Here is a 204,587-nt window from a genome sequence, read left to right as displayed (position 1 = left end):
GCTCAAGCAGGATTTTCCGTCCCTTTTCATGGCGGATATCGAGGGAAATGGACTGTTTGTTCCGGTTGGTGCCGGAAAAATAGGCGGATATTCCATCGTCATTATAGGGCGGGCCCCAGCCCCGGGTCTCATCCCCCTGGGGGGGCTCGACCTTGATCACTTCCGCCCCGTGATCGGAGAGGATCTGCGTGCAGAAGGGACCGCCCAGAACGCGGGAAAGATCGATAACTTTTAATCCGGATAATGCACCTTTACTCGACATGTCTGTCCTTCGTTTTATTATGGTTATGCGGGTGTTTATTTTATCGACCTGTTTGCCGATGTCACTGTAAATATGGTTTCGGCAAAATTTGGATAGACTTCGGCCAGCTTGAGTTTAACAGTCTCATTCAGCAATTCAAGCAGCGCAGGATCGGGCGTGGCTGTCAGCGGAACATCCGGGGTATAGTCAAATCTGAACCCCGTATTGTCGAGGATATCCTCAAGCGAGCTTGTCGGATGGACGGAAACGAGTTGAAAGCGTTTCCGGTCCCGGTCGAACCGGAAGAAGCCCTTGCCGGTCACCAGACCGAACGGGCCGCCCTTGCGGTAAATATTATCTGCGGACGTGCCGGGCGCACTAATGAAATCAACCTTTTCAACCAGCGTCCGCCGTGAATGCTCCTCGCGAAAGAGAATGACTTTCGGGATCAGGTAATAGAGATAGGCGGAGCCAAACGTGCCCGGCCAGCGGGGCTGGGAACGAGGATAATCACCAAGCCCCATCAGATTAATGTTGGCCTCGCCGTCGATCTGTCCACCGCCAAGAAAGAACGCGTCAATTCGCCCTTGCGCCGCGCAGTCAAACAACTCTCCGCCGCCGCCGGTGAAGAAGTTATTGGCGACCGATCCCAGAATATTTACATGCCGGGGGCTGCCCCAGGCGGCATTTGCCAGCAGTGCGGCCGCGCCGGGAATGGGAGAGGCGGCCCCAACCGCCACATGATTGCATCCTTTAAGCAGTCCGGCAATCAGGCAGATCAGGGCTTTCTGGTTATCAGCAACGGTCATGCGGGCAGGCTTTCGCCAAAGACATATTGGTCGAGATACGCGGCAAAGCCGTCATCGGTTTTTGCCGCGTTCACATAGAGTTTCAGATGGGCATCATCCGCCGCCGCGCCCTCCCAGAAGGAAAGCGGCCAGCTGCCGTTTTCAAACTGGCAGATCTTGCCGACATAGAGCGCGGGCAGGACCCCGGCGGCCATTTCCTCGCTGTCAAAGAGGTTACGGTCAGTGATCCGGCTGACAGTCACGAAACTTGTCTTGGAGGCTTGCGCCATATTGACCAGCTCGCGCTTGCGACCGAGCCAGACATTCCCGTCCCGATCCGCGAGCGGGGCGTGAAACAGGGCAATATCGGGCTGGATTGCCGGAATGGCGACGATTGGGTCATCCTCGTTCGAAAAAGGATTTTGCATAACCATCCAGGCGGGATGGTGGGTAAGAAGATCGCTGCCGAGAATCCCCCGGAGCGGCATGAAGGGGATGCCTTTTTGGGAAGCCTGCAGCGCGGCGTGAATAGCGGGACAGGTGGCATCGACGAGATGGATAGTCCCGTTGCGGACGGCCCTGGTGAAACGCGGGGCCGGACCGTATTCGCCGAGCGTGAGAGCGGAGCTTTCAAGCGTCGAGACGCATCCCGCACCGATCAGCAGTTCCGCCTGCAGCCCGCTGGTAGGAACGCCAACAAGATGCAGGTTTCGCACGCGCCGTCGGATCAGGGCGCGCGTTGCCGCCATCGACACCCCGGCATAATCGGCGGGGATGGCCAGCTTGGTGCCATCGGGTACCGCAGTCGCCAGTTCATCGATTTTCACAAATGGCTCAGAAGGGGACATGTTGTTTCTTGTTTCCCGTTAAAATATCTTCTGCCTATTTTGGCTGGTTTCGGATCTCTTTGACAAGGATAAATAGCGACGATCCGATGAGAAGGCAAATGCAGGCATAGATGAAAACGGCGTCATAGGCCCCTGTCAGGTCATAGAGCAGGCCGGAAACGAATGAGCCAGAGGCCATACCGAGACCGCCGCCGACGAAGACGGCACCGTAAATCACACCAAAGCTGCGGCCGCGAAACAGCCGTGAGGCGATTGTGCCAATCATTGGCCCGCGCGAGCCCATCGTCAACCCGAAACATACGATAAAGCCGTATAGAGGGAGCAGATGATCGGATCGGTCGAGCGACCATAGGCACAGGACCGCCGTGATCGTCAGGACATAGCTCAGCATTGCAGTCAGTACCAGTCCGATGCGGAGTGCGAGAAACCCCGCACCGAGCATCCCGACCGGGACGAGCATTCCCGTCAGGCCAAAATTGACCGAGGCTTCGATGGGGGTAAAACCGACCTCTATAAGATAGGTTACCGTCTGGATGACGAGGGCATACATGGCATTGCCGGTGAAGAAGAAAATGGAACCCAGCGCCCAGAACGGCAGCGTCCGCATTGCTTTTCGGAGCGTCCATTCGATCTCCGGCAGAGTGGTATCGAGTTGGCGCGTCAGGTCAGTTTCAATCCGTCCGACGGCGATGCGGCGCCAGGGAAGGAAGACAAGGATCAGAAGCGTCGACAGAACACAGAGGCCGAGCAGGAATTCCGCGTGCCGCCAGCCGAAATTTTCGATGAAGATCTGTGAAAAAGAGAGGCCTAGAAAGGTTCCCGCCCCCAAGGACGAATAGATGATGGCCAACGCCAACGGAAGCTTTTTACGAAACCAGCGACTGGCAAGCGCTGAGTTCGTCACATTGCCGCAGGCGGCCGCGGCAAAGCCGATCAGGACACTGATGCTGAGATAAAACTGCCACAGAGTGTCTGACATGCCAGCTAATATCAGGCCGAGCCCGCCGGAAATCATGCCAAGTCCATAAACATTGCGTGGCCCCAGCCGGTCGAACAATGCCCCGACGAACGGCCCCGATAACCCGGTTACAATGCCGCCAACGGAGTATATCGATGCTACCGTTCCCCGAGTGAAATGAAACTCTTCACTGAGCGGGGAGACCAGATTGGGGAAATTCTCGAACGCGAAACGTCCCGACATGCCGGCCAGAAAGCAGACGGCGAGGACGCCTATGGCAATAGGCGCAAATTCTGTCGATTTCGACTCAGTCAAGAATCCCGCTCCGTTCTCGTTGTTTCTTCTGGGCAGGGGGACCCAATTTTCCTAAGGCTAGCAGATATTTTTACGCATTGATAATGTCGTGGCCTATTCTTTTCGGAAGATGATAGAGGCCAGCCATCCCGCAAGCAGTGCAACAATGTTGGCCGCAATCCCGTAAAGGATAGCATAGTTATGGGCAAACTCGAAAATTGCCCGGCCTAGTCCTGATTTCTTGATAAATAGTGGCGACGACTGGGCGCTGACGAGGTCATTGTCCCGGAACAGGTAAAACTCCGCGACATAATCTCCGACCGGAACATTGGCGGGCAATTCGATGGTTGTCCTGAACAGGGTGTCGCCGAGAAAATAGATAGCCCCTTCCTGATCCGAATAGAGGTTGGTTTCGGATTTTTGCCGGATTACCGCCTCCTGAAACGGCAGGCTGGCATCGACAGCGGCGCCGGAGTGAAAATTAAGCCGCTCGGGGCCAATGCGCAAGCGCTTGAGCGTGCCCGCGGAAGCAATTTCTGTGACTGGCCGGTTGCTGACAATGGCATAGAAGCTCGGAACCTCGGTGAATTCGACGGATGTTGTATTCATCCAGATACCGGCGATCCGGTCTTTACGGCGAACGACGATGTTCTTGTGCGGTCCGCGGACAACAATTATCAGGTCGTCATGCCCGAAACTATCAAGATTACTATCGGATTTTATCGAGCCGAACAGAAGTAATTCGGCACCGGTGAAATCGGAATTCACAGATATCAGACGTGAGGAGATATCGGTAACGAGAGTTGAATCCGCCGTTGCAACCCGCGCCAGATGCAGATTGACAAAACTCAAAAATGCCGCAAATAGGGCTACATTTCCAACTGTTCTGCTAATCTGTCCCATCTAGTTCGCGCCTACGGTGCTGAGTGAATACAGATCGTCAGGAGTAACGACGAGGTCGAAGGCAAGCTTGGCACAGACGAGAATGACCAGAAAGGATAACATGGCGCGCAGTTGTTCACCGCGTAGCCGGGTTCCAAACCGGGTGCCGATTTGTGCGCCGACAACCGAGCTGCTCATCAGCAATATGGCCAGCATGACATCAACGGTCTGCGTCGCAATTGATTGAAGCAGGGTGACGTTGGCGGTTACGAAAATGATTTGGAACAAAGATGTACCGATAACCACGGAAGTCGGCATGCCAAGCAGGTATATCATGGCGGGAACCATGACAAATCCGCCACCCACCCCCATGATACCCGAGAGGATACCGACAAATGTTCCAATGCCGAGCGGCATCAGGGCGCTGATGTAAAGCTTTGACTTGCGAAACCGCATTTTAAACGGCAGGCCATGGATCCAGTAATGCTGGTGAAGTTTTTTGCGGGGCGTGGACCCCCGGTGGCTGCTTATCATGGATTTGATGCTTTCAAAAAACATCAAGCCACCGATGGTGCCAAGAAAGATAACGTAAGAGAGGGAAATCAATAAATCGACCTGGCCAATTGATTTCAGGATCGTGAAAATCCAGGTGCCGATCATTGAACCGACAATACCGCCCACGAGCAGGACCATCCCCATTTTGAAATCGACATTTCCGCGCCGCCAGTGGGCCAGCACGCCGGACACGCTGGCGGCGGTAATCTGGTTGGCGACGGAGGCCACCGCGACTGCGGGGGGAATACCTATAAAAATCAGCAAAGGCGTCATTAGAAAGCCTCCGCCGACCCCGAACATTCCCGACAGCAGTCCAATCGCCCCGCCCATACCCAAGATCAAAAACAGATTGACCGAAATCTCGGCAATGGGCAGATAAACAGTCATTCTACGGGCTGGGCCTTTTTTAAATTTTTGTATCTTGAAGCGGTCGGCACACCGAACTTTCTGGCTATACATGAAATCCCTAAAGAAGGAAAGGGCAGCGCAGCAAAAGTTGTGCATCGCACCGAAAATAGAGTATTTTTGCCACCTGGACCGCTGTTTTCGGGGGAAATAGCCCTGAATACCCAGTTCTTCCCGCCTTGTCTTGAGCCGGGAAAGATGGCCGTGAGTTGTGCAATGCCTCCAAAATGAATCCAGATCAATTGCCGACGGGAAAAAACAGAAACGCGGGAGAGGATTAAATTCCGGCCTTTTCAAGTTCTCGCGGCAATTTGCCACTGAGCCAGGTAAAATACATCCTGAAATCGCTGAGCAGGGACCAGAAGGGATAGCTGAAGGTCGCGGGGCGGTTTTTCTCGATGTAGAAATGCGCAATCCAGGCCGGGCCATAGCCACAGATAAGGGCAAGCAGGATGAGCGACGGCATTTGCAACACGATCGCCAGTATAAGTGCGAACAACGCCAGCGTCGTGCCTAGATAATGCAAATGGCGGCCCTTCGGGCTTGAATGTTCTCGAAGATAATAAGGCCAGAATTCTGCATATGTTTGTATTTTGTTTGCCATTTACGTGGGCTTCCCGTCCTATCTTCCCTGTAGTATACTAAAAAAACTACCCGATTTCCAGTTATCTGCGGGCGCTGGCTTTGTCTTGACGTTTACGTAAACGTCAAGTATAATTGTCGCAACGATAAAATAAACGGGTATGGTATGAATACAAACTCACAGATTAGCATGGAAAACAGGGCCAGCTACTCCATTACCGAGCTTGCCGGGGAATTCAACATCACTTCCCGCACTATTCGCTTTTATGAGGATAAGGGCCTGATAAATCCGGATCGGGAGGGCACTGTCCGCATTTATTCCCGGAGTGACCGGGCGCGGCTCAAGATAATTCTGCGCGGGCGGCGTTTGGGCTTCAGCCTCCAGGATATCAAGAAAATGATGGATCTGTATTCCCCGGAAGGCGAGGCCACCGGGCAGCTCACCTTTACGCTGGAAAAATGTCAGGAGCAGTTGGCCAAACTGGTCGAGCAGCGTCGCGACATCGACGAAGCCATTACCGAGCTTGAAGACGGAATAGAGCAGCTACAGGATCATCTCGCATCGGGAGCGGAAACCGGTAAAAAGTTCAAAAAGACAATCGCGTAAGAATGCTTCCGTCATCGGGTGGCGGTCACTCATTTGTAATCAACCCCTCCGGGGAAGAGTTGAAATTAGCGACAGGCTAAAGGTCCGTCGCCTGAACACAGATCTGAAAGGAAACCGTGATAATGAAGAACGTGGTAATCGCTGGCTATGCTCGTTCCCCCTTCACCCTCGCGAACAAAGGGGAGATGATTAAAATCCGCCCCGATGAAATGGCGGCACAGGTGGTGCGCGGTTTGATCGACAAGAGCGGTGTCAATATCGAGGATATCGAGGATGTGATCATCGGCTGCGCCTTTCCCGAGGCGGAGCAGGGCTTGAACGTCGCCCGCATTATCAGCTTCCTTGCCGGTCTTCCGAAAACGGCGGCGGCGACCACGGTCAACCGCTTCTGCGGCTCCTCCATGCAGGCCATTCATATGGCGGCAGGTGCAATCCAGATGGGCGCCGGGGAGGCTTTTATCTGCGGCGGTATCGAGAGTATGAGCCGGGTGCCCATGGGCGGCTTTAATCCGGCGCCGCATCCGCGCCTTTACAAGGAATATCCTGAGGCTTACGTCTCCATGGGGATCACGGCGGAGAATCTCGCCAAAAAATACAAAATCTCCCGTAAAGAGCAGGAGGAAATGGCCGTCGAAAGCCATGCCCGTGCAGCGGCGGCCCGCGAGGCGGGCAAGTTCACCGACGAAATCATCCCGATTGTCGAGGGCAATATCCGGGTCGAGCAGGATGGCTGTATCCGTCCCGGTACGTCACTGGAAACACTGGCCGGTCTTAAACCGGCGTTTGATGCGGATGGTACGGTCACAGCGGCAACCTCCTCGCCGCTGACCGATGGCGCGTCGGCGACGCTGATCTGTTCTGAGGAATATGCCGACGCGAACGGACTCAAGAAACTCGCGCGGATCAAGTCCATTGCCGTTGTCGGCTGTGCCCCCGAGATCATGGGGATCGGTCCGGTGCAGGCGACCGCCAAGGCGCTGGAGCGTGCTGGATTGACCCTGAAGGATATTGATATTATCGAGCTGAACGAGGCCTTCGCCGCGCAGTCGCTGGCGGTTCTGAAGGAAGCGGGCATGAGTTACGACAACACCAATCTTGATGGCGGCGCCATTGCGCTCGGTCATCCGATGGGAGCGACTGGCGCGCGCATCACCGGCAAGGTTGCCAGCCTGCTGCAGCGCGAGGGTAAGTCCCTCGGCCTCGCTACCCAGTGCATCGGCGGCGGGCAGGGCATTGCGACAATCCTGGAGGCCTGCTGATCATGGCGATTGAGAAAGTTGCCGTTATCGGCGCCGGTGTCATGGGCGCGGCGATTGCCGCCCATGTCGCCAATGCGGGCATCCCGGTTGTGCTGCTCGATATCGTCCCGAAAGACGCGGAGAACCGCAATATGCTGGCGGAGGGCGCGGTTGCGACCCTGCTGAAAACCAAGCCCGCGCCGTTTATGCACAAGAAGAACGCCCGGCTTGTCACCACCGGAAATCTTGAGGACAGCCTTGATCTGGTTGCCGATTGCGACTGGATCTGCGAGGCGATTATTGAGAACCCCAAGCTCAAGCAGGACCTTTATAAGCGGCTCGATACGGTGCGCAAAAAAGGCTCGATCGTCACCTCCAATACCTCGACGATCCCGCTCAAAACCCTCACCGAGGGGCTACCGGCAGACTTCCAGAAGGATTTCGCCATCACCCATTTCTTCAATCCGCCGCGCTATATGCGACTTTTTGAACTGGTTGGCGGCGTCCATACACGCAAAGATGCCCTCAAGGATTTACGCGTCTTCGCTGATGTGGCCCTGGGCAAGGAAGTGATTGACTGTTTCGATACGCCCGGGTTTATCGGCAACCGGATCGGGATTTACTGGTCCTCCGTCGCGACGCAAAGCGCTTATGACCTCGGCCTTAGCGTCGAGGAGGCGGATGCGGTCTGTGGCAAGCCGATGGGCATTCCTTCCACAGGGATTTTTGGCCTTGGCGATCTGACTGGCATTGACCTTGGCCCTAAAGTCATCGCCTCGATGCTGGTGGAATTGCCAAAATCCGACACCTTCGTTCAGGAATATGACGAAAACCACCCGATGGTGCAGACGGTCGCTAAAATGATCGAGGAAGGCTACACCGGTCGTAAGGGCAAGGGTGGCTTCTACCGTATGAACAAGGACGGGGGCAAGAAGACCAAGGAAGCCCGCAACCTCAAAACCGGCGAATACGCCAAGGCCGAAAAGCCTGATCTCGGCTCTGTCAAGGCGGCGCGGAAAGGCCTGCGGGCACTTGTCGAATATGATGACAAGGGCGGCGAATATGCCTGGGCAATTCTCTCCAAGACAATCTCCTACGCGGCCTCGCTTGTCGGCGAAATCGCCGATGATATCATTGCCATCGATCGCGCCATGAAGACCGGTTACGCCTGGAAATACGGCCCGTTCGAGCAGCTCGACCAGCTTGGCAACCAGTATTTCATTGACAGATTGGCCGCCGAGGGCCTGCCGGTTCCGGCGTTTCTCAAGAAAGTAGGGGACCGCCCGCTCTACAAGGAAGAGGGCCGGGATGCACTTTACATGACGCTGGACGGCGATTATGCGGCTGTGCCAATTGCCGATGGCGCCTGGACGCTCGCCGATATCAAGCGCGGGGCCGAGCCTGTCCTGTCGAACAAGGGTGCCAGCATCTGGGACTTGGGCGACGGGGTTGCCTGCCTTGAACTTCACACCAAGATGAACTCCATCGATCAGGACGTCGTCACCATGCTGACCGAGGCCGCAAAGATCGACAAGAAAGGCTTCAAGGCGCTGGTCATCGGGACGGATGCAGATAATTTCTCCGTTGGTGCCAATGTCGGGCTCGTGTTGTTTGCCGCCAATGCCGCCATGTGGCCGGTGATCGAGAACCAGATAGCCGAGGGGCAAACCGCCCTGATGAAGCTGAAATATGCGTCGTTCCCCGTGGTCGCCGCGCCCGCCGGTATGGCGCTTGGCGGCGGCTGCGAGATTGTTCTTGCCGCCGGGGCCGTACAGGCCCATGCCGAAAGCTATATGGGCCTTGTCGAGGTTGGCGTCGGGGTCCTCCCCGGCTTCGGCGGCTGTAAGGAACTGGTGACACGGGCGATCGTCAACAAGAAACGCCCGGGCGGCGCGATGCCCGCGCTTTCCGGTGTGTTCGAGGCTATCTCAACCGCAAAGGTATCGACCAGCGCCGCCGAGGCGCGCGATATGCTGATCCTTCGGGACGGGGATGCCATCACCATGAACCGCAAACGCGTCCTCGCGGATGCCAAGAAAAAGGCGCTCTCGATGGTTGAAGGCTATGCCGCGCCGGAGCCGGTCGAGATCAATCTGCCCGGCCCAACCGCTGCCGCCGCGTTCGATATGGCGGTCTCTGGCTTTGTCTCCATGGGCAGGGCCACCGCCTATGACGGCGTGGTGAGCGGGGCGGTTGCCCGCGTTCTCACCGGCGGCGATACCGATATCACTGAGCCGGTGACGGAAAAGAAAATGCTGCAACTGGAGCGCGAGGGCTTCATGGCCCTGATCCATAACCCCACAACGCTGGACCGGATCGAGCATATGCTGACGACCGGGAAGCCGCTCAGAAACTAGGGTCTCGACCCCTTTAAGGAGTACCGAAATGCCTGTTTACAATGCGCCTGTAAAGGACTTCAAATTCGTCCTAAATGATCTGCTGGGTCTTGACAAAATGACCAATCTGCCCGGGTTCGAGGAGGCGACGCCGGACGTGATTGACGCTATCTTCGAAGAAGGTGCCAAGCTGATGAGCGAGGTAATCCAGCCGCTCAACCTGGTTGGTGACAGCGAGGGCTGTAAATGGAATGACGGTGAGGTCACCACCCCGACCGGGTTCAAGGCCGCCTATGACGAATATCGCGGCGCCGGCTGGATGGGCCTCGATGCCGATCCGGAATATGGCGGACAGGGGCTCCCCCATGTCATCGGCATTGCCTTTGCCGAGATGATGAGTTCCGCGAACATGGCCTTCGGCATGTATCCGGGCCTCACCCACGGGGCCTATGCCGCCATTCATACCCATGGCACCGACGAACAGAAAAAGACGTGGCTTCCAAAAATGGTCACCGGCGACTGGACCGGCACCATGAACCTGACCGAGCCGCAATGCGGCACCGATCTCGGCCTTATGCGCACCAAGGCGGTGCCTGAGAAGGACGGCAGCTATAAAATCTCCGGCACCAAGATTTTTATTTCTGCCGGTGAGCATGACCTCGCCGACAATATCGTCCATCTGGTGCTGGCCAAAATACCGGGCGGACCGGAGGGGATCAAGGGCGTCTCGCTGTTTATTGTGCCGAAATTCCTGCTCGACAAGGACGGGAACCCGGGCACGCGCAACGGTGTCGCCTGTGGCTCGATCGAGCATAAGATGGGCATTCATGGGAATTCCACCTGTGTCATGAATTACGACGAGGCAACCGGCTGGCTGCTGGGCGATGCCCATAAGGGCATGCGCGCCATGTTCACAATGATGAACGCCGCCCGTCTTGGCGTTGGTATTCAGGGCCTGTCGCAGGCGGAGGTCGCCTATCAGAATGCGGTGGTTTATGCGAAGGACCGGCTTCAGGGCCGTTCCATCTCTGGTGTCAAGGCGCCGGAGAAGCCAGCCGACCCGATCATTGTGCATCCCGATATCCGCCGTCAACTGATGACCATCCGTGCCTTTACCGAAGGCGCGCGGGCGCTTGGCCTGTGGGCCGGGTTGCAGGTTGATATAGTGGCAAAGCATCCTGAGGAAGAAACCCGCCGCGCCGCCGACGAGGCACTCTCGCTTCTCACGCCGGTCATCAAGGCCTATTTCACCGATATGGGCTTTGATTCAGCCGCCAACGCTATGCAATGCTACGGCGGTCACGGCTATATCCATGAATGGGGAATGGAGCAATTCGTCCGCGATGCCCGCATCACCCAGATTTATGAGGGCGCCAACGGTATTCAGGCGCTCGACCTCGTCGGCCGCAAGCTACCGCAGAATCTGGGGCGCAACCTGCGCCAGTTCTTCCATCCGGTCGATGCCTTCATCCAGGAAAACATGATGAACCCGGAGTTGAAGGATTTCGTCCTGCCGCTCGCAAAAGCCTTCGCCAAATTGCAGCAGGGAACCGCAATGCTCGGTGAGAAGGGGATGAAGAACCCGGACGAGGCGGGGGCCGGTTCCTCGGAATATTTGCGGATGTTCGGGCTTGTGGCCCTTGGGTTCATGTGGGCGCAGATGGCCAAGATCGCCAAGGCGAAACTGGCTGACGGCGCAGACGATCCCGACTTTTACAAAACAAAGCTGGTCACCGCCCGCTTCTTTTTTGAACGCATGATCCCCGATGTTTCCTCATTGCTTGTGAAAATGAGTGCGGGCTCGAAAACCATGATGGAACTCGACGCGGACGCCTTTTAGGGGCGTTTGTCTCGGAACGTGAGGGGGCGGGGCATTGCTCCGCCTGTTCCCTCAGGGCGAGAGGCTCGCGGAGCTGCCACTATTTTTCCTGATGCATAAATTTTCGGTTTACTCCGCACTTGCATTATGGCATTTCCACCGGAAATATGGTTGTTTTGGGCGCAATTCATTCACACCCGCTTTGCTTTGCGGGGATGGTTGAAGCGTTTATGGTAAAATCAACGACCAAGGAGGACGGCCTCCCTCGTTTCGAGAAGAATGTCCAGGACGTCCTGGCCCTATTAAGGAGCAGGGCTAATGGCCTGGATATATCTACTTATCGCCGGTGTTCTTGAAGTGGTTTGGGCGTATTCGATGAAGCAGTCGGAAGGCTTCAGCCGGTTAGTTCCCTCCGTCATTACGCTAATCACAATGATCGGCAGCTTCGGGCTGTTAGCCATTGCCATGCGAACCATCCCGCTTGGCACCGCGTATGTGATTTGGACGGGTATTGGGGCGGTCGGCGCTTTTATTGTCGGCATCACTTTGTTGGCCGAGCCGGTTAATGCAATGAGAATTGTCGCGGCGTCTCTGATCGTTTCGGGATTAGTGTTGATGAAAGTATCAAGCTCCTCCGTCTGATGTTTCTCATGATAAACGTCACCGGCTATTGTATATGGTGATCTGGACCCCGGACAGGCGGAGCTATTCCATCAACGGTTAAAATCGTATACCCTCTTTTTTGTGGTAACGGGACTGCGGTTTGGGTAAACTACCGCGGGAAATTGACAAATTGTCAATTACAATGAAAATCGCATAAAACATAAGAACAAAGGGTGGCGAGATGATCGAGCGGTCCATTTTCAGTGAAGAGCATAATATCTTTCGGGGGACAGTGCGCCGGTTCTATGAAGAACATATAATCCCTCATCACAGCCAGTGGGAAAAGGATGGGCAGATCAGCCGCGAAGCCTGGGCAGAGGCAGGACGGCAGGGTTTGCTCTGCATGACTATCCCCGAGGAGTACGGCGGGGCCGGGGCGGACAAGCTTTACAGCATCATCATGATGGAGGAACAGGCGCGGGCGGGGACAACCGGGCCGGGATTTGGGCTTCATTCTGAAATTGTCGGGCCCTATATCCTCCATTACGGCACCGAGGAGCAGAAAAAGGAATTCCTGCCGAAAATGGCGCGCGGCGAGATCATCGGCGCCATCGCCATGACCGAGCCCGGCGCCGGATCAGACTTGCAGGGGGTCAAGACGCGGGCCGTGAAGGACGGTGATGAGTATGTCATCAACGGATCGAAGACCTTCATCACCAATGGTTTTATGTGTGACCTTGTTATCGTTGTCACCAAGACCGACCCGGAAGCGGGGGCGAAGGGCACGACGCTGTTTCTGGTTGAGGCAACACGCGATGGCTTCGACAAGGGCCGCAATCTCGACAAGCTTGGATTGAAGGCGCAGGACACGTCAGAGTTGTTTTTTGATGATGTGCGGGTTCCCGCGACGAACATGCTGGGCGAGGAGGGGCGGGGCTTCATCTGCCTGATGAAGGAACTAGCGTGGGAACGACTGCAGATCGCCATCGGCGCAACCTCGACCATGGAGGCGGTGCTCGCCGATACCATCGACTATACAAAGGAACGAAGCGCCTTCGGCAAGAATATCATCGAGTTCCAGAATAGCCGGTTCAAGCTCGCAGAAGTGAAAACACAGGTGCAGATCGCCCGCGTCTTCGTCGATAAATGTATCGAGGAACTGATGAAGGGCACCCTTGATGTAACCACGGCGGCGATGGCGAAATACTGGTGTTCGGACCTCGAAAACAAGATCATCGACGAGTGCCTCCAGCTTCATGGCGGCTACGGGTTCATGTGGGAATATCGCGTCGCCCGCTCCTATGCCGATGCCCGGGTACAGCGCATCTATGGGGGCACGAACGAGATCATGAAGGAGCTGATCGCCCGCGAATTATAGGGACGGAAGTTTGGCGGACTTTTCCGCCGCCGCTGGATAGGGGCTCGAAGCGCCTATTAGGGAAACAGAATGTTTCACGTGAAACGTTTCGCTTAAGTCTTCGCGTGTTTCTAAAATTGGGCTTCCAGTAATTTCTCTTTCGGGTAATTCGTAAACTCCTCCGGGAGCGGGATGGATTTTCGCGTCGCCATATCGAAGTAACAGCCGAGGACGGTCGTGGTCACGGCGATCTTCCCGGTGTCGAGATTGATGAGGTTATGGCCGAAGCGGAATATCTTCCCTTCCGCACCGATCAGGCCGCTCCGGGTCGCAAGTGGCACGGACATTTTTAGTGGCGCATGAAAATCGGATCGGTAATCGAGCGCCGCCGACCCCAGATTTTGACCGCGTAAGGGCCCACGGGAGAGGCCGATGCTTTTCAGGACATGGATGACCGCGTTTGAAAAATAGCCGATAATATGGCGCATTTCGATATTTCCAAAAGAGTCGCATTCCCAGGTATTGACCGAACTCCGCCCGCTTTCAAACATATGATCCAGCGCGACGGGTGGCATCAGGGCGCCGGCAAAGGGCGCGGGGCGATACATTTTCGGATGCTCATCGGAGAGGTCCTCCGCTCGTTTGCGGACTTTGGCAGGCAGCGGGAGCGCCTCTGAACTAATGAGGTCAGTATAGTGCGCGGTGAATTCAAAGACCGACGAGAGCTTATAGAAGGCGGTATCGAAGAGATGGATGAAACCGTGGATAACCTCGCCTTTCACCTCCCGGATGCCACAAAACCCGTGCAGGACCGAGCCGGCATGAAGCTCCGACTTGAACTGAATACGCACAGAGCTGATGGTCAGGCCCTTCTTGTCCTCGCGGATTTGCGCCGGGCTCAGACCGAGGGCGTTCTGTAAATGACCAAAGGCCTGCGAGCATTTGGCCGAGTAGAACTGGACATTCATATGCCCCATCTGGTCGCATTCCCACGCATTGACGGTGCCGCGATACCCGGGGATCAGCTTGTTCATGCCACATCCTCCGTCTCAACCGTGAGGTCCTTTATTTTCTCCCGCATCGGCAGCGTCAGGGGAATGGCCTTGCGGGCGTCAAGATCCATATAGGCGGCGGTCATGATATTCACCATGGCGAGTTCGCCGGTCGCACTGTTGAACAGCTTGTTCTGAAGGGTCAGGGTCTTCTCCGAGGTTCCGAGAGCCGCCGTTTCCATATGGATGATATCGCCGGCGAGCAGCTCCGCCTCAAAGCTGATTTCCTGCTGGACAGAGACGAGCGCCCGCTTGCCGGCCTTAATATCCGCCGCCGGGATGCCGATCATATAACAGATATTCCAGATCGCATGACTGACTGTAGCGGCATAGAACTGGATGTTCATATGGCCCAGAAAATTACATTCGCTGGCGAGGACCTGCCCGCGATAACTCTCAATATATCCGCTCATGTAGGGGAAACTCCTATCTCTCTCACGGTGGTTATTCTTGTTTTTTCCTTAATAGCATTCGTTGGAGGTAGCGGTCGACCCTTTCTTCGCCGTCCTCCCCCATTGCGCCAAGGGGGGCGTTCGCCGACAGCATCAACACCCCGGTTATGAAGGCGATGGCATCAAGGGTTTCGCGTTGCGCATCGACGGGGGGGAAGCCAACCGTGCCGTGAAGCCAGTTGGCCATAATACCTAACGTTGGTATTAACCGGTTATTTATAATAGTAAGGAAATTAGCATCAGGGGAGGGTGCGCGGTCCGGGTCCGGTGAAAGACAGTTGAGGTATAGTTGGCGGTCTTTCCCGTTACGCACAAAATGGCGATAAAAAAGGCGAAAGGGGTTAGCCTCTCCCGCGCCCAGGGTCCCGGGGGACAGTGATTTCCGGATCTGGCGGGCAAGTTGGCTGAAGGTTTCGGCCAGCAGCTCCGCCTCTATTTCCTCCTTGCTGCCAAAATAGGCATAGGTCGCGCCAAGCGAATATCCCGCCTCCCGGGCGATGTCGCGCATGGTGAGCCCGTCGGCACCTGTGCTGTCATAAAGTCGCCGGGCCGCCGCTACAAATTGTTGGCGCTTGAAGGCCCTGACCGTATCCTTCCGTGTAACGCTGGCCGGTGATGCCATTAGAAATTTCCTTCCTGCCGAAAAAATATATAAACATAATATAGATATATGAACGTCGTTCAATACAATATAGCAATTCCACCATTACTTTTATTTTCCTTTTTTCGACGGAATGTCATTTCCCCTTACGTAGAAGGGATAAGTCACATAACTGAAGGAGACTTAATCTGATGAAACGTAAAATTATAATTGGCGCCCTGCTTACTGTTCTTGCTGTTCCGGTGATCGCTTTTGCGAATACAGATGGATCCGATAAGGGAATGCATAAAGGCGGCATGTTCGAGCGGATGGACGCCAACAAAGACGGCCAGGTCACCTTCGAGGAGATGACAGAGCGATCCGGCGACTGGTTTAAAAAGCTCGATAAAGATGGTGACGGCGCTGTCACCATGGAAGAGATAACCATCCGTAAAAAAACATTCTTTGACAAGATGGATACCGATAAAAACGGGTCGATCAGTAAGGAAGAGGCACAGGCCTTCCGGGATATGCACCGGGACGCAAAAAAGCAGAAGCATGGCGATCGCTTCCTGAAACATTTTGATGCGAACGGTGACGGTATCATCTCGAAGGAAGAGTATGAAACGATCACCATCAAGCGCTTTGAGACTGCCGATACCAACGGCGACGGCAATATTTCCGCCGATGAAATCTCAAACCTGATGCCGCACCGGGGCGACAAGCACAAGGGATAAACTTACTCCCTTCTGCGACCTTGCTAGTGTTTGCAATCAAAGGCCCTCATTCCCCCGGAATGAGGGTTTTTTGCGGAAAACCGGGAGAGGCTTAAGAAAAAGGCGTTATTATACTTGACGTACTCGTTAGGTGATCTGGTATGAATATTCTGGATCACAAGTGGGGAGAGTTTGCCGGTGGAGACAACGTTTGGGGATAAGTCGCAGGCCTTCGACACTCTGAAATTTGGCGTCATGTCATGGTCGCTTTAAGGGCGTTCATTGATGAGTCCAGTGACGGACACCTTTTGGTTCTTGGCGGTGCTGTCGCGGATGTTGCCAGTTGGGCCGCGTTTTCTGCGGAATGGGGGGGAATTCTGCCCTTAGGACCAATCCGCAAAGATGGTAAGCGTCACTTCAAGTTTTCGGAGATGGCAGGCCGAACTGATGACATGCCCGCCTTTTGGCATGTGCTGCAACAACACGTCCGCTTTCTGGTTGCCAGTGTGATTGAGATCCCGGCGCTTTGCGCTGCGCAATCTCGTGTCAAAACGGTGTCTCCTATTAAGTGGGGACCTCATTGCGATCCGTGGATCGTCGCGTTTAGAAACTTGATGGATGGCTTTCATCGGCGACGCGGTGAGTTCTCTACACTTTTGGATGATGGCGACAAAGTCGATTTTTACTTCGATAACCATTCAAACGAACGAAAAATTGTCGATGGCTGGGAGGCTTATCTGGCTGGTCTCTCACCAGAAGAACGAAGCCGCTTTGGTCTAAAGCCAAGGTTTGAAGACGATACCGAATTTCTCCCGCTGCAAGCCGCTGACTTTGTCGCTGGATTATCTCGCAGCACCGGGCGCACCGCGCAAGGTAAGGCCGTGAACGAAATACTTACCAGGCATGGGAAGCGGAAAATCCCATTGCTTGTGCTGTCCATGAAAGAAGATGCGCTGGTTCCGTGGCTAGCCAGCCGATTGCACAACCAAGGTTGGCCTATTCACGACGCCAAAACCGGTCAACGTTTGCGAGGTGCGGATGACCCTGTCTCTTGAGCAATCTTCTTCATTATCCGCTCAAACTTTTGTTCGGCCTCTGCGGTGCTTAATTCGCCAGCGTCCACCATTTCTTGGACTTTTTCCAGAAACCTCTAGTGCTGCTGATCGTCGCTTTCTCACTTTTGCTTCTTTGCCATCACTTAACCTTGCCTTATCACACTCCCTATCAGAGTGTGTGCAGGAAATATTACAATGCATTTTTAGTATGGGTGTTGAAGAAAACGCCGGTAACCTCTTTACCCCCGCCGCTTTTTCGGCAGAGTATCCATATATTTGCAGATAATACCGAGCATGACTTCATCGGCGCCGCCGCCGATGGAGGTCAGACGACCGTCCCGGTAGAGGCGGGAGATCGGGGTTTCGTTCATGAAGCCCATGCCGCCGTAATATTGCAGGCAGGCGTCGGCAACCTCACGGGTCAAGCGACCGACCTTCAGTTTGGCCATGGAGGCGAGCATGGTCACATCGGCGCCGTCCCGGTACTCGGCGACAGCGCGATAGGTGAGGGAACGAAGCGCCTCCAGCTCGGTTTTTAGCTCGGCAAGGCGGAAATGGATCACTTGATTTTCCAGTAGCGGCCGGCCGAAGGCCTCGCGCGCGCTGGTATAGGCAATGGTGTCATTGATCGCGCGCTCCAGCGGATAAAGCCCGGCGCCCGCCGCCCATAGCCGTTCCTCCTGAAACTGCTGCATCTGGTAGGTGAAGCCCTTGCCCTCCTCGCCGATGAGGTTGCGTTTCGGCACCCGCACATCCTCGAAGAAAAGCTGCGCGGTATCGGAGGCGCGCATGCCGAGCTTGTCGAGCTTGCGGGTAACAGTGATGCCGGGCGTCGTCATGGGAACAACAATCAGGGACTTGCTGCTATGCAGGGGCCCGTCGCTGGTGTTGACGAGCATGCACATGAAATCGGCCTGAATGCCGTTGGTGATCCACATCTTCTGGCCGTTGATAATGTAATCGTCGCCGTCGGGCCGGGCGCGGCTTTTGATCGCGGCAACGTCGGAGCCGGCACCGGGCTCGGAGACCCCAATACAGGCGACGAAGTCCCCGGAGATGGCGGGGCGAAGAAACGTCTCCTTCACATAATCGGAGCCGAAGCGGGCGAGGGCCGGGGTCGCCATGTCGGTCTGCACGCCGATCGCCATCGGGACGGCACCGCAGGTAATCCGGCCGAGTGTTTCGGAAACCGCCAGGCTGTAGGAGTAATCGAGGCCCATGCCGCCGTATGCCTCGGGCTTGCAGACGCCGAGAAAGCCTTGGGCGCCGAGTTTTTTGAAAAGGTCGTGGGCCGGGAACATCCCCGCCGCCTCCCAATCCTCGACATGGGGGTTTATTTCCTGTTCGATGAATTTTGTGAGCGAGCGGATGAGTTCCTGATGGTCGGGGCCATAGATCACTCCCCCTCCTCCTGAAACAGTTTGGGGGTTACCGCGAGATGAAAGCCGTTATAGGCCTTGTTGTTCTTGTGGTCGGGCATGTCCCAGTTGATGCGCACATTGGGCGCGGCGCCATCGACGCGGAGACAGGTGCCGGAGATAAAGGCCGCGGCCTCGGACAGCAGGAAGACGATGGCCGCGGAAACCTCCGATTCTGTCCCCATGCGTTTCACCGGGTTCGATTTCACGCGGACCTTTACCCGCTCCTTCCACCAGTCCGGATAGGTATCCATGCCGGAGGAGACGATCATGCCGGGGGCGATGGCGTTGACCCGGACCCCGGCGGGCGCCCATTCAAGCGCGGCGGTCTCGGTAAAGCTCAGCATGCCCTTTCGGGCGGCGCCGGAATGCCCCATGCCCGGCATCGAATTCCACATATCGGCGACCATATTGACGATCGGGCCGCCGCCGTTTTCCTTCATCCACTGGGTGTAGCATTCGCGGGCAAACAGAAAGCCGCCGGTCAGGTTTGTCTTGATGACCGCTTCCCAGCCTTTGAGCGTGATCTCCTCCAGCAGCGCGGGAAACTGCCCGCCCGCATTATTGACGAGCCCGTGTATGGCGCCCTGACGGGCAATGATGTCGGCGACGGCCGCGCGCACCGCGTCTTCATCACGGATATCGCAAGTATGGGTGGTGGCAGTGCCGCCGTCTGCTGCAATTTCCGCGGCCACCGTCTCCAGCTTGTCGAGAGAGCGGCCGACGAGCGCCACTTTCGCGCCCAAAGCAACCAGCTCATGGGCCGTACAACGGCCGATGCCACTGCCGCCGCCGGTGATGACAATCGACTGTCCGTCAAACAGTCCGGGCCTGAAAATGCTTTTATAATTCATGGGCGGCGCTCCTCCGGCTTTTTATTGTTTTTAATCGGCGCCCGGCGGCTGAAGTATATTCCTGTGAGTGCCGGATCGCGCATTGACAGCTCGTTACTTGACGTTTACGTTAACGTCAATACTACTTTGAGGCTCGTTCTGACCTCCCCGTTTATAGACATTTTCGGTGCAAAGCTGAAAGGAAAAAAGATGGCGACCCTGCAAGAAATAACCGACGGCCTGCGCGCCCGTATTGGCGAGGATTGTGGCCTTGACGCGACACTGAAATTCGATTTCGAGGACGACGGCGTGGTGTTTGTTGATGCAACGACCGTTCCCAATGTTGTCTCGAACGAGGATAAGGATGCCGACTGCACGATCACGATCACGCAGGAGAATTTTGAGGCGCTGGCGGCTGGTGAGCTTGACCCGACGACGGCCTTCATGATGGGCAAGCTGAAAATTGCGGGCAATATGGGCATTGCCATGAAACTGCAAAGCCTTTTTTCCTGAGGCATCTACGCCGGACCAGACGGAAAACAAAAGAAATTCGGCGGTTGGAGAAGTTTTTCCTGTACCTTTGCGCCGTCAGCCCTTATGTAAGGCGCTTCGAATTTTAGTTACACGCGAACGGAGCTCATCACATGACAGCAAGATCAGCACGGAATGGCCGCAATCAAGGCGGTAAAAACCGTAAAAAAGGTGGCGGTGGTGCCGGTAACGGTCTGACCAAGAACAGCCGGTCAAACCAGCAGCGCGCCGCCCGCAAAATGAACCTGAAGGCACATGGCCGCCACGCGGCCCGTCGTCAGTTGAAGAAAGTCCAGGAAGCGACACGCGCCGCAGCCTGACACCTCTTCATATCTAATGCCAAATGGCGGCTCCCGAGTACCGGGGCCGCCATTTTTCTTGTCTTCAACCGGGGCGGCGGCGCCCGCCGGGGTAATCGACCGGCCAGCAGCTTTGCTGCCAGCGCGGCCTGTTCTTTGCTCCTCCGCGGTTTTTACCACAAGCGTCGCCAGCGACAATGGGGTCAAGAATCTGATTCGGATCATATGAGGTTTCCTAGTTACGAATAATAATCATTATTAAATATGAGCGAGATTGCGCCGTCAATAGTTTTTAAGAATGATTCGCAAATATTTGAGATCGGGATGAATTAACGGGCGGGGAAGGTGGCCTGTCCACGGTCAGATCTGGTCGGTGGCAACATAGCGCTCCCCGACATTGTCATAGCCGGTCTCGAACGACCAGCCGTCGCGCTCCGCCGCAATCACGATATTGGCGCAAGCGCGGCTATCCGACAGCGCGTCATGATGTTTTAGCTCGAGCCCGAGAAAATGCGCGACATTGGGAAGCTTCGTCGGCCGCACATCCCACATCTTGCGGGCAAGCTGGACGGTGCAGGTAAATTCCGGCGCGGGCATGCCAAGGCCGTAACGGGTACAGCAACGGGCGAGGACCTTGCGGTCGAACCCCGAGTTATGAGCGGCAAGGAAGTCAACGCCGTCAAAATAGGGGGCAATCGTCGGCCATAACCGGCCGAAATCCGGCGCCTCCGCCACATCCTCCCAGCAGAGGCCGTGAATATGGGTGAAGGAGAACTCCGGGGTTGGCGGGCGGATCAGAAACACCTCTTCGGCACTGATCTGCCCTTGTTCGACCCGGACAAGACCAATCGCGCAAGCGCTATCGGCGCCATAGCTGGCGGTTTCAAAATCAATGGCAAGAAAGACACTCATGGGTATTTGTAACCTGAAAGCGCAGGCAGTTCCAGGCCCTCAGCCGCCCTTCTAAACTGTCGCTTTGGCCCTTTTGCGCGCTTCATATTTAAGTTTCTCTTCTTCCACCAGTTCCTTCTTCGACAGTTTGCCGACGAGAGTCTTGGGGAGTTCCGCCCGAAACTCAAGGTCTGTCGGCAGTTCATGCTTGCCGAGCTTGTCGGCGAGAAAGCTGCGCAGCTCATCAAGCGTGAATTCCTTGCCGTTCGGGGCCAGCTTGATAAAAGCTTTTGCCGCCTCGCCGCGATACTCATCAGGGATGCCGACGACGGTGACTTCCGCGATACCGGGATGCTCGAAAATCGCTTCCTCGATGATCCGGGGATAGACATTGAACCCGCCGGACGTGATCATGTCCTTGGTGCGATCAACAATATGCATATAGCCATCTTCATCCAGATACCCGGTGTCGCCGGTCAGGAAAAATCCATCAACGAAAGATTCGGCTGTCACTTCGGGTTTGTTCCAGTATCCCTTCATGATATTGGGTCCCTTGATGGCAATCTCACCGATTTCCCCGGTTGCCATGGCTTTGTTTTTATCATCCACATCGAGAATCTTGATTTCCACCCCCGGCACCGGCACACCTGCCGCGCCCGAGACGCGCTTGTCCGTCATGGGTGTCGAGGTTCCCGACGGCGAGGTTTCTGTCATGCCCCAGCCTTCAAGCAGGCGGCAGCCGGTAAGTCTCTGGAACTTGTCCTGCACGTCAACGGGTAGCGGCGCGCCGCCCGACGCACAAAACTTGAGCGATGACAGGTCATACTTGGCAATATCCGGATGACTGGCGATGGCCATATACATGGTCGGCACGCCCGGAAACATCGTCGGTTTCTTCTTGTCCAGATCCTTCATCACTGCTTCAAGCTCGAATTTCGGATGGAGAATAATTTCCGACCCCCCGGCAATGCCGAAATTCATGATCACGGTCAGCGCGTAGATGTGAAAGAGCGGGAGCACCGCCAGTACTTTCTCGGTTCCGTCAATCAGGACAGGCTCATCCCCCTGCTGCATGGCCTTTAACTGCTGACAGGCGGCGATCAGGTTCTTGTGGGTCAGCATCGCACCCTTGGGCAGGCCGGTTGTGCCGCCGGTATATTGCAGAACGGCAATCTGTTCGGAGGGTTCAGGAACCGCGGCAACCTCCATTTTTCCATCATTATCGAGCAGCTGCTTGAAAGTGATGTGGTTGTTATCGGTCGGGACCGACGCGATATCCTTTGATTTCACCAAGGGGTAAAGCAGGTTTTTCGGGAACGGCAAAACCTCCTTCAGGTTACCGACGATGATCTTTTTAAGCCGGGTATCCGCCAGCATTCCGGCGATTTTCGGATATAGCACTTCCAGATCCAGCGTTACCATGAAATCGGTTGTGCTATCCTCGATCTTATGGCGAAGTTCGCGTTCGGCATCGAGCGGGGAATAATTAACAACAATGCCGCCGGCTTTCAGGATCCCGAAAAAGCAGACGATATAGTGGGGCGTATTGGGAAGATAGAGGCCGACATGCACGCCCTCCTTTACCCCAAGCGCGCGAAATCCCTTTGCGGCCCGCATGACCATGTCATCAAGGGTCGCATAGGTGGTTTTCTTATCCATGAAATCGATGACATTATTGTGCGGCCATTTACTGACGGCCTCGTCCAGCAGGGCATAGACCGGTTTGTCCTCAATCTCGATTTCCCACTTAACCCCTTTGGGGTACGATTTTTCCCATAGAAAGTCCGACATGTTGCTCCTTACCTTCCTTGCATTCTGGTCCCTGTTTTTTAATTAAGGTACGTTGCAAAAGGCAGGCGGGTCAACGGAAAGCGTAACTTCTGGACTAAAACCCGTCCGGCCCGGCGCCACAGATTATCACGCCGACGTTTTCGCCCGATTTCGGGACGTATTTTTTGGTGCTCAATGCGGCAATGGCGGCGGCGGCGGACAGCTCGACACCGAGACCGCAGGCCTGCCAGAGCCATTTGGCGCTGCTTTGCATTTCCGCATCGTTGACGAGGACGATATCATCGACAAGCTCGGTGATGATCTCAAGGTTGAGTTCGGCGGACCGGCGCGGCGCGAGGGTGCTGGCCCGGGTGGATATTTCCTCAAGGGTGACTAGCTTCCCGGCATCGACACTCCGTTTCAGCGTCGGCGCGCCGGTCGCCTCAATTCCGATGACCTTGATGCCCGGCTTCAGCGCCTTTACGGCGGAGGCCACGCCGGAAATCAGGCCGCCGCCACCGATCGCGATCAGCAGGACGTCAAGGTTTGGCGTATCTTCAAGTATTTCGAGGCCAAGGGTGCCCTGTCCGGCAATAACGCTCTTGTCAGCAAAGGGGTGAACGTAGGTTTTCCCCTGTTTTTCCATGGCCTCCAGCGCCAGCAGGTTGGCGTCATCCCAGACGGCGCCCTGAACGACGACCTCACTGGCTATCTTGTGCAGCTTCTCAATTTTGGACGCGGGGGTGTTTTCGGGCAGGTAAATCGTCGTCGGGGTGCCGGTCATCGCCCCGGCGGTGGCCACTCCCATGCCATGATTGCCGCCCGACGCGGTCACCAATCCACATTTAAGGGCGGCGGCGTCCAGCCCGAGAATGGTGTTGAGCGCGCCACGTATTTTAAAGGAGCCGGATATCTGCAAGGATTCGAGCTTCAACGACACGGCAAGCCCATCCTCCAGAATAACCTCCATTTGCGGGGTCCGGCGGATGCGGCCCGCGAGATTTTTACTGGCCGCCTCGATCAGGGAGAGGGGGATATGTGATGTCATCGCGACTTACTTTCCAATTACTTTCCAGATTCCGTCGGCAGTCAAAATGCGGTCTCCACGTACCAGCAGCTCACCGCGGATAAAGATAACCGACAGGCCCTTGCGGCTTAACTCGGACCTGGCCTCAATCCAGTCGCCGGGTTTGGCGGAGGAGATGAAATCGCAATTGAGGCTGATGGTCGCGCAGCGCTTCTTGTCAACCAGCCGCCAGACTGTCTGGCCCAGCACTTCATCGAGGAAACTCATCAGCATTCCACCGTGAACAACGCCTTGGCCATTGGCATGGCTGTCGTTGGCAAGAAACCCGTAGGAATAGCCGTTGTCATCATGGCGGAAGTAAAGGGGGCCTATTTTATCAGCGAAGAAGCCACGGGAAGCAAAAGGGCGAAAGCCCTCTGGAATGGGGGAACTGGTCATACAGGGTCTCGTTATCGTTATTTTGTCCAAGTATGTCAATTATCTGCAATTGCGCAAGCGAGTTGCTGCACTATTTTGGCAGGCGATGGTCTTGACTCCTTGGCTGGTCTAAATGTTACCCTACATAGAGATGTGAAAGGAAGTGCGAGAGAATATGGGTGTTCATTGCTGCGGTACAGATAATAGTGCGGATGGCGGGAAACTGCAGGACAGCCGCTACCGGCTGATATTGTGGATTGCCCTGATCCTCAATGGTGGCATGTTCCTGGTCGAGATCGTTGCCGGGCTCGCCTCCGGGTCGTCTTCCCTGCAGGCGGATGCGCTTGACTTTCTGGGGGATGCCGGAAATTACGCTATCAGCCTGTTCGTCTTCAGCATGGCGCTTCGGGTGCGGGCGGGGGCTGCCCTCTTTAAGGGACTGGTCATGGGTCTTTTCGGGGTCTGGGTGATCGGAACGGCAGTTTACCACGCATTTTCCGGGACGCTCCCCGATGCCGCGTCGATGGGGATGGTCGGGGCGGTTGCATTGCTTGTCAACGCGGGCGTTTTTGCTCTTCTCTGGTCCTATCGCGCCGGGGACAGCAACATGCGCTCCGTCTGGCTCTGTACCCGGAATGACGTGATCGGCAATGTCGCCGTCCTGCTGGCGGCGGCCGGGGTATTCGGCACTGGAACCGGCTGGCCAGACTTTATTGTTGCGGCAATTATGGCCTTCCTCGCCCTTCAGGGGGCCTGGGTCATCATTCGTCAGGCGCGCCGTGAAATGCACAAGGAAGACGACACCGATTTAGTGACATCCACCTTGTGACGGGGTTCCTAGCTGTTCGGCACGATATAGCCGTTGCGCTCGGCATTCTCGATACATTCATGCTTTTCTGCGTATCCTTGCGTCGATGCGCCGACGATCCGCCCGTTTGAGGCAGTGCGCCGCCAGCGCCATTTATGGTGTTTCTCGTTATGGTCCTGATAAAATTCCCACTTATCAGCACGGCTTTTCTCTGTCATCATCATCTCCATTGGGTGAATATGCGGGTAGACGCCCCTGCAGCTTCATTTGTGACCGGCGTTCAACAGATCGGCCGTTAATTTTTTTTGGCTTGGCCGAGCCTCTTCATGATTATGGGATCGTATGAAAACCGTCATTATCGACATTGAGAAAATTTACACCACTGCGAAGGCACGGAAAGAGCTGAAACCGGCGCGCGTCTCGGAACTGGCGGAGGATATACTGGAAAACGGCCAGAAAACCCCGATCCAGGTCAGGGTGGGGCAGGATCGCTACGTCCTGATTGAGGGGCTCCACCGGTTGGAGGCGCTCAGGTCCTTGGGCGAGGAGACAATCGATGCCGTCATCGTCCAGGCACGGCGTCACTAGGCCCCGCTTGCCGCATTCTCCATCAGGCGGCGGTAAAACTGAATTATCTCAATATAATTGTCGATGAGGATGCGCTCGTTGGTGCCATGGATCCGGGCGAGATCATCAGGCCCCAGCCGCATCGGGATGAAGCGATAGTTATTCTCGGAAATATCCTCGTAATGCTTGCTGTCCGATCCGGCAAGCATCAGGCCCGGGGAGATCAGCACATCGGGCAATATTTCATGGATCGTTGTCTCAATCGCGCGGTAGCCGTCGCTGTCTTTGCTGGAGATACGGGACGGTTCATTCCCCTGTAGCACTGTGATCTCGATATCCGGATCCTCAATGGTCGTGCGAACATGCTCTATCACGTCGTCAATGCGGGTGCCGGGCAAAAGCCTGAAATTAACGGTGGCCGAGGCCGTTGAGGGCAGAACATTATCTTTTGTACCGCCGTTGATAATTGTTACGGCAGTTGTCGTCCGGACCATGGCATTCGTCGCCCCGCCCTTGCCAAGCTCGCCAACCAGCAGCGGTTCCAGCAGCCAGCGATTCGAGATAATGGCCTTGAGCGGCAGTGTCATATGGGGCGACAGGCTGTCGAACATGTCTGACGCGGGGCTTTGCAGCGTTGCCGGAAACCGGTTTTCCTCCAGCCGGGTGATGGCGCGGGCAATCTTGCCGATCGCCGTGGTGCGCGGCGGAATCGAGGAATGCCCGCCCGCCGTCGTCGCGGTCAGCGACACCGTAAGATACCCTTTTTCGGCAAGAGCAATGAAGGCAATCGGGTCATCGATCCCCGGCATCAGGCCCTGAACCACGACCATGCCCTCATCGATCGAGAAGGTAAGCTCGACACCGCGGGACTTCAGCAGGGCGGCAATCTTTCCGGCACCGTTATCCCCGCCGATCTCCTCATCATGGCCGAAGCCGAAATACATCGTCCGCGCCGGGGTGAAACCGGCTTTCAGTTGCAATTCGGCGGCTTCCAGAATGGCAAAGACTGATAGCTTATCATCAAGGGTGCCCCGGCCCCAGACAGCACCCTCCGCGATATCTCCCGAGAAGGCACCGTGGGTCCAGTCATCTTCGGTTCCGGCCTCGACCGGGACAACATCCATATGCCCCATCAGCAATATTGGCTTGAGGCTAGCGTCTGTCCCCTTCCAGGTATAGAGCAGGCTGTGGCCGTTCACGACTTCGCGCGTCAGTTTTTCTGCTATCAACGGGTAGGAGCTGTTGATCAGCAGATGCAGCCGGTCGAATTCCTCCGCCGCGACGGGATTGGTGGTACCGGTGGACACGGTTTTGATCTTCACGGCCTCGGCCAGCCTGTTCACCGCCGCGACGGTGTCAAAGGTTGGTAACTCAATTGCCGTAACTTGGGTGTCGGCGGCGCTGTTCAGAAAAGTCTTTATTGCAAGCACGGCAATCAGCACAATCAGGAGGACAACGACGGATAAGACAATTTTTTTTATCATAACAGGCAAACTCCGATGCGCTTTTGTGCCGTTTTGCTTTTCTTGCTGGCTGCAGGATGGTACAAACATGTGCAAATAAAAAGGGAAAAGACACAATGCGCACTGAAGAACGCCAGAAGGCGATTACAGAAACCGTCGACCGAATTCGCGACTGCACCCGGGGGCGGACGATCGGGCCGGAAGTCCTTGATGATATCAAGCAGCAGCTTATCCGCCTTGCCGGCGAGACGCATTTATTCTCCATCGAGGATTTTCCGGGACCGGAGGCTGATGCCAAGCGCCGAAGTTGCTTGTATCGTCTGTCCGAAGATGACGACCACGGCTTCGCCCTCTATCTTAATGTCGCCAGCGGGGCCGTCACCGCGCCGCCCCATAATCATACGACATGGGCGGTCATTGCGGGGATTGAGGGGCAGGAAGAAAACAGGTTTTACAAGAAGGTCCCGGACGGGGTCAAGCAGACCGGTAGTCAGGTGGTGGAACAAGGTACCGCCGTTGCCCTGATGCCTGATGATATTCACACAATCCATATCAAGGAGGGAGCCCCAGTGCTCAATTTTCATATGTACGGCCGGGCGCTGGAACAGCTGGACAAACGCAATTTCTGGAATGATCAGGAAGAGGTGTGGAAGACCTTCCCGGCCCATACTGATATTCGCGAGGCGCGCTCATGACGTTTGATCTGATATCGCCAGCGCGTTTGCGCGAAAAAATGGCCCCCGATGCGACAGCTGAATATGCCTTGATTGACGTGCGTGAGTTGGGTGTACATTCCGAGGGACATCCGTTTTTTGCCGTACCGTTGCCGCTCAGCCAACTGGAGTTGAAGGCACTGAAGCTACTGCCGCGCAAATCGGTGCCGCTGTATATCCTCGATCAGGGACCTGAGCTGCCGCTGGCCGAACGGGCCGCCGAGCTGCTTGCGGGCTTTGGGTATAGTGATATTCGTCTGGTTGAACGGGGCGTCGAAGGCTGGCGGGAAGCTGGTTTCGAGATTTTCTCCGGCATCAACGTGCCGAGCAAGGCATTCGGTGAGTTTGTTGAGGAAGCCTACGGCACACCTCATATCACCGCATCGGACCTGGCGGAGCGGCAGAAGCAGGGTGAAAAAATTGTCATTCTCGATAGCCGTCCCTTCCGCGAATTCCACCGGATGTCAATCCCTGGCGGTATCGATATGCCAGGTGCCGAGCTGGTGCATCGGGTGTATGAAACCGTACCCGACGCCGACACGCAGATTGTTGTCAACTGCGCCGGCCGGACACGTAGCATCATTGGCGCGCAGTCGCTGATCAACGCGGGCATTCCCAATCCGGTTGCCGCGTTGAAGGATGGCACCATGGGCTGGCATCTCGCCGATCTTAAACTTGCCCATAAGGAAAACAGAGTAGCTCCGCCGCCGGGTCCGGATGCCGGAAGCCGGAGTCAGCAATCTGCTGACCAGGTTGCGACGCGGTTTGGGGTTAAAACCATTGACCTCGACACGCTGGAGGCGTGGCAACAGGAACGGGAGACGCGCAGTCTTTACCTTCTCGACGTTCGGGATGAAGCGGAATATCTGGCAGGGCATTTTCCGGGGGCGCTTCACGCTCCCGGCGGTCAGCTTGTTCAGGCAACCGATGAATATGTCGCTACTCGAAATGCGCGGATCGTGCTGATTGACGGCGAAAGTGTGCGGGCTGTGATGACGGCTTCCTGGTTGTTGCAGATGAACTGGCCGGAGGTATTGGTCCTGCAGACCAGTCCCGACAGGTTCACCGAAACCGGGCCTTCAGCGGGCGCCGAGATTGAGCAAACCCCTGTGATTTCCGCCCATGAGCTGGATGCGGCGCTGGCCTCGGGTGAGCCGATCGCGGTTATCGATCTGGGGTCGTCGCCTGCCTATCGTGCGGGCCATATACCCGGCGCCTATTGGGCAATCCGAGCGCGGCTGGACAAGGATCTTATTTTTGTTCCGCCAATGGGACTAATTGTCCTGACGTCGAAAGATGGAGATATTGCCCATCTCGCCGCGCAGGAAGTTGCCCGTCTTCGCCCCGGGACCCTGATCCGGGTACTGGACGGCGGAACCGCGGCGTGGAAGCAGGCCTCCCTGCCGCTTGAAAAGGGGGAGACCCAACTCTTAAGCCGCCTCGACGATCTCTGGTCTAGACCCTATGACACGAGCGACCCCGAGGAAGTGCGCAAGCGTATGCAGGACTACCTGACATGGGAGGTTGGATTGATGCAACAGATAGAGCGGGACGGACTGGTTCGATTCCAGCGGTTCGAGCCATGATGCTGATTTTTACTTAACGGGATTTGCAGGTTTACGTAACGTAAACCTGCGCCGGAGAGGAATGTAAAGGCGTATTGAAACCTCTGCTTGCAATGAGGAAAAACCCGGCCTAGCATAAGGCCAAATGGGCACGGTAGAAGCCCATGCGTATAAGGGAGAAACCTCAATGGATCTATCATTTAGCGCCGACGATTTAGCCTTTCGGGATGAAGTGCGCGATTTTCTTGCAACCGCGCTACCGAAGGACGTGAAGGACCGTTTTGAACGGGGCCTGCACCCGACCAAGGAAGGGCAGGTCAGATGGCACAAAATCCTGAACGAGAAGGGCTGGGTCGCCCCGAACTGGCCCAAGGAATATGGGGGAACGGGCTGGACGATCTCGCAGAAATATATCGCGGCCCATGAGTTTGGTCAGGCCTCGGCACCGCAGGCGATGCCGTTTGGCGTCGGGATGGTGGCTCCGGTCATCTATACCTTCGGCACTCAGGCGCAGAAGGATAAATACCTGCCGCGTATCCTGAACTCAGACGATTGGTGGTGTCAGGGCTATTCCGAACCGGGATCCGGGTCCGATCTTGCCTCACTGCAAACCAAGGCTGTCCGAGACGGTGATCACTACATCGTCAATGGCCAGAAAATCTGGACTTCCTTCGCCCAGCATGCGGACATGATCTTCTGTCTTGTCCGGACCGATAGCTCGGTCAAGGCGCAGGAAGGTATTTCCTTCTTGCTGATTGATATGAAGACGCCGGGGATCTCGATCAAGCCGATCTATGGACTTGACAAGGAAAACAGCCTCAACGAGGTCTTTTTTGACGACGTCCGGGTGCCGGTCGAAAACCGCATCGGCGAAGAGAACAAGGGCTGGACCTACGCCAAATTCCTGCTCGGAAATGAACGTACGGGGATTGCCCGTGTCGCCCGCTCGAAACGCCAGGTCGTGCGCTTGCGGGAAATCTCGCGGGTGGAACGTAGCGGTGCGGGAACGCTGGCCGAGGATCCGGACTTTATCGCCAAGCTTGCGCGGATAGAGGTTGACCTGATGGCACTGGAATATACCGAGCTTCGCATGCTCTCGATGATTGCCAACGGCAAGACATTGTCGGCGGAACCGTCGCTCTTGAAGATCAAGGGAACCGAAATACAGCAGCGGCTGACCGAACTGATGGTTGAGACGCTCGGTATGTATGGCGCGCCATATGAGCCTGAACGGGCCTATGCCGGACGTAATGACGGACCGGCCGGGCCGGATTATGCCCATGGGCCGATGGCGGATCATCTCTATCTTCGCGCTGCAACCATCTATGGCGGCAGTAATGAAATTCAACGTAACATCGTCTCCAAGATGGTTCTGGGGTTATAGGGAAAACAAGAAAATGGATTTTGAACTTTCCGACGAGCAAAAGCTGCTAAAAGACAGTGTCGAGCGGTTTGTCAAAGACAACTATGCCACTGAGGCACGGGCAAAACTGGCGGACACGGAACTTGGCTTCAGCCGGGATCACTGGAAGAAGATGGCCGAACTGGGCTGGCTCGGCCTGCCCTTCGCGGAGGAGGTCGGTGGCTTTGGCGGCACTGCTGTTGAAACCATGATCATGATGGAAAGCATGGGACGTGGGCTGGTGCTGGAACCGTTTCTGGCAACGGTTATCCTTGGTGGCGGTCTTGTCGCCGAAGCAGGCAGCGCCGAACAGATTGAGGCGATTATCCCTGAGTTGATTGAAGGCAAGATGATGCTCGCCTTTGCCTATGCCGAGCCACAATCACGGTTTGATCTCAATAACGTGGCGACAACGGCCAGCAAGTCCGGCGACGGCTATGTGCTGAACGGCCATAAGGCGGTTGTCTATCACGGCACTACGGCCGACAAGATTATCGTCTCCGCCCGCACCAGTGGCGATGCGCTGGATACGGACGGCATTTCCCTTTTCCTCGTTGACAATGATGCGGAGGGGGTCAGCCGCCGTGACTATCGCACCATCGATGGTCAGCGCGCCGCCGATATCATGCTGGAAAATGTCAAGGTTGGCGCGGATGCGCTGCTTGGCGCCGAGGGCAAGGCATACCCGGCCATTGAAAAGGTTGCCAGTCGGGCGATCGCGGCGCTGTGCGCTGAAGCCGTCGGCGCCATGCAGACGGCGAACGAGATCACGAACGAATATATGAAACAGCGCAAGCAGTTCGGCGTTCCCATCGGCAAGTTCCAGGTACTGCAGCACCGCATGGTCGATATGTATATGGAAGCTGAGCAGTCCAAGTCGATGTCTGACATGGTGGCGATGAAACTCGATCTTGGAGATGAGCTTGACGCGCGGAAGGCGGTCTCGGCGGCCAAGGCGCAAGTCGGCAACGCGGCGAAATTTATCGGTCAGCAGTCCATTCAGCTACATGGCGGCATGGGCATGACCGATGAATATTCCATCGGTCACTATTTTAAACGCCTGACAACGATTGAAATGCTGTTCGGCAACACGGATTATCATTTCAAGAAATTTGCCGCTCTGTCGTCATAAAGCGGCTTTCAGGGGGGAGCCGGTAGATGTCGTCAGGATGTCTTCGGGGGTTGCCGGGTCGCGTCCTTGAAATGCAGACGGCAGAGGGCGACGTAGCGATCATTCCCGCCAATTTCCTTTTGTGCGCCCTCAATTACCGGCTCGCCCGTTTCGGTGACCCGGATGACCATGATGGCCTTCTTGCCGCAATGACAGATGGTTTTCAGCTCTTTCAGCTCATCCGCCCAGGCGAGAAGATACTGACTGCCCTCAAAGAGGTTTCCTTGAAAATCCGTGCGCAAGCCGTAGGCAAGCACCGGTATCCCGAGCTTGTCCGTGATTTCTGACAGCTGGTAAACCTGATCCTTGGTCAGAAACTGGCTTTCATCGACCATGACGCAATCGACCCTGTCCTGTTTCACCTCGCGGGTGACAAATTCAAAAAGATCGGTCTCTGCCGTGAACAGGTTGGCGTCGGCTTCCAGCCCGATGCGCGATGTGATCTTGCCGACGCCATACCGGTCATCCAGTGCCGCCGTGAACAGCAACGGCCGCATGCCGCGCTCCCGGTAATTAAAGCTCGACTGTAACAGGGTTGTCGATTTGCCGGCGTTCATGGTCGCGTAATTGAAATAAAGCTTGGCCATCGGATTAGTTTCTACAAGGACTGGCAATATTCGGAAACTCTGTCCAGACAAACGGTGTCCGGCGGTAGGAAAGGTAGAGGGGATGGCCGGGTAATCCGGCCGCGGTCAGGGACAGGACATAGGGCGTGATTCCGGTGTCGTTAAGCAGGTGGCATATTTCTTCGTGCCTGTGCCTGTGGTGTCCATGCCCGCCCCAGGCACAGACAACCATCTTCGCCGAGGCCGTGCTGGAAAGGAGGGCGGCATCGTTCTCTGGTCCGACCGGATCCGGTGATTTTTTCAACTCCTTCGGATCTGTTGCCCGAAAGGCGAAGATATTCACGACATCCAGCGCGGCGAAGCCCATGTCAACCGCGCGCCGATGACAGCGCTCAATGGTGGGATCGTTGCGGGTTGCATCCGCGGTCGAGGGGTTAAGCATGATAAAGGTGACCATCGGGCCATCTGCCCAGCGCCGCCAGAGACGATAGCGATAATCGCCGCACGAGCTGAACTCGGCGCCGGAGTGGGCGAAATACCTATTCTCCATCGAGATTCGGGAACAGGATACCAGGTGTCCCCTCCTGCCAGATATCCCGCTTCTTCATGACAGCAGCGAAATTGGCTGAGGCAAGGTGGGCAGCAAGCCAGCTTTTCAGCCGTGGATAGGGCGCGCGGTCAAACCAGTTGCGATCGGCGTTCGCGAACTGGCGGATAAAGGGAAAGAGTGCCATATCCGCGAGGCTCGGTACGTCCCCGACAAGATACTGGCGGGACGCAAGGCATTCTTCAAGCTTTGCGAGAAATCTCTCGCCAGCCTTCCGGTATTGCTCGCGGCTTTTTTCCGGGAAGCGGACATGGTATTTATAACGGTCAAGATTATCCTTGAAGGGCCCGTCATTTTCGGCAATCAGGCCGAATATCTCCCGGCGGACCGATGTTTCCTCCGGCAGCCAGTGATCGGGGTCGTTCTGCTCCAGCGCCCAGAGCATGATATCAAGGCTTTCCTCCAGCACCGTGCCGTCACGGTGTTTGAGGACGGGGACGGTTGCTTTGGGGCTCGCCGCGACCATGTCGGCGGGTTTGTCTTTTAACAGGATATCGCGCAGCTCGACCTCGGTGCCCGAATAGACGAGCGCCATGCGGCTGCGGATGGCATAGGGGCAGCGGCGAAAGCTATAAAGGATGGGCAGCGGTGACGCTCGCTGATCCTGCGGGGCGATTGAGGGCATTTGAATGTTCCGGGCTTTCCTGTTTATCCGAGCCGTTCATCTGGCTATATATAGCCAAAAAGGTCCCCGATTACCAGCGAAGCCGGTTAACCCGACGGCGCATGGCCGCTCGTAATGTTTCCCTATGGTCGAACTTGATATCGACAACCGGTTCGTCATCCTCGAATTCGAATTCTGGGATTTCGAACGGGCGTGACGCGCCGGCTTCATAAGTTTCGCCTGCCTCCGGGTCGGATTCCCGGGGGTGCAGATCGACAACCTCCACGGTTTCCCGCCGGGCAGGCTTCTGCCGGGGTTTGTCCCGTGTTGGTGATTTAAGCAGATCGATTTCTTCCGGGGCCAGATCCGGGGAAATTGAATATTCTTCCTCTGTCTTCTCCCATTTAGGTCGGGATGAGGTTTCTTTTGCGGGCGCGTCTTTTTTGGACGTTGATCCAAAGTGCATTTCGGGCGCGGGTTCCGCAAATTCTATCGGCTCGTGAAACGTCTCGAAAATTTCCATTTTCGGGGGTGGGCTATACTCACGCCGCGACGACTGCCGTTTTGCCTTTGCCTGCCGCGCGGCTGTTTCCGCGGAACCGCCGGTTCGGCGCTCAAATGTCTGGTTAGTCTGTTTTAGGGTGGGCAGGACAGTTTCAATGCGGTCCACCAATGTCAGAACCGCGTCGCTCAGGCGTTTATTCTTCTGGCGCAACTGCTCATTTTTGGTCAACAAATACTGTTCCCGCATTGACAAGACGTCCGGGTGGCCAAATAGTGATCTTCCACGGTTTTCCCGAGCGAAACTCATGTGATGCGCTTTTAGTCCTGTCCTTAAAAGATTTCTGTATTTCGGTACCGTCAGAGCAACGAGGTTATCCCTTGACTGCTGGAAGATATGTTAACGGGAAATATGGTCTAAAACCACCTAAAAACAAAGATATTATGGTTAATTTCAAATAAAATTAGCTAAAAATTTAATGAGCGGGAAAAGGGGGCGAATCAGTGTGCGGATATTAACCATAATACTATCGAAATCCAATCACGACAGTGAAAAATATTCAATTTTTTCAGCAGGTTATGGTTAACGCGAATCACGGTTGAAAATTTTTCCTTAAAGGTTATCGTGGCGTTTATTTTCTGACCCCGATGGCCTCCTGGTCGCAATTTCCCATCGAGTATGCCTTATCAATCTGGCACGCCCGGTTCATATCGACGACAAAATTCCCCTTGCAGTTCTTGAAGTTCATCCACGCCTGAAAATGATAATCTTCCCCGGCTTCACTATCGGAAATATAATAGGTCAGGTACTCTATCTTGGTAATGTTGTCGCGGTCTATGCCGCGGTCATCAATGACCTGTTCCACCACCGGCTTGCAGTCTTCGGGTTTATAGGCCGTGATGGATTTCTGGAGATAGTCTGCCTTTGCGGTGCCAGTGACAGCAACGGCCAGAAGCGCGGCCCCGACAACAACTCTTGCAGGTTTTGTCATGGGAAATCTTTTTGTAAATTTCATAATTGAACCTTTTGGCGAGAAATTCAGACGGTCTGTACCGTTCTTCTTAATGTATTACCAGAGGCCTTTAAATCAAATGATTTTGATCTCAATCGGGCTCAATCCGTCGATATGGCCTTTTACGTGATCGCCGCGTTCAAGCGGGCCGACTCCGGCCGGGGTTCCGGTGTAAATGAGGTCGCCGGGCTGCAGCATGAATTCGCGGGACAGGAAGGCAATCACGTCGTCGATCGACCAGATCAAATCGGCGATCGAGGCTAATTGCCGGGTCTCATCATTAACGGTCAGCCAGATTTTCGACGTTTCGAGCCCGACGGCGTTGGCAGCGGGAGTCAACGTCCCGCACGGCGCAGACTGGTCAAATGCCTTGCCACTGTCCCACGGTCGCCCCTTGTCCTTGGCTATCTTCTGCAAATCACGGCGGGTGAGGTCGATGCCGGTCGCATAGCCAAAAATATGGCGTCTGGCATCTTCCTGCTCGATGTTCTCTCCTGCTTCACCGATGGCCACCACAAGCTCCATTTCATAATGGAAGTTGGCTGTGGCCTTGGGGTAGGGGATGTCGGTGCCACTTTCAACGACGGCATCGGCGGGCTTGGTGAAGAAGAAAGGCGGTTCGCGGTCCGGATCGCCGCCCATTTCGCGCGCATGTTCGGCATAGTTGCGACCAACGCAGAATATCCGCCGGACAGGGAAACGGTCCTCGGTTCCCTCGACGGCGACGGAGGGGATTTCTTGGGGGGCAAACACATAATTCATCTCGATGAGCACTTTCCTGACAGGGGCTGTGGCCCGAATGCGTGTTGTAAGGGCAATTTGCGGCGCTATACTAGGCGGAAATAACCAATAATAAAAGGGAGCAGTGAAGATGAACATATGGCAAGTTGGCGATGTCCGTATTACTCGTATCGTCGAGGTAGAGGCAATGGGGGGGACGCGGTTTATTCTTCCGCAGGCGACACCGGAAACTATCCGTCCGATCGACTGGATGGTCCCGCATTTTGCAACGCCTGAGGGAAAGCTGATCATGAGCATTCATGCGCTGGTCATAGATACCGGATCCCGCCGGATTGTCGTTGATACCTGCCTTGGCAATGATAAAAAGCGCAAGGTCTCCGCCTGGAACATGCTGCAAACAAGTTTTCTGGCGGACCTTGAGGCGGCGGGATATCCCCGGACCAGCATTGATACGGTTCTTTGCACCCATTTGCATGTGGATCATGTCGGCTGGAATACGATGCTGGTCGACGACGAATGGGTTCCGACCTTTCCGAACGCCCGCTATTTTTTCGGGCAGCGGGAATGGGACTATTCGCAGGAAGCATCCCAGGCCCAGTTTGGCGACGTGATCAGTGATTCCGTGGCCCCGATTGTTAATGCCGGCCTTGCGGATTTCGTTGAAATGGACCACCGCATTTGTGAAGAGGTAAGCCTGTTCCCCTCGCCGGGCCACACCCCCGGTCACGTCTGTGTTGCCGTTCGCTCGGGCGGCAAAGAGGCGGTCATCACCGGCGACAGCATACATCATCCCTGTCAGATTGCACATCCGGAATGGTCGAGTGCCGTCGATGACGATCCCGATAAGGCACGGAGGACCCGCGAAGGTTTTTTGAAAAAATACTGTAATTCGGATACACTGATTATAGGCACTCATTTCGCAACGCCAACGGCCGGGTATCTAAAACGGCGCGATACGGGCGATTATTGGCTGAAAACGTAACGTTTTGCACAAGGAACATGACTTAAGGTAAAGCTGACACTCAGGGAAAAAATTATAATTCAACTCAAGGAAGAGACTATGTTGAAGAAAATTCCACACATTTTGTTGGCGGCAGGGATCGTCCTGCTCGGCTCTCATACCACTGTATTGGCGTCCGAAACCGCGGCCTGCCAAAAGGTTCGGTTTTCTGATGTTGGCTGGACCGATATCACGGCCACAACGGCGGCGGCCTCAGTGGTTCTGAAGGCCCTTGGCTATGAGCCGACGGCGACCGTTCTGGCCGTTCCGGTAACATATGCTGCTCTCAAAAATGGTGATATCGATGTTTTCCTTGGTAACTGGATGCCAACAATGGAAGGCGATATAGCGCCGTACCGCGAAGATGGCTCGGTTGAAACAACGGGGATGAACCTGACCGGCGCCAAATATACACTTGCGGTCAACAAGGCGGCGGCAGACGGCGGGATTAAAAGTTTCGCCGATATCGCCCCGCACAGAAATCAGCTTGAAGGCAAGATCTACGGGATTGAACCTGGCAATGACGGCAACCGGCTGATTCAGGACATGATTAACTCCGACGCTTTTGGCCTGAAGGACTTCAAGGTCGTTGAATCGAGTGAGCAGGGGATGCTGGCCCAGGTTGCCAAGGCGAACCGCAAGGACGAATGGGTGGTTTTCCTCGGCTGGGAACCGCATCCGATGAACGCCAATTTCGACATGACCTATCTGTCGGGCGGCGACGAATATTTCGGTCCCAACTATGGTGGCGCTGAGGTTTATACGAATGTGCGCAAGGGCTATCTGACAGACTGCCCGAATGCCGGAAAGCTGGTTTCAAACCTGAAATTCACCCTGCCGATGGAAAATGAGATCATGGGGGCGATCCTCGATGACGATGCTGAACCGAACGCAGCCGCCAAGGCCTGGCTGCAAAAGCATCCGAAAATTGCGGCAAGCTGGCTGGACGGGGTCACAACCTTTGACGGCGGCGATGCCTCCGCGGCTCTTGACAAGGCGCTCGATCAATAAGAGAGGCGGGCAATATCCGGCCAGGAGCTTCGGCTCCGGCTGACTTTACCACTATCAATGCTGCCAGAGGTTTCGCAGATGAGGGGAAATGCGCGATATGGAATGGCTGACGGAGCATAAAATTCCGCTGGGAAGCTGGATCCGCGACGGCGTGGATTTCATGCTTGATCATGGTGCCTGGCTATTTGACAGCTTTTCGGATGGACTGGCGTTTTTGGTAAACGGTCTTGTTGATGTCATGCTCTGGGTGCCTGCGCTGGGATTGATCGTCGTCTTTGCCGCCGCCGCTTACGCCCTGCATAGAAGCTGGAAACTGGCAGCGTTAATCGTCTTCTCGCTGCTGCTGGTGATTAATCTCGGGTACTGGGAAGAGACGGTCCGGACCATCGGCCTGATCCTGGTTGCAACCTTTGTCTGCATGATTGTCGGCATCCCGCTTGGTATTCTGGCGGCGCATCGGGCGCGCTTTTACATGGTTCTGCGTCCGATTCTCGATCTGATGCAGACAATCCCAACCTTTGTCTATCTGATTCCGACGATGATCATGTTCGGGCTCGGCGTTGTGCCCGGGCTGATTTCCACGGTTATTTTTGCCATCCCGGCACCGATCCGCCTGACCTATCTCGGAATTTCCGGCGTTCCCCAAACGTTGATTGAGGCCGGGGAGGCGTTCGGCGCGACCCGGCGGCAAATCCTGTGGAAAATTGAATTGCCTCACGCCATGCCAACCATCATGGCCGGAGTCACCCAATGCATCATGCTCTGCCTGTCGATGGTGGTGATCGCGGCGATGGTCGGTGCGCCGGGGCTCGGCGTGCCCGTGCTGAGGGCGCTCAACACGGTGAATATTGCCAAGGGATTTGAGGCCGGGCTTGCCATTGTCATCATTGCCATCCTGCTTGACCGCGTCTGTAAGCAACCCGACGGGAAAGAGCAGAAATAGCATGGCCGTCGTCGAATTCAAGAATGTCGATATTGTCTTCGGGAAAGATCCCGCCGACGCCCTGGCGCTGCTGGATCAGGGTGCAGACCGTGAGAAAATTCTGGGTGAGACGAATATGGTTCTGGGGGTTGCCGACGCGACGCTTGGCGTTGATGCCGGTGAGATTTGCGTTCTTATGGGCTTGTCCGGTTCCGGCAAATCAACGCTTCTTCGTGCCGTCAATGGCCTGAATAAAATAAGCCGCGGGCAGGTGCTGATCGAACATGAGGGGCAGCAGATAAACCTGCCCGATTGCACCTCGGCGACCCTCCGCCAGTTGCGGATGCACCGCATTTCCATGGTCTTTCAGCAATTTGCATTGCTGCCCTGGCGCACGGTCGCCGAGAATGTGGGGTTTGGCTTAGAGCTCCGCGGACTTGGCAAGGCAGAACGCCGCCGTATCGTTGCCGAAAAGCTGGAACTGGTGCAGCTTGAGCAATGGCAGGATAAATATGTCCATGAACTTTCCGGCGGTATGCAGCAGCGGGTCGGCCTTGCCCGGGCCTTTGCGACCGATGCGGATATCCTATTGATGGATGAGCCCTTCTCGGCGCTGGACCCGCTCATTCGAAACCGGTTGCAAGATGAGTTGCTGGCGCTTCAGGAAAAGATGCACAAGACCATCATCTTCGTGAGTCATGACCTTGACGAGGCACTGAAAATCGGCAACAAGATCGCGATTATGGATCAGGCCCGCATCGTCCAGTATGACGAGCCGGAAGAAATTGTCCGCAATCCCGCCAATGACTATGTTGCTGATTTCGTTGGCCATATGAACCCCCTCAATGTCCTGCGCGCCCGGTCATTAATGACGCATTTCGCCGATATTCCCGTGCAGGACGGCGAGCTTATTCTCGATCGTGCTGGATATTGTCGCCTGAAACTTGATGCGGCAAGAAAGCTCGTTCAGGCAACCTCCAATGGTCTGCCCTCAAAAATCCTCGCTTACGGCGATACCCAGGGGGGGGAGGCAATAGACTATAACCAGTTTGTCACTGCACCCGTGGATATCATGTTGAGAGAGGTGATCGAAATTCGCCGCAGATCCGGCTCGCCGGTATTGTTTGTTGAGAATGATAAACTTGTTGGTATGATTGGCGATGACGAGATTTTTGAGGGTTTCTTAAACCAGTCGGCCAGCCAATCGGGGCGCAAACCTGAATAGGATAATAAAAAATGAAACTATATGATTTTCCCGGCCCCCCCAGTCCTCGCCGCGTAAGGATTCTTCTGGCCGAAAAAGGTCTCGATGTTGACAAGATATCGGTGGATATTCGCAGTGGCGAGCAGTTCTCGGATGAGTTCAAAAAAATCAATCCCAATTGCACCGTCCCAGTGCTGGAGCTGGATGACGGAACGACCATTTCCTCCATCGATGCGATTAACCGCTATATCGAGGAAATCTATCCTGAACCGCCCCTGTTCGGCACCAGCCCGGAAGAGCGCGCGAAGATTAATGACTGGTGTCATTATACAAACGTGAACGGATTTATGGCGGTGGCGGAAGCGCTTCGCAATTCTGCGCCGCGGCTCGCGGGACGGGCCATTACCGGCCCCCGGGATGTCGAGCAGATTCCGGCCTTGGCGGAAAGAGGACGGCAACGCGTTCTTTATTTCTTTGAGGATCTCGACAAGCAGCTCGAAGGCCGTGACTTTGTCGCAGGGAACAGCTACAGCGCCGCTGATATCGGTGCAATGGTCGTCATCGATTTCGCGACCACCATGGCGAAAATTGAAATGCCGGAAGGCTTGCCCAATTTGAAGCGCTGGCATGCCGCTGTCGCCGCCCGGCCAAGCGCCAGCGCCTGAGCGGGAAACTTTCGTCAGTCCCGACGGCGGCGCGCGTTTCGCCGCCCGCCGGCCGGCTTGGCGCCATGCCCCTCTCCTGGCGGAATGCTGATCTTCCATACGGGCCCGAATCGCGCCTCGATCTGCTCAATATTAAGGGAGGAATTGGGCGTATATCCGTCGAGCGCGGCGGCCATGGCCTTTAGATGCGCATGGCTGGTGCCACAGCAGCCACCAATGATACGGGCGCCAGCATCGGCGGCAAGCCGCGCATAATCCGCCATCACGTCGAGCGTCCCGCTATAGGTGAGCTTGCCATTCTTGAATTCGGGAATGCCGCAATTGGCCTTCGAGACGATGATGTCGCCCGCCTGCGCCGTTGATTTGAGCCCGATCAGCGTCTCCAGCATTTCCCCGGCGCCGACACCACAATTTGCACCCCAGCCCATGGGAGGCGTTGGCAGGCTCTGGCAAAATTCCGTGAAATCGCCGGGCTTGATCCCCATCATGGTGCGCCGGTTGGTATCAAAGGACATGGTACAGATAACGGGATAACCGGTGGCGGTCGCGGCCTCAACCGCAGCCGCCATTTCCTCGGTAGCCGAAATGGTTTCAATCCACAGCACATCGACACCACCGGCGACAAGGGCATCGGCCTGTTCCCGGAAGGCGGCAACGGCGCCGTCATGGGTCAGGGCACCCATTGGTTCCATCAATTCCCCGGTCGGCCCCATGGAGCCCGCAACGATAACCTCGCGGTCCACGCGGTCGGCTTCGGCGCGGGCAATCTTTGCGGCCGCAAGGTTAAGCTCGCGGACCCGAGACTGGGCGTTATGAAGTTTGAGGCGATAGCTGGTGCCGCCAAAGCTGTTGGTCAGGATAATGTCCGACCCGGCCTCGACAAAGCCGCGATGCAGGGCTGATATTTTTTCAGGGGCATCGATATTCCATAATTCGGGAGCATCACCCGACTGCAATCCGGTGGCAAAAAGGTTCGTGCCGACCGCGCCGTCCGCTAGCAGGAACGGCTTTTTATCCAGCAATAGTTGAAGTTTGTTGATCATCGTTCCCCGCCTTTTACCACACTGCGTAATGGGTCCTCTGTCATGTCACAGAGTGACCCACTCCGCAATGCAAAAGCGGCGCGCATTCAAAGTCCCGGGCCTGCGTTATGACACATCGCCTCCCGCATCCGATTTGTCCTGCGACTTCGGGCGTGGAGTTCGGGGCGCCTTTTTTTCCTCGGCTGCTTCGGCGACAATAATGACATCATCGTCGGTAGCGTTGGAGGGCGGTGCCGGTGGAGTTTGGGATGGCCAGCGATCAATTGGATATGGCTTTGCGTCACTTTGATAGGAAAGAAAGGCGACCAGCTGCCGGTTATACTCAGCAAGCGAGCCCCCAAAAGATTGAAGCTGGGCGAACGGCGATCCGGTTAGTAATGATTTTACAAACTGAAGAATGGTAATTACGAGCAGGACAAGGCTGGCGACCTTATATGTAATCGCGTAGAGTATAATGTAAAGCAATCTTGTCCAGGTTGTTTTGGATTTTACGTGGGTTTTTACATCGTCTGTCATCAGGCAGGCCCCTTGAATTGCCAAAAGTAAATGTTGATGCCGAAGCGATTGTCGCATGCCGACATCAGTGTCGTCCGCTTTGACGCCCTACAGATATTGCTTGAAGTCACGGTTTTCAAGGGTTAGAGCCGCTTTTTCCACCTGCCTCATGAAAATTACGTCAGAGTGGAACATTGTCTGCCAGGTATTCGATGGCCGCCTGAACGCCGCCGTTTCCGTGGGGAATTGCATGTGCTTTCAGGCTCATCTCTATCGCCCCAAGTGTACCGAGAAGCATTGGCGCATTGATATGGCCCATATGGGCAATGCGCAGCGCCTTGCCGGATAGAGCGGAAATGCCGATACCAATGACAACACCGCATTTGGTATCGCAATAGCTATGAATTTTAGCAAGCGCTTGTTCGTCCTTTATCAGGACTGTTGTCACCGAATTGGCGCGCTCCGCCGGATTGGTGATATTGAACGAAAACATTCCGCCCTCCGCCCATTTGCTGACGGCGCAGCGGGTTGCTTCGGCCAGCAGCCGATGGCGGGTGATGATGGCGTCCAGCCCCTCCTCGCGAATGAGCTGAAGTGCCTTTTGCAGGCCGTATAACATGTGAACGGGCGGCGTTCCCGCGTATTTCTGGTAATGTTCCGGCCCCTGACGGGCGGTCCAGTCCCAATAGGCCGTGCGCAGGTTTGCTGTCTCATGACGTGCCATCGCCTTTTCACCGGCGATCGTGAAGCTGAGGCCGGGAGACATCATCAGGCCTTTCTGGCAGGCGGCGACGGTGACATCAACGCCCCAATCATCCATTTTATAAGTCATGGTGCCGAGTGATGCGATGGTATCGACCATCAGCAGGGCATTATGACCGGCAGCATCAATGGCCCGGCGAAGAGCCGGGATATCGTTGACGACGCTGGTCGCGGTATCGATCTGAACGACAAGGATCGCTTTGATGTCGCCGCTGACATCCTGCCTGAGACGGGCCTCCAGTTGGGCCGGGTCAACAGCGGCGGTCCAGCTGCCGGGCAGGATTTCGACGTCAATACCAATGGTTGCGCCGGATTGTCCCCATCCAGCGGCAAAGGAGCCGCTTTCTAACACCAGGACCTTGTCATTTCGGCTGAGAACATTGCTAAGGGCAGCCTCCCAGGCGCCATGCCCGTTGGCGATATAGATAAATGGTGTGCCGGCTGTTTGGGCAAGCGCCAGCAAATTATGCTGGATGTCAGCGGTAATATCGACGAGTTCGCCTTTGCGGATATCTATGGCCGGCCGATGCATCGCCGCGAGCACAGCATCGGGGACGGTGGTTGGACCTGGGATACTCAAGAATTGGCGACCATTTCTCACACTCATCGGACGAGATTCCTATTTCGTTTTCTATCAAATATTTGCGGAGTTTATTCTCTTTTTCGGGGAGGGCAATGTCAAAAATGATGGATAGTTACTCAACATCCCGACCCTGGTTTTGATCAAGCACGGTGCTATAAAGTTGCTTGCTGGAAGAGCCGAGACTGCCGAGGGGCAGGAATTCCGCCTTCTGCTTCCCGGCAGGTCGTTGCAGAATGCGCAAAAGCGTAAACAGCGTTAAAAAGACAGTGCAGACTGTGATGTAATAGAACAACCCATTGGGCCCGACCACCCCCATTACCTGCGACGCAAGGATCGGGCCGATGCTGGCGCCTATACCATAGGCAAGCAACAGCCCGGCCGAAACTTGTACCAGGCGATCCTGATCGGCGAGGTCATTTACCTGTGCCGAGGACATCGGATAAATCGTGTAGCAAAATCCACCGTAAATGGCACCAAAAATGAATATCGTGATGCCATGGGATTGAGTGACGGCCCAGACAATACCGAGGCTTGCCGCCGCCGTTGCAACCCCGGCGATGATCAGGATCGTGCGCCGGTCAAAATGATCCGACAGTCTGCCGACCGGGAATTGAAGCAGCATGCCGCCGAGAAGAATACTGGCCATGAAGGTTGAAATCTGCCCGATATTCAACCCGTTGGCGGCGGCGAAAATAGGGCCCATGCTGTTGAAGGCGGAATTGGTCAGGCCCGCAGTCAAGGTCCCGAGGACGCCAACTGGTGAAATCTTGATCAGGTTCGTGAATTTCATCCGTTCGGGCACGGAGGGCTTTGGCGCCGTTGCCCGGGTCAGCAGGATTGGCACCAGCGCGAGCGAGAAAATGATTGAAGCAACCGAAAACAGCTGGAAGCTGCCGGGATTGGCAACAGTCAACAGGAACTGGCCGGACCCGGCGCCGAGATAGTTGGTAATCATATAAAACGACAGGACACGGCCGCGCGTGGCATTCGTCGATTTTTCGTTCAGCCAGCTTTCAACAATCATGATCATTCCGGCCATGCAGAACCCCGTGACCGCCCGCAGGAAAAACCAGGCAAAGGGATTGATGATCAGGACATGGGCGAGAACAGCGACGGACATGATGGAGGCGAACGCGGCGAAGGACCGTATATGCCCGGCACTCGCCACCACCCGTACCGCATATAAGGCGCCGAGCAGCATGCCGATAAAAAACCCGGCCATGATCACACCGGTAATTTCCGTGGAAAAGCCTTCAAGCGTGCTGCGCAGGCCCAGCAGGGTCCCGAACATGGCATTGGCCACCATCAACAGCCCATAACTGGCCAGTAACGATGCGACGGATTTTATTGAGGTCCACATCGGACGTCAGGAACCGGGGGTGCCGGGGGAAGTTCGGACTGTCCAGATCATTGCCGCCAGCGAGAGCGCCCCCAGAACCGCAAAACTTCCGACAAGGGGCAGGACGGTGCCATTATAAAGTTGTGCGATTAAGGTGCCGATTGCCATGGAAACGAAAGTAGTAATGGAGCCGATGACCGCCGCAGCAACGCCGGCAATATGGCCGAGCGGTTCCATTGCCATGGCATTGAAGTTCCCGAACAGCATGCCAACGCAAAAAAAGGCGATCAGGAAGAAGCACATAAGGGCCCATAACGGCGGCTGCCCCTGTTCAGACAAGGTATAAAGCCAGAACAACATTGAGACAGCTGTCAGCACGACCAATGCGTAATAGCAAAGCTTGCGCATTCCGAACCGCATGACCAGCCGGGCATTGACAAAGGAGGCGGTCCCGATGGCCATCGCAAGCGACCCGAAATATACGGCAAACATGTCTCCCACGCCGTATTGCTCCTGAAAAATTTGCTGTGACAATGTCAGATATCCCAAAAAGGCACTGAATATGAAACCACCAACCATCGTAAACCCAAATGCCGCGCGGGTCCGGAATACTTCTTTCACCGCAATTAATATCCGGCTCGTTGACAAGGCCGAGCGTCTCGACGGTGGCAGTGTTTCCTCCTGCCGGAAAGCAAACCATATCAAGACCGCCAGCCCGAGAGCAAATAAAACCACAAAGATGGCATGCCAGTTGGCGACGAATAATATTGCCTGGCCCAGCGCCGGCGCGAGGATTGGAACCAGAATGAAAACGGTCATAACGAGGGAGACGAAACGCGCCATCTCCCGCCCCTCATACTGATCGCGGATAAGTGCCAGGGTTACAATCCTTGGTCCCGCGACCCCCAGTCCCTGAAAGAAACGGCCGACAAGCATCACCTCGAAATTCGGGGCGGCGATTGAGATGAGGCAACCGATCAGAAACAGGAGAAAGCCAAAATATATTGCCGGTTTTCGCCCTGTACTATCGGAAATCGGTCCATAAAGTAACTGCCCGATTGCCATTCCGAGGAACAGGACCGCAACAATATATTGCCGTTCGTTAGCATCGCCCGCCTGTAAATCACGGCTAATTTCAGACAGCGCCGGCAGCATGACATCAATGGACAGCGCGACCATTGAAATCATCAGGGCGAGTAGGGCCACCTGTTCGACAAATCCAAGTTTTGCAGGCCGGGGGGGCGGTGTCACTCTCAATACTCCGATAGTAAAAATTGGCTAGGGTTTAAAGGCGGGGTGGGACCGACGCAGATTGTTCTGCCGTCCCCCTTTCAATGACCGCACATTATATAAGAAAATGCATCAGAAGAAACAGATTGTTTAAGTCCAAACAATTTTCTTCCGAACTGACCAGCGCGTCGCAGCTTCTACCACTTTATGGAGCAATTTAACAAAGTCGATGTAGCACTCTTTTCGCTTTCGCTTAAGGTAATTACTGGAGTAAGCTTTTGCGATGTCGGTCGTTCCGCACTCAATAATAAAATGAGGAGGCTCTGCGATGACCCGGACAAGTGAGATACTCCCCAGGCGCGGACTTAACGCGAAACTGGCCAATCTGCCGTTTTTTTATGGTTGGGCAGTTGTTGCCATCGTGTTTATCACGATGGGGATAGGTGTGAACGTCCGGACGTCCTTCTCATTGTTGTTCCCGGCGATCCTGAAAGAGTTCGGCTGGGACCGGGCAACGACGGCGGCGGCCTTTTCCATCGGTTTTTCTGTTGCCGCCATTTTATCGCCGATTATCGGGAAGTTGCTTGAAACCGTGGCACCGCGGTATCTTCTGTCGATATCGGCGGTGACGGTCAGTGCGGGATTTATTCTGTCGACCTGGGCGACGGAGCCCTGGCATTTTTACGTGACCCTTGGCATCCTGATGGTCGGAACCGGAATTGTTCTGACCTATGTCGGCCATTCGATGTTTCTGCCCAACTGGTTTCATCGCCGTCGCGGGATGGCCGTTGGAATTGCCTTTTCGGGGGTCGGCATCGGATCGATGGTGTTGATGCCACTTATTCAGGATACAATCACTGAAGACGGCTGGCGTCAGGCTTGCTGGTTGATGGCTGGGCTCCTCCTCGTTATTGTGTTGCCACTCAACTTTTTTCTGCAACGGAAGGAGCCTGCGGATATCGGGCTTTATCCCGATGGCGATGCAGCCCCCGATCGTGACCAGACGAGCGCCCAAAAGTCCGCCGCCGATCCGGTCGTAGACGTCGACTGGGTCAACACGGACTGGACGCTGAAAAAAGCGATGAAAACGGCGACTTTCTGGTGGATTTCCCTCGCCTGTTCGACGGCACTCTATGTCTGGTACGCTGTGCAGGTTCACCAGACAAAATACCTGACCGAGATCGGGTTTTCGGATATCGCCGCAGCCTCGGCGCTGGGATTGGTCGGGTTTGCCGGGGTGCTGGGCCAGATATATCTTGGCGGCCTATCCGACCGGATCGGGCGAGAATGGGTATGGACGGTCGCAAGCCTCGGATTCGCTGTCAGTTGCATTTTGCTGCTGATGATGGAGGATATCCCGAGTGTTGCCATGATGTATGCCATGGTTATCCTGCAAGGGGGACTGGGTTATGGACTTGCCACCGTTTTCGGGTCCATGCCGGCGGATGTTTTTCAAGGAAGAGGCTATGGGTTGATCTTTGGGACGATCGGCACGATTGCCTTGATCGGCGGCGCTGTTGGCCCTTGGGTCACGGGCTTGTTGTATGATATTACCGGGAATTATCACATCGCCTTTTACAGCCTGATCGGTCTCTCCAGTTTGTCGATTTTGTCGGTCTGGCTCGCTGCCCCCCGCAAGCGGCGGCTGGTCGCGGGCCAAGCCCGAAAACGTGCGGCAAGAATGCTGCCGCCGTGATATCACCGGCACCGTGAACGTAAAGTGAAAGAAAAAGAATGGCTGAAACAAGAAAAATTGCAGTAGTGACAGGCGCGGGTGCCGGTATCGGCCGGGCCGTTTCGCTGGCCTTGCTTGGCGTTGGATATTCAGTACTGCTGGCCGGACGGAGTCGTAAGTCCCTACAGGAAACGCTGGATCTTGCCGGGGAAAATAGCGCAAATGCGCGGGTCATTCCCACGGACGTAAGCAATTCAACCGCTGTTAAGGCATTGTTCGACAAGGTGAAATCAGAGTTTGGCAGGCTCGATCTTCTGTTCAACAACGCCGGTATCGGCGCACCGCCAGTGCCGCCGGATGAACTGGCACTAGATGTCTGGGAGTCTGTCGTCAATACGAACCTGAACGGGTCCTTCTATTGTGCACGCGCGGCCTTTGGCCTGATGCGTCATCAACGACCGATGGGCGGGCGGATTATTAATAACGGCTCGATCTCTGCGCATGTTCCCCGGCCTTATAGTATTGCCTACAGCGCAACCAAGCATGCCATCACCGGGCTGACGAAATGTCTGTCACTGGACGGTCGCCCCTTTGATATCGCTTGCGGGCAGATCGATATCGGCAATGCGGAAACACCGATGACGTCGGTCATGAAAAAAGGCGTGCCACAGGCAAACTTGACCATGGCACCGGAACCGGTGATGGATGTCAGCAATGTCGCCTCCGCCATTCTTTACATGGATAGCCTGAGTCTTGACGCTAATGTCCAGTTCATGACCATTATGGCAACGAAAATGCCATTCATCGGGCGGGGGTGACGACATGTGCCACCCACTTGAATTTACGTCAGCCCGATCATACCTAACTGATCGTTCCAATAACTTTTCTGGCCAATAACTCTTCTGGAAAGTCAGGTTGCTATGTCAAATTCCCGTAAAGTGAGCCGTGTTATTCTTTCGCAAATTGCGTCGGATGGGGCGGGAGTAAAGCTGCGCCGATCGATTGGCGGCGAGCAGCTCTCTGAGCTCGACCCGTTTTTGTTGCTCGATAATTTCGGCACTGAAAATCCAGATGACTATATTGCCGGGTTTCCGTCGCATCCTCATCGCGGATTTGAAACCGTGACCTATATGATTGACGGTCAAATGCGTCACAAGGACTCAACTGGCGCAGAAGGAATTCTTGGACCGGGCAGCGTGCAATGGATGACGGCGGGGCGCGGTATCGTGCATTCTGAAATGCCCGAGCAGCGCGAAGGCCGGATGAGCGGGTTCCAGCTTTGGGTTAATCTTCCGGCCAGCGACAAGATGTGTGTTCCGCGCTACCAGAATATCGATCCCGAAGACGTGCCGTTGGTTGAACTTGGTACGACTAAATTGCGCGTTCTAGCAGGTGCCGTGACCGGCCCGGACGGCATCGTGTCCGGCCCGGTGAAAGGCGTTGCAACCGATCCGATTTACATTGATATTACCCTTGCCAAGGGTGGAAGCTATCATCATGCGGTCCCGGAAGGTCATACTGCCTTTATCTATGTATTCGAGGGCAACGTCGACGTTGGCGGCACCGAGTTGAAGCAGCATCATCTGGCCATTCTATCGGATGGGGACAGCGTTGACCTAAAAGCAAAAACCGGGGGCCGCGCCATCCTCGTCGCCGGACGTCCGATTGGCGAACCGGTCGCAAGGTATGGGCCGTTTGTTATGAATTCCCATGAGGAAATCCAGCAGGCGGTTCAGGATTTTCAGTCCGGAAATTTCTGAACAGGGACTGAAGGTTCCTGTCCTTACCGGGCGGTGGAAGGCCCGGTAGGGTTTTCCAGCAATTTAATTGTCACCTCGAGAATGACGAAAAGGAATAAATGATGACTTTGGATATTTCCTCGCCGATGACCCTGCCCTGTGGGGTTCGTGTCAAAAACCGGATCGCCAAGGCGCCGATGACAGAAGGGTTGGCAGACCCGATGAACCGGGCGACAAAGCGCCATGTTACGCTCTATCGCAAATGGGCGGACGGGGGCGCGGGCATCTTGGTGACCGGGAATGTTCAGGTCGACCGGCGCTATCTGGAGCGGCCGGGAAATGTCGTGATTGACGACAATGGCGGCCTCGATGAACTCCGCGCCTTCGCCGCTGCGGGCACGACCAATAACACGTTGTTGTTCATGCAGATCGGCCATGCGGGGCGGCAGACGCCGCGTCGGGTAAACCCGCGCCCCGTTGCACCCTCGGAAATCTCTCTTGCCTTGCCCGATGCCGCTTTTGGCCGTCCGCGCGCGCTCACCGCTGAGGAAGTGGAGGATGTCATCCGACGTTTCACCCATGTGGCGACGGTGGCGAAGAAAACCGGCTTCTCCGGCGTGCAGGTGCATGGCGCCCATGGCTACCTGATCTCGGAATTCCTCTCCCCGCTTGCCAATCAGCGAACCGATAAATGGGGTGGAAGCCTCGAAAACCGGGCCCGGCTCTTGCGCGAGACGGTGCGGTCCATTCGCGCCGCTGTCGGGCCTGAATACCCGATTTCCGTGAAACTCAATTCATCCGACTTTCAGAAAGGCGGGTTCAGCCATGAAGACTGCCTGCAGGTTGTCAAATGGCTTGAGGAGGATACAGTCGACTTGCTTGAGATTTCCGGCGGGAATTATGAGAACCCGGCGATGATGATAGGGGCCCGCGGGGCTGATGAAATCCGCAGCACGACGGTTGCCCGGGAGGCCTATTTCATGGGCTATGCCCGCAGCATTCGCGCGGCAACAAATATTCCGTTGATGGTGACAGGCGGCTTTCGGACGCGGGCGACCATGGACGCGGCCCTTACTGAGGGCGACGTTGATATCATCGGTATTGGCCGTCCGCTCTGCGTCGATACCGACGCGCCTCAACAGCTGCTATCGGGAAAGGCAGAGGGCGCCATCGCTTATGAACAACAAATTAAGCCTTCCAAGGGTGCGCTCGGCTGGTTTTGTCTTAACCTCATCCGTATCGCCGATGGGCTCGCGCCGGATAGGGAGATGACGGGGGACTTGGCAATCGCCGCCTATCTTGCAAACGAGGAAGAGACTGCCGCCGCGCTTGAGGGCCGCAGGCTGGAGTAACAAAGGGCTGGCCATCCGGGTTCCCTTTCCGATATGCTGCCCTATCTTTCCATTTAGCCATTTCTTCTATGGTGGTATCGAGGAGATAAATGATGTTTGGAAATCCATCTCTTATAACCCGAATAGCCATCGGCAAGGGGATCGGTCTGATGTTCGGCCTGCTTGGCTTTTTCTGTTTGGCCGCCTTTTGGCCGGAGTCGGATAGCCTGTTACGATGGGGGGTCTTGCTATGGTATATTACTGTCGGGGCGGTTATCGGCGTTTTCGGGGCGGTATCCTGGCATCCGGTACTGAAGCTGCCATTGCCTTGGTGGATCCGGGCACCGATTATCGGGGGCTGGATGAACTTTGTCCTGACATTTTTTGCCTATGACAGCTTTCAGGCCATGATCTTGGCCGTTTTTGGACCAAATTCGTTTCTCTCACCTTTTTGGTCGATCTTGGAGGGGGCCGTCATTGGCCTTGTTATCGGGTTTTTTGCGACCCGGTTCGGGGGCGAAGGCAAGGAAACGGTCGTCGGCCAACCCTGATCGTCAATGGAGTAATATCAGCCTTGCCGGGTAATCTCGCGCGTTACGGCCGCAAGGCGGTCCTTGCCAAAGAACATCTCGTCACCCACAAAAAATGTCGGCGACCCGAAATTTCCCCGGTCGACCGACGCGTTAGTGTTCTTGATAAGGCTCTCCTTGATACCCTGCTCCTGTGTCCGCTCCAGAATATGGGCGCCATCAAGCCCCGCGGCATTCAGGGTGTCAATTATGACAGTCGCATCATCCATTTTCAGACCTTGTTCCCACATGGCGGAAAAAACGGTATCGATATATTTATCATTATATCCTTCATCATTGGCGACAATGGCTCCGCGCATGATCTGAACGGTATTAACGGGAAAATTCGGGTTCATTCGGAATTTATCAAGGGAATGCTCCTTGATGAACCGTTTCATTTCGAGGTGCATGTAGTTCATTTTCTGCGGTATATCGGCAAACTGCTCCATCGGTGATTTGTTGTTTGTGAGCTTGAACACGCCCCCCAGCAAAATCGGAAAATAGATGAATTGTGATCCCGTCTCCTTCTCGATGTCAGGAATAGCCTTATGGCTGCAGTAGGCGTTCGGGCTGCCAAAATCAAAATGAAATTCGATGTCTGTCCTCATTTTCTGTTTCCTTAATAATTTCCAGCCACTCGATATTGTGTTTCAGTCTGGACCTTTGGCAAAAAATAGACAAGATTAGTGTTATCCGTCCGTCAAAATAAATAATGAGCAAAGGGGAGCGGCCTTATGAATGATATATCAGATTTACGTGTCGGCTTTTCGGCCATGACCGAAGGCGAGGCAGAAGATTACAAAATCATTTCGAAGAGTTTCAAGGCCTATGCCAAAGGGCTTCCGGAACGCGTCCTTGATCACCTGAAGCTGTTGAAAGGTGATTTTGGCGGCTTTCCGGTTGACCGGCTGGAGCATTCACTGCAAACGGCAACCCGGGCCCATAGAGATGGCCAGGACGAGGAATATGTCGTTGCGGCGTTACTGCATGACATCGGTGATACCCTCGGTAGCTTCAACCATGCGGATATCGGCGCCGCGATGCTCAAGCCATTCGTCTCGGAGAGGCTTCACTGGATCCTAGAAAAGCATGGGATTTTTCAGGGGTACTACTTCTTCCATCATATCGGCCTTGACCGTGATATGCGGGAGCAATTCCGGGGGCATGAGTATTTTGAGGACTGTGCATATTTTTGCGAGGCCTTCGATCAGGCGGCATTCGATGCGAGTTATGTGTCCGCGCCGCTGTCATTCTTTGAGCCGATGGTGCAGCGAGTCATGGCATCGCCGAAACAGTCTATATATGTCATCGAGCCGTAAATCTGGCGGGATTAGAATTTTGTCGCGATGGCGGGTGGGGTCTGGGATCGCCGATTGGACTGTAACTCCCGATGCGAGATATATGTTGCCGCGCCAACAATAATGGCGCCGCCCAGCAGAACATAGGGATCCAAGGCCTCGTTGAATAAAAGTATGCCGAGGATAGCGGCCCATACAAGCTGCAGAAAACCAAGCGGCTGCGTTACTGTAATCGGCGCCGCCTGAAATGCTCTGGTGAGGGTAAAATGGCCCGCAGTTGCGATACAGGCGGCGGCGGCCAGCCAGAGAAATTCGTAATGTGAGGGAGTGCGCCATTGCAGCATTGCTCCCGGAAAGAGCACAATCGTACAGCCGAGCGATAACATTCCAACGATTACTGAAGGGTTCTGTGTTTCCGTCAATTTTTTTGCTATGATAAAGGACATGGCCAAAAGTGGGGCTGCGCAAAGCTGGGCAAGCTGGCCAAGACTAATCTCCTGGAATCCCGGCCGCAAGATTATCAGGGCACCGATAAGGCCGCAAAGGACACCGCCGATACGACGGGTGTGGAGCCTTTCCCCCAGAAAGATAGCTGCGCCTATGGTCACAAATATTGGCGCGACGTAGCCGATGGCGGTAACCTCGGCGATGGGAATGCGCGCCATTGCATAAAACCAGAGCATGACACCAACCCCGTTCACAAGCCCTCGTAACATATAGAGTTTAGTGATTTGCGCCGTGGGGAGCCCCTGCCAGTTCCGCAACACCATCGGCAGGATAACGATCGTGCCGAAAAAATATCGGATAAAGGCGGCTTCGACGGCTGGCAGGCTTGATCCAAGATGACGGATAATACATGTCATTCCGACGAATAGAAAACCGGAGGCGATCATCCAACTGATACCTTGCAGTATTTTATTGCTTTTGAGGGCATAGGTGACAGACATTTATAAAACCATTTTATTTTTATGTGGCGCGACCGTATTCAAATGATGAGATCGCCTCAAACAGAACGGTACGGCATGTTACAAGTCTGCGGATCGCCGGTGACGTAATAGCGTATGCGCGATAGCTTACCGCTAACGCTTTGTCTTCGTCCATTTTAATCCAGTCTTTACGGTCGATTTATTTCCGGCCCGGTTAAAGGAATATCAACAAGCGAATAGCACCTCATTCGACTGCGACAGGTAATGAATAAGGACATATTCAGCTTTTATTAGGAAAATTATTTTACTATTGCCGAAATGATTCTGCGGGGAATTTGTTATTTTTACCGAGTTAATCAATCAGATGATTTCGACTTCCACCTTTGTCTATCCGAGTCTGCTGGTATTTATGGGTATTGCGTCAATACCTGGATTCCTGTGGTGGCGCCGAAAGCGACTGTACAAAGTCGGCAAAGGCTACCATCTTATTATAATTGGCACGACGATCATTGCCCTGGCTTTTTCCATTGAATATGCAAAGGATGTGATTTTCGGATTTATGCCGTCCGGTGCACAGATCATCCCGGGGGCGTTCCAGCTAGAGGTCATCACTGGCGTTGCCCTTTATTTGCCGGGCAGCCTGTTAGTTGCCTGGGGACTCTCGTCCTATTTACCGGCGGTCGGACGCCTTAACGCCGAAATAACCCTTCGTCAGCAAACTGAACAGCAACTGCTTCAGGCAAAGGCGGACGCCGACGTTGCGAGTGCGGCGAAATCGCAGTTCCTGGCCAACATGAGCCATGAACTCAGAACGCCGCTGAACGCCATACTCGGCTTTTCCGACATTCTTAAAAATCAAACGTTCGGCAGCATAGGAATGCCCGTTTATCAGGAATATGCTGAGGATATACACTCGTCAGGAACGCATCTGCTGGATTTGATTAACGGCATTCTGGATGTTGCGAAAATTGAGGCGGGCAGGTTCCAACTGACGGAGACGGTGGTTGATGTAAAGTCGTCTATCGGCATTTGCGTCAACATGAGTGCGCTAATGGCAAAAGACGCGGGAATTGAGCTTGTCGTCGAGGCGGAGAACGATCTCCCTTGCATATACGCAGACAGCATTCGCCTCAGGCAGATTATTTCCAACCTGCTGTCAAACGCCATTAAATTTACTAACCCGGGCGGTAAAGTGACGATATCGACTGATATAAACCAGCGGGGGGAGCTGTTTATTTCCGTGCAAGATACCGGTATTGGCATCGCGGCGGACGATATTGAAAATGTGCTGACAAAATTTGGTCAGGTCCCGGACAAGCAATTTCGGAATGCGCATGGCACCGGTCTCGGACTGTCACTTGTTCAGCTCATCGTGTCTGAACATGAGGGCATTTTCGAGTTTTCAAGCGAACTTGACGTGGGCACAACGGCCACAATCAATTTTCCCTTTTCTCGGCTCCGGCCGCGGCCCATTTCTCAGGTTACTGCCAATTCCGATGCCCGCATGGTTGCAAAAAAGGCATAACGAAAGCCCGTCTGGTTACGTTACTGGCGGCCTTTATTAGCCCGCTTTTTCAGTAATGCCACGATGTGCTTCGTCGCCCCAAATTGATTCAACCTTCGCGTCCCGGCCGCAAGTAAAGCGGTAAAATTTATAGCGGACGGGGCTCTTTTCATAGAAATTCTGATGGTATTCCTCTGCAGGATAAAATTCAGTTGCGGGGGCAACCAGTGTGACGATCGGCGCCTTCAATTTCCCTGATTCTACCAGATCTCGTTTGGAGGCTTCCGCAATTTTCTGCTGTTCGTCGGAGGTCGTGAAAATGGCTGTTTTGTAGCTCGCCCCGCGATCACAGAACTGGCCACCATCATCCGTTGGATCGACGGTTCTCCAGAATATATCAAGAAGCTTGGCGTATGATATTGTTTCAGGGTCAAACGTTATTTGCACAGATTCGTAATGGCCGCTGCCGCCTGCAGTCACGATTTTATAGGTCGGGTCGGCGACGGTACCGCCGGTATATCCGGAAGTCGTAGTCAAGACGCCGGGCACATGATCAAAGTCCGATTCCACGCACCAGAAGCAACCGCCGGCAAATATTGCGGTTTCGGTCGCATCTGCGGCTCGGGCGAGGGATATGTTTCCGCCGTTTCCGGCAAGTGTCAGGAAGCTGACGATAACAAGGGTGAGGGCGCGCAACAAAGTAACAACCATAGGATAGGCTCCGGTTAAGTTCAAACTTGTATCAGAAATGGCCCAGATCGAAAGGGATTGCCAGCCTATCTCGCGGAGAATTGATAGCCGATGACTAAAATGTCAGGCTATATCTCCTAAGCAACATGTTCCTGCTGTCCCCGCATTGCGCTGCCAAACGGGCGATCGCCTGCCACCGTCGTCCTGTTCAGGGCACGCCGGAACCCGTCATAGTCATTTAAGGCCAGATGCATGGCGGCACGGTTATCCCACATTGCAAGGGAGTTCACGCGCCAGCGAAAACGGCAGGTGAAAATCTCTCTGACCGAGTGATGAAACAGCTTATCCAGAATTTCCCTGCTGTCAGTTTCCGACATACCCTTGAGGCGCGTTGTATAAACCGGGTTCACAAACAATGCCTTGCGGCCGGTTTCGGGATGGATCCGGACCACCGGATGCTCCATTTCCGCATGGGCGTCTTCAGAATGAAGGATGGTCATGGATTTGCGTTTCGAATTCCCAAGGATACTTTTCCCGGTTCCATAGGGGCGACGGGCTGAATGGATGGCAATAAGCGGGTCGATAATCGCCTTCATTCCATCGGACAGGGTTTCATAGGCCAGATACATATTTGCGAAAACTGTATCGCCACCATACGGCGGGATATCCTGACTATGAAGAATGGTTGCCATGGGGGGCGCTTCCTGGAAAGACCAATCCGAATGCCAATGCCCGCCAAAGTTGATGGTGTTGACTTCGTCGGCTTCCTTGACGACGGCGATAACCTCCGGGTGTTCCGTCATGGTTTTGACATAGGGCTCGATGCCAAAGGAGCCAAAATGAGACGTAAAAGTCTTCAGCTGCGGTATATCAAGAGGTTGATCGCGGAAAAAAATGACGACATGTTCAAGAAAAGCAGACCGAATTTCCGCAATGGTCTCCGCGCTCAGGTTCTGCAAGTCGACCCCGCTGATTTCCGCCCCGATTGTTCCGGTTATCGGTTCAACGTGAATTTTGTTATAGGGCATTTCCCCGGCCTCCCGCTATTTTCATGAATATTGTTATGCCGTAATGAAGTTGTAATGCTTGCCGAGCCCATTCAAGCTTCCGTTGGTAACTTTGCACAACAACAAACCTTCCCTGTTTGTATATTAGTGCAGGGCAGTTCTCATTGCGAGCGTAAATCATTCTCCCACTCGCTGAACTAACCTCTTCTTAATGTTTTATCTCTATTCCTGAGAACAATATTACAACCAGTGAGGGGCCGGTCGGCTTGTGGTAAACATGCTAAACAGTGCAAAGCGCTTTTTTCAGCCAAAATCTAATCTGTCAAATCTGGCGGGTGACGTTCAATATTCTAAATACGGGATCGGAGTCAGATTAACGGCGGCTTTCTCTGTCGTTGTCATATTGACGGTTACGATCTCGGCCATAAGCTGGTTCAGTCTTGGCAACCTGACCAATGCGCAAAGCGAGATGATTGATCAGCGGCTTCCCTCAATTTCCCTGGCATTGAAACTCGCAAACGAAACGGCCTTGCTGACCGCCGCCGCGCCGCAACTGAATAATGCGAAAACGGATTCCGAGCGGGCACAAAACTATAAATCCATCGAGACGGCTTTCAATAAGGCTGTCGAAAATCTGGAGGCCTTGCACGCCAATAAAAAAGGGGATGCCACGCTTCTGAAAATAAGTGATAACCTCAAAAGCCTGGAAGCGAATTTCAATCGCCTGAACGATCAGGTCAAGAAGCATATTGCCTTCGCCTCGTCGCTAGGAGGAGTTGACACCCGCATGGCGGAGTATCGCAAGATACTTGATACAGAGCTGAACTCGTTGGTAATGCCTTTGCGCCTAAAAATCATAGAAAATGCTGACGACTGGAACACTCTGCTGGATACGTCAGTCAGGCAGGCATTGTCCGGAACCCAGCCCGCGTATGATACATCCGTGCTTTCTTCCACCGGCAATTCCGTCCTACGCCAGCAGGAAAATATTTTTTCATTCAAGAGTTACGGTTACCTGATGATTGGCCTGTTGTCCGAAGGGGTTCAAGCCCATAGTGTCGAGGCGGTGCAGGAACTGGAAACCGCATTCCTGTCATCGATCTCCTCTATGTCTTCGCCGTTGTCCGAAATCGAGAAAGCGACGTCTGAGGAGCGAGTAAAAAAACTGTCCCAGCTTTTTGATGGTCTTCTTGCGATGGGTGTCGACACCCATAATTCCGGCAACTCGGTCAATGTCTTCAAAATCAAACTACAGGAACTGGAGGCAATCAAGGCGTCTCAGTCCATTATCAGCGAAGGCAGGTTTCTGGCTGCCACGCTGTCCAAGAATGTAAATGGTTTTGTTAGTGAAGCAGAAGGATCGCTAGGCGCCGCATCTGAGGCCAATCTACGGCTTGCAAATACAACTAAGGTGACGCTGCTCGCCTGTGCATTAGGGGCAATGTTAATCGCAATTGCGATTGGCTGGATTTATATTCGTAAAAATATTATTCGGCGGCTGATGTTGCTGGTTGCATCGGCCCAGAAACTGTCGGAAGGCGATCTTGAGTCGAGTATTTATCGCGAAGGTCGTGACGAAATTGCGCGTATGGGCCATGCCCTTGTTGGCTTCCGCGATACCGCAAGGGAAGCAGAGGCAGCGCGTGCCGAGGCTGAAATCCATCGTCAGCAGCGAGATGAAGAAAAGATGAAGCTCGCTGATGAACAAAGAAAAATGGAGCAATCAGCGCTGGAAGAGCGGGAACGCCTTACTGTGGATGCTGCCCGCGTGAAAGCAGAAGAAAGAAACCAACTAGCGGACAGTTTTGAGGGCAGCGTAAAGCATCTCGTTGAGAAATTTGCGGCAGCGACAAGTGAAATGACGACAATGTCTCAATCAATGACTGAAATGGCAGAGAATACCACGCAGCGGTCTGCCACAGTCGCGTCAGCGTCAGATATGGCGAGTTCCAGCGTAAATTCTGTCGCCGCCGCGACCGAGGAATTATCGGCCTCCATCAATGAAATTAGCCGTCAGGTCAATCAGGCCGCTGATATCGCCGGCGAGGCCGTTTCTGAGGCGCAGCGGACAAATATCATGGTCAATTCCCTGAATGAAGCCGCATCGAAAATTGGTGATATCGTTGGCCTTATTAGTGATATCGCGGGACAAACAAATCTTCTCGCATTGAATGCCACAATTGAAGCCGCACGGGCAGGGGCTGCGGGCAAGGGATTTGCCGTTGTCGCGAGCGAGGTGAAGAACCTGGCGGCACAAACGGCGCGGGCGACAGAAGAGATATCCGAGCAGATAAAAGCGGTGCAGGAAGAAACTGGCAATGCGGTTGGTGCCATAGGCGATATAACCTCTACCATTGGTCGAATAAATGATGTTGCGGCATCCATATCGGCGGCGGTTGAGCAGCAGGGCGCCGCTACAGGTGAGATCAGCCGCAGTATTCAGCAAGCGGCGCAGGGCTCTCTTGAAGTCTCACAGAATATTATATCCCTTCGTGACGCGGCTTCCAGCACCGGCAAGACAGCTCTCGATGTATGTGAGGTATCCACTGAAATGGTGAAGGAAGTGAGCAATCTGGATAAAGAGGTTGAACGTTTCCTTTCCCAGATTCGCACCAGCTAAAGCTGGCGGGTACAGATTTTCTTTCAAAGGCTGCGTTTTCTCTTGCTAAGAAAATGCAGCCTTTATTTTTGACTGTTAATTCCAAGGGCAACAGCTGACGGAACAACTGACTCGTGTACGTATAATCATAAAATTCCCGGGAAACTAAAAATTTTTACTGGCTAAATCATAATTATTGGGGCAAGCTTCGAACACAAGAATTAAGAATAACGTTTTTTTGGGAGGTGGACGCCTAGGTGTCCAGAAGCGTGTTCGTAATGCGGATAAAAATGCATCTGGGATTCTAGAGCAGCCATTAATAGTGAGTGAATAAAAGAACCGAGAGTACAACTTCGGCGGATATGCTGACGGCTGATCCGCTGCTAAATGTTCAGGATGTTAGCGTCCATTTCGGCGGTATCGTCGCTTTGGATGGCGTCTCCTTTGATATACCGCGCGGCCAGATTGTTGGCCTCATCGGGCCCAATGGCGCGGGTAAAACCACTCTGTTCAATTGCATCAGCCGACTTTACAACGTCAATAAAGGAGACATCCTGTTTAACGGGAAATCCATCCTGAAAAGCCCTGTTTACAAGATGAGCTCCCTGGGTGTTGGTCGGACCTTTCAAAATCTTGCGCTATTTGCCAATCTGACTGTTCTCGATAATGTTATGATCGGCGGTCACTCAACATGTAAGGCTGATTACCTGAGCAATGCCCTGCATCTTCCCTGGATAAAACGCGAAGAAAAGGAATTGCGCGCGCGGTCAATGGATGTGCTGCGATTTATGGGGCTTGAGCAAACGGCCCTGCAGCGGATCGGGGATTTGCCGTTTGGCGTGCAGAAGCGTCTGGAAATTGCCAGAGCCCTACTCAGCAAACCGAAACTCCTGTTGATGGATGAGCCGGCAGGGGGACTCAATCATAACGAGCTTTCTGAACTGGTGGCGACGATCCGGAGAATACGTGATGAATTCGGGACGACTGTTTTGCTGGTGGAGCATCATATGGGACTGGTGATGGAAGTGTCCGAAAAGGTTGTTGCCCTGAGTTTTGGACGCAAGCTGGCGGAAGGCTCGCCCAAAACCATACAGGAACATCCGGATGTTATTGAGGCATATCTCGGGACGGGTAAAAAATGAGTCATTTGCTTGAAGTAAAAGGTCTCGAAGCCTCCTACGGTAATATAAATGTGCTGCACGGGCTGGATTTCAACCTCGAGGACGGCGGCGTAACCACTATTCTCGGGGCGAACGGGGCTGGTAAAACGACAACCTTGAGGGCGATCAGCGGTATGGTCTCCCGTAAAGGGGATATCCGGTTGATGGACAAGCAACTCGTGACCCTCGGAACGGCAGATATCACCCGGCAGGGGATTGCGCATGTCCCCGAAGGACGAGGAACATTTGTGCGGATGTCGACCGAGGACAACCTCAAGCTCGGGGCTTATAGCCGACGCGATAAAGCCGAAATTACACAGGATATTGAAAAAGTTTTCTCTTATTTCCCGATCCTGAAGCAGCGTCGCACCCAGCAGGCAGGCACATTGAGCGGCGGGGAGGCGCAGATGCTTGCTGTCGGCCGCGCCTTGATGCTGAGGCCGAGGTTGCTTCTGCTCGACGAGCCGTCCTTCGGGCTGGCTCCATTAATCGTGCAAGAACTTTTCGCAATTCTCAAAAGGATCAATGTCGAGGAAGGGGTAAGCATGCTCCTGGTTGAGCAAAATGCGTCATTGGCACTTGAACTTGCTGACCATGCTTATTTGCTGGAGACAGGTAATATTGTGATTTCAGGTACCTCGGACTCAATTCTTGAAAACGAGTCGGTACGCCGGTCGTATCTAGGATATTAGGAAGGCTTCCATGGATCTTTTTCTACAGCAAGTACTGACGGGTCTGGCGAACGGCGCAATCTATGCCTGTCTGGCACTCGCCGTTGTCATGATTTATCAGGCCATTGATCATTTCAATTTTGCGCAAGGCGAAATGGCAATGTTCAGTACCTATATCTGTTGGTCGATGATTGCCGCTGGCGTTCCCTACTGGCTCGCGTTCTTCCTGACAATCGGCATTTCTTTCCTTGGCGGCGTTGCCATTGAACGGATCATCTTCAAACCCATACATAAAGCTCCGATTCTAAGCCATATTGTTGTTTTTATAGGACTTTTAGCTATCTTCAATAGCCTTGCCGGCGCTATTTGGGACCATACCATCAAGACCTTTCCGTCTCCGTTCCCGGGCGGGTCGTTCCACGGACTGATTGGAATGCATGAGGTTGGAATGTTTTTCGTCACCCTCATTTTATTACTCGCTATTTTCTGCTTTTTCCGCTTTACCCGGATTGGGATGGCCATGCAGGCTGCGGCCGCCAATCCGGAATCAGCCCGGCTTGTCGGGATTCGTGTGGGCTGGATGCTCGCTCTTGGCTGGGGCCTTGCCGCCGGTATTGGCGCCGTTGCCGGAATGATGATTGCACCGATTGTTTTCCTGGACCCGAATATGATGCTAGGCATTCTTTTATATGGTTTTGCGGCAGCAGTTGTTGGCGGCATAAGCAGCCCCGCCGGGGCTGTGGCGGGCGGGTTTCTGGTGGGCATAATCGAAAACCTGGCGGGCACTTATATTCCGTCTATTGGCAGTGAGCTGAAATTGACGGTTGCCCTTATTCTGATCGTCACTGTCCTTTTATTCAAGCCGAACGGATTATTTGGCAAAACCATTGTGACCAGGGTGTGATCATGACAACGGATGTAGAAACGCGCGTCGATCCCCGGCTGATTTCTGGGGCGAAAATACCGTTTAAATGGGTAGGGCTATTCATCATTCTGGGGGCCATAATTCCATTTGTTGTGGAAGGATATACGGCGTTTCAGGCAACTCTGATCATGATTTATGCCATCGCAATTTTGGGCCTGAATCTGCTGACGGGATTTAACGGGCAGTTTTCGCTTGGCCATAGTGCCTTTTATGCCGTAGGGGCCTATACAGCAGCTATCCTGGTCTATCATCTGGATTTCCCGGTCTATGTGACAATTCCACTGGGCGGTGTCGTGTGTTTCGTGGCGGGATTTCTGTTCGGCCTTCCGGCGTTGAGGCTCGAGGGGCTTTACCTGGCGCTTGCCACATTTGCCTTGGCGGTTGCTGTGCCGCAGATATTGAAGTCCTCTCATCTGGAAGGGTTGACAGGGGGGGTTCAGGGACTTGACGTTTTTCGCCCACCCGTGCCGGAAGGCCTCCCTCTGACCATGGATCAATGGTGGTATTTGATCGCTTTTGGTGTTCTGCTGATAATGCTCTGGCTTGCATGGAACCTCGTCAACAGCCGATCCGGGCGGGCAATGATGGCAATCCGCGATAATCCTATCGCCGCGGGGTCAATGGGAATTAACACGTCTCTCTACAAGTCCCTGACTTTCGGCGTGAGCGCATTCTATACAGGAATAGCGGGCGCCATGGCGGCAATCGTCATTGAATTCGTGGCACCGGACAGTTTTACATTCCAGCTGTCAATTCTGCTCTTCATTGGCTTGGTTGTCGGCGGCACTGGATCGATTTGGGGCGCTATTTTTGGCGGTTTTTTTATCCTGATGGTCCCCAATGTCGCCGAGGAAATTTCAACAGGGCTTTCTTATGCTGTATTTGGCGTTATACTTATTCTCGTCATATACGTCATGCCCACGGGTTTTGCGGGCCTAGTTAAAATGCTGGGAGTTCGAATAAAAAAAATGTTTTGAACGAACCGGAAACCGCGTGGAGTAAATCCGTATTTTTGTGACAACAATAAACAGGAGGTACAAATGAATACCGGGAGAAAACTTACTGTGGCACTCGCTGCCATCGCTGCAATGGGAGTGGCTGCAAGCCCTGCCTTTGCGGATAACATGTACGGGCCGGGTGTCACCGATACCAGTATTAAAATTGGTAATACCATGCCCTATAGTGGCCCTGCCGCCGCCTACGGGGCAATTGGCAAATCTATTTCAGCGTATTTCGATAAGATCAACAAGGAAAACGGTGGAATCAACGGCCGGAAAATAGAGTTCATTTCTCTGGACGATGGATACAGCCCACCCAAAACCAAGGAACAGACCCGTAAACTTGTAGAACAGGATAAGGTCCTTATTGTTTTTCAAGGGTTAGGAACACCGACGCAATCTGCTGTCCATGCCTATATGAACCATAAAAAGGTTCCGCAGTTGTTCGTTGCAACCGGCGCGACCAAATGGGGCGACCCGAAGAATTTTCCTTGGACAATGGGCTGGCAGCCCAGTTACCAGACGGAAGGTCAATTGTTCGCGACCTATGTTCTTGAAAATGTTAAAGACGCGAAAATCGGCATTCTGTATCAGAATGACGACTACGGTAAAGACTATGTCAAGGGTATGAAAGATGTCCTTGGCGACAAGGCAGACAAGATGATTGTCGCGGAAGAAAGCTATGAAGTGACCGATCCGACCATCAATTCGCAGGTTATCAAGTTGAAGGATAGCGGCGCGAATGTCTTCTTTAACGTTGCAACGCCAAAGTTTGCGGCGCAGGCGATCAAAAAAGTTCGGGAATTAAACTGGGATCCGGTCTTCCTGAACAACTCTGTTTCAAACTCCGTTGGCTCGGTTTACAAGCCAGCCGGTCTTGAAAATTCCAAGGGGGTTATCTCCTTGCAATATTATCAGGATATTACAGATCCGGCCATCTTCGACACTGAGCCTTATAAAAAATGGAAGGCTTTCATGACTGAGTATTATCCTGATGGTGATCAGTCCAGTTCGTTCACCGCCTATGGATACTTGGTCGCACAGACAATGGAACAGGTCCTGAAACAGGCTGGCGATAATCTCACCCGTGAAAATGTCATGAAGGAAGCCGCCAATCTTGACTTGAAACTGGATTTGATGCTGCCTGGCGTTGACATCAAGACCAGCCCGACGGACTTCTTCCCGATCGAATCGATGATGCCTATTCAGTTCGATGGTGAAAAATTCGTTTCGCTTGGTAAAGTTGTATCTGTCAACTAGGATGCTTTAAAAGCTGATTTTTCCCGTCAGGGGGAATGACGAAAGGCAAAGGATTTCAACATCCTTTGCCTTTTTTATTGCGGAAAATGGTTCGCCGGATTAACGGTGAGGACTGAGAACAATGCGGCCCTTGGCCTTGCCTGCCTTAAGGTCCATCAAGGCATTGTTCACCTCATCAAGCGGGCGAACCTCATAGGGAATGGGGGCAATTTTCCCGGCCCGGACCAGTTCCATCAATTCATGCATTTCTTCAAGCGTGCCGACGTATGAACCCTGAATGGTGCGCATCATCAATGGCAGCATGGCGAGAGACAGCGGCATGGAGCTGCCGTAAAGACCGACCGAGATGAGTGTCCCGCCCTTGCACAGTCCATTAAATCCAAGCAGACCGGTCGCCGGGGCGCCGACAAAATCAATCGCCCCCCTGGCCCCGCCGCCGGTGATTTCCTGAAGTTTGGCAAGCGCAAGTTCGGGGTCGCTATTATCGATGGTCTCACAGGCGCCGGATTGTCGGGCAATGGCGCGCTTCGTATCGTCGATATCCGCGACAATGATCTTCGCCTTGACTACAGAGGCGGCAAAATGAACTGCGGATAGACCAACACCGCCGGCACCAATGATGACCAGATAGTCATCCTCCCCAAGATGCGACAGCTTTTTCAGCGCGCTGTAGGCGGTCAATCCGGAGCAGGCATAGGTGCAGGCAAGCTCGGTTGGAACATTGCCATAGGGTATCAGGTAGCGGGGATGCGGGGCGATGACTTCGTCGGCATATCCACCGTTATAACGGGTGCCGACGGTTTTCGGGGACATGCAGAGAAGCTCGTCTCCGGCTTTGCAGACAGCGCAAGCCCCGCAACCTATCCAGGGGAACACAATATATTTCTCGCCGATTTCGACGCCCTCTGCATCCGGGCCGAGGGCCGCCACTTCCCCGACGACCTCATGGCCCAATGTGAAAGGGAGTTTCATACGGGTCAGCAGGTCCATTTTATCGCCGCCGCCGAGGTCAAAGAAACCCTCCCAGATGTGTAAATCACTATGGCAGACACCGCAGGCATCAATTTTCATCAAGACCTCGGTGCCCTTGGGCTCCGGGGTCGGATAATCCCGCGCTTCCAGTGGCTCGCCGAACTGGATAATCTGTTGGCTATGCATCTTAAATTTTCCTCCCGCTTTTATTATTATCCTCTCATGGTAGTGGAGTTTTTTTATTCTCGCCAGAGATTATGTGCCTTAAAAACCGACTTCAGCAAAATCGCCTCGTCGGAAATGATCCCGTCTATGCCGAGGTTAAGCAGGCGATGCATTTCGCTTTCCTCATTGATTGTCCAGGCATGGACTTTAAGGTTTTTCTCATGGGCTTTTTCTATTAAGGCCCGGTCAATAAGTCGGATCCCTCGATACCACGGTGGCACTTGTACGCAGGAGGCCGCATATTTTCCCACAAGGCGCCCTGCGCCTGGGAGAGACAGGCTTTCTAGTCTCAACCTTAAAACGTCAGCGGGGCCCATGGAGGTGCAGATATTATTGTTCCAGGCGTTGCGGACAGACTTCAGCCGTGCGCCGGAGAACGATCCAATACAGACACGGTTGACTGCGTTCATCTGCTGTATCAGGGCAATGAGCGGGCCAACTGCGGCATCAGACTTGGGATCGATATTCACAAACAGATCTGGCCAGTTTTCCAGAATTTCGGCGAGTAGGGGAATGGCTTCGCGCCCGTTGACGCGGGCACGGCGGACCATCTCCCACTCAACTGCAGATATCCGGCCAGCGGCATCGGTAACGCGGTCGAGGCGGTCATCGTGAAAGGCAATCAACTGGCCATCTTTTGTCAGATGAACATCAGTCTCTATATAGCGATACCCGAGTTGAACGGCGGCGTCAAAGGCCGCCATGGTGTTTTCCGGCTGATCGGCGGAAGCGCCTCGGTGGGCCAGCGCGATAGGGCCGGGAGCATCAAGAAATCCCGGACGGGCCATCATTCCGGTACTGTCGCCGGATTAAGACTGGAGACGGTTTGAATAAATATAGCGTCCGTCACTGAGTTCCAGAAAGTAATCCTTAACGGCGGGGTGAGAAATCGGTTTCGCACTATCGTCAACCAACAGGTTCTGCTCCGATACGTAGGCCTCATATGTTGTCTGATCATTTTCGGCAAACAGGTGATAGTAACACTGGTCTTTTTTGGGCCGGACATCCTCAGGAATGGATTCCCACCATTCCTCTGAATTGTTGAAGGTTGGATCGACATCATAGATCACCCCTCGAAACGGATAAACCCGGTGCTTGACGATTTGTCCAATTGCAAATTTGGCGGCTCTCACGTGCAGGTCCTTATTCATGATATGACTCCATAACACCTGCATACTAATACAGTTTGGGTCACGGGCAAACATTGAAAGGAAAAATGCTAACAATCCGATCGAAAGGATCGCTTTCGCAAAGATTAAAGAATCCGGCTTTTCCGGTCTCCCCAATAGCGGTCTCTCAGGGTCCGTTTATATAATTTTCCAGTTGGCAGCCTTGGCAGCTGTTCTTCAAAATCAATGGATCGTGGGCATTTTTGAGGGGATAGATGCGCGTGACAGAAAGAAATCAGATTGCTTGCGACTGTCGCGTCTTGGGAGACCTCAGGCATCAGTTGAACAACGGCCTTGACCTCTTCGCCAAAATCTTCGTTTGGAACACCAAACACGGCGGCATCGGCAACGTCTGGATGGGTGATCAATAAATTCTCGCATTCCTGCGGGTATATATTGACGCCGCCGGAGACGATCATGAAAGTGGCCCGGTCCGTCAGGTAAAGAAAGCCGTCGCTGTCAATATAACCGACATCGCCAACGGTACTCATGGTGCCATCCGGGGATCGGGCTTCTTTTGTCCGCTCCGGATCGTTGAAATACTCAAATTCGTTTGCCGTCTTGAACCAGACGGTGCCCGGTACGCCCACCGGGCAGGGGGCCATGTCGTCATCGAGAATATGAAGGTCTCCCAACAAAACCTTGCCGACGGTCCCAGGGTGGGCAAGCCATTCAGCGCTGTCACAGGCGGTAAATCCAAGACCCTCAGTGGCACCGTAATATTCGAGAATAATCGGCCCCCACCAGTCAATCATCTGCTGCTTGACCTGAACCGGGCAGGGAGCGGCGGCGTGAATGGCAACTTCCAGCGTGGACAAATCGGCCGCCCGGCGAGTTTCTTCGGGAAGTTTCAGCATGCGTGAAAACATGGTCGGGACCAACTGGGTATGGGTGATTTTATATGTCTCAACGAGGTCCAGATATCGTTCGGGATCGAACTTTTCCATGATGATGACAGTCCCGCCCGAGCGGATTGCCAGATTGACTGCTGCCTGAGGGGCTGAATGGTAAAGGGGTGCCGGTGACAAATACACCATGTTCTCGCGATATAACCAGAGCTTGCGAAGAAATATGTATAGAGGGATAGAGTCGATGGGCGGGCAGTCCGGCATGGGACGCAAAATGCCCTTTGGTTTCCCGGTGGTGCCGGATGAGTAGAGCATTGACAGGCCCAACCGCTCATTTTCCACGGGCGTTTCGGGAAATTTTGCGGTTGCCTCCGCCAGATTGACGAATTGGTCATCGCTTTCCCCATCTACAACAATCCCCATGGTGACGTTGGGGCATTGCGCCATGGCGGTTCTGGCAACTTCTCGTTTTGCATTCGAGGTAATCAGAATTCTGGCTTCGCTATTGGTCAGGATATAGGCAAGTTCCTCAGCCGTGAGGTAGGAATTAACGCAGGTATAATATTGCCCGGTTCGTTCACCAGCGCCGCAGCATTCAAGGTAATAGGCGTTGTTCTCCATAAAGATGGCATAGTGATCCATTTGCTTGAGGCCTATATCTCTCAACAGGTGGGCCAACTTATTGATTCGGGCCTCGAATTGGCGGTAGGTTACGGTTTCCCCCGTTGCCGCCATGATAAAAGCGGCCCGGTCCGGATTATCCAATGCATATTGACCAGAATACATATTCTGCCTCCCCTTTTTGTTCCTGCTTTTACAGGGTATTCTTAATTACAATAAAGGATATGGCTCTCCGATGGCCACATCAACCGTTTTTATGCGGCAGGCCATTCTGGACACGGCCATGGACATGGTGGGGTAACGCTTGCACGACCCGATAGAGTCACTGCTGATGAGCCGTCATCCAATGCTGCAAGGCTTCAATGTTTTCCGGACTCAACTGGATGCCGAGCTTGCTGCGACGCCACAGAATATCTTCCGCCGTCATTGCCCATTCCGTTGTCATCAGGTAACGGACTTCCCGTTCCGACAGTCCCCGGCCAAAATAAACGCCTAAATCTTCCAGCGTCGTCGCATCGCCAAGCAGGAAAAAAACGCATGTGCCATAGGCACGGACCAGCCTCGCGGATTGGCGGCTCTCCAGAAACGGGTATTTTTGCCGGACATCAGCGAGAAGAGCATCAAAACCATCGACTGGAAAATCGCCTCCCGGTAGGGGGGCGGTTTCGGTCCATGCCGGCTTTTTCGCGCCGAGATTGTCTTCGATCATTTCCATTGCTGCTTCCGCAAGGCGGCGATATGTCGTTATCTTTCCGCCGAGAATATTCAGAAGCGGGGCTTCCCCCGTCTCTCCATCCTGCCGCAGCACGTAGTCACGCGTCGCCTCCTGTGCTTCGGAGGCGTTGTCATCATAAAGTGGACGCACGGCGGAATAGGCCCAGACAATGGAATCTTCTTGGATGGCATGTTTGAAATACTGGCTAGCCGCTTCACAAAGATAGGATGTTTCTGCGGCCGTGATGGCAACATCGCCCGGGTCGCCGTCATAATCCTGATCCGTTGTGCCGATCAGGGTATAATCCCCTTCATACGGGATTGCGAAGATGATCCGGTCGTCCTTGTTTTGAAAAATATAGCAGCGGTCGTGATCAAAAAGTTTTGGTACAACGATATGGCTGCCTTGGACGAGACGGATATTATGCGGATGGCCTTTATCGAGAGCGTCACCAAGAACCTCATCTACCCAGGGGCCGGCCGCATTGACAAGAAAGCGCGCAGTTTGCGTTGTCGTAGCTTTGGTCTGCTGATTTTCAGTCGTGATATGCCAGAGCCCCTCCTCCCGGCGCGCCGAAAGGCATTTCGCCCGCGTCTTGATGACCGCGCCATGGGCCGCGGCGTCCCGGGCGTTGAGGACGACCAGCCGCGAATCATTAACCCAGCAGTCAGAATATTCGAAGGCTTTTGAAAATTCGGATTTTAGAGGCTTGCCCACCTCCGCCGTTTCGAGATTGAGGGTCTTCGTCGGCGGTAATTTCTTTCTCCCACCGATATAATCATAAATGAAAAGACCGAGGCGTAGCAACCAGGCGGGGCGCAGTCCCTTGTGATATGGCAGCACAAATCGTAATGGCCAGATAATATGCGGGGCATTTTTCCAGAGGATTTCCCGCTCAGATAGGGCTTTGCGGACAAGACGGAACTCGTAATACTCCAGATATCGGAGCCCGCCATGGATCAGTTTTGTCGAACCGGAAGACGTGCCGCTGGCTAAATCCCCCATCTCACAAAGCGCAACAGAGTAGCCGCGCCCGGCAGCGTCACGTGCGATCCCGCAGCCATTGATTCCGCCACCAATAATAAACAGGTCATAGTCCGCTGCCATCGGCCCTCATCCTTATAAGAATTTGCCCTATATCGCAGGCGATCATTGACATATACATGAAAATATTCGCAACCATACGAATGTCAAACGAAATTAAATGAAAATACCACCTTCTACGTCCATTAGGGAGCGTCAGGGCGCTACTTCAATCACCTCGACATCCCCTTCGACGCAAATTTTGCGGACGGCGGGTTCGGTAATGCGATCTGTAACGAAGGTATGTATCTGCTCAAGGCGCCCGATCTTGACCGGCGCCCGGCGGGCGTATTTAGTTGAATCTGCGACAAGGATGATATGGCGTGCATTGGCCATGATCGCCTGCGCGACCTTCACTTCACGAAAGTCAAAATCAAGAAGCGAGCCATCCGTGTCGATTGCCGAGACGCCGATCACGGCATAATCCACCCGGAACTGATTGATAAAATCAACCGCCGCCTCGCCAACGATACCGCCGTCGGAGTGCCGGACAACTCCGCCGGTAATAGCGATTTCAATTGACGGATAAAGTCTTAACTCATTGGCAACATTAATATTATTGGTAACGATCATTAGGCCGGTGTGGTTGACAAGACATTGGCTGACAGCCTCTGTAGTTGTCCCGATGTTTATGAACAGGGACGAGTTATCCGGAATTATGCTGGCCGTGGCCCGCCCGATCGCCATCTTTTCCGGGGCCGCAATTTGTCGGCGTGAGGCATATTCGACATTTTCACGCCCTCCCGCGAATAAAGCTCCCCCGTGAAATCGTACGAGAACATGCGCAGCACACAGGCTGTTCAAATCCATGCGGATCGATTGCGGGGTAATTGAAAACCGTGTCGCCAGATCGTCAACAAGGACCCGTCCATGCGTCTTCGCCAGTTCGACAATTTCCGTCTGGCGGGGGGTTAAAAACATATCGGGAACTCCAGTTTCAGGCCCTTTTCTCTTATCATTTTTCGCGCCCAAACACAAATAACCGAAAATGAAAAAAGTACCAGCAGGATTTGATCGGAACAGTTAAAAAAAGGCACTAAATCTCCGCAAATATGGCCGAAAAAAGTCAATGTTTATTGAACAAAAAAAACCGCTTGACGATTGGTATATTCGATCCTACTTATTCAGTTGCTCAGGAATGCGGCGCCAGAATCGACGATTATCGCGCGACGGCCCTTTCTGGCATAGAGAACCATTTCAGATGACTTCATCAGAAATTGGCCAAGCGGCAAAGGAGGCCGCTAAGCCACCCAGTCGACGCTTCACTCAAAGCGGAGACTTTAAACCTCTTCCACGTATTATTGCAGATAATAGCGGCACTTGGAGCACTGACGCGTTTCCGATATCAGATCGGTCGCGTGAGTTCCGGTCTCGCTTTTTTGCGGCTGCCACAGATGCGGAATGGCTGGACTGGCGCTGGCAGCTGCGGCACCGGATCCGGACCCTGGCCGAGCTTGAGCGCGTATTCAAGCTGACTGCGGATGAGCGTGACGCAGTGACCCGCCGATCCGGGGCCTTACCGATTGGCATTACCCCCTATTATGCCAGCCTGATGAGCCTGGACGATCCGTCCGAGGGCTTAAGACGTACCCATATCCCGGTTGGTGATGAATTCATCAAATCGCCGGGTGAGGCGGACGACCCCCTCGGTGAGGACCACGATTCCGTCGTTCCGGGCCTTGTGCACCGGTATCCGGATCGTGTCCTCTTCCTCGCAACAGGATTTTGCTCTACCTATTGCCGTTACTGCACACGGTCCCGTATGGTCGGCGAGCCCGGCGGAGAGTATGATTTCTCCAAGTCGCAATGGGAAAAGGCGTTCGATTATATCGCCGCGCATCCTGAAATCCGCGACGTGCTTATTTCAGGCGGCGATCCATTGAGCTTGTCCGATGACCGGCTCGATTATCTTCTTGGCCGTCTGCGGGCGATTGAACATGTGGAGTTTATCCGGATTGGATCAAAAATCCCGATCGTTCTGCCCATGCGGATAACAAAATCCTTGACTGATGTTTTGCGGAAATATCATCCGTTGTGGATGAGCATCCATGTCACCCATCCCGACGAACTGACGCCGGAAGTGATGGAATCGACAGCGCGTCTCGCCGATGCGGGTATTCCGCTGGGGAGCCAGACAGTTCTGTTAAAAGGCATCAACGATGATATTTTGATTATGAAGCCGTTGATGCACGGACTGCTCAAATTCCGTGTAAAGCCATATTACCTCTATCAGTGCGATCCGATTACCGGGTCGGCTCATTTCAGGACGCCTGTTTCGAAAGGTCTCGAGATTATCGAGGGACTGCGGGGTCATACGACCGGTTACGCCGTGCCGACCTTTGTTATCGACGCCCCGGGCGGCGGCGGTAAAATCCCGCTTTTGCCAAATTCTGTGGTTGGACGCGATGGCGACGACCTTTTGCTTCGAAATTTCGAGGGCGGAACCTATCGTTATGGGGATCCGGGAGGCGTCATCGGAAGCGAGCCGGCTTTTCGGGAGGCCGCAGAATGAAGCTCGGTCTCGTTTATGATCTGCGGGACGACTATCGGGCGCTCGGTTATACCGAAGAGGAGACGGCCGAGTTCGATTCCCGCGAAACAGTGGATGCCTTGTCCGCCTCGATTGGCGGACTTGGCTGGGATGTTGATTTAATCGGACGCGGGCAGGAACTGGCACGGCGACTGGTGAACGGGGACCGGTTTGATCTCGTCTTCTCGATTGCCGAAGGTCTGGCGGGCCGTTCGCGGGAGGCGCAAGTGCCGGCGCTTTGCGAAATGTTCGAGCAGCCCTATGCCTTCTCCGATCCGCTGACCATGGCTGTCACTCTCGACAAACCGGTGGCAAAGCGGATTGTCCGGGATTTTGGTATTCCAACCGCCTCTTTCGCTGTTATCGAAGATGCGGACGCGGTACTGCCAAACATCAGTTTTCCGGCCTTTCTCAAACCCATTGCCGAAGGCACGGGGAAGGGATGTAGCGGACGGTCGCGGGTCGAAACGATTTCTGAGCTTCGGCGGGAAGCGACGCGGCTGATTGCACGATTTCAGCAACCGGTACTGCTCGAAAGCTATCTGCCCGGACGGGAATTCACTGTCGGGATTATCGGTAACGGCGCCACCGCGCGCGTGATTGCCGTGTTAGAAATCGCCGTGCAGCCCGAAGCGGACAGCGGGATTTACTCCTTTGAGATTAAGGAAAACTGGGAGCCGTTCGTGACCCTGTCAATTGCCGACGATGAGGAAGCCCGGCTTGCCGGGTCCCGAGCGCTTGCCGCATACCATGCGTTGGGGTGCCGCGATGCCGCGAGGGTTGATCTTAAGTCAGATGCTTATTCCTCGCCGCAGTTTCTGGAAATCAACCCGATCGCGGGCTTGCATCCAACGCATTCGGACCTGCCAATTCTGACGGCCAAGGCAGGATATGGATTTGACTGGCTGATCGGAGGTATTATCGGCGCCGCGTGCGTCCGTTATAACATGCCTTCTCCAGTCGAGCAGGTCGAGGCCGCGTGATTTTTGATGAAAAAATATGTGCCTGTCATTCATGGCGGCAGCGACGATCGCCCGGACGAAGCCGATACAGTCAGCACTGCCGGGGTTATTTGTGATGTTTTGCAAACGCTTGGATATGAGAGCGACGTAATTTTCGTTGATCTTGATTTTTCAGTGTTTGAGAGGCTCGCCGAGCGTCAACCTTTTGCTGTTTTCAATCTGGTGGAAAGCATTTGCGGCGATGGCCGGCTTGGCCCGATGGCCTGCCAGATGCTGGAACATCATCGTCTCCCCTACACGGGGGCCGGGTCTGCGGCTTATTTTCAGAGTAACTCCAAGCTCCTGACGAAAACCTTGCTAGGGGCGAACAAGCTGCCGACTGCGGACTGGTGGTTTGATACCGTGCCCGCCGACCGGAAAGTGATTGTAAAGTCGGTCTATGAACATGCCTCCTACGGCATGGATCAGGGATCGGTTGTTGAGGGCATCGCGGCGGCACGGGAAATCAGCACCCGCGAGGCCCGTTTCGGGGGCCGCTTTTTTGCCGAAGAATATATCGGGGGACGGGAATTCAATGTCTCTATTTTTGAGACCGACAGTGGCCCTGTTGTTCTGCCGATTGCGGAGATGTGTTTTAACGGGTTTCCGAAGAATAGTTACCCGATCATCGATTATAAGGCAAAATGGGATGAAACGAGTGACGCCTATCAGCAAACGAAAAGGGCCTTTGGCGTGCAGGAAAGTGATCCGGAACTTGCGGAAAGCCTACGCTTACTTTGTCTGGGCTGCTGGACGGCGGCTGATCTCTCCGGTTATGCGCGCGTCGATTTTCGACTGAATTCCGCATCGAGAATAAACATTCTCGAAATTAACGCCAATCCGTGTCTGGCCCCGGATGCAGGTTTCGCTGCGGCGCTGGACATTGCGGGAATTAGCTATAGTGATGGCATAGCCGCCATCGTCAACACCGCCCGTCGCAGTCAGAGGAATTAATGTTTCGAATTCGTACACTCACCGATGCGGCAGCGCCGGCCAATAAGCGGGCGATTGCCGAGATTCAGACAATCATTCGGGATCGGTTTCCGGGCATGGATGAACGGGACATCGAGAAACTGCCAGAGCAGATCGCTGATCCCATGACACATCAATTTGTAACCAAGGTGATGGTTGCCGAGGATGGTCGCGGCCGTATTCGAGGGTTTGCAACGCTTCTTGTTGATCCGGGGCTTAGCTTTGGCTATCTCGAACTGATTGCGACACGGGGAAAAGGCGTCGGCGGCGGTGTGGGGGCAGCGATATATGCACAAATCCGCGAGAAGGCCCGCGAAAAGAAATTGCTGGGTCTATATTTCGAATGCCTGCCGGATGATCCGGCATTAAGCCCGGATGCCCAAATTCGCAAGCAGAATGCAGACCGCCTCCGGTTTTATGAAGGATTTTCAGCCTATCCGATTACCGGAACTAAATATGAAACACCGGTAGAACCTGGAACATCGGACAGCCCCTATCTCGTCTTTGATGGCCTCGGTCAGCATTCTTTGCCGAAGGCGGCGGTCATCCGCAAGATAATGCGGGCAATTCTAGAGCGGAAATATGCGCATCTTTGTCCCCCGGAATATGTTGAGAAAGTTGTTCGGTCGGTAGACGACAAATCCGTCGCGTTACGCCTTCCCAGGTATCATGTGGCAGGAGCAACGGTGCCCGCGCCGGCAGCAGAGCAAAAATTTCCCCTGGTGATTAATGACAAGCATGACATCCATCATATCCATGAACGTGGATATGTGGAGGCGCCGGTGCGCATCAAGTCGATTTTGCGCGAACTCACACCCATGAATCTGTTTACGGTAACAGAGCCACGGCATTTCCCGGATAGGCATATCAAGGCCGTGCACGATGCCCGGCTGGTCGAGTATGTGGAGCGGGCCTGCGCTGAGGCCCCGGCCGGACGGTCGGTTTACCCTTATGTTTTCCCGGTCCGGAATGCCAACCGGATGCCAAAGGATCGGCTGGTTCTTGCGGGGTACTGGTGCATTGATACCTTCACGCCGCTTAATCGCAATGCCTATCCGGCCGCCCGCCGCGCTGTCGATTGCGCGCTGACGGCCGCAGATGAGGTTTTAAACGGAGCAACTGCCGCTTATGCCCTGATCCGCCCGCCCGGGCATCACGCGGAGCGTAAAGCCTTTGGCGGGTTCTGCTACTTCAATAATGCGGCGATTGCGGCGCATTATCTGTCCCGCTATGGCCGGGTCGCTGTGCTTGATCTTGATTATCATCATGGCAACGGCACTCAGGATATCTTTTACGACCGGGGAGATGTCCTGACCTTGTCGATCCATGGCGACCCGAGCTTTGCCTATCCGTATTTTACCGGCTTTCGAGACGAAACCGGGGTCGGTGAGGGCGCCGGGGCCAATCTTAATATCCCGCTGCCGGAAACCATAACCGCGGACGATCACCGCAAGGCGCTGCAAAAGGCGTTCAAACGGATCGTGGAGCATCGGCCAGCCTATCTTGTGGTTGCGCTTGGCCTTGACACGGCGAAGGGAGATCCTACAGGGACATGGCCGTACCGTGCCGCCGATTTTTCGATAATGGGCGAAATGCTGACTGAACTTCAACTGCCCTCTCTTTTTGTGCAGGAGGGTGGCTACCGTATTCGCAGTCTCGGCGTCAACGCCCGGCATTTTTTCGATGGCTTTGCCAAAGGTATAAAAAATTCCGGGGTAACCTTCGAACATCGGCACCTAAAAAAGCCAACCGGGAATGGGACCCTGCAGTGGCGGTACTCGGTTAAGCCTGGGGATATTAAGGAAATTCGAAAGATTGTTACCGACACAGGCGTTTTTTCGGGTGAGGAAATCGCTATTGCCGGCGAGTTGGCAGAAGAACGCATCAGTAAGGGACGGCTTTCGGGTTACGAGTTTATCCTTGCCCTTCAGAACCAGCATCTAGTGGGATATGCCTGTTTTGGAAAAACGCCCGGAACGGAAAAAAACTACGATCTTTACTGGCTTGCTGTCGATCCCTCGCGGCATCGGTCCGGACTCGGGGTACAAATCCTGGAGAAAGTTGAGGCGGCGATCCGAAATTTGGGCGGGACGTTCGTGATGGCTGAAACATCATCGACCGCCACCTATGATAAGGCGCGCGGGTTTTATGAGGCTAATGGCTTTGAAAAACTTGTTGAAATCCGAGATTTCTATCGTCCCGGTGACAATAATATCTTCTATCGAAAAGCGCTTTCACCGGATATCTAGCCTCCCGCTGTCGCCTGAAAAATAAATTTTGTCCGTTCACGACTGGTGCTCGGGAGCCTTTTCAACTAGAAAAATAGGCGACTATTCCATTAATCCTGCGCGATGGTGACTTTCTGTGTCCTGCTTACGTAATGTAACGCCCAAATGAATGATTTGCTGGCAGGATTGAGGGCAGCGTTCGGACTGATTATCCATCTTGATCACAACCTGGTTGAAATATCCCTGAGGTCGTTGCAGGTTACCATTTCTGCCGTTGTTATCGCTTCCATTATCGGCCTTCCCTTCGGGGCGTGGCTGGCGGTCACTCGATTTCGCTACCGTCGCCTGACGATTGCGGTTTTGAACGCCTTAATGGGACTGCCTCCGGTAGTCGTCGGCCTTATCGTGTATGTGTTGCTCTCCCGCTCCGGGCCGTTTGGGGTTCTTGACCTGCTGTTCACCCCGACGGCAATGATCATCGCTCAGGTCATCATTATTACCCCGATCATTGCCTCCATTGGCCATCAGTCAATGCGCGAGTTATGGTATGTCTACCACGACCTCATGATCTCTTTCAAAACCACCAAATGGCAGCGAATGATGGTTTTGCTTATGGATGGCCGTCGCTCCCTCCTGACCGCCGTCTTGACCGGGTTCGGCCGCGGAATAGGCGAGATCGGTGCTATCATGATTGTTGGGGGAAATATCGATCATCTGACGCGGGTTCTGACGACCGCCATTGCCTTGGAGGTCGGCAAGGGCGATTTTCCATTGGCGCTGGGTCTTGGTATTATCCTCATTTCCTTAGCGATTATTGTCAATCTAGCCATCCATCTCCTCTCCAGAACCGAACGGGAGGGAACATGGTAGGATCGATCCTTCCACTTTTGCTGGAAAATGTCACCGTTAGTAAAGACGGCATCCAGATTATTGGCCCGCTGTCCCTCCGGTTGGAGGGGCGCGGATGTACTGTTCTCGTTGGCCCTAATGGGGCAGGAAAGACGACATTATTGCGACTGATGCACGGTCTGGATCGGGCAAGACAGGGAAAGGTCAAATGGGCGGCAGATCAGACCGAGGTCTATTCAAGTCAATCTTTCGTCTTTCAGACGCCGGTTGTCCTGCGTCGGTCCGTGCGCGAAAATATCGCTTATCCCTTACTAGTTCGGAAGGTCCCCCGGAAAGCCGCGCTGGCAGAGGCGGACCGCTGGATCGACGATATTGGTCTTGCGAGTGCCGGTTATAAACAAGCGGATGTTCTGTCTGGCGGTGAAAAGCAAAAACTCGCCATTGCCCGGGCGCTCATATCGACGCCGGACGTTCTGTTTCTCGATGAGCCGTCCGCAAATCTCGATGGCGCGTCGACCCGCGATATTGAAACTTTGATTGAAAGAGCGAGTAATGACGGGACGCGGGTTGTTATGGCCACTCACGATCTTGGGCAGGCCAGGCGCCTTGCGAGCGAGGTTTTGTTTATGTACCACGGTGTTATCCACGAGCAAACAACTGGTGATACCTTTTTTACAAGCCCCCAAACCATAGAAGCGCAAAAATTCATCAGAGGAGATATTTTGCTATGAGAATCCTTTCATTCATCCCCGTCCTAATGCTGACGTTGCTGGTCAGTTTTCAAAGTCTAGCCGAGGATATGAAGTTAGCGGTGACTACCTCCTTTCACAATTCAGGCCTCGCCGACATACTGCTACCGGAAGTTAAGAAAGACCTCGATCTTGATGTCTATCTTCTTATCGTCGGGACGGGTCAGGCGCTGAAATTGGGCCGGGCTGGGGACGTCGATGCCATCCTGGTGCATTCCCGCAAAGCGGAGGATAAGTTTGTTGCCGAGGGGTATGGAACCCACCGTCAAGAAATCATGTATAATGATTTTGTTGTGATCGGACCGAAGTCCGATGAAGCGGGCGTTGCGAAAAGTAAAACGGCCGTTGAGGCGTTCGGAGCGATCCGGGATAACAAGGCGATTTTTGTCAGCCGCGGCGACGATAGCGGCACAAACCGCAAGGAACTTGACCTGTGGAAAAAGGCTGGTGTGGACCCCGAAAATTTTGACGGAAGCTGGTATCGCGCCGCCGGATCCGGCATGGGGGCGACGCTGAATACAGCGGTTGCCATGAATGGGTATGTTTTTTCCGACCGTGCCAGTTGGCTCAATTTCAAGAACAAGGGCGATCTGGAATTGCTCTTTTCGGGGGACCCGGTACTGTTTAACCAATATGCCTTCATCCCTGTCAATCCTGCAATATACCCGCATGTTAAAAATGATCTGGCAGAAAAGCTTGAAGCATGGCTTTGCGGTGAAAAAGTGCAAAAAATGATTGGTGACTATGAAATTGCCGGAGAACAATTGTTTACGCCGAACGCAAAACTAAATTAATACGTGAACCCGCGCTCTCGTCAGTGCATTCGTAATTTCATATCGTCTTTTCTTAATCGAGGAATCAAAGAATGAATGCGCCAGACAAATGCATTGACGAAAAAAAAGTTCTCGTATTGCAAGGCGGGGGAGCATTGGGCGCCTATCAGGCTGGTGCCTATGCCGCGTTGCATGAATCCGGGTTTGGTCCGGACTGGGTCGCGGGCATTTCTATCGGGTCTATAAATGCGGCGATAATCGCTGGCAATCCTCTGAATGAACGCGTCGAAAAGCTACGGCAGTTCTGGCATCTCGTTTCCGCCGACCTGCAGGGGCCGAAGATGTTTTTCGGTAAAATAGGCCGGCGTGCTTACAATGAAATAAGCGCTGCCAGCGGTGCCACCTTTGGAATAGAGGGGTTTTTCAAGCCGCGTATGCTGCCCACGATTTTTGGCTCCTATATGTCGGTCGCGCCGGAAGATCTCAGCCTTTACGATACCTCCCCGTTGCGCGATACATTGCTGGATCTAGTTGATTTCGAACGGCTGAATCAGGGACATACCCGGCTTAGTGTCGGAGCTGTCAATGTACGGTCGGGAAATTTCGCCTATTTTGATACCGCAAAAATCGAAATTAAACCGGAACATATTATGGCCAGCGGTGCATTGCCCGAAGGATTTCCCCCGATAGAAATCGATGGGGAATGGTATTGGGACGGTGGATTAGTGTCCAATACACCACTTCAATATGTGATTGATGCCCAGAACCATGAGGATTTGTGCATCTTTCAGGTGGACTTATTTAACGCCATCGGTGAGATGCCCAAAAACCTTATAGAGGCGGCGCAACGGGTAAAGGATATCCGGTTTTCAAGCCGGACGCGCCTGAATACGGATATCTTTAGGCAGACTCAAGCCGTGCGCAGACTGTTGAACCGCGTACTTGGAGAATTTCCAAGCGAATTGCTGTCGACTGAAGATTATGAAGCCCTCGAAAAATGGAGCAATGATTCTGCCGTTACCGTGGCCCACCTGATCTATCGCCAGAGGGGATATGAGGCGCATTCGAAAGACTATGAGTTTTCCAGGGTATCGGTGGAAGATCACTGGAAAGCTGGTGAGGATGATGTCAAATTCTTGCTGGAGCAGAAAGACTGGATCAACCGGGAAAAGCCGACAGAGGGGGTTCAGATTTTTGATTTTAATCGCCGGGGCAGAAAGTAACGTCTCTTGCGGCTTTATGTCATCTAAAAAAAGATAAAATAGCGAGCCCAACGACAGCCAGCATCGCCGCCGCCATAAACAAATTGATGCGAAATTGAATATGCGGCGCTAGGTCCAGCCGTTGAACGAAGACACCGGCCGTCAACCAGAGAAGATGGATCGGTACCCAGATGGCATTCATAATAACAAACTTGATCAAGGTTTCGCTCGCCAGTGCGCCCGGCAGAAAGGCAAAGCCGGTGAAAAAAGTGGCATTGACGGCATAGGCTTTGGGATTAATGAGCTGGAGGGCGATTCCGGCGAATATGCCTGGTTCCTTTGTGGTCTCGATAAAGGCGATTTTGGCGCCGGAAAAAGCTATCCGAAACGCAAGATAGGAAAGATAGAGGACAGAAAGAACCAATAAAACGTCGCGGACCACCGGAACGGTAAAGACGACAGCTGCGAGACCGGAAACGACAGCGAGTGCGACCAAATTTGTTCCGATAAAAAGCCCGAAGACATATCTCAATCCAGCTGTCCTGCCAAACGCCGAACCGACGCCGGCGGTTGATAACACCCCTGGTCCCGGCGTTATAATCAGAAGGAAGACCGCGAGGGCGAAGGAAACCATTACATTACTCCTCAGTCTTCAGCTTAAGAAAAAAAGGCGCCTGCCAGAGGGATCTCGCGTCAGGCCTTTACCAACGCGTGATATAGACAGCGAACGCTGTAGAGGCACCATAAATTGCCATTGCGATACCGACAAGAGCAAATACGGCCCATTCCGGTCCGTTCGCAACTGTAATTATCCAGCCACCGACGGCGACAACCACCAGGCGCAATGTTCCGGCAAGGACAGGCCCGAGGACTTTGCCTGCCCCTTGTGAAGAAAAATATAGGCACAACCCCAACCCGAAGAGCAGGTAGCAGGGGCCGACCCATGCAAAATACAGGCTGGCGGAGGAGAGTATGCCCGGTATATCCGTAAATAATTCGGTCCAATGGTTTGGGAATATGGCGATCCAGATGCCAACAGCGCCCACGATCAATGCGGCTGCGGATCCGCTGGTCCATGCCACGCGGCGAGCACGGGCAGTGTCTCCGGCACCAATGGCCATTCCCACCATTGGGACGCAAGCAACGCCGATGGCAAAGGTTATTGGTATCAGCAGGAATTCCAGCCGCGCACCAATGCCGTAGCCCGCAAGCGCTTCAATGCCGTATTTTGACACAAGACGCGTGAGGACGAGAACTGTCAGGACAGTCTGGAGAGGAGAGATGCAGGAGATTGCTCCGACTTTAAGAATATCCCAAAACATTTCCGGTTGCAGACGGACACCGCGGATGCGCAGGGCTACTCTTGCCCGGCCGGATATCAGATACCAGAATAAAAATAGCGCGCCGGCACTATAGGCGATCACCAGACCGAGAGCGATACCGGCCATTCCAAACCCCGGCAAAGGTCCAAATCCGAGTCCGAAAATGCCCGCCATGATAAATTGCGACCCGGCGACCAGCAACAACGTAAATGAGGGAACCTTCATATCGCCCCCGCCCCGAATAATTGAGGCAAGGGTATTTGTCAGCCACACGCCGACGGCGCCGATGAAAACGACATCTGAATAGGCTACCGCCTGTGAGATGACCTCACCGCGGCCCCCCAGCAAATAGTAAATTTGCTCTCCCCATATACGGAAGAGAACGCAAAAGAACAGCCCGGCCATGCCGCCGATAAACAGCGCATGCAGGGCAAGGACTGCCGCGCGGTGAGTATCACCCGCCCCGAGCGCACGGCTGATAGAGGAAGAGACGCCGCCGCCCATGGCACCTGCCGACATCATTTGCTGAAGCATAACCACGGGAAAAACGAGAGCAAGACCCGCGAGCGCCGGTGTGCCAAGCTTGCCCGCATAAGCCGTTTCGGCAATTGCAACAAGGGCGGTGGCGAGCATTGCAATGACATTCGGAACGCTAAGGCGTGCCAACGTAGACAGAATAGGGGCCGTGAGTAACGGATTGACGGCAACGCCTGTACTGGAAGAACTAGAGGCCGGGGTATCCTGTTTCATGTGTAATTCCATCGCGGAAGATAATTAGGGTCTGCATGGAAAAAAAATCGCAGAGCTGGATCAGGCAGGTACAATTTATTTACTGTATATGCAGGTATCTGGTGGAGAAAATGGGTCAATCATTCAGTTCCTCAATAAGGCGATCAATGGTCGCGGCCAGCATCGCATTGTCGGGAGCTCCAAGGGCTTTGGCAACTTTCTCCTGTGCCGCCTGCCATCCGGGTTTTGCCTCTTCCCGTATCGCACGGCCTTCGGAGGTGAGGTGCAAGGTACGATTTCGCCGGTCTTTCGGATCTCGGCCCAGGGAAACGTATCCCCGCCGCTCCAACGGGCGCAGATTGCGGGTCAAGGTCGTAGGATCCATAACCAGTTTCGCGGCCAGCGCTCCAACACCGATCCCGTCAAAGGACTTAAGATGAGAGAGCAGGCCATATTGTGTGATGGTGAGTGAATAGGGCTCCAGCTGATGGTCATAGATTTGACTCACACGTCGGGCGACCTTTCTCAGCCGAAGACATGTACACCCGGAAGGGGTTAAAGGGGTTACTTGCTCACTCATAAAAGGAATATATCTGCATATGCAGCTATATTCAACAGGAATTTAACGGGCAGAACAGTCGGACAGCCCGCCCGCTGTTAAGCTGCTGTCGTCCGCCGGAAGGTTTTGAAGGAAATCATTCGCTGTGTTTTTTCATCCCAGAGCGCCAGGCGAACGCAGGCCAGGCTATCCCATAAACTGATGCGGTTAAGGGATTTCAGCACTGGAATTTCCGCAAGGCAAGCCCCGAGCCGGTAATTGGGGATGCGGCAGGAGAGATGATGAATATGGTGAATGCCGATGTTTCCGGAAAACCAGCGTAGCGGTTGTGGCAAGTCATAATAGCTGCTCGCCATTATTGAGGCTTCATGGAAGTTCCAGTTTTCCTTGTTTCTCCAATGGGTATGCTCAAACTGATGCTGAATATAGAACAGCCAGACACCGACAATTGAAGAAAGCAGTACGATAGGAACTTGCACCATAAGGACATCAACAAACCCGAAACTGAAGCCAAGGCCGAGCATGATACCCAAGATCCCGAGGTTCGTGCCCATTATACCAATAAGCAACGCGGGACGTTGACGGATCAAATCCAGGGGCAGCCGATATTTTATGACAAATAAATAAATTGGCCCAATCCCGAACAAGACGATAGGCATGCGGTAAATACGATAGCCGAACCGCTTCCATTTGGACAACGCAGTGTATTCATCAACGGTGAGAAGATTGACGTCTCCGATTCCCCGCTTATCAAGATTTCCGCAAGTCGCATGATGGGCGTTGTGGGAGCGCCGCCAATATTCGTGGGGTGTCAGTGTCATGACGCCGATCAGTCGGCCAACCAGGTTATTAAGACGCGGCGAGTGAAAAAAGGAATGATGCCCGCAATCATGCTGGATGATAAACAACCGGACGGTAAAAGCGGCGGCCGGGATCGAGAGCAATAATGCAGCCCAGTAGGCATCGTCAACAATCAGGATCATGATAGCCCAGAGTGATACCAAGGGAATCACCGTCGTTAAAAGCTGCAGAACGCTGCTGCTTGCTTTTGGCCGCGCATGTGTACGGGCAATTTTAACCCAGCTCTGATCATATTCATGACCCGATGAATTGTGTGGGAGCGGCTTGTCTGAGACCAATGTCTCTGCATCTTGCCGGATATCGCTGTAAATGATTTATGTATCCTATATTTTACTTCAAATTTTGAGGAGACTATCCGGCAATGGGGCCAATATCAAGGTAGAACTTGGCGGAAATGACCGGTTTAAAATAAGTATTAGCTATTATAAGCGGTTAGCCGTATCACAAAGTCTTGTGTACATCGATTTGGGCACGTAGCAGCATTCCGAATAAATCCCTCGGATCATCCGGATCGGCCAGCATATCCAGTTTTTCGAAATAAGTGGTGCCGTCCAGCCTGCTACGGACATAGCGGAGCGCGGAGAAATCTTCAGTCGCAAACCCGACAGAATCAAAAATGGTTGTTTGACGGGAGTTACGGCGGCCATGGGCGGCGCCGGTCATTACCTGCCATAACTCCGTAACGGGATAATTATCGGGTAATTGCTGAATCTCTCCCTCCACACGCGTTTGCGGCGGGTATTCGACGAAAATGTCCGCGCGTAGGAGAATATCTTTGTGGAGTTCCGTCTTGCCGGGACAGTCACCGCCGACGGCGTTGATATGTATGCCGGAGCCAACCATGTTGTCTGTAAGGATCGTCGCATACTGCTTATCGGCCGTAACGGTTGTGATTATTTGCGCGCCTTCCACCGCCTTCTCCGCACTGTCGCAGCGCTCAATTTCAAAGCCCTTCCCGCTTAGATTACGAATACATTTGTCGGTCGCAGCGGCATCAATATCATATAGTCGCAACTTGTTGATATTGAGAAGAGACTTGAATGCCATTGCCTGGAATTCTGATTGGGCGCCGTTGCCAATAATGGCCATACAATCCGCATCCTGCGGAGCGAGATACTTCGCGACGACGGCGGAGGTTGCGGCGGTTCTGAGCGCCGTGAGGATTGTCATTTCAGAAAATAGCACCGGATATCCGTTGTCCACTCGCGACAGCATCCCAAAACCAGTTACCGTTTGCAGGCCCGCGCGTGTATTTTTCGGGTGTCCGTTTACATATTTGAACCCGTAAACCTCTCCGTCACTCGTTGGCATCAGTTCAATTACGCCTTCCGCTGAATGCGACGCGATGCGGGGGGTCTTGTCAAATATCTCCCAGCGTTTGAAATCCTCCTCGATAAACTGGGCGAGTTCGCCGAGAAAAGTCTCGATGCCAATGCTGTTGACGAGTTTCATCATATTATCAACGCTGACAAAAGGAACAATATTGATATCTTTGGGCGCGTGGGCATTCATGACTGGATACTCCGGGTGACAGGGTTAAGGACCTGACGCCCGAAAAGGCTGGCAACCAGGTCAACAATCAGTTTGCTTGTCTTCCCCCTAACATCGAGGAAAGGGTTCAACTCAGACACATCAAGCGAGGTGACAAGTCCGCTCTCATAGAGGATTTCCATGATCATGTGGGCCTCGCGAAAATTAACGCCTCCCGGGACGGTAGTTCCAACGGCGGGAGCAATTTCAGGATCGAGAAAATCAACATCAAGGCTGACATGGAGCCGACCCTTCGCCTCACGCACGCGATTGATAAATGCCCGTACCGGAGCGGCAATGCCAAACTCGTCAATAGCGCGCATGTCATGCACATCAATAGCCGTTCGGGCAATTCGGTCGCGTTCCGCCGGGTCAACGGAGCGGATCCCGAGCATACAAATATTTTCAGGCTTTATGCGGTCAGACGGGCCGGGAATGATATCCTCCAAACCAGAGTCGCCAGTAATATAGGCAACCGGCATACCGTGCAGGTTACCGCTGTCAGTCGTTTCGAGGGTTTGAAAATCTGTATGGGCATCGAGCCAAAGGACAAACTGTTCCGCTTTTTCTTCCCGCGCACTGCGGGCCAGAGCAGGCAGAAACCCGGCAGCAATAGAATGGTCACCCCCCATGAAAATAGGGACGTGGCCATCCTTCAGGTTATCGCGGCAAAAATTGTCGAGGCTTGAAATCATCGCGGCAAAGTCGGCGAGATGATGAACCTTGTCATTGGCATACTCAATTGGACCCGCCGGCTCTGCGTGTAAATCGCCGGCATCCCAGACCACAAAACCAAGTCCACTGAGCACCTCGAAAATATTCGCTGTTCGCAGCGCGTCGGGGCCCATCAGGCAGCCTTTTCGCCAACTACCCGTATCCGCGGGCACGCCAACAAGAACTATCGATTTATCCGTCATCTGGGTCAATCCAATGCAGGGCAAAAGTTATATAAATAATCACGATGGCCATTTGAATCGATTCAAATGGCGGAAACAACTGTATAAAATGACTAAATTGCGCATTGTATTTTTCAAAACGGCGTGCAAATATTCCGAAATGGATGAAACTGATCAAAAACTTGTTGCCGCCTTACGGAGAAATGCACGGGCCACGGTATCTCAACTCGCGTCCCAACTAGGTCTTTCCCGGGCGACCATACGCTCGCGGATGGAACGTTTGATGGCGGATGGCGAAATTCTGGGTTTCACTGTAGTGTTGAAGAGTGACGCTGCGGATATGCCGGTCCGGGGGCTCACACTTATCGAGATTGAAGGCAAAGGCAACGAACGGATCATATCGAGGTTACGGGGGTTCGCGGAAATACAGGCCATTCATTCAACAAACGGGCGTTGGGACTTGATCGTCGAGTTTGGCACCGATACACTTGCCGATCTTGATCAGGTGTTGCGGCAGATACGGCTCATTGATGGCATAAATACCAGTGAGACCAGTCTATATCTGGCCACACATCGAAGTAATAAAACCACCCGATTTTCGGATTTGCCGTCGTTCACCCATACCGAATAAAAGGAAGTGACTGTTATGACACGCTTATCCGTACTGGATTTGGCGCCCATTGTTGAGGGCGGGAACGCCGGGCAATCTTTTCACAACTCAGTCGAGATTGCGAAACAGGCCGAAGAACTCGGTTTTCACCGCTATTGGCTCGCCGAGCATCATAATATTCCCGGTATTGCGAGCGCCGCAACCGCTGTGCTGCTGTCCCATGTCGGCGCGCATACCAAAAAAATCCGGCTGGGCTCTGGCGGTATCATGTTGCCGAACCACGCCCCGCTGATCATTGCCGAGCAGTTTGGCACGCTCGCCTCACTTTATCCGGGGCGGATTGACCTCGGCCTTGGGCGTGCCCCAGGAACAGACGGCCTGACCGCACAGGCACTCCGGCGAAATCTGGGGGGCGGGGCAGACAGTTTTCCGAGCGATGTTGCTGAATTGCAGCGGTATTTTGATACGCCTGAGCCAGGCCAACGGGTAAGGGCCGTGCCGGGTGCCGGATTGAATGTGCCGCTATGGATATTAGGATCCAGTCTTTACGGGGCGGAATTGGCCGCCCATTTCGGACTTCCCTACGCCTTTGCCTCACATTTTGCGCCGACGGACCTTCATCAGGCACTCCATCTCTACCGGCAGAATTTCAAGCCTTCGATACAGCTGAAAGAACCATATGTCATGGTTGCCATGAACCTTCAGGCGGCGGATACGCGCGATCAGGCGGAAGAAAATGTCACTTCGCTGATGCAGGGCGTTCTGCAACTAGCAAGCGGTAACCCGATACAGCTGCCCCCACCGATAAAAGGGTTTGGCGATAGCCTCGGGTTCCAGGAAAAAGCGGTTCTCTCGCGCTTCATGACCTACACCGCGCTTGGCGACGCAAAGGACGTCAAAGACAGACTCCTGGCCTTTAAGGCAGAAACGGATGCCGACGAGATTATTCTGACAGCGCAGATTTTTGACCATCCAGCCCGGCTGCATGCCTATGAAATTGCGGCCGAGGCGATGGGCGCTCTATAGGGCTACCGATTGCACGGTTGGCTTCGACGTGTTCAAAGAGCTGTACATGACTGTCTCATGCGCCGCGCGCCAACTTGCCTTAAAAATTCAGTTTGGCAGTTATTTGTAAATACTGCCGGCTCAAGGTATTGGCCGAAGGAAGCCCGACAGTTTCATATGCATTCAAGACAATATCTTAAACTGCATAAGAAAATATCCTATGAATCATTGCAGGATCAGTTATCATGAATGCAGGAACGGTCAGTAGATTTATATTCGCAGTAAATAACCGTAATAAAAGCTTCGTATAACCTGTGCATTTATTAAGACCTCAACGTTTGCTAAAAAGGAAGAGAAGAATGACCAAGGAATCTCAGAAATCTGCTATTACCGCGCCAAAAGGAAAAAAGACATTCAGTCGCCGAAATGTGTTGAAAACGGCCTCAGCCGTCGGCGCCTTCACCGCTGCAGGCCCGGCCCTTGTCAAGAATGCCTTTTCATCGTCAGGGGAAGTTAACATCCTGATGTGGTCGGACTACCTGCCCGAACCGTTTATTGCCGATTTTGAAAAAGAAACCGGTATTAAAATCAATTACACGGGTATCGGTTCGAACGAGGAAATCATCAACAAGATGAAAGCCAACAAGGGTCAGGGCTTCGATATTGTATCGCCGACCAATAATCAGGGCCTGCAATGGGGACCGCTGGAGCTGTTGCAGCCTTTTGACATGGCACGTGTTCCGATCGACAAGGTAAACCCGGCGATGTCAAATATCGGGACGAAAGACTGGAACTTTGAGGATAAGGGCTCGCATTGGCTCCCGCATATCTGGGGAACTGAAGGTATTGCCTGGCGGACAGATGAATGGGCGCCGGCAGGAGATGCGCCGAGTTATGGCGATGTCTGGATGGATGCCAATGCCGGCAAAACCATGGGGCGCCCTCATTCGATGATGCTGGGTGCCGGCCTGTATATGGAAACAATTGGCGAATTGAACCCGGGCGACATGTGGAAAGCCTATGAATCCGAGGAGGCCATGCGGCCGGTTTGGGAAAAAGTGGCCGCTTGGTGTATCGATCGCAAAAAGAATATCAAGCTGCTGTGGAATGATGCGGATACACAGAAAAATGGGCTTCTTAATGAAGGCGTTATTGTGGGCCAGACATGGGACGGTCCGCCAATGGCTCTGAAAACGGCGGGCGATCCGATTATGTATCAGGCTCCCAAGGAAGGCTCCATGGCGTGGGTTGACGGAATGGCCATGCCGATCGGTGCCAAAAATACCGATCAGCTTTATGAATTCATCAAATTCTCTTACGAGGCGAAGAATGCCGGTAAGGCGATTGATTCGCATGGTTATAACTCACCGGTACTGGGCGCAGATAAATTTGCGGGTGACGCCTATAAGAAGAACTTCGCAGACGCCTATCCGGGAGATTCCCTCAGCAATCTCAACCCATGGCCGGCAGAGGCCCCGTGGTATGCTGAAATTCGCACTGAATATGTGAATAAATTCAAAAGTTCCTAACTCCCGAAAACTGTTCCGGGCCCCCTCGTTTGAGGGCCCGGAACGCCAGTCCCAGAAAATCCCCGATTTTTGGACCACAAACGGAATTATATGCCAATCAGGGAATGATTTATGAGTAAAGGAGTTGATGTCAATCTGGAAAATGTCTGGATCCGGTTTGGCGAATTTGTTGCTGTGCGAGAGGCCAATGTAACAATCAAGGGGGGTGAGTTTTTCTCCTTCCTTGGGCCGTCTGGATGCGGGAAAACTACTATTCTGCGGGCCGTCTCGGGGTTCCTCGAGCCGAGCGACGGAACGGTGAAGATTGGCGGCAAGAATATGGCCGGCATAGGCCCCAACAAGCGGCCAACGGCCCTGATCTTTCAGAATTTGGCCCTGTTCCCCCTTATGAAAGTTTGGGAAAACATTACATTTTCCTTGGAAGTAAAAGGGGTTGGTAAAGCCGATCGACGCAAGCGCGCGGACGAGCTGCTGGATATGATTGCGCTTTCCGATCAGGCTGACAAGCTTCCCTCCGAGCTTTCGGGCGGTCAGAAGCAACGTGTCGCCATTGCCCGGGCACTTTGCGCAGAACCGGATGTCCTGCTGCTCGACGAGCCTTTATCGGCACTTGATTTGAAGCTTCGCCAGCATATGCGCACCGAGCTTCGCGAAATCCAGCAACGTGTTGGTATCACCTTCATTTATATTACTCATGATCAGGGTGAGGCCCTTACAATGTCGGACAAGGTGGCCGTCATGCGCGCCGGGGTCATCGATCAGATTGCCAACGGTCATTCAATCTACAACGATCCGGCAACGCCCTTCGTTGCCTCCTTTGTTGGCGAGAATAATGTCTTCCGGGGCAAGATTAAATCCGTTGACGGAGATATGGCCCTCATTGCCACAAATCGTTCCGGCGATCTGCTTGCCCGGATAGCAACCTCTGCAAAGGGAACTTTGAAAGTGGGTGATCCGGCAATGATGTTTGTCCGCCCCGAAGTCTGCAACATCGCCGAAGATCCGGCGCCTGCGCATAATCGCCTGACGGCCATGGTCAAACATGAAGAGTTTGAGGGCCAAATTTACAATGTTTTTCTGGAAGGGTCGGAAGGCAAGGAAATCAAGATGTCACTCGTCAATATTGGTCAACGACGGCAATCTGCAGATGGCCGGAGCCTGACGCTGGAATACGTCCCGGAGCAGGCTGTGGTCTTGCCCGCGGGCGAACTCGCCAGCGAATAGGGCAAGAGAATGAATATCGTCCCAATCTTCAAAAATTATTTTGCCAAGAACGGGATCGGGCTCGGCAGTTTTATTTTGGTGACCGTGACAATCTGGGTTGTGCTGCTAATTATCCTGCCACAGATATCGATGCTCGATTTCTCTTTTCGTCATCACTTGCCGCCACCGGAAATGGGCGGTCCCAAGGACACATATACCCTTGAGCATTACAAATATCTGGTGTTGGGCGCGCCAGGGTCGGATGCGTCCTATAATGTTGTCGATTTAGGCGTATTCGCCCGGACGCTGTTGGCCGCTTTTTTCGTGACGATAATTGATCTGATCCTCTGTTATCCGCTAGCCTACTATCTTGGTCAGTCAAAGGGCGGAGGATTGGTTCGGGTGCTGGTTTTACTATTGATCATTCCCTATTGGATCAACGAAATTCTTCGGGCCTTTGCCTTTCGAATAATTTTCGGCGATAGTGGCGTGATCAATGAATTCATGCTCGCCATGGGCCTGATTAGTGACCCGATAGATTTCATCCGCGCAAATGTCGCTCTCTATGCGGGGCTCGGGTACGCCTATATCCTGCTGATGATTTTCCCGATCTATAATGTGATCGAAAGTCTGGATCGAAATCAGATTGAAGCGGCCCGCGATATGGGAGCCCCGTGGTGGCGCATTCACTGGCGCGTGGTGATCCCTTATGCCAAGCCGGGGATTTCATCCGGTTGTACCATGGTCTTTATGTTGTCGGCAGGCGCGCTGGCCGCACCGCAGATCCTTGGCGGACCATCAAGCCTTTGGTTTACACAGATCATTTACCAGTGGTTTAACACGGGCGGCAATTGGCCGCGTGGGGCAGCCTTTGCGGTTATCTTGTTGGTGACCTGTATCGTCATTGTGTTGTCGATGATGCGCTTGTTCAAAGTTCGGATTGGGGACATTGGAAAATGAAGGGAGAAAATTTCCTCGTTAAATTTTTCCTGGTTGCCTATCTCGTCGTTTTTTTCGGCTATCTTCTGGGGCCGTTGTTTGTCATGAGTGTGACGGCCTTCAATTCACCGGCGTTCCCGAAAATGGCTCCTTGGGAATGTCTGACGTTCGAATGGTTTGACGTCCTTGCTAACGACGAGAGAATTCTTAACGGCATCCAGAACAGTGTAATTGTCGGTATCGGGACGGTTATCCTTTCCGTTGTCATGGGGCTGGCGGGCGCATTGCTGCTGACGGAGATATGGCCCAGACTAAGGGCCACATATTATACCATCGTCATTGCACCCATTCTTATTCCGGGCGTCGTTCTTGGTATTTCAACTCTGGTTTTCTGGGACCGGATAAATATCATGCTCGGCCTCAGCAGTGGTAGTTTCCTTCATAACGGCATTTTTCTCACGGTTATTGGGCAATCGACTTTTATTGCCTCCTATTGCATGCTGGTGTTTATTGCCCGGCTGCAGCGTTACGATACCGGCCTGACGGAGGCCGCCCTTGATCTGGGCGCAACAAATGTTCAGGCGTTCCGGAAGGTACTTCTGCCGTTCATGAAGCCTGCAATCGGATCGGCGGCGGTCCTCGCTTTTCTGGCATCCTTTGAAAATTATAATACGACGACGTTCACCTTCGGAAAATTCCCGACTTTGACGATTGAACTCGCCCAGAAGGTACGATACGGCATAAACCCTTCCATTTCTTCGCTCGCGTTTATTATCATAGTCTTGACCATAATCGGGGCTCTCGCTCATGAAATTTATCGCCGCCGTCAGCAACTGGCGCTCGCAAACGGCGCACCGGTGTCCGCCGTCACCGGCAAATTTCAGCTGCCGAAATTCCTGCGGCGCAATCCGGCGAGTATCCTGTTGGTCCTGCTCGCCCTTGCCGGTTTCTCAACCATTTGGTTTGCGCAAGTCTATAGCCCCACGGAATGCAAAATGGAGGTGCGTGAGCAAAAACGTCTTATTCAGGAAGAACGTATTAATGCGATCCGGCAAAAGCGGCTTGAACAACAGCAGGAGAAACTGTTGAAGGGTCCGGATGTTTTTGGCGGCAGTAAAACGGCGCCGGCGCCCGGCACTGGCAAGACCATCGAAAGTCCCGGTAAGGGAACCTTCGGTAGTGTGTTCAACCCCGGCAATCTCGACAAGGCTGCCCCCGCACCGAGTCCGAACAAGCCGCTGGAAAGTCCCGGGAAAGGAACATTCGGGAATGTCTTTGATCCGAACAATCTCGAAAAGAGCGGTTCAGAGAATAAATAACCAAAACTCATAAAAAGCTGACATAGCCGATTGATCTGCTCACATTTAGTGGGGTTTTGATTCGGCTTCGGGCTCCGAGTCGGAGACTGCTTTCACAGTTTGATTTTCCCCGGCCGAGATAGTTTCATCCGTGAAAACATTATAGAGACGCGTGAGCTTGTTTGCTTCCTCGGTATACTGCTTAACCGCCGTCTGGAAAAAATCAGTATAGACGCTGACAAAATCCTGAACCGTTTCGCATTCGGCCAGTTGCTGGGAAACAGAAAAGTCCTCTTTCAGGCGATTACTTCCAAAATTCACCAACTCTTCATTACATTCCTGCATCGCTTCACATAGTTTCCGGTTCATTTTACCGGCGGTTTCCAGGCTTTTCTGGTTGACGTCAAATGTTGATTTAAAATCAAAAGGTACATTGAAATTGAACGGGATACTTCCTTCATCGGTCACGGAAATTTTCTGTGCCATTTTCTGTCCTTTCTGTAGATGATGTCCGGTTATGAATGATTTAAATGAAATCGTTCGGCTGCATTGACTCTGGTCAATGGCGGACATCTCAAAGAGTGTAATAGCAATTTAATGCCTGTCAATTGCTCTTCCAGTGACTCTGCGATAAGAGTGATAAGCGGCGCTATTCCTGACCACAGTTAGTCAGAAACGGGCTGACGTTTATACCCGAGCGAGGCTTCCAGAAGATGCTTGCTGTAGGGGTGTTTGGGCTGCAGGGCCCGCATCTCTTCAATACTCATGATCTCGACAATCCGTCCCTGTTGCATGACGGCAATACGCGAACATATATGGCCGACAACAGCGAGATCGTGGGAAACCATGAGATAGGTAAGGCCATGTTCGGTTTGAAGGTCTGTCAAAAGATTGAGGATTTCCGCCTGAACAGAAACATCAAGGGCAGACGTCGGCTCGTCGAGTAACAGGATTTCCGGCTGCGGCGCCAATGCACGGGCAATCGCGACCCGCTGTCGCTGTCCGCCCGATAGCTGATGCGGATACCGAAACCGGAAGGACTGACCAAGACCCACTTCGTCAAGAAGTTTGGAAATCCGGGCATCGATATTCGTAAAGCCATGAAGACGGAGGGTTTCGCTCAGGACCTGATCCACAGGATGGCGGGGATGAAGGGACGCGTAGGGGTCCTGGAATACCATTTGCACTTTTTTATAAAAGTGCCGGGACCGCTTTTTACCGAGGGTTTCCCCTGCGGCTTCCATAGATCCGCTCCATGTCGGGACCAGGCCGGTCAATGCCCGGAGGATCGTTGATTTCCCGGAGCCGCTTTCGCCGACGAGTCCAAAGCTTTCCCCTTTGGACACTTTAACGGTGGCTTCGCGGACGGCATCCACCCGGTCGATACCGTCCCCAAACCAGACGTTAAGCTTGTCGATATTAATGCCGGTCATTTGATGCCGCTCACGCTTTCGGCGTCGCGCCAGGCGGGATCGCGTTTCAATACCTCCAGCCGTCTGGCCGGCGCATCAAGGCGCGGCAATGACTTTAGTAGTCCCTGCGTATATGGATGTTGCGCCTCATGCAATTTATCGGCGTCGCAGATTTCGACGATCCTCCCGGCATACATAATCAGGACCCTGTCGCAGAAGGCGGAGACAAGGTTAAGGTCGTGGCTTATAAAAATCAGCCCCATGCCACGTTGCTGAACGAGCTTATCAATGATGCCGAGAACCTGAGTCTGGACCGAAACGTCTAGCGCGGATGTGGGTTCGTCCGCAATCAAGATTTTTGGGTTCGGGATGAGCATCATGGCAATCATGATGCGCTGGCCCATTCCGCCGGACATCTCGTGCGGATAGGCTCGAAATACCCGTTCCGGATCACGGATAGACACGGCCTCCAGCATTTCAAGAGTTTTCTGTTTTGTCTCAAGCGCCGTTGCTTTGGCATGTAGGGAATAGGCTTCCATGATCTGGGCGCCCACGGTCATCACCGGGTTCAGCGAAAATTTCGGGTCCTGCATGACCATTGAAATATGCTGGCCTCTAATCTTCCGCATCTCACGCTCTTTCAGTTGCATTAGGTCCTTGCCATCCAGCATAATGTGATTTGCTGTTACCTCTCCCGGTTTGCGAATGAGCCTGAGAATGGCCCGCCCTGTCATTGATTTACCGGACCCGGATTCACCGACAATACCGAGCCGCTCGCGGTCAAGGGAGAAGGAAACGCCCCGGACGGCATCAAATATTCCGTTTCGGGTCGGGAATTTTACCCAGAGATTATCGACGGTGAGTAAACTCATGTGTCATCCTTGGGATCGAGGACATCCCGAAGCCCATCCCCCAGCAGGTTGAAGGCGAGACTGACCATGAAGATCGCGAGTCCCGGTATGGTCGCAACCCACCAGTGATCGAGAATGAATTTTCGGCCCTCGGAAATCATCGCTCCCCATTCCGGGGAGGGCGGTTGTGCGCCAAGGCCCAGAAACCCTAATCCCGCCGCCGCAAGAATGATCCCGGCCATATCCAGCGTCACGCGGACAATCAGTGAGGATATACAGAGCGGCCAGATATGGCGTGTGATGATACGAAGCGGCCCCGCGCCCTGCAGCTTCACCGCACTGATATAATCCGAGCGTCGAATGCTCAGAGTTTCCGCGCGAGCAATGCGGGCGTAGGGTGGCCAGGCGGTGAGGGAAATGGCGATCACGGCATTCTCTATTCCGGCACCGAGGGCGGCAACGAAGGCGAGCGCAAGAACGAGGCGGGGGAAGGCAAGAAAAATGTCTGTTATCCGCATCAAAATCGTATCGGTCCACCCTCCGGCATAGCCGGCGACTGTTCCCATGAAAAGACCGACGACAGGGGCGATCAGAGCCACAAGTATGACGATGTAAAGGGTGATCCGGGAACCGTAGATGAGGCGGCTCAGGATATCCCGGCCAAGTGAATCCGTGCCAAGGAGATGCCCCTCGGCACCGAGCGGCTGTAATCGGTTTCCAAGCTCTTGAATAAAGGGGTCATGAGGGGCCAGCACTGGTGCGAAAATTGCGATCAGGCCCATAATGATGAGAATAGCTAGACCGAACATTGCCAGCGAGTTTGAGCGAAAGGACAGCCAGCCATGATATAACGAGGCGATGCGGGCATGCCGCCGGGATGTCGGCGCCTCCGTCCGCAGCCAGTCATGCAGTCGGCTCAGACGTCTGGGCTCGGGGCTGTGCATCCAGCTCATTTCGCCCTCGGATCATAAAACTTGTAAAGCAGCTCAGAAAATATATTCAGGCAGACAAAGACAAGACCGACTACCACCGTTCCGCCAAGAACGGCATTCATATCCGCAGACAAAAGCGCCGTCGTGATATAGGAGCCGATACCGGGCCAGGCGAAGATGATTTCGGTTAGCACCGAGCCTTCCAGCAGTCCTGCGTAACTGAGGGCGATGACTGTAATCAGCTGGACCTTGATATTGCCGAAGGCATGCCCCCAGATGACAGTTCGTTCTGGCAGGCCCTTGACCCGGGCCGTAATGATATATTCCGCGCTCATCTGTTCCAGCATGAACGAACGCGTCATGCGGCTGATATAAGCAAGGCTGTAATAACCGAGAAGGGAGGCGGGAAGGATGATATGGCTCATGGCGTCGCGAAAGACGGTCCAGTTGTCATCAATAAGGCTATCAATGAGAATCATGCCGGTGACGGATGGAACAACATCGACATAAAATATGCCGACGCGACCCGGACCGCCAACCCACCCGAGAATGCCGTAAAATATGAGAAGCGCGATGAGCCCTAGCCAGAAGATCGGCATGGAATAGCCGACAAGGGTCAGCACCCGGGTGATCTGGTCAATCCACGAGCCCCGCCGAACGGCAGCGATGACGCCAAGCGGTACGCCGATGACAATCCCGATAATGGTGCCAAGAGTGGCAAGCTCAAGGGTCGCGGGAAATACCCGGAGAATATCCTCGGCCACGGGCCGGGCATTCAACAAAGAGACGCCAAAATCACCGTTCAGGACATCCCAGATATAATAGAAGAACTGGATGACGATAGGCTGGTCAAGACCCATGGCCTTGTAGGCGGCCATATATGTTTCCTGTGTTGCCCGCTCTCCGACAATGGAGATCACCGGGTCAATTGGCATGACCCGTCCGATGATAAAGGTAACGAACAGGAGTCCCAGCATGGTTACGGCGATCGTTCCGATCGTTTTAAGCAGCTTGATCACTATGGAGCGATAGGGTGACTTTTGCCGCCTTTTCTCCGGTTCAACGAGTGCCGTCATGTTTTGCTGGGCTTATTTTGTGACCGGCCAGTAGGCGACAGCTGTTATGGCGCCTCCCAAATTCAGGTTTTTGACGTTACTCCTGCGTCCGGTTTGCTCAATCTTCTGGAACATTATAGCAAAGGGAGACGTTTTCTGGAATTCACGCTGAATGTCTTCGTACATTTTCTTGCGCTTGTCGCGGTCCCCTTCGGTTACAGCCGCCTCGGTCTTTGCGGTTAAATCGCCCGGATTCCAGGCATTCCGCCAGGCGAGCAAGCCGGTTGCCTTAGCTTCCTCTGAATTATCCGGATTATAGGCAAATGTACCGGCATTGGTTTGCGGGTCGGGGTAATCTGGTCCCCATGCACCGACATATACATCAAGATCCCGGGCGCGATAGCGTGTCAGCGTCTGTTTGCCAGTTCCGATACTGATGTTCAGCTTGATGCCAGCCTGCGCAAATGTATTTTGTAAGGACTGGGCGATTTCTATACGTTCCTGCGCTTCGCGAACACCGACCTCAACTTCCAGGCTTTCAACTCCGGCTTCTTTCAGCAACGCCTTGGCTTTTTCGACATTGAAGGAGTAGGGCGTGTCTTCAATAGCACCGAGGTAGGTTTTGGGCAGGAATGACTGATGAATTGTATATTGCCCCTTCAGGAAGCTATCCTGCATACCCTTGTAATCAATCAGGTATTTGATTGCCTCGACCACCTTGGGTTTTGAAAGGACCGGATGGCTCTGATTGAGCGAAACATACATCAGGCGGCCACGCAATTCGCTGTCGATAGTGATCCCGTCTTCGCTTGCAATACCGGCTACATCTTCCGGGTTAAGATTGCGGGCAATGTCGATATCCCCTTTTTCCAGCAGGAGGCGCTGGGTTGCACTTTCCTGTATATGGCGAACAATCACGCGCTTCATTGCGGGCGCACCATGATAAAAATCGTTATTGGCGTCTAGGGTTACAGATTCACTCGGTTTCCAGCTGACGACTTTATAGGCGCCGGAACCGGCTGAATTCGTTTTCAGCCATTCATTACCCAGATCACTGTTTTTATCATGCTCCATAACCAGTTTTTTATCGACAACCCCGCCAACGGTTGCGGTCAGGCAGTTCAGGATGAAGGAGGTCGCGTATTTCTTGTCTGTTGTGATCTTGAGCGTATTTCCCTCGGCAACGATCGTGTCCTTGATATTGTCTGGGGTAAACCCGAATTGGGTCAGGATAAAAGAAGGGGTCTTGGCGAGAGAAACAACGCGGCGTAGTGAAAATTCAACATCCTCTGCCGTGACCGGATTGCCAGAATGAAATTTAACACCGTCGCGCATGGTGAAGGTTATGGTGCGGCCATCTTCGGAAACCTCCCAGCTCGTCGCGAGGTCAGGCTCATATCCTTTTTCCAGGTCGAGCGGATCGAAATTCACCAGTCTGCCATAGACGTTTCTTATGACGTCACTGCCGGCAAACTCGAATGACTCTGCGGGGTCCAATGTGGTGATATCATCGATGCGGTTGGCAATGACCAGCATGTCAGGTGGCGTCTCCGCCAGCGCTTGGAAGGCGGGCGCCGCGGTAAACACGGCGGCCAGTCCCAAAACTGCCCCTGCCATCAAATTTTTCAGCTGTTTCATTTTGTAATCCTCTCCCTGTCTGCGTGGATTGTGACCGGTAATGACCGGTTGGCGACAGATTGCAAAGTCCATTGGATCTGCATTTGTAAATAAACAGGCGTATGGTTCGTCGCACTAAAAAGGGTCGCACTTTCATTTCACGATGTCGAGGAGTTTCTGGAGGAGAAAATGCGGGTTTTGAGCCAATAATGTTCCATTTTTCCTCTTTACAACGGGATGGCGATAACGGCAATCACGTCTCCCATCCCGACCAGTCCGGGAAAGTGGCGGGCGGTAAAAATGCCGTCCAGGGGACTTTTATAGATGACGGGCCGGGTTCCCGTGCGTTCGATGTCATGGACACGAGCGAGGGTCTGGCCCTTGGTGACATGGGAGCCAAGATCTGTCGCGATCTCCAGCAGGCCATTACTGACACTTGAAATAAAACATTGGCCATCGGGCATATCCAGCTGGATCGTTGTGGATTTCTCAAGCGGTCCTGGCAGAACGCCCGCATGTTTGAGAACATTGCTGACGCCTTTTTTTGCAATCGCGACCGTTGCCGCCCAGGCAGAGCCGCCCCCGCCGAGCTCGGTCGAGATAAATATTTTGCCCATTTCTTCGGCCGACGTGTCATACATCCCAACTGCATCAACCTCTAGCAGCATAACTGAATAGGGGGCGTTGAAGGCTTCCATCATGGCGACACAATCGGCCTGTTGTTGTTTGTTATCAAGTACATGGGCCGCGCAAAAGGGAACAAAATCCAGTGTCTTTCCGCCGGAATGAATATCAATGACGTAATCGGCCATGGGCAATAAGGTTCGCTGAAAAAAATCCGCGATCTTCTCGGTTACGGTGCCGTCAGGCCGGCCCGGAAATACACGATTCATATTACCCCCGTCGATAGGCGAAGTGCGGCGGGCGGCCCGAAAGGCGGGATAATTCATTCCCGGCACAATGATAACCCGACCGGACATTTTTTCGGTCTTGATCTTTGACGCGAGATCAAAGAGGGCAATCGGCCCTTCATACTCATCACCATGATTGCCGCCGGAGAGAAGAACGGTCGGTCCGGTGCCATTTTTGGCAACGGTAATCGGTATCATCATCGATCCCCAGGCCGAAGCGTCATGGGAATAGGGCAGTTTTAAAAACCCGTGTTGTATGCCATCTTTCTCGAAATCAACGGTTGGGGTTATCGGATTATTACGCATGACTTCAGTCCTTCACTATCAGTTTCCGGGGCACCGAAGACAGACATTCGGGGGCATTGTCTGTAATAACAATGCTCTCGGTTGTCTCCATACCCCAGTCGCTCATCCATAAGCCCGTCATAAAATGAAACGTCATTCCCGATTGCAGGACCGTCTTGTCGCCGGGCCGCAAGCTCATGGTGCGTTCGCCCCAATCCGGCGGATAGCTAATCCCGATGGGATAGCCGGTGCGGTTATCCTTGAGAATCCCGTATTTTTTGAGAACGTTGAAAAAGGCATTGGCAATATCTTCGCAGCGGTTGCCCGCCCGGGCCTTTTCAAGGCCCTCTTCCATGCCTTCCTGCACGGCTTTGTCCGCGTCAAGGAAAGCTTGTGGCGGTTTACCGAGGAAAATTGTTCGCGATAACGGCGCATGATACCGCCGATAGCAACCCGCGATCTCGAAAAAGGTCCCCTCGTTGGCCTTCATCGGCTTATCGTCCCATGTTAGGTGCGGCGCAGCTGCATCGGAACCCGAGGGCAGCAGGGGAACGATGGCCGGATAGTCGCCGCCATGCCCGTCCGCGCCCTGAATGCCTGTTGCGAATATTTCTGCGACCAGGTCATTTTTGCGCATCCCCGGTTCGATTATTTCAGCAATCCGTTCATGCATTTTCTCGACGATCCGACCTGCCCGCCGCATATAAATCAATTCCTGTTCGGACTTGACGGCACGGCACCAGTTTACCAACGCTGTTGCATCTTCCAGTTTCGCATTTGGCAGATGTTTTGCGAGCGACAGATAGGCAGCAGCCGAGAAATAATAGTTGTCCAACTCTAGGCCGATAGTGAGGTTCCCCCAACCACGATCGATCAGCATGGTGCTCAAAAGATCCATGGGGTGCCGCTCGGTGGACTGCACGTAATTGTCCGGATAATAGACAATATTCGCCTCGTTCATGAACACCGTGCGCAGGGCGCCATTGGCATCCTGCTGCCGCCCGTACCACAAAGGCTCGCCGTCAAGAGAGAGAATGACGCATTGATGAACGTAGAAGGACCAGCCGTCATACCCGGTTAGCCATGCCATGTTGGAAGGGTCGGAGATGATCAACAGCTCAATATTTTTCGCGGACATGACCTGCCGTGCTTTTGTGATGCGGGCCGCGTACTCGATACGGGAAAAGGGTAGATCTACATCTGGCATGGCACCCTCAAAAAATTAGCTTGAAAAAATTGAACCTACATCAGCAAGATTGCTACGTTGGTACGCGAGTGTGGCTATCGCTGTATCCTGCACGCCTGTTCCGGTTAGATCACAAATGGTAATATCACGAATTGACCGCCGCCCGGATTTCTGTCCGGCAATGACAGCCCCGAGCTCGGTAAATTCAGCGTCCTCTGTAAACCGCCCGGCAGCAACTGCAGACCGAAGTTCCCCCTGTTTCAGGCATTGGGCCAGGCTATCACAGACATACCGGTCGGCCACGGCAAGCACGTCAGGCGCGAGCTCATTTTTATATTCCGCATCTGATCCCATTGCCGTGATATGCTGTCCGGGTCGCAGCTGACCAGCAAACACAAGGGGCGACGGTGACGGCGTTGTCGTAACGATGATGTCGCATCCGGACATTAAGTCATCAATATTATCGGTCGTGGAAACATCAATGCCCATGCTCTCGCGGCAATCCTCAGCGCATTGCAATGCCCGGTCGCTATCGCGGCCCCAGATCACGGCCTTTTCGATGTCTCGCACCAATGTAACGGCTTTAAGCTGAAGCCGGGCCTGCAGTCCACTGCCGATAATTCCGACGGACTTTGAATCCTGTCTCGACAGCCATCTTGCGGCGACGGCCCCGGCGGCGGCCGTGCGGATATCAGTTAGGTAGCCGTTGTCCAGAAAAAGGGCCTCGACCAGCCCGGTTTTAGCCGAAAAAACCACCATCAGCCCATTCAGGCTGGGAAGACCGATTTTTGGATTGTCGAAGAAGCCGGGGCTCATCTTTATGGCGAAGGAGGGCACGCCGGGGACATATGCGGTTTTCACATCTACCTCGCCATTATGTTCAGGGATATGCAAACTCATAATCGGGGGCATCGCGACGTCCGCAGTTGCGAGTGACTTAAAGGCGCTCTCAATACAATCGATGAGGGGAGCATCCAGCGAGACAACGCGGCGCAACTCGCTTTCGGTGAGGATTTTGATGTCAGGCATTTGCGGCTATTCCCGTGTTATCGCCTTCCTCCAGCATGTCGATATTTTCCCCGTCAATTAACCGTTTATGCAGTCCCATATCGATATTGCAGCCGCTTATCACGATAACGCAGGCGCCGGGATTTTTGATCTTTCCTGCCATAAGGGCCGCTATTCCGACGCTTCCCGCTCCTTCAATAACCTGTTTCTCCTGCCAATAGGCATGGGCGATGGCCTTGGCAATTTCCGGCTCGCTGACGGTGATCAATTCATCAACATATTGGCGGGTCATATCGAAGGTATACTGGTTGTTGGTGCCGACACCGCCGCCAAGCGAATCAGCGAGGGTTGGGATTTCCCGAACCGCGATCGGCTTGCCGGCCGCCTGGCTTTCTATCATTGCTGCCCCGCGTTTCATTGATATGCCAATCACTCGTATCTCAGGATTTGCAGATTTAAGCGCGAGGGCGACGCCGGAGATAAGTCCGCCGCCGGATAGCGGCACAAGCACGGTGTCAACCGATGGCAGGTCCTCGAGTATTTCAAGTCCGACAGTGCCCTGACCGGCAATAATATCAGCATGATCGAACGGTGGCAGCATGACCATTCCCTGTTCGCGAACCAGACGATCGACCTCAAATTGGGCTTCATCCTGAGACTGGCCAATGATACAGACCTCCGCACCGAGGGCCTTGATCGCCTCAACTTTATTGCCTGGTACGAGTTTTGACATACAGATGATGCAGCGAACGCCCGCTTTCGCCGCGGCATGTGCAAGGCCCCGGCCATGATTGCCGGTTGAGACACCGACAATCCCCTTGCGCTGCTGCGCATCGGAAAGGGATAGAACCGCGTTGGTAGCGCCCCTTATCTTGAAACTGCCCGTTATCTGCAGATGCTCCATCTTCAGGTGGATATTCCCGTCACAAAGGCTGGAAAGTGAAGGAGAGGAAACAAGCGGCGTGGTCCGGACGGAAGATGCTATTCTCTGGCGAGCGCGGTAAATATCCTGAAGATGTATGGAGGCCATAAAATAACTTTCAGAAAGATTATATGATAAGTTCCATTTCCGGGAGTTCCATATCTAACGTAGCATTTAGCATGGCACCTTCTCTCAAATCAGCCGCGCTGGGAATAGCGCCGTTCAAGACGGCGAAGCAAAATCACTGACGGAACCGAGATGACAAGAAAGAAGACACCGACCATCGTCATGGGTTCCAAATATCTGTAAGAGTAATTGGCCACACTGCGGGCCTGGTTCATGAGTTCAAGTACCGTGATGGCAGACAGCAAGGGCGTTTCCTTGAAGATTGCCACAAAATAATTGGCGAGGACTGGAATAATTGGCGGGACAGCTTGTGGCACAATGATATGTATCCAGGTTTGCCGCGGACTCAAGTTGCAGGCTTTAGCCGCCTCCCATTGACCGGCCGAAATGTTATCAATTCCGGATCGATAAACTTCGGCGGTATAGGCGCTGTAATGAAGGCCAAGGCCAATCACTCCAGCAACCAGCGGGGGCAATAAAATCCCGGCATTGGGGAGAACATAAAACAGAAAATACAGTTGAACCAATAACGGCGTGCCGCGTATGAATTCGACAAAGTAATTGGTGGCCCTGCTGATAATTCGATTCCGGCTCCGGCGAAGTACGGCCCAGACAAGTCCGAGGACCATGGCCACAATACTTCCTAAAATTGCAGCCTGAATGGTAACGATGACGCCGTCTAACAACTGCGGCATTATCTTGTACGTGAACTCCCAATCCCATTCCATAATATGATCCTTATGCCTTGGTGACATCAAGTCCCTGTGAAAGCCTGCGTTCCAATCTGCGAACGCTGCTTGAGATCACAAGGGAAATAATAAAATAAAGAACGAGAATTGTCAGGAACGGCATCGTTGTGCTGCCGGTTTGTGAGCGGACGACTTGCGCCTGAAATGTCATGTCGGAAATCGATATCAGCGACACCACAGCCGTGCCCTTCAGCAGTTCAATGGCGTTATTTCCGAAAGTTGGCAGCATCAGGACGATTGCCTGGGGCATTGTGATATAGCGCATCCGTTGCCAACGGCTGAAATTGAGGGCGACACCGGCTTCATGTTGATCACGGGGCACCGATAAAATTGCGCCACGCACCACTTCGGCCCCATAAGCTCCGATATTGAGCCCTAGCGCAAGAACACCTGCAAAAAAGGGACTTAGGGGTATGCCGATCAACGGCAAGACAAAGAACGCCCAGAACAATTGCACAAAGATCGATGTGCCGCGAAAAAACTCAATATATGTCGTGGCGAGAGCCCTGAACGCAAAAAATCGCGACAACCGCCCCAGTCCGGCGACAAACGCCATGAACAATGCAAGCCCGCAGCCCAGGATCGTCAATTCAATGGTTGTGACGGCACCGTTCAAGATAAGCAGAAGGTACCCCATCCAGTCTGCCATAAAGTTTATCCTCCCCAAAGCCTGCCTTTAGGGGCGCCACGATAATAGCGCCCCAAGGATTTGTTTTTATTGCTTGCCCTCACATAAATTTTCGCGGGTCTGCAGGCTTGCCAGTTTGGCATTGAAGCCAAATGGCTCGACAATCTTGGCGAATTCTCCGCTTTTCTTCATATCGGCCAGAACCTCGTCGTAGGCATCTCGCAAGGCTACGTTCTTCTTGTTAAATGCGGCGCCCGCACAGTAAATCGGCGTTCCTTCAATCGGTGCGACAATTTCGAGATTGGGATCATCCGCCTTCTTCAGCAAGTCCGAATTTGACAAAAACGGCAATGCATAGACATCAATCCGCCCATCCTGAAGCATTTTAATCCCGGACTGTGCATCAGGAACGACAATAACCCGATCGCGCGATACACCTGCTTCCAGAGCGAGCCGTTCCTCGGTTCCGCCGCCAGGAGCGCCGACCTTTACAGATTTGTGAGCTCCCAATTCCTCATAGGTTGTAATGCTGAGAGGGTTACCTTTTTTAACGGCAAAAGACTCTCCATCGCATAGGTCCGGCTGGGAGAAGATGACGGCGGCGCAACGCTCCGGTTTGATAAACAGGCCTGCGGTGACCATATCGAAGCGCCCTGCCTGTAATCCCGGTATCATAGCGCCATATTCAGATACAGTTGCCAACACTTCGTCGACGCCAAGTTTCTTCATAACGGCCCGGGCCACTTCCGGCGCGGCTCCGCTAACGGTTCCGTCGGCATTCACTTGTGTCCAAGGGGGCTCGTTGGCGATGGAGATTCTCGCAAATCCCTGTTCCTTTAATTCCGCAAGCCTGTCTTCAGCCTGAACGGTGTGAATTACCAGGCCGCTGGCGAGCGTTCCGGCGATCAGCGAGAATGCCGCGCCTTTTAGAATTGCTCGTCGTATATTGGGTATGATCGTCATTCTGAATACTCCCTAGTTGAATTGAAAGTTACTTCGATAATTTCACGACTGTTTGGTTTAAAGCTGGCCGGCGGAAAGTACTTTTTTCAGGAATTCCCGTGTTCGGACTTCCTGCGGGTTACTGAATATTTCCTTCGGCGGTCCTTGCTCAACAATGCGTCCGCCGTCAAAGAACAGGACCCTGTCCGCAAAATCCCGGGCGAATTGCATTTCATGGGTGACCAGAAGCATTGTCATATCGGTTTCCTTGGCCAACCGGCGCATGACATTCAGGACTTCTTCCACCAGTTCCGGGTCTAGCGCCGACGTCACTTCATCAAACAGCATGATTTTAGGTTCAAGCGCCAGGGCGCGGGCAATGGCGACCCGTTGTTTCTGCCCACCCGAGAGTTGCGCTGGCTTGGCATCTGCCTTGTCGGCCAACCCGACCATCTCCAGGAGCGCCATACCGCGTTTCTCGGCCTCGGCTTTCGGTACCCCCTGAGTTAGTATGGCTGCCGCCGTCACGTTTCGCAGCACAGTCATATGCGGAAATAAATTAAAAAGCTGAAACACCATTCCAATCTTTTCACGCATATGGTGAAGGTGTTTCTCATCGGCGGGAACCAGTCCGCCGTTACCCTGCATATGCCATAACTCTTCCCCATCAACAAGGATATGGCCTTTATTGATGGTTTCAAGTGTCATCAGGATACGCAGTATCGTCGTCTTGCCCGATCCGCTTGGGCCGATCAGCGCAAGCTTCTCCCCCGGCTGTACTTCAAAGGAAAGCTCCTTTAATACTTCGAGGGACCCGAACGATTTGGAAAGCTTGTCAACTTTAATGATAGGCTGTTCACTGCCACCCATCCATTCCCCCAGCTTAAGTTCAGTGTCATTTCTAAGTCTAAAGACTGGCCTCTAATTGTATTGCTAGTCAATAAAAGTATTGACGCAGTACAATTAGAGGGTTTGCAGGAGTGACTCTGGCGGGCGTTTCAGAAGATCCCGCAGGATCGTAAGCCCCTGACGAAAGCGGGCGGGATCGCGAGCGCCGCCGACGGCCACACGAACACCCCGTATCTGGGATGAGTTCGGTGCTAGAAAAGGCTGGGAGGGAGCAACGGCAACTCCAAGTGCCTTGGCGTGTTCAACCAGTCTTCCTGCATCCCAGTCTCCGGGTAGACGAAGCCAGAAATGAAGTGATTGAGGATGACCCTGCCAATCCAGATCGCCCATTGCTTCGGTGACAATGGCATGGCGGGCGCCAAGTTCCCGGCGTTGCCAGGCAACCAGTTCATCCGCCGTGCCATCTGCGATCCAACGACTTGCCAGTTCCGATATAAGCGGCGTCGCCATCCAGCTGAAGACAATGAGCCGGCCGGTAATTGTCGGAATTAGGTTTTCGGGGGCGACGAGATATCCTGTCCGCAGTCCCGGTAATGTGCATTTTGTAAAAGATGTGAGATAAATGGATCGCTCCGGCGCCATCGCACTTAAGGGGCGTGGCCGGTTTTCAATAAGGGGCCCCCATGCATCATCTTCTATGATGACGACATCATGGCGGCGGGCGATAGCGACAATTTGCTTGCGTCTTTCCTCGGACATTATCGTGACCATGGGGTTGGCAATTGTGGGTACAGTGAACAGAGCCTTAACTTTCTGCTGCCGACAGGCCGCCTCGAACGCCTCAGGCAGAATTCCTTCGTGATCTAGCGCCAGCCCCTGAAGCCGTATTCCAAGATAGGAGCTCAGGGAAATAATCAAGTGATGGGCCACCATTTCTGTCACGACCGTTTCGCCGGGACGGACAACAGACGCGAGAGCCGTCGCCATGCCATGGCTCACCCCGTTTGTCATGATGACGGATGCGGCGGTCGTTTCAAGACCGCATCTTGCTAACCAACTCACGCCCGCTTCCCGATGCGGCAGTAATCCTACATTCGGACGGCAGGCGAGGTATGTGGAATGATGAAGAGAGTCTGAAAGGCCGGCCAAACCCGCCTGCATTTTTTCAACATGAATGGTGGCATAAAGGGGACGGGATATGGACAGCTCGATCATTCCCAGATCATCCCTCTCCATCAGAAACGGCTGGCTCGACGGTAAGGCAGAACCCAGCACATATGTCCCTTTGCCGACATGGCCATCAATCAGTCCCTGACGCCGTAACTCGTCATAAGCCTTGCTGACGGTATGAACGCTGATGCCCAACCGGAAAGCGAGAGCACGATGCGGCGGCAGCCGCTCCCCAGCCGCAAGGCGACCGGTGGTGATGTCTTCTTTCATCGTTGTAACAAGACTGGTATGAAGGGGGCGTGTGAGGGAACTGCGGTCTGGAATCCAAATTGTCATGGGTCAATATAGCGATTGACCAAATTGAATGACAAGACAATTCTTGATGGCGGAAATTCTTGAAATCCCCGATCAGGAGGGAACTGGGCGATGCGGCTTGATGACCGGGATCTTAAGATTCTAGCGGTTTTGCAGACTGAGGGCAGGATTTCAAAAACCGACCTTGCCGCCCGTGTCAATCTATCACCAACGGCCTGTTGGGAACGTCTGAAACGGCTCGAAAATTCCGGAATTATAGAAGGCTACGGCGCGCGAATTTCACAAACCTTGTTGGGGCCGTTGTCCATCATTTTTATGGAGGCGGAAATCGCCAGTCATTTGACCGAGGATTTCGAACGCTTTGAGAAATCGCTCGAAAATATTCCGGAGATTGTTGAATGCTGGGCTGTCGGTGGCGGTATTGATTATATCCTCAAATTCACCTGCAAAGATATTAATTCATACCAAAAACTGGTGGATAGCATGTTGCAGGCCGATATCGGACTAAAGCGGTACTATACATATGTCGTAACCAAGCCGGTCAAGCAAACGCCGTCGCCGACTCTACGAGCATACGCGAATTCGAAGGATAAGTGATTTCTGCCGTAGTAAGCAGCTAAACCCGATAAATCCTCTGAATTCACCCATAAAATCAAAAGCAATTTCTGTCCAAAATTTCCTATTGTATAGAGGAGACATTCTCTTCTGCAAGGAAAGCCCCATGATGATGGCAAACTCCAAATCGGCGCGAATAACAGATCTTGAAGGACTGACAGATGGCCGTCTGTTCAAGGAATTTGCCTATATTGACGGGGAATGGCGTTCGGCGCTGAGTGGAAAGACCATTTCCGTGACAAATCCGGCCGATGGCGGCTGGATTGCCAACGTTCCCTGCCTTTCCGCCGCCGAAGCGCAATATGCAGTCACCGCGGCGGATGCTGCCTTTACCGAATGGTCGGCGCTATTGCCGCAGCAACGGGCGTCCATATTATATCGGTGGTTTACACTCGTTATGGAAAACAAGGAAGATCTGGCGCTACTGATGACGCTGGAACAGGGGAAACCCCTCTCGGAATCGCGCGGTGAAATCGACTATGGAGCCTCCTTTATTGAGTTTTTTGCCGAAGAGGCAAAACGGCCCGATATCATAAGTGTAACCTCTCACCTGCCAGAAGCCGAAGTGGAGCTCTGGCTGGAGCCTGTAGGCGTTGCCGCCTTGATTACACCATGGAACTTCCCGCTTGCAATGCTCACCCGGAAGGCTGCCGCGGCATTGGCTATCGGATGCACGGTGGTTGCGCATCCGTCGATGGAAACGCCGCTAACGGCGCTTGCCTTGGCCGTTCTGGCGGACCGCGCCGGATTACCGGCCGGCGTGTTCAATATTGTCACTGGCAATGCCGCTGAGATCGTCGGGGCATGGACAGAGGATGCTCGCGTGCGGGCGCTCTCCTTTACTGGGTCGACCGAAATCGGCCGACTGCTCTATTCGCAATGTGCGCCGACGATCAAGCGCCTGAGCCTGGAGCTTGGCGGTCATGCGCCGTTCATCCTGTTCTCGGACGCAAAAACTGACAAAGCGGTTGACGAGGCGATAAAGGCGAAATTCGCGACATCCGGTCAGGATTGCCTTGCGGCCAACCGCTTTTTCGTTGAGCGTCCGGTTTATGACGAGTTCTGCAGAAAAGTGAAGGAGAAGGTTCAGTCACTTTCGATTGGACCCGGCATCGGCGATCCCGATATCGGGCCGCTCATGAATGACGGTGCCGTCAGTAAACAGCAGGAGCATGTTGCCGATGCGCTGGAACGGGGCGGGAAACTCCTTTGCGGCGGCATAATCCGCGAAGACCTGGGTCCGCTCTTTTTTGCGCCGACGGTCCTCATGGATGTGCCTTTCGAGGCAAAGATAATGCATGAGGAGACCTTCGGCCCGGTTATGGCTATTGCTTCCTTTGATACGGAAGATGAGGTTGTCGCCCGGGCGAATGAAACGGAATATGGCCTGATGGCCTATCTTCATACGCGTGAGCCCTCGCGTATCTATCGAATGAGTCGGGCACTTCGTTTTGGCATGGTGGGCGTCAATCGGACAAAAGTAACAGGTGCCCCAATCCCGTTCGGCGGCATGAAGCAATCAGGCCTTGGGCGTGAGGGATCACGTCATGGGATTGAGGCCTTTTCGGATGTTAAATATGTGTGTCGCGATTGGTCATAAGCTGATCGCTTAATTTCAGGAGATGTAAATGTTAACGAACGACCAACTCAGCAAATGGGACCGCGAAAATTTCTTCCATCCTTCGACACATCTGGCGCAATTCGCCCGGGGTGACCTGTCAAGTCGGATCATAACAGGAGGGAGCGGCGTTTACATTACTGACCGGGACGGGAATAAGCTTCTTGATTCCTTCGCCGGTCTTTACTGCGTAAATGTCGGGTACGGGCGCACGGAGATAGCGGACGCCATCGCGGAGCAGGCGAAAGAGCTTGCCTATTATCATTCCTATGTCGGGCACGGAACAGAGGCCTCCATCACGCTTGCCAAAATGATCATTGACCGGGCGCCTGAGAATATGAGCAAGGTTTATTTCGGCCTGTCCGGCTCCGATGCCAACGAGACGAATATCAAGCTTGTCTGGTATTACAATAATGTCCTCGGTCGCCCGAAGAAGAAGAAAATCATTTCCCGGTGGCGGGGCTATCATGGCTCGGGTCTGATGACAGGCTCACTTACCGGTCTGGAGTTATTCCACAAGAAATTCGACTTGCCTTTCGACCAGGTTATTCACACGGAGGCTCCTTATTATTTCCGCCGTGAAGACCGGTCCATGAGCGAGGAAGACTTTTCCGCTCATTGCGCCGAGAAACTTGAAGAGATGATCCTTGCTGAAGGGCCGGACACCATTGCCGCATTTATCGGCGAGCCGGTACTCGGCACGGGCGGACTCGTCCCGCCACCAGCTGGATATTGGGCGGCGATCCAAACCGTCTTGAAAAAGTACGATATTTTATTGATTGCCGATGAGGTTGTAACAGGCTTTGGCCGGCTCGGGTCCATGTTCGGGTCGGATCATTACGGCATCGAAGCGGATATCATCACCTCGGCCAAAGGATTGACCTCGGCCTATGCACCGCTTTCCGCTTCCATCGTTTCTAAAAAGGTATGGAAAGTGCTGGAGCAGGGAACTGACGAATACGGAGCAATCGGTCATGGCTGGACCTATTCCGCGCATCCCATATGCGCCGCTGCGGGTGTTGCCAACTTGAACCTTATTGATAGTCTCGGGATCGTTGAAAACGCCAAAACAGTGGGCGCCCATTTCAAAAAGGTAATGACGGAAGCCGTAGGTAGTCACAAAAACGTCGGTGATGTCCGTGGTGAAGGCTTGATGCTGGCCGTGGAACTTGTCAAGGATCGCGACGCGGGGGTCTTTTATGATCCGGCCCTGACGATGGGGGCGAAAGTTGCCGCCGCCCTTCTGAAACGCGGCGTTATTGCCCGCGCCATGCCGCAAGGCGATATTCTGGGCTTCGCACCCCCGTTATGCCTGACCACCGATGAAGCAGATATTGTTGCAACCGCGACTAAGGAAGCTGTGGCTGAAGTATGTGCATAGCCTAAGATAATCAGTGAATGGCCGGATTTGATAACGCTGTCCTGCCATTCACTTTACTCTTGTTTTTTGTCTTTCAGCAGAGTGACGATATAGATAATTCGTTTTCCAGCACCATTGCTCAGCTTGTACCAGAAGCGATAAAGCGGATGAATTAGTTTTGTGAACCCCGTGATTTCGGACGCCTTGTCGAAACGGGCATCGCCAATTGTCGAGGGGCCGACCAGATCCGGCGTGACGGGTGAAGGGTGGACAAGGAGTGTTTCGAGACCGGTTTCCCATGAGCGACTATGGACGATATCGACGGGAAGCCAGTTTTTTTGCATGAACTGCAACAACCGTTTAGCGGCCTTCAGGGTGAGCATATAGGCATAGGCGCCGCTCGGGGACGTCGGGACCCGTGTGATGGAATAGGTGCCCTGCAATCTGGCGAGCCGCCTATATCCGTTGTCAAATACCTTGCCATGACCGACAAAACGCAAGACATCCCACTGTAGCGCAGAGGCCTGAATATCTTCCAGGACGATTTTAAAATCATCCGCCAAAAAAACATCATCCTCCAGGACAAGCGCGCATTCAATACCTTCGCGGACCATTGTCTCGTATATGGCCCGGTGGGAAAGCAGACATCCGATCTCGCCCGCGCGTAAATCCTTGCCAAAATAGCGGCGGCGCTTTTCTTGGTCGTAGGCGGACAGATCAGCTATATCCAGCTTGTATCCGTCAATGGCCTCAAAAAAAATCGGGGTTATTCCGACTTTAGCGAGACGATCCGTCATGTCCTGGCGGCGATGGCGGTCTTTGGGTCTGTTAATGACAAAAACAGGGGGTAAATCCTGAACGGGGGTATCTGGCAATCCACTCACCTTTAGGGTTCTGAATGGTGGAATTTGTATGTAATGCAGCCAGCTTGAGCAAGCTGATAAATAAGTTTATCGGATTTCATCATACTATTTAGACGAATTCGGGGCCCGCCGATCATCCAATTCCTGAATTTTCAATTGCAGGTCATGAAGATAACGGTCCTTCATGTGCATTTCCTCAAGATGGGCAATGGTGTTGTAGAGATAGTCCCGGCATGTCCCCATACGACCTTCACCTGAGGCTAGAAATTTTGCCGTCGTTTCAAGATCCATGTCAGCAACATATCGTGGGTGGGACCGGTTCATCGTGAAGGCAAGACCGGCAACGGTTTCGTTTGGCAGGCGGATGCGGGCTAATCGCGCATCGTAAGATCCGGAGATCATTTCGCGCATCCATAAAATCTCAGTTTCACTTTCTACCTTGTCCGGTGCGATAAAGAAGGCGCGGCCGTTACAGGAGCCACCGCGATCCAGTGCCAGCATCAGGCCGGGTTTCTCCGGACTGCCGCGACCAATCGAGGCCTGAAGACAGAATTTGCGCCGAAAACCGAAAAGTTTTGCGTTCTGCCAATGAGTGAAGTGAAAGGCCGGGTTCCAGAGAAGCGACCCGTATCCGAAAACCCAGAGACCTTGTCTCTCAGGCAATTTAGCCAAAAACTCACGGCGAGTTGCTTCCCTCTCTTCATGTGTCAGGGCGTGAAAGGGGCCGTGACGGCGGGCTTCGCGGATTAATTCATCAACTCTTTCACGGCTGAATTCTTCGCGTACAAGCATATTAATTGATTACCTAATTTTTCAATTCATTGATAAGATGTACATTAACTAACTCAATTTACAATTTTCCGGTGGCATATCTAATGTTGAAGAATATTTTAAAGAATGTCCAGCGACCGGAGATTGATTTCTCCGCACTGAAAAAGCCTCGCAGACCGAATGGCTACCTTATGTCGCCTGCCGGTTATTGCCCTTTCCCGCCAAATGAGATTAGTCCTGTCTTTGACATGGCCGCTCGTGACCTGGAGGCGAAATTCGAAACGATTGTTGACGCTGAGCCGAGAACAGAAAAATTTCGCACTATTAAAATTTCCAACGAAACGCAGATTGATTTCGTTCAATATTCAGCATTTTTCGGCTTTCCGGATACCATCACAATCCGGTTTATCGAGCTGGGGCCTGAAACATCTACGCTGGCGATCTATAGCCGCGCCCATTACGGTAGACGTGATTTCGGCGTAAATGAAAAACGCATCAAAGATTGGATGCATAAGCTGAAACTGTCACTTTAGCGGGCGTTTATAGTCTCGGAAAGCAGCCCTAAAGACCAAGTATAAGCTTAGCCATGATGTTACGCTGAATTTCATTCGATCCCCCGTAAATGGAAACTTTCCGGGCATTGAAGTAACGGGGGGCCACGCCGCTGGCATATTGTGCCCCCACCGGTTCTTCATTTTGACCCGCATATAGCGGGGTAAAGGGCATTGCGTAACTACCGACCGCCTCAAGCGCCATATCCACAACCTCTTGATAGAGATCGGTGCCCCGGCATTTCATCAGGGAGGATTCGGGTCCCATATTCTGACCGGCGCTGAGTTTACTTAAAATGCGGAGTTCCGTCATTTCCAGTGCCTGAATGGCAACTTCCAGACGTGCGAGTTTAGCATTGAAGGCAGTGTTGTTTATGACCGGTTCCTGTCCCTCCATTTCTTTTCTGGCGATATGACGGACTTTTTCGACACCCCGTTTCAGGCGTCCGGCATAGGCGTTGCCGCGTTCAAATTCGAGAAGATATTTGGCATAGGTCCAGCCTTTGTTAACTTCCCCAATCAGATTTTCCTTGGGAACCTTGACGTCGTTGAAAAAGACCTGGTTTACTTCCTGTTCGCCCTTGACCGGTAAATCGACGGTCTGGATTGGGTCGACACTCACACCTTCGGATTTCATGTCAATCAGCAGGAATGAAATTCCTTCCTGCCGCTTGCCTTCGGTCGAGGTGCGAACAAGGCAAAAAATCCAGTCGGCATATTGTGCAAGGGTTGTCCATATCTTCGATCCGTTACACAGGAAATGATCGCCCTTGTCTTCGGCCTTCATTTGCAGGCTCGCAAGGTCGGACCCGGATCCCGGTTCGGAATATCCCTGGCACCACCAGACATTGCTTTCGTACATGTCGGGCAGGAATCGCTTTTTTTGTGCCTCGTTGCCGAATTTCATAATAACCGGCGCACACATGCTTGGGCCGAACGGAATGATTCCCGGAGCATTCGCATCGGCCATCTCAGTCTGGAAAATATATTTCTGCGTTGTTGTCCAGCCGGGGCCTCCATATTCAACGGGCCAGTCAGGCGTCAGCCAGCCTTTTTTTGCGAGCGCCTTTTGCCAGCGCACATGATCCTCTTTCGGTAAATAATTATTGCGGCTTTCCGCCATTTTTGATTTCAGATCATCGTCGAAATTTTCGCCAAGGAACTGCCTTACTTCGTCACGGAAGGCCTTATCCTGCGTGGTGAATGAAAGGTCCATTGGCTCCCTCTTTTTATTTTTTATGCTGGCCCCTGTTTATTGGTGCCATATCTGTGTAAATAGTAACATCATATATGGGGCGATACGCAAGACCGTTTTAGAAAAAGAAGCCGCGAGGAGAAAGAAAAATGAAAAAATCTGTCAAACAACTCGTCGACGAGGCCACTAGCCAGATCGAAACTTTATCAATCGAAGAGGCACAGGATCTGTACGGCAAGGACAGTGTCACCTTTATTGATATCCGTGATATCCGCGAACTGGAACGTGATGGCCAAGTGCCGGGCGCGGTACACGCGCCGCGGGGAATGCTGGAGTTCTGGGTCGATCCGGAAAGCCCTTACCACCGGGATTTATTTGCCAACGGAAACCGGTTTGTCCTTTTCTGCGCGGCCGGCTGGCGTTCAGCCCTCGCGACAAAAACCGTGCAGGATATGGGGCTTGAGAACGTCTGTCACATCGAGGGCGGGTTTGGGGCCTGGAAAGAGGCTGGCGCCCCTATTGAGGCGCGGCCGGCCCGCAAATCCTGAACGTGGGTGGTAGGGCGGCGCATGACGCAGGAAAACGTGCCTGCGTCATGGCCACAGAAGTTTCCTAATTTTTCTTCTTGAACAGGCTCCCGGCTGAGTCCAGCAGACCCCTGACCGCGCCCTTGTCGCCTTCCTTCAGATCCTTGAGAGTCCCTTTTGCTCCGTCACCGGAGCCCTTGACCCCTTCAAGCAGCTTTTTAACGCCTTCGGGGTTAGCGACATTTTTGAGAGCACCGGCAAGGTCTGGGGCATATGTAAGATTATCCCAAGGGCCAGAAACCACGATGGGAACCGCGACACCGCTCTCGGTTTCGCCGCCCTGACCTTTGGTGGTTGCGACGAGTTTCGGCTCGATCCGGTAATTGAGGGTTTTTGGTGGTAGTTGAACGGTGCCGGCGCCATTCAGGCGGATAAATGGATTTAACAATTTCAGGTCATCATTGGTAAGAATACCGTTCTTGATTGTGAAGGTTCCTGATATTTCTGCAAAATCTGTTTTTTGGGCTTCCTTGCTTTCGGTGAAAGCACTTGCGAGATTGCGCGCCATAGCGGCAAGGTTAATTCCGGAAATTGATCCGTCTTCAAACAGAATCTGGCCATTTCCGTTCAATGCGCTGACTAGGTCCGCCTGAGATTTTCCGGTGGTCGTGAGATCGGCCTGAAACATGCCCTTGCCTTCAAGCTTGGTAAAATCGGAGGCATCCGTCAGCAGCGGTTTTAGCTGAATATTTTCGATTGTCAGGTTATTGGTGATTTTCAAGGCCGGGTTTTGGGCATCAACATGGATTGTTCCCTTGCCGGTGCCCTCATAGAGGTTGAGTTCGTTGAGAGCCAAGTCAAGTACGCCGTTTTTCAGGGTTGCCTGAAGGGCGCTCCGGCCAATTTTAATCTTTTGTGCAAGTATTTCCTCAACAGAAAGATCAAATTTTGCATTTACTGATTTCAGGCCGGCGAGGTCAATCGGTGTCGTGTCCCATTTTTCACCGGTTTTTTTGGCCTCTGGCTGCTTGGTCTCGCCGTCACCTTCCTCTTTTGAGGCGGGTAAATAGGGGTTGAGGTCCAAGGTTTTCAGGGCGAGCTGGCCAACAATATCGGGAACTTTCCCGCCGACATCAATGGTGACGTCTCCGACGCCTGAAATTTTGTCAAAGCCGATGCTGGCATTTGTAAAGCTGTATTTTGGTCCCTTAGCGCCTACCTTTCCGCTAATCTTGAGGGGGCTAAAACCGCTTCCTTCCGCTTTAAGCGGCGTTCCGACCCAGGCCGCGAGTTCGCGCACGGAAGGAATATCGATGACTGTATCCCCGCCAAGCGCCAGAGGCTCCAGTGAGTTGATTGTTCCGCCGTAGGTTACGTTCAAATTCTTTGAGGATATATTTACTGTTGTTGTTGTTTCTTTATTGTCGAGAACGGCCTGCGGGGAGCCGACATTTATTTCGAGTTCCGTTTCTTCGTTGTTCCAGACGGCACTGCCTTTCGCGTCAAAAGGCTGGTTTAATCCGAGCAGTGAGAGTTGCAGATTGACGTCATTCAGGACAATATTGGTACCCGCCTTTTTGTTCGTGAAACTAACTGTACCATCAACAACACGGACATCACCGAGGTTCAGGTCTGATATTCCGAGGTTCACACCGCCGGAGGATTCTGCCTTCTCCTCTGTTTTCTTTGCTTTATCGGGATTTGCATTTTCAAATACCCAGTTACCCTTGCCCAGGTCGTCAACTTCCAGATGGATGACGGGCTTGGTCAGGACAAATTCATCGACCTGTACATTGCCACTCAGGAGCGGGAGCAGGTCGAGTTTGATCACCATACTGTCAACAGTTACCATTTCCGGGTTTTGTGCCTTATCGGCGTTTGAAAACGAAACATTTGACGTTGAAAGGCCGAGCGTCGGGAAAAAGGAAAGGCCTAAATCACCATTGATCGTGAGCTGCCGTCCCGTTGCGTCATTGGTCGCGGAGATTAACTCCTGCTTTACGCGCTCGGTCGGGATTACGAAGGGGAGGGCGATGACGACCGCCACTATAATCACCAATAGAACCGCGATAGCTATGATAGCTTTTTTCATATTCCGTGCTCCTGCATATCCAGTCATGTCCAGTTTCTAAATCAATAATGTCATAAATTTGAATTTAGAACAGGAAAACTCGGAAACCATCCTGCCACAATTCTGCCGATATGATGGATAAAACTGGAATTCAGCCTCATTTTTTCCTTTCACACACAGGATGTCCAATGAAATGGTTGCGGTTAACGCTAATCCTGCTTTTTGTCACTGCCAATGGGCGGAATAGTTTCGCGGCAGAGGTCGATATGCAACTGGTTCTGGCAATTGATGTTTCATCGAGCGTCAATTGGGATGAATATAACCTGCAAATGCGCGGAATTGCCAACGCCTTTCGGGACGACCTTGTGATCGATGCAATACAGGCCAGCCCGCGCGGGCGGATAAGCGTTGCGGCCACCCATTGGGCCGGGGTGGGAGAGCAGAAGACGATTGTTGATTGGCAGCTTATTGCAAGCCCGGAAGATGCTCATGCCTTCGCCGACCGTCTGGATCAGGTGCCCCGTGCGTTCCCTTACGGCGGTACGAACATTGCCGGCGCGCTAGATCATGCCTCCCTGTTGTTTGCGAGGGATTCAAATATATCCATTCGCCAGGTAATTGATATATCTGGGGATGGATCGGTTTCTGTCGGACCTCCGCCGGAGGCGTCAAGAAACCGCGTTGTCAGTCGCGGGATTGTTATCAACGGCCTCCCTATCCTGAATGATGAACCGGGACTTGAGACTTATTATCGAGAACATGTAATTGGCGGTTTTGGCGCCTTTACCCTGGTTGCCCAAGGGTATGAGGACTTCGCAGAGGCAATGGCCGAAAAACTGGCGAAGGAAATCCGGGGGAACTGGCAAGGGGTTTAAGTCCTGGTCTCAGCGAAATAAAAATGCCAGCTTCAGCTTCCCGGACGCTGCATCGAAAAGAAATTATCGACATAGCAGTAATCCATGTATCCGAGGCGCGCCAACGGCTGGTATTTCGTCATATCAACCATGCCATCGGTGATAATGTCGTCACTGATATGAATGCCGACAACCTGTCCCAGAAGCATGGTATTGGGGTTTTCAGGATCATTCGACGGTAGCGTGATCGATTGCAGATATACACATTCCAGATGCGCAGGGCTTTCCTTGACGCGCGGCGGCTTGACTAATGTTGACGGTGTCGGTGTCAGCTTGGCCAGCTCGAATTCGTCGACAGATCGCGCGGTTATCTCGGAAGTTGCGTTCATGCCATCGCGGATGTCGTAGGTTACCATATTGCAGACAAACTCTTTCGTCCGTTCGATATTGTAAAGAGTATCCTTGGCGCCGCCCTCCTTACGGCTACTGAAACCCAAGGCGACAGTTGGCGGACTTTCAGACATGGCGTTGAAAAAACTGAACGGTGCCAGATTAACGGCACCTTCTTCATCGAGACTGCTGATCCAGCCAATCGGGCGCGGGCCGACGAGCGCTCTAAACGGACCGTGTCTAAGGCCGTGAGGTTCTGAGGGTTTATAAAACAAGGGGTAAATCTCCGGTGTTTAAAAACGATATTGCGCCCGTTTCAAGTTTTGAACCTATCCCGCGAATTTTACTTGCGCAAGCGGCAATTTATTTTCTTTCCTTGAGGGCGCCCATGTGATATTTCGGCGTTATGACATACCAAAGATACATAGGACGACGACGGGCCAGTGCAGTTTCCTGCACCGCCGCTTAAGGTCGCCCATCGTCTTTTCACCAGATTTTTTGTGACGGTATCGGGCTCTTCAAGAGGCTTCTTGTTCACCCGATGATAAAAATGGATACCCGTCATGCCTCAAATTATTCACGAGCGGCCAGAAGATGCCGCCCTTATCGAGCCCTTGCTTGATGAATGCTTTGGACCCGAAAGATTCACAAAGACAGCCTATAAAATTCGTGAAAATATCCACTCGTTGCCGGAATTAAGCTTTGTCATCCGCGATGGAGATAAACTGGTGGCCACCATTCGCTACTGGCCGATTACAATTGGCGATATGTCCCCGGCATTGTTACTCGGTCCGATAGCGGTGGAGCCAACCCTTCAGGGGCAGGGACTCGGGATCTCTCTCATTCGACAGTCGCTGCAAATTGCTATTGAACTCGGCCACAAGATCATCGTTCTTGTCGGAGATCCGGAATATTACGGCCAGTTCGGATTTGATGCCGCTTCCCCAAAGGGACTGCAACTGCCCGGTCCGGTTGAGGATCGGCGGTTTCTGGTGAAAGAATGTGAACAGGGCGCGTTGAGGAATGTATCTGGTGTGATCGCTGGCGGCTCAATGCCAGATATGACTGCCGGACGGAACGCGGATTTATCGGAAACCGAACAGCTGATTACTAGATTAGCGGCCTTCGCGCCACCAGCCTAGACCGAGGAAAGCGAGGGCGAGGATGAGGGCCAGCACGGGCGGAATCATCGTCTGCCTGTTGTAGCCTGTCACCTCGTAATTTTCGTTGGCGCGGAGGCCAAACCAATATTTTGACGACTGGCTATTGTCGGGGTTTGTTCGCCGGAAATCAGGCAGCCCCTCCGCGCGAAGCCAGCGAATGCCACCGCCCGTCATTTTTGCGACCGGCGCAATTTTCCCAGCGCTTGCCCGGATATTATGAAGCTCCTTCGGATTGAGCGCACCAACAGCAACAAGGGCTTTCCGGTGGCCGTCATCCAGGACATGCAATCCATTGGTGAGGAGTGGAACCGTACCGGTTTGTGCGCCATTCTCACCGGGCGTGAGCGCCACGCGGCTGATATTGCCGTCGGGATCGGTTACGGTGACGGTCACCGGAGCCGCATCAAGGGAGCGCCGGGAAATCTCTAGATTGCTTCCTTCCACGACGGCTTTGAGTTGCTCTTCCTCGAGTTCCGGCTCCTGCATCAGCCAATGAGAAACGCGGCGAAGAAGTTCCGCCTGCGGTCCGCCGCCTTCAAAGCCACGACCCCAAAGCCAGGCATGATCTGATAACAACTGTGCCACCCGGCCTTTTTCCTGCCGTTCAAGAATAAGCAGCGGCTGGTTGCTCGGCCCTGTCATCAGCGTCTCTCCACCATCAGCTTCCGCCTCGATCATTCGAAACCACCGGCCCCATTTTTTATTGCCGTCGGTCGTGGCCTTCAGCAACCCGGTAACAGGATGGCGTTTGCCGAGGTCGCTGACCGTCGGCACATATCCCTCGGTGAAGACATAGCCGGTGGGTCGGCCCGGCAAAATTTCCGACAGCGGGGTCTGATACAGGCTAAGAGGCGTTGCGAACGCCGGGCCCGCCGCCTCCAGAAGAGCGCCTCCGTTCTTTACATAGGCGGCAATGTTTCTTAAGTAGCTGGAGGGTAAAACACCTCGGCGCCGATACCTGTCGAATATAATCAGGTCAAAATCACTCAGCTTTTTCTCGAACAGGTCGCGGATGGGAAACGGGATCAGCGAAAGTTCGGAAATCGGGGTTCCATCCTGCTTCTCAGGCGGACGCAGGATTGTAAAATGGACAAGATTAACAGACGGGTCGGATTTCAAAATGTTGCGCCAGCCTCTCTCGCCCATATGGGGTTCCCCAGACACCAGCAGAACCTGCAATTTGTCGCGTATACCGTTGACCGTGATATAGGCGGTATTATTCTTTTCTGTAAGTTCCCCCATCAATGGTTCGACGCCGACTTCCACGAAATTTGCCCCACCATGGGGAAGTGTAACCTCTACTTTTTGCTCTGTACCTATGGTTACGGGCGTTGAACTGATGATCTCGCCATCCAGCTTGACGGTCAGGCGCGCAGATTGCACAGGATCATCCAGTCCGAAATCCTCGATTTTCACAACCAGTTCGAGAGGTTGATTGACGATCCCAAATGTCGGCGCCTTGACGACCTGAAGGACGCGATCCTTTTCATTCTTCTCGCCGGTGAGAAGGAAATGGATGGGACCCTCTTGCTTAACAATGTCCGACGTCGCGGGGAGGTCATGTAACTGGCCATCGGTTATGATGATCGTCGCGGCAACCCGTTCCGGCGGTATGTTTTTAAGCGCCTCCTGCCGCGCCGCGAAGGCGTAGCTGCCATCGTCTTCATCGGAAAGCTGGGTAACCCGGTTTTTAATCACAGCTGTTTCGATTTTAAGATTTTCGATTGTCTCCAACTGTGACTTGATTTCGGTAAAGGCAGTTGTCGCTGTCGTCAGCCGCTCGCCGATTTTCTGGCTGTTGCTTTCATCAAGAATAATCAGCGCGACATCGTCAAGAAAACGCCTATTTTCCGTAAGTAGGACAGGGTTTGCGAGGAATAATAACAGTAATGCAAGAAGTCCGGCGCGCCACCAAACCCCGCGACCCTGCCTCCAGCTTGCAAATAAAATGACAACAGCGGATATGGCTGCCAATCCACCCAACCATGCGATTGGCAGATAGGGGCTAAAATCAATTTGGTGAACAAAACTGTCGGAAGTCATTGACCAAGTCTTTCCAGAATGGCCGGAATATGAACCTGATCCGCCTTGTAGTTGCCGGTCAATGTATACATCACCAGATTAATGCCGAAGCGATAGGCAAGCTCACGCTGGCGCGGGTCCGCGGGAATGGTTGCTGCAATCGGATTGCCGTTCTCGCCGATGGCCCAAGCGGCGGCCCAGTCGTTACTTCCGATTAAAATGGAGGCGACACCATCGTTTCCCTGACTATCTGTCGTGTCTTCAATCCAGAGTTCGCCGCCCGCATATCGCCCGGGGAACGTCTGCATTAAATAAAAGGATCGCGTGACGACGTGATCAACCGGGACCGGTTGGACCCTTGGTATGTCGAGCCGAGCGAGCAGTTGACGGAGACGAATATTTTCGGGGCTGCCGGAGAGATCGCGACCAAAACCGGCACTATTCTGGTTTCTGGTATCGAACAGGATTGTTCCGCCGCCGTTGAAATAATCATCCAGCTTGAGCACGGCCTGTTCAGATAAGGGCGGCAAATCAACGGTGATCGGCCAGTATATTAATGGATAGAATATCAATTCGTCCTGCTCGATATCAACGGAGAGAGGTTCCTTCGCCTCAATTGAAGTACGCTTTAAGAGTTGCTGGCTGAGCCCGGTGAGTCCAGCCCGGCTCATGGCATCCGTTGCCTGATCGTGGGTCACGATATATCCAAGGCGGGTATCCAGAGTGGCGGCAAGGATTTTTTCCTCAGACGATCCGTTGATGGTCTGCGCCTGTACCCGGTTTGCTGTACTAAACATTGTCAGGCTGACGAGCGCCCCGATCAGGAGGGCCCCTGTTACACGGGATAAAAGAGGAAGTTTTCCTTGCAGAAACAGAGATATCAGCTGGTCAGCCAGTATCAAGATCAACGCAATGATCAGCAGGGGGACAGCAAGGTTAAATGGGCGTGCTGTGTCAAAGGTTCGAACGGTTGCGGGATAGGATTGAGGATCGACAATCGAGTAGGGAGTGTCGAATTGCCCAATATTGACGGTAATTCCGTATTTTTTATCTCCGTAAAGTCCGGGCGGATGGTCGGCATCCAAAGTCATATCCGCGACTGTATCCGTGGCAATCGGCTTGGCAATGCCAACATCAGTGGTCAGTTTGCCAAAACCATCAAGGAGCTGAAAAGGAGGTAAAGTCCGTTTAAAGGAGGTATTCTCCGCACTGAACTGGCCCAAATTTCCTATGTCCCGCAACATCTCGACAAAAAATCCGGACAGCGACAGGTTTGACCAGTCCGGTGTTGCCGTTGTATGAAAAAGAACAAGCCAGCCGCGGCCCTGCTTCGCAGCAGTAACCAACGGTGTTCCGTCCGCAAGCTGCGCCCATGTTTTGCCAAGGAGGTCAGGCGTGGGATTGGCGAGAATCTGGGTTCTAACCCTGACATCTTCGGGCACGGTGAGTGACGAAAAGGGGCTGCCGGGCGGTATAGGGCCAAGCCGGGCAGGGCGGTTCCATGACATCGCCCCTTGCAGGCTGCGATTGCCGGAACGAAGCTCGACCGGAACAAGGGTCGTATCTGAATTGGCAAGTTTGGGCCCGGCGAACCGGATAAGAATTCCGCCTTTCTCGATCCAGCCTGTGAGCGATTTTTCCAGACCCTCCGGCAGATTGGCAGTATCTCCAAGTGCGATCAACAAAACATCACTGCCTGCCAGGTCTTCCAGAGTGCCGCGTTCGATGTCGTAAAACGGGGAAAGCGCCTCTGTCAGATAATGGTTTTCATTCAAAAGCGGCTGCGCATTTTTGGTGAAATCACTGCTGACAAGACCGATCTGGCGCCGTTGCCAGCGTTGGTCGAGCAGAAAAGTAGCGGCGGCGTTGCGTGTCCCGGCAATGGTCAATCGGGCAATTTCATTTCGGACCTTGTTAGGGACATCAAGCGTAACATTCAGGGGCTCTGTCTCAGAATTAAAATCCACGGGGGCGGAGGCAAGGATTTGCCCTGATGCCGCCAACGCGGTTAGGTTGCCTGCAAACGCGGGAACGCCCGTAGCAAGCGTCAGAGGAACGACCAGTGTTTCGCCCATAATTTTCGGAATGCCGATGATCGGCGGTGCGATTACCGTTTGCGCCTGAAAAATTGTAACTGGGCCCTTTTTGGCAATAGCGGTAAAAAAGCTGTTGAGGTCCGGCTCATCCTGCTCCTGTATGAGGCCACCCGAAAGCCAGACAAACTCAGGGTTATCAAGTGTTTCAATTTGTGGCAGTAATTTAAGCAGCTGACTATGATCAGAGGGCCAAGACTTGGGCGCGAGGGATGCGGCCATGCCGAGTGCTTCCCGGTCCGGCAGGGGCGTTAATTGCGACGCTGAATTCTGCGCCGAGCCAGCCGTTGTTACGATATATATCTGCCGTTCATTGCGGGCTGTTTCGGTGAGGATTTTGCTAAGAGTGGCCTTCAGGCTCTCCCATGTTTCCGCCGCTGTCCAGCCGTCATCGACAATAACGACAAGAGGGCCGTCTTGTTCACTTTCCGCCGTAAAGTTCAAGCCAGGCCCGGATACTGAAATGATGATTATCGCCGCCAGAAGCAGACGCAGCAATAACAGCCACCATGGCGTTGTTGCCGTTGTCTGCTCTTCCTTTTTAAGCTGGTACAGGAACCGGATGGCCGGAAAAATAACCGTTTTCGGTTGTGGTGGGATAAGGCGCAATAACCACCATATAACGGGTAACGTCAAAAGTGCCGTTAAGACCCAGGGATAGAGAAATGACAGGGAGGTCAAAAGCGCCATGCGATCAAGCTCCCTTCACACATAGAGCCGTATAAATCTTGGCAAGAGCCTCACTGACGGCGCTATCGGTCCGGTGAAAACTGTATTCCCAGGAAACACTGGAGGCAAACGATATAAGCCGGTTTTTATGGGCTTGAAAAAGATCCTGATAATCCTGACGAATAGTTTCAACGCGGCCCAGCGTAAGGTTTTCCTCTTGCATCAACCCTTCAAATTTTGTGCGTCCCTGAAACGGTAGATCCACTTCGGCCGGATCCGCAATATGAAATAGAAAGCCGTTGCATCCTAGGTCAACAAACTGTCGTACGACGCCGGTAATATCCTCAATCGGCGACAGGAAATCACTTATAAGAAGAATGGTTGATTTACTGGAAAGGCGCTCCGTTGCGGTTAAACCGGCAAAGCGAGGCACTGCAGTCTCGCCGAGACGTTGCGCAAATCTGTTGAAGGTAACAGGCCCGGTCGCTGCTTTCTCGTATTGCCCGAGAAGGCCGAATTTTTCTCCACTTTTCGATAACAAAAGCGCCGTGGCTAACGTCAGAATAGTGGCACATGAAAGCTTTGAGGTGAAAGACTCGTCCGAACTGTAATCCATGGTCGGCGATGTGTCTGTCCAGAGCCAGACTGTTTCAGCCGTTTCCTGCTCTTTTTGACGAATATATACATGATCGCGTTTTGCGCTTTGCCGCCAGTCAATATTGGTGGCCGCATCGTCCGGACCATATTGCTTGAATTGCCAGAAATCCTCACCGGTACCAGCACGGCGGCGGCCATGGACGCCCATATCGAAAGAATGAACCAGATGCTCCGCCGCCAGAATCAGGGACGGCAGCATATATGCGAGCTTCTCCGCCTCTGTTTTTTCTTCCAGTTTTCGGGCGTGGGAACTGCGGGGCTTCCACATCCGCTACTCCAGGGGCGCAATAAGTGAGTCTATGACATTGTCCATGGTGATGTTTTCCGCCCTTGCGGCATAGGAAAGCGCCATTCTATGCTGGAGCACTGGTTTCGCCAGAAAGATTATATCATCAATTGACGGGCTTAACCTGTTTTGCAGCAGTGCCCGTGCCCGAGCTGCCAAAATAAGGGCCTGACTAGCCCGAGGTCCGGGACCCCAGGAAACATAGTTATTCACAATCTCGTTTCGGCTTTCCCCCGGGCGTCCTTCGCGCACGAGGTTAAGGATGGCATCGATGACCGGATCGCTCACGGGAATTTCCCTCACCAAATGCTGTGCATCGATCAAATCCTCTGGTGAGAGAATCTGGACGGGACGAATGTCGTCATTTCCTGTCGTTTCCAGCAAGATGCGTCTCTCAGTCTCCCGATCAGGATAACCAACGTTGATTTGCATCAGAAATCGGTCAAGCTGCGCTTCCGGCAGTGGATAGGTTCCCTCCTGTTCTATGGGATTTTGGGTGGCGAGAACGTGAAATGGTTTTGGCAGGGCATAAGTTTCACCGGCAACGGTGACAAACTCCTCCTGCATTGCCTGCAACAGGGCCGACTGTGTCCTTGGGCTGGCCCGGTTAATTTCGTCCGCCATCAGCAGCTGGGCAAAAATAGGACCCTTCAGGAACTTAAAATATCGCGTGCCTTCTGCTGTCGTTTCCAGAATTTCCGAGCCTAATATATCTGCAGGCATTAAATCGGGCGTAAACTGCACCCTTTTATCATCAAGACCAAGCACGCCGCCCAGCGTTTCCACCAACCGTGTTTTTGCAAGTCCCGGTACGCCAATTAACAAGGCATGTCCGCGCGCCAAAAGTGTTATAAGGGTCAGTTCAAGAATTTCTTCCTGCCCAAAAATAAACTTTCCAATCCCGGATTTTAAGTCAGACAATTTACCGGACAAGGTGTCGACCCGTCTCAAGATTTGCTGCTCAGTACTGCCTGTCATTTTTATGCGGCCCTATTTTTGAGAGTGAAAAACAGATAATCTCCTCGCACTGACATGGTAGCCAACGATGAATATCCTAAATATAATAACAAAATAAATGTGATTAAGGCCAAAATTATGACAGAGAAAGAAACAGGAGATAGCCTGAGTGCAATCCTCAAACAGATCGAAGGGCAGAAACATCCGCCGGTGCATCTATGGCACCCGGAAAATTGCGGTGAATTGGATATACGTATCGCACGGGATGGGACCTGGTATTATCTCGGGTCTCCCATTGGCAGAAAACGGCTGGTAAAGCTGTTTTCCGGGGTTATCCGGTTCGACTCTGATGGTAGATACTACCTTGTCACGCCGGTAGAAAAAATTGGAATAACGGTTGATGACGCCCCTTTTCAGGCTGTGGAGATGTTTCGAGAGGGCGAAGGCCGGGATCAGATATTGAGCTTTCGAACCAATGTTGACGATTTCGTGATCATGGATGCTGACCATCCTTTCCGGCTCGAAATTGATCCAGAATCCAAGGAACCCTCTCCCTATGTGCTGGTGCGAAGCAATTTGGAAGCCCTAATTGCGAGATCAGTCTATTATGATCTTGTAAATCTTGCTGGAGAGGAAACGAAAGACGGGGAGAAGCGGTTCGGGTTTTGGAGCAGCGGCGTGTTTTTTGAACTTGGATTAGTGGATGACATATTTGAAAAGTGAAAAGCAGGGCCTGGCGGAAAGGTTGCGCGGTGTCCTGGGGCCCATTCCCGACAAATTATTACCGGGACATGAACTGGAACGAGAGTTCAGGGGAGATCATGATCTTAACCCGGCCAGCGCGCCGCTTCAGGGCGAGATATATACCGCCGCCGCGGTTCTGGTCCCGATTGTTGTGCGCGAGGGGGGTTTAAGTGTCATTTTTACCCGGCGGGCAACTCATCTTGCCAAACATGCGGGACAGATAAGCTTTCCCGGCGGACGTGCAGATGCAGGGGATGGATCGGCTGTTGCAACGGCGTTGCGCGAGTCTTTGGAAGAAATCGCCCTTGACCCAGGCCTTGTTGAGGTTGTGGGCTCGCTGAGTACATATGTTACCGTGACGCGTTATTCCGTGACACCCGTCGTCGGGTTAGTGAAACCGAGCTTTACACTGGTTCCGGAAGTGGGCGAAGTCTCCGAGATTTTCGAGGTGCCGCTTGATTTTCTCCTCGATGAAAGGAACCGGAAAAAGCATAGTGGATTTCACAATGGAATTGAGCGGCACTGGTATGCAATACCGTTTGGAAATTATTATATTTGGGGGGCAACAGCCGGAATGATTAAAGATTTGTCGGAACGGATTATAATCAAATGATTAGAGGAATTCTCTTTCATGTCATTCTGCTGCTCCTGCCGTTTGTTATTTATGGTGTATATCTGTATTTCGATGCAAGGGCCGGTGGATCCAAGTCGTGGGGTAGGAACTCCATTGCAATCGCGACCGTAAGCGGCCTGATGCTAATGGCCATCAGCCTTATCGCTCTCGGCATGTTGAGCGGTGATCCAAGGCAGGGGACCGTATACGTGCCGCCGCGATTTGAAGACGGCAAAGTAATTGATTCGCAAGTCGTGCCCGTTGAAAGAAAAGAATAATTCTCAATGGCGGAACGCCGGACATTTATCGACATTGTAAAATTTCCTCCCGCCTGGCGACTCTGGCGTGAAACCGCGGCCATCATTGAGGCTCTCACGGGAAACGGCGGCACAGCAAGGTTTGTTGGGGGGTGCGTTCGGGACGCCCTCATTGGGCTACCGACCGAGGATATAGATATCGCGACGGATCTTCTGCCGGATACCGTTGTGGAACGACTGAAGGCGTCTGGTATCAACGCCCTTCCGACGGGGCGAGATCACGGGACCATTACGGCTGTGATCGGTAAGCGGACCTTCGAGATTACGACCTTGCGGGTTGATGCAGGTACAGATGGCCGCCATGCAGATGTGGTCTTTACAGAAGATTGGGAACAGGACGCAGAACGACGCGACTTTACTTTCAACGCCCTGTATCTCGATCCGTTGGGGGAGCTGTTCGACCCGATGGATGGTCTCCCGGATTTAGAGACGGGACATGTTCGATTTATCGGGCGGGCTGATGACCGGATTGCGGAAGACAGATTACGCGTCCTCCGGTATTTCCGGTTCGTTGCCCGTTTCGATGATGCCAATCCCGAGAAGGACGCGCTCATCGCCTGCCGGAATGCCGCTAAACATCTCGGAAGCCTCTCGGCGGAGAGGATACAAAAGGAATTATTGTTGCTTCTTGCCACGACTAATCCTGTCAGATCGCTTGATCTGATGCAAAAAACTGGCGTCCTTGCGGCGGTCTTTGGCCGATCGTTCGATCTTTCGTCAGTGACCACGCTTTTATCCCTGCCGATCAGGTCCAATACCTTGCAACGCTTTGCGGCCCTGATGGGGGCGGACGCAGAGGCCGCAATCGCGGTGGCGGACAAGCTGAAATTACCCAACAGGTTTAAAAAGCGGCTTATGGCAGCTTGTGGGAATGACTTAACGCCGGATCTATCGGCAACAGAGCGTGACATCTCGCTTTATCATTTGGGACGTCAGGCCTTTATCGATCAGACTATTCTGCTCTGGGCGAAGCTTGCCAGCGATATGGACATGAGTGACTATCTCAGGCAAGCCGAGACTTGGCGGGCTCCACAATTGCCGGTAACGGGCCATGATCTTCTGGATCTCGGGATTGCCGAAGGTGAAGACATGGGGCGGCTCTTAAAGAAAATCGAAAAATGCTGGGTGTCGTCGGGCTTTAAGCTGACAAAACCTGAATTGCTGGAGTTGTGCTTATCCAGGTCTGCCGACCCCTAAAATCCATCCTTCTTCCTCGCGGCATATTTTATTCTCGGCGGGCGTAAGCCAGTTGGGAGCGGCGAAAAGCTGACGTAAGGTCCCGTTGCGATTATGGTCGATAATCCAGTCTCGGCAGGCCAGGACCTGACGCGCGTCTTTGATAGGGTGATCATAAGAACTCAAGTCATGCAGACTGGGCCAGATTTCCGTGAGAATGATCCCCTCCAGATGCAGATCCCAGTCGGTTTCAAAAGGCCAGAATTTTACAGCGTCTATGAAGGCGGGATGGCGGGCTATATCGTCAAGGGCTTTCAGACCGGTGAGAGTTTGGCTGCCCACACAGCCGGCGCCCATTAACTGCCACACATTCATGATTTGATATTTTTGGCTGCGCAGATATCGTTCTACGGTCCGCCATTCGTTAAAGTTTTCATGCCGGAAGGGCGGCTTTTTTAACGTGAGATCAGGACTGTCAAAACGTGGCGGACAGCCCCAGAAGGGTCCCGGATGTGCTGATATCCCAATGTTTAGGGTCACGGCCACGTCAAAGCGGTTGTTCCGGTCATTGGACTCCGACACAAGTTTGGAGGCAATCCTATCCGCCGCGTGGCGGCCCCCGCCAAGGCCGCTGCCGACCGGGTAGCCGAAAGGAAAATCAAACCCGACGAAGGCGGGACCTGTTCGACCGTCGAGAAGATTGAAAATTCTGGCGATGCAGTCTCTGCGGGTTCTGAAATATTCGGCTTCCGGTGAGGTGTTTTCAGTGGACCAGGCGATCCAGCATCGATCAGCCGATGGCGCCGCAGGGCCCGGCGTTGCGGTGGCGGACCAGTCAACAATGATCACCAGACTAAAAATGACGTTCCCCCTTTCGCGTTGGGCGGCAAGGACTATATATTTATGCTATATTGAACCCGTGGTACAGACTTGGATAATGACCAATTCTAGGGGGCTGAAAATGCCGGACCCGAAAAGGGCTGCCGCAGAAATTGAGGATAGCAGGAATGAAACAGATCATATGGGTGCCGGTCTTTCTGGCCATAACAATTATGTCCAGTCCAGCATTTGCCCAATCGAATGAAAGCTCACCGGAAGAACTAGCGGTTGAGGGCATTTCAAAGCTTATGAACGCTCTTGGAGTATTTATTAAGTCCATCCCGCAATATGAAGCCCCGGAAATGAACGAAAACGGTGACATAATCATTCGCCGGAAACAGCCGAAAATTGATAAAAAAGAACCGGGGCCGAAACTTGAGGAGACCTCGACATAAGGCTGCAAGAATTTCTGGATATCACCGCGGAATGCGGATAGGCAGAGTGGCGCGTCTTTCTTAAATTGTGTGTTAAGGAACATTAAGATGGAGCACGAAAATGGACCATGACACAAAATTGACTGCAATAATGCGCCGTGATACCGCTCAGGATGGCCTGTTTGTTTATGCGGTAAAGACGACAGGTATCTTTTGCCGACCTTCCTGTCCGTCACGAAATCCCAAACCGGAAAATATTGTGCTGTATGACGTCCCGGAACAGGCGGCGGCTGAAGGATATCGTCCCTGCCTTCGCTGCCGACCGGATCTGGTCTCGGTCGCTGATCCGAAAATTTCGCTGACGCGGCAAATATGCGGGCTGATTGCCCAGCATTTCCGTGATCACTCTGATGAAAAGCTTTCCGTTTCCTGGCTCGCCGAACAAACCGGCTATAGCGAGGATCACCTTTCCCGCAGTTTCAAGAAGGTGCTCGGGGTTACGCCAAGTGTTTATTATGACAACATACGGCTCGCGGCTTTTAAAAAGAATGTACAGGCGGGGGAAAGCATTACGAGCGCGGCCTATGGCGTTGGCTTCGGCTCCTCCAGTCGGCTTTATGAAAAATCACGGGAGCGACTTGGGATGTCACCCGCGTCCTACGCGCGCGGTGGGGCAGGGGCGGAAATTGCCTACGCGTTTGCGGATTGTTTCCTCGGACAGATGCTGGTGGCGGGCACGCGGCAGGGTGTCTGCGCTGTTTATTTTGGAGATGATCGCGATGTGCTTCTGGGGGAACTCCACACCGAGTTTCCCCTCGCCGAGGTCGCGCCTGACGTTGGCAGGTTGCAGGACTGGTCCCGGGATATTGTTAAATTCCTGGAGCGGTCCTCGCGGACCTTGCCGGATATTCCTCTTGATATGTATGGCACAGCCTTTCAACGACGGGTCTGGCAGGAACTTCTTAAGATCGCGCCGGGTGCGACAAAGACGTATCGAGAAATTGCGCAAGATATGGGACAGCCCAAATCCGCACGGGCGGTTGGACGGGCCTGTGCCACCAACCCCGTATCCCTCGTCGTGCCCTGTCACCGGGTAATTGGCAGTGACGGAAAGCTGCATGGATATCGCTGGGGGCTTGACCGTAAGGAAGTGTTGCGGGCATGGGAAGAAACTACCGCCAAGCAGCCTTTATGATGGATCTGCGTTTGCGAGTTGCTTTTTGGCGGCGGCTTGCGTAAATCGGCGCTTGCTTGCCTCCTCTATGCGTTCCTGTAGTTTCTCACGCCGTTTCCGGTATTCCTCCCGGGCGGTGGCCATGCGGGCATCGGTGTCTTTACGCCGTTCTTTTTGCCAGATTTTGAGAACTTTCTGTCGATACGGAACATTGAACTCTTTGGTACGGGAATGATAATGGGCGATCGCAATATTCCAGGATCGGCTCTCGTCCCGCAATTTTTTTAACAGTTCGGCTGCGTATTGTGTGTTTTTTCCGGGGTCCAGGGCAGCGCCGAGATCATCGAAAGCTTCCGGGTGATAGTGGAGATTAATCTGCATGCAGCCAACGTCGATATTGGTGACGCCCTTGGCCTGCAACATTTTCACTTCGTCGATTGCCGCCGATTTGCTCGGCAGATATCGCCCTTTCCCCTCGGCATAGACCGTCCACGGCCAGGCAATCATTTCCTTGCTTTCTGCTTGCCAGCGTCCGGATTCCGTGAGGGAGAGGGCTGTCAGCAGTCGTTTTGGCAGTCGGTATTTCGTTTCGGCCGCGGCAACGGCCTCGTGGCAGATTCCTTTACGGTCTGCGGCTTTCGGCGAAAACGGCACGGCGATTGCCGGGGACGCTCCGATCCAGATAAATAGTAAAATTAAGGTTCCAACCAAACTACGCATAATATGCCTCCTGCAACACAAGAAGCAACTTCCGCGCCAGTTTGACTATTCGTCGATATCGAGCGCTTTTTGCATGATAACCGTGTCAACCCACTGCTCATGTTTATAGCCGACACTCTCAAGGATGCCGACGAGACGGAAACCGAGAGATCGGTGCAGGGCAATCGATTGGCGGTTTGCCGAATCACCGATAACGGCAACCATCTGCTTCTTTCCTGCTTCCCGGCAGTTCTGGATGAGACGGGATAGAAGGGCCTTACCGACACCCTGTGATTGGGCATTTGCGCCAACGTAAACAGAATCTTCGACGGTATTGCTGTAAGCGGGACGGGGACGATATAAACCGGCATAGGCAAACCCTAGAATTGCCCCGTCCTGCTGCTCTGCGACGAGATAAGGGAGTTGCTGCTCCAGTATATAATTTCTTCGGGCAGTCATTTCACGGGTATCGGGGGGATCGATTTCAAATGTACCGAGACCTGACACCACATTGATCCGGTAAATTTCAGTAATTGAGTGAATATCCTGCGACGTTGACGGGCGGATTTGGAAGGTCTGAGCCATTATTTCCATCGGCTAAGCACTTAGCAGCGAACTGTCATACCGCCCCATATCCTGCGTGAACTTACTGATATCTTCCTGTAATTTGACGAAACCGGCCGTTGGGGTGAGAGTCTTCTGGTTCATATACAGGTTCCTGTTGATCTCAATCTGCAACGCATGAATATTTTTTTCCGGTTTGCCATAATGGGTCGTAATGAAGCCACCGGCATAGGGCGTATTCTGTCCAGTTTGATATCCAAAGGACTGCAACCGCGCAAGAGCTGATGAAAACAGGCCGGGAGCACAAGACGTTCCGTAACGATTCCCCAAGATTATATCTGGTCTGCGGTTATCCGGCGCCGACCGCGTTTTCGCCGATGGCATCGAATGGCAGTCCAGAAGGTAAATGTAGCCAAATCGCTTTAAGCCTTCCTCCAACAGTTGCCGCAGCGCATGATGGTAGGGAAAATAGCATTCGTTGATACGGGTCTGTACTTCCTGAAAATCGAGCTTCTCCGAATAGATCTCCTGACCGGCGCCAACAACTTTCGGAATGGTGCCGATCCCGGAGGCAAGCCTTGGGCTGACGGTAACGACATAATCGGGAAGAGGGGTTGAATACATATGCGGGTCAAGCTCGAATGCCTCCCGATTGACATCACAATATGCCCGTGGAAATTCGGCGCATAACAAAGGTGCCCCGGAGGCCGGTACGCCGGCAAAAAGCTCGTCGACAAGAAAGTCTTCCGACTGGCGTAATTTGGAAAAATTCAGCATCGAGCTTGCGATGAATTCTGTTGGGTAGTTACGGCCACTATGTGGGGAGGAATAAACAAAGGGAATGCGCCATTCCTTTGGCAAGATCACTTTAACAGGGTTTGCAAATACCGACATTTCCTAATGGCTTTCCGCGCATATCGAAAAAAGAACTGCAAAGCCCTAACCTGCTTTGCCAGCCGCTTTATAATAATATAACTTATTACATATAAATATCGGAATGACATTTGCGTGGTTTTTTTAGTATGGCTTGTATTTTGCTCGCGGAAGATGATGAAAATTTGCGGCCGTTTCTGGCGCGGAGTCTTGAAAATGCGGGTCATGAAGTTCTTGCATTCAGCGATGGGGAGGATGCATTGCCGGCAATTGGTGGGGGACAGGTCGATTTGCTTATCTCCGATCTCGTAATGCCGGGCATGAACGGTATTGAGCTTGCACGGCATGCGCGGGAAAAAATTCCGGGCTTACCGGTCATCTTTATCACTGGATTTTCTGCCGTCGCCCTGGAAGCAATGGAAACGGTGGCCGGGATCAGCAAGGTTCTTTCCAAACCGTTTCATTTGAATTCCCTTGTTGAAGCTGTAAATGCCGCGTTGATGGATAAGGCTGCCTCTTGAGGCGGCCGGTCCGCTCTTTCACAACCGGCATCCAGATAGGGCTTGCAATGGGCCCATCTGCAGATTATAAGTCGCCAACTCCTGTCGTCTGAGAACGCATACGGGGCGTATAGCTCAGTTGGTTAGAGCGCTGTGTTGACATCGCAGAGGTCACAAGTTCGAATCTTGTTACGCCCACCATTCCCAAGATACTAATAAGCAAAAACTATCCTGAGCGAGAGATCGGTCCGCAATGGTTTTTTCAATGAACTACACCCTGATCACGCTATCTGGAACTGATTCCCGCTTTCAGCGTTTGTGTTGTGCATAGGCGGATGTCTCAGACGCCGCACGCCACCCAGTCATGACATTTATGCGTTCGAAAATGCTAAGTTCGTGCGGCCGTGGAGCACAAACTTTTTTCGATTTAATCTGGTTCTTCCGGAGCTTTTACTAATCGCGCATAATTTGTCTTAATCTCGGAGTATTGATATCAGGCGATTTAAGGGACAGAGAATGTTTGAAAATTTGATCAAGGCTTTCAAGAACTGGCTTGCCGATGATCCGTCCACTCAAAGCGCCGCCGCCGCCTATTATGCCGTGTTTTCGCTGCCCGGATTATTGATTATTATTATGGCCTTCGCGGCACTCTTTTTCGATCAACAGCGCGTCGAAGAGGAGATTCTTGGTCATATTAGAAGTTTACTGGGTGCAAATACCGCCAGCAGCATCGATCAAATCGTTCGTGAAACCCAGCAGGGCGATCGTGATTTCTGGGCGATGATCATTGGGACATTGACGCTTGCCTTTGGCGCTACCGGCTTATTCGCGCAATTGCAAAGATCGCTCAATCGTATCTGGGAAGTAGAACTTAAAAAGTCAGCCGGGTGGTTCGCCTTCCTGAAAACCCGTCTCATTTCTTTCGGCGTCATTCTGATAATAGGGTTTCTCTTGCTCATTTCTTTGTCTCTGACAACCGCCATGACGGTTTTTGGGGAGTGGATTTCGGTGCAGCTGTCACCTGATTTGGCGGACGGACTTTTCATTCTAAGCAGCGCCTTTTCATTTCTGATCATCGCCGTTCTTTTTACGCTGATTTTTAAAATTCTGCCCGATGCGCAGGTACCTTTGCGCGCGGCATTTTTCGGCGGTATTTTATCTGCCGTCCTTTTCACCATCGGCGAACATACCCTTAACTATTATTTCGAGATCGCTCAGCCTCAATCAAGTTTTGGCGCCGCCGGGTCGGTTGTCCTGCTTATGTTATGGGTTTCGTATTCCTGCATGATTTTACTGATCGGCGCGGAATTCTCGAGGACCTGCTCGGAAGCCGCGGTGGGGCAAAAAATAAAGCCAACCAAAATTGCAAAAAAGAAATCGAGAGAGGCCTGAAAAATGACCATGCGTCACCGGAAATCTTATATCACCCTTGGCGTTGTCCTGGCGCTCCTCGTAATTGCTGTCGCCGGACGTCTCTATTTGCCCTATTGGCTTAAGGATTATGTGAACGAGCAAATTGCCGGGCTGGAAGAATATGGCGGAGGCGTAGAAGATATCGATATTCATCTGTGGCGCGGCGCCTATCAAATTTACGGTCTTAACATTCACAAGAATGAAGGGGGATTGGAAAAGCCGTTTGTCGCTTCGGAGAAGATCGATCTCTCGGTTGAATGGGATGCCCTTTTAAACGGTGCGATTGTCGCCGAGATCGATATTTATAAAGCGGATCTCAATTTCTCCAAAACCCAGACCGGTAAAGGGGCCGGGTGGGCTGATTTGGTTGACAAGCTGTCGCCCTTCGATATCAACCGTTTGACCCTGCATGGCGGCAAACTTTCCTATATTGATTACACAGCCGAGCCAAATGTTAATCTTTTTATCAAGGATATCGAGGCCAAGGTCACGAACCTACGCAATGTGACGGAGGAGAACAGCCCGTTGCCGTCCCAGTTTAACATTTCCGGAAACTCCATCGGCAAAGGAAAGCTTAAGATAGATGGGCGCATGAATGTATTCAAGAAAACCCCCGATTTCGACATGGACCTGGAGTTGCGGGATGCAAATCTGTCGGCGTTCAATGATTATGCCCGTGCCTATGCCGCATTGGATTTTGAGCGGGGAACAATTGGCATCTTTGGGGAACTTGCGGCAGCGGACAGCAATGTCACGGGCTACGTCAAGCTTGTCGCCACAAATGTTTCGGTTGCAAGTACAGAAAAAAATGACAATCCGTTTAATGCCTTATGGCAATCGGTCGCCTCTGTATTTGTGGAGCTGTTTCAGAACCAGCCGAAAGATCAGTTTGCGCTGCGCATCCCGATTGAGGGAAAACTGGATAATCCGGATCAGGATCTATGGTCGGCTTTCTTGAGTATTTTTTCGAATGCCTTCGGTCAGGCCTTTACTAAAAATGAAGACGGAACAATCAATTTCATGGATGCCGTCAAAAAGGAAGAGGCTAACAAGAATTAGCGGTCCGGAGTTATTCCCCATAATCCGCGTCGCTCATCGTAATCACGCATTTTCCGTCTACTTTACGCTGAATAACCGCATCGAGCGCGTCGTTGAATTGCGACAATGGATAGCTTGCGCCAATTTCCGGATTTATTTTTCCGTTGGAATGAAGGTCGAGAACGCCGCCGAGAATCTCGTCTACTATCTCCACATATTGATCGCGGGTGCCGCCCGGGGACCAGCCAAAGAAATGTCCGAGGTTGAATCCCATGACCGAAATATTTTTAAGCAGCAATAAATTCGCCGGTATCTCTGGAATGGTGCCGCAGGCATAACCGATGGTAAGCAGGCGGCCTTCCCAAGCCATAGCGCGAATGGACTGGTGCGTAACCTCGCCGCCGATACTGTCATATACGATGTCAACTCCACGCTTATCCGTGAGTTCCATGACACGATCGCGAAAATTTTCCTCCCGGTGGTCAATGACATGATCGGCGCCATGGCGCAGCGCTGTCTCGCAGTGATGTTTTCCACCCGCGACGGCAATTACTTTTGCGCCCGCGGCCTTTGCAATCTCAACGGCTGCCGTGCCGACGGCCCCGGCGGCGCCATGTACCAGAACCGTTTCTCCCTTTTTTAATTGCGCGCGGCGATGCAAGGCGCCATAGGAAGTCGCGTAGGAGAGGACAATCATCGCGGCGACGGAGAAATCCATATCCTTTGATATTATATGACAGCAGATATCCCGGGTCAGGTTAAAGCCCGCGCTTCCGCCGCTATCGATGTTGCACATTACATGATCTCCCCGCGATACCCGGGTAACGCCCGCCCCTATACTATGGACAATGCCCGCGGCTTCGGTCGCCGGGACAAAGGGCAGGGGCGGCTTCCGTTGATATTTACCAGCGATTGTCAGGGACATTCCGAAACTGACACCACTCGCCTTGTTGCGAACCACAACTTCGCCCGGTCCGGGTTCCGGGATCGGCAGGGTTTCGAGCTTTGCTTTTTCTCGATAAGGACCAAACTCTCGAACAACAATGGCACGCATAAACAAAATTCCCTGTTCTCATCCAATTTAAATCACCGGCGCTAGTATAATATGCTGCGCATTCACGACAAGTCAGTGATTGAACAGAATGGCGATTACTGTGAAACGCGCTTGCTGAATGCGGGACAGTGGACAAACGCGTGGTTTCAGGAAACTTCCCATAATGTCATCGGGGAAAATGAGCTGGTTGCGTTCGATACGGATGTCGTCGGATGCCACGGCCATTATTCGACTTTTCCCGGACATTTCATTCCAGGCAGGTATTATATTAATCGTTATTACCTGTCGGCCCATGGATGCGGGATGACCGGTGAGTATCCCTATCTCTATCAACACCGAGACTTTCCAGCGGCAGGGTATGACGGTGAGATCAAGCCCGGAATGACCCTATGTGTAAAAAGCTATATCGGCGAAGAACGCGGCAACTATGGCGTGAAGCTGGAACAGCAGGTGCTGATTGCCGAACAAGGGATTGAGTGTCTTTCAGATTTTCCGTTTGAGGAGAACCTGCTTTCTCACTCCTGATTTCGAGCCGCACAAGTCAGCCGTCAGAACTTTTGAAAAATAGCCCGGAGTGAGCCGCCGTTGCGGGCTCCGGGCTGCTTTTAGTTTGTTGGGGACCTATGCGCTGCGACGGTATTCATAGCCGTAATGGCCATACACCTCGTTACGGAAGCTTTCATCGGCCATATTCGGCCAATTATCCTTGTCAAACCCCGGAGCATTTTCCAAACGGTCCTTGTCGATGTCAAAAACCAGACATTTTCTTTCGGTGTCGACATTGATCGCCTGCGGCGGGACGGCGAACAGTTTATCGCCCATGCCGAGAAAACCTCCAAAAGACAATACATAATATTGAACCTGGCCATTTTCCGTATCAATCATGATATCCTTGACTTCGCCGAGGGTTTCGCCCTGATTGTTTTTTACATCATCGCCGTTGAGGCTTGACGCCGACAGAATAGTGGTATTGGGCAGCATAATCTTTCTCCTGATTTTGAGGGTGGTATGTATATATAAAAACGCCGGATACGCTGTTAAGTTCCTTGGGCAAAACCCGCTTGACCATATTTAATCACCCAAAATGACGATTATTTGCGCCTTTCAAAATTCAGTCAGGATGGATTTCGTCAGGCTCTGTCTAACTTCGGGATAGGAAAAGAGGCGGGATTTTTGGCTCCCGTTTTAAAACCCCCTGAAGAGAAAAATAGTTAGTAGATTTCAATCAGGCCAATTCCGTACAATCCAATTGTACGGCGACTGGCACGCTGGCTCTGGCGCGACCGCAATCGTCCATCGCCGCGGCCGTGACAAAATCATTCCGGAGGTAATCGATCATAATTCGGTCTGGTTTCTCCGTATTGTCAATTTGAACTCCTCCGGGACGGAATGCTCGCATGCAGATATGTCCTTTCCAATAATCATGTGGAGCCGTAAAATCTCCAGTTGTCACTAATGGATAATAGGCTTTAAAAGGCGCTGTTTATTGTGGAAAACAAATTTTGAACTTATGCTGTTCGTCTCTCTATATTTTAACTATGCAACTTTACGGAAATATGGATCTGGTGACCTAATTTGCAAAAGAGGTGCCTTCGTACGCGATACCCGAAAAACATAATAAAGGCATATATTTATGAACCTTACGTCCCTTCGCAGGCCCTTTGTCATTCTTCAGACGGTTCCTGCCGCTATCGCCTTATCCATCGGATTATTATCACCGATTATTGTTTACGCCGAAATGCAACTGACAAAAGAGTCCGCTTATTCCTTCTCCGTGCTATTTGAAGCGGAAAGTGCCCGAATGATGCTCTCCATTGTTGCGGGCGGGGCGATGTCTGCACTGACACTCACTTACTCACTCGTCCTTGAGGTGTTCACCTTGGCTGCCGGCAATATCGGCCCACGCATGTTAAAGCGGTTTACATCGGATATTGTGAACCAGGTTACTGCCGGGATATTCGGCGGTACTTTTCTATATGCATTGCTCGCCCTGTTGTTTGTTGAGCAAGACTTTGTACAAAAATTTACGGTCATTGGTTCAGGACTGCTGGCAATCCTGTGTGTGATGCAGTTGATTTTTTTCGTTCGCCACGTCTCCAAAAGTGTCACAATTGACGATGAAATAGCTGATATCACAGATCGACTGAAAACCGCGATTGAAGCGCGCTATAGCCACTCTGATGACAAGAATGGGAAAGATGATGAGTACGGCATCGGCGAATTTTGTTTTGAAATAAAAGCGCAAAAGTCTGGATATGTGAACGTTCTTGAAAAAGACAAACTCGTTGAAATTGCAAAAGAGAAGGGACTGACTCTGAGCCTTCGTGCGCAGCTGGGGATATATACACTGAAGGATGAATTGTTAATTGAGGCAACGGAAGACCTCGATGAGGACACCGTCTCCTCAATTCAGGATCTCATTTCAATACAGCCTTCACGCTCAGAGGATAGCCCAATCGAATTTTCGATCAATCTTTTGATTGAAATAGCCCTTCGCGCGCTGTCCCCCGGCGTCAACGATACATTTACGGGGATGGCGACTGTCGATAGTCTTTCAAATGCATTGTCCGAGGCCGTTGCGCGCGGTCGAGTGTCTTCATCTTCGGCAAAGGATGAAGACGGGAAAATCCGCCTGATTATGCCGGAGACATCTGTTGAACGTCTCGTTAATCAGGCATTTCATCCCTTACGTCGAGCCGCTGCCCAGGATATTCTGATGGCCCAATGCCTTGCCCGGGCATACGTGCGTATTCATAATGCAGGGGGTGAAAATATGCGTAAGCAAATTGAAAATCATGGAACACTGCTTATCCGGGAACTCGAAAAAGCGGGATATCTGGACGAGGATATCGATAGTGTTGCGAAAAATCTGCCAATGAATATTCGTAAGAAAAACAACAAACAAGACAAGGAATAAGTCGATGAGATGGGAGCCGTCTGGTCAGCCTCCTCTTTGGTGAGAGCGTATCTCGCATTGTTATACTTTGTTGCTTAAAGATATGACATTCTTTAAATGCCGGCTAAGATTTGACCGACAAGGCTGTAAAACGATCATCTGAACTGTGAGAGTATTGGAAGAATTGTATCACAAATGACTATCTTTGAAATTATAGCCATAATATTAACGTTCGCAGCCGTCGGTGGCTATTTAAATTACCGGTTCGTAAAGCTTCCCTCCACCATCGGACATATGGCCTTCGCGCTGCTTATCTCCCTGCTCCTCATATTGTTAAATTTTTTCGGGATTTTCGACCTTGAACCTGTGCGAAAGCTTGTTAACAATATCGATTTTTCGGAGCTGCTTTTACATAATTTGCTGGCATTTCTGCTGTTCGCTGGAGCGTTGCATATTAACCTGAGCGATTTGAAAAGCTATAAATACACTATTGCAAGTTTGGCGACGATTGGCGTGGCGCTCACGACACTCATTGTGGGAAGTTTGATCTGGATGGCAGCGGGGTGGCTCGGGATTGAGCTTTCCTTTATATTTGCCCTTGTTTTCGGTGCGCTAATCGCCCCTACGGACCCGATAGCTGTCCTGGGTCTCTTAAAAAGCCTCAATATTTCCAAAGGTTTATATGCTAAAATCGGGGGAGAAAGCCTTTTTAATGATGGGGTTGGCGTCGTCGTATTTTTTGCCCTTCTGGGCATTGCCACGGGTGATAGTTTCGATCTGGAGGCGTTTTCTGTTTTTTTGCTGTGGGAAAGTCTTGGTGGCATTTTACTTGGCACCATTCTAGGGTGGATAACATACAAGCTTTTAACGTCGATTGATGCATACAAGATAGAAATTTTGCTGACTCTTGCGCTGGTGGCGGGGGGGTATTCGTTAGCCGAAAATATTCATGTTTCTGCGCCGCTCGCAATGGTTGCGGCTGGCCTCATAATTGGCAACCACGGCCGGGCAATCGGTATGTCTGAGGAGACCCGGCATCGCATCGACATCTTCTGGGAATTATTGGATGAAGTTCTCAATGCCGCCCTGTTTCTTTTGATTGGCGTCGAGATTATTATCGTCGAATGGACGCCCCAGATTTTTCTTTTAAGCGGATTTGCAATTGTTGCCGTGCTTTTTGCCCGGTTGATTAGTGTTAGTCTGCCTATTTCGTTCTTTGGCATAAGGCGTGATTTTGAGAAGGGGACGATCCTCGTCTTGACGTGGGGGGGATTGCGCGGGGGTATTTCAATAGCGTTGGCATTGTCTCTCCCGGCAACCCCGGAAAAAGCGACCATTCTGACGCTTACATATGCCGTTGTGTTGTTTACGATCTTTTTTCAGGCATTGAGTCTCAAAAAGCTTGTCACCATGGTGATGAAGTGATGGGCATAATTAAAAAACATACATCTCACATGTGCCAGTTAAAGAGGGAAAATAGAGGATAAAGCACGGAACCTTTAGGTCGTTTTCAGCGTTTGTGTGCCTTGCATAGGTAAAGGAGAAATTAATATGTCAAGTGCAGAGCATAAGCAGAAAATCTGGAATTTCATCAAGGATATTAAGGTTGGTATGCTGGTAACCCGGGATGATGACGATTTACGGGCGCGGCCGATGCATCTGGTTCAGAAGGACTATGATGATACGATCTGGTTTTTCACAAAATTTAGTGCCGAAAAAGCCTTTGAAATAAAGGATGAGCATAATGTTTGCATAGCCTTTTGTAACCATAACGATGGCGTCCATGTTTCCTTGTCCGGAACAGCCCGCTTAAGTCAAGATCCGGTGTTGATCACGCGGTTCTGGAATCCTTTTGTCGCCGCCTGGTTTGATGGCGAGGATGACCCGGAAGTGGCCCTTCTGGAAATCAGGATTTACAAAGGTGAACATTGGGAGGCCGAAAAAAACAAGGTGTTTCAACTATATGAAATCGCCAAAGCTGGGATGAGCGGGGGCGAGCCTGATATTGGCAAGAGCGAGAAGTTCGGCTAGTACCACGGACGAGTAAAACATGACCAAAGACTCTGTTAAGCAAAAAATCCTGGATCATCTGGACGGGCTCAATGATCTGGAGCGTGGACATGAGCCTGAACATATTATCTCGGTAATTTCCGAGCGCTACGATGTGCCGCCAGAAGCCGTTGAGCAGGCTATTGCCGAATGGAGTTCGGGAAGCAAGCGAATGCATAAGGAAAGATAACTGCTCTTTCGATAAAGATAACTGCTCTTTCGATAGAGACGCAAAAGGTCAACGTTACCGTATTGCTTCACGCACCAACCTGACGGGTGGCGCCGCTGCCGGAAAACGAATGAGGGTCTGCTCGCTGTTCTGGAGCTGTAGGCTTATTTTCCATTCCAGTACGAAAACAAACGGGGCTTTCGGGGGAGCAGATATCAATTCCCCGGAGCCAATGTTTAAATACATGATCCGATGCGCCATCCGCCCCGATTTGACGGTTAGATAAGTGGCGTCAGAGCTTTCGATGACGATCCCCGGGGTCGGCCAGTATTCGTTATGTAAGAGCACAGAAGTGTCGGAAATGAAATGCCGAAAGACCGGATCCGAGATCCGATAGGCGCTTTTCCCTGTTAGTGTCTGTGCCTCAACCAGCCGCGGCAAATGCGACTTGTCCCTCTCCGAGGGCATGAAGGCGACAACATAATCCACAAGTTCGGTGTCATTTTTTATAAGGAACGCTTTAATGCAGGTGTAAACATGCTCCCCGATCTGTGTATAGAAAAGATCGCCGTATTTAATGTCCGCCAAAAACGCAGGTTTGCCACTAAGATCTACTTTCAAGATGCCGGCCTCCGTAACAAAGTGCATTATTTCTTTTCAGGACCATCTACAATTAATCCCTTATTTTCATTAAATTATAGCTCAATATGGCCGGAATGTAAAAAAATTTGGCGGATATAGTTAATGCTACAGTGATTTAGGGGTCACAATTGCGGGAGTTCAGAGAGCAGGTGATGGAATGACGTTGAGTGCAAACTGGAAATGGGTCAGACTTAAGGTCATAACTCACGGGAGTTTACAAATGAGACTATTCATTTTTTTATTTGTCGGAGTGCTGCTTGCGGCTTGTACAAAGCCCACGATCGACGCAAATGTAACGGCCTTTTATACGCCGGAATTAACGACGATAGATACCAAGACGATCGCAATTCGGGCTCAGGAGGAAAATCAGGAATCAAGTCTTGAATTTTTGTCGTATAGACCGAAAATCGAGGCAAAGCTTTCCTATGTCGGGTTCACGGTTGTGAAGGAGACGGAAAACCCTGACTATATTGCCCTTGTATCCTACGGGCTTGACGGGACTGAGCCCAAATCGTCAACGACGTCCAGCCCGGTTTTCGGGTCAGTCGGTATTGGGGCTTACGGGGGTCGCTCCCCGTTTTTTGGATCAGTCGGGCAATCCTATAATACGCAGACCTGGCAGGAATACAGCCGCTTCCTCGCCATCGATATAGTTGACGCGGACACAGTGCGTTCAAGTAACTCGGCCAGAATCTATGAGGGACGGGTAAAATCCGTTGGTCGTTGCCCAACGCTGGCGGGCGTCTTCGATGAAGTTCTCGATGCGATGTTTGAAGACTTTCCCGGCGCGAACGGCAAGACGGTGTTTGTGAAAATTCCGTGGGACGGGTCTTGCGAATAGGCGACCTGTTGGTGCTATCTACAACACCTGATAAACGCGATAGGTAGGGCCGGCCGGATTCCGCTCGCCAGTGGCAATAAACAAATGCCGGTTCAGCCAGTCATGAGAGGCCGCGGCGGTTTCGAACAGGGGTGAAACCCGGAAGTAATACAGGTTGGGATCGATGGCTTCCCCGGCAGCCATTTTATCCATAACCTCCTTTGGTCCATGACGGAGGCCGCGGTAGGTCACATAAATTAACCCTCCGTCATTAGCTTTTATTGTCAGGCGAACGTCCAGCTGCATCACCTCATCGCTTCGCAGCAGCAACCAGTCGCCACCCCCCGGCTGGATATTTCCCTGCAACAGCGGTCCAGCGACGGTGCCGCCTGTTACTTCAGCAATCAGGCGATTGCCGTTTGGGGTTTTTCCAAGGTTCAGCACCGGTGCCTTAACTGTGAGATGCATGTCAAAAGCATGAACCAGAGAAATTTGTGACATTCAATCGCTTTCATTATCTGCGTGAGCTGCCGGGTGGCAGCTTACGGGCGCGGCTTATTGCCTTCGTAGCAACAGTCAGTGTAGTCGTAATTGTAGACGCTGTTGGGATTAGGGTTCTTTACGGAAAAATTCTGACATCCCGCGACAACAAACACCGCAAGTAAGATTGCATATTTCATTTAAACGGGTCCTCTCATCCATCAGGTTTCATCGTAGCGTTAAAGCAGGGAGGTTGTCACCGCAAATTCCTGTAACTCCCAGGAAAAAGTCAACGAAGAGGGGGGGAAATGCCAGTGCTGTCGGCGGCCTCCAACGAGGGGAGCATCAGACCGGCTCCGGCTATTTCCATCAGCTTGATGTCATTTGCCTTGAGCGCTTCGAAAACAGCGCCATTGATGGCATAGCGGGATTGGAAATATTCAAGCCCGGGCACCCAGACCCTGACGCCAATAATGATACCACCGTAGGTAAAATCCTGGATACCGATCTGTACTTGATGCTCCTTGCTTAACCCGTCAACACGGGCAACCGCCTCTTCAACCACTCGGATGGTTGGGGCGATGTCAACTGCAGCCGACACACAGAACTTGCTTTCGACAATCCGCATTTCCCGTGAATTGACAATAACCTGCCCGACGATCTCCCGGTTTGGAACAGCGATTTGTTCGTGATCCTCACCGGTGAGAAAGGTGATCCCGAGGGTGATCCGGTCGACGACACCACTCACCCCCTGAACCGTGATCACGTTGCCGACAACAAACGGGCGAGTGAGAATAATAACAATCCCGGCGCCAAAATTTGAAATTGGCCCCTGCAAGGCGAGTGTAGCACCAAAGGAAATGGCGCCAGCGAGTGCAATGAGCGGAGCAATACTAACGCCGAAATTGCCAAGGGTGATGATAATGAGCAGGATAACCAGGATAATTTTTGTAGCGCTGCCAGCAAATTGTGACAGTGTTACATCTACATTTCGGGCTAAGGCGATCCCTGAAAGCCGATTTCCGATCCAGTTAATAACCAGGAGGCCGAAGATCAGGAAGACGATGGCACCGAGGATTTGAAAGCCATATTCAACGGCAAAATCAGCCAGCAGGTTTACCCACACTGAAACAGTTTCAATATTATCGCTTACTTTATCCATCACTCAACTTGATACCACTCTGATTTTAGCGGGATTAAGCCAGACAATCACAGCATAGGCAAATAATTAACGGGTTCGCCGCTGCATCTTTTTTACTTGCACGACACTCTGGCCCGGACATACGATCAGCCCTCATCCTTGAAAGCCCTGAATTTGACTCGCCTCCCCTCCATAGATCATGTTCTGGCCCTCCGTCTCGCTCCCTTTTATATTGCGTTGTTTATGATCGTCGGCCTTCAGCTCCCCTTCTGGCCCGTGTGGTTGACGCATAAGGGATTAACGGGGGAAGAGATTGGTATTGTCTTGTCCATGCCGCTCTGGATGAAAATTCTGTTTACGCCTTTGATCGCTGGTCTGGCGGATCACTTTGGCCGCCGCCGGATCCCCCTAGTGGTCATGTCAGCTCTTTGTCTGGGATTATTCCAGTTTTACTTTTTTGCCAGCGGGTTTTGGCAAATCCTGGTGATTTCCCTCTCCATCGGGATTTTCTTTTCATCGTTTTCCGCTCTTGGCGACAACCTTGTACTGACGCTGGCCAGATCCCATAAAATAGATTATGCACGTATTCGCCTATGGGGCTCCATCTCGTTTATTCTGGCGGCTGCCTGGGGTGGGCAAATATTTGCGGGAAGCACAGCAGACATTATTCCTGTCGTCATTCTGGGCGCCTATCTGGCACTTTTCCTCAGCTGTCTTCTGCTTCCCGAAATAAAACCCGCACCAACTGCCCACCGCAAGACAGGGATATGGGAATTACTCCTGGTGCCTGAGTTTGCGGGATTCCTGATTGCAGCAGGGCTGATACAGGCCAGCCATGCGGTTCTGTACTCGACGGGTACGTTACAATGGCAAAATCAGGGCATTAGCGACAGGATAATCGGCTTCCTGTGGGCGGAGGGCGTCATTGTGGAAATTATCCTGTTTGCCTTTGCCCGTTATATATTCAGGTCATTCAGTCCGGCCCAGCTTTTACTGCTTGGGGCAACGGCAGGGTTAATTCGCTGGAGTTTCATGGGGTTTTCGCCAGGGATTACTGTGCTGGCCTTTACGCAGGCTTTGCATGGTGTCACCTTTGCGGCGGCCCATCTTGGCGCCATGCACTTTATCAGTGAAAAAATCCCGGTCGAGGTCTCAGGCCGGGCACAAGGACTTTATTCCGCGGTCTCCTTAGGCGTTATCATGGGCGGCGGTCTTTTTATCTCCGGATATTTGTATGAAAATTTCGGAACGGGTGCCTATTTCTTTATGGCGGCCTCATGCCTTGCCTCGCTTCTGATCATCCCCTTCCTGTTGCGCAAGTCCGGCCAGTTTCTTTATTAAGGGATGACAGATAAAGCGGGATCGGTATAGATAGAACTCACAAGAGTCGGTCTGGTCAAGAAAAGGAATTTAAAAATGGGACCTTTAGCAGGATATAAGATTGTTGAAATGGGTGGTATCGGGCCGGGCCCGATGTGTGCAATGCTGCTTGCAGATCTCGGGGCGGATATTATTCGGATTGACCGACTTGTGGATGCAGGGCTTGGAAGTCAGCCGAGTTCGAGAAATAGCCTTATGATGCGCAGTCGCCGGTCTGTGGCGGTAGATACGAAAACGGACGATGGCCGGGAAGTCGTCTTGAAGCTTATCGAACAGGCCGATGGGCTTATCGAAGGGTTTCGCCCGGGCGTGATGGAGCGTATGGGGCTGGGCCCAGAGGAGGTGCACGCCCGTAACCCACGCATTGTCTATGGCCGAATGACTGGCTGGGGTCAGGAAGGACCGATGGCAAAGGCGGCGGGCCACGATATAAACTATATCGCGCTCACGGGTGTTTTGCATGCCATTGGCCGTAAAGGAGAGACTCCTGTGCCACCGCTTAACCTGGTTGGCGATTTTGGCGGGGGAGCGCTGTACCTTGCACTTGGCCTTGTCAGTGGCATACTGGAAGCGCAAAAATCCGGCAAGGGGCAGGTCGTTGATGCCGCCATGGTAGACGGGGCCGCATCCTTGATGACAATGTTTTACGGAATGATGGCTGCTGGGAGCTGGGCGGATGAACGCGGCGTTAATCTCCTCGATACCGGATCTCATTACTACAACGTATATGAAACCGCAGACGGCAAGCACGTGTCTATCGGTTCCATTGAAGCGAAATTCTACAAAGAGCTTCTTGAATGCACAGGCCTTGATAAGGAAGATTTGCCGCCGCGGGCCGATCCGGCGAACTGGCCGGTCCTGCATGCGAGACTGACCGATATTTTCAAATCCAAAACCCGGGATGAATGGGATGACATCATGGGAGGAACGGACGTCTGCTATGCGCCGGTTCTCTCCCTCGCGGAGGCCACAAAGCATCCCCATAATGTCCATCGCGGCACCTATGTAAAATATAATGATGTTGTGCAGCCGGGGCCCGCGCCGCGTTTCAGCCGGACAGTCGCAGAAATACAAGGGCCGCCGTGCCTGCCGGGCGAACATACCAATGAAGCCCTGCTCGATTGGGGGCTTTCGGAAAAGGCAATCGACGGCTGGCGGGCTAGTGGCGCTATAAAATAGCCACAGCAAGCCCTTCTTGATCTATTTGAAAACTTGACGTCAGGTCCGTTTTACAGGACTCTTCCGCAGTTATTTGGCAAGAGAGGGACGATGTTGCATAAGCATCCTGACACGGAAAATATCAAGAATCGGGAAGGGGCCTCAGTGGCACTTGATCAAACTCAGGAGAAACCGGCAGAAACCAGCCGTTTTGTTAGCTCTGCCCTGCTCGCCTTTTTGGCTTGTTTCTTCACCGTTGGCTGGTTTGTTGCCGTTGGACTTTTTGTCAATACCAGAATCGGCTGGCCGGATGTGCTGCAAATTCCGTTGCAGGATCTCGGCACGTTACTAATCGGCACATTTGCGCCACTTGCCTTCATCTGGTTTTTTCTTGGCTATTTCCATCAAGGCCGGCAAGCTCGCCTGAAGGGCCATGCCCTTGATCAGCTTATGATCGATCTCAATTATCCGAGCCCGGAAGCTGAAGCCCGGGTCGCCAGCCTCACCCAGACACTCCAGCGGCAGTCCCGGGCCGTCCAGAGCGATACGGAAAAGGCAGCAGGTCGCATTGAAGAGGCCAGCACCAAGCTTGAAAAGCAGGGAGAGGCAGCAAACACTGCAACAGGCGAATTGATATCAACGTCGGATCGCCTGAAAGAGGAGCTGGAAACACGCGCGCAGGGCCTTGCTGCCCTCATTGACAAGATAGAGGCGCAAGGCAAGCGACTTGATACGGCGATTAAATTGCAGACCTCTGAACTTGAGGCGGCGGCCACAGATTCCGAGACGCGGAGCCGATCTGTTCAATCAGCTTTATCTGCGCAGATTGGCGCGCTGGGCGATGCAATCAAGGTTGCCGATGAGAAGTCTCAGGATATCAGCCAAATATTGGAGGAAACCAGTAAGAAGATTTTTACCAACGCAACCGAGACATTGGCGAAGACGGAGACCGCCAGGGATGCTCTTGGAACTCACCTGAAGGGCCTTGGGGAGGCAGCAGATCAATTGCGCGTTAAACTCGATGAAGGGGCGAGCGTTCTCGAACAGCGAGGACAGGAAATCACGGATATTTCACGGAAATCCTCGACTGAAATTGCCAAGACGTCCGACATTCTGCTGCAAAGCACGACGGATTTGAGCATATCAAGTGACGAGGGGGTAACGCGATTGAATGCCCTTCGAAATACGCTTCTCTCCAGCGCGAGCGATGTTGAAAAGGCGCTTGCCCAACTGGAAAGCAAGGAAGGCGGGCTGTTGAGGGTCGCGATCGAAACCCGGGAGGGCGTCCTGGAATCGGCTGAACGTTTGAAATTGGATACTGAAAGTCTGGCGACAAGAAGCGGCGACATGACGGAGAAGATGTTGCAGGCGAGCAATAGCCTGAAGGATGAAACAGCCTCGCTTGAGACCGTCCTGAAGACCACGGAGCATAGCCTTAAAACTATTGAGCAGAGCCTGAGACAGGGCCGCGAATTGTTGGATGCGGCGGGCGAAAAGTCGCTCCGGAATGCCGACCAGCTTGGCGACAAGCTCGCAAATCATGCGGCAGTCCTTAATGGCGCGTCGGAAACCACTGGCGAGCGGACAACACAGATTCAGGAGCAATTGCGCAACCAGATTGCCGATCTTGAGCAAGCCTCTCACCAGATTCTGGAAATGTCCGAGGAAATCAGTGCCCGGCTGGCAAAGGACGTGGATATTCTCGCTCAGGCGGGTGACACAACCAACAGCCAGATTGTGCAAGTTGGCTCAACCCTGGAACGTCAGGCTGAAGGTCTCAGGCAAACCTCTGATTCTGTCACTAACCGGCTGCGTGAAGCAGGCGAAGAGCTCAGACGCGAAGGATCAGACATCGAGATTAACGCCGATCGCGCCTCGCGCTCAATTGTGTCGGCATCTGAGCAGTTGGGGAAACAGCAGAAAGAACTCGCCGACTCAGCGGATCGATCCCGGAGCAAGCTATCCTCCGCCATCGAAGAGGCTATTCGTTACCATCAGGACTTCATGGCAACAGCCGAGCGTGCTTCCTTGCAGGCCCGCCAGTCTGGTGAAGCGGCGCATTCACAGACGGCAGAGCTTGCCAAAACTGCTGAACGGGCATCTGCAGAACTTCGGGCGATGGGCGATCAGGCGACGGATCATGTTGAACAGCTCAATATGGCAGCCTCAAAAGCTGAAAACCAGGGAAGCCGGCTCGCCAACGTGACCCGCTCATCGCTTGCCAATATCAATGAAGCCAGTGGTTCAGCCCGCGTGCATATGGAAGAGCTTGCTGATATTTCGGTCCGCGCCAAAGAGCATGCGGAAGCCATGGAGGAAATTCTCCAGCAGGAGACGGCATCCCTGTCAGAAATTGCCCGCCAGCTTACCGAGCAGGTTGAGACAGTGGAACGGACATTATCCGAGAGATCGGCGCTTCTGGATCAGTCTGTCGAGCATGCGTCAGTCGCGGGCGAAAGTTTTCATCGGCGGACAGTGGAACTGGCCAAGGCCAGCGAACTGATGATCAAGGGGATCAAATATGCCGATGAAGCTCTGGAGCGGCATAAATTGGGGATTGATGACACACGTCGTCATATTCATGAGGACCTGGATAAGGTTTCCGAAAAAATATCACAGGCAACGCAGCAGGTGCAGGAGGCCGGATCCGGCGCCGCCGAGCTTTTCTACGGCCGGGCCAAGGACCTGCTTGAATTTACGACCAAGGCCAACACGAGCGCGCGCGAACTCGGCGATCAATTCGAAAACCAGCATAAGCGGCTCACCTTAAGCGTACAGCAGGTGGAAAATACGCTCAATAAATCAGCCGGAATATTGCACGAAGAAAGCAACAATTTCAGGATCGCCGCGGATCGGGCGGCGGAAGATGCGTTGATGTCGGGCCTGAAAATTGAGAAACAGACAGCAAACCTGACGGCTGCCGCGGAAAAAGCGCGACTACTCGCGGACCGCATTGCCGAAAATAAGAACAAGTTGCAAAATGAGCGCTTCATGAAATCGACTGCATTCATCATGGAGAATTTAAACTCTCTGACGATCGACCTCAGCCGTATAATGGACAGCAACCTGTCTGACGACCTTTGGCGGCGCTACCGTAAGGGGGAGAAAGGCATCTTTACCCGCAAATTGTTGAAGTCGAAGGATGCTGATAAAATACGGGTCCGATATCGCGAGAACGGTGATTTTAGGCGGTTTACGGATAAATATGTTTCAGAATTCAGGGAAATCATGACCGAAGCCGGTGCGTCTGAGCATTCTGAGTTACTGTCTGATGCCTTTATTACGGCGGATGTCGGAAAAGTCTATCTCCTGCTGCAAGAAGCGCTGGATGGTCTCGATTAATACGGAAAGTAATGGCGGCGCAAAAGATTAAGCGCCAGACGGAGGTTATACTTCCAGTCTGGCGACAACTTGGCCTTCGTCTACGGTATCTTCTTCGCTGACAAGAATTTCAACAACAGAGCCACTTTTGGGTGCCGTGACGGGGATTTCCATCTTCATGCTTTCCAGAATGAGGATCGGATCATCTTCTTGCAGCTGATCACCGACTTTTACCTCAATTTTCCATACCGTGCCGATAATTTCTGAAGTTACATCCACTAGCGCCATTTTTATCCCCGTGTTTCTTTGTTCTTGTCAGCCTATGTTTTCAGAAGCGCCGCCTCGGCGCTAGCGTTTTTTAAAGTGAAAAGACTATATCTTAGGAGGCCAACTTGGTACGTGAAGCTTTTTTGCGCTCATGTGGATCAAGATGCTGTTTGCGTAGACGGATGAAGTTTGGCGTAACTTCGACCAGTTCATCATCGTCGATATAGGCAATTGCCTGTTCCAAACTCAACTTGCGCGGGGTCGTCAAGCGGACCGCCTCGTCGGTACCCGAAGCACGGATATTGGTAAGCTGTTTAGCCTTGAGTGCGTTTACTTCCAGATCATTGGGGCGATTATGCTCGCCGAGGATCATACCTTCATAGACATCAACACCGCTACCAATGAAGAAAAAGCCACGTGCTTCCAGGTTCCAAATGGCAAAAGCCACGGATTTTCCAGTCGCGTTGGCAATTAAAACGCCATTGCGGCGGCCCGGTATGTCGCCCTTATGGGGAATATAGGAGTGAAACAGGCGGTTCATGATGCCGGTTCCGCGAGTGTCGGTAAGAAATTCACCGTGATAGCCAATCAGGCCGCGCGTCGGACAGAGGAAGGTAATCCGTGTCTTGCCGCCGCCGGAAGGGCGCATGTCGGTCATCGTACCCTTTCGGATCGCGACCTTTTCAACCACGACGCCAGAAAATTCATCATCGACATCGACGACCACTTCTTCCTGTGGTTCGAGAATATTGCCTTTATCGTCTTGACGGAACAGGACGCGCGGACGGCTGATTGAAAGCTCAAATCCTTCGCGGCGCATCGTTTCAATCAAAACTCCGAGCTGTAATTCACCCCGGCCCGAAACAATATAGGCATCCGCATCGCTGCTGTCTTCTACTCGGACGGAAACATTGCCTTCTATTTCCTTCATCAGGCGGGCGCGGATAACACGGCTCTGTACCTTGTCGCCATCGCGTCCGGCAAGCGGCGAGGAATTGATGGCGAAGGTCATTGAAATGGTCGGTGGATCAATGGGCTGGGCGTCTATGGGTTTGGTTTCCTCGGGCGTGCCCAATGTATCCGCCACCGTTGTCTTGAATAGCCCGGCCACGGAAATGATGTCGCCGGCCCGCGCTTCGGCGATTGTCTCGCGCTCCAGACCGCGAAACGCCATAATCTTGGTGGCCCGCGCATCCTCGACTTTATTTCCTTTGCGGCCAATCCCCTTGATTGGATCATTGGTCTTGAGAACGCCGCTTTCCACCCGGCCCGTCAAAAGACGACCGAGGTAGGGATTGCTCTCGATCGTGGTGACAAGCATTCTGAAGGGGGCGTTTTCGTCAACATCCGGCGCTGCGACATGTTTGACAATCAGGTCAAAGAGTGGATGAAGATTTTCTCTGGGTTCGGACAATTCCGTAACGGCCCAACCCTCTTTGGCAGAGGCATACAGGACAGGAAAATCGAGCTGGTCCTCGTTGGCGTCTAGGGCGACTAGCAAATCAAAGCATTCGTCTAGCACTTCGTTGGCACGGGCGTCCGGCCGGTCTGCCTTGTTGATGACAACAATAGGTTTCAGGCCAAGATTGAGAGCCTTTTGCATGACGAATTTTGTTTGCGGCATCGGGCCTTCCGCTGCGTCAACAAGGACGACAACGCCATCGACCATGCTCAGGATACGTTCGACTTCGCCGCCAAAATCAGCATGGCCCGGTGTGTCGACAATATTCAGCCGATAGCCGTCCCACTCGACCGAAGTGCATTTCGCAAGGATGGTAATCCCGCGCTCGCGTTCCAGGTCGTTGCTGTCCATGGCCCGTTCAGCCACTTTCTGGTTTTCCCGAAAAGTCCCACTCTGTTTGAGTAGGCCGTCCACAAGAGTTGTCTTCCCATGATCAACATGGGCGATGATCGCAACGTTCCGAATTTCCATGATTTTAATAAACTTCATTTTCTATAAAAAGCGCGCGCAGTATAACTCCGATCCTGCATTAAGCAAGCAATCCTTTCGCACCTGCACACAAGTTTCTCTCATATAGTTTAGGAAAAACAAATTAAAAGATCGTTGTGATGGAAATGTCGAAGGCAGGGTTTTTATAAAGACGATATTAACGACGCAGGTGCCCTCGGGAGATATTGCAAATTCGGGCAAAGAATGGCACCATGATGGCCTCGCCAATAAAAAGAAAAAGGGAGCTGGCATGCCTGTTTACAACCGGATTGCTGAAATTCATGAGGATATGCAAACGTGGCGGCGGGACATTCACCGGCATCCCGAGCTATGCTTTGAGGAGCAGCGTACCGCTGAGATCGTTGCAGAAAAATTACGCTCCTGGGGGATCGAGGTTCATGAAGGCATCGGAATTACCGGTGTCGTTGGGGTGTTAAAAGGGCAGGGAACAAGCTCGAAATCAATAGGTATCCGGGCGGATATGGATGCACTGCCCCTGCAGGAGCTCAATAATTTTGACCATAAATCGGTAATTGACGGCAAAATGCATGCCTGTGGGCATGACGGCCATACCGCGATGCTGCTAGGGGCGGCTAAATATCTCGCTGAGACACGAAATTTTGACGGGAGAGTGCATTTCATCTTCCAGCCGGCAGAGGAAGGCGGTGGAGGCGGAGATGCTATGGTCAAGGACGGCCTGTTTGACAGGTTCCCGTGTGACGGCGTTTATGGGCTACATAATCAGTCGAGCATGCCGCGTGGCAGCTTCAATGTTCGCACAGGACCGATCATGGCGTCTGCCGATACTGCCGTTATGACAATACATGGCAAGGGCGGTCATGCGGCGCATCCCCAGCTTACAATCGATCCCATTGCTGTCGGAGTTCAGCTTTATACGGCGTTGCAGACCATTGTTGCCCGGAATGTTGGCCCTGTCGACAATGCCGTTGTCTCGGTGACGATGTTTGACGCCGGAACGGGTGTTAATATTATTCCGCAACAAGCTAAGCTTACCGCCTCCATCCGGGCAATGACGGCACAAGTTCGCGACCTGATCGAAGAGCGGATGAAGGAAATTTGTCGAGGCATCGCAGCCACGCATAACGTGACGATTGATGTCGAGTATGAGCGCGGCTATCCGAGTACCGTCAATCATGAAAAGGAAACCCTGATTGCCGCCCGGGCCGCGACAGAAGTGGTTGGTGTGGATAATGTAAATATGGATACGCCGGTTAGAATGGGTAGCGAGGATTTTTCGTATATGCTGGAAGCCTGCCCCGGTTGTTATTTCTTTCTCGGAACCAATGACGAGACGCATTTTCACTCTGCCCATCATCCCGAGTTCGATTTCAATGACGAGGTTCTTTCTGTCGGTGCAAGCCTTTGGGCCAAACTCGTTGAACAGCAAATGCCGCGCGCTTAAGCGCGCTCCTTCAGATAAACTCAAAAATAAAGGAAAAAATATGTCTGACGTTCTTCTCGAAACCATTGAAGATGGCGTTGCGACGCTGACCATGAACCGCCCGGAATCCCGGAATGCATTTACACATGAAATGATGTCAGGACTTGCGGTATCGCTCACGCGCCTTGCCGCGGACAGGACGGTTCGCGTCGTTGTACTGACCGGTGCCGGTGATGCCTTCAGCGCGGGCGGCGACGTCAAGAATTTTGCGGCAAATACCGGCGCTGAGATTAACCGTGATGAGCGTATCCAAGAGTTACGGGGCAGGGTGGAAATCAGTCGGCTCCTGCACGAAATGCCGAAGCCGACGTTGGCCGTTATTCCGGGCCCCGCGGCAGGCGCCGGGTTCTCGCTTGCCATGGCCTGTGATATGCGCATCGCTGCGGATACCGCGAAGATTACGACGGCTTTTTCAAAGGTTGGTTTGTCGGGTGATTTCGGCGGCACCTATTTCCTGACTAAACTTGTCGGAGCTGCAAAGGCGCGGGAGCTTTATTTCATGGCCGATGTAGTGCTTGGAAAAGACGCAGTGGCCCTTGGAATGGTCAATAAATCCGTACCAAAAGAGGAATTGCCAGAGGCCGCGAGGGCAATGGCAGAAAAACTTGCCAGTCTGCCGACAGTCGCCATTGGCTACATGAAGAAAAACCTCAATATGGCCCTCGAAGGATCCCTGAGTGATGTTTTCGACTGGGAGTCCGCCCAGATGATTCGTGCCTTCGATACAGAGGATCACAAAGGGGCCGCGCAGGCCTTTGTTGAAAAGCGGACGCCGGTTTTCAAGGGGAAATGAGCAGCGTGAGTTAACTCTGGCGGCTTAACCCCATAAGGCTCTCGACGGCGGGTGCATGAGGCTTCCCTCAAACCTTATCCTGTTCTCTCTGTCTTCGGCGAGCAGGAGGGGGCCGTCCAGATCCATAAAACGGGCGAAACGACCCAAGAGCATTGCCGGGGCCATTGCAAGACTGGTCCCGAGCATGCAGCCCACCATAATTCCGAGACCAAAATCACGGGCGGCTTCAGCCAGCAACAGGGCCTCCGTCAATCCGCCGGTTTTGTCGAGCTTTATGTTGATAACATCATAGAGCCTTGCGACGTCGTCAAGCGTTGAACTGTCATGCGCGCTTTCATCTGCACAAATGGGAACCGGGCAGTCTATGTTCGAGAGGAGCCCATCTTCACTGGCAGGGAGTGGCTGCTCAATTAGCTCGACACCTAGATCGGCCATACGCGGCCCGTACTCCTCCAGCATCGCCGGGGTCCAGGCTTCATTGGCGTCAACGATGAGACGGGCTTTTGGCGCCGCGGCCCTGACGGCGGCAACCCTTTCAACGTCGTCGATGCCGGCAAGTTTCAATTTTAAAAGTGGCCGATTGATCTGTTCTTTGGCGGCATTCCCCATATTTTCCGGGGTATCCAGCGACAATGTATAGGCCGTTATTAATGGACCGGAGGGGGGCAGGCCTGCAATCTCAGCCGCAGTTTTCCCGGTCAATTTTGCCTCAAGGTCCCAGAGGGCGCAATCAACGGCATTTCGGGCGGCTCCGGGTGGCATAACGGTTAAAAGCCCATCACGCGTCAGACCATCAGCGATAAAATCCCGGACGGCCGATATCTGGCCGAGTACCGAGCGCGTGGTTTCACCGTATCGCGTATAGGGAACACATTCCCCCTGCCCGGAAAGATTCCCTTCGGAAATTGTTACAACAACAACATCGGCCGAGGTTTTTGCGCCGCGGCTGATTCTGAAGCTCCCTTTGATCGGCCAGCTTTCGGCTTTCGCCTGCATACGCCGCCCGTTCATGAGAGATTGTCAACGATGGCAGCTGTCCCATCCTTGAATGGATCCATGCAAGGAAGCCCAAGCTCATCTTCAAGTGCTGTTAGATAATCGCGTCGTTTGTCCATTGCGAGACCTGATGTATTAATTGCAACGCCGACAAAAATTGCGGCCGGGTTGGTGAGTTTCGCGGCGGTGAGGTTGAGTTCCATGCAGGTCAATAGATCAGGAAGCGGCTGGTGTGGCAGTCCGCGCATATGTGTCCGCGTCGGTTCGTGACACAACACAAGGGCATCCGCCTGCGCACCATGCAGAAGGCCCAGGCTAACACCCGCAAAAGAGGGGTGAAACAAGGAACCTTGACCCTCAATGATATCCCAATGATCAGCGTCATTGTCGGGGGCCAGTTCCTCAACTGCGCCGGAAATAAAATCAGCCACTACAGCATCGATGGAAATGCCGGAACCAGCAATAAAAATGCCTGTTTGTCCCGTTGCCCTGAAATCAGCATTCATTCCGCGATCCCGCATTTCCTTTTCAATAGCAAGAGCGGTATACATTTTACCTACTGAACAGTCGGTCCCGACGGCGAGCAGACGCTTCCCCGATCGCCGGGTACCTTTGCCGGTCGGTATGGTGTGAGTCGGGTGGCGAACATCAAACAACGCCCTTCCGTTCCGGATCGCGGCTTCCTGAATTTCCGGGATGTCACCCAGGCGGATATGTAACCCACTGGCGATATCCATGCCTGCATCCAGTGCCTCAATAATCTCGGATATCCAATGAGGCGGTAGAAAACCCCCGGAATTCACGATACCAACAATCATGGTTTTTGCGCCGGCAGCGACTGCATCGCCAATCGATATGTCACGAATACCCAGATCCGCCACGCAGCCTTTGAACCGCAGCTGGCCAATGCACCAATCAGGCCGCCAATCGACTATTCCCTGCGCTGTCTTGGCGCCAAGCTGATCCCCAACGTCCCCCAGAAACATAAGATAGGGGTTTTGCATTTCACTCATATGACCTCCTGGTTCATAAGACGATTTCAATCATTGTCAATTTCGCTTTTCAAGCGCAGCCTGCTCGGCCTGAAGGCTTGCAATTTCCGCGCGGACGGCCTCTATACATTCGCTCGTGGCCCATTCGCGATGCTCATCCTTCGCATAGGCCAGAGCATTCCGGTAATATAAAAAGGCATTCAGGCGACAGCGCGCATAGTTATTCTGAGTGCGGACGACCTTTCCAGGCGTTCCCATCACAATAGAATTATCAGGGATGATTGTTCCTTCTTTGAGGAAGCTATGCCCGGCAACGATACAGTTATTGCCGATTACACAATCATCCATAATTGTCGTGTTGATGCCGATCAGGCAGTTATCGCCAATTGTGCAACCATGAATTGTGCAGTGATGGGTGATCGAGCAGTGCGAACCGATATATGTTCCTGAATTTGAGCCCTCATGGAGCATGCAGAAATCCTGGATATTTGTGTATTCTCCGACAACAACTTCCTTTGATTCGGCGCGGATAACAGTGTAGGGCCACAGGGAGGCCCCCTTTTTTATATGGGCCTTGCCATATGCCAGAGCGCTCGGATGGATGAAGGCAGCTTCTTCAATTCTAATGTCCGGACCAAATTTTGACATTGATACCCCCTCGTCTTCATTATTGTAATGAAATATCTTCCGTCCTTCAGATAACTCAAGACGATGCGAACCGCGAAAGCGGAAGAAACGATTTTATCAGTCGAGATGAGGTCAGGTCAAACGAAGATATGGAAAGGGGTTACTTCAGTTCCTGTCGCCATGGCTGGGATTTAATCCACAGATTGAAGGCATCTAGATCTATCGGACGGCTCATGTAATATCCTTGGGCTACGTCACAGTTCAGATTATCCAGCAGTTGCCAAGTCTCAAGGTCTTCTACACCTTCGGCAACGACGGAAAGGCTGAGATTTTTAGCAAGCTCGACCAGGGTCCTGACGATCACTTCGTCATCGGCGACGGACTTCATGTTCAAGACAAAGCTTTTGTCGATCTTGATTTCATCGAAAGGTAATTTGCGCAAATAGGAGAGCGACGTATAGCCGGTACCAAAATCATCGATTGAGATACGAACGCCCATTTCGTGAAAGCAGTTTACGATTTCGGTCGCGCGGGAAACATCCGAAATTATCGCACTTTCAGTAATTTCCAGCTTCAGAAGTTTTGGTGGAAAATTAGCTTTTTTCAGGATCCGCTTCACGGTGCTTGGAAAACTGGGATTATGCAGGATCAAGGCGGATATATTAACTGCAACTGAGAGCGGCTCACCATTTTCCAGCCAAAGGCTCCCTTGAGCAACCGCTGCCTCCAGAACCCATCGCGTCAAGGCTTCGATCGAGCCTGAATTCTCGGCAAGCGGGATAAAGCTGTCGGGAAAAAGAAGACCGTGCTTGGGGTTTTGCCATCTGACGAGAGCTTCCACGCCGATTACTTCTTTTGAGCTCATTTGAACAATTGGCTGATAGTGAAGTCGCAATTCACCTGCTTTAATCGCGTCGGGCAGGTCCTGAGCCCAGCGGAGTTGCTGCCGCCGTTCATTGTCGTCTTTCTGGGTAAATACCGTGAGACGTGTCTTGTCGCGCTTCGCTGAATACAAAGCCGCAATCGACTTATGTAACAGGCTGTCAGCACTGTCGTCCGCATCAAGGCCGGCAATTCCCATAGTCGCGCTGACTTCCGTTTTTTGGCCCTCTACAATATACGGCTTGCGAATTTCGTGAGACAGTCTTACGGCAATAGAATGATGTGAGGTGTCGGCATAATCCTGATTATTGAGTAAAAGGGCAAATTCATCATCCCCCAGACGCCCAACAATGGAATTATCCGGAGCAAACCGGAACAGGCGTTTTGCCACAGTTTTCAAAATCTGATCCCCAAAGTCATGACCGCGGCTTTCATTCAGGGCCTTGAAGCTGTCGAGATCGAGCACAATCAACGAAACTGGTGTTTTGTTCTCACGTGCTTGCTCGATGGATTTTTTCATTTTATTGCGAAATTTATTTCGACCGGGAAGGGCGGTTAACGGTTCCTCGTCCACGAACGCAGATAACTCCGCTTCCAGATGTTCTGTTCGATAATGCAATTTACAAAGTCTGTCTGCATTGAAGAGAGCGGATTCGAGACGCGCAATGGAAAGATTTTGATAGGAAATACTTTCGCTTACTCCCGCTTGCAGATGATGCAGGGAGCCGCCGATGACGATGGTGGGGATAAACGGATTACCGCTTGAAATTTCCTTTAATTTAACGTCATTAAGCGCTTTGGCCTGGATGTCATCTATGATGACGCAGTTGTAGACGCCAGCCTTGATATCTTCGAAAATTATGTTATCAAAGTCATTCTCGTGCGATGTAACAGGGACGTGGTTGTCCTGACAAAAATTGAGAATTAAGTCGCCGGATTCCAAAATCAGCAAGCGTAACTTACTATAATTTAGGTTTAGACGATCCTTGCCGCTGCGAGCAATTTTATGTGTGCTGGCCCGTTCCTTCGCAATGGAGAATCTGGACGCCATATCTGTTATATTTAGTGACATAATTCTCGATCAATAAATTCGTGTAGCGAATTTCGTAGGATTAAAAAGATATCTTTAAAGCCGGTTATAACCAGAGAGCGTAAAGAAGGTCTTAATTTTTTACTAGATTTTCCAGCATCATAAGGATCCTCCTGGACCGCGGGTTATACATCAGTTCTGTAAAAATATTCCTTTATGGTCTCGGCGTCGTTATGATGATGTATAAAAAAGCGCCATCGGAATTTTGACCTCTTTTCACGACGGCAGGTAGCATTAAAGGAAACAGATGGTGAGCCAAACAATAACTTTAAACCCCGTTATTCTTACTATTGCCCCAAACGGTGCCCGTAAATCCAAGCATGATCATCCGATGCTGCCGATTACGCCGGCGGACCTTGCTCATGAAGCAAAGGTATGTCAGACGGAAGGGGCCGCCATGATCCATTTACATGTTCGCGATGAAGATCATAACCATACTCTGGATGTCGGACGTTACCGGGATGCAATTGACGCTATTCGGGGGGCTGTGGGGGAGGCGATCGTCATTCAGGCGACCACCGAAGCCGTTGGCATGTACAACGCCCAACAGCAAATGGATATGGTAATAGCGTTGCAGCCGGAGGCGGTTTCCCTGTCGATTAGGGAGTTAGTGCCTGAGGGCGGCGAGGAGCATGCAAGATCTTTCTTCGCTGAATTGATGGCTCTGAAAATCATGCCGCAGCTTATCATCTCCTCAGTTGAAGAACTACGGAGATATGAATTGCTGGTTCGCGATGACATAATTCCATTTGACAACCCGTTTCTTTTGTTCGTTCTGGGTCGATATACAACAGGTCAGCAATCCCATCCGCGGGATTTGTTGCCGTTCATTATAACGCTGAAACCGGAATGCCCCTGGGCGGTTTGCGCGTTCGGGCCACTTGAACTTGCGGCTACCAGTAGTGCATTGGCACTGGGCGGTCATGTGCGTGTTGGATTTGAAAACAATATGTTGTTGAAAGATGGCGAATCTGCCAGTCAGAATTCTGACCTAGTTCGACAGATACGCGGGGTTTCCGAGGCAATAGGCCGCCCGGTGGCGACTGCTCGCGATGTCAGGGCTATGTTTCTGGGCACGAAGACGGAGACCGCCATCTAAGCGGTCATCTCCATAGTGACTTTCAGACTGGCTTCAGTTTAATGGAGGGTGTTCAGGTAGGCAATAAGGTCCTGACGCTGGCTTTCCTTCTTCAAGCCGGGAAAGCTCATCTTGGTGCCTTTGACATAGGCCCGGGGCTTAGTCAGATAAATGTCCAGCTTTTCGTCATCCCAGACAATATTCATCCCTTCCATCGCCTTTGAATAATGGTATCCATCGACGGTAGCCGACTTGCGCCCGACTATGCCGAATAAATTCGGACCGGTTTTATTCGCTCCGCCCTTTTCAACTGTATGACAAACTTTGCATTTTTTGAAGACTTTCTCGCCTTTTTCTGCATCTCCGGCTGCCATCGCAGAGGTCGCCGCAAATGTCAGAGCTATCGATAGTCCAAGAGCGGTAAGTCCGAAATTTCTCATTATTTGTCTCCTGCGATCCTGATGGAAAAACCCGATATCCGATTTGGATATCATACCTCCTTTAGTGGCGACAGAGGCATAATGTCGCGGGCAGATTCTTCTTCGGAACACGATCCTTCACCTTCTCGTGAGCCGGTATTTTGTCAGGCCGAACTGTGCTTATAGTCTGGAAGTAATGGAAGGATACTTGGGCATATGAACGGCGCTATTAATCTTGACGATAAATTCTGCGGGACTTTAACGACTACGACTTCGGGTTTAAGAGAAATTCTCAGGGCATTTCCGCGCGAGAAGCTTGGCAGGATGAATGCGGCGGCGGATGAGATTCTGGAATGTTATCGCGTCCTCACGAAGGGCGGCTCCAATATAGTGGCTGAAATACTCCGTGGGCAGGGGACATTTTATGAATGGGATCATTACCCTGAAGGGGACGTGTATGATAGCGAGACCCATGCCCAGTATTATTATCACGCCCATCGAGAGACGGAACATGGTCATTTTCACACTTTCCTGCGTAAGAAGGGAATGCGTAGCGATGTTGCGCCGGTGCGCTATCACGGAAAGGCGGATTGGCCAACATCCGAAGACGAGATACTTTGTCATCTCATTGCCATTTCCATGGATAGTGCAGGCTTTCCCGTCACTCTTTTCACTACGAATCGGTGGGTAACAGGTGAAAACTGGTACGATAAAAGAGATGTGATCGGCATGCTGGATGATTTTGCGATTGATCACAGCACGCCATCCTGGCCCGCAAATCGCTGGCTCACCGCCATGTTGATCCTCTTCAGGCCACAGATCGAACAACTGATTGTTGGCCGGGATGCGCGGATTCTGGAGTGGCAGACGGCGCATCCCGACGAGGATGTGTTCGAAGAACGCGAACTGGAAATTACCAGTATTCTCGATATCAAGGTTGAAGATCAAATCCGGGCCGTAAAAGAAGTTGTTGAAGGACGGAAAGATTAAGGGAATTTTAATTCTATTTGGCAACACTGGACAGTGTAATTACCAGATGTATTGGAGCCAGTGTGTCAGATAGCGGTTCTCTAAGCCCAGCCGACGTCGAGCGGTTACTTACCGATCGGTCTCCGCTCGCGCGGGCGGAAACAATTGAAAAAATAGCAGGTGGTCTGGTCAAGCGCGTATTTACCGAAACAGAACGACGCGAGGCGGAGGAAATTTTCCGCCTGCTGGTCAATGACGCAGAAGTCATCGTACGCCAGACGCTGGCCGAGAACCTGAAATTTCTACCAGACCTGCCTCATGATATTGCAAAAAAGCTTGCCAGCGACATCGCCGATGTTGCAACACCGATCATTACCTATTCTGAAGTATTAAGTGAAGAAGATCTGTTTGAGATCATTAAATCTCAAACAGAGGTCCATCAATCAGCCGTCGCGAAGCGCCGGAAAGTTTCGGACGCGGTTGCGAGCAAACTTGTGGAAACAGGTTCGGACGAGGTGGTCGCCACTCTAATGGGAAACGACGGCGCGGAGATATCAGAAGAGACTTACGAAAAGGTTCTCGACCAGTTCGGCGACAGTGAAAAAATTAATGTGCCCATGGCTCACCGCAGCAAATTGCCGATCACGATTACCGAACGACTGGTCACGCTGGTTTCTGATGAATTGCGGGATCATCTCGTGCGTCACCATGAAATGTCACCCGGCATGGCAACGGACCTTATTCTTGAAAGCCGTGAAAAAACTATGATCGGCTTTATCAAGGATGGCGCGAGTCATGCGGAACTCGCCGAGCTTGTTGATCAGCTTCATAGCAACGGTCGTTTGACACCAACCATCATTTTGCGGGCCCTTTGCGTCGGGGATGTGGACTTCTTTGAAACGGCGATGGCCAAATTTTCGGACATTGCTGTCGCCAACGTTCATATTCTTGTTCATGATGCCGGTGGATCGGGACTAAAGCAACTTTGCGAGAAAACTCGAATACCGGGGGGACTTCAGAAAATTATGAAGGTTGGTCTTGAAGTTGCGGCTGAACTCGATTTTGATGGCGCCGCCGGGGATCGTGAACGATACAGAAATCAGGTGATCGAGCGTGTCCTTACTCATTTCCAGGACGAGTTCGATGGCGAAGATGTCGATTATCTAATTGCAAAACTCGGGCATAGTGAAGCGAGTGAAAACCGGGCTGCCTAATCTGCCCTAGAGCCGACGCGGGTTAAGTATAGCAAGCGCCTCGCAATATTTTCCGGCCTTACTATTTACGCCGAATTCCGATAACCGCGCCCGCCTGTTTGGGAACTGGCAGATTGTCTGTTCTTGCCTTGTATTGTTGAAGTGCGGCCTGAATGTTTTCAGGCATTGGCGTCGCTCTCGGACCCGTCTTGTCAATATGAAGGATCATTTGCTCCGAAGTGGCGGCCAGAAATCCCTTGTCTTGATGATACATTTCGAAAAACAGATGCATACGTTTCTGGTCCCAGTCGAGAACGCGTATATGCATCACCAGCGGATCGCCTTCATGTACTTCCTGAATATAGGTAACGTGGGTTTCGAGGACAAAACCCGTGCATCCAGCGCGATCACGGTAGTCAATCGTCAGGCCGATGTCGTCCAGAAACACGTCAAAGGACTGATCAAATACCAACACATAATACGCGACATTCATATGGCCGTTATAATCAATCCACTCCGGCAGGACCGGTTGATGGTGTAGGGCGTTCATTGCCGGGTTGCTCATCTATAACTTCCTGTTTTCATTGCGTCGCTTCGCCTCTTTATTCTTCTTTGAAATAGCGACCGAAAAGTATGATAATGTCTTTATTCACGGCTGACCAGTCCGGCCGTTGACGAAATAGAGGATTAGACGATGGCGACACGACATCCGGAAATGGATCAGGTCATAGAAAAACTAACAAAGCTGCTCGGAACGCGCTGTTCAACGGCTCAGGCAGTCCGGGACCAGCATGGCAAAGATGAAAGCTGGCATTTCCCGGAAGCGCCCGACGTGGTCTGTTTCGCGCGAAGCACAGAGGAAGTCTCAAGTATTGTCAAAATCTGCGCGGCCCATAAGGTTCCCGTAATTCCGTTTGGGGCGGGCACCTCGCTTGAAGGTCACATAACGGCTATTCATGGGGGCGTTTCTGTTGACCTCAATGAAATGAATGAAATTCTCCGTGTCAGTCCAGAGGATCTCGACTGTACCGTACAGCCCGGCGTAAGACGGAAGCAACTCAATGAGTTTTTGCGCGATACCGGGTTGTTCTTTCCAATAGATCCAGGAGCGGATGCGTCCATTGGTGGCATGGCGTCCACCCGCGCCTCGGGAACGAACGCCGTTAAATATGGCACAATGCGCGAAAATATCCTGAGCCTTAAAGTTGTTCTTCCAGACGGCCGGATTATTTCAACGGGCCGGCGGGCGAAGAAGAGTGCCGCAGGCTATGATTTGACCAAGCTCTATATCGGGTCTGAAGGAACACTCGGGATCATCACTGAAATCACGTTAAAACTTTATGGTATTCCAGAGGCGATATCCGCGGCGACAGTTTCCTTTCCGGATATTGAAGGCGCGATAAAGGCAGTTATCCTCACAATTCAATCCGGCATTCCTGTTGCCCGCATTGAACTGCTGGATGAAGTACAGGTTGATGCCGTCAATAAATATTCAGGACTTGATCTTACCGTTCAGCCCACGCTGTTTCTGGAGTTTCATGGCAGTAACGCTTATGTCAAGGAACAGGCGGAACAGGTCAGCGATATCTGTTCCGAATTCGGTGCCGAAGGGTTTAAATGGACAACCCAGGTGGAAGAGCGAAGCAAGCTTTGGCAGGCACGTCATGATGCCGCCTACGCCGCAATAGCCTTGCGCAATGGGGCGCAAATCTGGGCAACGGATGTTTGCGTTCCGATTTCCCGGCTTGCCGATTGTATTCTGGAAACCAAGAAGGACCTGAAAAACAGCTTTCTGATAGCCCCGCTAGTCGGTCATGTCGGCGATGGGAATTTCCATTTGTCTTTTGTGATAAAGAAGGAAAATCCCGAAGAACTTGCGGAAGCAGAGCGCCTCAACGGCCGATTGATCGAGCGGGCGCTTGCGATGGACGGGACCTGCACCGGCGAGCACGGAATAGGACTTGGCAAGATCAAATATATGGACCGGGAGCATGGGGAGGCTGTAAGTGTCATGGCCGCCATAAAGCAGGCGCTTGATCCTGATAACATTATGAACCCCGGAAAAATCATTCCGGCGCGCGCGGCCGAATAGCGGTGCCGCCTGAGGGTTTGCGAAAAACAGGAAAATGACTTTAAATTCTGCTTCATCCATTCTGTCGACGATCGCCTTCGATGCCGATGATACACTTTGGCAAAATGAATATTTTTTCCGGATAACGGAAGATAAATTTGCGTCCCTGCTCGGTGATTATGCGGGCGGTGATCATATCACCGAGAGGTTGCTGGCGGCCGAAAAACGGAACCTGGAGTTCTACGGCTATGGAATTAAGGGTTTTACGCTTTCCATGATTGAAACGGCAATTGACATCACCGACGATAAAGTCCCGGCCTCAGTGCTGCGTGAAATTCTTGAAACAGGCCGTGAGATGCTGCGCCATCCCGTTGAAACGCTTCCCCATGTTCACGAAACACTGAAGGAGCTTTCCAAGAGCTATAAATTGCTCCTAATCACGAAAGGGGATTTGTTCGATCAAGAGCGTAAACTCGCCCAATCAGGGCTCGGCGATTTGTTTGATGGCGTTGAGATTGTCAGCGAAAAATCAACGGAGACCTACGTCCGGATTTTTAACGCCCATGACTCAAGCCCGCATCACAGCATGATGGTCGGAAACTCGTTGAAGTCTGATGTCCTGCCGGCCCTTGAGGCGGGAAGTCGCGGTGTTTATGTTCCTCACGATCTTACCTGGTCGCATGAGCATGCAGAAACCCCAATAGATGAGCCTCGCTTTCACGAGATTGTGCATATGGGGGAACTCCGACGGCTGATTTCAGAATTACGATAACGACAGTTGCTATTGACAAACGGCAATGGTCCGGCGGTTGGGCAGGACCGTTGCTTTATCTCCGCAGGCATCATCCAGTTGTTCCTGCTCAAGGCCTTTAGTGTCCTTCAGGTTGGCGCCCGATAAATTGGCGCCCCAAAAGCTGGCATCTGACACGTTTGCATCGGTCAGATCGGCGTTAACGAGTTCGGTCCGGTAAAAATTCGCTTGCCTCAGATCCGCTTCATCCAGCCGCGCCCCTGTAAGGTTAGCCCGGGCGAAATTTGAATCCCGGAGTTCCGCCTTTGTCAATATGGTCTCGGACATGTTTGAGCGTTTAAAATTCCCGTCGGTTATTTTCGCATTGCTGAAATTCGCCCGGGCAAGATTGGCCCGCTTGAAGTTACCTTTACGAATATCCGCCTGCTGAAATTTTCCACCGGTAATATCGGCACTTTCAAAGTCCGCACCGCGTAGATCGGTTTGACGGAAATTCGCCCCCGTCATGGTCGCCTTTTCCATATCTGCTTCCTGCAGGATAGCACTTTCAAGATTTGCATCCGTCAAGATCGCCTTCTCCAGATCTGACCGGCGCATATCCGTGTTCTGAAGATTGGCATTGGTGAGGTTTATGAGCTTCATGATTGAATCTCTCATATTCGCGCCCTTCAAATAGGCGTCTTTAAGCACCATGGATTGCAATTTAGCTCCTCGCAGATCACAGCCTCCGCAACTGCCGGTCTCCCTCAGCGTTTTAAACTCGCTCGCATCAAAAGCCAGAACCCCCGTGCTTGTCAGGAAGGTAATCAGAACGGAAAGAACCAAAGTTCTCATTTACATTTACTCCAGCAAATTTGAATAGGGCGGTTATTCTACCTTAATCTAACAAATAAGTTTGTAAATTCAAATCCCTGTGCAATTTGACAACAGGTTCTGCGACTGCCACAATTCGAAGATAAGAAATAGAATAATCTGCATGAGCCATCCTTCCGGAGGCTCTGCTAACCAGGACTTGATCGACATGATAACGGCAATCCTCTGGGATTTTGGAGGGGTTTTGACAACGAGCCCATTCGAGGCTTTTTCACGATTTGAAAAGACACAGAACCTGCAACCGGGTTTTATCCGCAAAATTAATTCGACGAACCCAGATACAAATGCCTGGGCAAAGTTCGAGAGGAGCGAGGTTACGTTTGCCGAATTCGACAAGCTTTTCGAAGAGGAAGCCGTCGCCCTTGGCAATGCCGTTTCCGGAGCCGATGTCGTAAAATTGCTGGCAGGCAATCTTCGCCCGCGAATGGTCGAAGCCCTAAAAATTTGTCGGCAACAGTTTAACTGCACCTGTTTGACTAACAATGTGACCGCTGGCAAGGGACCGGGAATGATGCGGGATGAAAAGGCACTGATCGCTGTCAAGGATGTGATGGGCCTGTTCCGGCAGGTTATCGAATCAAGCAAGATAGGCCTCCGCAAACCGGATCCCAGAATCTATGAATATGCCTGTGAACAAATGGGGGTTGGTCCGGAACAGGTTGTTTATCTCGACGATCTCGGCATAAATTTAAAACCGGCGGCGAAAATGGGGATGAAGACGATCAAAGTGGTGAGTGAAGCGCAGGCGTTGGAAGACTTGGAAAGCGCGACCGGACTTCACTTTCCATAATGGGACGATGCACAGGTTATTTGGATGATGCGCGAAACACACCGTCCCATTCGTCAGGTGGCGGCGAGACCATGAATTCGTTGATCCGGTCCCGGTAAAGGCGCGCGAATTTTTCCAGCCGGGGATTTGTTGTGCCGACAATCTTGATCTGCGCAAGCGCGTCTTCCCATTTCCGCCGGCGATATAAATTCAGAAAAATTTCGATATTTGTGCTCGCCTCGATGTATTCCGGATTTTGAGTATGGGCCTCATCCCCGAGAAGGCCGTATATCTTCACGGCTTCCTCCTTGCCCTTCACCGCAATAAGGTCCAGCTCGATCATGGCGTAGCCCGGAATAGCGCCGGCGGTGCTTTCGCCAAGGATGATGCTGAAACCATACTCTTTCGTTTGTCCTTCAAGCCTCGATGCGAGATTTACCGGATCGCCGAGGACAGAATAATCAAACCGCTGTTCAGACCCCAGGTTACCGACAATGCACACACCGGTATTAAGGCCGATCCCGACGCGGAGTGGTTTAAATGCCCGATTTTCCGCTTCTGCCTCGCGCTTCAATTCAACATTCAGCGCGGCGAGCTTCCGTATCATTTTTAATGCGGCATCGACTGCATCCTTTGGATGCTGATCATTTTCCAGCGGGGCATTCCAGAAGGCCATGATCGAATCGCCCATGTATTTGTCGATAGTGCCGCTGTGATCGAGAATCTCGCTGGTCATGGGTGTCAGGAATCGATTGATCAGGTGAGTAAGGCCTTGTGGGTCATGTTTATATCCTTCCGATATGACCGTAAATTCCCTCACATCGCAGAACAGGAAGGTCATTTCCCGTTCCTCGCCGCCGAGGACGAGACTATCCGGGGAGGCGGACAGCCGCTTTACCAATTCCGGGGAAAGGTAATGGGCAAAAGCGGTCCGTATTCGGGTTCGCTCCTGCTCGGTACTAAGATAGTTGGCGTAGACTAGCGTGACATAGACGAGCGTCGACGCTGTCACCGTATAGCTTACATCGATCAGGACGGAGTGGTAGACAAAGAAGTAAATAGATGAGGAAATCGCGACTGTCGCAACAAGCACCAGCAACCCCAGGGTGGTTCGGGCGCCGACGAAGGGGACAAGAACGATCAGGGTGAGGCCGGTCAACAACGTGCCCAGCCATTCAAAGATCGCAATGAACTCAGGTCTGAATAAATAGGTTTGTGTCCAGATATTCTCGAGCATCTGTAGATGCATCTCGACGCCGGGCAGATTGGACGTCAACGGCGATGCCCTAAGGTCCTTCAGGCCCGTTGCCGACGTCCCCACAAGGACCAGTTTTCCCGCAAGTTCGCGATTATCGATAGTCCCGTTAATGACATCAACGGCAGAGACATAGAGCGCCGGATCATATTCGGAATATTTAATCCAGATACGGCCTTTTGTATCAGTCGGAACAAGTGTGCCGGCAACCTTAAATCCAATGATGCCATTTTCATTTGCCTGGATAACGACGTTGCGGCCTGTTGCAACCCGAAGCATATCGAGCGCCAAAGAGGGAATGATTTTATCACCAACCCGGTTGGCGAGGGGCACACGGCGCACGATACCGTCAAAATCCTGATCGAGACTGATCATCCCGCGGCCGGCAGCGGCCTGATCCAGTGTGTCAATATTCCCGATCAGGGAGGGAAAACTTTTCATATGCTCTCTGGGGTCCTGCCCGAGTACCGCGAAGGAAGGGATGCGCTCGAGTCCGTAATTATTGGCACCGTCACTGACGGGACTTACAGAAATACCGAGGACAACCCGGCTATTATGGATTTGCTCGGCAAACATGTCATCAAAAGACGGCAGGCCCGCCAACCGGGCTTTTGTCTCTGGGTCTAGCCCTTGAATATTTTCGGACATTTTGTCTGGAGAGAGGCGGTCAGATTCGGCGAATAGCATATCAAAGCCGATGACGGCGGCGCCGGCTTTGGTTGCATTTTCCACAAGTTTTGCAAGGTACGATCGCGGCCAGGGCCATTGGCCAAGTTTTAACAAGCTTTTTTCATCAATATCAATGACAACGACAGGACGGGGATATGTGACCTCGCGCGGCATTGACTGCTGGTAGAGATCAAAAACGCGATCGCGAAAATTCGACAGGAAAGGTGGATCGTAAATTTGCAGAAACAATGTTGCCGCCAATACGATCATCGCCGAAAATCGACCGCTTCTGGCAGTAAAAATCCACCGGAACGGCCGCAACATTGCTTTGATGGTGCGAGCTAATGCTCTATTTCCCATATAACTTCCATACGTCTTGCTGCCTTTGGCGCAAATCCACCAAGACCGTTAACTATAACAACCGAAAATTTTATGAATTTTGTTCATAATGTGTCATAGTTTAGCTATCACTATTATATTACCCCAAATAAGACGTTCAATATTAAGAATAACAGAGTTATGTACATAAAAAAGGACTATCGTATACAACTCTACTAAAGGAACATTCGGGCGGTTTTTCTGAAGTTCCAGAAATATTTTTACAGATCAATATATTCCGTGGATTGGTTTTATGCCATGAAAATTAATACAGGTGAGAGCGTGGATAGTAAAGCTGTGGCGGATTACCTGTCCAAGGGCGGCGAGACAATTCACCTCGGCGACGAAATACAGCCGCTTGTCGCGGAATATGGCCGGGATGGCACCGATTTAACCCTGACGGGCGATTCTGGCGAATATATTACTATCCATGATTATTTTGCATCTTTCCCCGGGGCTGATCTTATCACTGCGGGCGGCGCTCGAATCCCATCAGACCTTGTCAGCAGGTTGGCCGGTCCCGGACCGCAAGCGCAAACACAAACCATACAATCTGATGCAAATGGTCCAATCGGGGAGGTTACCGAGCTTTCCGGCAATGTCCACGCCAAGCATCCGGATGGGACGTCAGATGATCTTGTTCAGGGAGCGTCTGTTTTTCAAGGTGATATACTGGAGACTGCAAGCGGGTCTTCCTTCACGGTTATTTTTGTCGATGATACACAGTTTTCCATGGGCGAGAATGGACGGGCCGTTCTTGACGAAATGATTTACAGCCCGTCTACGGGGTCCGGTTCCTTTGGTATTTCTCTCCTTCAGGGCGTTTTTTCCCTGGTAAGCGGTCAGATTGCCAAGGACAATCACGACAATGTTGATATCAGAACGCCAGTGGGGACAATTGGTATTCGCGGGACCAGCTGGGCGGGCAACATCAAAAGCATCGGTGAAGAATCCATTTTCACGTTGTTTACCGGCGCCATTATTGTAACAAACGAAGCGGGTTCGCAGGTTCTCGATACCGCAAATCAATCTGTGATCGTGACCAGCTATTCGTCTCTGCCGAGCGTTCCTTTTATTGTAACGGGCGAGCAGCTTTTTGACATATATGGTGAAGCGCTGCGTCTGATCAATCCGGATTGGTTTGATGACGAGAAAAACTTCGATCCCGATAAAATCGCGCCGGAAGCAGGTGGCAGACGGGCATCCAATGGGGGTGGGGCAGGGTTTCAGGCCTTTTCGGAAGGGGGTATCGATGGCGGTGCGGCTATTGGAAACCTGCTGAAACCGGCGGGGTTGCTGGATCCGACAAATCTTCATTTTGATCAGCAGGAAAGCCGGGAGGAAGTTACCGGTGCTGGCCCGCAGACGAGTTTAAACGTTAATGCCATTATTGATCCGGAGTCGGGCAATGTAAATGTTTTTCAGGTTGTCGTGAGCCTCAATGCCGTCCTCAATGTCCCTGTGACTATCACGTATCAAATACGGAGCGGTTCAGCGACGGAGACGGATACGGGCTTACCGGGAGATGTGGACTTCGTTGGAGGTGGGAATGGCACTCTTGTAATTCCAGCGGGGGAGACTTCCGCCGGCTTTACGATCAACGTGACCGATGATGCCGTGATTGAGAACCAGGAATTCTTTATCGTCGCCCTGACCGGTGCCGACAATGCGGATATCAATGTGGCCTTTAGCCAGGCGGTGATCATCATCAATGATGACGATATCGGTATTGTGTCCCTCGGGGAGGTGACAGCCGGAAATGTTTTTCTGAGCGGGGATGTGGGAGTTATCACCGAAGACGCGGGGACGCTGACCTATCAGTTGATCCTTGATAAGGCCGTGGCGCCCGGAGTAACCGTTAGCGTTGATTACGTTCTTACCGGCACTGCCACGGCGGAAAGCGATTATGCGGCTGATGCTGTAAGAACTGCCACTTTCAATGGCGGGGTAGCCGGACTTGCTCCCGGGGCAACGGTGACTGTCAGTATCCCGATAATCGATGACAATCTTTATGAAGGTGCGGAAAGTCTGACGCTAACGCTGGTCGGCGGGTCAAGCAATTCATCTATTGACGCCTCATCCGGATCTTTCACGGTGATGATTGAGGATAACGATATTCCTATCGTGCTCGACAATTCGCCTGTTGTTGATCTGGATGAAGGATCGCCCGGTAATATTGTGGATGACGGAAGCCTGGGCATTGCCGGTGGAAGCGGGACTATTGCGGCCATTACCTTCAATACCGAACAAGCGGATTTCGACGCTGCCGGACTTACCTCCAATGGCGCGCCAGTTGTGCTCAATGGCCTGGGCACGAATACCCTGACCGGGATGGCTGATGGACAGCCCGTCTTCACCATTCTTCTTAATGCAGACGGGACTTATGACCTGACACTCAATGGGCCGGTTGATCATATCGGTTCGACCGGGGAAAACGTGCCCGCGCTGGACTTTGATTTGGCCTTTGTGGTGAATGACGTTAACGGCTCCTCGGCCGCGGGAACATTCCAGATTGATATTAGCGATAACGCGCCGTCCGCCGGTTTGGCGACCAACGTCATTGTCGATGAGGATGATCTGCCGGGGGGCAGTGATACGACGCCGGATGGGACGACGGTAACGGGAACCGTCACGCCGGATTTTGGCCTCGACGGTCCCGGTGGTGTTACTCTTGATATCAGTTCATTGCCTGAGTTGACGTCGCGCGGCGACCCGGTTGATTATAGTATCGCAACACTTGACGACGGAATCACACAACGCGTAACGGCGATGGCGCTCCCGGAAGAGGGGGCCCCGCGAACAGTCTTTGTCCTTGATTTAGCGCCCGCCGGAACTGGAGACAGTTACGGCTATTCCCTGACGCTCATCGATGCCATCGATCACGGGGCGTCGGGGCAGGATGCGCAAATACTAAATTTTGGCTACACAGTGGAAGATTATGACGGTTCTGTCGCCCATGGCAGCTTCACGGCAACCATTGTTGATGATGTTCCTATCGCCAGTCCGGACTCGCTGACATTGCAGGTGCCGGAACTTCCGGCATATGATCTGGTTTTTGTCCTCGATACCTCCGGATCGATGGATGAACTGGTGCCGGGGAATAACGGCGCCACCCGCATTGATGTTCTGAAGCAAGCCGTGACGAATGTTCTTGATGAGTATCAAGAGGCATCAAGGGCTGTTAATATCACTCTCATTTCCTTCGCGAGTGCCGCAAGTGTGGTCTATGAGGGCACTTCTGTTGCCGAGGCTCAGGCCTTTATCAATAATCAAGGGAACTTGACGACAGGGGGCCTGACAAATTACGCCGCCGCCGTCGCAGATACGCCGAACGGGGCCCAGGGCATTCTGGAAACCCATCTTGCAGACGCGACACTCACGGATTACAGCAAGATCACCTATTTTATTTCGGATGGCTCCCCCAGCGGTGCATCATCCGCCGTCCCAACGGCGAATGGAAATGCGTGGCAGGATTTTGTCGATAGCAACCATATCGAAGTCATCGCTGTCGGGTTGGGCAGCGGAATTAACACGGCTCAGCTCGCCAAGGTCGAAAATTTTGGAGATGACCCCACCCTTATTCTTAACCCGAACGACCTTGAAGGTTTTTTGGTGACAAGCGTCCCGGTTGTCGAGACGGATAATGTTGTGAGTTACGGAACGGTTGACCAACTGGGCGCTGACGGTGGCACGCTGACGACCCTGATATATAACGGCGCCTCCCATGACATTCCGCAAAATGGCGCCTCGTTGACGCTTGATACGGTATTGGGGGGGAGCATTGTCATCGATTCAAGCGGGAATTATACCTACACTGCTCCGCCAACGGTGGATCCGGGTGTCCAGGAAAGTTTCGAATATGTCCTGACAGACGGTGACGGTGATACCAGCAGTGCCATATTATCTTTTACCTTTGTCGAAAATATTGCCGGATCCGTTATTGCCTTTTCTTCCTTTGCGGCATTTTCCTCGACTATTGACGGGACGGACGGGAATGAGCATTTATTGGGAACCGGTGCCGATGAGCTGATTTTGGGGTTTGGCGGCAATGATATTCTTCAAGGAAATGGCGGCAACGATGTTCTTCAGGGCGGTGACGGGGCGGATAGCTTTGTTTTCAACGGGGCGGATTCGGGGAATGTTATCATTGCAGATTTCAGTCCAGCGGAAGATACAGTAAATCTCGATCAGCTTTTCGACGATCTTGGTATTCTGGCGGACGCTCGCGCTGAGGGCGATGCCTGGCATCTGTCGGAATTAGATGGCAAGGCAGCGATTTCTTTCGTTGCCGCAAACGCACCGACAATCGTGTTTGATAACTATGCTAATCCAGATATTCAGGCGCTCAATGATATCGCCGCAAAAATTGTGGTGGACGAATCTTAAGTCCGCGGTTTCCGGGATTTGAGCTGGCTGATTTTACGTTCTTCCCATTCCCGCGTTCTGTTGTTGACAGCAAAAATACGAATGGCGTCGACCAATAGCAGACAAGCAAACGAAGCTGCAGGCCATAGAACCCACCAGTTACTCGATGAGCTAAGGGCGTTTATGATGAAAAGAAATAGAATGATGGTGCCAAAAGTTATGGCCCGTCGATAAAACCCTGCCTGCCGCCGGACATATCTGCGAATGCGGGCATCGTCGTCATGATCTTTCGCGACTTTGCCGGATGGATTGACGTTCGGGACGTGTGACTCTGCTTCCGCAGGAAAAACTTCCGGGGATTCTGTCAAAGCAAGTGAGTAAACTGGAATTGGTTGCGCGATATTCTTGACCGTCTTATTCCCAAGAAATTCAAAGTGCCGAGGAAGCTTATTCTTCACCTGATCGAAGACGATACCGGAAATACATATTCCTCCGGCCGGGGCGAGCGCCTCCATCCTAGCGGCAACATTCACGCCCTCACCAAAAATATCGTCGCCTTCAATAATGACATCTCCAAGATTAATCCCGATACGATAGAGCATTTTATAGGCGGTCGGCAGATCCGCATTATCGGCGTTAATCTTATTCTGGACTTCAACTGCACATTGAACGGCTTTTACGACACTGGCAAATTCACCGACCAGACCGTCTCCCGTCATGTTAACGATGCGGCCACCATACTGATCAATGAAACCGCGAAAGATATCCCGTGTGATTTTGAGGCGGGTAAGCGTGTCGTCTTCGTCATTATTCATGAGCCGGCTATATCCGCAGACATCTGCGCATAAAATTGCCGTCAGCTTCCTATCCACCTCGGAGTTCATAAATTTTTTCTCTCCTGCGACAGGCCTTTCTTTAGTGATCGGAGGTCGCCAAAAATCTGCCATCCAGCCCAGTCGTAAAGGCCACCCCGGCAGGCGTTAGGATGATATCAGTATCCCAATTTTCACGAACTAAACCTTTGCGGGCAAGAGCAGTCCAGACGGATTTATTGCTCAATCCATTGGCATCCTTCGTCGAAACGACAAAATCCCCCACATGCATATGGTTTCCATGGCCATGGGGTAACCGGGTAATCCGAATGTCCTCACTATCCGGAACAGCCGTCGAACTGTCCGGATCGCGCGCGAGAAGCTGCAACAGCATCAGCGTCTTGCTCTGTAAGGCGTTTAATTTTATGCGTTTCATTTCTTCGGTCATGATTTCTCGCAAGATATTAAATTCTGGTGATAAATTCAGAAATAGCCTTTCCGATTTCATCGGGGCTGTCTTCTTGAATAAAATGCAGGCCCTTGACGGTTACTTCCATCTGGTTTGGCCAACTGCGGCAGAATTCGCGCTGCGGCCCGATGAGAATGGAACCGGGATCGGCATTGATGAAAAGTTTGGGGAGATCTGACTGGCTGAGCCATGCCGAATATTCGTCGACGATTTGAACAACTTCTTCTGGCTCGCCCGCGATAGGAATTTCGCGTGGCCAGGTTAAGGTCGGTCGCCTGTCCTCTCCGGCTTTTCGGAACGGCCGCGCATATTCACGCTGTTCTTCTTCTGCCAGTTCCCGAAGGATGGAGGAGGGAAGAACACGCTCAACAAAAAAATTCTTCTCCAGTATGAGTTCTTCTCCTGCCGGGCTGCGGAACGCCTGAAATATGTTCCGTGCGGCATCGGGCCAGTCATCCCAACTCGCGATTGATTGGACAATCGCCTCCATATAGGCGATGCCCTTCATCGCATCCTGATTTTGATAGGCCCAGTCAAAGCCTAGCGCTGATCCCCAGTCGTGGACGACAAGCGTGACGTTCTTATCAACCATGAGATAGCCGAGAAGATCTGCCAGGAAAGCCCGATGTTCCTTAAACGTGTATTTGTCCGGCCCGCTATCCTGGAGTTTTTCTGAATCGCCCATGCCGATAAGATCGGGGGCGATTAATCGGCCTCGGTGTTCTAGATGTGGCATAACATTTCGCCAAAGGTAAGACGACGTCGGGTTTCCATGTAAAAATACAATTGGATCGCCTTCGCCTTCCTCAATATAGGACATTTTAAGTCCGCGAATTGTCGCCGATTTCTTTTTATATCTGGTTTCTGCTGTCATATTGCGCATGTTCTCCGGTTGCTGCGAACGGACATCCTTCTAGGGTGATAATAACGCGGCAAGAAGACGTTGCACAGCAAAAGAACTTAGCTTGGAACAAATCGAAGCGGGACGGAAACGATTGTCGCAATATCAGGAAGGACGGGTTTGATGTCTCTGGTAGGATGTTACTATCTTTTTCACGTCATCCACCGTAAGCCCATCCCGCTTCAGAACAGCCAGCATAATCGGGTCGGTGAGCAAGTCTTTCAACGCTGGCTCAGGATACTTTTGTAAACCGGACTCCATCTTTACCTCATCATGCTTGTTGTCGTGAATCGCATGGTCATTCATTAGAAGCAAGTTAGGACATTTTTATGACATCAGTTTGGTAATTATAGACGAAAATCGTAAATAAATGCCTAAATTCAGATGCTGTCATCGTCCTTGTCGGTCGGTAGCCGTTCCAATTTTTTTTGATCCAGCTGGAGGGTATTCTTCGACTTCTGATCCTTGTCCGATTTTTTCTCGGTCGATGTGCGTCCGAAAAGTATTCGATTCTCGCGCGCCTTCTTTTCAGTAATCTTGCGATCATGTTTCTTACGAAATTGATTTAGACTAACCACGTCACCCATAGCCAATATCATCCCGGTAATTGCAAGCCCTGACTCATTATATAGGAACGCCGTAAGCTATTCCTCATATATTTTTTGGTTCGCCCAATTTTGATTTTCTTTGGATAAGGTCCTCGAGGACATATAGACGAATGGCGCTGGAAACATTGCCCTCTCTGTTTTCATCGATGAGGGTAACTAGTTCGTTGATGCTGAGCGTCTCCCGATCCGCAATCTGCCGCAGCAATTCCCAGAATTTGCGCTCGAGAGAAATACTGGTCTGGTGACCGGCAATTTTCACAGAATGCTTGATTATGGTTGCCGGCACTCTTCTGGTCCTAGCCCACTTTTTCAGGCGTATTCCGCTTGCGGGCAAAAAAATCATTGCCTTTGTCATCCATGACGATAAAGGCTGGAAAATCCTCGACCTCGATGCGCCAGATTGCTTCCATACCGAATTCCTCGAAAGCCTGAACCTCAACTTTCTTGATATTATTCTGGGCGAGAACGGCGGCGGGACCACCGATAGATCCCAGATAAAAGCCGCCATGCTTGTGACAGGCGTCAACCACCGCCTTACTGCGATTACCTTTCGCCAGCATTACCATGCTTCCACCCTCGGCCATAAACTGATCGACATATCCATCCATCCGTCCGGCCGTTGTCGGACCAAAGGATCCGGAAGCGTATCCGGTTGGTGTTTTTGCGGGCCCTGCGTAATAAACGATGTGATCCTTGAAATACTGGGGCAGGCCTTCGCCCGATTCTAGTAACTCGCGAAGTTTGCGGTGGGCAAGGTCGCGGGCGACAATGATTGTGCCGCTGAGGCTCAATCGCGTTTTGATCGGGTATTCCGAAAGCGTTGCCAGAATTTCACTCATTGGCCGGTTCAAATCGATTTTTACCACGTCGCTGCTGAGAGCTATCTCGGGAATATCCGGCATGTATTTGGCGGGATTGGTTTCGAGTTGCTCCAGGAAAATGCCATCTTTGGTGATTTTTCCTTTTACCTGACGGTCTGCGGAACAGGAAACGCCAATACCGATCGGGACACTTGCCCCGTGGCGTGGCATGCGAACGACGCGGACGTCGTGGCAGAAATATTTGCCGCCAAACTGGGCGCCAATACCGATGCCCTGCGAGATTTTAAGAATTTCCTTTTCCATTTCCACATCGCGGTAGGCATGGCCATATTCGTTTCCGGATGTGGGGAGCTCGTCATAATATTTGGTTGACGCGAGTTTGACTGTTTTCATGGTGTCTTCGGCGGAGGTTCCGCCGATTACGATTGCCAAATGGTAGGGTGGGCAGGCGGCTGTGCCGAGTTCTATCATTTTCTCTTCAATAAATGGAACCAGCCTGTCGGGCGTCAGGACGCTCGGGACCGCCTGATGCAGGAAGGACTTATTCGCCGATCCGCCACCCTTGGTGAGAAACAGAAATTCATAGGCCGACCCGTTCGTCGCATAGATATCGATCTGTGCCGGAAGGTTCGTTCCGGTATTTTTTTCGTCAAACATGGAAAGCGGCGCGAGTTGGGAATAGCGCAAATTGGTTTCAGTGAAGGTCTTGTAAACACCGCGGGAAAGCTGCTCCTTGTCCGTGCCATCGGTCCAGACATACTGGCCTTTCTTTCCCATGATGATGGCGGTACCCGTATCCTGACATCCGGGCAGGATCATGCCAGCGGCAATATTGGCATTTTTCAGGAATTCAGTTGCAACAAACTTGTCGTTTTCCGAGGCTTCGTCATCTTCGAGAATTCGGGCCAGTTGCTGAAGATGGGCAGGGCGTAGAAGATGGGATATGTCATGAATAGCCTCTGCGGTGAGCAGGGAGAGGGCCTCCGGTTCAACCTTTAAAATCTCATGGCCATCAACCGTGATTGTCGAGACAAATTTATCGGTCAGTTTTCGGTAGGGTGTGGTGTCTTCGCCGAGAGGAAACATTTCCTGGTAATGGAATTCTGGCATTTGAACGCTTTCAACTTGGGGAACTAAACAAGGTGATGAAGGCCCATTTCGGTCCTTGGTTTTATTTTTTGCGGAAGGCGTCGAGGGTGATAACTTCGCCCTGCTTTTCGGGCGGTGTTTCGTCCTCATCGCTCTTAACGGTATTGTCAGCAAGTTCGTCGATGTCTTCCAATGGGGTGCTTTCCGGGGTTGAGATGTTTCCCGCATTGAATTGTAGACCAAACTGGACGGACGGGTCGGCAAATGCGGTTAAAGCCGCGAAAGGAACCGTCAATGTTTCGCGCTTATGATTAAAGCTTAAATCGACGCTGAAATAGGCTTGTTCGACAACGATATCCCAGAACTGGTGTTGCAGGACGATCGTCATTTCATCCTTATACCGGTCGGACAAGTGTTTGGGCAGTGAGACGCCGGGATATCGGGTTTTGAAGGTAATATAAAAATGCTGGTTATTAGGAAGGCCATGCTTTCCAACATATCGCAATGAATCGCGAACAACTTCCATGAGAGCCTTCTCAACCATCTCATTATAATTGATATCGTCAGTCATGTTCCGATTATTCTCCCGTATCCGCATGATACGATTGTTTATAACATTGCGAACCAGTTTTGCGTATATATTTCCAGATCATCCTGGAAGGTAGTGGAGGGGCTTCTGTTGCCAGGTGCCCCCCCGAACCCCGTGTAGTGCGATTAAGCAGCTACGGCAAATGCTTCGTTATTATCGTTAGCATTTATAGATTTGACCCCGTTATACGGTGGTATCATGCCGGGCAAAAATTACATCTTTACTGCGCGCGTCGAGCCTATTTCGCCCCCATCAAAAACACAGACCAATTGGACTATCTGTATTTATGGTGGAGGCGCCGGGTACCGCCCCCGGGTCCGCAACGTTTATGCCATGCAACGTTTATCGCCATAGTTGGTTTCCCAACATACTTAATATAAGGGCTCCTGCCTGATATTGAAAGAGGCCTTTTCGTCAATTTTTTGTTAATGGTTAATTCGCTGCAGAACGATAAAACTATGGTCGAACATGTCTTTTTCGGATTTCTTGTGCAGGATGCGGGAGACCTCGCGCCAATCAGCGGGATCAATTTCTGGTAAGAAGATGTCTCCCGCCACGTCTGCATGCACTCGGGTCAGGTACAGGCGGTCCAGCTTATCCTGGCATTGCCGGTAAATCTCCGCACCGCCGATTATGATCATTTCATCCGCGTTGACTTCCCTTGCCGCCTTGCGTCCCGCCTCGAGAGCGTCCGACACCGAATGGACAACAATCGCGCCATCCTTTTTAAAGTCGGGGCTGCGGGTGACGATTATATTCGGTCTCCCCGGCAGCAAAAAGGGCAGGGATTCAAATGTTTTGCGCCCCATAATAACCGGCTTCCCCATAGTCGTTGCCTTGAACCATTTGAGGTCGTTTGACAGTCGCCACGGCAGACCGTTGTCGAGGCCAATGACGTTATTTTCTGAAACGGCGAACATGGCGGAGAGGGTGATTTTTGTCACAAGCGGCCCTTAAACGGCGACTTTGGCCGGGATATGTGCGGCGGGTTGGTAGCCAACGAGTTCGAAGTCATCGAAGGTAAAGGCAAAGATATCCTGGACGGCGGGATTAACCCGAAGCGTCGGAAGCTTGTCGGGACGGCGGTTAAGCTGTAAATCCGCCTGTTCCAGATGATTGGCGTACAAATGGGTATCGCCGAAGCTGTGGATAAATTCACCGGGCTCGAGACCGCAGACCTGTGCCACCATCATCGTCAGCAGCGCGTATGAGGCAATATTGAACGGGACACCAAGAAAGACATCGGCACTGCGCTGGTAAAGCTGGCAGGACAGCTTGCCTTCGGCCACATAAAACTGGAACAGGCAATGACAAGGGGGCAACGCCATTTTGTCGACTTCCGCCGGGTTCCAGGCGCTGACGATCAGCCGCCGGGAATTGGGATTGGTGCGGATCTGCTCAACCAGGTTGCTGATCTGGTCTATTGTGCGTCCGTCGCCAGCAGGCCACGACCGCCATTGAGAGCCGTAAACCGGTCCGAGATCGCCCTTCTCATCCGCCCATTCATCCCAGATGCGTACGCCGTTATCCTGCAGGTATTTGACATTTGTATCGCCGGCGAGAAACCACAGAAGTTCATGAATAATGGATTTCAAATGCAGTTTCTTGGTCGTCAGCATGGGAAATCCCGCCGCTAGATCAAACCGCATCTGGTGACCAAAAATACTGTAGGTGCCAACCCCCGTCCGGTCCGCCTTGAGGACGCCGTCGTCACGAACGGTTCGAAGAAGGTCAAGATATTGCTGCATAGAGTGATGTCCCGATCAGGGCTAAAATACTTGAATAAAGATTATCCCACTTTCGTGCCATGATAAATCATAACAGCGTGCCTTGTCAGGGGAAAACAGGCTTCTTCTGGATTTAAAGCCTTAGGATAATTAACCGGTTAAATTATATTTATTCTATTTTCTCATCCAGAAACGCCCGGCCCTCGCGGTCTTCGATTTCCAGAACCCAGAGATCGGGGTCGAACTTGACCTGCCGTTCGATATAGGCATCGGCGTCGGTCTCCCCAACCCAGTCGGCCCCGGTGCCGCGAAGCCACTGGCGTGAACCGGTTTCAAAATTGGTTGTTGGGGTGAGGACCATGCAGCCGGGACCCAAACGATTAATCTTGATGAGCACGGACCCGGCCGTATCATCGCCGCGTCGGGTCACCATCACTGGCACATTCTGCTGGGCACATTTGCGGATATGGGCCTTGACCCAGATTTCGGCTTTCAGGCGGGGTTCCAGAATCTATCCTCTATTCAGCGGGGGTGTGTATTTGGGATATCAGGATTTCATCGCGCAGTCTCAACATTCTGTTGCGCATGTGTAGGTCGCCGCTCAATTCGAAACCCCGAGCTGATTTTTCAAGCAAAGGCAAGGCATCCTCGCCATATTTCTCAACATAATGGCGGGCCACTTCGCCGGTCAGTTCATGAATCTCACGAATATCTTTATGCACCGTCATCCGAGCCGTCGAACCTCCTGATGCCTAGGGCAACCGACAACATGATCATTGACCATACCAACCGCCTGCATGAAGGCATAGACAATGGTCGGTCCGACAAACTTGAATCCCCGTTTTTTCAGGTCTTTTGAAATTCTCTGGCTGAGCTCTGTTTCGGCCGGAACAGCGGCCATGGATGTGCGGTTGTTCTGCAAAGGCCTGCCATCAAGATATTGCCAGAGAAGATTTGAAAACCCCTCTTCCTTCTCCTCAATCTCAAGGAAAAGCTTCGCCCCGGCGATAGTCCCTAGAATTTTGGCGCGATTGCGGACGATGCCGCTGTTTTGCATCAGTTCCTCAACCTTGGCCTCGTCATAACGGGCAATAATGGCCGGATCAAATCCGTCGAAGGCGACTTTAAAATTCTCTCTTTTGCGTAAAATTGTGATCCAGGAGAGGCCGGCTTGAAATCCGTCGAGAATAAGCTTCTCATACAAGGCTTGGCTGTCATATTCGGGCACGCCCCATTCCTCGTCATGATAGGCTTTATAGAAAGGATCCTCTCCGTACCAAGTGCATCCATCACTCATATACTATCTTTCCTCCGGGCATAAATTGTGCCGCAGCAACGCATATTTCATCCAGGCCAGCAAAACATGTTCTTTATTTGTTCCGAAAAATACGCCATTCAATCTGGCAACGCAAGCCACTTTTTGACCCGTCTTGAGGATAGGAAACGCGCCCTGCAATCAGGAGGTGGGAACGGATGTCCGGGCAGTAGGGGCGGGGGATGTTAAATACTCAGGCTCCGATAATCTCACGCCTGCCGGCTTTAGTTCCTCTTCTTCGCTCTCCGCAAAAGACTCAAGGCGGACAAGAGCGAGCCCATGACCGTTTGAGAAAGAACGAACTTCGGCAACTTCCTTTTCGCCGCAGGTAATTTTGTCGCCAGCGCTCAGGTTGCCATCAAAATTGATTTGGTACAGGCGCTTCTTGATTTTGGCGCGATGTTTGGTCCGCGCGGTCAATTCCTGCCCGACATAACAGCCTTTCGCAAAGCTGACACCATTCAGTTCCTCGAAATTGGCCTCCAGCAGGAAATTCTTTTCCGGCAGAATATCAGTACCGCCCTCCGGAATGCCGAGGGCGAGACGATGGGCCTCATAGCTTTCGTCAGTAACCTCTTTGGCGGATAGGAAATCAGCTTTAGGATCGAAGCCCTCATCCGCGATGACCCGGACCCCGATGGCAGCTAACCGCGGATCGATCATAACGAGGCTCGATTTCTCAGCCCTGACGGCACCGGCCTCCTCAGGCAGGCCTGCGGCTTTCGCGGCGCCATCGCTAAAGAGGGCAAAGACGTGTTCGCCATTTTCAGCTATTGTCACATCGGCACGAAGTTTATACATGGTCAGCCTTCGGATCAGGTCGTCCTTCCTATCGCGCGCGCAATCGAGTAGGAAGTCAGCGCCGCGCTTCACAACAATGAAGTCATGCAGGAATTTGCCCTGTGCCGTCAGGAGCGCCGCGTAAATCGCCCGCGTATCGCTCACCTTATCCATATCGTTCGTGATGAGGTTCTGCAGGAACGGGCGAACATCGGCGCCGCTCAGGGTAAGTATTGTCCGGTTATCCAGAGGTGCGATTTTCATATCTGTCTATTCATATCGAAGTGAGGAAAATTCCTCAGTAACGCCATGATTTACAGGTAAGCAAAGATGACACTCTTGGCAAGAGCCGCCAAGAAGATTATGAAGAAAGAGATGAAATGAACTTCGGGGGAGACATGACGGATAGAGCCAGCCTACTTATTAAACACGGAACCATTGTGTCTCAACGCGGAATAGAGCAGGCGGACCTCGCCATTACGGATGGGAAAATTACCGCTATCGGGGCTCTTTCGGGGCTTGAAGCGGACGAAGTGATAGATGCAACCGGGCTACATGTACTTCCCGGCGTTATTGACAGCCAGGTGCATTTTCGCGAACCCGGACTTGAGCACAAGGAGGATTTGGCGACTGGTACGGCCGCAGCGGCACTCGGCGGGGTCACGGCAATATTCGAGATGCCGAACACCAAGCCGCTGACGCTGACCGCAGCGGATATGGCGGACAAAGTGCGCCGCGGGAGGGAAAAAGCCTGGACGGATTTTGCCTTTTTTATCGGTGCAGCTGCCGAAAATGTGGAGAATCTGCCATTTCTGGAACTTCAGGAAGGGGTTGCCGGGGTCAAGCTGTTCATGGGCTCGTCAACGGGCAGCCTCCTTGTCGACAGTGACACTGATATCCGCCGCGTCCTCGAGGCGGGGTTTCGGCGGGTAGCAATTCATGCCGAGGACGAACCGCGTCTGATTGAACGCAAGCATCTTGCCGTTGATACTCCTCACAATCATCCTGTCTGGCGCGACGATGAAACGGCGTTACGAGCAACGCGACGGGTCCTCAAAATTGCCCGGGAAACCGGTCGACGTATTCAGGTGCTGCATGTCACGACAGAGGAGGAAATGGCGTTGCTGGCGGAACATAAGGATATTGCGACGGTGGAAGCGACCCCGCAACATCTGACTCTCTTTGCGCCAGATTGCTATGACCGGCTCGGTACCTACGTGCAAATGAACCCGCCAATCCGGGGTAAGCGGCACCATGATGCGATATGGCGGGCCCTTAAACAGGGTGTCGTCGATGTGATCGGCTCCGATCATGCGCCTCATACGCGCGAAGAAAAGGCGCGGCCCTATCCGGAAAGTCCCTCAGGTATGCCGGGGGTTCAAACCCTCCTGCCGCTGATGCTCAACCACTGCAACAATGGCAAGCTCAGTCTCCTGCATCTTATGGAACTCACCTCCGCCGGCCCGGCGCGAAATTACGGTGTGGCAGGCAAGGGGCGGTTATCTCTCGGCTACGACGGCGATGTCACTCTGGTCGATCTCGGTCGACGCCAGGAAATCACTTCTGATTGGCTTGCCTCGAAATGTGGCTGGTCACCTTTTGAAGGCGAAACGGTCACGGGCTGGCCAGTTGGCACCATCATACGGGGTCGAATTGTCATGCGCGACGGCGAATTGCTCGGTAAAGCGGGCGGTGAACCGGTGCGCTTTCAGGAATGCTTGTAAATATCCTCCCCGATTAATGCAGTTGATACTGCGCGTCCGTGAAGAGCATTTCATTGGGATAGATCAGTTTGTTCGTGGCGAAACGGACAGAGTGCAGCCGCCCATCGAGTTTTCTTTCCCAGAAATCGAGAAATTTCTTTAATGTGGGAAAGGTGGGCGCCTTGTCATATTCCTGCCAGATATAGGTCTGCAATAATTCAGGATAATCCGGAAGGTGATACAGAATTTCTGCGGTCGTCAGGACATAGCCGTTTAACTTTTTTTCTATCTCTTTCATTTTAAAACTCCATATTTTACGCAACGGACGGAGAAGTTTCGTCTCCTTCAATAATATTAGAATAAAATAATTAACAATCAATTGCTTATCGGACTGCGGCGGATTTTTATCTTTCGTATGGGGCCTTGAACAGGCTATAACGAGTAAAATACATTGAAATAAGAGGAAAAAAGCATGGGTGAAACCTTCAGGGCGCTGGTTATCGAGGATCATGATGGCAAGCAGCAAGCCAATTTCAAGGACCTGACGGTCGCGGATCTGCCGGACGAGGATGTCCTTGTGGAAGTTGCCTACTCGACACTGAATTATAAGGACGGTCTTGCCGTTTTGGGGAAGGGAATTGCCCGCCGGCTGCCCATGGTCGGCGGCGTTGATCTTGCGGGTACCGTGCTTGAAAGCTCATCGGATGAGTTCAAGGCAGGCGACAAGGTTGTCGTCAACGGCTTTGGTCTGTCGGAACTTCACTGGGGTGGCTATAGCCAGAAGCAGAAAGTCAGCTCTGACTGGCTGATTAAGCTGCCAGACGCCTTCACCGCGCAGGAAGCCATGGCGATCGGGACGGCGGGCTATACCTCGATGCTATGTGTTCTCGCGCTGGAGAAAGCCGGGATCACGCCCGATAAGGGTGAAATCCTGGTGACGGGCGCCGCAGGAGGGGTTGGGTCGTTTGCCATCGCCTTGCTTGCGAAACTGGGGTACACGGTTGTTGCCTCCAGCGGCCGGGTGGAAACACATGACTATTTGACAAAGCTGGGTGCTAACTCTGTCATCAGCCGCGAAGAAACGATGGGCAAGGGACGGCCGTTCGACAAGGAACGCTGGGCTGGCGCCATCGATTGCGTCGGTAGTAAAACCCTTGCGGCGGTGATTGCTCAGATTAACTATGGCGGTGCCGTGGCGGCTTGCGGGCTCGCGGGTGGCAATGATCTGCCAACCTCCGTCTTACCGTTTATCCTCCGCGGGGTTTCCTTGCTCGGCGTTGACAGCGTCATGGCATCCCGGGAAGCGCGGGAGGAAGCCTGGTCTCGGCTTGCCGCCGATCTTGATAAATCGCTTTTTGACGATATGACGACTGTCGAGCCAATGAGCAATTTGCCCAAACTGGCGGAACAGATCCTAAAAGGTCAGATCAAGGGGCGGGTGGTTATCGACGTGAATGCCTGACGTTGAGAAAATAGCAGTCTAGCGTCGGCCCTTGGCAATAAAGAACGGATTGTCATGGCCGTCCTTGCCGTAGCGCAAAGGAGTGCCGTCGAGGGTTTCAACGCAGCCGCCGGCGGCTTCTAAAATAGCCTGGCCCGCACCGATATCCCACTCCATCGTCCGGCCAAACCGCGGATACAAATCAGCCTTGCCTTCGGCGAGCAGGCATAATTTCAGGGAGGAGCCCGCGGAAATCAGCTCGGCCACCTTGAATTTCTTGATGTAATCATCGGTTTCGGGTGTTCGGTGAGACCGGCTGGCGACAACTGTCAGTCCGTGGTCCGGGGCGATGCGCGTTTCAATGGGAAATGGCGTGCCGTCCCCGTCCTGCCGCCAGACCTTTCCGGGGCCTTGCGCGAAATAGGTTGTATTCTTTACCGGGACATGAATCACGCCGAGGGTTGGGGCTCCCTGCTCAATCAGGGCAATATTCACAGTGAATTCGCCGCGCTTATGGACAAACTCCTTGGTGCCGTCGAGTGGATCGACAAGCCAGAAAATACCCCCCGATAAATCGACGATATTTCCGGCTGCGTTACTCTCTTCTGCAAGAACCGGGATATCAGGTGCGATCTTCTTCAATCCGGCCAGAATTATTTTTTCCGCGGCAGTATCGGCCTCGGTCACGGGGGAGGAATCGGATTTGATTTTGACGTCAAAATCCTGTTCGTATATAGCGAGAATTTTATCTCCGGCCTCACGGGCGAGTTTCGTAATGGCAGAGGTGAGTGCCGGGCGATCAAGGTCCATAAATCTAATCCAGAAAAAGTACGCAGTTAATTTTGTACCATATCGATAAAAATCCCTGTGTCATCTGTTCGGTTCGTTATTTTTGGCATTAAGGTCAGATTCTGAATTTCCGGGGCTTTATCCAGCGCGGACTTTACATCGGCAATTTTCCTATCATTATAGGCTCATGAAAGAATTTACGATTGCACCCGATCCATCGGCCCGGAACTTGAGCGAAAGCATGCAAGGGGTCGACCATACCGGGGCCGCTATTACGCTGCCGGTCGTTGTTGAGAAGCCGCTGACCCTGTTCCTGAACGGCCAGGAAATCGTGACGATGATGACCATAGGCGACTATCCGGAGTATCTGGCCATCGGGTATCTGCTCAACCAGAATATGCTGCAGACGGACGATATCATTGCCGGGGTCGACTATGATGACGATCTTGGCGTCGTTGTCGTTCGGACGGATCATGAAACAAATTTCGAGGATAAGCTAAAGAAAAAAACCCAGACGTCGGGCTGCGCGCAAGGGACAGTCTTCGGCGATGTCATGGAAAAATTCGAGGAGATAGAGCTCGATCCCGCCGCCGTTTTGAAAACTTCGTGGATTTACGCCCTGTCGCGCAAGATTAACAGGCAGCCGTCCCTTTACCTCACAGCCGGCGCTATTCATGGCTGTGTCCTCTGCGAGGGCGATGTTCCTCTGGTCTATATGGAAGATGTCGGCCGTCATAACGCCATTGACAAGATAGCGGGCTATATGTGGCGGCATAAAATTTCGCCCAAGGCCAAGATTTTTTATACCACCGGCAGATTGACGTCCGAAATGGTGATCAAGACGGTGCAAATGCAGATTCCCATCGTTATTTCCCGCTCCGGCTTCACCGCCTGGGGCGTGGATCTCGCTCGTCAGTCCGGCCTGACCTTGATCGGCAGGGCGAAAGGGAAGCGTTTCGTCTGTCTTTCCGGCGCTGAACGCCTTATCTATGACATCGATCCGGACCAGGTGCCGGAGGAATCCACGAAACATCAGCGAAAGGCATCGCGATGACTCACGAGGCCGGCAGATTTCCCTGTGTCCTTCTCGCCGGGGGGCAATCGCGACGCATGGGGGGCGGGGCTAAATTCCTACAGACTCTCGGCGGGAAAACGCTGCTGTCCCGGATTATCCAGACCCTTAATCCGCAAATATCGGATCTCGTCCTCAACATGAATGTCGACAGGGACGAGGCGGCGGATTTGAACATTCCGATTATCAAGGACAGCATCCGCGGGTTCGCTGGCCCGCTAGCCGGAATATTGACAGGGCTTGAATATTTTAACGATCGATCGAACCTCGCGAGCCATATGTTGAGTGTCCCCACCGATGCGCCCTTCATCCCGGATAATCTGGTGGCCCGGCTGGCGGCGGGATTGAAGGGATCAAAAAAGACGATCGTCATGGCGCAGTCAGTCGGCCGCGTCCACCCAGTTGTGGGCCTATGGCCGATGTCACTGGCCGCCGATTTACGCGCTGCGCTGGTTGAAGAAGATTTACGCAAGATCCTAGTCTTTGCTGATCGCTATCCTCGGGTGGAGGTTGTCTGGGAGGATAACGAGGGCGATCCGTTTTTTAACATCAACCGTCCCGAAGATCTGGCGGAGGCGGAACAACGATTTAGCTCAAAAAACGTCTAACGTGATTTAGCCGGAATATTGATGAGGGCAACGCCAATTATCGCCGTTATCAACCCAAGCCCGATAATCAGTGAAAATTTCTCGCCGAGGAGTACAATCCCGAGCAGGACACCTATTCCCATCCGCAAATAACTCTGGCTTGCCGCGCCGAGTGATCCCAGCGTCGTTATCAGGCGAAAATAAAGCAGCAGCGCAAGGCCTGTCCCGAAAACGCCAAGCGTAACGACGGCAGCAAGGGAGGCCGGGGACGGCGATAATTCCCAGGGTCTGTCAATGAGGAGGCTCGCCGGGATCAGGACTATTGACGCGCAGATCATGACGCCTGCCGCCGTGACAGGGGAGGGTAAATGACTGAATTTTTTACCGTTTATGGCGGCATAACCTTAGAGCATTGCACTTAATAGGATGGCGAGTTGGGCGACCACCTGTTGACCAAGGCTCTGCAACGCATTTACGCCAATGATCAGGATAACGCCAGCAAGCCCGACAAAGGCGCCGGTCACTTTCCGGGCGGTGACGGTTTCATGCTTTGTCACCAACCAGGTCAGCAGGAAGACAAATATCGGCGACGTCGAGTTTAGGACCGTCGCCAACCCGCTTTCCACATATTGCTGACCCCAGGCAACAAGTATCCAGGCGCCGAAGCTGTTAAAGAACGACTGGATCAGGAAGTTTCGCCAGGTGGCGCGATCCGTCGGCAATTTATATCCCCGCTGCCAGACGACGAGGAGCAGGACAGTTGCAGCGATAGTCACTCTCATGGCAACGAGTGTCGCGGGCGGTAGCGTTTCAAGCCCGATGCGCGTGAACAAGTAGGACGACCCCCAGAGACTCGCAAGGAGAATCAGGAGAAGATATTCTTTCGGCCGATTTATTTCGGATTGGGTAATGCGATTTGTCCCCGCTTTTGCCACCATAATAGGCGCAGACAAAAATACCCGGTATTTTATTTTTTTGCTTCGCTTACGATCGAACCATGACAGACGCTATTTCTTTAGGAATGATCAAGATCAACCGAGTAGACAGGCACGATATTTAGCATTCGCAACTGTAAATGACGACTTTCCGTTTCATCCAGTCCGCATACCGAAAGGGATACGACTAAATCTCCGCCCGCCTGTCTAGACTCCAGCTTTTGCGGTACCAGGTTACGAAGCGCAAAATTCTCGAGAATGCGAGGAAGAACGGAAGGCTCGGCCGCCGCCCTCAGGGTGAAGTGGTGTAATCGCTCGCGATGGGCAAGCGCATTTTCCACGAGGGATGGAGTTTGGACTGATAGAGAAGACATTGGTCATTATCCGTATGATTGCAGAATTAATTATGAGTTCAGGTGAAGGGGTTGCCATGCAACCGGGTATTCCGGCTCTCGATTAAAGAGTCGGGCTCATAATTCGGGAAATTCTGATCATGCACAGAGTATCAACCATGCTTTGATGATGCCATCAATCGGCCAAAATAAAAAGTCCTAGTTTTCACCCAGCAATTTTTTGCGCTGACGACCGACGACGTCACTCAGAAACTGGCTGACGGCCTTGATGCGGGCGAGGTCGTGAATATCCTCCGGGGTATTAAGCCAATAGGTCCGTTCAATTTCAATTTCATCGGGCAGCAGGCAGACCAGTTCCGGATATTCGTCGGCAACAAAGCAATGCAGAATGCTGATGCCCGCCCCGGCAAGAGTCGCCTGAAACTGGAAAACGATGCTGGAGCTTTTAAGGCCGATGGAGGGATTTCCGATCACGTCATTCAAATAGAGGAGTTGGGGGTCTGGGACCAGCTCATCGATATAGGAGATGAAATTATGGGACCGGAGATCCTCCACCGACATGATGGGCGGATGAGTTTGAAGATAGGTGCGTGTTGCATAAAGCCGCAGACGGTAATCCGTGAGTTTTCGCGATATCAGCCGCCCCGATTGCGGACGGGCCAGCGTGATGGATAAATCGGCCTCGCGCTTCGAGAGGCTGACGAAGCGATCGTTGGCAACGAATTCAAGCTCGATTTTTGGATGCAGGCTCTGAAAGACGGCGAGTTCCTTCGCCAGAAACTGGCTGCCAAAGCCTTCTGGCACTCCGAGGCGGACGGTTCCCGTCAAGGTCTGGTTCTCCCCGCCGACATTATCCTGAATGACGGCCGAGGCACTTTCCATCACTTCGGCCTCGGGAAGCAGTCGTTCTCCGGCCTGAGTGAGGACAAACCCGCGGGAGGTTGCCTCGAACAACTTTGCATCCAGCTTCTCTTCCAGAGCGAGTACACGGCGGCTTACCGTCGTATGATCCACTTTAAGGGATTTCGCCACTTCCGTCAGGCGCCCTTTGCGGCTAAGCTCCAGAAAGAACCGGATATCGTTCCAGTCAAAAATAATAATCACCGTATGTGTAATTTTACACAGGGAATGTGCGTTCTTATCTAATTACTTTGCATTTTTACCTATGTAAAGTTCAGGCAATAAGAATTCTTTTTGGGAGTCAACCTTATGGTAGAGCAGTTAAAGCATTATATCGGCGGAAAATACGTTGCCGGGACGTCCGGGCGCTTCAGCCCTATCTACAATCCGAGCACCGGGGAACATAAGGCTGATTTGCCGCTGGCGACGGAAGCGGAAGTCGGGGATGCCATTGCCGATAGTCAGGCCGCTTTCCCCGGATGGGCGGCGACCTCCCCGATTTCCCGTGCGCGGGTGATGTTCAAGTACAAACAGCTGGTTGAAGACAATATTGATGAATTGGCGGCGCTGCTGTCGAGCGAGCATGGCAAAGTCCATTCCGATGCCAAGGGATCAATCATCCGGGGTATCGAGGTCGTGGAATTTGCCTGCGGCATCCCGCATCTTCTCAAAGGCGAATTCTCGGACAACGTCTCTTCCGGTATTGACATGTATTCCATGCGCAAGCCTCTTGGTGTTGTCTCCGGCATTACGCCGTTCAACTTCCCGGCGATGGTGCCGATGTGGATGTTCGCCGTGGCCATTGCCTGCGGCAATACATTTGTTTTGAAACCGTCCGAAAAAGACCCGTCGCTGCCGATGCGGCTTGCCGAACTGATGCATGAAGCCGGCGCCCCCAAGGGAGTGCTAAACGTGATCAATGGCGACAAGCTTGCGGTTGATACAATTCTCGACGACCCGCGTGTGAAAGCGGTTAGTTTCGTCGGCTCCACCCCGATTGCCAAATATGTCTATGCGCGTGCGGCTGCCGCCGGTAAACGGGTGCAGGCCATGGGCGGCGCGAAGAACCATATGGTTGTGATGCCGGATGCGGATATGGACAAGGCGGTGGATGCATTGATCGGCGCAGGTTACGGCTCGGCCGGGGAACGCTGCATGGCCATCTCTGTCGCGGTTGCCGTTGGCGATGCCGGGGATGAACTTATTGAAAAACTGGCACCGAAAGTCCGGAACCTGAAAATCGGACCCAGTGCCGCCGATGGTGACATGGGCCCACTGGTGACCGCCGAGCATCTGGCTAAGGTAAAAGGCTATGTCGACCTCGGCATGAAGGAAGGGGCGGACCTTGTCGTTGACGGACGTGAATTGTCGCTTCAGGGGTATGAGAACGGCTATTATATGGGCGGCTGCCTGTTTGATAATGTCACAACAGATATGCGTATCTATAAAGAGGAAATCTTCGGCCCTGTCTTGTCAGTTGTTCGCGCGCCGACCTTTAACGACGCCATTAAGATGGTCGATGAACATGAGTTTGGGAACGGAACCTCGATCTTTACCCGCAATGGTGATGCCGCACGTGCCTTCTCAAATAATGTGGAAATTGGCATGGTCGGGGTGAACGTTCCGATCCCCGTGCCGCTTGCCTTCCATAGCTTTGGTGGCTGGAAGAATTCCGCGTTCGGTGATCATAACCAACATGGGCCGGAAGGTGTGCGCTTTTACACGAAAGTGAAGACGGTAACTTCCAGATGGCCTGACAGCATCAAGGCTGGCGCTGAATTTGTCATGCCGACGCATAAATGATTTTGTTATGTAACACCCTGGCCCTTGTGGCCGGGGCGTAAAATTATAGGGAGGGTGTTATGGCCAGAATTGGTTTTGTAGGCGTCGGGAACATGGGCGGGCCGATGGCGCGCAATTTGCTGAAAGCCGGTCATTCGGTAAAGGTTTTTGACCTGTCGGCGGTCGCAGTTGCCCAGTGTGTCGCCGCCGGGGGTGAGGCCGCGGCCACAGCGGCAGAAGCGGCCTCGAATGTCGGCATTGTTGTCAGCATGCTGCCAAAGGGAGATCACGTCCGCGCGGTTTATCTGGGGGATAACGGTATTTTGGCGGCGGCCGGTCAGGGCACTCTGTTTATCGACTGCTCAACCATCGACGTCGCAACGGCCCGGGATGTTGAAAAATCAGCCGCCGCGGCCGGAATGACAATGGTTGACGCGCCGGTGAGCGGCGGTGTTGGTGGGGCGGAAGCCGGGACGCTTACCTTTATGGTTGGCGGGAACATGGGCGGATTTGAAGCGGCCAAACCGGTTCTTGAGGCGATGGGCAAGAACATCGTTCATACAGGTGGTCCGGGCAACGGCCAGGCCGCTAAAATCTGCAATAATATGATTCTCGGTATTTCCATGATAGGCGTTTGCGAGGCTTTCGTTCTTGCTGAAAAGCTGGGCCTTGAGCATCAGACTATGTTCGATATCGTCTCCACGGCATCTGGACAATGCTGGTCGCTTACAACTTATTGCCCGGTTCCCGGGCCCGTGCCAACAAGCCCGGCAAATAATGGGTATAAACCCGGATTTTCGGCGCAAAATATGCTGAAGGATTTGCATCTTAGTCAGGATGCAGCGGACGGGTTCGGCGCCTCGACTGAACTCGGCAAGGCGGCGATGGACCTATATGAGTCCTATGTGTCCGGAGAAGGTAAGGAAGCCGATTTCTCGGGCATTGTGAATATGATCCGGAAGTCGTGACGGCACCATTTGATCTAAAACACGCGACGATAGCGGAGCAGGGGATCGAATACCGGGCGATTGCCGGGAGTGATCCATCTAAACCCGCCCTCGTTTTCCTGCATGAAGGTCTTGGCAGCACCGCGCTTTGGCGTGATTTCCCGGACCAGCTTTGTGCAGCGACAGGTTGTGCCGGCCTGATATACAGCCGGTTTGGTTACGGGGGATCTGATCCTTGCGTTCTCCCACGGCCGCTTGATTATATGCAAGAAGAGGCAACGAATATTCTGCCCGCCCTTCTCGCGCATTTTGATATCCGGAATTTTATCCTTGTCGGACATTCGGACGGGGCCTCAATTGCGCTAGTCTATGCCGGACTGGCGGAAGAGATTTCCCCGAAAGCTGTTGTGGTTATGGCACCGCATGTTTTCTGCGAGGATATTTCCGTCGCTGGGATCGAGGATGCCCAGAAGGCCTACGAGCAAGGCGACCTCGAGGAAAAACTTAAAAAATTCCATGGAATAAATACCGAATGCGCGTTTCGCGGCTGGAATGATGCCTGGCTCGACCCCGCGTTCAGAAGCTGGAATATTGAAACTTATCTGCCAGCCATAACCGCGCCTGTCCTTGCCATTCAGGGGCGGGAGGACAGCTATGGTACCCTTCGCCAGATCGAAAAGATCGAGCGGGCGATCGGTGGCCAATTTCACAAGAAAATTCTCGATAAGTGCGGTCATAATCCATGGCAAGAAAAGCGGGATGACGTGCTTGCATATATCGTTGCATTTATTCGGGAGCCAATGTTTTGAATTCCCTGAAATACTATAGGATATAATCAGTAAATGCTTGCGCTTAATAAGCGTTTGGTTGACTAATTGCCGATGGCAATCCAGATTTCCGATAATATGCGGGGAGCGGCCTTTATGTCGATTAGCATGGCCGCCTTTGTGTTTAATGATACCACGATGAAACTCGTGTCGGAGCATCTGAACATGTTTCAGGCAATCTTCCTTCGGGGTGTGTTTACGACCGGCCTGCTCCTCGCGGTCGTCATTTACAAAAAAGCGATTGTTTATAATATCCCAAAAACTGATCGCTGGACATTGGGGTGTCGTCTTATTGGTGAAGTTGGCGGAACGGTGTGTTATCTCACGGCGCTTTTTCATATGCCAATTGCCAATGCGACGGCAATTTTGCAGGCCTTGCCGCTCGCTGTGACATTGGCAGGCGCGATTTTCTTGCGAGAGGCTGTCGGCTGGCGCCGGTATCTCGCAATTAGTGTCGGGTTTGCCGGCGTCCTCATGATCGTCAGGCCCGGATCGGACGGTTTCAATGAATTTTCGGTCTGGGCGATTATCGCAGTGGCTTTTGTTGTTCTTCGCGATTTATCGACGAGACGCCTGTCCTATGCTATCCCCTCGCTATTCGTGGCACTGCTGACGTCGATCGCGATCACGATCGTCGGCGGGATATTATCCTTCACGACAGACTGGAAGCCGGTTTCCAATGACGCATTCATGCTTCTTTGCATTGCTGCCGGGTTTGTTATTTTTGGATATCTTTTCAGTGTCATGGCCATGCGCGTGGGTGAGATCAGTTTCTCGTCCCCGTTCAGATATACCATTCTGATCTGGGCGATCATTCTTGGGATAGTCGTTTTTGGCGACATCCCGGATCACTGGACCATTCTGGGCAGTTTTATCATTGTCATTAGCGGGGTTTATACCTTCTATCGTGAGCGGTATGTCGGCCAATTGGCGCGCAAGGCCTAAACCGTTACCTTCCCGCCCAATACATCCGCAATCCAGCGGCCGTAATAGTCCTGATCATTGGGCTCGTTTATACTCGCCAACGCCTCATCGGCTACTTTTTCCGTCAGTTGAACCGAGCGCCGTTCTTTAATCAGGTCCGATATAAAGGGGACCGTATGCTCAGGGTGTGGTTGCAGGGAGAAACAGGTTGGCGAGTACCTTAATCCGCCATATTTACAAAAATCCGATGTGAGGAAAACCTCTGCGCCCGTCGGTGGGGAAATAACCTGGTCTTGGTGAAACGAAAGCAGATTAACGTCCTTACCGATGTTAGTATCGGTATAATGGCGCAACCCAACACCCCAGCCACCGACATATTTGCCAACCTTGCCACCCATCGCTTCGGCAATAGCCTGATGGCCGAAGCAAATGCCGACAGTTGGTTGCTCACTCGCGATCAGCTTGCGGATAAAATTCTTTAGCGGTTCAATCCAGTCAAAATCTTCATAGATCCCGTGTTTGGATCCGGTAATGACCCAGCTGTCACATTCCAGGACGTGTTTGGGAAATTGGCCGTCGATGACGGCATATGTCCTGTACTCAAAAGGGGCCGGGGAGAACAGATCCATGAACATCTGCGGGTATTCCCCGTATTCCTCACCAAGCTTGCCACCAAGTCGGCCAGTTTGTAATATACCAACCTTGATCGGTCTCGCTAATTCTTCAGACATATTTCGCAGGAATCTCCGGGCAGCGCCGATTATTTACACTATACTGTCTCAAGATTTAGCAGCTTCTTCTCAACATGAACAGCGCAGAATTTAACCTCGGCGATCTTGCCGAACGGATCGAGAGCGTCATTGGTGAGCAGGTTGACGGCGGCTTCGGCATAGCAGAAGGGAATGAAGATCATGCCGTTCTGTACACCGCCATCGGCACGTACCCGAATATCGATCTCCCCGCGGCGGGAGCGCACGGTGACCACATCACCTGGATGAACGGATAACCGCTCCATCATGCCGGGAGCCATATGGACGATGGGCTCGGGCTCAATCGCATCCAAAACTTCCGACCGGCGCGTCATTGAGCCGGTGTGCCAATGCTCAAGCAACCGACCAGTTGTGAGGACGACGGGGAAGTCGGCGTCCGGTATTTCATCAGGAGAGATGAGGCTTGCCGGCACGAACTTACCAAGGCCGTTTGCGGTTGGAAATTTCTCAGTAAAGATCAGCGGCTGACCAGGGTCTTCCGGGCTCTCGCAAGGGTAGATGACCGCGTCCGCGGCTTCCAGTCGGTCCCAGCTGATACCCTTGATGCTATCCATCACCTGCGTCATTTCCGTAAAAACTTCCCGGGGATGACTGTAATTCCATTCCAGGCCGAGCCGTCTCGCTATTTCCTGGATAATCCAGAGATCTTGCCGGGCCTCTCCCGGCATGGGGACGGCCGCGCGGCCCATCTGCACCTGACGATTGGTGTTCGTCACAGTGCCATCTTTCTCCGGCCAGGCCGAGGCTGGCAAGACGACGTCCGCATAGGCCACCGTTTCCGTCAGGAATAGGTCCTGCACCACCAGATGATCGAGCATCGAGAGGGCTTCACGCGCATGATTGACGTTGGGGTCCGACATCGCCGGATTCTCGCCCATGATATACATGGCGTTGATATCGCCTTTATGCACGGCTTCGGTGATCTCAACCACCGTCAATCCTTTATGTGGATCGATTTCGGCATTCCAGAATTTCTCGAATTTTTCACGGATTACCGGATCTTCAACGGATTGGTAATCGGGCAGGAACATCGGAATCAGTGCAACATCGGACGCGCCCTGCACGTTGTTCTGTCCGCGCAAGGGGTGTAATCCGGTGCCCGGGCGTCCCACCTGTCCGGTCATCAGCGCGAGGCTGATCAGGCACCGCGAATTATCGGTCCCATGGACATGCTGGCTGATGCCCATCCCCCAGAATATGATGGCGGCCTTTGCCTTGGCAAAGGCATGGGCGACCTCACGGATAAGGGTGGGGTCAATTCCTGTTACTGGCGCCATGGCTTCGGGAGAAAAGTCCTTGAGGTGGGCCTGCAGCGCCTCGTAATTCTCTGTGTGGTCCCGGATATAATCCTTGTCGGTCAAGTCGTCCTCGACAATCACCTGCATGATTGAGTTCAGCAAGGCGACATCGGTTCCCGGCTTTTCCTGCAACATATAAGTGGCATGGCGGGAAAGGGCCTGTCCGCGTGGGTCAATAATGATCAGTTTTGCGCCCTTCTTGACCGCATTCTTGAAGAAGGTTGCTGCGACCGGATGGTTGACCGTTGGATTGGAGCCGATGACCATGATGACGTCGGCGTTCGCGGCCTCATTAAACGGGGCCGAGACGGCGCCGGAGCCAACGGTTTCAAGGAGGGCAGCAACCGAGGAGGCATGACAGAGCCTTGTGCAATGATCGACATTGTTAGTGCCAAAACCGGTCCGGACAAGCTTCTGGAACAGATAGGCTTCCTCGTTCGATCCCTTGGCGGAGCCAAACCCGGCAAGCGCATTTCCGCCCTTGGCATCGCGCACCCGGGCCAGCCCCGTGGCGGCAACCTCAAGCGCCTCGTCCCAGCTGGCTTTGCGGAAGTGAGTATAAGGATTGGCGGGATCGAGTGTTGCCACATCCGCTTTCGCCACGCCCTCTTTGCGGATAAGCGGGACGGTCAGGCGCTCCGGGTTATGAATATAATCAAATCCGAACCGGCCCTTGACACAAAGACGTTCCTCATTCGCCGGGCCATTGCGGCCTTCGGCATAGAGGATCTTGTCGTCCCGTATCTTGAAGGTCAGCTGACAGCCAACCCCGCAGAAGGGACAGACGCTGTTAACCTCGCGGTCGATCCGATCATCCCCGAGCACTGATTTTTCGAGCAGAGCGCCCGTCGGGCAGGCCTGCACACATTCGCCGCAGCCAACGCAGGTGCTATCCCCCATGGGATCATCAAAATCGAAAACAATTTTGGAATTGACGCCGCGCCCGGCCATTCCGATCACGTCATTGACCTGCACGTCCCGGCAGGCACGCACACATAAATTACAATTGATGCAGGCATCGAGATTAACGGCCATCGCCGGATGTGAAAGGTCATCTGACGGCATTTCGCGGTGGCTGAAACGGCTCCGGCTCACCTCCTGCTTGTCAGCCATCTTCCAGAAGTGGCTGTTCGCGTCATAGCTCGTTTCGCGCGCGGGCTGATCGGCGATCAACAGTTCCATCACCATTTTCCGGGATTTCTCGGCCCGGGGCGTTTTCGTACGCACCACCATCCCCTCGGTTGGCGTGCGGATGCAACTTGCGGCCAGAACCCGTTCTCCCTCAACCTCGACCATGCAGGCCCGGCAATTACCGTCGGCTTCAAAGCCAATACGATCAGCATGGCAAAGATGTGGGATCAGTGTCCCATATTGTTTTGCGACGTCCCAGATCGATTGGCCCGGTACGGCACTAACCGATTTTCCATCGAGTTCGAACGTGATCTTGTCACTCATCGCACATCCTCTGGAAAATATTTGAGGATCGACATCAGTCCATTTGGCGCCGCCTGGCCGAGCCCGCAGATGGAGGCATCGCGCATAACGGAGCTCAGGTCCGTCAACAGATCGGTATCCCAGTGGTTACCTTCTAACAGCTTAAGGGCTTTCTCGGTTCCGGCGCGGCAGGGTGTGCACTGGCCGCAGCTTTCATCCTCAAAAAAGCGCATCAGGTTGCGAGCGACCATTTTTAGGTTATCCTTGTCGGAGAGGATAATCACGGCGGCCGAGCCGATGAAACAGCCATACTTTTCGAGGGTTCCAAAATCAAGCGGGATATCCGCCATGCTGGCTGGAAGCAACCCTCCTGACGCGCCGCCTGGCAGATAGGCCCGGAATTCATGGCCTGCCTTCATACCGCCGCCAAACTCCTCAATCAGCTCCTGCGCCGTAATTCCGGCGGGAGTGATATAGACGCCGGGTTTGTTCACATGGCCCGATAGGGAAAAGCTGCGAAATCCCTTGCTGCCATGTCGGCCACCTTCCTTGAACCACTTCGGCCCCTTGGAAAAGATCTCCGGGAGCCAGTAGAGTGTTTCCACGTTATTGATCAGAGTTGGACGGCCAAAAAGACCGACATGGGCCGGGAATGGGGGCTTATGCCGGGGAAGGGCGCGTTTGCCCTCAATGCTTTCCAGCATCGCGCTTTCCTCACCACAAATATAGGCACCGGCGCCACGACGCAGGTAAATCGGGCGACTTCCGTCAAGCTGTTCCTTTTTTAAGAGGGCAATGCAATCTTCCAGAATGCGCGCAGATTCAGGATATTCATCTCGCAGGAAAATATAGATCGCTGCCGCGTCGACAATTTCGGCGCCGATCAGCATTCCTTCCAGAAATTGCAAAGGATTGGTATTAAGGAAATAACGATCCTTGAACGTGCCGGGCTCACTTTCGTCAGCATTAACTGCCATATAACGGGGGCCGGGAACGGAAAGAACTGAGTTGAGTTTCAAGGCATGGGGGAAACCGGCGCCACCGAGGCCGCGATGGCCGCCGTCATTCAGGGTTTCTATGATTTGCTCTTTTGTGACATCACCGCTCCTCACCCGCTCGAGAGTTTTGAAGCCACCGTTACTTCGATAGGCCTCAAGAGTCAGATATTCCGGGATATCGATCGGTGTATTCTTCTTTTCCGCCTCGACGGCGCCATTTACCGTGGCTGCCTTTGCGTTGAGCACGTAACGGTCGCGGATGCGGACGACCGGTGCCTCGGAGCATCGTCCCATGCAGGCGCCATGCGTCACGTGGACCCCAGCACCGTATTTTTCGACAAGTTCCTGTTTGAGCTTCATGGATCCCGCGATTTCGCAACTCAGGCTGTCGCAGACCTTGATGGTGATGGCGGGAGGAACGGACCCTTCTTCCCTAATCACTATAAAGTTGTGATAAAAGGTAGCCACCTCATAGACTTCGGCCAGGGAAAGTCGCATTTCAACCGCGAGCGCCGTCAGATGTGGGGCCGAAAGAAAGCCATAGCTATCCTGGATAAGATGTAAATGCTCGATCAGAAGATCGGGCTGCCGGGACCTGTCCTGCAAGAGAGCGGCTATCTCTCGGGCGGCGACCGGGTCGACTTGGCGGCCCTTTTTTTGGTACCGCGCCTTGTTCTTGCCTTTGCCGGGGGCCTTCGGGACTGAAAAGGTTACTGTATCTGTCATCATCCACCTTTTTATGGAGTATCATTTCCGGCTATGTTATCCCGCATTTCATCCTCAGTTACAGGTATTAGGTCAATCACGCTGGCAATAATGAGCTGCTTCCCCACATGCTGAAAATTGACCGTAATACGATCGGCGACTGACGATTGAACCTGTCCGATGCCCCAATCTGGCTCATAGGGGTGACGAACATACTGGCCCGGGGAAAACTGTGCGAACATGATTTTTCTCTTAAAATGACTTGGGCGATTGTCGCATATTCACTATATCAAGTTGTTGTAAAGACGACAAAGGTTGTTCTTTTTTAAACCCGGTAACGCCTGCAGAAAAATAAATGGAGAGAACATGATTGATTTAAAGCTGGCCTCACTGATGAGTTCCAAATTATGTCATGACATAATCGGCCCGATCGGTGCGGTCTGTAATGGCATCGAGTTGCTTCAGGAAAAGGGCAACGAGGATATGCGGGAGCAGGCGACACAGTTGGTCAGCGAAAGTGCAGGCGAGGCCTCGGCGCGGTTGCAGTTCTATCGACTGGCCTATGGACTAGCCGGCGGTATGGGATCGGAAATCTCTCTCCGTGATGCTCGTAATCTCAGCCGGGATTTTATGTCCTACGGCAAAGTGACCCTTGATTGGCCCGATAGTGAGGGCGGGGCGGAGGCCTTGCCTAAAGACGCCATAAAGATTCTCTGCAATCTCGTCGTTATCGCGGCGGGGGCCCTGCCGCGGGGGGGAGAACTGAAAGTGACCGGAAAGATAGAGGATGGCAACTGGTCCTTTACCTATACGGCGACAGGGCAAAGGGCGGGACTGCAGGAAGCGGTGACCGATGTCTTGTTGAAAGGATATAGTGAAGCGAACCTGACAGCACAGAATGTTGGCGTGCATTACCTCATGGCGCTTTGTACAAACGCAGACGCCCGCATCAGAATTTCCGAAATGGAAGAGGATCACGTTACTCTTGCCGTGCAGTCCCTCTAAAGTTTTGCCGGCTAATCAGGGAAAGCAACGTCAATCATTCCCTCTTAACTTTGACAAAGATCGGCCTGAGTTCGCCAATTCGTAACCCCTTATTAACTTCTCTAGGGCATTCTATGAATATAGAATCCGGGTGATTATACCTAACCTGGAGCCTGCTTTGTATGGACGGAAGCGTTTGCGGTTATGGACGATCTTTTAAGCGAGTTTTTGACAGAAACGAACGAGAATATAGGCATCGTTGATGCCTCTCTCGTCGTGCTGGAACAGGACCCGGGCGATGAAAGCCAGATCGGTAACATTTTCCGTCTCGTACATACCATAAAGGGCACCTGCGGTTTTCTCGGTCTACCGCGGTTGGAAGCCGTAGCGCATGCTGGCGAAAATGTGCTCGGGAAAATTCGCGACCGCGAACTCACCGTCACGGCAGAGGTTATCACAATCATTCTGGAGGCCATGGATGTTATCAAAGACATTCTTGGCGCGCTTGAGGAAACTGAAGCAGAGCCTGCCGGAAATGATTCCGACCTGATAAACCGGCTAAATGATGTCGCCTTCAAAACCGGCTCATTGGCCGCGGATGCGGCCCAGCCGGTTGACGAGAGTAATATCACCGAAGAGGCGTTGGAAGCGGCGTTTCAACAGCAGGAGTTACGGCCGGGCGAAGTATCGCTTGAGGAGCTGGAAGCGGCGTTTCAGGCAGCGGAAGGACCGGAAGACATCGAGCCTGTTTTGGCACAGCCTGCCGGGAATATATCCGGCGAGG

The 204,587-nt window shown here is 52.7% G+C and carries 202 protein-coding genes, 1 tRNA gene, 1 other RNA gene and 1 pseudogene; 92 read left to right on the top strand and 113 right to left on the bottom strand.

Features of this window, described 5'->3' with window-relative positions:
• The 7 genes from ACESNI_RS09615 to ACESNI_RS09585 all read right to left on the bottom strand — a co-directional run.
• On the bottom strand, positions 1-262 hold a 262-nt coding region (locus tag ACESNI_RS09615), incomplete at its 3' end, for a CoA transferase (RefSeq protein WP_373086356.1).
• Positions 263-297: 35 nt separating this feature from the next.
• The gene (locus ACESNI_RS09610) at positions 298-1,050 is read right to left on the bottom strand and encodes a CoA-transferase (protein ID WP_373086355.1); all 753 of its coding nucleotides are present in this window, start codon (positions 1,048-1,050) and stop codon (positions 298-300) included.
• Positions 1,047-1,877, bottom strand: coding sequence for a CoA transferase subunit A (locus ACESNI_RS09605; RefSeq protein WP_373086354.1), 831 nt, complete (start codon positions 1,875-1,877; stop codon positions 1,047-1,049). Before ACESNI_RS09605 ends, ACESNI_RS09610 begins: the two co-directional genes overlap by 4 nt.
• 34 nt (positions 1,878-1,911) lie before the next feature.
• Positions 1,912-3,150, bottom strand: coding sequence for an MFS transporter (locus ACESNI_RS09600; protein WP_373086353.1), 1,239 nt, complete (start codon positions 3,148-3,150; stop codon positions 1,912-1,914).
• A 93-nt stretch (positions 3,151-3,243) separates the two neighbouring features.
• A complete protein-coding gene (locus ACESNI_RS09595; protein WP_373086351.1) occupies positions 3,244-4,032 on the bottom strand; it encodes a TIGR02186 family protein in 789 nt (262 codons plus the stop codon).
• Complete coding sequence (locus ACESNI_RS09590; protein ID WP_373086349.1) at positions 4,033-4,953, bottom strand: sulfite exporter TauE/SafE family protein; 921 nt, start codon at positions 4,951-4,953, stop codon at positions 4,033-4,035.
• Positions 4,954-5,248: 295 nt separating this feature from the next.
• Positions 5,249-5,575, bottom strand: coding sequence for an Mpo1-like protein (locus tag ACESNI_RS09585; protein WP_373086347.1), 327 nt, complete (start codon positions 5,573-5,575; stop codon positions 5,249-5,251).
• Positions 5,576-5,719: 144 nt separating this feature from the next.
• On the opposite strand from ACESNI_RS09585, the gene ACESNI_RS09580 reads away from it, so the two are divergent.
• From ACESNI_RS09580 to ACESNI_RS09555, 6 genes are all read left to right on the top strand, one after another.
• Positions 5,720-6,160 (top strand): MerR family DNA-binding transcriptional regulator, encoded by a 441-nt coding sequence (locus ACESNI_RS09580; protein WP_373086345.1) that lies wholly within the window; start codon positions 5,720-5,722, stop codon positions 6,158-6,160.
• 122 nt (positions 6,161-6,282) lie between these two features.
• Complete coding sequence (locus ACESNI_RS09575) at positions 6,283-7,419, top strand: acetyl-CoA C-acyltransferase (RefSeq protein ID WP_373086343.1); 1,137 nt, start codon at positions 6,283-6,285, stop codon at positions 7,417-7,419.
• Positions 7,420-7,421: 2 nt separating this feature from the next.
• Positions 7,422-9,755: a 3-hydroxyacyl-CoA dehydrogenase/enoyl-CoA hydratase family protein gene (locus tag ACESNI_RS09570; RefSeq protein ID WP_373086341.1), complete on the top strand. Its 2,334-nt coding sequence runs from the start codon at positions 7,422-7,424 to the stop codon at positions 9,753-9,755.
• Between the two features lie 28 nt (positions 9,756-9,783).
• Entirely contained in the window at positions 9,784-11,574 is a 1,791-nt protein-coding gene (locus tag ACESNI_RS09565; RefSeq protein ID WP_373086339.1) for an acyl-CoA dehydrogenase C-terminal domain-containing protein, read from the top strand.
• A 297-nt stretch (positions 11,575-11,871) separates the two neighbouring features.
• On the top strand, positions 11,872-12,195 hold the full coding sequence (locus tag ACESNI_RS09560; RefSeq protein ID WP_373086337.1) for a multidrug efflux SMR transporter: 324 nt from the start codon (positions 11,872-11,874) through the stop codon (positions 12,193-12,195).
• Positions 12,196-12,397: 202 nt separating this feature from the next.
• Complete coding sequence (locus ACESNI_RS09555) at positions 12,398-13,534, top strand: acyl-CoA dehydrogenase family protein (RefSeq protein WP_373086335.1); 1,137 nt, start codon at positions 12,398-12,400, stop codon at positions 13,532-13,534.
• Between the two features lie 110 nt (positions 13,535-13,644).
• Here ACESNI_RS09555 and ACESNI_RS09550 read toward each other — a convergent pair whose 3' ends face one another.
• Genes ACESNI_RS09550 through ACESNI_RS09540 form a run of 3 tightly spaced genes read right to left on the bottom strand, consistent with a single transcriptional unit; the run spans position 13,645 to position 15,639 of the window.
• Complete coding sequence (locus ACESNI_RS09550; protein ID WP_373086333.1) at positions 13,645-14,547, bottom strand: thioesterase family protein; 903 nt, start codon at positions 14,545-14,547, stop codon at positions 13,645-13,647.
• The gene (locus ACESNI_RS09545; protein WP_373086331.1) at positions 14,544-14,978 is read right to left on the bottom strand and encodes an acyl-CoA thioesterase; all 435 of its coding nucleotides are present in this window, start codon (positions 14,976-14,978) and stop codon (positions 14,544-14,546) included. Before ACESNI_RS09545 ends, ACESNI_RS09550 begins: the two co-directional genes overlap by 4 nt.
• Before the next feature lie 31 nt (positions 14,979-15,009).
• Positions 15,010-15,639 carry a TetR/AcrR family transcriptional regulator gene (locus ACESNI_RS09540; protein ID WP_373086329.1) on the bottom strand — a complete coding sequence of 210 codons (630 nt, stop codon included), beginning with the start codon at positions 15,637-15,639 and terminating at the stop codon, positions 15,010-15,012.
• 170 nt (positions 15,640-15,809) lie between these two features.
• On the opposite strand from ACESNI_RS09540, the gene ACESNI_RS09535 reads away from it, so the two are divergent.
• Together ACESNI_RS09535 and ACESNI_RS09530 are read left to right on the top strand one after the other, a co-directional pair.
• Positions 15,810-16,334 (top strand): EF-hand domain-containing protein, encoded by a 525-nt coding sequence (locus ACESNI_RS09535; RefSeq protein WP_373086327.1) that lies wholly within the window; start codon positions 15,810-15,812, stop codon positions 16,332-16,334.
• Between the two features lie 239 nt (positions 16,335-16,573).
• Positions 16,574-17,368 carry a DUF3800 domain-containing protein gene (locus tag ACESNI_RS09530; RefSeq protein WP_373086325.1) on the top strand — a complete coding sequence of 265 codons (795 nt, stop codon included), beginning with the start codon at positions 16,574-16,576 and terminating at the stop codon, positions 17,366-17,368.
• 239 nt (positions 17,369-17,607) lie between these two features.
• Here ACESNI_RS09530 and ACESNI_RS09525 read toward each other — a convergent pair whose 3' ends face one another.
• Complete coding sequence (locus ACESNI_RS09525; RefSeq protein WP_373086323.1) at positions 17,608-18,768, bottom strand: acyl-CoA dehydrogenase family protein; 1,161 nt, start codon at positions 18,766-18,768, stop codon at positions 17,608-17,610.
• Entirely contained in the window at positions 18,765-19,640 is an 876-nt protein-coding gene (locus tag ACESNI_RS09520) for an SDR family oxidoreductase (RefSeq protein WP_373086322.1), read from the bottom strand. Before ACESNI_RS09520 ends, ACESNI_RS09525 begins: the two co-directional genes overlap by 4 nt.
• A gap of 189 nt (positions 19,641-19,829) precedes the next feature.
• On the opposite strand from ACESNI_RS09520, the gene ACESNI_RS09515 reads away from it, so the two are divergent.
• The gene (locus tag ACESNI_RS09515; protein WP_373086320.1) at positions 19,830-20,132 is read left to right on the top strand and encodes an SCP2 sterol-binding domain-containing protein; all 303 of its coding nucleotides are present in this window, start codon (positions 19,830-19,832) and stop codon (positions 20,130-20,132) included.
• A 230-nt stretch (positions 20,133-20,362) separates the two neighbouring features.
• Here the strand turns inward: ACESNI_RS09515 and ACESNI_RS09510 are convergent, their stop codons facing one another.
• The 5 genes from ACESNI_RS09510 to ACESNI_RS09490 form a co-directional block, all read right to left on the bottom strand.
• Positions 20,363-20,674 carry a hypothetical protein gene (locus ACESNI_RS09510; protein ID WP_373086318.1) on the bottom strand — a complete coding sequence of 104 codons (312 nt, stop codon included), beginning with the start codon at positions 20,672-20,674 and terminating at the stop codon, positions 20,363-20,365.
• A 135-nt stretch (positions 20,675-20,809) separates the two neighbouring features.
• Entirely contained in the window at positions 20,810-21,361 is a 552-nt protein-coding gene (locus ACESNI_RS09505) for a 3'-5' exonuclease (protein WP_373086317.1), read from the bottom strand.
• Positions 21,362-21,412: 51 nt separating this feature from the next.
• The gene (locus ACESNI_RS09500; protein WP_373086316.1) at positions 21,413-23,131 is read right to left on the bottom strand and encodes a long-chain fatty acid--CoA ligase; all 1,719 of its coding nucleotides are present in this window, start codon (positions 23,129-23,131) and stop codon (positions 21,413-21,415) included.
• A 94-nt stretch (positions 23,132-23,225) separates the two neighbouring features.
• On the bottom strand, positions 23,226-24,158 hold the full coding sequence (locus tag ACESNI_RS09495; protein WP_373086315.1) for a threonine/serine dehydratase: 933 nt from the start codon (positions 24,156-24,158) through the stop codon (positions 23,226-23,228).
• A gap of 6 nt (positions 24,159-24,164) precedes the next feature.
• On the bottom strand, positions 24,165-24,575 hold the full coding sequence (locus ACESNI_RS09490) for a PaaI family thioesterase (protein ID WP_373086314.1): 411 nt from the start codon (positions 24,573-24,575) through the stop codon (positions 24,165-24,167).
• A 154-nt stretch (positions 24,576-24,729) separates the two neighbouring features.
• Here ACESNI_RS09490 and ACESNI_RS09485 point away from each other — a divergent pair, with 154 nt between their 5' ends.
• Positions 24,730-25,383 carry a cation transporter gene (locus ACESNI_RS09485; RefSeq protein ID WP_373086364.1) on the top strand — a complete coding sequence of 218 codons (654 nt, stop codon included), beginning with the start codon at positions 24,730-24,732 and terminating at the stop codon, positions 25,381-25,383.
• Between the two features lie 8 nt (positions 25,384-25,391).
• Here ACESNI_RS09485 and ACESNI_RS09480 read toward each other — a convergent pair whose 3' ends face one another.
• Positions 25,392-25,580, bottom strand: a complete 189-nt coding sequence (locus tag ACESNI_RS09480; protein WP_373086313.1) for a DUF1508 domain-containing protein — start codon at positions 25,578-25,580, stop codon at positions 25,392-25,394.
• A 124-nt stretch (positions 25,581-25,704) separates the two neighbouring features.
• On the opposite strand from ACESNI_RS09480, the gene ACESNI_RS09475 reads away from it, so the two are divergent.
• A complete protein-coding gene (locus tag ACESNI_RS09475; protein ID WP_373086312.1) occupies positions 25,705-25,950 on the top strand; it encodes a ParB N-terminal domain-containing protein in 246 nt (81 codons plus the stop codon).
• Here the strand turns inward: ACESNI_RS09475 and ACESNI_RS09470 are convergent.
• Positions 25,947-27,413 carry a M20 family peptidase gene (locus ACESNI_RS09470; protein WP_373086311.1) on the bottom strand — a complete coding sequence of 489 codons (1,467 nt, stop codon included), beginning with the start codon at positions 27,411-27,413 and terminating at the stop codon, positions 25,947-25,949. The genes ACESNI_RS09475 and ACESNI_RS09470 overlap by 4 nt on opposite strands.
• A gap of 95 nt (positions 27,414-27,508) precedes the next feature.
• Between ACESNI_RS09470 and ACESNI_RS09465 the strand changes: the two genes are divergently transcribed.
• From ACESNI_RS09465 to ACESNI_RS09450, 4 genes are all read left to right on the top strand, one after another.
• Positions 27,509-28,087, top strand: a complete 579-nt coding sequence (locus ACESNI_RS09465; RefSeq protein WP_373086309.1) for a cysteine dioxygenase — start codon at positions 27,509-27,511, stop codon at positions 28,085-28,087.
• Positions 28,084-29,691 carry a rhodanese-like domain-containing protein gene (locus ACESNI_RS09460; protein WP_373086308.1) on the top strand — a complete coding sequence of 536 codons (1,608 nt, stop codon included), beginning with the start codon at positions 28,084-28,086 and terminating at the stop codon, positions 29,689-29,691. The genes ACESNI_RS09465 and ACESNI_RS09460 overlap by 4 nt, the downstream gene beginning before the upstream one ends.
• Positions 29,692-29,857: 166 nt before the next feature.
• Positions 29,858-31,054, top strand: coding sequence for an acyl-CoA dehydrogenase family protein (locus ACESNI_RS09455; protein WP_373086307.1), 1,197 nt, complete (start codon positions 29,858-29,860; stop codon positions 31,052-31,054).
• A gap of 13 nt (positions 31,055-31,067) precedes the next feature.
• A complete protein-coding gene (locus ACESNI_RS09450) occupies positions 31,068-32,204 on the top strand; it encodes an acyl-CoA dehydrogenase family protein (protein WP_373086306.1) in 1,137 nt (378 codons plus the stop codon).
• Positions 32,205-32,236: 32 nt separating this feature from the next.
• Here the strand turns inward: ACESNI_RS09450 and ACESNI_RS09445 are convergent, their stop codons facing one another.
• The 6 genes from ACESNI_RS09445 to ACESNI_RS09420 form a co-directional block, all read right to left on the bottom strand.
• Complete coding sequence (locus tag ACESNI_RS09445; RefSeq protein WP_373086305.1) at positions 32,237-32,830, bottom strand: thymidine kinase; 594 nt, start codon at positions 32,828-32,830, stop codon at positions 32,237-32,239.
• Between the two features lie 4 nt (positions 32,831-32,834).
• A complete protein-coding gene (locus ACESNI_RS09440; protein WP_373086304.1) occupies positions 32,835-33,359 on the bottom strand; it encodes a DUF1643 domain-containing protein in 525 nt (174 codons plus the stop codon).
• Positions 33,349-34,041 (bottom strand): glutathione S-transferase, encoded by a 693-nt coding sequence (locus ACESNI_RS09435; protein ID WP_373086303.1) that lies wholly within the window; start codon positions 34,039-34,041, stop codon positions 33,349-33,351. The genes ACESNI_RS09440 and ACESNI_RS09435 overlap by 11 nt, the downstream gene beginning before the upstream one ends.
• A gap of 70 nt (positions 34,042-34,111) precedes the next feature.
• Positions 34,112-34,753: a hypothetical protein gene (locus tag ACESNI_RS09430; protein WP_373086302.1), complete on the bottom strand. Its 642-nt coding sequence runs from the start codon at positions 34,751-34,753 to the stop codon at positions 34,112-34,114.
• A gap of 400 nt (positions 34,754-35,153) precedes the next feature.
• The gene (locus ACESNI_RS09425; protein ID WP_373086301.1) at positions 35,154-35,513 is read right to left on the bottom strand and encodes a hypothetical protein; all 360 of its coding nucleotides are present in this window, start codon (positions 35,511-35,513) and stop codon (positions 35,154-35,156) included.
• A gap of 96 nt (positions 35,514-35,609) precedes the next feature.
• Entirely contained in the window at positions 35,610-36,296 is a 687-nt protein-coding gene (locus ACESNI_RS09420; protein ID WP_373086299.1) for a fumarylacetoacetate hydrolase family protein, read from the bottom strand.
• 109 nt (positions 36,297-36,405) lie between these two features.
• On the opposite strand from ACESNI_RS09420, the gene ACESNI_RS09415 reads away from it, so the two are divergent.
• From ACESNI_RS09415 to ACESNI_RS09395, 5 genes are all read left to right on the top strand, one after another.
• Positions 36,406-37,257, top strand: coding sequence for an MBL fold metallo-hydrolase (locus ACESNI_RS09415; RefSeq protein WP_373086297.1), 852 nt, complete (start codon positions 36,406-36,408; stop codon positions 37,255-37,257).
• A 78-nt stretch (positions 37,258-37,335) separates the two neighbouring features.
• On the top strand, positions 37,336-38,286 hold the full coding sequence (locus tag ACESNI_RS09410) for a choline ABC transporter substrate-binding protein (RefSeq protein ID WP_373086295.1): 951 nt from the start codon (positions 37,336-37,338) through the stop codon (positions 38,284-38,286).
• A gap of 97 nt (positions 38,287-38,383) precedes the next feature.
• On the top strand, positions 38,384-39,229 hold the full coding sequence (choW, locus tag ACESNI_RS09405; RefSeq protein WP_373086363.1) for a choline ABC transporter permease subunit: 846 nt from the start codon (positions 38,384-38,386) through the stop codon (positions 39,227-39,229).
• Between the two features lies 1 nt (position 39,230).
• Positions 39,231-40,433 (top strand): choline ABC transporter ATP-binding protein, encoded by a 1,203-nt coding sequence (gene choV, locus ACESNI_RS09400; RefSeq protein WP_373086294.1) that lies wholly within the window; start codon positions 39,231-39,233, stop codon positions 40,431-40,433.
• Positions 40,434-40,444: 11 nt separating this feature from the next.
• The gene (locus tag ACESNI_RS09395; RefSeq protein ID WP_373086293.1) at positions 40,445-41,077 is read left to right on the top strand and encodes a glutathione S-transferase family protein; all 633 of its coding nucleotides are present in this window, start codon (positions 40,445-40,447) and stop codon (positions 41,075-41,077) included.
• Positions 41,078-41,091: 14 nt separating this feature from the next.
• Here the strand turns inward: ACESNI_RS09395 and bmt are convergent, their stop codons facing one another.
• The 5 genes from bmt to ACESNI_RS09370 all read right to left on the bottom strand — a co-directional run bounded on the left by bmt (position 41,092) and on the right by ACESNI_RS09370 (position 46,550).
• Entirely contained in the window at positions 41,092-42,120 is a 1,029-nt protein-coding gene (gene bmt / locus ACESNI_RS09390; protein WP_373086292.1) for a betaine--homocysteine S-methyltransferase, read from the bottom strand.
• Between the two features lie 105 nt (positions 42,121-42,225).
• Complete coding sequence (locus tag ACESNI_RS09385; protein WP_373086291.1) at positions 42,226-42,636, bottom strand: DUF4389 domain-containing protein; 411 nt, start codon at positions 42,634-42,636, stop codon at positions 42,226-42,228.
• 160 nt (positions 42,637-42,796) lie between these two features.
• Positions 42,797-43,984 (bottom strand): alanine--glyoxylate aminotransferase family protein, encoded by a 1,188-nt coding sequence (locus ACESNI_RS09380; RefSeq protein ID WP_373086290.1) that lies wholly within the window; start codon positions 43,982-43,984, stop codon positions 42,797-42,799.
• A gap of 88 nt (positions 43,985-44,072) precedes the next feature.
• Entirely contained in the window at positions 44,073-45,320 is a 1,248-nt protein-coding gene (locus ACESNI_RS09375; protein WP_373086289.1) for an MFS transporter, read from the bottom strand.
• A gap of 6 nt (positions 45,321-45,326) precedes the next feature.
• Positions 45,327-46,550, bottom strand: a complete 1,224-nt coding sequence (locus ACESNI_RS09370; protein ID WP_373086288.1) for a multidrug effflux MFS transporter — start codon at positions 46,548-46,550, stop codon at positions 45,327-45,329.
• Positions 46,551-46,857: 307 nt separating this feature from the next.
• Here ACESNI_RS09370 and ACESNI_RS09365 point away from each other — a divergent pair, with 307 nt between their 5' ends.
• From ACESNI_RS09365 to ACESNI_RS09345, 5 genes are all read left to right on the top strand, one after another.
• Positions 46,858-48,225, top strand: coding sequence for an MFS transporter (locus ACESNI_RS09365; protein WP_373086287.1), 1,368 nt, complete (start codon positions 46,858-46,860; stop codon positions 48,223-48,225).
• Between the two features lie 38 nt (positions 48,226-48,263).
• A complete protein-coding gene (locus tag ACESNI_RS09360; protein ID WP_373086286.1) occupies positions 48,264-49,022 on the top strand; it encodes an SDR family oxidoreductase in 759 nt (252 codons plus the stop codon).
• Positions 49,023-49,124: 102 nt separating this feature from the next.
• The gene (locus tag ACESNI_RS09355) at positions 49,125-49,964 is read left to right on the top strand and encodes a pirin family protein (protein ID WP_373086285.1); all 840 of its coding nucleotides are present in this window, start codon (positions 49,125-49,127) and stop codon (positions 49,962-49,964) included.
• Between the two features lie 98 nt (positions 49,965-50,062).
• Positions 50,063-51,295, top strand: a complete 1,233-nt coding sequence (locus ACESNI_RS09350) for an NADH:flavin oxidoreductase/NADH oxidase family protein (RefSeq protein ID WP_373086283.1) — start codon at positions 50,063-50,065, stop codon at positions 51,293-51,295.
• Between the two features lie 89 nt (positions 51,296-51,384).
• Entirely contained in the window at positions 51,385-51,825 is a 441-nt protein-coding gene (locus tag ACESNI_RS09345) for a hypothetical protein (protein ID WP_373086282.1), read from the top strand.
• Positions 51,826-51,842: 17 nt separating this feature from the next.
• Here ACESNI_RS09345 and ACESNI_RS09340 read toward each other — a convergent pair whose 3' ends face one another.
• A complete protein-coding gene (locus ACESNI_RS09340; RefSeq protein WP_373086281.1) occupies positions 51,843-52,451 on the bottom strand; it encodes a 2-hydroxychromene-2-carboxylate isomerase in 609 nt (202 codons plus the stop codon).
• Between the two features lie 126 nt (positions 52,452-52,577).
• On the opposite strand from ACESNI_RS09340, the gene ACESNI_RS09335 reads away from it, so the two are divergent.
• A complete protein-coding gene (locus ACESNI_RS09335; RefSeq protein WP_373086280.1) occupies positions 52,578-53,162 on the top strand; it encodes an HD domain-containing protein in 585 nt (194 codons plus the stop codon).
• Between the two features lie 11 nt (positions 53,163-53,173).
• Here ACESNI_RS09335 and ACESNI_RS09330 read toward each other — a convergent pair whose 3' ends face one another.
• Positions 53,174-54,088: a DMT family transporter gene (locus ACESNI_RS09330; protein ID WP_373086279.1), complete on the bottom strand. Its 915-nt coding sequence runs from the start codon at positions 54,086-54,088 to the stop codon at positions 53,174-53,176.
• 388 nt (positions 54,089-54,476) lie between these two features.
• On the opposite strand from ACESNI_RS09330, the gene ACESNI_RS09325 reads away from it, so the two are divergent.
• Positions 54,477-55,592 (top strand): sensor histidine kinase, encoded by a 1,116-nt coding sequence (locus ACESNI_RS09325; RefSeq protein ID WP_373086278.1) that lies wholly within the window; start codon positions 54,477-54,479, stop codon positions 55,590-55,592.
• Between the two features lie 36 nt (positions 55,593-55,628).
• Here ACESNI_RS09325 and msrA read toward each other — a convergent pair whose 3' ends face one another.
• A complete protein-coding gene (msrA, locus tag ACESNI_RS09320) occupies positions 55,629-56,282 on the bottom strand; it encodes a peptide-methionine (S)-S-oxide reductase MsrA (RefSeq protein WP_373086277.1) in 654 nt (217 codons plus the stop codon).
• Between the two features lie 116 nt (positions 56,283-56,398).
• Positions 56,399-57,289, bottom strand: coding sequence for a TauD/TfdA dioxygenase family protein (locus tag ACESNI_RS09315; RefSeq protein ID WP_373086276.1), 891 nt, complete (start codon positions 57,287-57,289; stop codon positions 56,399-56,401).
• Between the two features lie 256 nt (positions 57,290-57,545).
• Here ACESNI_RS09315 and ACESNI_RS09310 point away from each other — a divergent pair, with 256 nt between their 5' ends.
• The 6 genes from ACESNI_RS09310 to ACESNI_RS09285 all read left to right on the top strand — a co-directional run bounded on the left by ACESNI_RS09310 (position 57,546) and on the right by ACESNI_RS09285 (position 64,881).
• Entirely contained in the window at positions 57,546-59,888 is a 2,343-nt protein-coding gene (locus tag ACESNI_RS09310; RefSeq protein WP_373086275.1) for a methyl-accepting chemotaxis protein, read from the top strand.
• 341 nt (positions 59,889-60,229) lie between these two features.
• Positions 60,230-61,009: an ABC transporter ATP-binding protein gene (locus tag ACESNI_RS09305; RefSeq protein ID WP_373086361.1), complete on the top strand. Its 780-nt coding sequence runs from the start codon at positions 60,230-60,232 to the stop codon at positions 61,007-61,009.
• Positions 61,006-61,719 (top strand): ABC transporter ATP-binding protein, encoded by a 714-nt coding sequence (locus ACESNI_RS09300; protein ID WP_373086274.1) that lies wholly within the window; start codon positions 61,006-61,008, stop codon positions 61,717-61,719. The genes ACESNI_RS09305 and ACESNI_RS09300 overlap by 4 nt, the downstream gene beginning before the upstream one ends.
• Positions 61,720-61,729: 10 nt before the next feature.
• On the top strand, positions 61,730-62,602 hold the full coding sequence (locus ACESNI_RS09295) for a branched-chain amino acid ABC transporter permease (protein ID WP_373086272.1): 873 nt from the start codon (positions 61,730-61,732) through the stop codon (positions 62,600-62,602).
• A gap of 2 nt (positions 62,603-62,604) precedes the next feature.
• Entirely contained in the window at positions 62,605-63,600 is a 996-nt protein-coding gene (locus ACESNI_RS09290; RefSeq protein WP_373086271.1) for a branched-chain amino acid ABC transporter permease, read from the top strand.
• 63 nt (positions 63,601-63,663) lie between these two features.
• A complete protein-coding gene (locus ACESNI_RS09285; protein WP_373086270.1) occupies positions 63,664-64,881 on the top strand; it encodes an ABC transporter substrate-binding protein in 1,218 nt (405 codons plus the stop codon).
• 99 nt (positions 64,882-64,980) lie between these two features.
• On the opposite strand, the gene ACESNI_RS09280 is transcribed toward ACESNI_RS09285, so the two are convergent.
• The 6 genes from ACESNI_RS09280 to ACESNI_RS09255 all read right to left on the bottom strand — a co-directional run bounded on the left by ACESNI_RS09280 (position 64,981) and on the right by ACESNI_RS09255 (position 71,435).
• Positions 64,981-66,039, bottom strand: coding sequence for an alcohol dehydrogenase (locus ACESNI_RS09280; protein WP_373086269.1), 1,059 nt, complete (start codon positions 66,037-66,039; stop codon positions 64,981-64,983).
• Between the two features lie 53 nt (positions 66,040-66,092).
• Positions 66,093-66,869, bottom strand: a complete 777-nt coding sequence (locus ACESNI_RS09275; protein WP_373086268.1) for a glycerophosphodiester phosphodiesterase — start codon at positions 66,867-66,869, stop codon at positions 66,093-66,095.
• An 18-nt stretch (positions 66,870-66,887) separates the two neighbouring features.
• Positions 66,888-67,229 (bottom strand): heat shock protein HspQ, encoded by a 342-nt coding sequence (gene hspQ, locus ACESNI_RS09270; RefSeq protein ID WP_373086267.1) that lies wholly within the window; start codon positions 67,227-67,229, stop codon positions 66,888-66,890.
• A 104-nt stretch (positions 67,230-67,333) separates the two neighbouring features.
• The gene (locus ACESNI_RS09265; protein WP_373086266.1) at positions 67,334-68,881 is read right to left on the bottom strand and encodes an AMP-binding protein; all 1,548 of its coding nucleotides are present in this window, start codon (positions 68,879-68,881) and stop codon (positions 67,334-67,336) included.
• A 157-nt stretch (positions 68,882-69,038) separates the two neighbouring features.
• Positions 69,039-70,538: a glycerol-3-phosphate dehydrogenase gene (gene glpD, locus ACESNI_RS09260; RefSeq protein WP_373086265.1), complete on the bottom strand. Its 1,500-nt coding sequence runs from the start codon at positions 70,536-70,538 to the stop codon at positions 69,039-69,041.
• A 132-nt stretch (positions 70,539-70,670) separates the two neighbouring features.
• Entirely contained in the window at positions 70,671-71,435 is a 765-nt protein-coding gene (locus tag ACESNI_RS09255) for a DeoR/GlpR family DNA-binding transcription regulator (RefSeq protein ID WP_373086263.1), read from the bottom strand.
• Between the two features lie 280 nt (positions 71,436-71,715).
• Here ACESNI_RS09255 and ACESNI_RS09250 point away from each other — a divergent pair, with 280 nt between their 5' ends.
• From ACESNI_RS09250 to ACESNI_RS09215, 8 genes are all read left to right on the top strand, one after another.
• Positions 71,716-73,026: a KamA family radical SAM protein gene (locus tag ACESNI_RS09250; protein WP_373086262.1), complete on the top strand. Its 1,311-nt coding sequence runs from the start codon at positions 71,716-71,718 to the stop codon at positions 73,024-73,026.
• Positions 73,023-74,027, top strand: a complete 1,005-nt coding sequence (locus tag ACESNI_RS09245; protein WP_373086261.1) for a D-alanine--D-alanine ligase — start codon at positions 73,023-73,025, stop codon at positions 74,025-74,027. Before ACESNI_RS09250 ends, ACESNI_RS09245 begins: the two co-directional genes overlap by 4 nt.
• Before the next feature lie 6 nt (positions 74,028-74,033).
• Positions 74,034-74,999, top strand: a complete 966-nt coding sequence (locus tag ACESNI_RS09240; RefSeq protein WP_373086260.1) for a D-alanine--D-alanine ligase — start codon at positions 74,034-74,036, stop codon at positions 74,997-74,999.
• On the top strand, positions 74,999-77,266 hold the full coding sequence (locus tag ACESNI_RS09235) for a GNAT family N-acetyltransferase (RefSeq protein WP_373086258.1): 2,268 nt from the start codon (positions 74,999-75,001) through the stop codon (positions 77,264-77,266). The genes ACESNI_RS09240 and ACESNI_RS09235 overlap by 1 nt, the downstream gene beginning before the upstream one ends.
• 144 nt (positions 77,267-77,410) lie before the next feature.
• The gene (locus ACESNI_RS09230; protein ID WP_373086257.1) at positions 77,411-78,115 is read left to right on the top strand and encodes an ABC transporter permease; all 705 of its coding nucleotides are present in this window, start codon (positions 77,411-77,413) and stop codon (positions 78,113-78,115) included.
• Entirely contained in the window at positions 78,109-78,825 is a 717-nt protein-coding gene (locus ACESNI_RS09225) for an ATP-binding cassette domain-containing protein (protein WP_373086256.1), read from the top strand. Before ACESNI_RS09230 ends, ACESNI_RS09225 begins: the two co-directional genes overlap by 7 nt.
• Positions 78,822-79,637, top strand: coding sequence for a substrate-binding domain-containing protein (locus tag ACESNI_RS09220; protein ID WP_373086255.1), 816 nt, complete (start codon positions 78,822-78,824; stop codon positions 79,635-79,637). Before ACESNI_RS09225 ends, ACESNI_RS09220 begins: the two co-directional genes overlap by 4 nt.
• A gap of 71 nt (positions 79,638-79,708) precedes the next feature.
• Complete coding sequence (locus tag ACESNI_RS09215; protein WP_373086254.1) at positions 79,709-80,839, top strand: DUF3734 domain-containing protein; 1,131 nt, start codon at positions 79,709-79,711, stop codon at positions 80,837-80,839.
• Positions 80,840-80,858: 19 nt separating this feature from the next.
• On the opposite strand, the gene ACESNI_RS09210 is transcribed toward ACESNI_RS09215, so the two are convergent.
• The 6 genes from ACESNI_RS09210 to rocF form a co-directional block, all read right to left on the bottom strand.
• Positions 80,859-81,452, bottom strand: coding sequence for a LysE family translocator (locus tag ACESNI_RS09210; RefSeq protein WP_373086253.1), 594 nt, complete (start codon positions 81,450-81,452; stop codon positions 80,859-80,861).
• Between the two features lie 67 nt (positions 81,453-81,519).
• The gene (locus ACESNI_RS09205; RefSeq protein WP_373086252.1) at positions 81,520-82,890 is read right to left on the bottom strand and encodes an MATE family efflux transporter; all 1,371 of its coding nucleotides are present in this window, start codon (positions 82,888-82,890) and stop codon (positions 81,520-81,522) included.
• Between the two features lie 115 nt (positions 82,891-83,005).
• On the bottom strand, positions 83,006-83,377 hold the full coding sequence (locus ACESNI_RS09200) for a MarR family winged helix-turn-helix transcriptional regulator (RefSeq protein ID WP_373086251.1): 372 nt from the start codon (positions 83,375-83,377) through the stop codon (positions 83,006-83,008).
• Positions 83,378-83,526: 149 nt separating this feature from the next.
• On the bottom strand, positions 83,527-84,441 hold the full coding sequence (locus tag ACESNI_RS09195; protein ID WP_373086360.1) for a fatty acid desaturase: 915 nt from the start codon (positions 84,439-84,441) through the stop codon (positions 83,527-83,529).
• Positions 84,442-84,730: 289 nt separating this feature from the next.
• A complete protein-coding gene (locus ACESNI_RS09190; protein ID WP_373086250.1) occupies positions 84,731-85,801 on the bottom strand; it encodes an ornithine cyclodeaminase in 1,071 nt (356 codons plus the stop codon).
• On the bottom strand, positions 85,798-86,736 hold the full coding sequence (gene rocF / locus ACESNI_RS09185; RefSeq protein ID WP_373086249.1) for an arginase: 939 nt from the start codon (positions 86,734-86,736) through the stop codon (positions 85,798-85,800). Before rocF ends, ACESNI_RS09190 begins: the two co-directional genes overlap by 4 nt.
• A gap of 139 nt (positions 86,737-86,875) precedes the next feature.
• Between rocF and ACESNI_RS09180 the strand changes: the two genes are divergently transcribed.
• The 6 genes from ACESNI_RS09180 to ACESNI_RS09155 all read left to right on the top strand — a co-directional run bounded on the left by ACESNI_RS09180 (position 86,876) and on the right by ACESNI_RS09155 (position 93,320).
• On the top strand, positions 86,876-87,346 hold the full coding sequence (locus tag ACESNI_RS09180; RefSeq protein ID WP_373086248.1) for an Lrp/AsnC family transcriptional regulator: 471 nt from the start codon (positions 86,876-86,878) through the stop codon (positions 87,344-87,346).
• A gap of 15 nt (positions 87,347-87,361) precedes the next feature.
• Positions 87,362-88,351, top strand: a complete 990-nt coding sequence (locus tag ACESNI_RS09175) for an LLM class flavin-dependent oxidoreductase (protein ID WP_373086247.1) — start codon at positions 87,362-87,364, stop codon at positions 88,349-88,351.
• Positions 88,352-88,689: 338 nt separating this feature from the next.
• Positions 88,690-89,859: an extracellular solute-binding protein gene (locus tag ACESNI_RS09170; protein WP_373086245.1), complete on the top strand. Its 1,170-nt coding sequence runs from the start codon at positions 88,690-88,692 to the stop codon at positions 89,857-89,859.
• 111 nt (positions 89,860-89,970) lie between these two features.
• Positions 89,971-91,083: an ABC transporter ATP-binding protein gene (locus tag ACESNI_RS09165; RefSeq protein ID WP_373086244.1), complete on the top strand. Its 1,113-nt coding sequence runs from the start codon at positions 89,971-89,973 to the stop codon at positions 91,081-91,083.
• A 9-nt stretch (positions 91,084-91,092) separates the two neighbouring features.
• Entirely contained in the window at positions 91,093-92,022 is a 930-nt protein-coding gene (locus ACESNI_RS09160; RefSeq protein ID WP_373086243.1) for an ABC transporter permease, read from the top strand.
• Positions 92,019-93,320, top strand: a complete 1,302-nt coding sequence (locus tag ACESNI_RS09155; RefSeq protein ID WP_373086242.1) for an ABC transporter permease — start codon at positions 92,019-92,021, stop codon at positions 93,318-93,320. Before ACESNI_RS09160 ends, ACESNI_RS09155 begins: the two co-directional genes overlap by 4 nt.
• A gap of 45 nt (positions 93,321-93,365) precedes the next feature.
• On the opposite strand, the gene ACESNI_RS09150 is transcribed toward ACESNI_RS09155, so the two are convergent.
• The 15 genes from ACESNI_RS09150 to ACESNI_RS09080 form a co-directional block, all read right to left on the bottom strand.
• The gene (locus tag ACESNI_RS09150) at positions 93,366-93,785 is read right to left on the bottom strand and encodes a phasin family protein (protein ID WP_373086241.1); all 420 of its coding nucleotides are present in this window, start codon (positions 93,783-93,785) and stop codon (positions 93,366-93,368) included.
• A gap of 179 nt (positions 93,786-93,964) precedes the next feature.
• Positions 93,965-94,732, bottom strand: coding sequence for an ABC transporter ATP-binding protein (locus ACESNI_RS09145; RefSeq protein WP_373086240.1), 768 nt, complete (start codon positions 94,730-94,732; stop codon positions 93,965-93,967).
• Complete coding sequence (locus tag ACESNI_RS09140) at positions 94,729-95,583, bottom strand: ABC transporter ATP-binding protein (RefSeq protein ID WP_373086239.1); 855 nt, start codon at positions 95,581-95,583, stop codon at positions 94,729-94,731. Before ACESNI_RS09140 ends, ACESNI_RS09145 begins: the two co-directional genes overlap by 4 nt.
• Positions 95,580-96,515 carry a nickel transporter permease gene (gene nikC, locus ACESNI_RS09135; RefSeq protein WP_373086238.1) on the bottom strand — a complete coding sequence of 312 codons (936 nt, stop codon included), beginning with the start codon at positions 96,513-96,515 and terminating at the stop codon, positions 95,580-95,582. Before nikC ends, ACESNI_RS09140 begins: the two co-directional genes overlap by 4 nt.
• Complete coding sequence (locus tag ACESNI_RS09130) at positions 96,512-97,570, bottom strand: ABC transporter permease (RefSeq protein ID WP_373086237.1); 1,059 nt, start codon at positions 97,568-97,570, stop codon at positions 96,512-96,514. The genes nikC and ACESNI_RS09130 overlap by 4 nt, the downstream gene beginning before the upstream one ends.
• 12 nt (positions 97,571-97,582) lie before the next feature.
• Entirely contained in the window at positions 97,583-99,187 is a 1,605-nt protein-coding gene (locus ACESNI_RS09125) for an ABC transporter substrate-binding protein (RefSeq protein WP_373086236.1), read from the bottom strand.
• Between the two features lie 206 nt (positions 99,188-99,393).
• Positions 99,394-100,383 carry a N(2)-acetyl-L-2,4-diaminobutanoate deacetylase DoeB gene (gene doeB / locus ACESNI_RS09120; RefSeq protein ID WP_373086235.1) on the bottom strand — a complete coding sequence of 330 codons (990 nt, stop codon included), beginning with the start codon at positions 100,381-100,383 and terminating at the stop codon, positions 99,394-99,396.
• A gap of 4 nt (positions 100,384-100,387) precedes the next feature.
• Positions 100,388-101,569, bottom strand: a complete 1,182-nt coding sequence (gene doeA, locus ACESNI_RS09115) for an ectoine hydrolase DoeA (RefSeq protein ID WP_373086234.1) — start codon at positions 101,567-101,569, stop codon at positions 100,388-100,390.
• A 15-nt stretch (positions 101,570-101,584) separates the two neighbouring features.
• The gene (gene eutC, locus ACESNI_RS09110; RefSeq protein WP_373086233.1) at positions 101,585-102,577 is read right to left on the bottom strand and encodes an ectoine utilization protein EutC; all 993 of its coding nucleotides are present in this window, start codon (positions 102,575-102,577) and stop codon (positions 101,585-101,587) included.
• Positions 102,570-103,586, bottom strand: coding sequence for a hydroxyectoine utilization dehydratase EutB (gene eutB, locus ACESNI_RS09105; RefSeq protein ID WP_373086232.1), 1,017 nt, complete (start codon positions 103,584-103,586; stop codon positions 102,570-102,572). The genes eutC and eutB overlap by 8 nt, the downstream gene beginning before the upstream one ends.
• An 89-nt stretch (positions 103,587-103,675) precedes the next feature.
• Positions 103,676-104,332 (bottom strand): ectoine/hydroxyectoine ABC transporter permease subunit EhuD, encoded by a 657-nt coding sequence (gene ehuD / locus ACESNI_RS09100; RefSeq protein ID WP_373086230.1) that lies wholly within the window; start codon positions 104,330-104,332, stop codon positions 103,676-103,678.
• 10 nt (positions 104,333-104,342) lie between these two features.
• Positions 104,343-105,002: an ectoine/hydroxyectoine ABC transporter permease subunit EhuC gene (ehuC, locus tag ACESNI_RS09095; RefSeq protein ID WP_373086229.1), complete on the bottom strand. Its 660-nt coding sequence runs from the start codon at positions 105,000-105,002 to the stop codon at positions 104,343-104,345.
• Positions 105,003-105,068: 66 nt separating this feature from the next.
• A complete protein-coding gene (gene ehuB, locus ACESNI_RS09090) occupies positions 105,069-105,944 on the bottom strand; it encodes an ectoine/hydroxyectoine ABC transporter substrate-binding protein EhuB (protein ID WP_373086228.1) in 876 nt (291 codons plus the stop codon).
• A 57-nt stretch (positions 105,945-106,001) separates the two neighbouring features.
• Positions 106,002-106,793, bottom strand: a complete 792-nt coding sequence (gene ehuA, locus ACESNI_RS09085) for an ectoine/hydroxyectoine ABC transporter ATP-binding protein EhuA (RefSeq protein ID WP_373086227.1) — start codon at positions 106,791-106,793, stop codon at positions 106,002-106,004.
• A gap of 93 nt (positions 106,794-106,886) precedes the next feature.
• Entirely contained in the window at positions 106,887-108,212 is a 1,326-nt protein-coding gene (locus ACESNI_RS09080; RefSeq protein ID WP_373086226.1) for a PLP-dependent aminotransferase family protein, read from the bottom strand.
• 156 nt (positions 108,213-108,368) lie between these two features.
• Here ACESNI_RS09080 and ACESNI_RS09075 point away from each other — a divergent pair, with 156 nt between their 5' ends.
• The 3 genes from ACESNI_RS09075 (at position 108,369) to ACESNI_RS09065 (ending at position 111,871) form a co-directional block, all read left to right on the top strand.
• Positions 108,369-108,854: an Lrp/AsnC family transcriptional regulator gene (locus ACESNI_RS09075; protein ID WP_373086225.1), complete on the top strand. Its 486-nt coding sequence runs from the start codon at positions 108,369-108,371 to the stop codon at positions 108,852-108,854.
• Positions 108,855-108,978: 124 nt separating this feature from the next.
• Entirely contained in the window at positions 108,979-110,472 is a 1,494-nt protein-coding gene (locus tag ACESNI_RS09070; protein ID WP_373086224.1) for an NAD-dependent succinate-semialdehyde dehydrogenase, read from the top strand.
• Between the two features lie 28 nt (positions 110,473-110,500).
• Entirely contained in the window at positions 110,501-111,871 is a 1,371-nt protein-coding gene (locus tag ACESNI_RS09065; RefSeq protein WP_373086223.1) for an aspartate aminotransferase family protein, read from the top strand.
• 53 nt (positions 111,872-111,924) lie between these two features.
• On the opposite strand, the gene ACESNI_RS09060 is transcribed toward ACESNI_RS09065, so the two are convergent.
• Both ACESNI_RS09060 and ACESNI_RS09055 read right to left on the bottom strand, forming a co-directional pair.
• Positions 111,925-112,725: a glycosyltransferase family 25 protein gene (locus tag ACESNI_RS09060; RefSeq protein WP_373086221.1), complete on the bottom strand. Its 801-nt coding sequence runs from the start codon at positions 112,723-112,725 to the stop codon at positions 111,925-111,927.
• A 93-nt stretch (positions 112,726-112,818) separates the two neighbouring features.
• A complete protein-coding gene (locus tag ACESNI_RS09055) occupies positions 112,819-113,505 on the bottom strand; it encodes a gamma-glutamylcyclotransferase (protein ID WP_373086220.1) in 687 nt (228 codons plus the stop codon).
• 83 nt (positions 113,506-113,588) lie between these two features.
• Between ACESNI_RS09055 and ACESNI_RS09050 the strand changes: the two genes are divergently transcribed.
• Positions 113,589-114,017 (top strand): DUF1499 domain-containing protein, encoded by a 429-nt coding sequence (locus ACESNI_RS09050; protein ID WP_373086219.1) that lies wholly within the window; start codon positions 113,589-113,591, stop codon positions 114,015-114,017.
• 28 nt (positions 114,018-114,045) lie between these two features.
• Here the strand turns inward: ACESNI_RS09050 and ACESNI_RS09045 are convergent, their stop codons facing one another.
• The gene (locus ACESNI_RS09045) at positions 114,046-115,251 is read right to left on the bottom strand and encodes an acyl-CoA dehydrogenase family protein (RefSeq protein WP_373086218.1); all 1,206 of its coding nucleotides are present in this window, start codon (positions 115,249-115,251) and stop codon (positions 114,046-114,048) included.
• A gap of 128 nt (positions 115,252-115,379) precedes the next feature.
• Here ACESNI_RS09045 and ACESNI_RS09040 point away from each other — a divergent pair, with 128 nt between their 5' ends.
• Positions 115,380-115,778: a rhodanese-like domain-containing protein gene (locus ACESNI_RS09040; protein WP_373086216.1), complete on the top strand. Its 399-nt coding sequence runs from the start codon at positions 115,380-115,382 to the stop codon at positions 115,776-115,778.
• Between the two features lie 64 nt (positions 115,779-115,842).
• Here ACESNI_RS09040 and ACESNI_RS09035 read toward each other — a convergent pair whose 3' ends face one another.
• On the bottom strand, positions 115,843-117,849 hold the full coding sequence (locus ACESNI_RS09035) for an AsmA family protein (RefSeq protein ID WP_373086215.1): 2,007 nt from the start codon (positions 117,847-117,849) through the stop codon (positions 115,843-115,845).
• Between the two features lie 167 nt (positions 117,850-118,016).
• Between ACESNI_RS09035 and ACESNI_RS09030 the strand changes: the two genes are divergently transcribed.
• Complete coding sequence (locus tag ACESNI_RS09030; RefSeq protein WP_373086214.1) at positions 118,017-118,703, top strand: DUF1194 domain-containing protein; 687 nt, start codon at positions 118,017-118,019, stop codon at positions 118,701-118,703.
• 32 nt (positions 118,704-118,735) lie between these two features.
• Here the strand turns inward: ACESNI_RS09030 and ACESNI_RS09025 are convergent, their stop codons facing one another.
• Positions 118,736-119,347 carry a flavin reductase family protein gene (locus ACESNI_RS09025; protein WP_373086213.1) on the bottom strand — a complete coding sequence of 204 codons (612 nt, stop codon included), beginning with the start codon at positions 119,345-119,347 and terminating at the stop codon, positions 118,736-118,738.
• A gap of 288 nt (positions 119,348-119,635) precedes the next feature.
• Between ACESNI_RS09025 and ACESNI_RS09020 the strand changes: the two genes are divergently transcribed.
• Positions 119,636-120,214: a GNAT family N-acetyltransferase gene (locus ACESNI_RS09020; RefSeq protein WP_373086212.1), complete on the top strand. Its 579-nt coding sequence runs from the start codon at positions 119,636-119,638 to the stop codon at positions 120,212-120,214.
• On the opposite strand, the gene ACESNI_RS09015 is transcribed toward ACESNI_RS09020, so the two are convergent.
• From ACESNI_RS09015 to ACESNI_RS09000, 4 genes are read right to left on the bottom strand one after another with little or no spacing between them, the layout of a single operon-like run.
• Entirely contained in the window at positions 120,188-122,278 is a 2,091-nt protein-coding gene (locus tag ACESNI_RS09015; RefSeq protein WP_373086211.1) for a hypothetical protein, read from the bottom strand. The genes ACESNI_RS09020 and ACESNI_RS09015 overlap by 27 nt on opposite strands.
• Positions 122,275-125,040: a DUF4159 domain-containing protein gene (locus tag ACESNI_RS09010; RefSeq protein WP_373086210.1), complete on the bottom strand. Its 2,766-nt coding sequence runs from the start codon at positions 125,038-125,040 to the stop codon at positions 122,275-122,277. Before ACESNI_RS09010 ends, ACESNI_RS09015 begins: the two co-directional genes overlap by 4 nt.
• 4 nt (positions 125,041-125,044) lie before the next feature.
• On the bottom strand, positions 125,045-125,944 hold the full coding sequence (locus ACESNI_RS09005; RefSeq protein WP_373086209.1) for a DUF58 domain-containing protein: 900 nt from the start codon (positions 125,942-125,944) through the stop codon (positions 125,045-125,047).
• 3 nt (positions 125,945-125,947) lie between these two features.
• Complete coding sequence (locus ACESNI_RS09000; RefSeq protein WP_373086208.1) at positions 125,948-126,940, bottom strand: AAA family ATPase; 993 nt, start codon at positions 126,938-126,940, stop codon at positions 125,948-125,950.
• Positions 126,941-127,057: 117 nt separating this feature from the next.
• Between ACESNI_RS09000 and ACESNI_RS08995 the strand changes: the two genes are divergently transcribed.
• Genes ACESNI_RS08995 through ACESNI_RS08980 form a run of 4 tightly spaced genes read left to right on the top strand, consistent with a single transcriptional unit; the run spans position 127,058 to position 129,790 of the window.
• Complete coding sequence (locus ACESNI_RS08995; RefSeq protein ID WP_373086207.1) at positions 127,058-127,642, top strand: DUF1285 domain-containing protein; 585 nt, start codon at positions 127,058-127,060, stop codon at positions 127,640-127,642.
• Positions 127,623-128,276: a CoA pyrophosphatase gene (locus ACESNI_RS08990; protein ID WP_373086206.1), complete on the top strand. Its 654-nt coding sequence runs from the start codon at positions 127,623-127,625 to the stop codon at positions 128,274-128,276. Before ACESNI_RS08995 ends, ACESNI_RS08990 begins: the two co-directional genes overlap by 20 nt.
• Complete coding sequence (locus tag ACESNI_RS08985; RefSeq protein WP_373086205.1) at positions 128,273-128,554, top strand: DUF6111 family protein; 282 nt, start codon at positions 128,273-128,275, stop codon at positions 128,552-128,554. The genes ACESNI_RS08990 and ACESNI_RS08985 overlap by 4 nt, the downstream gene beginning before the upstream one ends.
• Before the next feature lie 6 nt (positions 128,555-128,560).
• On the top strand, positions 128,561-129,790 hold the full coding sequence (locus ACESNI_RS08980; protein ID WP_373086203.1) for a CCA tRNA nucleotidyltransferase: 1,230 nt from the start codon (positions 128,561-128,563) through the stop codon (positions 129,788-129,790).
• Here the strand turns inward: ACESNI_RS08980 and ACESNI_RS08975 are convergent.
• Positions 129,767-130,618 carry a hypothetical protein gene (locus ACESNI_RS08975; RefSeq protein ID WP_373086202.1) on the bottom strand — a complete coding sequence of 284 codons (852 nt, stop codon included), beginning with the start codon at positions 130,616-130,618 and terminating at the stop codon, positions 129,767-129,769. The genes ACESNI_RS08980 and ACESNI_RS08975 overlap by 24 nt on opposite strands.
• 158 nt (positions 130,619-130,776) lie before the next feature.
• On the opposite strand from ACESNI_RS08975, the gene ACESNI_RS08970 reads away from it, so the two are divergent.
• The gene (locus ACESNI_RS08970; RefSeq protein WP_373086200.1) at positions 130,777-131,043 is read left to right on the top strand and encodes a hypothetical protein; all 267 of its coding nucleotides are present in this window, start codon (positions 130,777-130,779) and stop codon (positions 131,041-131,043) included.
• 100 nt (positions 131,044-131,143) lie between these two features.
• Positions 131,144-132,217: a bifunctional transcriptional activator/DNA repair enzyme AdaA gene (locus ACESNI_RS08965; RefSeq protein WP_373086199.1), complete on the top strand. Its 1,074-nt coding sequence runs from the start codon at positions 131,144-131,146 to the stop codon at positions 132,215-132,217.
• Here the strand turns inward: ACESNI_RS08965 and ACESNI_RS08960 are convergent.
• From ACESNI_RS08960 to ACESNI_RS08950, 3 genes are read right to left on the bottom strand one after another with little or no spacing between them, the layout of a single operon-like run.
• Positions 132,212-132,916 (bottom strand): transglycosylase SLT domain-containing protein, encoded by a 705-nt coding sequence (locus ACESNI_RS08960; protein ID WP_373086198.1) that lies wholly within the window; start codon positions 132,914-132,916, stop codon positions 132,212-132,214. The two genes, ACESNI_RS08965 and ACESNI_RS08960, sit on opposite strands and share 6 nt — an antisense overlap.
• Positions 132,917-132,961: 45 nt before the next feature.
• Positions 132,962-133,480, bottom strand: a complete 519-nt coding sequence (locus tag ACESNI_RS08955; protein ID WP_373086197.1) for an N-acetyltransferase family protein — start codon at positions 133,478-133,480, stop codon at positions 132,962-132,964.
• A gap of 12 nt (positions 133,481-133,492) precedes the next feature.
• Positions 133,493-134,353 (bottom strand): N-formylglutamate amidohydrolase, encoded by an 861-nt coding sequence (locus ACESNI_RS08950; protein ID WP_373086195.1) that lies wholly within the window; start codon positions 134,351-134,353, stop codon positions 133,493-133,495.
• Between the two features lie 128 nt (positions 134,354-134,481).
• Between ACESNI_RS08950 and ACESNI_RS08945 the strand changes: the two genes are divergently transcribed.
• The 4 genes from ACESNI_RS08945 to ACESNI_RS08930 all read left to right on the top strand — a co-directional run bounded on the left by ACESNI_RS08945 (position 134,482) and on the right by ACESNI_RS08930 (position 137,304).
• Positions 134,482-134,853, top strand: a complete 372-nt coding sequence (locus ACESNI_RS08945; protein ID WP_373086194.1) for a response regulator — start codon at positions 134,482-134,484, stop codon at positions 134,851-134,853.
• A gap of 103 nt (positions 134,854-134,956) precedes the next feature.
• Positions 134,957-135,033: transfer RNA gene (locus ACESNI_RS08940), tRNA-Val, on the top strand.
• A gap of 315 nt (positions 135,034-135,348) precedes the next feature.
• The gene (locus ACESNI_RS08935) at positions 135,349-136,224 is read left to right on the top strand and encodes a YihY/virulence factor BrkB family protein (RefSeq protein WP_373086193.1); all 876 of its coding nucleotides are present in this window, start codon (positions 135,349-135,351) and stop codon (positions 136,222-136,224) included.
• Positions 136,225-136,227: 3 nt separating this feature from the next.
• Positions 136,228-137,304 carry a DUF748 domain-containing protein gene (locus tag ACESNI_RS08930; RefSeq protein ID WP_373086192.1) on the top strand — a complete coding sequence of 359 codons (1,077 nt, stop codon included), beginning with the start codon at positions 136,228-136,230 and terminating at the stop codon, positions 137,302-137,304.
• A gap of 10 nt (positions 137,305-137,314) precedes the next feature.
• Here the strand turns inward: ACESNI_RS08930 and ACESNI_RS08925 are convergent, their stop codons facing one another.
• Positions 137,315-138,337, bottom strand: a complete 1,023-nt coding sequence (locus ACESNI_RS08925) for an NADPH:quinone oxidoreductase family protein (protein WP_373086191.1) — start codon at positions 138,335-138,337, stop codon at positions 137,315-137,317.
• A 69-nt stretch (positions 138,338-138,406) separates the two neighbouring features.
• Between ACESNI_RS08925 and ACESNI_RS08920 the strand changes: the two are divergent.
• Positions 138,407-138,862 (top strand): annotated as a pseudogene (locus tag ACESNI_RS08920) (aminopeptidase P family protein); the annotation flags it as partial.
• 96 nt (positions 138,863-138,958) lie between these two features.
• Here ACESNI_RS08920 and ACESNI_RS08915 read toward each other — a convergent pair.
• On the bottom strand, positions 138,959-139,318 hold the full coding sequence (locus tag ACESNI_RS08915) for a PRC-barrel domain-containing protein (RefSeq protein ID WP_373086190.1): 360 nt from the start codon (positions 139,316-139,318) through the stop codon (positions 138,959-138,961).
• A 652-nt stretch (positions 139,319-139,970) separates the two neighbouring features.
• Between ACESNI_RS08915 and ACESNI_RS08910 the strand changes: the two genes are divergently transcribed.
• From ACESNI_RS08910 to ACESNI_RS08895, 4 genes are all read left to right on the top strand, one after another.
• Complete coding sequence (locus ACESNI_RS08910; protein WP_373086189.1) at positions 139,971-141,254, top strand: DUF2254 domain-containing protein; 1,284 nt, start codon at positions 139,971-139,973, stop codon at positions 141,252-141,254.
• 174 nt (positions 141,255-141,428) lie between these two features.
• Positions 141,429-142,658: a cation:proton antiporter gene (locus tag ACESNI_RS08905; protein ID WP_373086188.1), complete on the top strand. Its 1,230-nt coding sequence runs from the start codon at positions 141,429-141,431 to the stop codon at positions 142,656-142,658.
• Between the two features lie 126 nt (positions 142,659-142,784).
• Positions 142,785-143,264, top strand: coding sequence for a pyridoxamine 5'-phosphate oxidase family protein (locus ACESNI_RS08900; protein ID WP_373086187.1), 480 nt, complete (start codon positions 142,785-142,787; stop codon positions 143,262-143,264).
• Positions 143,265-143,283: 19 nt separating this feature from the next.
• Positions 143,284-143,472 carry a hypothetical protein gene (locus tag ACESNI_RS08895; protein ID WP_373086186.1) on the top strand — a complete coding sequence of 63 codons (189 nt, stop codon included), beginning with the start codon at positions 143,284-143,286 and terminating at the stop codon, positions 143,470-143,472.
• A gap of 54 nt (positions 143,473-143,526) precedes the next feature.
• Here the strand turns inward: ACESNI_RS08895 and ACESNI_RS08890 are convergent, their stop codons facing one another.
• Complete coding sequence (locus ACESNI_RS08890; RefSeq protein ID WP_373086185.1) at positions 143,527-144,072, bottom strand: hypothetical protein; 546 nt, start codon at positions 144,070-144,072, stop codon at positions 143,527-143,529.
• 241 nt (positions 144,073-144,313) lie between these two features.
• Between ACESNI_RS08890 and ACESNI_RS08885 the strand changes: the two genes are divergently transcribed.
• Positions 144,314-144,934, top strand: a complete 621-nt coding sequence (locus ACESNI_RS08885; protein WP_373086184.1) for a DUF4136 domain-containing protein — start codon at positions 144,314-144,316, stop codon at positions 144,932-144,934.
• Between the two features lie 18 nt (positions 144,935-144,952).
• Here the strand turns inward: ACESNI_RS08885 and ACESNI_RS08880 are convergent, their stop codons facing one another.
• Both ACESNI_RS08880 and ACESNI_RS08875 read right to left on the bottom strand, forming a co-directional pair.
• Positions 144,953-145,414 carry a DUF3237 domain-containing protein gene (locus tag ACESNI_RS08880; protein WP_373086183.1) on the bottom strand — a complete coding sequence of 154 codons (462 nt, stop codon included), beginning with the start codon at positions 145,412-145,414 and terminating at the stop codon, positions 144,953-144,955.
• A 268-nt stretch (positions 145,415-145,682) separates the two neighbouring features.
• Positions 145,683-146,555 carry a mechanosensitive ion channel family protein gene (locus ACESNI_RS08875; protein WP_373086359.1) on the bottom strand — a complete coding sequence of 291 codons (873 nt, stop codon included), beginning with the start codon at positions 146,553-146,555 and terminating at the stop codon, positions 145,683-145,685.
• 153 nt (positions 146,556-146,708) lie between these two features.
• Here ACESNI_RS08875 and ACESNI_RS08870 point away from each other — a divergent pair, with 153 nt between their 5' ends.
• The 3 genes from ACESNI_RS08870 to ACESNI_RS08860 all read left to right on the top strand — a co-directional run bounded on the left by ACESNI_RS08870 (position 146,709) and on the right by ACESNI_RS08860 (position 152,414).
• A complete protein-coding gene (locus ACESNI_RS08870) occupies positions 146,709-147,875 on the top strand; it encodes an MFS transporter (RefSeq protein ID WP_373086182.1) in 1,167 nt (388 codons plus the stop codon).
• A 75-nt stretch (positions 147,876-147,950) separates the two neighbouring features.
• A complete protein-coding gene (locus ACESNI_RS08865; RefSeq protein ID WP_373086181.1) occupies positions 147,951-149,093 on the top strand; it encodes a CaiB/BaiF CoA transferase family protein in 1,143 nt (380 codons plus the stop codon).
• A gap of 90 nt (positions 149,094-149,183) precedes the next feature.
• Positions 149,184-152,414, top strand: a complete 3,231-nt coding sequence (locus tag ACESNI_RS08860) for a hypothetical protein (RefSeq protein WP_373086180.1) — start codon at positions 149,184-149,186, stop codon at positions 152,412-152,414.
• A 45-nt stretch (positions 152,415-152,459) separates the two neighbouring features.
• Here ACESNI_RS08860 and ACESNI_RS08855 read toward each other — a convergent pair whose 3' ends face one another.
• On the bottom strand, positions 152,460-152,681 hold the full coding sequence (locus ACESNI_RS08855; protein WP_373086179.1) for an acetyl-CoA carboxylase biotin carboxyl carrier protein subunit: 222 nt from the start codon (positions 152,679-152,681) through the stop codon (positions 152,460-152,462).
• 91 nt (positions 152,682-152,772) lie between these two features.
• Positions 152,773-154,593 (bottom strand): translational GTPase TypA, encoded by a 1,821-nt coding sequence (gene typA, locus ACESNI_RS08850; RefSeq protein WP_373086178.1) that lies wholly within the window; start codon positions 154,591-154,593, stop codon positions 152,773-152,775.
• 268 nt (positions 154,594-154,861) lie between these two features.
• Here typA and ACESNI_RS08845 point away from each other — a divergent pair, with 268 nt between their 5' ends.
• Both ACESNI_RS08845 and ACESNI_RS08840 read left to right on the top strand, forming a co-directional pair.
• Positions 154,862-156,034, top strand: coding sequence for a M20 aminoacylase family protein (locus tag ACESNI_RS08845; protein WP_373086177.1), 1,173 nt, complete (start codon positions 154,862-154,864; stop codon positions 156,032-156,034).
• Between the two features lie 40 nt (positions 156,035-156,074).
• Entirely contained in the window at positions 156,075-156,866 is a 792-nt protein-coding gene (locus tag ACESNI_RS08840) for an enoyl-CoA hydratase (protein WP_373086176.1), read from the top strand.
• 24 nt (positions 156,867-156,890) lie between these two features.
• On the opposite strand, the gene dgcA is transcribed toward ACESNI_RS08840, so the two are convergent.
• From dgcA to ACESNI_RS08820, 4 genes are all read right to left on the bottom strand, one after another.
• Positions 156,891-157,877 carry an N-acetyl-D-Glu racemase DgcA gene (gene dgcA / locus ACESNI_RS08835; RefSeq protein WP_373086175.1) on the bottom strand — a complete coding sequence of 329 codons (987 nt, stop codon included), beginning with the start codon at positions 157,875-157,877 and terminating at the stop codon, positions 156,891-156,893.
• Positions 157,874-158,875 carry an N-acetyltransferase DgcN gene (gene dgcN, locus ACESNI_RS08830; protein ID WP_373086174.1) on the bottom strand — a complete coding sequence of 334 codons (1,002 nt, stop codon included), beginning with the start codon at positions 158,873-158,875 and terminating at the stop codon, positions 157,874-157,876. The genes dgcA and dgcN overlap by 4 nt, the downstream gene beginning before the upstream one ends.
• Positions 158,876-158,911: 36 nt before the next feature.
• Positions 158,912-159,502: a gamma carbonic anhydrase family protein gene (locus ACESNI_RS08825; RefSeq protein WP_373086173.1), complete on the bottom strand. Its 591-nt coding sequence runs from the start codon at positions 159,500-159,502 to the stop codon at positions 158,912-158,914.
• 139 nt (positions 159,503-159,641) lie between these two features.
• Positions 159,642-161,435, bottom strand: a complete 1,794-nt coding sequence (locus ACESNI_RS08820; protein WP_373086172.1) for a putative bifunctional diguanylate cyclase/phosphodiesterase — start codon at positions 161,433-161,435, stop codon at positions 159,642-159,644.
• A gap of 265 nt (positions 161,436-161,700) precedes the next feature.
• On the opposite strand from ACESNI_RS08820, the gene ACESNI_RS08815 reads away from it, so the two are divergent.
• Complete coding sequence (locus tag ACESNI_RS08815; protein ID WP_373086171.1) at positions 161,701-162,552, top strand: 3-keto-5-aminohexanoate cleavage protein; 852 nt, start codon at positions 161,701-161,703, stop codon at positions 162,550-162,552.
• 38 nt (positions 162,553-162,590) lie between these two features.
• On the opposite strand, the gene ACESNI_RS08810 is transcribed toward ACESNI_RS08815, so the two are convergent.
• A complete protein-coding gene (locus ACESNI_RS08810; protein WP_373086170.1) occupies positions 162,591-162,971 on the bottom strand; it encodes a cytochrome c family protein in 381 nt (126 codons plus the stop codon).
• A 195-nt stretch (positions 162,972-163,166) separates the two neighbouring features.
• Between ACESNI_RS08810 and ACESNI_RS08805 the strand changes: the two genes are divergently transcribed.
• Together ACESNI_RS08805 and ACESNI_RS08800 are read left to right on the top strand one after the other, a co-directional pair.
• Complete coding sequence (locus tag ACESNI_RS08805; protein WP_373086169.1) at positions 163,167-163,940, top strand: hypothetical protein; 774 nt, start codon at positions 163,167-163,169, stop codon at positions 163,938-163,940.
• Positions 163,941-164,002: 62 nt separating this feature from the next.
• The gene (locus ACESNI_RS08800; RefSeq protein ID WP_373086168.1) at positions 164,003-165,133 is read left to right on the top strand and encodes a DUF2336 domain-containing protein; all 1,131 of its coding nucleotides are present in this window, start codon (positions 164,003-164,005) and stop codon (positions 165,131-165,133) included.
• Positions 165,134-165,194: 61 nt separating this feature from the next.
• Here ACESNI_RS08800 and ACESNI_RS08795 read toward each other — a convergent pair whose 3' ends face one another.
• Positions 165,195-165,677 (bottom strand): thioesterase family protein, encoded by a 483-nt coding sequence (locus ACESNI_RS08795; RefSeq protein WP_373086167.1) that lies wholly within the window; start codon positions 165,675-165,677, stop codon positions 165,195-165,197.
• A gap of 129 nt (positions 165,678-165,806) precedes the next feature.
• Between ACESNI_RS08795 and ACESNI_RS08790 the strand changes: the two genes are divergently transcribed.
• Both ACESNI_RS08790 and ACESNI_RS08785 read left to right on the top strand, forming a co-directional pair.
• Positions 165,807-167,204 carry an FAD-binding oxidoreductase gene (locus ACESNI_RS08790; RefSeq protein WP_373086166.1) on the top strand — a complete coding sequence of 466 codons (1,398 nt, stop codon included), beginning with the start codon at positions 165,807-165,809 and terminating at the stop codon, positions 167,202-167,204.
• Between the two features lie 34 nt (positions 167,205-167,238).
• Positions 167,239-167,955: an HAD family hydrolase gene (locus tag ACESNI_RS08785; protein ID WP_373086165.1), complete on the top strand. Its 717-nt coding sequence runs from the start codon at positions 167,239-167,241 to the stop codon at positions 167,953-167,955.
• A 9-nt stretch (positions 167,956-167,964) separates the two neighbouring features.
• Here the strand turns inward: ACESNI_RS08785 and ACESNI_RS08780 are convergent, their stop codons facing one another.
• Complete coding sequence (locus ACESNI_RS08780; protein WP_373086164.1) at positions 167,965-168,768, bottom strand: pentapeptide repeat-containing protein; 804 nt, start codon at positions 168,766-168,768, stop codon at positions 167,965-167,967.
• Between the two features lie 142 nt (positions 168,769-168,910).
• Between ACESNI_RS08780 and ACESNI_RS08775 the strand changes: the two genes are divergently transcribed.
• A complete protein-coding gene (locus ACESNI_RS08775) occupies positions 168,911-169,597 on the top strand; it encodes an HAD-IA family hydrolase (RefSeq protein ID WP_373086163.1) in 687 nt (228 codons plus the stop codon).
• Between the two features lie 16 nt (positions 169,598-169,613).
• Here the strand turns inward: ACESNI_RS08775 and ACESNI_RS08770 are convergent, their stop codons facing one another.
• Positions 169,614-171,860, bottom strand: a complete 2,247-nt coding sequence (locus tag ACESNI_RS08770) for a CHASE2 domain-containing protein (RefSeq protein WP_373086162.1) — start codon at positions 171,858-171,860, stop codon at positions 169,614-169,616.
• A 276-nt stretch (positions 171,861-172,136) separates the two neighbouring features.
• Between ACESNI_RS08770 and ACESNI_RS08765 the strand changes: the two genes are divergently transcribed.
• Positions 172,137-176,264: a Calx-beta domain-containing protein gene (locus ACESNI_RS08765; protein WP_373086161.1), complete on the top strand. Its 4,128-nt coding sequence runs from the start codon at positions 172,137-172,139 to the stop codon at positions 176,262-176,264.
• On the opposite strand, the gene ACESNI_RS08760 is transcribed toward ACESNI_RS08765, so the two are convergent.
• From ACESNI_RS08760 to ACESNI_RS08695, 14 genes are all read right to left on the bottom strand, one after another.
• Complete coding sequence (locus ACESNI_RS08760; protein WP_373086160.1) at positions 176,261-177,127, bottom strand: adenylate/guanylate cyclase domain-containing protein; 867 nt, start codon at positions 177,125-177,127, stop codon at positions 176,261-176,263. The genes ACESNI_RS08765 and ACESNI_RS08760 overlap by 4 nt on opposite strands.
• A 31-nt stretch (positions 177,128-177,158) precedes the next feature.
• Positions 177,159-177,503 (bottom strand): hypothetical protein, encoded by a 345-nt coding sequence (locus ACESNI_RS08755; RefSeq protein ID WP_373086159.1) that lies wholly within the window; start codon positions 177,501-177,503, stop codon positions 177,159-177,161.
• Positions 177,504-177,519: 16 nt separating this feature from the next.
• Entirely contained in the window at positions 177,520-178,398 is an 879-nt protein-coding gene (locus ACESNI_RS08750; protein ID WP_373086158.1) for a haloalkane dehalogenase, read from the bottom strand.
• A 407-nt stretch (positions 178,399-178,805) separates the two neighbouring features.
• Positions 178,806-179,012, bottom strand: a complete 207-nt coding sequence (locus tag ACESNI_RS08745) for a DUF4169 family protein (RefSeq protein WP_373086157.1) — start codon at positions 179,010-179,012, stop codon at positions 178,806-178,808.
• Positions 179,013-179,076: 64 nt separating this feature from the next.
• Positions 179,077-179,319, bottom strand: coding sequence for a ribbon-helix-helix domain-containing protein (locus ACESNI_RS08740; RefSeq protein ID WP_373086156.1), 243 nt, complete (start codon positions 179,317-179,319; stop codon positions 179,077-179,079).
• Positions 179,320-179,329: 10 nt separating this feature from the next.
• Positions 179,330-180,964 (bottom strand): fumarate hydratase, encoded by a 1,635-nt coding sequence (locus tag ACESNI_RS08735; RefSeq protein WP_373086155.1) that lies wholly within the window; start codon positions 180,962-180,964, stop codon positions 179,330-179,332.
• Positions 180,965-181,025: 61 nt separating this feature from the next.
• Entirely contained in the window at positions 181,026-181,514 is a 489-nt protein-coding gene (locus ACESNI_RS08730) for an SspB family protein (RefSeq protein ID WP_373086154.1), read from the bottom strand.
• A gap of 92 nt (positions 181,515-181,606) precedes the next feature.
• Positions 181,607-181,938: a transfer-messenger RNA gene (gene ssrA, locus ACESNI_RS08725) on the bottom strand.
• 19 nt (positions 181,939-181,957) lie between these two features.
• A complete protein-coding gene (locus tag ACESNI_RS08720; RefSeq protein WP_373086153.1) occupies positions 181,958-182,476 on the bottom strand; it encodes a dihydrofolate reductase in 519 nt (172 codons plus the stop codon).
• 9 nt (positions 182,477-182,485) lie between these two features.
• Entirely contained in the window at positions 182,486-183,280 is a 795-nt protein-coding gene (locus ACESNI_RS08715) for a thymidylate synthase (protein ID WP_373086152.1), read from the bottom strand.
• A gap of 148 nt (positions 183,281-183,428) precedes the next feature.
• The gene (locus tag ACESNI_RS08710; protein ID WP_373086358.1) at positions 183,429-183,743 is read right to left on the bottom strand and encodes a DUF1491 family protein; all 315 of its coding nucleotides are present in this window, start codon (positions 183,741-183,743) and stop codon (positions 183,429-183,431) included.
• 34 nt (positions 183,744-183,777) lie between these two features.
• The gene (locus tag ACESNI_RS08705; protein WP_373086151.1) at positions 183,778-183,987 is read right to left on the bottom strand and encodes a hypothetical protein; all 210 of its coding nucleotides are present in this window, start codon (positions 183,985-183,987) and stop codon (positions 183,778-183,780) included.
• The gene (locus ACESNI_RS08700) at positions 183,984-184,556 is read right to left on the bottom strand and encodes a DNA-3-methyladenine glycosylase I (RefSeq protein WP_373086150.1); all 573 of its coding nucleotides are present in this window, start codon (positions 184,554-184,556) and stop codon (positions 183,984-183,986) included. The genes ACESNI_RS08705 and ACESNI_RS08700 overlap by 4 nt, the downstream gene beginning before the upstream one ends.
• 159 nt (positions 184,557-184,715) lie before the next feature.
• The gene (locus tag ACESNI_RS08695; protein ID WP_373086149.1) at positions 184,716-185,618 is read right to left on the bottom strand and encodes a folate-binding protein YgfZ; all 903 of its coding nucleotides are present in this window, start codon (positions 185,616-185,618) and stop codon (positions 184,716-184,718) included.
• Between the two features lie 134 nt (positions 185,619-185,752).
• On the opposite strand from ACESNI_RS08695, the gene ACESNI_RS08690 reads away from it, so the two are divergent.
• Entirely contained in the window at positions 185,753-187,078 is a 1,326-nt protein-coding gene (locus tag ACESNI_RS08690; RefSeq protein WP_373086148.1) for a dihydroorotase, read from the top strand.
• Positions 187,079-187,091: 13 nt separating this feature from the next.
• Here ACESNI_RS08690 and ACESNI_RS08685 read toward each other — a convergent pair whose 3' ends face one another.
• Positions 187,092-187,355: an usg protein gene (locus ACESNI_RS08685; protein ID WP_373086147.1), complete on the bottom strand. Its 264-nt coding sequence runs from the start codon at positions 187,353-187,355 to the stop codon at positions 187,092-187,094.
• Between the two features lie 174 nt (positions 187,356-187,529).
• Here ACESNI_RS08685 and ACESNI_RS08680 point away from each other — a divergent pair, with 174 nt between their 5' ends.
• Complete coding sequence (locus ACESNI_RS08680; protein WP_373086146.1) at positions 187,530-188,519, top strand: MDR family oxidoreductase; 990 nt, start codon at positions 187,530-187,532, stop codon at positions 188,517-188,519.
• 18 nt (positions 188,520-188,537) lie between these two features.
• Here ACESNI_RS08680 and cysQ read toward each other — a convergent pair whose 3' ends face one another.
• Positions 188,538-189,308 (bottom strand): 3'(2'),5'-bisphosphate nucleotidase CysQ, encoded by a 771-nt coding sequence (cysQ, locus tag ACESNI_RS08675; protein WP_373086145.1) that lies wholly within the window; start codon positions 189,306-189,308, stop codon positions 188,538-188,540.
• A gap of 166 nt (positions 189,309-189,474) precedes the next feature.
• Between cysQ and ACESNI_RS08670 the strand changes: the two genes are divergently transcribed.
• Positions 189,475-190,341: a formate dehydrogenase accessory sulfurtransferase FdhD gene (locus tag ACESNI_RS08670; protein ID WP_373086144.1), complete on the top strand. Its 867-nt coding sequence runs from the start codon at positions 189,475-189,477 to the stop codon at positions 190,339-190,341.
• A complete protein-coding gene (mobA, locus tag ACESNI_RS08665) occupies positions 190,338-190,967 on the top strand; it encodes a molybdenum cofactor guanylyltransferase MobA (RefSeq protein ID WP_373086143.1) in 630 nt (209 codons plus the stop codon). The genes ACESNI_RS08670 and mobA overlap by 4 nt, the downstream gene beginning before the upstream one ends.
• On the opposite strand, the gene ACESNI_RS08660 is transcribed toward mobA, so the two are convergent.
• The 4 genes from ACESNI_RS08660 to ACESNI_RS08645 form a co-directional block, all read right to left on the bottom strand.
• Positions 190,964-191,338 carry an EamA family transporter gene (locus tag ACESNI_RS08660; protein WP_373086357.1) on the bottom strand — a complete coding sequence of 125 codons (375 nt, stop codon included), beginning with the start codon at positions 191,336-191,338 and terminating at the stop codon, positions 190,964-190,966. The genes mobA and ACESNI_RS08660 overlap by 4 nt on opposite strands.
• Positions 191,339-191,350: 12 nt before the next feature.
• The gene (locus ACESNI_RS08655; protein ID WP_373086142.1) at positions 191,351-191,884 is read right to left on the bottom strand and encodes a DMT family transporter; all 534 of its coding nucleotides are present in this window, start codon (positions 191,882-191,884) and stop codon (positions 191,351-191,353) included.
• A 77-nt stretch (positions 191,885-191,961) separates the two neighbouring features.
• Positions 191,962-192,255: a hypothetical protein gene (locus ACESNI_RS08650; RefSeq protein ID WP_373086141.1), complete on the bottom strand. Its 294-nt coding sequence runs from the start codon at positions 192,253-192,255 to the stop codon at positions 191,962-191,964.
• 177 nt (positions 192,256-192,432) lie between these two features.
• Positions 192,433-193,338, bottom strand: coding sequence for a LysR family transcriptional regulator (locus ACESNI_RS08645; protein ID WP_373086140.1), 906 nt, complete (start codon positions 193,336-193,338; stop codon positions 192,433-192,435).
• A 105-nt stretch (positions 193,339-193,443) separates the two neighbouring features.
• Here ACESNI_RS08645 and ACESNI_RS08640 point away from each other — a divergent pair, with 105 nt between their 5' ends.
• The 4 genes from ACESNI_RS08640 (at position 193,444) to ACESNI_RS08625 (ending at position 197,635) form a co-directional block, all read left to right on the top strand.
• Positions 193,444-194,937 carry a CoA-acylating methylmalonate-semialdehyde dehydrogenase gene (locus ACESNI_RS08640; RefSeq protein WP_373086139.1) on the top strand — a complete coding sequence of 498 codons (1,494 nt, stop codon included), beginning with the start codon at positions 193,444-193,446 and terminating at the stop codon, positions 194,935-194,937.
• A 59-nt stretch (positions 194,938-194,996) separates the two neighbouring features.
• Positions 194,997-195,884 (top strand): 3-hydroxyisobutyrate dehydrogenase, encoded by an 888-nt coding sequence (mmsB, locus tag ACESNI_RS08635; RefSeq protein WP_373086138.1) that lies wholly within the window; start codon positions 194,997-194,999, stop codon positions 195,882-195,884.
• On the top strand, positions 195,881-196,672 hold the full coding sequence (locus ACESNI_RS08630) for an alpha/beta fold hydrolase (protein WP_373086137.1): 792 nt from the start codon (positions 195,881-195,883) through the stop codon (positions 196,670-196,672). Before mmsB ends, ACESNI_RS08630 begins: the two co-directional genes overlap by 4 nt.
• Before the next feature lie 72 nt (positions 196,673-196,744).
• A complete protein-coding gene (locus ACESNI_RS08625) occupies positions 196,745-197,635 on the top strand; it encodes a DMT family transporter (protein WP_373086136.1) in 891 nt (296 codons plus the stop codon).
• On the opposite strand, the gene ACESNI_RS08620 is transcribed toward ACESNI_RS08625, so the two are convergent.
• From ACESNI_RS08620 to ACESNI_RS08605, 4 genes are read right to left on the bottom strand one after another with little or no spacing between them, the layout of a single operon-like run.
• Entirely contained in the window at positions 197,632-198,345 is a 714-nt protein-coding gene (locus tag ACESNI_RS08620) for a type 1 glutamine amidotransferase (RefSeq protein ID WP_373086135.1), read from the bottom strand. The two genes, ACESNI_RS08625 and ACESNI_RS08620, sit on opposite strands and share 4 nt — an antisense overlap.
• A 38-nt stretch (positions 198,346-198,383) precedes the next feature.
• Entirely contained in the window at positions 198,384-201,137 is a 2,754-nt protein-coding gene (gene fdhF, locus ACESNI_RS08615; protein ID WP_373086134.1) for a formate dehydrogenase subunit alpha, read from the bottom strand.
• Positions 201,134-202,843 carry an NAD(P)H-dependent oxidoreductase subunit E gene (locus ACESNI_RS08610; RefSeq protein WP_373086133.1) on the bottom strand — a complete coding sequence of 570 codons (1,710 nt, stop codon included), beginning with the start codon at positions 202,841-202,843 and terminating at the stop codon, positions 201,134-201,136. Before ACESNI_RS08610 ends, fdhF begins: the two co-directional genes overlap by 4 nt.
• 8 nt (positions 202,844-202,851) lie before the next feature.
• A complete protein-coding gene (locus ACESNI_RS08605; RefSeq protein ID WP_373086132.1) occupies positions 202,852-203,061 on the bottom strand; it encodes a DUF3553 domain-containing protein in 210 nt (69 codons plus the stop codon).
• Positions 203,062-203,185: 124 nt separating this feature from the next.
• On the opposite strand from ACESNI_RS08605, the gene ACESNI_RS08600 reads away from it, so the two are divergent.
• The gene (locus ACESNI_RS08600; RefSeq protein ID WP_373086131.1) at positions 203,186-203,824 is read left to right on the top strand and encodes a histidine phosphotransferase family protein; all 639 of its coding nucleotides are present in this window, start codon (positions 203,186-203,188) and stop codon (positions 203,822-203,824) included.
• Positions 203,825-204,007: 183 nt separating this feature from the next.
• The coding region (locus ACESNI_RS08595; RefSeq protein WP_373086130.1) for an Hpt domain-containing protein at positions 204,008-204,587 on the top strand (580 nt) is incomplete at its 3' end.

The organism is Sneathiella sp. (assembly GCF_041689005.1).
Lineage (GTDB): Bacteria > Pseudomonadota > Alphaproteobacteria > Sneathiellales > Sneathiellaceae > Sneathiella.
The sequence above is the reverse complement of the archived record's forward strand: the minus strand, read 5'-3'. Positions and strand labels throughout refer to the sequence as shown.

Bases quoted from the DNA above. Each gene is read 5' to 3' on its own strand.
- ACESNI_RS09610 (WP_373086355.1), bottom strand. From the start codon at position 1,050: ATGACCGTTGCTGATAACCAGAAAGCCCTGATCTGCCTGATTGCCGGA.
- ACESNI_RS09605 (WP_373086354.1), bottom strand. From the start codon at position 1,877: ATGTCCCCTTCTGAGCCATTTGTGAAAATCGATGAACTGGCGACTGCG.
- ACESNI_RS09595 (WP_373086351.1), bottom strand. From the start codon at position 4,032: ATGGGACAGATTAGCAGAACAGTTGGAAATGTAGCCCTATTTGCGGCA.
- ACESNI_RS09590 (WP_373086349.1), bottom strand. From the start codon at position 4,953: ATGACTGTTTATCTGCCCATTGCCGAGATTTCGGTCAATCTGTTTTTG.
- ACESNI_RS09585 (WP_373086347.1), bottom strand. From the start codon at position 5,575: ATGGCAAACAAAATACAAACATATGCAGAATTCTGGCCTTATTATCTT.
- ACESNI_RS09580 (WP_373086345.1), top strand. From the start codon at position 5,720: ATGAATACAAACTCACAGATTAGCATGGAAAACAGGGCCAGCTACTCC.
- ACESNI_RS09575 (WP_373086343.1), top strand. From the start codon at position 6,283: ATGAAGAACGTGGTAATCGCTGGCTATGCTCGTTCCCCCTTCACCCTC.
- ACESNI_RS09570 (WP_373086341.1), top strand. From the start codon at position 7,422: ATGGCGATTGAGAAAGTTGCCGTTATCGGCGCCGGTGTCATGGGCGCG.
- ACESNI_RS09565 (WP_373086339.1), top strand. From the start codon at position 9,784: ATGCCTGTTTACAATGCGCCTGTAAAGGACTTCAAATTCGTCCTAAAT.
- ACESNI_RS09560 (WP_373086337.1), top strand. From the start codon at position 11,872: ATGGCCTGGATATATCTACTTATCGCCGGTGTTCTTGAAGTGGTTTGG.
- ACESNI_RS09555 (WP_373086335.1), top strand. From the start codon at position 12,398: ATGATCGAGCGGTCCATTTTCAGTGAAGAGCATAATATCTTTCGGGGG.
- ACESNI_RS09550 (WP_373086333.1), bottom strand. From the start codon at position 14,547: ATGAACAAGCTGATCCCCGGGTATCGCGGCACCGTCAATGCGTGGGAA.
- ACESNI_RS09545 (WP_373086331.1), bottom strand. From the start codon at position 14,978: ATGAGCGGATATATTGAGAGTTATCGCGGGCAGGTCCTCGCCAGCGAA.
- ACESNI_RS09540 (WP_373086329.1), bottom strand. From the start codon at position 15,639: ATGGCATCACCGGCCAGCGTTACACGGAAGGATACGGTCAGGGCCTTC.
- ACESNI_RS09535 (WP_373086327.1), top strand. From the start codon at position 15,810: ATGAAACGTAAAATTATAATTGGCGCCCTGCTTACTGTTCTTGCTGTT.
- ACESNI_RS09530 (WP_373086325.1), top strand. From the start codon at position 16,574: ATGGTCGCTTTAAGGGCGTTCATTGATGAGTCCAGTGACGGACACCTT.
- ACESNI_RS09520 (WP_373086322.1), bottom strand. From the start codon at position 19,640: ATGAATTATAAAAGCATTTTCAGGCCCGGACTGTTTGACGGACAGTCG.
- ACESNI_RS09515 (WP_373086320.1), top strand. From the start codon at position 19,830: ATGGCGACCCTGCAAGAAATAACCGACGGCCTGCGCGCCCGTATTGGC.
- ACESNI_RS09510 (WP_373086318.1), bottom strand. From the start codon at position 20,674: ATGATCCGAATCAGATTCTTGACCCCATTGTCGCTGGCGACGCTTGTG.
- ACESNI_RS09505 (WP_373086317.1), bottom strand. From the start codon at position 21,361: ATGAGTGTCTTTCTTGCCATTGATTTTGAAACCGCCAGCTATGGCGCC.
- ACESNI_RS09500 (WP_373086316.1), bottom strand. From the start codon at position 23,131: ATGTCGGACTTTCTATGGGAAAAATCGTACCCCAAAGGGGTTAAGTGG.
- ACESNI_RS09495 (WP_373086315.1), bottom strand. From the start codon at position 24,158: ATGACATCACATATCCCCCTCTCCCTGATCGAGGCGGCCAGTAAAAAT.
- ACESNI_RS09490 (WP_373086314.1), bottom strand. From the start codon at position 24,575: ATGACCAGTTCCCCCATTCCAGAGGGCTTTCGCCCTTTTGCTTCCCGT.
- ACESNI_RS09485 (WP_373086364.1), top strand. From the start codon at position 24,730: ATGGGTGTTCATTGCTGCGGTACAGATAATAGTGCGGATGGCGGGAAA.
- ACESNI_RS09480 (WP_373086313.1), bottom strand. From the start codon at position 25,580: ATGACAGAGAAAAGCCGTGCTGATAAGTGGGAATTTTATCAGGACCAT.
- ACESNI_RS09475 (WP_373086312.1), top strand. From the start codon at position 25,705: ATGAAAACCGTCATTATCGACATTGAGAAAATTTACACCACTGCGAAG.
- ACESNI_RS09470 (WP_373086311.1), bottom strand. From the start codon at position 27,413: ATGATAAAAAAAATTGTCTTATCCGTCGTTGTCCTCCTGATTGTGCTG.
- ACESNI_RS09465 (WP_373086309.1), top strand. From the start codon at position 27,509: ATGCGCACTGAAGAACGCCAGAAGGCGATTACAGAAACCGTCGACCGA.
- ACESNI_RS09460 (WP_373086308.1), top strand. From the start codon at position 28,084: ATGACGTTTGATCTGATATCGCCAGCGCGTTTGCGCGAAAAAATGGCC.
- ACESNI_RS09455 (WP_373086307.1), top strand. From the start codon at position 29,858: ATGGATCTATCATTTAGCGCCGACGATTTAGCCTTTCGGGATGAAGTG.
- ACESNI_RS09450 (WP_373086306.1), top strand. From the start codon at position 31,068: ATGGATTTTGAACTTTCCGACGAGCAAAAGCTGCTAAAAGACAGTGTC.
- ACESNI_RS09445 (WP_373086305.1), bottom strand. From the start codon at position 32,830: ATGGCCAAGCTTTATTTCAATTACGCGACCATGAACGCCGGCAAATCG.
- ACESNI_RS09440 (WP_373086304.1), bottom strand. From the start codon at position 33,359: ATGGAGAATAGGTATTTCGCCCACTCCGGCGCCGAGTTCAGCTCGTGC.
- ACESNI_RS09435 (WP_373086303.1), bottom strand. From the start codon at position 34,041: ATGCCCTCAATCGCCCCGCAGGATCAGCGAGCGTCACCGCTGCCCATC.
- ACESNI_RS09425 (WP_373086301.1), bottom strand. From the start codon at position 35,513: ATGACAAAACCTGCAAGAGTTGTTGTCGGGGCCGCGCTTCTGGCCGTT.
- ACESNI_RS09420 (WP_373086299.1), bottom strand. From the start codon at position 36,296: ATGAATTATGTGTTTGCCCCCCAAGAAATCCCCTCCGTCGCCGTCGAG.
- ACESNI_RS09415 (WP_373086297.1), top strand. From the start codon at position 36,406: ATGAACATATGGCAAGTTGGCGATGTCCGTATTACTCGTATCGTCGAG.
- ACESNI_RS09410 (WP_373086295.1), top strand. From the start codon at position 37,336: ATGTTGAAGAAAATTCCACACATTTTGTTGGCGGCAGGGATCGTCCTG.
- choW (WP_373086363.1), top strand. From the start codon at position 38,384: ATGGAATGGCTGACGGAGCATAAAATTCCGCTGGGAAGCTGGATCCGC.
- choV (WP_373086294.1), top strand. From the start codon at position 39,231: ATGGCCGTCGTCGAATTCAAGAATGTCGATATTGTCTTCGGGAAAGAT.
- ACESNI_RS09395 (WP_373086293.1), top strand. From the start codon at position 40,445: ATGAAACTATATGATTTTCCCGGCCCCCCCAGTCCTCGCCGCGTAAGG.
- bmt (WP_373086292.1), bottom strand. From the start codon at position 42,120: ATGATCAACAAACTTCAACTATTGCTGGATAAAAAGCCGTTCCTGCTA.
- ACESNI_RS09385 (WP_373086291.1), bottom strand. From the start codon at position 42,636: ATGACAGACGATGTAAAAACCCACGTAAAATCCAAAACAACCTGGACA.
- ACESNI_RS09380 (WP_373086290.1), bottom strand. From the start codon at position 43,984: ATGAGTGTGAGAAATGGTCGCCAATTCTTGAGTATCCCAGGTCCAACC.
- ACESNI_RS09375 (WP_373086289.1), bottom strand. From the start codon at position 45,320: ATGTGGACCTCAATAAAATCCGTCGCATCGTTACTGGCCAGTTATGGG.
- ACESNI_RS09365 (WP_373086287.1), top strand. From the start codon at position 46,858: ATGACCCGGACAAGTGAGATACTCCCCAGGCGCGGACTTAACGCGAAA.
- ACESNI_RS09360 (WP_373086286.1), top strand. From the start codon at position 48,264: ATGGCTGAAACAAGAAAAATTGCAGTAGTGACAGGCGCGGGTGCCGGT.
- ACESNI_RS09355 (WP_373086285.1), top strand. From the start codon at position 49,125: ATGTCAAATTCCCGTAAAGTGAGCCGTGTTATTCTTTCGCAAATTGCG.
- ACESNI_RS09350 (WP_373086283.1), top strand. From the start codon at position 50,063: ATGATGACTTTGGATATTTCCTCGCCGATGACCCTGCCCTGTGGGGTT.
- ACESNI_RS09345 (WP_373086282.1), top strand. From the start codon at position 51,385: ATGATGTTTGGAAATCCATCTCTTATAACCCGAATAGCCATCGGCAAG.
- ACESNI_RS09340 (WP_373086281.1), bottom strand. From the start codon at position 52,451: ATGAGGACAGACATCGAATTTCATTTTGATTTTGGCAGCCCGAACGCC.
- ACESNI_RS09335 (WP_373086280.1), top strand. From the start codon at position 52,578: ATGAATGATATATCAGATTTACGTGTCGGCTTTTCGGCCATGACCGAA.
- ACESNI_RS09330 (WP_373086279.1), bottom strand. From the start codon at position 54,088: ATGTCTGTCACCTATGCCCTCAAAAGCAATAAAATACTGCAAGGTATC.
- ACESNI_RS09325 (WP_373086278.1), top strand. From the start codon at position 54,477: ATGGGTATTGCGTCAATACCTGGATTCCTGTGGTGGCGCCGAAAGCGA.
- msrA (WP_373086277.1), bottom strand. From the start codon at position 56,282: ATGGTTGTTACTTTGTTGCGCGCCCTCACCCTTGTTATCGTCAGCTTC.
- ACESNI_RS09315 (WP_373086276.1), bottom strand. From the start codon at position 57,289: ATGCCCTATAACAAAATTCACGTTGAACCGATAACCGGAACAATCGGG.
- ACESNI_RS09310 (WP_373086275.1), top strand. From the start codon at position 57,546: ATGCTAAACAGTGCAAAGCGCTTTTTTCAGCCAAAATCTAATCTGTCA.
- ACESNI_RS09305 (WP_373086361.1), top strand. From the start codon at position 60,230: ATGCTGACGGCTGATCCGCTGCTAAATGTTCAGGATGTTAGCGTCCAT.
- ACESNI_RS09300 (WP_373086274.1), top strand. From the start codon at position 61,006: ATGAGTCATTTGCTTGAAGTAAAAGGTCTCGAAGCCTCCTACGGTAAT.
- ACESNI_RS09295 (WP_373086272.1), top strand. From the start codon at position 61,730: ATGGATCTTTTTCTACAGCAAGTACTGACGGGTCTGGCGAACGGCGCA.
- ACESNI_RS09290 (WP_373086271.1), top strand. From the start codon at position 62,605: ATGACAACGGATGTAGAAACGCGCGTCGATCCCCGGCTGATTTCTGGG.
- ACESNI_RS09285 (WP_373086270.1), top strand. From the start codon at position 63,664: ATGAATACCGGGAGAAAACTTACTGTGGCACTCGCTGCCATCGCTGCA.
- ACESNI_RS09280 (WP_373086269.1), bottom strand. From the start codon at position 66,039: ATGCATAGCCAACAGATTATCCAGTTCGGCGAGCCACTGGAAGCGCGG.
- ACESNI_RS09275 (WP_373086268.1), bottom strand. From the start codon at position 66,869: ATGATGGCCCGTCCGGGATTTCTTGATGCTCCCGGCCCTATCGCGCTG.
- hspQ (WP_373086267.1), bottom strand. From the start codon at position 67,229: ATGAATAAGGACCTGCACGTGAGAGCCGCCAAATTTGCAATTGGACAA.
- ACESNI_RS09265 (WP_373086266.1), bottom strand. From the start codon at position 68,881: ATGTATTCTGGTCAATATGCATTGGATAATCCGGACCGGGCCGCTTTT.
- glpD (WP_373086265.1), bottom strand. From the start codon at position 70,538: ATGGCAGCGGACTATGACCTGTTTATTATTGGTGGCGGAATCAATGGC.
- ACESNI_RS09255 (WP_373086263.1), bottom strand. From the start codon at position 71,435: ATGTTTTTAACCCCCCGCCAGACGGAAATTGTCGAACTGGCGAAGACG.
- ACESNI_RS09250 (WP_373086262.1), top strand. From the start codon at position 71,716: ATGACTTCATCAGAAATTGGCCAAGCGGCAAAGGAGGCCGCTAAGCCA.
- ACESNI_RS09245 (WP_373086261.1), top strand. From the start codon at position 73,023: ATGAAGCTCGGTCTCGTTTATGATCTGCGGGACGACTATCGGGCGCTC.
- ACESNI_RS09240 (WP_373086260.1), top strand. From the start codon at position 74,034: ATGAAAAAATATGTGCCTGTCATTCATGGCGGCAGCGACGATCGCCCG.
- ACESNI_RS09235 (WP_373086258.1), top strand. From the start codon at position 74,999: ATGTTTCGAATTCGTACACTCACCGATGCGGCAGCGCCGGCCAATAAG.
- ACESNI_RS09230 (WP_373086257.1), top strand. From the start codon at position 77,411: ATGAATGATTTGCTGGCAGGATTGAGGGCAGCGTTCGGACTGATTATC.
- ACESNI_RS09225 (WP_373086256.1), top strand. From the start codon at position 78,109: ATGGTAGGATCGATCCTTCCACTTTTGCTGGAAAATGTCACCGTTAGT.
- ACESNI_RS09220 (WP_373086255.1), top strand. From the start codon at position 78,822: ATGAGAATCCTTTCATTCATCCCCGTCCTAATGCTGACGTTGCTGGTC.
- ACESNI_RS09215 (WP_373086254.1), top strand. From the start codon at position 79,709: ATGAATGCGCCAGACAAATGCATTGACGAAAAAAAAGTTCTCGTATTG.
- ACESNI_RS09210 (WP_373086253.1), bottom strand. From the start codon at position 81,452: ATGGTTTCCTTCGCCCTCGCGGTCTTCCTTCTGATTATAACGCCGGGA.
- ACESNI_RS09205 (WP_373086252.1), bottom strand. From the start codon at position 82,890: ATGAAACAGGATACCCCGGCCTCTAGTTCTTCCAGTACAGGCGTTGCC.
- ACESNI_RS09190 (WP_373086250.1), bottom strand. From the start codon at position 85,801: ATGAATGCCCACGCGCCCAAAGATATCAATATTGTTCCTTTTGTCAGC.
- rocF (WP_373086249.1), bottom strand. From the start codon at position 86,736: ATGACGGATAAATCGATAGTTCTTGTTGGCGTGCCCGCGGATACGGGT.
- ACESNI_RS09180 (WP_373086248.1), top strand. From the start codon at position 86,876: ATGGATGAAACTGATCAAAAACTTGTTGCCGCCTTACGGAGAAATGCA.
- ACESNI_RS09175 (WP_373086247.1), top strand. From the start codon at position 87,362: ATGACACGCTTATCCGTACTGGATTTGGCGCCCATTGTTGAGGGCGGG.
- ACESNI_RS09170 (WP_373086245.1), top strand. From the start codon at position 88,690: ATGACCAAGGAATCTCAGAAATCTGCTATTACCGCGCCAAAAGGAAAA.
- ACESNI_RS09165 (WP_373086244.1), top strand. From the start codon at position 89,971: ATGAGTAAAGGAGTTGATGTCAATCTGGAAAATGTCTGGATCCGGTTT.
- ACESNI_RS09160 (WP_373086243.1), top strand. From the start codon at position 91,093: ATGAATATCGTCCCAATCTTCAAAAATTATTTTGCCAAGAACGGGATC.
- ACESNI_RS09155 (WP_373086242.1), top strand. From the start codon at position 92,019: ATGAAGGGAGAAAATTTCCTCGTTAAATTTTTCCTGGTTGCCTATCTC.
- ACESNI_RS09150 (WP_373086241.1), bottom strand. From the start codon at position 93,785: ATGGCACAGAAAATTTCCGTGACCGATGAAGGAAGTATCCCGTTCAAT.
- ACESNI_RS09145 (WP_373086240.1), bottom strand. From the start codon at position 94,732: ATGACCGGCATTAATATCGACAAGCTTAACGTCTGGTTTGGGGACGGT.
- ACESNI_RS09140 (WP_373086239.1), bottom strand. From the start codon at position 95,583: ATGAGTTTACTCACCGTCGATAATCTCTGGGTAAAATTCCCGACCCGA.
- nikC (WP_373086238.1), bottom strand. From the start codon at position 96,515: ATGAGCTGGATGCACAGCCCCGAGCCCAGACGTCTGAGCCGACTGCAT.
- ACESNI_RS09130 (WP_373086237.1), bottom strand. From the start codon at position 97,570: ATGACGGCACTCGTTGAACCGGAGAAAAGGCGGCAAAAGTCACCCTAT.
- ACESNI_RS09125 (WP_373086236.1), bottom strand. From the start codon at position 99,187: ATGAAACAGCTGAAAAATTTGATGGCAGGGGCAGTTTTGGGACTGGCC.
- doeB (WP_373086235.1), bottom strand. From the start codon at position 100,383: ATGCGTAATAATCCGATAACCCCAACCGTTGATTTCGAGAAAGATGGC.
- doeA (WP_373086234.1), bottom strand. From the start codon at position 101,569: ATGCCAGATGTAGATCTACCCTTTTCCCGTATCGAGTACGCGGCCCGC.
- eutC (WP_373086233.1), bottom strand. From the start codon at position 102,577: ATGCCTGACATCAAAATCCTCACCGAAAGCGAGTTGCGCCGCGTTGTC.
- eutB (WP_373086232.1), bottom strand. From the start codon at position 103,586: ATGGCCTCCATACATCTTCAGGATATTTACCGCGCTCGCCAGAGAATA.
- ehuD (WP_373086230.1), bottom strand. From the start codon at position 104,332: ATGGAATGGGATTGGGAGTTCACGTACAAGATAATGCCGCAGTTGTTA.
- ehuC (WP_373086229.1), bottom strand. From the start codon at position 105,002: ATGGCAGACTGGATGGGGTACCTTCTGCTTATCTTGAACGGTGCCGTC.
- ehuB (WP_373086228.1), bottom strand. From the start codon at position 105,944: ATGACGATCATACCCAATATACGACGAGCAATTCTAAAAGGCGCGGCA.
- ehuA (WP_373086227.1), bottom strand. From the start codon at position 106,793: ATGGGTGGCAGTGAACAGCCTATCATTAAAGTTGACAAGCTTTCCAAA.
- ACESNI_RS09080 (WP_373086226.1), bottom strand. From the start codon at position 108,212: ATGAAAGAAGACATCACCACCGGTCGCCTTGCGGCTGGGGAGCGGCTG.
- ACESNI_RS09075 (WP_373086225.1), top strand. From the start codon at position 108,369: ATGCGGCTTGATGACCGGGATCTTAAGATTCTAGCGGTTTTGCAGACT.
- ACESNI_RS09070 (WP_373086224.1), top strand. From the start codon at position 108,979: ATGATGATGGCAAACTCCAAATCGGCGCGAATAACAGATCTTGAAGGA.
- ACESNI_RS09065 (WP_373086223.1), top strand. From the start codon at position 110,501: ATGTTAACGAACGACCAACTCAGCAAATGGGACCGCGAAAATTTCTTC.
- ACESNI_RS09055 (WP_373086220.1), bottom strand. From the start codon at position 113,505: ATGCTTGTACGCGAAGAATTCAGCCGTGAAAGAGTTGATGAATTAATC.
- ACESNI_RS09050 (WP_373086219.1), top strand. From the start codon at position 113,589: ATGTTGAAGAATATTTTAAAGAATGTCCAGCGACCGGAGATTGATTTC.
- ACESNI_RS09045 (WP_373086218.1), bottom strand. From the start codon at position 115,251: ATGGACCTTTCATTCACCACGCAGGATAAGGCCTTCCGTGACGAAGTA.
- ACESNI_RS09040 (WP_373086216.1), top strand. From the start codon at position 115,380: ATGAAAAAATCTGTCAAACAACTCGTCGACGAGGCCACTAGCCAGATC.
- ACESNI_RS09035 (WP_373086215.1), bottom strand. From the start codon at position 117,849: ATGAAAAAAGCTATCATAGCTATCGCGGTTCTATTGGTGATTATAGTG.
- ACESNI_RS09030 (WP_373086214.1), top strand. From the start codon at position 118,017: ATGAAATGGTTGCGGTTAACGCTAATCCTGCTTTTTGTCACTGCCAAT.
- ACESNI_RS09020 (WP_373086212.1), top strand. From the start codon at position 119,636: ATGCCTCAAATTATTCACGAGCGGCCAGAAGATGCCGCCCTTATCGAG.
- ACESNI_RS09015 (WP_373086211.1), bottom strand. From the start codon at position 122,278: ATGACTTCCGACAGTTTTGTTCACCAAATTGATTTTAGCCCCTATCTG.
- ACESNI_RS09010 (WP_373086210.1), bottom strand. From the start codon at position 125,040: ATGGCGCTTTTGACCTCCCTGTCATTTCTCTATCCCTGGGTCTTAACG.
- ACESNI_RS09005 (WP_373086209.1), bottom strand. From the start codon at position 125,944: ATGTGGAAGCCCCGCAGTTCCCACGCCCGAAAACTGGAAGAAAAAACA.
- ACESNI_RS09000 (WP_373086208.1), bottom strand. From the start codon at position 126,940: ATGACAGGCAGTACTGAGCAGCAAATCTTGAGACGGGTCGACACCTTG.
- ACESNI_RS08995 (WP_373086207.1), top strand. From the start codon at position 127,058: ATGACAGAGAAAGAAACAGGAGATAGCCTGAGTGCAATCCTCAAACAG.
- ACESNI_RS08990 (WP_373086206.1), top strand. From the start codon at position 127,623: ATGACATATTTGAAAAGTGAAAAGCAGGGCCTGGCGGAAAGGTTGCGC.
- ACESNI_RS08985 (WP_373086205.1), top strand. From the start codon at position 128,273: ATGATTAGAGGAATTCTCTTTCATGTCATTCTGCTGCTCCTGCCGTTT.
- ACESNI_RS08980 (WP_373086203.1), top strand. From the start codon at position 128,561: ATGGCGGAACGCCGGACATTTATCGACATTGTAAAATTTCCTCCCGCC.
- ACESNI_RS08970 (WP_373086200.1), top strand. From the start codon at position 130,777: ATGAAACAGATCATATGGGTGCCGGTCTTTCTGGCCATAACAATTATG.
- ACESNI_RS08965 (WP_373086199.1), top strand. From the start codon at position 131,144: ATGGACCATGACACAAAATTGACTGCAATAATGCGCCGTGATACCGCT.
- ACESNI_RS08960 (WP_373086198.1), bottom strand. From the start codon at position 132,916: ATGCGTAGTTTGGTTGGAACCTTAATTTTACTATTTATCTGGATCGGA.
- ACESNI_RS08955 (WP_373086197.1), bottom strand. From the start codon at position 133,480: ATGGCTCAGACCTTCCAAATCCGCCCGTCAACGTCGCAGGATATTCAC.
- ACESNI_RS08950 (WP_373086195.1), bottom strand. From the start codon at position 134,353: ATGTCGGTATTTGCAAACCCTGTTAAAGTGATCTTGCCAAAGGAATGG.
- ACESNI_RS08945 (WP_373086194.1), top strand. From the start codon at position 134,482: ATGGCTTGTATTTTGCTCGCGGAAGATGATGAAAATTTGCGGCCGTTT.
- ACESNI_RS08935 (WP_373086193.1), top strand. From the start codon at position 135,349: ATGTTTGAAAATTTGATCAAGGCTTTCAAGAACTGGCTTGCCGATGAT.
- ACESNI_RS08930 (WP_373086192.1), top strand. From the start codon at position 136,228: ATGACCATGCGTCACCGGAAATCTTATATCACCCTTGGCGTTGTCCTG.
- ACESNI_RS08925 (WP_373086191.1), bottom strand. From the start codon at position 138,337: ATGCGTGCCATTGTTGTTCGAGAGTTTGGTCCTTATCGAGAAAAAGCA.
- ACESNI_RS08915 (WP_373086190.1), bottom strand. From the start codon at position 139,318: ATGCTGCCCAATACCACTATTCTGTCGGCGTCAAGCCTCAACGGCGAT.
- ACESNI_RS08910 (WP_373086189.1), top strand. From the start codon at position 139,971: ATGAACCTTACGTCCCTTCGCAGGCCCTTTGTCATTCTTCAGACGGTT.
- ACESNI_RS08905 (WP_373086188.1), top strand. From the start codon at position 141,429: ATGACTATCTTTGAAATTATAGCCATAATATTAACGTTCGCAGCCGTC.
- ACESNI_RS08900 (WP_373086187.1), top strand. From the start codon at position 142,785: ATGTCAAGTGCAGAGCATAAGCAGAAAATCTGGAATTTCATCAAGGAT.
- ACESNI_RS08895 (WP_373086186.1), top strand. From the start codon at position 143,284: ATGACCAAAGACTCTGTTAAGCAAAAAATCCTGGATCATCTGGACGGG.
- ACESNI_RS08885 (WP_373086184.1), top strand. From the start codon at position 144,314: ATGAGACTATTCATTTTTTTATTTGTCGGAGTGCTGCTTGCGGCTTGT.
- ACESNI_RS08880 (WP_373086183.1), bottom strand. From the start codon at position 145,414: ATGTCACAAATTTCTCTGGTTCATGCTTTTGACATGCATCTCACAGTT.
- ACESNI_RS08875 (WP_373086359.1), bottom strand. From the start codon at position 146,555: ATGGATAAAGTAAGCGATAATATTGAAACTGTTTCAGTGTGGGTAAAC.
- ACESNI_RS08865 (WP_373086181.1), top strand. From the start codon at position 147,951: ATGGGACCTTTAGCAGGATATAAGATTGTTGAAATGGGTGGTATCGGG.
- ACESNI_RS08860 (WP_373086180.1), top strand. From the start codon at position 149,184: ATGTTGCATAAGCATCCTGACACGGAAAATATCAAGAATCGGGAAGGG.
- ACESNI_RS08855 (WP_373086179.1), bottom strand. From the start codon at position 152,681: ATGGCGCTAGTGGATGTAACTTCAGAAATTATCGGCACGGTATGGAAA.
- typA (WP_373086178.1), bottom strand. From the start codon at position 154,593: ATGGAAATTCGGAACGTTGCGATCATCGCCCATGTTGATCATGGGAAG.
- ACESNI_RS08845 (WP_373086177.1), top strand. From the start codon at position 154,862: ATGCCTGTTTACAACCGGATTGCTGAAATTCATGAGGATATGCAAACG.
- ACESNI_RS08840 (WP_373086176.1), top strand. From the start codon at position 156,075: ATGTCTGACGTTCTTCTCGAAACCATTGAAGATGGCGTTGCGACGCTG.
- dgcA (WP_373086175.1), bottom strand. From the start codon at position 157,877: ATGAACGGGCGGCGTATGCAGGCGAAAGCCGAAAGCTGGCCGATCAAA.
- dgcN (WP_373086174.1), bottom strand. From the start codon at position 158,875: ATGAGTGAAATGCAAAACCCCTATCTTATGTTTCTGGGGGACGTTGGG.
- ACESNI_RS08825 (WP_373086173.1), bottom strand. From the start codon at position 159,502: ATGTCAAAATTTGGTCCGGACATTAGAATTGAAGAAGCTGCCTTCATC.
- ACESNI_RS08820 (WP_373086172.1), bottom strand. From the start codon at position 161,435: ATGTCACTAAATATAACAGATATGGCGTCCAGATTCTCCATTGCGAAG.
- ACESNI_RS08815 (WP_373086171.1), top strand. From the start codon at position 161,701: ATGGTGAGCCAAACAATAACTTTAAACCCCGTTATTCTTACTATTGCC.
- ACESNI_RS08810 (WP_373086170.1), bottom strand. From the start codon at position 162,971: ATGAGAAATTTCGGACTTACCGCTCTTGGACTATCGATAGCTCTGACA.
- ACESNI_RS08805 (WP_373086169.1), top strand. From the start codon at position 163,167: ATGAACGGCGCTATTAATCTTGACGATAAATTCTGCGGGACTTTAACG.
- ACESNI_RS08795 (WP_373086167.1), bottom strand. From the start codon at position 165,677: ATGAGCAACCCGGCAATGAACGCCCTACACCATCAACCGGTCCTGCCG.
- ACESNI_RS08790 (WP_373086166.1), top strand. From the start codon at position 165,807: ATGGCGACACGACATCCGGAAATGGATCAGGTCATAGAAAAACTAACA.
- ACESNI_RS08785 (WP_373086165.1), top strand. From the start codon at position 167,239: ATGACTTTAAATTCTGCTTCATCCATTCTGTCGACGATCGCCTTCGAT.
- ACESNI_RS08780 (WP_373086164.1), bottom strand. From the start codon at position 168,768: ATGAGAACTTTGGTTCTTTCCGTTCTGATTACCTTCCTGACAAGCACG.
- ACESNI_RS08775 (WP_373086163.1), top strand. From the start codon at position 168,911: ATGAGCCATCCTTCCGGAGGCTCTGCTAACCAGGACTTGATCGACATG.
- ACESNI_RS08770 (WP_373086162.1), bottom strand. From the start codon at position 171,860: ATGGGAAATAGAGCATTAGCTCGCACCATCAAAGCAATGTTGCGGCCG.
- ACESNI_RS08765 (WP_373086161.1), top strand. From the start codon at position 172,137: ATGAAAATTAATACAGGTGAGAGCGTGGATAGTAAAGCTGTGGCGGAT.
- ACESNI_RS08760 (WP_373086160.1), bottom strand. From the start codon at position 177,127: ATGAACTCCGAGGTGGATAGGAAGCTGACGGCAATTTTATGCGCAGAT.
- ACESNI_RS08755 (WP_373086159.1), bottom strand. From the start codon at position 177,503: ATGACCGAAGAAATGAAACGCATAAAATTAAACGCCTTACAGAGCAAG.
- ACESNI_RS08750 (WP_373086158.1), bottom strand. From the start codon at position 178,398: ATGACAGCAGAAACCAGATATAAAAAGAAATCGGCGACAATTCGCGGA.
- ACESNI_RS08745 (WP_373086157.1), bottom strand. From the start codon at position 179,012: ATGGGTGACGTGGTTAGTCTAAATCAATTTCGTAAGAAACATGATCGC.
- ACESNI_RS08735 (WP_373086155.1), bottom strand. From the start codon at position 180,964: ATGCCAGAATTCCATTACCAGGAAATGTTTCCTCTCGGCGAAGACACC.
- ACESNI_RS08730 (WP_373086154.1), bottom strand. From the start codon at position 181,514: ATGACTGACGATATCAATTATAATGAGATGGTTGAGAAGGCTCTCATG.
- ACESNI_RS08715 (WP_373086152.1), bottom strand. From the start codon at position 183,280: ATGCAGCAATATCTTGACCTTCTTCGAACCGTTCGTGACGACGGCGTC.
- ACESNI_RS08705 (WP_373086151.1), bottom strand. From the start codon at position 183,987: ATGACGGTGCATAAAGATATTCGTGAGATTCATGAACTGACCGGCGAA.
- ACESNI_RS08700 (WP_373086150.1), bottom strand. From the start codon at position 184,556: ATGAGTGATGGATGCACTTGGTACGGAGAGGATCCTTTCTATAAAGCC.
- ACESNI_RS08695 (WP_373086149.1), bottom strand. From the start codon at position 185,618: ATGAAAATCGCACCTCTGGATAACCGGACAATACTTACCCTGAGCGGC.
- ACESNI_RS08690 (WP_373086148.1), top strand. From the start codon at position 185,753: ATGACGGATAGAGCCAGCCTACTTATTAAACACGGAACCATTGTGTCT.
- ACESNI_RS08685 (WP_373086147.1), bottom strand. From the start codon at position 187,355: ATGAAAGAGATAGAAAAAAAGTTAAACGGCTATGTCCTGACGACCGCA.
- ACESNI_RS08680 (WP_373086146.1), top strand. From the start codon at position 187,530: ATGGGTGAAACCTTCAGGGCGCTGGTTATCGAGGATCATGATGGCAAG.
- cysQ (WP_373086145.1), bottom strand. From the start codon at position 189,308: ATGGACCTTGATCGCCCGGCACTCACCTCTGCCATTACGAAACTCGCC.
- ACESNI_RS08670 (WP_373086144.1), top strand. From the start codon at position 189,475: ATGAAAGAATTTACGATTGCACCCGATCCATCGGCCCGGAACTTGAGC.
- mobA (WP_373086143.1), top strand. From the start codon at position 190,338: ATGACTCACGAGGCCGGCAGATTTCCCTGTGTCCTTCTCGCCGGGGGG.
- ACESNI_RS08655 (WP_373086142.1), bottom strand. From the start codon at position 191,884: ATGGTGGCAAAAGCGGGGACAAATCGCATTACCCAATCCGAAATAAAT.
- ACESNI_RS08650 (WP_373086141.1), bottom strand. From the start codon at position 192,255: ATGTCTTCTCTATCAGTCCAAACTCCATCCCTCGTGGAAAATGCGCTT.
- ACESNI_RS08640 (WP_373086139.1), top strand. From the start codon at position 193,444: ATGGTAGAGCAGTTAAAGCATTATATCGGCGGAAAATACGTTGCCGGG.
- mmsB (WP_373086138.1), top strand. From the start codon at position 194,997: ATGGCCAGAATTGGTTTTGTAGGCGTCGGGAACATGGGCGGGCCGATG.
- ACESNI_RS08625 (WP_373086136.1), top strand. From the start codon at position 196,745: ATGGCAATCCAGATTTCCGATAATATGCGGGGAGCGGCCTTTATGTCG.
- ACESNI_RS08620 (WP_373086135.1), bottom strand. From the start codon at position 198,345: ATGTCTGAAGAATTAGCGAGACCGATCAAGGTTGGTATATTACAAACT.
- fdhF (WP_373086134.1), bottom strand. From the start codon at position 201,137: ATGAGTGACAAGATCACGTTCGAACTCGATGGAAAATCGGTTAGTGCC.
- ACESNI_RS08610 (WP_373086133.1), bottom strand. From the start codon at position 202,843: ATGATGACAGATACAGTAACCTTTTCAGTCCCGAAGGCCCCCGGCAAA.
- ACESNI_RS08605 (WP_373086132.1), bottom strand. From the start codon at position 203,061: ATGTTCGCACAGTTTTCCCCGGGCCAGTATGTTCGTCACCCCTATGAG.
- ACESNI_RS08600 (WP_373086131.1), top strand. From the start codon at position 203,186: ATGATTGATTTAAAGCTGGCCTCACTGATGAGTTCCAAATTATGTCAT.